Below are 230686 nucleotides of genomic sequence, written 5' to 3' on the forward strand. Positions count from 1 at the left end.
ATTTCCCATTACGCAAGTAAGTAAGATCCCTCAAAGACGATGAGGTAGATAGGTTCGGGGTGGAAGCGTGGCGACACGTGCAGCTGACGAATACTAATCGATCGAGGACTTAACCAAATGTATTTATCTGTAGTAAATGTCTGTTTATCCAGTTTTGAGTGAACAAGCACTCATCGTCTAGTGATGATGGCAAAGAGGTCACACCCGTTCCCATACCGAACACGGAAGTTAAGCTCTTTTGCGCCGATGGTAGTTGGGGGTTTCCCCCTGTGAGAGTAGGACGTCGCTGGGCAAATATAAAAGTCGTTACCGATTTATTCGGTAGCGGCTTTTTTGTGCTTAGAAAATAATAAAAACTCTATATATGTAGATAACTTATCACAAGTAATATACGTAGGTTATGTTATTTATAAAATTGAACGTAGTATAGGGACAATATGTCTTAAAGCTTGCCGAAATTGCCGTATTTGACTTCTGCTAGGAGCAGATAACAACCAAAGATATACGAGCACATGAGGCGTCTATATGAGCGCATGAAACGTCAGTATGAGCATAAACAGTTTTAAGGAGCGCAAGGCGTATGTTTAGGAGCGTATAACAAAGATATACGAGCGCATGAGATACCTATATAATTTTCGCGTTCTGTTGCGAAAATCATAGTGTACACTTCATTCTATTTTCTAACACGCACTATCCCTATTATGTGTGACATTTCATGTAATGACTTTCATTTTCCACAGCGGGGTAGAAAGTATTCTTTTGCATTGCTTTCATCACCTTTGTTACTTGCTATTAGACAAATTACGTATTAAGATGTGCATGTTGTCGTGCAGTTTTTGATAGACATAATAAGGTATAAAAGGAGGCTCTAATATGGTTGGAATATTAGCGGTAGATGATGATATACATACGTTAGAGTTAATTTCTATCTTTTTATCGAATACGGGATATCGGGTAGTGAAAGCTAGAAATGGAAAAGAAGGGTTAGCTTTAATCGAAAAAGAAATGCCTGACCTTGCAATAGTGGACGTGATGATGCCAGAGATGGATGGTTTGACTTTAACTAAAATTATTCGAGAGCAATATGACTTCCCTGTTTTATTACTAACAGCAAAAGGCGGCTTAGAGGATAAAGAAAAAGGCTACTTAGCAGGATCAGATGATTATTTAGTAAAACCATTTGAACCAAAAGAATTGTTATTCCGCATCCGTGCAATATTAAGAAGATATGATAAAACAAGTGATGCCAATATACAAGTAGGAAATATGTTGATCAATAGAAAGAGCTTCGAGCTGCAAATAGGAGAAGAATTACTCGTTTTACCTTTAAAAGAATTTGAATTACTCTCAAAGCTTGCCTCTAAACCAAACCAAGTATTTACTCGTGATCAATTAATCGAAGCTGTTTGGGGAATCGACTTTGAAGGGGAAGAACAAACATTAAGTGTACATATCAAACGAATACGGGAACGTCTAGCTAAAACCCAATCAGGTGTACAGATTAAAACAGTTCGGGGAATTGGATATAAATTAGAAGGAACGCATACATGAAAACTTTATATAGCAAATTTGTCTGGATGACACTCCTTATTATGTTTGCCAGTGGGACAATTGGTTTTATGATTGTTAATACCTTTTATCATCAAAATTTAAAAGAGAAAAATGATGAAAAGAACGTCGAAGTAGCCAGTTCCATAGTAGGGCTTATCGAATCATCAAACCTAGACAGCATAACCCCGCTTCTACAGACAATAGGAGATGCGGGGTACCAAATATATGTCGTAAATGAAGATGGCTTAGAACAGTTCTATGGCGGCGATTTTAGGGTTCGTGAATTGCCTGATGCTATTGTAAATAACGTTTTACATGGCGAGGTATATCATGGGATGCGAGAGTTTCCGAAAGAAACGTTTATAACTGGATACTTTTCAAATGAATTAACCAATACGGTTGGGGTTCCATTCACGTACGATCATAAAAAGTATGCACTATTTCAAAGACCCAATATAAAATTTCTATTCAATGAAATCCATTTACTATTAGGGGGTCTTGCTGGTGCAATGATCATCATTAGTATTATTGCGATGCTGATCGTTGCTAAGCGGATGATTGATCCGCTCACTAAGCTTACCGTTGCAACTAATAAAATTGCAAACGAAGACTTTCAAGTGCCGATTCTAGTAAATCAACGAGACGAAATTGGTCAATTGGCGGATAGTTTTAGGAATATGGTAAAGCAATTGGAAGCCAGTGACCGTTATAAAAAAGAGTTTATTGCTCGAGTATCTCATGATTTTCAAACACCACTATTAAATATACAAGGATATGCTACTTTACTTGAAAATGGAGAGTTAAATGGAAATTACGCAGAAATCATTCGAAAAGAGGCTATGCGTCTATCAGGTGTAATGAAGCAATTATTATTGCTCACTTCATTCGATCAAGCAAATACTCGAACAAAAAAAGAACCATATCGACTGGATGAGCAACTAAAACAGATTGTTATGAAATTTAGATGGTTATTAGACGAAAAAAACATTTCCATCCAATTGCAATTGAAAAAAGTAGAGGTGCTGGGGGATAAAGAGATGTTAGAGTACGCTTGGGAAAATCTTATTTCTAATGCAATCAAATATAATTATTCTCCGGGAGAGATACAAATAGCGATGTCCGAAACTTCGGAGTATGTGCAAGTCATCATACAGGATAGTGGTATTGGAAACAAAAATACAGACTATGGACAATGGACAGAACGATTTTATCGAGAGGATCAGGCAAGATCAACACAAGTAGAGGGAAGCGGGTTAGGTCTTGCTATTGTAAAGGAAGTCATACAATCGCACCATGGTATTCTTGCATTTGAAAATGTGGAACCTCATGGAACAAAGGTCAGTATCCAACTAAAGAAGATGTAATCATCCGTTCATCTTCTGTTCACTTTCGACTTGTATAGTTACCCCTGTAAGGAAATCTTAAAGGGGGTAGCAAAATGAAAAACAAGCGTACTTGGCTTATAACATTAACGAGTTGGTTAGTGATCGTAGGATTACTTTCTTTTCTTGCACCATCCAGTAAAGAAGTTGCAAGTACATCCAAAAATGCAGGTCTACCAGAAACAGCTTTATCCATTCAAGCTGATAAAATAGTAAAAGAAAATTTCTCTAGTAGTGAGGGAATACCTCTTTTAATAGTTTTTGAAAAAGATAAGGGTGCTACAGATGAGGAAATACAAAGCATTCTCACGTTAATGGAAGAAAATTATCCTGGTATACCGAAGTTTTCTCAAATACCTATGGAGCATCGTGCTTCATTTGTTTCTGAGGATAAAAAAACATTCTTTATCCCTTTAATTTTGGAAGGGCAATTAGAAAGTAAAGAGATACACGCACAAGTGAAAGAAATTAAAAAGAATGTATCCAACATTATCCCGGCAGGTTTTACTATTTATTATACGGGGCCAGCTGGTATAGCAAGTGATACAATTGAGCTGTTTTCACAGGCTGATATAGTTTTACTTTTAGCAACAGTAGGGATTATTTTTATCCTGTTAATTATTATTTATCGTTCGTTTATCCTTGCAATCATTCCACTGATCGGAGCTGGAATCGTGTACGGGGTAGTGGATAGATTGATTGGTCTAACTGGTAAATTCACATCCATTACAATTGAAAACCAAGCTCTATCCATTATGATGATTTTATTGTTTGCGGTCATTACCGATTATTCGCTGCTTTTGTATGCTCGTTATAAAGAAGAGCAGGATATGAAAATAGCACTTGCTAAAACCCGAGAAACTGTTCTATTTAGTGGTGGTACAATTTTAGCAGGAGTGGCAACACTTGCATTTGCGATATATGAGCCGTATCGTAATTTCGCTCCGGTATTTGCGATTGCGGTCATAATAATGTTGGTCGCAGGGCTTACTTTATTGCCGGCTTTATTTGCAGTTGTAAAAACACCAAAAAAGAAAGAAAAAACAACGAGAATATGGACAAATGTAGGAAAAGTAAGTACGAAAAAACCATGGAAAGTAGCAATTCCGATTCTCCTTCTACTTGGTATTGGTACATGGCATGCAACAACAATCGTCTATTCATATGACTTGTTGGCATCTTTTCCAGAAGAGTTATCTTCGAGAGAAGGTTTTACAAGGCTAGGAAAGGCATTTTCAGAAGGTGAAATAGCACCAACGACCATTCTAGTTAAATCAAAAGACGAGAAAGTAATAGCGGGTATTCAAGAGAAGTTAGAAGAGAGACCACTTGTAAGTCAATTGCGGCCATCATCTTCAGAAAGTGATAAGTACACACAGTTTTCCATTATATTAAATGCAAATCCTTATAGCAAAGCAGCTTTGAATGAAGTGGAAACGATTAGAGATGAACTAAAAGACCAACATGTTTTAGTAAGTGGAGAGACAGTGAAACAAGTGGATATCCGTAAGATTAATAATCGAGATACATTACTCGTAATGGGATTAATGACAGTATTGATTGGATTAATGCTTGCATTCCAAACGAGATCGATTCGAGCATCGTTGTTGATGATGTTTTCTATTTTATTGTCATTTGGAGCTGCTTTAGGTTTCTCTACTTGGATTTTCGATATGTTCTTCGGGTATACGTCTTTTAGTTATCGAATTCCCCTTTACACATTTGTATTTTTAGTAGCACTTGGTGTGGACTATTCGATTATGTTAATGAGTAGGTTGAAAGAAGAAAGAAAACAGTATGGCGAACTAGAAGCAATTGCGAAGGCGGTTGAAAAAACAGGCGGGGTTATTTCATCAGCAGGATTAATACTTGCGGCTACATTTGCTGTTTTAATATCACAACCAGTTATGGAGCTTAAACTATTTGGTTTTGCTGTTGCAGTTGGTGTGTTATTAGATACGTTTATCGTTCGACCATTATTATTACCAGCGTTATTAACGATTACAAAGAGGGGGAAATAAAGATGCAAGAAAAGTGGAGTTTACGACTAATACGTGCAGGAGCATTATTTGGATTACTGGGAGCTTATCTAGGTTCTCATATGGCAGGGGCAGGGTCTTATGCGTTACGACCAATTCATGCACATATTTTACTAGTAGGATGGTTGTCGTTATTTGTATATGGTTTGTTTTATAAATTGTATAAAATTAAATCTCCTAAACTTGTGGCTGTTCATGGTTGGACTGCAATCATAGGAGCAGTTGGACTAACATTAGGTATGTATTTACAGTTCATACAGCCATTTAATATCGATAAGAATTTTGCGCTTATTGCATATATAGTAGGTGGCACGATATTATTAATCAGTTTTGCGATATTTGTTTTAGTAACTTTCAGAGTAGAAAAAGGTAGAAGTGCAGTGTGACCTGCGCTTCTATTTTTTTATTAAAAACTTAATAGAGCTTTCTATTCTTTACTCTCCTTCTGACCTTTGTTATATTGTATATATAACAAAGGCAGAGGGGTTTGTATGAGGAAATTAGCCATTGTTTTTTCTTTAGTAGCAATGGTCTTTTTGTTACTTACTGCATGTAGTAAGGAAAAAGAGGAGGCACAAGAGATGAGTTCATTAGAAAGTATAGAAGGTGTATGGGAAGGTTCCATTCAAATTCCTGATCAACCACTACCAATTATAGTCGAATTTGAAGCCGACAAAGGGATGATTAGTATTCCCGTACAAGGTCTAAATGATTATCCATTAACAAATGTAACATTAAATAAGTCTGATTTATTGTTTGATATGAACATCCAAGGACAAAAGTTAACGTTTGATGGTAAAGTCGAACAAGAAAAGATTACGGGGATCTTTACACAGCAAGGGCAGACCTTTCCTTTTGAATTGAGGGAGGGAAGTAAAGAAGAGGAAGTGGAAGAAGATCGTTTAGTAAAAGTGAAAGTAGAAGGTGGAACGATGTCTGGCCAACTAGAAGTTCCTAAAGGGGAAGGACCTTTTTCTCTAATGGTCATTATTGCTGGTTCTGGTCCTACTGATCGAAACGGAAACTCCATTGCATTACCAGGAAAAAACAATAGCTTGAAAATGCTTGCAGAGGATTTAGCGAAAGAAGGCGTGGCAACTATTCGCTACGATAAGCGAGGAGTTGGGAAAAATACGAGTTTAGCGGGCAAGGAAGAGGATTTGCGATTCGATCAATACATTGATGATGCTGCTGCATGGGTTCGTTTTGCGAAGGAAGATGCACGCTTTTCTCATGTAGGAATAATTGGTCATAGTGAAGGCTCTTTAATTGGAATGGTAGCTAGCCAAAAAGCTGATGCGGATGCGTTCATTTCCATTGCTGGTGCTGGGAGACCTATCGATAAGGTGCTTCTAGAACAACTTCAAGCACAGCTGCCAGCAAACCTATTGAAAGAATCCAATGATATTCTAGAAAAATTAAAGCAAGGTGAGCAAGTGAAAACAGTGAGCCCGGAATTACAAAGTGTATTTCGTCCATCGGTTCAACCATATATGATATCGTGGCTGCAATATGATCCTGCTGTACAGCTTCAAAAGTTAAACAAACCGATCCTTATAGTGAATGGTAGTACAGATATACAAGTTCCAGTAAAAGACGCGGAACTTTTACATGAAGCAAAGAAAGATTCGGATTTGCTTATTGTAGATAAGATGAATCATGTATTGAAAGAAGCACCTGCAGATCGAGAAGGAAATACCGCTATCTATTCTAATCCCGATCTTCCATTAGCGAAAGGTTTAATAGATGGTATAGTCCATTTCTTGCAGGAAGATGTAAAATAAGTGGAGAGTTGAATATAAAATGCTGAACTTTTAGAAGTTCAGCATTTTTGTGTAGGGGGAAGCAGGATGAGAGAAAATTGTGTTCGACTTAATGGAGGGTTTCATAACGACGTTTTTTACATGGAGGAAAAAGAAAAAGTAGTAAGGATATCTAATGCTAAAAAAACAAAGCTAATGGTTTTACAGGAAATTGAATGGATGAAATTCCTATATGAACATGAAGTTGCAGTTCCTATGTCGGAAATGCCTTTGGAAGAGGAAAATGGGAGGGTAAGGACTTATTTCGAATTTGTTAAAGGCGACATGATGGATGTAACAAATGCATTGCATTGGAATGAAAATATATTTGAACAATGGGGAAGGATTTTGGGAAAGATGCATGCTCTTTCAAAAAAATTTACAGTGAAGGAAATGCACCGACCTTTATGGTCAGTTGAGAATATGGATGTGTTTGGTATTCGGGCTAACTTGTCCACATGGTTACAGGAACGTTACGATGTACTAATGCAAAGCCTACATACATTTGATAGAGAAGAAAGTACATTTGGTTTGATTCATAATGATTTTCATCAGGGGAACCTAATCATTAATAAGGATGGTACTATTTTTACAATTGACTTTGATGACTGCGCATTCAATTGGTATGCACAAGATATAGCAGTGGCTTTCTATCATGCATATTGGCAACATAGCTCTTTCAATGCCGATATAAAAGCTTTTCCTCAGATATTTATGAATCATTTTCTTGTGGGGTATCAAACGGAAAATTCACTTCATGAGGACATAGTTAAACAAATTCCTATATTCCTAAAACTGAGAGAGATCTTTTTGTATCAGCTATTTAATAAAACATGGGATAAAAACAATTTGGAAGAATGGCAAAAGTATTCTTTGTTGGATTTGGAAGAAAAGATAAAGAACGAAGCACCCTATGCAGGAATTGTAGATTTTTCTGTCTATGTGTAACTGCAACAATGCAAAAAGAGTCTAAATTCAAATATGAATTAGACTCTTTTTCTTAGCTAAGTTATGAAGCAGTTTGTCGTTTTTTGTTTCTACGAATTCCAGCGAGCGCCGGAATGCACATTCCAACTAGTATAACGATAATCCCTAAAACTTGTAACCACGATAATGCTTCGCTTAATACAAGTACTGAAACAATAACGGCTACTGGTAACTCCATCGCACTTAATATAGAAGAAACCGCACCTCCGACTTTAGGAACAGCTATTACGAATAAGTAAATAGGAACAATAATACCAAGTAGTCCAAGAGCTAGTCCGTAAAATAGTAATGATTCCGTGAATAATTTCCCGTTCCACATAATTTCAGGACTTTGGAAAATAGCAATCATCACAGCTGCGATAAATGAAACAAATAATAGACGAGTCGTTGTGTTCATCCCTTCTACTTGTTTCGTGTTGACGTTCATATTCAAAGAGAATGAAACCGCAGCAGCAAATCCGTACATCCAGCCTCTCCAGTCAATTCCAGTTAAATCGACATCAAGAACACCAGCAGCTAAAATCGTTCCGATAAATAAAATAATAAGCGAAATAACTTCAGGTCTGGTCGGCAATCTTCTTCTTATAATACAATCGATTAATGTACCAATCCATGTGAATTGAAATAGCATCACGACTGCTAGAGAAGCAGGCAAGTAAATTAGCGCTTGTCCATAAACGATACCTGTCAAACCTGTAAAGATACCTGCTAATATTATAATTTTACCCCCACCATATAAACGTGGCAGCTTTCGTTGTGTTACAAGATAAATAATTAAAGCTAAAAGAAAACCTACAATATATTGACTCGCAACGGCTTCAGAGGCTGTATAGCCATCTCCAATTGCAAGTTTCACCATTGTTGACAAAGTCCCATATGAGCTGGCCGCAAAAACGACCATCAGTGGGTAAATCCATGATTTCATAAAATTTCTCCTTTAATCGGGTCTTACTGTTTTTACCATATGATAAAAAGGTTCACCGATAATTGTCCAAGGACATACATTATCAAAACTTAATCGATTATACAAGCTAATAGCGGCATATTTTTCCGTTTCTACATTTAAAGATAGTTTGCCGCCGCCGAAGCTTTTTACTAATTGCTCGGCATGATTTAAAAGCTTTGTACCAATACCTTGACCGCGATAAGTAGGGTTCACTACAACCGTATCTACATACCATTCCCCAGGTAACGTTTCGGGGTCTATTTTAACTGTAGTTCCTTTTTTATTAGAAAGATATTCTGCCAAATTTGCATCGAGAGTAGTAGCCTGCTCAGCTGAATAAAATACGAGCACGCCAGCAACTGATCCTTCCATTTCTGCAACATACGTATATAAATAAGAATGTCGATTATCTGTACGAGTAAACAAATGCTCCAACTCTTGGACAACTTTCGCTTGCTCTGTCTCCCCCGTTAGTTGCATAGCAATGTCTCCAATAGCTTCCATAATTAGCGGAACAGCTTCCAGAGCATCTTCTTTACGTGCGTTTCGAATAGAAATGTTCATTGTTCATCCACCTTCCCAATGAAACATTATAACAGAACAAAAGGAGAAGTGCCTATGATAGAGGAGATGTCGCATGTCTTGTTAGTCTTTAAGCATGCGGAAATCAACTTTGTTTAGATATTTTAGTAAAAGTAAAAAATTTTGAAACTTTTTTGTTCTATATATAGTAGAATAGAAGAAAGAAAACAAAGGGAGGAAATTAGGATGGATTTAGAATCAATTCCGTGGATGCTTATATTGCCGTTCATAATTATTCAATTAATATTAATGCTTGTTGCCATTATCGACTTAACCAGGGTAAGTAGCACGAATGGGCCAAAATGGTTGTGGGCACTGGTCATTATTTTAGGAAATTTAATCGGACCAATTATCTATTTCATTGTAGGGAGACGAAATGAATGAAAACATTATTGCATATGCAAGGCTTAACCAAACAGTATGGAAAAGAAAAAGCGGTGGACAGTTTAACATTTTCATTACTGAAAAACACTTCAACCGCACTGATTGGACCAAATGGAGCAGGGAAAACAACAACTTTATCCATGCTTGCAGGGCTATTAAAACAAACGAGCGGAACCATTGTATTTGATGGGGAAGTAACGGAAGATATTCGAAAAGTAATTGGATTCTTACCGCAGTATCCAAAGTTTTATTCTTGGCTAACGGCACTTGAATTTACGGAAATGGCAGCAAAGTTAAGCGGTGTTGATCCTAAAATAGCAAAACAGGAAGCGGTAAAAACACTTGAGTTTGTAGGTCTTGCAGATGTAAAAAACAAAAAAACAGGTACATTTTCCGGGGGCATGAAACAACGACTAGGCCTTGCTCAAGCGATAGTGCACAAACCAGCATTATTACTATTAGATGAACCGGTATCTGCATTAGATCCAATAGGTAGAAGAGAAATAATGAATTTACTAAAAGAACTACAAGAAACAACGACCATTTTATATTCGACTCATATTTTAAATGATGCAGAGGAAATGACCGATCAATTAGTGTTTTTACGAAAAGGAAAATTAGTGGAGCAGGGATCTATGCAGCAAGTGCGAGAAAAATATGCAAATCCTATGTACAAGATTTACTTCATTTCTACTGAGGAAGCAGCGAAGTTTGTAGAAATTTCCCCTTGGCCAGCTAGACAGGAAAATTCTATTGCTTTTATCCATTTAGAAGAGGAAAAACCAGTCATGAACGAAGTACTGCGTGTACTTGCGGATAGCCATTTAAGTTTGTTAAAAGTAGAGCGAGCAACAGCTAGTTTGGAAGAAATCTTTTTACAGGTGGTGAATAAGGGTGAATAATTTTTCAGTATTATTTCAAAAAGAGTGGCGAGAAAATGTACGTAATTTTAAAATTCTTTGGATTCCCCTTGTGTTTTTGTTGTTTGGTATTACGGAGCCTTTAACCAATTACTATTTACCACAAATACTGAACGCAGTAGGAAATATGCCGGAAGGAACCGTTTTTCCATTTCCCGAGTTCACCCCAGAGCAAATCGTCATGGCTACGGTCAGTCAGTACCAGTTTATCGGGATGCTAGTGATCACGCTTGGATTTGCAGGAATTATTTCAAGAGAACGGAAGAACGGAAACGCTACATTTTTATATGTTCGCCCGATTTCGTATGCAAGCTATGTGTATAGTAAGTTCAGTATGATGTGCATACTAGTAATTGGTAGTATCATACTTGGATTACTAGCAAATTTATATTATACAAATGTGCTTTTTGGATCGGTGGATATAGGGGCGTTTATAGGCTTTCTTGGGACGTATATTGTTTGGCTGTTATTTGTGGTTAGCGTTGTTTTGTTCTCAAGTGCGGCATTTTCGACTGCAATTGCTTCCGTTGTATCTCTTGCACTCGTTTTATTTTTTCAATTTATTGATGCTTTGCTTGGAGCGTACTGGACAATTTCTCCTTGGAAAATACCTATGTATGCAGGATATGTATTAAGTGGAAGTGTTGATAAAACACCATTTACATGGAGTTTAGTCATTACATTATTATTAATTGTTTTATTAATATTCGGGGCAGTTTATTTCGCTAAAAGAAATATTTCTAAAACCAAAATTTAAAAAACTAGCTTGAGGTGAAAAAAGATGCCAACTCACAATTCTGATCGATTTGTTACAGCATATAATCGAATAGATCAACTAATGAAAGATGTTATCGGAACACAGGAGCATATGGCATTTTTTCGACTGATTGATTATGCGAAAAAAAAGAATGCAGTAATAAGAAAATATGAAGCAGATTTGCGAGAATATGGTGATCTGCGGAATGCAATCATTCACAATCGTACGACCATGGAGTTTGCGATTGCCGAACCTCATGAAGATGTGGTCCTAAAAATGGAGGAAATAGAAACAGCTTTGAGGACTCCTGTAACCGTCGGTAGCATGTTTCGAACGAATGTAACGATGTTTCAACAAACAGATTCCTTGAGTTATGCTTTAAGAGTAATTAAAGATAAAAAGTATAATCAATTTCCAGTGTATGATGGTACGAAGTTTAAAGGGTTGATCACACCAGTCGGCATTACTATGTGGATGGCTAGCGTGGTAGAGTCGAAAGAATTTTCTAGATCACGAACGACTCTAGGAGAAATTCTGGCACATGAAAATGACAGAGAAAATCATCAATTCGTCGCGAAGCAGGAATCTGTTTATGAAGCATTGGAGATTTTCAAGGAAGCAGTAACGAGAGGACGTCGTTTAGAAGCACTGCTAATCACAGAAGATGGCAAGCCAAATAACAAACTGATTGGAATTGTGACACCGATGAGTTTGATGAAAATTAAATAAGTGAGAAAAACTTTTACAAAATTCGTCTTTTCTCTTCCTTTTTCGAGTAAAATGGTAGTGTTACACATTAAAGGAAAAGGAGGACTAATTTTGGAACAGTATGAAAATATACAACAAAAGCCGGTTGGCGATATGTCGGTAGGCGAGTGGCTTATTACGATGCTTATTATGATTATTCCAATCGTTAACATCGTCATGCTCTTTATCTGGGGATTTGGAAGTCCTGACAAACGTCGTAACTATGCTCGTGCATCACTTATTTGGATGGCTATTAGTATTGGACTTATTATAATTTTTTATGGTGCTATTTTTGCTTTAATAATCTCTACGAATTCATTTTAAGTGTATTTCCCGGGAAATAACATAAATCGACATGAAAAAGTATCCTTGTAGTTCTATACAGGGATACTTTTTTTGTATTTGTTATAATTATATATAAGGAGTGAGTAGAAATGAAAATTGCTTTGTTTGGTGCTACTGGACGTGTTGGAAAAGACATTCTTTTATTACTATTGAAAAACAATATAGAAGTAACAGTACTTGTAAGAGATCCCGAAAAAGTGCAACTTCATGAGGGGTTGACCGTCCTACAAGGGGACGCAAGAAACCGAGCGGATATAGAGCGAGCATTAGAAAATGCAGATGTGGTGATAAGTGCCCTTGGGACCGACCAGACGACAGTATTAACAGAGTCTATCACACATATTATTGCAACGATGAAAAATCGGAATATCCGTCGTATCGTAACGATTGGAACAGCAGGAATATTGGACAGTAGGACTGAGCCGGGGCTACTACGATACGAATCATCTGAATCAAAACAAAGATCAAAAGTGGCCGCAAAAGAACATCACCGTGTATTTCAAATATTAAGTACATCCATGTTAGATTGGACGATTGTTTGTCCAACGTATTTGCCTAGCGGTGATGTGACCAATGATTATATAATCGAAAGAGATAGGTTACCAGTAGGAGCGGTACGAACGACAACAGGAGATACAGCTCTATTTGCATATAATGAATTAATGGAGAATAAACATATTGGTTATAGAGTAGGAATTATGAGTCCCGAATAATTTAGGAGAAATTAAATGAAAAAATGGGTAGTAGGATTAATTGTAATAGCAATTGCTTTATATATAGGGAATTATGGGATTAAAACAACAAATATTACAGTAGAATCAGATAAAATTCCAACAGCATTTAATGAATTAAAGATTGTACAAATTTCTGATTTACATGATGCAACATTCGGAGAAAACCAAGAAAAGCTTGCCAAAAAAGTGCGAAATGCATCACCAGATCTTATTTTCCTGACAGGAGATTTAATAGATAGTAATCGATATGACTTAGAAAATAGTTTAGACGTAGTCAAGCAAATTATTTCGCTTGCGCCTATTTATTATGTGACAGGTAATCATGAAATTGCGACAAATGATGTAGATCATATTAAAGCTTCATTGGCTGATTTAGGTGTAAACGTATTATCAAATGAAGAGATAACCATAGAAAAAGATGGAGAGCAGTTGCGCATTGTAGGAATTGAAGATCCATTGAATGGAGTATTGGTTGGGGATGCATTGAGCAAGTTTGATAAGACCGATGCATACACATTAGTACTATCGCATCGTCCGGAAACCTTTCAGGATTATGTAGATAATGGAGTAGACCTCGTATTTTCAGGACATGCACATGGAGGGCAATTTCGCATACCTGGCCTAGGTGGGTTAGCTGCACCTGGACAAGGTTTATTTCCGAAGTATACAGCAGGTGTTTATGAAGAGCAGGATACAAAAATGATTGTTAGTAGGGGACTAGGAAACAGTGTTTTTCCGGTGAGGGTGTTTAATACACCAGAAATTGTTGTTGTCACATTAAAAGCTACATAATAAACCCCCTGCAGTTTTGTAGGGGGCTAGTAGCTACTTATTATCTTTTCTATCCAATCGTTCTTTAAATTCTCCAAATTCTTGTTGAGCTTCGCCTTTGACTTTATCAAGCTTACCTTCAGCTTGTAACCTCTTGTCATCGGTAGCATTTCCAATTTGATCTTTTGTTTCACCTTTGACTTTGTTTACAGTACCTTTGAATTTGTCTGATAATCCACTCATGTGTATTCCTCCTCGAATTATGGTTCTATTAGGTATATACCCAAGTGGAATAAAGTGAAACTATACAACTTATTCTACAATCACAAATTGCTTTAACATTGCATAGAATCTTGCTCCATGACCTTCTGCAGCTTCTAGAAAATACTTTTCTGTAATAACAAAGCTTCCACCGTTTTTATTGTCAACTACATATACGTTAGTAACGGGACTATCCCACTCTGTGCCGCCATCGATCGCGTGCAGTTTATAGCCTTCTACCGGATCAGTTACAGATTCTGTTGCTGTCACTTTGGAATATTCCGAAGCAAGTTCCGTTTCTTTTGAAGCAACTATCTCTTCTGGAGTAAGGTCTTTAAATTGTTCAATTTTCATTGAAACTTCTGGATATCTCTCTTCTAAAGGCTCTTTTGTCGTAATAATATCGGCATTTTCGTCTTTAATAAGTTTATAGCGTTCTTCATCGATGTAAATCACGTATTCTGCGTCTTTGCCTTCTTGGAGAACAACATCTGTTGGTTCTTCTGTACCTTCAATACTTTGTATAATCTCTTTTTCTGGTTCGAACATATCTTTTATTTGTTTAATGAACGCCATTCCGGTGTCCGTTTGTGTGCTAAACAATATCATTACCCCAGCTGCAGCAGCAATAATGATTGGAATAACTTTGGATTTCTTTTTCATTTTTTTCTCCCGTCTGCTTTTTTCTTGAAAAAGTTCTTGATCTAAATGGCTCCAAATATCGTCTTTTAACTGATCTATCGAATCCTCTGTATGTTCGAGTATCTCTTTTTTAATTCGCTCATCCATATGGTCCATTCTTAGTTTCCCTCCATTTCCATCAGGCTGAGTTGCTCTCTTAACAAGTTTCTCCCGTTAAAGAGCCTTGACTTTACGGTATTTTGATTCAGATTCAGAATATCTGCAATTTCTTTTTCAGAAAAACCTTTTATATATTTCAGTAATAGTGGTATCCGGTACAAGTCAGCTAAATGCTGGATAATTCCATACAAATCGCTAACCCCTTCTTCCGAATGCTCTGTTAGCTTCGGGTTTCCCTCCATTAATGAAGTATCGGTGGGTACTACCTTTTTTTCTTTTGATAAAAGTCGGTTACATTCATTGACTAAAATTCTATAAAACCAAGCACCAAAGGAAAGTGTAGAATCGTATGAAGATATATTGCGGTATACACGAATAAAAGCTTCCTGCACAGCGTCTTTTGCAAGCTCGTCGTTACGAGTAATCGCTTTTGCTGTTCGTATTGCATAACCTGCATATTCATCGTAAAGATGGCGAAATGCATCTCTATTTCCTTTTTTAATCTCTTCTAAAATATCTTCATGCATGTAACTTGTTCACTCCTTTCACTTATATATACCCTTCAAGGGAGCTAAAAGTTTAGTGGAAATAAAAAAAGCTTAAAGTAAATACTTTAAGCAGTGGAAAACGACTATTTAAACCAACCTTTTTCTTTAAATCTAGCGATCGCTTCAATTCGATTACCGACATCTAACTTATCCAAAATCACGGAAATATAGTTGCGAACAGTACCCGTAGTAATATAAAGTTCTTTTGCAATTTCTTTTGTGTTTTTACCGTTTGCGATAAGCTCCAGCACTTGACTTTCGCGCTCTGTAAGAGGGTTTTCGCCTTCATAAGCAATATCGACCAGCTCCGGTGCATAGATACGACGGCCATCCATAATAATACGGATAGAATTCGCAAGTTCTTCACTCGGACTATCTTTTAGTAAATAACCACTTACTCCAGCTTTTCGTGCACGTTCAAAATAGCCAGATCTTGCAAAAGTGGTTAGAATAATGACCTTACAATTGCTTTCTTTAAGTTGCTCCGCAGCATCTAGTCCACTTTTGACTGGCATTTCAATGTCCATAATACAAATATCAGGCTGCAGTTCTTCGATTAACTTCAAGGCTTCTTCTCCATTACTCGCTTTTCCGACAACTTCCATATCCTCTTCCAAATCTAAAAGTGAACCTAGAGCTCCAAGTACCATTCGTTGATCTTCCGCAATGACAATTCGTATCATGTTTGTTCCTCCTGTCCTATTTGTTGAATCACAATGGGCACTCGTATATTCAGCGTAGTACCGTTTTTGGTGTGGATGTCAAAACTGCCATTCACAAACTCTAATCTTTCTTTTATACCGCGAAGGCCATGTCCTTTTGCCCAGTCCTTTTTCATATCGAGTCCTACACCGTTATCGTGCACTTTGAGTAATGTGTCTTTTTTGGATTGTTTAATCGAGATTGAACATGAAGTAGCATTGCTATGTTTCACAACATTTGTGACCGCTTCTTTTAAGCACATGCTAAGTACATTTTCGACAAGTAATGGGGTATTTCTTAGTTCTAATGTTCCGCTTACATTACAGGAAATCTCCGCAGCGAGAAGTATTTGCTTCACTCGAAAAAGTTCATCTTCGAGTTTATTTCCTCGCATATTTGCGACTAGATCCCGTACTTCTTTTAAAACAGAGCGAGCTGTTTGGTTAATATCATTAATTTCGTTTTTGGCTGCCTGTGGATTTTTTTCGATAAGCCGACTTGCCAAATCACTTTTTAACCCGATGAGTGATAGCTTTTGTCCGAGTGTATCATGTAAGTCTCTCGCTATTCGCTCTCTTTCTTTTATAATGGTAAATTGAGCAATTCGTTTCTGGGCATCCTCTAGCTGTCCTTCTAACAGTTCTCGCTTATTTCGGTTATACGTGTTAAAAGGTAATAAAATTACTCCTATTAAACAAGCAATTAGAAAAGGAAGATGGGAAAGAAAAAGCTCTGTTTGCATGAAAAAACCAATAATAACGGCTACGATGATCGCGACTATATGGACACTGTAGATGATAAAAAAACTAACTTTATGCTGTATATGACCGATGAAGAAAGATAAAAAGATAGAAAAGTAAATATAACCAAAAAGTAAGGTCATCGTTACACTAATTGCTATTTCCACAGCTACACATACATATAAAAGCCATCCGGTAGAAGTAAATGATAAACGGTAAGATATAAAAAATAAGATCGTTAAAGCTAATCCGATGACAATTTCTATTGGTGTACTTGACTTAAAAATAAAGAAGAAAGGAAAAATACAAAAAACAATCCAGGCATAAATACTTAACCAAGGATACTTAGGGAAAATCTGATACCATTTTGGCAATGAATGCACCTCACTTTTCTTCATTATAAAGGAAAAACCATTCCTCGATACAATGGAATGGTTTTTGCTAAAGGTTTATTTTCCTTCGGATGTTGCATTTTTGGCACGTAGCATAGTGGAATGCTTCTGTTGTTTGAGTAAGTGTTTAATCTCTTTAAAGCCTACAAAGTTTTTGTTAGCTTCATCAAACAAGCGGAACCGAATAGATTGTAAGCTAGTCCGAAGATTGATCGTTGTTGCTTTCTGTAAAGGTGGAGTTGATTCATGAGCTTTTTCCAAGTTATAGTTAGGTACTCTTGGACTTAAATGATGCACATGGTGAAAACCGATATTACCAGTTACCCATTGTAAAACTTTTGGTAACTTGTAATAAGAGCTTCCCTCAACAGCAGCTTTTACATAATCCCACTCTGCTTCATCTTCAAAATACGAATCTTCAAACTGGTGCTGTACATAGAACAACCAAATACCTAGTGAACCAGCAACGAAAAGAATCGTTCCTTGAATAATTGCAAATGCTTGCCAACCTATTAACCAAACCATAAGAGAATAAATAACAATAACTGAAATGTTAATCAGATACGTGTTATTACGCTCTTTAGGTCGAGCATCTTTTCGATTAAAACGATTGCTTACTAAAAATAGTAATGCAGGTCCTAGACCGAACATAACAATTGGATTTCGATACAGTCTGTAAGAAAGTCGTTTCATAGGGGAAGCCTCGACATATTCTTCTACAGTCATCATCCATATATCACCGACACCGCGTTTATCTAAGTTTCCGCTTGTTGCGTGATGGATATTATGTTCACGTTTCCACTTTTCATAAGCAAATAACGTAATAATTCCTGTTATTGTACCAGTAATATTATTGGCTTTTTTATTTTTAAAGAAAGAGCCATGCGTACAATCATGAAAAATAATGAAGATACGAACAACAAATCCCCCGGCAATTACGGACAAAGCAACTGTCAGCCAAACAGAAATATCTAAACTCATATAGGCTAAGAACCAGACGATAAAAAATGGTGGAATTGTATTAATAAGTTGAATAATACTCTTTTTCAACTCAGAGTTTTCAAACGGTTTTACATTTTTGCGTAATTCAAGTGTTTTTTCTCTGCTCACTAGTATTCCTCCTATAAGAGAATCATTACCCTAACTATAAAGGTATGCTGTTATTAGGAGTAGACATAAACGTCAAGTCTTAAGTATGACAAGTGTCATATAGGAATAAAGAAAGGCAGTCGATATAGGAACAATGCCATACTCAATAGTCGCCATTGTAGCGAAAATCGATGAACATTTAATCGACAATAATCAAAAAAAGCTGGCCGAATCTATCGGCCAGCTAGTAATCCATTCTTATTTTTGTTCTTCTTTTAACAAACGTAAAGTTTCATCAAACTCTTTCTCAATCTCAGGATTTGGTTTGTATGTCATTAAGCTGACAACAATTGTTACGATTAACGATAACACAAAACCAGGAACGATTTCGTATAATGTGCCTGAAAGAGCATCGATTGAGCCCCAAACTACAACAACTACTGCACCAACAACCATGCCCCATAGTGCGCCGGTTGAAGTGATTTTTCTCCAGTAAAGAGAAAGTAAAATAACTGGTCCAAATGATGCACCAAAACCTGCCCAAGCGAAGGATACAAGTTTTAAGATTGTTTCGTTTTCGCCCCATGCAAGAATAGCTGCAACAATAGAAACAAAAAGTACAGCGAGACGTCCGTAATTTACATACGTTCGATCCGATGCATTCGTCTTAATGATTGCTTTGTATAAATCTTCTATCAATGCAGAAGAAGTAACGATTAACTGTGAGGAAATCGTGCTCATAACAGCTGCTAAAACAGCTGCTAGTATAAGACCTGCGATAAATGGATGGAAAATAATTTGACCAAGTGCGATGAATACTGCCTCTGGACTCGTTAAAGTCAACTCCGGATTTTGTTGATAGTAGGCAACCCCAACTAATGCAGTAGCAATTGCTCCTACTAAACTTAAAATCATCCATCCAATACCGATCCGACGAGCTTGCTTCGTTTCTTTGACAGATTTTATCGCCATGAAACGAACAATAATATGAGGTTGACCAAAGTAACCAAGACCCCATGCTAATGTAGAGATAATTCCTAATACAGTTGTTCCTGCAAAAAGACTTAAGTGCGTTGGGTTAACTGCTTTAATAGATTCTACCGTTTCCCCAAGACCACCTGTCAAAAATAATCCGAAGACAGGTACGCAGATGAGTGCTAAGAACATAAGTAAACCTTGTAGGAAATCTGTATAACTTACCGCCAAAAACCCGCCAAAAAGTGTGTATGCTACTACAACGGCGGAAACAATTAGTAGACCAGTATGATAATCAAGACCAAAAGAGCTTTCAAAGAAAACTCCTCCTGCTACCATTCCCGAAGATACATAAAACGTAAAGAATAATAAAATAATTAGACCGGATGCAACACGTAGTAATCGCGACGATTGCTTTAAACGGCTTTCTAAATAGCTTGGAATCGTAATGGAATCATTTGAGACTTGTGTATATACACGAAGTCTTGGTGCAACATATAACCAGTTTAAGTAGGCACCGATTGTTAGACCGATAGCAATCCAAGCTTCTCCCATCCCTGTTAAGTAAATTGCCCCTGGCAACCCCATTAATAACCAACCAGACATATCTGCAGCACCTGCACTTAACGCAGTAACAGCAGGTCCAAGCGAACGTCCTCCGAGCATATAATCTGTTAAATTGGCTGTTTTTCTATAAGAATACCAGCCAATAACTAGCATTGCGACCATATAAATAATTATGGCTGTAAGTTGATAAGTTTCTGATGACATAAACATCCTCCTCCCACAAACATAATACCATGTCAAGCAATAAGGTGCACTGAAATTTATGATAATTCCACATTTTACAAGCGCTTTCATCTGTTAAAATAAACATATTGAATATCGAAGGGAGACTTTGCATTGAAATTTTTTCATACAGCAGACTGGCACTTAGGAAAACTAGTGCAAGGTGTATACATGACGGAAGAACAACAATTTGTGTTAAAACAATTCATAGAAGCTATTGATCAAGAAAAGCCGGATGCTGTTATTATCGCTGGTGATTTATATGACCGCGCTGTTCCACCTACAGAAGCAGTAAATTTACTAGATGAAATGCTCGCAGAAATCGTCTTAAAACGGCATACCCCTGTACTCAGTATTGCAGGAAATCATGATAGCCCTGGGCGATTGAACTTTGGAAGTAAACTGATGAAAGAAACAGGTTTACATATAGTAGGTCAACTAACAAAAGAACTAAAACCAGTCATATTAGAAGATGCATACGGTGAAGTTTGCTTTCATTTAATCCCATATACTGATCCTTCTCAAGTACGTTATATTTTAGAGGATGAGTCTGTTACAAGTCATCAAACTGCAATGAAAGCAATTATAGAGGAAATAGAAAAACAAGCAGATCCTACTAAAAGACATGTTTTTGTAGGGCATGCATTCGTAATACCTCATGGGCAGGAAGAAGATAATACGAGTGAATCAGAGCGCCCACTTGCAATAGGGGGAGCAGAATATGTAGATGCAGCCCTCTTTAAAAACTTTCATTATACGGCTCTTGGGCATCTTCACCAGGCACATTTTGTTTTAAACGAGACGATTCAATATGCGGGGTCTCCTTTAAAATACTCCATTTCAGAAGAGCATCATAAAAAAGGTTTCTTCCTAGTTGAACTAGATGAAGCAGGAAATGTAACGATAGAAAAGAGATTATTAACACCGAATCGTGATATGAGGACAGTAGAAGGGTATATGCAAGATATATTAAAGCAACCAGTAAGTGAAGACTTTGTTTTTGTAAAACTGCTTGATGAGACGCCTATTTTATCGCCAATGGAACAAATCCGTACAGTCTATCCGAATGCGATGCATGTGGAAAGAAAAGTATTTCGCTCGCAAATTACTGTTACGGACAGTGAAACGGTGCCACGAAGAAAAATGGATGACTTTACACTGTTTCAAGCATTTTATGAAGAACTAAGCGGAAAAATGCCTACCGAGGAAACAGAAGAACTATTTAAAGAGGTGCTTGGCCAAACGATTCGGGAAGAACATGAGGGAGGAGAAAAAGCGTGAAGCCACTTCAACTGAAAATGACCGCTTTTGGTCCATATAAGTTTTCCGAGACGATTGATTTTACAGAGTTAAAAGACAATCGCCTATTTGTTATTTCCGGTGCAACTGGAGCTGGTAAAACGACTATTTTTGATGGAATTTGTTTTGCGTTATATGGGGCTGGAAGCGGTGAAGATAGACGGGACACGAAAATAATGCGGAGTGATTTTGCTACAGACGATACACATACTGCTGTCGAGCTGATATTTGAAATACATAACCAAAAGTATCGCATTTTACGACAGCTTTCACATGTGAAAAAAGGTAATAAAAGTGCAACTGGCGAACGCTATGAATTTTTCGAATTACAGGAAGCAGGAGAGGTACCAGTAGTTGAGAGACAAATCGTATCGGAAATTAATAAAAAAGTAGAAGAAATAATAGGACTAACACTTGACCAATTCAGCCAAATTGTGATGCTTCCTCAAGGTGAATTTAGAAAACTTCTCACTTCTCCAACGGAAAACAAAGAAGCTATTTTACGTAAAATATTCAAAACAGAGCCGTATAAGATGATCAGTGAGAAGTTGAAAGACAAAAAACTTATTGCAGAAGCGGAGCTAAAAAAAGAAGAGTTAACACGAAATGGATATACCGAGCAAATTTTAGCTTCCTTTCCAGTGCGTGAATCGAGTGTGTTCGAATTGATTGAGTCTAGTAGCTTTAACACGTATCAATTAGTCGATGCTTTGAAAGAAGAAACGAACTTTTACACAGAAAAGATTCAGCTAGATGAATTCACTTATAATGAGGCGTACACACAACATGCAACCAAACAAGTTGCCTATTATGAAGCAAAAGCGACTAACGAAAGATTCCAAGAGTTAGAAACAAAAGAACAGCAACTCGAAAGTTTAAAAGAACAAACCGAAGTTTACGCTCACAAACAAAGTCAGTTAGAAGCAGCTGAACGTGCGAGTACGATAGAAACAATCGAAACTTATTATTCGGATCTACAAAAGGAAGTACAAAACAAAGAAACGTTGCTTGAACTAGCACAAGAAGAAATGACTAGAGCAGAAGAAATCCTTGAGAAAGTAAATATTCTCTATAACGAGGAGGTAAGTAAAAAAGGAGTACGAGAGAAAAGCGTTGAAGCTGTAATTCAGTTAAACGGATTAGTACCTTTATTTGAGGAACTGGAAACGAAGAAAAGAGAAATGCTTTTGCTGGAAAAAAGTACAGCATCGGTAAAAAGTCAATTAGATGAGAAATCCATGCTTTTCCACAAAGAAAAAGAAGCTGCTACAGAGCAAAAAAGCGTGATTGACAAGCTAGAAGACCTTGTGGAGCCGCTTGATACAAAAGTCCAACAACTTAGCCTATTACAGGAGCAGCATACCGTAATACAAGAATACTTGGCGATAGAAAAAGAATTACAGGCACTCATGGAAAAAGAAATAGAACAGCAGAATCTTTTCCGAGATATGAAAGAAGCATATGACGCAGAAGAACGAAAGTGGATGAACAACCAAGCGAGCATTTTAGCATCCAAACTCCTTCCAGGTGAACCTTGCCCCGTTTGCGGCAGTAAGGAGCATAATACAACTAGCGTGGATTCGCATGAAGAGTCTATGAACGAAGAAGCATTACGACTTCTAAAAGAAGGGTTAACGCAACAAGAAACGAAATGGTTAACCATACGTGCAAATAAAGAAGCGGTAAAAAATCAGCTGCAAAATTTACAAGAGCGAATAGAGCAGCTCCAAGTTAATATGGGACAAGCAGAGCAAGTGACAGGGAAACTAAAACAGTTACAAACAGATGTATCTGCACTTCGAATAGAAAAAAATAAACTCTCTTTATTAAAACAACCTTATAAAGATTTGTTAGCCAAAGTAGGGAATCTGGAACAAGAAAAAAATCAGTTGGAGATGAATTATCAACAACAAAAAGGGCTATTAGAACAAGCAAAGGCTGTATATGAATCGAAAAAAATAGCAATCCCGGCACATGTCTCTAGTTTACAGGAGCTCCAAGTTCAATTGCTGGAGGCCAAAAGACAAAAAGAAGCATTAGAACATGCATGGGAGGAAACACAAAATAGACTGAAGTCAGCTCAAGGTGCTTGTACAAAAGCAGTTTTAACGCTTGAACATGCTGATGCAGCTGAAAAAGAAACAAAAGAAAAACTTGATAAAGCGTTTGAGAACTTCCAAGAAGCATTAGGAAAAGCATCTTTTGAATCGGTTGAGGCATATAAAGCAGCTCAGCTAGCCGAAAAAGAACGAATGGTGCTAAAAGAGCAATGCATGGCGTATAAACAAACGGTCCATACGTTAACAGAACAAGTAACAGAAGGAAGACAGCAGCTAGCTACGAAAGTGAAAGTTGAGCTTGCACCATTAGAAGTAGAACTTGTTCAGTTAAAAGAAACATACGAACAAGCTCTAAATGCTCTAAATAGCACAAAAGAATATGAAAAAGCAGGACGTATATTAGAGGGAAAAATTGTTGCTACAAGCGAACGAATTGCGGGATTGGAGCAGCAAGTGCATCGAATAGTCGATTTGTACGACATGTTACGCGGACAAAATCATTTCAAGATTTCATTTGAACGATATGTGCAAATTGAATATTTAGAGCAAATCGTTGCTGCTGCAAATGAGCGATTAAAGCATATGTCGAATGGTCAATTCCAATTGCTTCGAAGTGAACGACAAGAAACACATGGCAAACAAAGTGGACTTGGATTGGATGTGTATGATGCCTATACAGGTCAAACGAGGGATGTCAAAACACTCTCGGGTGGCGAGAAGTTTAATACGTCGCTATGTCTAGCGCTTGGAATGGCTGATGTGATACAGAGCTTCCAAGGAAGTATTCGAATTGATACGATGTTTATCGATGAAGGATTTGGTTCACTTGATGAGGAATCATTGAACAAAGCGATTGACACATTGGTTGACTTACAAAAGTCAGGACGCATGATCGGTGTTATTTCCCATGTTGCAGAGCTTAAAGCATCCATACCAGCTATATTAGAGGTAGAGAAAGCAAAAGAAGGATATAGTAAAACAAAATTTGTTATTAAATAGAAAAAGGTGAGTCTGATTGCTAGACTCACCTTTTTGTTAATTATTATTAATGATATTTAAAAAATCTTCTTCGCTACTCACACCGAGCATGTCTAAGGCTGAATAGCCTTGCGGGTCCTTGGTTGTTGGATTGGCTCCATGCTCATATAAAAGGGAAGCCATCTCCAAGTTTTCAGCTTCCAAAGCAGCTGTTAACGCATTAGTATAATCATCGGCTGTATTTGGATTAGCTCCTCTAACTAATAATAGTTCTGCCATTGCTATATTGTCGCCGTAAATTGCATAGTGAAGAGCAGTGGTGTTCTCTGAATCCACCTCTTCTAAATCAGCTCCGCTAGATAGGAGATTTCTAACCGTGCTGTCATCTCCATTTGAAACAGCTTCCATGAGCGGGGTTAATGTTAATGAATAATCGCTACTTAAATAATCCTCTTCTGCAGATAATTCATTTTCCGGAGTAAATTCATCAAATAAGCTTCCAGAAAACAAACTTGCATACGTTAAAGAACCAGCTGTAATTAGGGCAATGACTGCAATATAACAAACAAAGAAAATACCAAAGAGAGCCCCAATGCCCAAGGCAATTTTAGTGGAGTTAGAGTAGTAGGTAGGTGTGCCTTCTACTCGCATAAAATTCCCAACAGCTTGCACTCGTTTAGGTAACAGCGGATGGCTAGACAATACTTCACTTAACCATACGGCAACATTCGATTCCGTATGAATTTGTTCCAGAAAAGCATCCTCGTTTACTTCTGTATATAATTGTTTTCCTACACCAAGGATTGTAATTGCTCGCTTGGCAGCTTCCCCGTTTTGTATATAGTAAGCCGCTTCCCGGTCACAGGTATATTCACAAGATCGACTATATGCCTGGGAAAGAAATGGTATAAATTGAGCAGGCATGATTAAAATATTCTTCCACACATGTCTTCTTTTTACATGGGAAAGCTCATGAGCAATGATAAAATCAAGTTCTGCTTCTCCTCGTTCTCTAGCAAGCTCAAATACTTCTGAATAAATGACAACCATATTTCTTCCTAGAAATCTTGTAGCAAATGCATTAAATGCACCTTCCGAATGAATAACGAAGACATCGGGTACTTTTGTTAGACCCATCTCAGTAGATAAAGAGACCACTCGTTCATAGATGTCTGGAAACTGCTTTTCACTAATACGTACTCCATTTCCTCGAATGGATCCAAGCATAATCATGTTGGCATAAAGTAAAAATGCAAATAAAACTAGTAAAATAGCAATTCCAAATAAAGATAAGATAGCAAGTATGTATAATAGGATACTGAAAATTAGACTAATAACGAAATAGGGCATCTCTCTATTAGACATTAATTCTCTTGGCGACAATTTCATTACCTCCCCTTAAAAATATTTATAAACTTACCAAATAATGCTTATTTTGTCAAATTGAAATATTCTTTAAATAGACGTCAGCTTGTATTTTACGTGACTTTCACATATTCCCGACTTACGACATATTATTTTGAGAAGAGGTGGTGAAAAATGCGCGATGAAAAAGGGAACGGACTTTTTGATCCCTACGAAACCGAGCAACAGGAATGGAAAAAGCAACAAGTAAAAGAGCGTAGTAAACAACTATTAACGATTATTTCACCTATTCTAATTCTTTTAATTTGGGAAATATGCTCTCGCACGGGAATTTTGGATATTCGATTTTTCCCACCGCCGTCTGCCATTGTATCTACATTTTTTGAACTGGCAACGAACGGACTTTTATGGACACATGTTTCCGTATCTTTGTATAGAATTGCAGCAGGATTTTTACTCGGCGTTATACCAGGGATAGTCATTGGTCTACTGATGGGATTGTATGCACCAATTAGACATTTTATATCCCCGATTGTAATGGCGCTTATGCCAATACCTACGCTAGCACTACTCCCTATCATTATTATTTTCTTTGGAATAGGAGACTTCTCCAAAATAGTAACGATTGCAGGAAGCGTATTTTTCCCAGTTGTTATTAATACCGTTGCAGGTGTTCTCAATATAGAAAAAGTGCATTTAGACGTTGCAAAAAATTACGGGGCAAGTCCAAAAGATTTTTTCTTCAAAATAGCATTTCCGGGTGCACTACCTGTCATGCTAGAAGGCATTCAAATGGGGCAGGCAATTGCACTGCTTACAATCGTTGCTGCGGAAATGATGGGAGCCACGTCAGGAATCGGGTATTTAATATGGACCTCTTACAAAGCATTTATGTTAAAAGAAATGTTCGTTGGTTTAATACTCATTTCCTTCTTTGGATTTCTATTTTCCCTTCTCCTACGTGGGCTGCAAAAGAAAATTGTCCCATGGAGGTGAATAGGTGAGTAATGAAGTGAAAATTTCTATTGAAGATTTAACGAAGGTATTTTACAAGAAAAATAATAGTGTAACAGCGTTTAAAAATGTATCACTCGAAGTAAAAGAAGGAGAATTTGTTTGTTTAGTAGGGCCTAGTGGATGTGGAAAGACGACTCTATTACGCATACTTGCAGGTTTGGAGCATCCAAGTTCTGGTCAATTTTCGATTTCGGCCGATTCTGACTTTCGCCCTTTGCAATCGATGGTCTTCCAAGAAAAAGGGGTTATACCATGGTTGACAGTCGAAGAAAATGTGGCATTTGGGCTTAACATGCGTCATTTACCGAAGGAATTTATCCGTAAGCAAACGGATATCTATTTGAAAAAGGTGGGTTTAAGAAACTTTTCTAAGCTTTATCCGAATGAGCTATCAGGGGGAATGAAGCAAAGGATAAGTATTGCGAGAGCTTTTGCAAACGACCCTGAAATTTTACTGATGGATGAACCATTTGCAGCACTCGATGAACAAAACAAGTTCATTTTACAAGAAGAATTACTTTCTATTTGGTCCGAAACGAAAAAAACAGTGTTATTTATTACGCATAGCATCGATGAAGCGTTACTGCTAAGCGACCGAATTGTATTAATGAGCGCGCACCCGGGAAAAATTGTCCATGAAATTAAAGTCCCCATACCAAGACCGAGAACGATGGAGCAAGTGCGAGCAAATGCTGAGATGGCGGAGCAATTTATTACTATTTGGAATCATTTACAACAAGAAGTACAAAGGTCTAGAGGATAAGGGAGGAAGCTTGTGAAAAAGCGTTGGTTCATGCTATTTGCATCTATAGTGCTTTTACTAGGTGCATGTAGTTCCAAAGAAAAAGAGAGCGAAGATGCATTCGACGATGAGGTAAATACAAATAACCCTTCAGGAGATTTGGCTCCACTTGATAAGAAAGTGAAAGTGCGGATCGCTGAAGATGGTGCAGCGTCTGGAGCAGGGTTTTATATAGCAAAAGAAAAAGGATATTTTGAAGACTATAATATTGAAGTAGAATTTGCCCAGTTTGCAAATAGTGATGAGATGCTTCCAGCGCTTGCATCTGGCGAAGTAGATATAGCGGGTGGCGTATCCACTGCATCATTCTTTAATGCGATTGCACAGGGAATTGACGTGAAAATAATTGCCGATAAAGGACATAATGTACCGGGAAAATCGTACTTTACGTTTGTAATAGGCAATCATATGAAAGATGTTATAAAAGAATACGAAGATTTCAAAGGGAAACGTATTGCTATCTCTTCGAAAAATTCAATCGATGAATATATTTACTTAGAAATGTTAAAACATGCTGGTTTAACACAAAATGATGTAGAGCTAGTGTTACTAGGGGATTTTGGTAGTATGCTAGGTGCAATAGATAATGGCTCGATTGACGCCGCACTACAAATTGAACCGCTTATCACACAAGGCATTGAAAATGACTTACACCTTCGTTTTGGAGACGCAACAGACTATGCTCCTGAATCACAAATTGCCCTCGTACTCGGATCGCCTCAGTTTATGAACGAGGAGAAAAATGTCTCATTACGCTTTATGGCCGCTTACCTTAAAGGGGTACGTGACTATAACGATGCCTTCATTAAAGATGAAGGAAAAAAAGAAATAATTGATATTATGACGAAGCATACTGCTTTGAAAGATCCAGCATTATGGGAAAAAGTATTTGTAACGGGTCTGGACCCAGATGGTAAAATGTTTTTAGATGATGTCATAAAGCAGTATGATGCATATAAAGCAAATGGCGCAATAAGTGGGGACGTTAATTTTGATAAAGCAGTTGATACGTCTATCACAGAAAAAGCAGTAGAAATATTAGGAGCATATGAACGATAAAGCGTCCGGTAAAGGGCGCTTTTTTCTTACATTATGCTTTCCATGAAAATATGTAATACAATGTGGTAAAAAGGACATTTGGGTGAGGTGCGTAAAATGGTGAGTATTTTAGTAGATGCAGATGGATGTCCAGTTGTAGATTTGACAATCGCGGTAGCAAAAAAGTTTAATTTAAAAGTTACGTTATTATGTGACACTGCCCACTATATGCAAAGAGATGGAGCAGAAACGGTGATGGTTTCTAAAGGTGCTGACGCGGTGGACTTTGTTTTAGTGAACCGAGTAAAAAAAGGTGATATTGTTGTAACACAGGATTACGGGCTTGCGGCCATGGTATTAGCAAAACAAGGCTTTGCAATCGATCAAAATGGACGTTGGTATACACATGAAAATATTGACCAGCTATTAGATAGTCGCCATATATCAAAAAAAATTAGGCAAGCTGGTGGAAGACTAAAAGGACCAAGGAAACGTCAAAAAGAAGACAATGAAAAATTTGAAAGAAGCTTTACAGAACTTTGTAAAGTAGCAGTGAAAGACTGACTGTTGCGAATTCAATTGTAATAGTTAACAACCAACGCTAATTTTGTTATACTGTACGGTGGACAAAATTAGAAAAGGTGGAGTAAAAAATGGAAACAAATGCATACAGAGTATTACTTTACTATAAATATGTCCCGATTGAAGATCCAGTAACATTCGCACAAGAACATCTTGCTGCTTGTAAAGAAATTGGGTTAAAAGGGCGTATTTTAGTATCAGATGAAGGAATTAACGGCACTTGCTCGGGCACAATTGAACAAACCGACGCATATATCAACATGATGAAAGCAGACGTTCGTTTTGCAGACATGGTGTATAAAATAGATGAAGCAGAAGGACACGCATTTAAAAAAATGCATGTTCGTCCTAAACGAGAAATCGTTCATTTAGGATTAGCAGACGATATCAATCCAAATGAATTAACTGGGAAATACCTTTCTCCAAAAGAGTTTTTTGAACAAATGCAAGCAGAAGATACAATAGTAATCGATGCTCGAAATGACTATGAATTTGACCTAGGACACTTCCGCGGGGCGATTCGTCCAGATATTCGCAATTTCCGCGATCTTCCAGACTGGATGCTAGAGAACAGAGAAATGTTCGAAGGCAAAAAAGTTTTAACATATTGTACAGGTGGAATTCGTTGTGAAAAGTTCTCGGGTTGGTTAGTGCGAGAAGGCTTCGAAGACGTTGCGCAACTACATGGTGGGATTGCAACATACGCAAAAGACCCAGAAGTTCGCGGTCAATTATGGGATGGTCAAATGTACGTATTTGACGAGCGTATCGCTGTTCCGATCAACCAAGTAGAACATGTTGTTGTAGGGAAAGATCATTTTACAGGAGAACCATGTGAACGCTATGTAAACTGTGCAAACCCTGAATGTAATGATAAGATTCTTTGCTCGGAAGAAAACGAACACAAATACCTACGTAGCTGCTCACACGAGTGCCGTGTACACCCACGTAACCGCTACAAAGTAGAACATAACCTTTCCGAAGAAGAAGTAGCACAAAGACTAGCAGTTATTGAAGCAACAGTATAAAATCTCAAAGTCTCGCCTTGCCCAAAAGCAATGCGGGATTTTTTTATTAGTTAGGAAATAATAAGCTCTATGGCTTGCCGATCAGTATAGGGAAACTACTTCGCATAAAGAAATTTTATTAGGTAACCGCTAGGATTTTCGCTTCAGGAGGACGCTTTCCGCGGGGCGGGCGGTGAGCCTCCTCGGTCGCTGTCGCTCCACTGCGGGGTCTCACCTGTCCCGCTTGATTCCCGCAGGAGTCGCCTCCTTCCGCTTCAATCAATGGAGACTTCTTGCTAATTTAGCTAGGCAGTTATCAGAGCTATAAATGGATTCTGTTTCACTGGTTATTTATGATCGATTTACTAAAGAAATCATCCACAGTTTTCGACCATGCAATTCCAATAAGTGGCCAAGTGCGACCAAACAGTTGTCGAAAGCAGCTAGTTGTAGTCTGAAAGCAACCAAACGAATGTTAAGAGCAACTAGTTGCATTCTAACAGCAACCTAATTAACCTTGAGAGCAACCAATTTTCCTAAAACAAGTTAACTGGGATTGAGAAGGCAGTAATAATAGGGCATTAATTAGGATTACTTTTCAAAAAGCTTCCGCTTGCTAGGCTTTGTCGTGCTCGTCCTGAGTTTTGTCATGTTCAAGTTTGACTTTGTCGCGTTCATAGCATGTTATGTAGTGTTACACCATTTATGGTATTAAATAGTTGGATAACCTCTGAAGAAGTTTGATTTGTTAAACAGTAACGCCAGTTAGATAGCGTTATCTTTAATGGATTGTAGCGGAGGGGCGGCGACTCCTACGGGATGAGTGAGTAGATGAGACATCGCAGGCGAACGCGCTAGCGTCGGCGATGGCTCATCGCTCACCCCGTGGAAAGCGTCCGCCCTGCAGCGGAAATCTTAGCGGAATCTTCATTCCATTCCCTACCGCACAGTTTCCCCATTATGTGCGACATCCTAATATTATTGCTTATGTTCATTTGTCCTATCAGGCAGACATAGGCGCTTTCGCTTTTATTCTTACTTAAGGGATTTTCACTAGTGTCTTGCACCAGTAATAATGTCTTTTGTTTTCAATAATTTAAAGGGAAACTGCTTACATATATTGAATAATAGTAAGGAATTCGTTTTTAAAAATGGAATGGGGGAACTTACATGGCAATCGAAGTGAAAAAGATTTCTGATTTAAATGAAGTAGACGTATCCAGACTAATTCAAGAAAGCGAAAAAGAAGGCTATCGTTTCGTATCGAGACTTGCTTCTGAATATGAAGATGGTACGAATCGATTTAGCGAACAAGGAGAAGCGCTTTTTGGTGCATGGGATGGGGAAGAACTTGTTGCAATTGGAGGATTAAATCGAAATACGAAGAGTAAGGATGCTTCAGCTGCAAGGCTACAAAGAGCCTATACATTACCATCCTATCGTAGAAAGGGAATTGGAAGTGAACTTTTTAATGCGCTTTTCGTCCATGCTAGAGGTCAGTTCAATGAAATTACAACGAAAACGGAATCAGCAAAAGCGGATGCATTTTACCGTGCCAATGGATTCCAATTTGACGAACGTTCACCTGATATAACACATGTGTATAGCTTATAGTAGAAAGGGTTAGACAACGATGAATAGACAGAATTTAATCGAGCAATTTCCTTTAATTGAAAAAATGAAAAAAGCAGAAGAAGTGATTTGGTTTAATCCGAATTTAACCAAAACAGAAGATGCCTTGAAAAATCTATCTGTCACGAGCGAAATGGTACAGGATGCAAGCGATCGCCTAGATCGGTTTGCATCCTACTTACAAATTGCCTTTCCGGAAACAGCGAAATCAAATGGCATTATTGAATCCCCACTTGTAGAAATTCCAGCAATGGCTACTGCGATGAAAGAGTTATTTCAAACAGATTTCAACGGAGAGATTTTATTGAAATGCGATAGTAATCTACCGATTTCCGGTTCTATTAAAGCACGTGGTGGTATTTACGAAGTGTTGAAAACTGCGGAGACACTTGCCATTCGGGAAGGTTTATTAAAGGAAACTGACGACTATGCTATTCTTGCAAACAAAGAAATGCGAGAATTTTTCGCAAGATATTCTATTGCAGTTGGTTCAACGGGTAACCTTGGCCTAAGTATTGGAATAATGAGTGCAAAAATCGGTTTCCACGTGACCGTCCATATGTCGAGCGACGCGAAGCAATGGAAAAAGGATATGCTTCGTGAAAAAGGGGTAGAGGTGATCGAGTATGATTCCGACTACAGTATCGCTGTGGAAGAAGGTAGAAAACAAGCGGAAAAAGATCCGACATGCTTTTTTATAGATGACGAAAATTCTACTGACTTATTTATGGGCTATGCAGTTGCAGCAAGCAGATTAAAGAAACAATTAGAGCAGCAAGGGAAAAAGGTAGATGAAGATCATCCTTTGTTTGTCTATCTACCTTGTGGCGTTGGTGGTGGACCTGGTGGGGTGGCGTTCGGCTTAAAACTTTTGTTCGGTGACTATGTGCATTGCTACTTTGCTGAACCGACTCACTCCCCGTGTATGCTACTTGGAATGATGACTGGATTGCATGAAGATATAGCGGTAGATGAAATCGGCTTAGATAACAAAACCGATGCAGATGGTCTAGCGGTTGGTCGTCCTTCTGGATTTGTCGGCAAAACAATGGAACAGCTAATAAGCGGAAGCTATACGATCAGTGATGAGAAGATGTATACACTGCTCGCACTACTTGCGGATACAGAACAAGTTTTTTTAGAGCCATCTGCACTTGCTGGAACGACAGGACCAATTCATCTTGCAAGTAGTGGAGTTGCTCTGAACAATGCGACACATATTGCCTGGGCAACTGGTGGGGGAATGGTTCCAGAGCATGTGAAAGAAGTGTACTACGCGAAAGGAAAACTATTACTTAATCATTAAATGTTCTTACTTTCTCTTCTAAAGGAAGGGGTGACTTTGAGGTAGAGTTGCCTTTAAGCCATCCCTTCCATTTATTAAATTTCTTTTTCTATCCTCTTAATGTTAAGTGGCTCAAAGGTAATCCTGTATTCTCTGTGTAATTTAAAGAGACCATATTTTTCAATATAATAATCGATTACGTTTTTTAAATACTCGGGAGTTACTTCAAGGTTTGTACACACTTCTTCCAGTGTTGTTTGTCCTTTTTCGTAGCAATCAATTAGCTGATCCAAAGAAACAATCTTTTCATAACCCCATCTTCGAGCAATTTGTTCTATTTTTATACTTCTCATATCACTTAAATCTGTAATGTCTCCATAGGTCGTCTCATAATGACCAAGCTCTTCTGCTAAAATACAATGCTTTTCATATTTATCTTTGAATTTATCAATTTCAATGACGTTATCATAATATAAACCTGGGAGACCTTTTGGTAAGGCTTTTTCAATGATTTTAATATGTGGGTACTCCATTTTTAGTCGATCATACGTCATATATACACCTCATTTATCCGCGTTGCGATTTAATAAACTCAATATATTTCTTAATGTCTTCCATTTCTTCCTCCGTGACATCTTCATCAATATGCGCTGCAATTGTTACGATTTTCTGGCTATCCAAGATTTTTTCTGAGTCTTCTCCTAAGAAGTACTGACCAGGAACTTGAAAAAAATCTGCCAGTAATCGCACATATTCTAACTTAGGATCGGCTTCGCCGTTTTCCCAACGACTTATAGAGCTTTTACTAATTTTGCTATCAAATTTTGAATTTAAAGAATCAGCTAATTGTTCGATAGTGAGTTTTCTGTTCAGTCTTAGCTCTTTTAATAATGTTCCGAAGTTCTTCACAGCTGTAATCTCCTTACATATTATCTATAGTCAGAATTCTAACTCAATAATTCCATAAATGCAACAAAGTAAAATAATTAGTTCCGTTTTAGGAACTTTTCTGTTGACAGAGGTTTCTATTAGTTATATGATAGATTCATTCCTAAATAAGAACTAACGTTCTATTATTGTTCCGTTTACGGAACTGATGAGGTGAGATATGTATGAGAATGAAAGACGTAGAAGTAGATTCAAATGGCAATATCAATCTCAACATAAAAGAAATTCCGAATCCATGCATAGTAGTGATTAGTAAAAATACTGCAAAAATGACAGAGTTGCCAGCATTCGCTGATACGACGATTAAAACACATCAAGGAAAAGTTGTGCGTGTAAAATGGAACGAGGGAGAGGATTTTTAATTATTGGATAAACAATCATAATAGTCCCACCAGTCATCTGGAGGACAACAAACGATTTCAGCATCTTGCTGGTCTTTTGTTGTCCTCTTTTTTTAGGATTTTTTATAAAAAAGGAGGAGTTTCCTATGTTAAATTGGGCGGATAAATTGATAAAAGAATATACCTACCATAGAAAAGAGCTGGAGCATCTAAAGGAACGATTGGATCCAATGAATCCTAAAGACAATGCAGATATCAAAATCATTAATAGCATGATAGATGACATGTCTTATGCATTGGAATGGATGAAAAAAGGAAGAAGACCAGGAAATCTTCATGGAACAGATAAAAGGTCTATATATCAACGTCGTGCGTTATTAGACATGGATTTATTTCCAACGATTGAATTGGACACCGAGCAAACTAGCCTAAGCGAAGAACAAAAACAGAAGATTATATCGATTTTAATAGAGCTTTCACATAGAGAGAGACAATGCTATTTAATGCATATGGCGTATGGGATGAGTCTGACAGAGATTGCAGAGGAGCTAAATCTTAAGAAGAGAACCATTCAACAATACATTGATCGTGCCAAAGAAAAAGTCAAAGTACTCGTTTCTTGACGTACGGTTGACGTATAAACCCACCTAGTAGTGAAGAGAGTTATTGAAAACTTAAGATAGATGGAGGTGCAAAATGGAGGCGTTTATCGGTATTGGTTGCACCGTTTTAGGTTTATTAATAGGACTACTGTCATTTGGTCGTAACCGCGACAAAGATGTAAAAGCAGATGCCGCAAAAACGGCAGTTATGGAAACGAAGCTAGATGCTATTACGAATGGTGTGGAATCGATTCGAATCGATTTGAAGGCGATTGAAAAGCAAATGGACTTACTAGCCGAACGTGTGGCACGAGTAGAGGAGAGCTCCATGCAGGCTCATAAAAGAATTGATAATCTCAAAATTATTCAGGAGGCTCAGCAAGTATGAAGATTAACTGGAAAGTTCGTTTTAAAAATAAGATTTGGATTACAGGGTTCGTCGCTCAACTATTGATATTAACTGAATTACTTTTAATAGGAGCTCATGCTGCAGGGTTAACAGATTTTCATGTAACAGAGGAGATGAAAGACTGGATATTTGCTTTTGTAAATGTAGTTTTCGGATTATTTGCGACACTGGGGATTATTCAAGACCCTACGACAAGTAATTTTGCCGATAGCAATAGAGCAATGAAGTATATCAAACCAAAATAAGCTGACTCTAGACAGTTTTTTTTAAGGTGGTGATTGCTGTGTAATATTTAAATTAGTGGACAAGCATTCTCTTCTAGCATTCAAAACTAATATGAGGTGATAATGATGGTAAAAGTATTCATTGATGCAGGACATGGTGGAACAGATCCAGGCGCAACAGGAAATGGCTTGCTGGAGAAAAATCTAACATTGCAAATTGCTACTAGAGTCAAAGATATACTGATTGCTGAGTACAATAATGTAAGTGTATTAATGAGTCGCACCGGTGATCAATCTTTAACATTAGCACAACGTACAAATGCAGCGAATGCTTGGGGAGCGGATTTCCTTCTGTCGGTTCATATTAATGCAGGTGGTGGGACTGGCTACGAGGACTATGTTTACCCAGGGGTAGGGGCACCTACTACAACTTATCAAAATACGATCCATGCAGAAATATTAAAGCTTGTGAGTTTTAATGATCGCGGTAAAAAACAAGAAAACTTCCACATGTTACGTGAGTCAAATATGCCAGCCATTTTAACGGAGAATGGTTTTATAGATAATGTAAATGATGCGACAAAATTGAAAACGTCCTCTTTTATTGAATCACTTGCCCGAGGTCATGTAAATGGAATCGTCAAAAGCTTTAATCTTCCAAAGAAAAGCACCGCAGTTTATCATACTGTAGTGAGTGGCGACACTGTGTATTCCTTAAGTCAGAGGTATGGTAGCACTGCCCAGCAAATTAAGGACTGGAATGGGCTGGATGCCAACTACACCATCTATATTGGACAAGTATTGAGAGTGAAATAAAGAACGACTAGCCTTGCTCACATACGTGGGCAGGGCTTTTTTGTGCTTTAGGCAATTGGGATAATATATCTTAAGGAAGCGCTATTAGCTTTAGCTTGATTGTCCGTTTTCGAAGAAGATCGCCCACCTTTGGTGAGAGATTGTCCAACAATTAGAAGAGATCGTCCAAGTTACAATTAAGCGGCGTTGAAGCTCTGCTCTCCCTCTGAGGCAAAAATCTCAGCGGATACTTTATTCAACGTACCATGACACATTATTCCCATTATGTACGTAGCACCGCCTAACATGATGTTTTGTTCTGTCATATATATAACAAATGTGTTACAATAGAAGTAGAACAAAAGTAAATAGAGGAGGTAGTACCATGTTCATAGAAATACAAACCAATTCATCCGTTCCAATCTATTTACAACTAGCTCAGCAACTTATTGAAGGAATTGCAAGAGGCGAGTTAAAGCCAGGCGACTCATTGCCATCAGTTCGTGCATTTGCCGCAGATTTAGGTATGAATATGCATACAGTGAATAAAGCCTATCATTACTTAGAGGAAAAAGAGTTTATCCAAATCGTCGCAAAATCAGGCGTTATTATACAACCAAATGGAATACCAAAAGCTACAGCACAAGAACAACAAAAATTAGCAGAACAAATACGCCCATTAATAGCGGAAGGGTTAGTGTTAAAGCTGTCAGAGGAAGAAATGGTCGTCATGGTAAGGCAACTCGTGCAGAACATTAAGGAGGGGACATCATGATTGTTTTTTTGTTTGGCTTCATTTTACTTTTTATCACGATACTACAAGCATTCACACCGAAATTGCTAAAACAAACAGAAGCATTTGGAGTATATATACCAGAACAATATACAAAAGAAACAACTATCGTAGCATATAAAAAAAGGTACACTTCGGTTGTCTTAACGGTAGGAATTATTGTGCTTGCAGCTTATCTAATTTGGGCTTTAACTCAATCTCCGACAGAAGAAGTGCTATCGATTATTAGTATTGGCGTTCAATTTTGCATACTCTTTATTGGGTTAGGTTATTATTTCGTGATGCATGTCCGTGTGAAAAGGCTTAAAGAAGTGCAAGGATGGACGACGGGGAAAAAGGAAGTGCGTGTAGTAGACTTGCAATTTCAAGAGAAGCTTCAGCTAATACCACGAATTGTATTTATTATTCCAATGATAATTACGGTAGGCTTAATCATTTACACATTTATGAAATACGCTCAAATGCCAGATATGATTCCTACTCATTGGGGTCCTTCTGGGCAACCAGATGCATTTAGCGAGAAAACCTATTTCAGTGCTATCTCCATGCCACTTATTTTACTTGTCATGCAAGGAATGTTCCTTTTAATGAGTGAAGGGATGAGGTTTGCAGGAGCAAAGATCAATCCAGCCAATAAAAAAACGTCTGTGTCACAGCAACTAGCATTCCGAAAATATAGCAGCTGGTTCGCATTATTTATGACAATAACAATGACTTTAATGATGGGTTATTTTCATTTACAAACGATCCACCCAGAGGTAGGATCTGCCTGGGTTATGTTCGCACTTCCACTTACTTTTTTAGTGCTAACTTTTGTCGGAGTCGGTATTTATGTAGTGAAGGTTGGACAGAGTGGCTCACGATTAAAGGTAGAAGGGGACAGCCCGAGTCTCGAAGATAAAATCGCAGTCGATGACGATAAATATTGGAAAGGTGGAATCATTTACATCAATAAAGATGATCCTAGCATTCTAGTTGAAAAGCGGTTTGGTGTTGGATGGACACTTAATTTTGGGAGACCAATAAGTTGGATTGTTTTATTTGGACCGCTTATTTTAATTATAGTTATCGCATTTAGTTTATAGCGGTATATAGATTCATAATTTAGGTGTAAGAAAAATTTGCGACATAAAGGAGCGATTTATATGTTAGTAGTGACAACGGAAAAAATAGAAGGATATAAAATTGTCGAAGTTAAAGGGCCTGCATATGGTCTAATTGTAAGAAGTAGAGGGCTTGGCGGGGATATTATGGCAGGACTTAAAGGTTTAGTTGGTGGGGAGATCAAGCAATATACCGCGATGCTAGAGGATTCAAGAAAAGAAGCGATGGACCGTATGATAAAAAATGCACATCTTATGAATGCGAACGCTATCGTTATGATGCGATATGATTCAGGCGAGATTGGTAATAATATGAGTGAGATTGTGGCATACGGAACAGCAGTTGTTGTAGAGAAACTATGACAGCAATCATCGTTATAGTAGGTATATATTTATTGCAAATTATAGCCGTTGTAGCTTTTATTTTGCTTGGGTACTTTATTTACGACAAACGGTTTAGACGCAATCATGGAACAAAAGTGGCAGAAGGCTTTGAGCGAACAGAAGAGGTCAATCTTGACCCTGTTACAGGTGAAAAAACGAGAGTATATTATAATCCCACAACAGGTGAGCGTTTTTATAAGAAAGAATGAAAAATAGCGTCTCCAAAAGAAACGCTTCAGCTATGCATCTGTACAAATAAATAAAAGTTAAACACAGCCGGCAACAACAAGGCCAATGATAAAAAAATAATTGCAGCTATCTTAGATTGCTTTGTAATCCGCTCATCACCTTTACGCAAATTTTCAATGAAGGTTAAGAGGAAATAAAAGCATAAAATCCAACACACAGTAGAAATAATACCAAGCCAGTTGCCTGTAAATAATGGTGTCATTATCTTCACCACACTTTCTAACCATAGTAAAAAGCAGCTAACCTAACTAAAGGTAGCTGCTTATTTTAATTATTCAGCGTCAAAAACTTCTACTTTTTCCATTTTAGCACCGTTTTTCATAGCTGTTGCTACTTCAAGGCCGCTAGTCACTTTACCGAAAACAGTGTGAACACCGTTTAAGTGTGGTTGTGGTTCATGCACGATAAAGAACTGGCTTGAGCCTGTATCTTTTCCAGCGTGAGCCATAGATAGGCTACCTGCTTCATGTTTGTGTGGATTGCCAGCAGTTTCACATTTAATCGTTTTACCGCTACCGCCCATACCTGTACCAGTTGGATCTCCGCCTTGACTTACAAAACCAGGAATAACACGGTGGAAAATAACTCCGTTATAAAATCCGCTGTTTGCTAGCTCTTCAAAGTTTGCAACTGTGTTTGGTGCTTCATTTGGGAATAAATCAAATTCGATTTTTTCACCAGTATCCATTAAAAAATAACCCTTTTTCGCCATTCAAAACACTCCTTTTTTCAAAATAAATCCTTCATCAGTATAGCACGAGCACAAAGCATTTTCCAAACCCAGCTCCTCTATAAGAAATCAACATGTATAGCATTTCTTCTTAAAAAAGTGGCTGGAATTATTACTAAAATTAATTAAAGGCTTTGTTTAAAGAGAAAAACCGGCACCAATAAACATGGCGCCGGATGTAAAGAGTTGGATTTTAATTTTCAACGATCAAGCAATTTTATTTATATCTTTCATAGCATCACGATCATGTTTGTATTTAAAACTAACGGCAAAAATAATTGCAAGAACGATTGTATAGGCTCCAAAGATTAACCAAATATTTTGCCAATCTTTTATACCATCAACAGTGAAGTAATCCACAATTTTACCACTAATGATTGCACCCAAATAGGTGCCCAATCCATTTACCATTGTCATGAATAAGCCTTGTGCGCTTCCGCGAATGCTACTATCTACTTCTTTCTCTACAAAAATGGATCCTGATATATTAAAGAAGTCGAAGGCAGCACCGTAAACAATCATCGATAATAGTAATAAGCTGAATCCTAAGCCGGATGGTTCACCAAAAGCGAAGAGAACAAAGCGTAATGTCCATGCAACCATACTTAATAGGATAACCGTCTTAATTCCAAATCTGCGTAAGAAAAATGGAATGGCTAGAATAAATACTACCTCTGAAATTTGTCCAATGGATAATAATATAGCCGGGTACTTAACCGCAAGACTATCTTTAAAGCTAGGATTTAATGCAAAGTCATGTATAAATGGATCAGCGAAAGTGGTGTTAATTTGCAAGGCTGCACCTAGCAGCATAGCAAAAAGGAAAAACACTGCCATTTTCTTTTGTTTAAAAAGTACGAGCGCATCGAGTCCTAAACGACTGACCAGAGATGCATTCTTTTTGGCAGTTGATGTTGGACAATCAGGTAGTGCAAGTGAAAACAGCGCAAGTAAAAGAGCTGCTCCCGATCCAATGTATAGCTGCATATTGCTTAACTCAAATCCAAAAAGACTTATTGTCCATAAAGCAAGGATAAAGCTAACAGTTCCATATACGCGAACGGAAGGGAATGTTTTTGTTGTATCATGTCCTTCTTTTTCAAGACCAAAATATGAAATGGTATATCCTAAAGAAATGGTCGGCATGTAGACCATTGCGTTAAAAAGCATTACCCAAAACAAAAGAGTAGGATCTGAAACTTTCGCAGCAATAAATAAACAAATAGCCCCTAAAAAGTGGAGAATTCCATATAATTTATTTGCCTTTACAAAGCGGTCGGCAATAATCCCTATAAGACTTGGCATAATGAGAGAAGCGAGCCCGATGGAGCTATAAACGAGTCCAACCTCTGAGCCGGTAAAATGCAAAGTATTGAACATATAAGATCCAAGTGTAACGAGCCAAGAACCCCAAACGAAAAACTGTAGAAAAATCATTATTTTAAGGCGCGATTTAATTGTCATTTCTTCCTCCTGCTTTACCTACGGCGCCTATCTTATTATAAGTTCACCGGATATTTAATTTAGTTTACTTTTTTTGCTAACTGAGTAATATAATCGAAGAAAGCATCGCGATTAACGTCATAAACCACATTTACAGGACGACCGTTAGCTGTTTCTTCTGTACGGCCTTGACTAGGTCCATTTGTATGAACGATACTATTAACTCTTTTCACTTTTACAAGATTAGGATTACCGACAAACGCTGTAGTCAAAACATCCCACAAGAAGTATGTTGAATTAGTTGTAAAATGAACTAATGGCGGGCACATCGCATAACATTGACCAAGAAAATCAACGCCTAAATATTTACGTTCAGATGCCCAACGTTTTCTTATATCTTCTGTAAGTGGTACTTGGCTTGTGCTTTCAAGAGCCACTAAATCAATTTCTATGCCGCTATCCCATACACGACCTGCTGCCTCGGGATCCCAGAACACATTCCATTCTGCTGTACCATCATGTTCGGGCTCTTCCACATTTCCTGTTTCACGAAATGTTCCGCCCATCCAAACGAGTCGTTCAATTTTTTCTTCAATTGAAGGATCTTCATCTAATGCGCGAGCAAGATCAGTAAGTGGGCCAGTGAATAGAAGGGTTGTTTTTTCGGTCGATGCATGGATGGCATCTATTATATGAAGATGTGCTGTTTTCTCTGCTACAGGTGTGTCAATCTTACCGGATTCATTTAAAATCGGTAGAGCATCTACGAAGAAAGCATGCAAACGCCAATCTTTTGGAAATGGATTTTTCCCGCGAGAATTTGATTCAGCCACATCAAGCCTACCGTTTCCAAAGCGATCAATGATTTTACGGCTTGCAAACATTGCAGGTTCTAAATAACAATCGGCTGGAATGACAGATACACCAGTCAGCTCAACGTTGTCCATTTGCATTAATAAAAACAACGAAACAAGATCATCGACGCCTCCATCATGATTAAAGTAAATATTTTTTTTCATTATCTATCGATCCTCTCCTATTAAATTTTGCTTTATAAAATGCCTGGTATATCGTTTCGTGTTTTATGATGACAATCAAGAAAAGAATTATTTCCTAAACGAAAAAAAACGCTCCGATTTCTACCGGAGCGTTGACTAGGTATATGTAAATATGAAAAAAGGATTGAATCCTTCCTCCATCTTACAATTAACTCGTAGTCAAGCCCTTTACGGTGGCTTGGTAGAAACTTTTGGGCCATATCCCCAACATTATACGACATAATTCGACATTGTTTTTTTATAATAACTATTACATATGGTTTAGTCAATAAAAAATCTGTTCCAATTTTATACAAATAAAAACTATTAATAGAATAATAATTGGTAGAAAGCGATCTAGCGATTTTTTTTTAGTGAATAAAAAAATCCGAACTATCCTACGAAACTCTAATTTATTGTTTCGGAATAGTTCGGATTTTATATTTACATAGCTTGATAAATTGATAATCATTCGGTTTTTGTAATAGGTAAATTATTTACGCCTTTTCCTCTTACATACCTAATACTATTACCAACATTTCATTACCATGAAGGAATGATAGATTTATCAAATCTTTCTTCGATAAATTGTTTCACTTCTTCCGAACGGTACAAATCGATAAATTGTTGAATCACTTCTTCATCTTTTGATTCAGTTCGAACGGCGATAATGTTCACGAAAGGAGAATCTTTTGACTCAATAAAAATAGAGTCATCAGCTGGAGATAAACCAGCATCTATTACGAAGTTTGTATTGATGGCTGCCGCATCCACCTCATTTAATTGACGGGGGATTTGTGCTGCATCAAGTTCAACAAATTGGAAATTCTTCGTATTATCTACAATGTCATGGATGGTAGCGTTAGTATCTAGGCCTTCTTTGAGCTTAATCATACCTGCACTTTCAAATAGCATCAGTGCACGCCCGCCTTGAGTCGGATCATTTGGTAATCCAATTTTCGCACCATCTGTCAGTTCGTTAACATCTTTTACTTGATTGGAGTAAATACCCATTGGGAAAGTGACCGTTTTACCTACATCAACAAGATCCAAATTACGGTCTTTTTTCATTTGTTCAAAGAAAGGAATCGTTTGGAAGATATTCATATCAATCTCTTTCTCAGCTAAAGCAACATTCGGCATTACGTAGTCAGAAAAAACTTGTAGATCAATTTTTAGGCCATCTTTTTCAGCCAGCTCTTTCACTTTTTCAACGATTTCTTCGTGTGGACCTGCAGTTACCCCAACGGTTAGAACACCGTCACTTAATAAGCCTGCATTTGCTTCCTCCGATTTTTCTTTACCACCGCAAGCAGCGAGTAATGTTAATACTAAAATGAGTAGCCCTGTAAATAAATACTTTTTCATGATTTTTCTCCTGTCTGTTGTTTTCTTGGTTGTAGCAGAAATAATAAAAACCTCTCATAAATGAGAGGTTCATTAGCATTTTGAAAATACGCAGAAGTCCTCTCTCATTTTTCAAAACGATATCGTTTTGCAGGATTTAGCACCTTTCCATACATAAACATATGGTTGGTTGCCGAGCTTCAACGGGCCAGTCCCTCTGCTACTCTTCATGAGAGATAAAAATTATTTCATTTTTCTTAATGTTAATTACTATACTTCACCAGAGTAAATTCGTCAATACGAATTCGAAATAAACAAATTATTGTTTTGTATATCAGTGTATGTATAGTATGAAAATGATAAGATACAAAAAGAGGTGAATTATTATGAACGGACAAAATAGAAAAGACATTAAACCGGGCTTAGAAGTATATATCGTCTTGAAAAAAGACCAACGAACGGGTCAAAAAACAAGAGGTATAGTGAAAGACTTACTAACCAATTCATCCTTCCATCCACATGGTATAAAAGTTCGGTTAACGGATGGACAAGTAGGACGTGTATGTGAAATTATCGAAAAATAAGGAGCGCAAAACAGATGAACGTAGAATCACAAGTATTGCAATGGTTTGATCATTTTCACAAATATCCAGAAGTGAGCTGGAAGGAATACGAAACGACGAATAAGCTTGCAGAAATACTAGATGTGTTACAAGTGTCTTATCGCCGTTTCGATGATGTGACGGGGTTACTGGCTGAAATAGGGGAAGGCGATGAAGTGATCGCGGTTCGTGCGGATATCGACGCACTTTGGCAAGAAGTAGATGGCGAATTTCGTGCCAATCATTCATGCGGACATGATGCGAATATTTCGATGGTTTTAGGAGCTTTATTATTACTGAAAGACGAAAAACTAAGTAAGCGTATCCGCTTTATATTCCAGCCGGCAGAGGAAAAAGGAAATGGTGCCAATGCGATGATTGACAGAGGCGCATTAGAAGGCGTTACACATCTATTTGGCGTGCACTTACGACCAATTGAAGAGCTTCCTTTTGGAAAAGTTTCTCCAGCAATCCATCACGGAGCAGCGATGTTTTTAGAAGGAAAAATTACTGGAATTGATGCGCATGGTGCACGTCCACATCAAGGAAAAAATGCTATTGATGTGACAGTGGCGATTCATCAGGCACTAAAAAACCTTTATTTTTCACCATTTGAAGCTTATTCTGCGAAACTAACGAAAATCCAAGCCGGTGGGGAAAATGCCAATATTATCCCTGGGACTGCAACGTTTTCCATTGATGTTCGTGCCCAAAAGAATGCTGTTTTATCTCAAATGAAAGACCAAATAGAGAAAGATTTACTCGCAATTAAACAATTATTTGATATAGAAATAGAGTGGAAATGGGAGGACGTCACGCCAGGCGCGGAAGTTTCCAAAGAAGCAGCTGCTATGACGAGAGAAGGAATTATCGGAGCAGTTGGTATGGATAACCTTGCAGAAGAAGTGATTACTTCTGGAAGTGATGATTTTCATTTTTATACGGTTAGACATCCTGAAGTGAATGCTGCCATGATTGGCATTGGAGCAGATCTCACCCCAGGGTTGCATCATCCGAATATGACGTTTAACTATGAGGCACTTGCAATTGGTGCAAAAGTAATAGCGAAAACGCTTTCAAATAGTTCTAAAAAGCATTGACGACTCATCGATTTGTCTATATTATTTCATATTAGCGACTATTAAACGTCAATTAGGAATTGTCGCAATAGTTCATAAAGGGGAAAATAATATGGGAGAAAAAGATAAAGTGTCTACTAAAAAGGAAATGTCTTTAGGATGGGCGGTTATTCCTTTACTAGTGATGATAGCTAGTATGTATGTAGCGGTAGTTCGATTAGAACAGGGGCCGCATATTCCTTTGATTATAGGGACATCTGTAGCTGCATTGGTTGCTTGGAAGCATGGGTTTAGATGGAATGATATCGAAGAAATGATGTACAAGGGGATTAAACTAGCTTTACCAGCTGTAGTCATTATCATGCTAGTAGGTTTAACGATTGGTTCCTGGATTGGTGGCGGGGTAGTCGCTACAATGATCTATTATGGACTAAAAATAATAACACCAGCATTGTTTTTAGTAACGATTTGCGTCATTTGTATGATTGTTTCACTAGCTATCGGCAGTTCCTGGTCCACTATGGGAACTATTGGTGTTGCAGGGATGGGTATTGGACTTAGCATGGGGATTCCGGCACCTATTATTGCGGGAGCAGTTATTTCAGGAGCTTATTTTGGTGATAAGATGTCGCCACTTTCGGATACAACAAATCTAGCAGCAGGATTGACCAATACTAATCTATTTGTACATATTCGACATATGCTATATACGACAGTACCAGGAATTCTTATCTCGTTGGGTGTATATGGCTTTTTAGGTATGAAGTATAAGAACAGCAATATTGATCAAGAGAGCATTCAGCAGACGATCTCCATGCTAGAAAAAAGTTTTGTCATTTCTCCTTGGTTATTACTCATACCAGTAGCTGTAATTGTTCTAGTTGCATTAAAGGTACCAGCAATACCAGCTTTAGTTATAGGGATAATATTAGGATCTTTCTCACAAGTGCTTGTGCAAGGGGGAAGCCTTTCAGAAGCAGTTGGGGCCCTCCAAAGTGGTTTCGTTATTGAAACAGGAAATGTAATGGTTGATGATTTATTCAATCGCGGTGGTCTAGATTCTATGATGTATACGGTTTCAATGACACTTGTTGCGATGACATTTGGAGGAATACTAGAATATTCTGGTATGCTTCAATCAATTATGAATCAAATTCTAAAGTTAGCAAAATCAGCAGGAACACTAGTAGCATCTACAATTCTAGCTTGTTTTACAACTAATGCGACTTGTTCTGAACAATACATTTCGATTGTCGTGCCAGCTCGCATGTTTGCAAATGCTTATACAAAGATGGGGTTACATTCCAAAAACCTTTCGAGGTCTTTAGAGGATGGAGGTACATTAACGTCTGTATTTATCCCTTGGAATACTTGTGGTGTGTTCATATTAGGAACGTTAGGGGTTGGGGCATTTGAGTACGCTCCATACGCTATACTAAATTATGTTGTTCCTTTGTTGTCTATTGGATATGCAATAACTGGATTCACCATTCAGAAGTTAACGAAATCAGAAATGGTCGCTTTGCAGCAAAAAGAAGTGATGAAAGCATAAGTGGAAAAGGAAAGTTCAATGAAACTGAACTTTCCTTTTCTTAATAAGTAGGGAAATTGAATTCATAAATTGCCCGTGGGCGTCCTTGCTGATACGTCATTTCTTCTCCAACTACTCGGGCATACCCATGATCTACTAGCTTTTTTAATAATCGTTCTGTGGTACGCCTACTTACTTGTAAATAGACTTCCAAATCATATGCGGTGAATTCAACGGAGCTATGCGAGCGGCTAAATTGCATGATTTTCGATAAGTTTGCTGGACTTAACTTTGTATTTTTGGCTATTTGTACGAGTTTTGGGTTATTTGTTTTTAGTTGTACTTGCTGTTGACGATTAGGATAGGGACCAAGTAATTCTTTATGGTCGTTTATTAAATAAGCGGAGTTCTCAGTTACATACGGCAAAGCATCTTTTGCGTTTTGTGTTGCTTCTATGACTGTTTTTCCGTAGCCAAACGCTATTTTGATAGGGAATGAAACAAGTTCAAACCAATGCTCAATTATATTGCTTTCCAGGGCTATTTGCACATTACCCTGAGTAGAAATAAACGTATATAAATAGTCATCTGTAGGAACATAATTCGCTTGAATTGTGCCAGCTATCTTCTTTAATATTTCTTCTGAAATTACTTGGTTTGCTTGAATGTATCCAATAGCAACTTTTGCGGATCTACTTTTTGCTAAAAGTGCCAAAGATTTCGCATCTTCCAATCCTTTTAAGATGTTGCTTTTCGAATCTAACATTCGGATGACAGGGACTTTCTTGTCTTGTAGAGTATGAAAAACAGCGTGGATACTCGTAATTGCCAAAGAAGTTATTCCGCCGTTGTATAAACTTGCATGAAAATTTGCAACTTCTTCTAATTCGTAAGTTGGATCAATTTTTAACAGATGTGGATATTGTTCCGATAACCCAATATCTTCTAATACATTTTGTATTAATAGCGGTTCGATTAAATCAATCGAAAGCTGTTCGACAGGAATATGTTGAGAAAAATAAACGGATAATAGGGTTGTAGTGATAACCGTTTCATCCTGTTTTAAGTAATGAGCCGGTATAGGTAAACTTTCAATTGCATCTTTTGCAAATATGTATGGAAGAGAACCAGAGAAAAAGACGACATCACAAGGTTTAATATTTTTCACAATTTCGGTTGCATCCACTGGCGATTGATAGATATAATAATCCAAACGAGTAGAAACTAACTCATGTTCAAATTCTTTTAATCGGTCGATAAAGTTAGCAGAGCCTAGCACTGCGATTCGGATATCCATATGTAACCCCCTTTTTTTTGAAACATTAACGTCTATTTAACGACAACTATAACGAAAAAATAAAAACTTGTAAAGAAAGCAGGAAGATAAAATGAAAATCAAAGAACTAGAAATATTTGCTATAAGATTACCACTGATAGACCCATTTATCATTAGCTATCATACATACGATGATATGCCTTCGATAATCGTAAAACTTACAACGGAGGATGGTTTGATAGGATACGGCGAAGCAGTTGCAGACGAGCATGTGACAGGTGAAACATGGGAAGCAACATATGCCTTGCTAAAAAACACATTAGCACCATTACTAATTGGCGAAAATCCGATGGAATTCGAACGCCTACATGAAAAAATGAACAAAGCAGTATATCAAGCACCTGCTGCAAAAGCGGCACTCGATATAGCTTGCTATGACGTAGTAGGAAAAAAATTAGGCGTTCCAGTCTATCAATTACTCGGTGGTCGCTATCACGAGAAGTTTCCAATCACACATGTTTTAAGCATCGGCACACCTGAAGCCATGGCTGCAGAAGCAGAAAGTCGTATGAAGGAAGGTTATTCATCATTTAAGATGAAAGTCGGAACTGAGGTACAAGCAGATGTGAAACGTATTCAGGCGGTACGAGAAAAAGTAGGAAAAGACATCGCAATTCGTGTCGATGTGAACCAAGGCTGGAAAAACAGTGCAAATACAATTACAGCAATGCGCCAATTAGAACATTTGGGGCTTGATTGGCTAGAGCAACCAGTAGTAGCGGATGATTTCAATGGTATGGTCGAAGTAAAGGCGAAAACAAGCACCCCCCTTATGATGGACGAAGGTTTAAAAGGTTTTCGCGATATGCGCGAGTTAATCGAGAAGCAAGCAGCACATAAAGTGAATATTAAACTGATGAAATGTGGAGGCATTTACCCAGCGATGAAGCTTGCCCATATGGCAGAAATGGCAGGAATCGAATGTCAGATCGGCTCCATGGTCGAGTCTTCAATTGGATCTGCAGCAGGGTTCCATGTAGCGTTTTCGAAAAAAGCATTTACGAGTGTTGAGTTAACAGGCCCTTTGAAATTCTCAAAGGATATTGGAAATCTACATTATGACGTGCCTTTTATTCAGCTAAACGAACGTCCGGGTCTTGGAGTAGATGTAGATGAGTCAGTACTGCATGATTTAACTGTATATCAAACGAAAGTAAGTGGTGTTTAGGATGAAAGAATGGACAGGCAAACTTGGAGAAAAAGATTATGTAGTACGTATGTTGAAAGAAGATAGTGTGGAAGATATTCTACACCTCCAGGACCTTGTTTTGGAAACGCTAATAAACAATGACTTTTTATCGCCGGTAACGAAGGAAGAATACGAAGATTTCGTTTCGAAGAGCCTAATGGTAGGTGTATTCGTAGAGGATAAGTTAATAGCATTTCGCGCACTGGCGATACCTGAAATAGACGAACATCATCTTGGATACGATATTGGACTTCAAACAGAGCAATTAGATCAGGTTGTTTATCAAGAAATTACAAATGTGCACCCCGACTACCGAGGATATGGTTTACAGAAAAAACTTGGAGCTATCGTAATGGAACTATTAGATGCATCTCCATATACACATGTATGCGCAACAGTCGCACCATTTAATATTGCGAGCTTAAAAGATAAACTGAGCCAAGGTATGGTCATCGGCGCATTGAAAAACAAGTACGCAGATATGTTGCGCTATGTTTTTTACAAAAAACTCCATGAAGAACGTAAAATTGGTGGCGAAGTGTTAGATATTCTTATGGCCGATACAGAAAAACAGCAACAGCTACTAGCAGATGGTTGGATCGGAACAAGTATCGTGCAAAAAGACGGAGAATGGTATGTGACTTACGAGAAAAAAGGGACATATATGTAAAAAGATGGATAAGGGCAACCAAATAGGCGTAAAAGCAACCAAATTGTGCTCAGGAGCAACTAATTCCAAAACACAACTTTAGTAAATATCAACATTATATAGATTATTTCATATCGAAATGAGCTTGGAAAATGTATTCTAAGCTCATTTTATTTTTGGACATTTTTTAGTAAATTCATTAATGTAAGCACGTCATGGGTATTTATTAGACGAAAGCTAAACATTTTGGTTATTGACTTTGTATAGCAGTTTTATATATATTAGAAATTGTCTGTATTTTCAACTGTTAGGAGGGAGTCATTGTAATGAGGGATATATTTGAAGAAGAATTACAAAGGTTGAAAGAAACAACGTCTATTTTGGATAAGCAATTAGTCGAACTAGAGAATGTTCCAGTATATTATGGGGAAGATTTTAGCGAACAAATTCTCGAAAGTATGAGGGAGTCTAGAAGGCAAAATCTACGTATTGCTGTACAACAACCATATTTTGGTCGGTTAGATTTTCAAGAGGATGGTCAGTTAGAGCCAGAGCCTATTTATATTGGAAAAGTCGGTGCTTCTAATGAGGAAACGACAAAGCCGATTGTTATGGACTGGCGTGCACCCATCGCTAGTATGTTTTATTCATTTACTGGCGGTGAAGAAGCGGCTTTTTATCATTCACCAGATGGTTTAATAGAAGGTTATGTTCATTTAAAAAGGAATATTGCCATTCGTCAAAGAGAATTAGAACGTGTAGTGGATACATATGTAAAAGGAAGGGAAGATGTATCTCCTACGGATGATTTTCTCCTATATAAATTAGCTGAAAATAAGGATAATAAGTTAAAAGACATCGTTTCTACCATACAATCTGAGCAAAATAATATTATTCGTGCAGAGAAGAACATGCCACTATTGATACAAGGGGTTGCAGGAAGCGGAAAAACAACAATCGCTTTACACCGCCTTGCTTTTTTAATTTATGAATATCGTGAACAGCTACAAGCAGATAGAATGGTAGTATTTGCACCAAACAGTTTGTTTTTAGACTATATTTCTGGTGTGCTTCCTGAACTGGGTGTAGGTAATATTAAGCAAACCACATTTCAAGACTGGGCGCTGCGTACATTAGACAATGCGGTGAAATTACAAAAAACGGACGAAAAACTGAAGGAAGCTTTTGAAATCAATCGTAATGATACTAAGGTTATGCTTGGGAAATATAAAGGAACACTTGAATTTAAGTCATTCATTGAAGAAAGTATCCTTCAATTGGTAAGAAATCTAGTACCAGAAGAAGATCTCGTCGTATGGGACGATGCTGTTATAAAAGCGGAAGAGATACAGAAATGGATGACAGTTGAATATAAGCATTATCCACTAATAAAACGTAGAGAACGTTTAGTTGGTCGGATAAAACGATGGATTGAAATAGAATTGAAGAAGTTCGAAGGAACAGATGAGAAAAAAGCATTGAAAAAAGAAGCTACTAAAAGATTAAATGCTTATATGAAATTTTGGCCTAAAATAACCCCGCTATCATTTTACAGTTCGTTGATGAAACAAAAAGAAATATTAGAAGTCTTGCCTGCAGAACTTGTTCAAGAAACAGTAAAAAATTGCCGCGATAAACAACTATATGTAGAAGATCTAACACCCCTTATCTATATTCACCATCAATTAACAGGAATAGAGAGTAGTCAAAAATTTCATCATGTAGTGATAGATGAGGCACAAGACTTTTCACCATTTCAAATTTATATATTAAAAGAGGTCACTCTGGGTAATTCTTTTACGATTTTAGGTGACTTATCCCAAGCTATCTACAATTTTCAAGGAATTGAGGACTGGAACGACTTTAAAGAAGTATTTCAAGAAACGGGTTATTTTGAACTGACGAGAAGTTATCGCTCTACGAAAGAAATTATTGAGTTTGCAAATGATATTATTAAAACTGCTGAAATTCCAGTAGGCCTTGCAATACCTGTTTTTCGTAGCGGTAATGAAGTAAAGATTATTTCTACGAATAACCAATTTGCCGAAATCATGAAGACGTTACAACATATGCTGAATGAAAATGTGAAAACGATCGCTATAATAGGCAGGACAGATGACGAGTGCCGTGATATGTATGAAAAGTTAACAGCAGCAGGAATTTCTGTCAATGCTATTGAAGCCAATCAAATGAAATATGAGGGTGGTATTTCTGTAGTACCAATATATTTAGCAAAAGGGCTGGAATTTGATGCAGTGTTACTTGTAGATGTAGATGAAAGTCATTATAAGGATACAAAGCTGGATGCAAAATTATTATATGTTGGATGTACGAGAGCTCTCCATGATTTGAGGATTTTCTATTCCGGAGAAGCATCCCCTTTACTTCCAGCAAGTTCAAATGAGAATAAAAACAGTATATAAAAAGAAAACACCTAGTGCGCAAATTACTAGGTGCTTTCCGTTCAACTAAGTTTTTTCCCAATCAAAATCTCCAGGTCCACCGTTATTTCTGCGGATTCACTTTTTAAAAAGTCCTTTAACTTTTCTTCGGAAGCTGTCCAAGTTAAAGGAGTCATGCGAACTAATGCATGGATGAGCGGATTGTCCAATTTTACCGTATATTGTATACGTGAAGTACTCACCATTTGGAAATTTTCTTTAAATAAATGCACTGTATCTGCATTAGAGTATGCTTGCTTTTCGGGTTCATTATAGACAATCTCTCTTAATTCTTTTAAATAATTTGTTTGAGGAACGATCTTAATCACTAAGCCATCGTCTTTCAATAGTCGATTAAACTCCACATAATTAGACGGGGAAAGGATATTCAAAATAATATCAAATTGTTCCTCTTGAAATGGCATTTTCGCTAGATCTGCTACTAACCACACTTTATTCGAATAGTTCTTAGCAGCTGCTAAGATACCTTCTTTGGAAATATCAATGCCTACTCCGGTTACAGGAATCTCTAAATCCAAACTAACCGTATCGCATATGGAAGATAGATGTGAGCCTTCTCCACAACCGGTATCTAGAATAAATGCGGGATTTTTTTGTTCTTTAATAATTTGAGCAATTGCGCTGCTTAGTGGTTCAAAAAAACGGCCTTCCGAAATCAGCTTTCTGCGAGCCTCGAATAAATCATTCCCGTATTTCGTTTTAATCGGATGGCTAAGCATATTAATATATCCTTGTTTACTAAAATCATATGTATGATTGTTTGCGCAAACTAAACTTTGCAATTCGTATACGCTCATGATTGAGTCGCAAATGGGACACTTGAAAATGGATTCCAGCCCACTTACATACTGTGCGCTTTTCATTCTATTGGTCATTTTAGACAAAATAACACCTCTTGTTTTCTATAGAAAATGAACAAATGACCCTGTGGGTGTTTGTTATAAACAGTGTAGCAAGGCTATTTTTTAATTGCAAATAATGGTCTGAAGAATCATGTATAGAGAAAAAGGTTGTCTCGATAGAAACTGGGGACAACCTTTTCTCGCTGCTTAGGAAACATAAATTTCAATATATATGGATAACTATTTACATGAAAAATAAGTAAGTTAAGCCAATTCTTATAATCGAGCGCAGTTTAGGGAAACTGCGCAGTAAGAAATTTTATTAGGTAACCGCTAGGATTTTCGCTTCAGGAGGACGCTTTCCGCGGGGCGGGCGGTGAGCCTCCTCGGTCGCTGTCGCTCCACTGCGGGGTCTCACCTGTCCCGCTTGATTCCCGCAGGAGTCGCCTCCTTCCGCTTCAATCAATGGAGACTTCTTGCTATTTAGCTCGGCAGTTATCAGAGCTATAAATGGATTCTGATTCACTGGTTATTTATGATCGACTTACTAAAGAAAATCAACCACAGTTTTTGACCATGCAAATCCAATAAGTGACTATGGGCGACCAAACAGTTGTCGAAAGTAACCAGTTGTAGTCTGAGAGGAACCAATTTTCCTAAAACAAGTTAACTCGAATTGAGACGGCAATAATAGAGCATTAACTAGGATTTTTTTCTTAAAATTTTCCACTTGCTCGGCTTGTCGCGTTCCCAGTGTGTATTGTAGCGTTGTACCATTTATTGGCGTTTAATAGCTAGAAAACTTTTAAAGAAGTTTCATTTGTTAAACAGTGACGCCTATTAGATAGCGTTATCCATCATGGATTGTAGCGGAAGGGCGTCGACTCCAGCCGGAAAAGCTTGAGGTGAAGACCCTGGACTGAGCGTAGCGAAGGAAGCGGCTGAAGCCAAGCCGGCGGAAAGCGTACGTCCTGCAGCGGAAATCTTAGCGGACTCTTCCTTCAATTCACTACCGCGCAGTTTCCTTATTATGTGTGACATCCCACTAACACTAATTATTTCTATTTACTATTGGGGCAGAGATAGGTGCTTGCACATTTGCTTTTTAAAGGCAAATGAACAGTTTGCTAGATTTAGTTGTAAAACCCTTCTTTCAGTAAAAAGTATGAGGTGCACTCAAGACGTATGACTGAATGCAAAATGAGAAATTTGAATTATAGTGAGAATAATAAGAATTCTAGCGAAGAGAACTTAGGATCCGGGTGAACCTCGCGTCGGAAGGAATGCATGAAAATGAAAAGTCTATATAAAGATTCACGATTTCGTTTAATAATTTTTGCTAATATTGCTTCGTCAATTGGATCTGGCATTACGATGATTACGATACCATGGATGCTCGTATCAAGTGAAAATGGCAATGCAGTATTTGGCTACGTTACATTATGTATGACGATTATTAGTTTCTTAATCACCCCGTTAGTCGGGAATCTAATCGATAAAATGTCACGAAAGAAATTGCTTTTAACGAGCAATATAGCAAGCTTTGTGATGTTGCTATTTTTCTCAGTTATTGGATTTGTCGGCCTGTCTTATGAGGTATGGCATTATATAATCATTTATATTATTGGCAGTTTGTATTACACTATTTTTTTCCCGACAATGTTTGCTTTAAATCAGGAAATTTTTCATAAAGACCAATATAAAATACTGAATGGAACAATGGAAGTGCAAGGGCAGCTATCCAGTGTCATAGCAGGAGCGTTGGCTAGTATTTTATTGTCAAAGTGGGATTTGCACTATATTTTGCTCCTTAATGTATTTGCCTATGTGGCAGCAATTTATTTGTATGTAAAAATTCCATATGTACGGCTTAAAAATAGTGAGACGAAGGGCACCTCCAAATCTAAAGGTGCAGAAGGCTTAATATATATGTGGAAACGTCCTGCTATGTTCTTGTTTTTATTCTTTTCCATTATGCCATTCATCGGTGTAATGATTACGAATTACTTGTTTCCTGTGTATTTAGCGGATGTTCTAAAAGCTTCCGGGAGCTTTTATGGGATTCAAAGTATGGTTTATGGGGTAGGAGCAGTAATTGCGGGAATAATCGTTCCTATTATTGCTAAGAAACTAGGGGATGAAAAGACAATTGTATATAGCGTTATTACATATACGATTGCTATTTCGTTGATTGTTATCGCAAATATTCCTTTTTACTTATCGCTTATGTTTTTTATAGCTCTAGGGAACAGCGGAGCGCGTGTTGCTCGAAATTCTTTCTTAATGGACCGAATACCAAATGAAATAATAGGTAGAGTAGATAGCTTATTTCGATCGGTTGGGCTTCTACTAAGAATCGTTTTACTCGCCCTTTTTACAGGTATGGTATCAGCAGGTCTCATTATTTATTGTTTCTTTATACTTAGCGGAATACTAATCATCGCTTCTATTTTCGTGACTTTTTCTTGGAGAAATGGCATCGAGGTAAATGAAAAAACTATTAATCTTAAGATAAAAAATAAACAATTAGCAAAAGCTAAAACTTGAATACGCCATCGGAATGTGTATAATGTAAATTAATTGCATACGTAAAAAGTTTTCTAGGGTTCCGCAACGAGTAAGTTGGTCCGTGACCGAGAGAAAACGCTCAGCTTATGCTGTGTCACGGAAGGATAAAAGCCTGGGAGAAACTGTTTTTACAGTTCTCCTAGGCTTTTTTATTTTATAATTTGGAGGGATTTTTGTGAACAAAGAATGGTTGAAAGTGTATATTGCTGCTTTTTTTGAAGTGTTTTGGGTGATTGGCTTGAAGCATGCAGATGATTTCTGGACTTGGTCAGGGACCGTTATTTCGATTGTTGTTAGCTTTTATTTAATGATAGCCGCGGGTCGTAATCTTCCTGTCGGGACTGTTTATGCAATTTTTGTCGGAATGGGGACAGCGGGAACAGTTATTTCGGAAATTCTTTTCTTTGGAGAAGCCTTTAAACTAAGTAAAATATTGTTGATTGTTATTTTATTGGCTGGTGTCGTTGGATTGAAATTAGTTACAAAAGACAAAGTGCAAGAAGGAGATGAATCGTAATGGCATGGATATCGTTAATAGTAGCAGGGATTTTAGAAATGTTTGGAGTTGCGATGATTACCAAATTGCATAAGGACCGTAACTGGCAATCCTTTGTTCTTCTGTTTCTTGGATTTGGGGGTAGCTTCTTGTTTCTAGCATATGCGATGAAAACTCTTCCTATGGGAACGGCATATGCCATTTGGACAGGAATTGGGGCATCTGGTGGTGCAATTTTAGGGATGATTTTATACGGGGAACCAAAGGATTGGAAAAGGCTTGTTTTTATTGCGATGGTATTAGGAGCAGCAATCGGATTGAAGCTAGTCTCTTGAGATTAATGATCAAATTCAAAGATAATCTGCTGATAAAAAGCGGATTATCTTATTTTTTTCTATTCATCAAGTAAAATGCGGTGCCAGCAATAAACAAAGCAGTACTTAACGCCATTGCTATGCCATTCCATTCTCCGTTGAATAAGGTAATGTTAGTTAGCGTAATAAACTGCATTAAGATAATGATGATGTATAATCCCGTTATTGTGTTTATAAAAGTTTCTCCTTCGAAATATATTTACTTCTTCTTTCTAATAATTGATAGTCTTTCGTTTTAGAGATTGGGATGTCATGTTTGTGAGCGAATGTAAGTAATTCATGAAAAATTCTATTAGATGAAAAAAGAACAAGACGTAGATTTAACCCCTTTTTTGTATGAATGAGAGCCCCTGGCGTAGCCCAACTATAACGTTTGAAAGCAATTTTCTTCAAGTGAGAAGGATGGAACACTCTTTTATAAATACAAATAGACATAAAGGAAACTTCATACATCAAATACTCATCAAGAAAGATAAATGTATAATTAATAGAAAATGTAATAATAATGAAGAGACCAAGTAAAATAGAAAAGTAGAATAAGCCACCATAAGAATGAGTTGCGTAGCTATTTGCTATTTGAATAACGGGTATGAACAATAATGTACCTAAATATCCTTTTTGGGATTTAGCATGGAAAGTTATTTGATTTCACCTCTTATAGTAAATAGTCTTTAATCAATAAAAGGAAAGTCATGTAAATGATGAAAAGACCTAGAGACAGGTCGATAGAAAAGTTTAGTGGATCTTGATTCTTGCATTCATATGCATTAATTTACGGAATGAGTAGCTATCAAAAGTAATACTAGGCTAGTAGTAAAGGATGAAATGAAAATAGGGATGAATAATAAAATGACGACTATTATTTTCAAAACAGGGTGGTTATCTATTTGAACGAACAAACGATCAACATTTTTTACAATGATGTAGTGGATATATATGTTAATAGTATATCATTTATGGAAACCAATACTGTAATATGTTTCTGAAAATTCCTTCCGTCTTCTTATGTATATTTTTCCTGAAACCGTTCAATCTTCCATCCGTATAATAGTTAAGTAGAAAAAAAGAAAGAGAGATGATTGTATGACGTTTGTTTTTATTATTTCAGCAGTTGCAGCAATTATTACTGCATTATTAGTCGTACCACTGACAGCTAAGAGAAAAGACATGATGTCTTCTTTAATTGGTTTAGCCGTTTTAACATTTATCGTATTAGCGATTATCTATTATTTAACAAATATAGACCGTAATTGGATAGCTTTATGGCCGTTGCTTGTGCTAGCCACTTTAGCTGGAACTATTTTGTCAAAAGGAGCGGAACAAAAAGCAAAAGGCGTTCTTTTTTTAGGGAGTTTAGTGCTAGCCATCTATATGCTGTCTGCGTTTCTTTGGAATGCGGATGAAAAATTTGAAGTGGCTAAAATGGATGGGCAAGTAGAAATTGAAGCGTTTGATGAAACGAAAACACCTGCTAGTGTGCCGCCTCAATTTGCACGGAATAAGATGAAAAAAGCATTTGGGCAAGTTCCTAATACTAGCTATTATGAATTAGGCAATTTACAAATTCAAAAAGTGAATGAAGAATACGTTTATATTGCACCAGTAGAGTTTTCAGGGTTTTTCAAATGGTGGAATGGTGATGTGACACCGGGTTATTTTACGATGAGTGCGACAGATTCATCAGATAATCCTGAATTTATCGAAGCGGATATGGCATACACACCATCTTCCTATTTCCATAAAAACTTGGAAAGGCATATGCGTATGAAGCATCCAAATAAAATATTTTACGGGGATGTGCAATTGGAAATAGATGAAGAGGGAAAACCATATTATATTCGTTCTTATGGGAAATTTATCTCCGCTCGTAACGGTTTTGACGTAGAGGGAATCGTTGCTGTCGACCCCGCTACAGGTCAAACAGATGCTTATGCGCTAGCAGATGTCCCGGCATTTATAGATGGAGCGGTATCACCGGAAACGGTAAGTTTGCAAAATAGCTATTATGGGAAATATATACATGGTTTTATGAATAGCTTATTCGGTAAGAAAGATGTGAAGCTACCTTCCGATGAAGGAACAGAAGCAAATGTTAGTCCGATTTTCGGGGAAGATGGTCAAATGTATTATTTCACGGACTTTACAAGTCCAAAAGAAGGCGTTGATTCGATGCTCGGTTATTCATTAACAGATGGTCGAACTGGTAAAGCTACTTATTATACCGGCAATCTAGAAGATTCGTATATGGATTCCCAAGGGGCATTACAAATTATTGAAAAGAAATTTATCGAGAAAAAATGGCAAGGCGAAATGCCAGTGCTGTACAATTTTTATGGAGAGGCTAGCTGGTTAACGCCTGTACTTGATTCTAATGGGTTTTTACAAAACTACTTCATCGTATCAGCGGCAAATCCAGAAATATCTGTATACGGAAACACACCGAACGAAGCATTGAAACTATATAAAACGGCTATTCAACGCGGAGGAAGTTCAGTGGACGGCAGCTCAAAAGCGGAAGAAAAATCGGTAAATGGTACAGTTGCGCGCGTGTTCAAGGAACGTATTGGGGACTTCACGCAAGTTTCGTTCTTGCTTACAAATAAAGAAAATTATATAGTATCCTCCGAAATAGCTCCATTTGCGGTTTATATGGAAGAAGGAGATATTGTAGAAGTAACATATCTGGACACTGGAGAACTATTCTTACCTGTTAAAGAGGTAACGATTAGAGGACTTGAGAAAGAGTAAATTAGAATGTCGACAAACCCTAATTCATTGGGATTGTCGACATTTTTTAGTGTAAGTATTAAGATGTTTTCATTTTCAAGCCTTTAACAGGCACAACGTTTCGACAACTTGGTTGAAAATCACTGCTTAGATGGTATAATAAAAACATAGCAAGGATATATTAAAAAGACTGCTCGGTGCGGTCAACACCAAACAGTCATATAATAAAATAGCATCGCTTCAAAGGCGATCAGCAAACAGAAAGAGTAAATCACCCTATTGCTTGTGGCTCAGGGGCGGTTTACTTTTTTTCTTTCGAAAAAGTAAGAATGGAAACAATTAAGCCGGCGAACGCAACAGCGAACATTAAGGCTTCGAAAGTTGACATTGGCAACACCTCCTCTCCCTATTCTTGTAAATAACAAAAATAGTAGATAGGAAAAAAGAGATGCTGACCGCCCATGAGCACCCTATTCTATTACTTTTCTATTATACCATGTATCCTTATTTTATTTGTTAGAATTTTAAAAATATAAAAACGAGCAAGAAAACAGGAGTGATCCCTTGAAAATCCATTACTTAACAATAGGCGAAGTGGCGAAGCTCAGTAATATATCTATTCAAACTTTACGTTTTTATGATCGTATCGATTTATTTAAACCAATAAAAATTGACCCGAAAAATCAGTATAGGTATTACCAAAATACCCAATTATATTATTTAGACATTATTAAATCGCTAAAATATCTTGGTCTATCCTTAGAAGAAGTTAAATCTGTACTAACATTGAGTCCCGAGGAACTAGTGAATTATTTGGCAGATCAAGAAAATAAAATCGAAGAGGAATTTCGAAGGCTGATCGAAACAAAAGAAGTGTTAAAACGAAAGAAGGAACAAATACAATCATTTGTAGTGGAATCCGATAAAATGCATGTCTGTGTAAAGGAAATACCTGCCCAAAAAATAGTAAAGATAAAAACATCCGATATAAGTATAAATGACATCCCAAACAGAGAATATGGACTTATTAGTAAGGTGCTAGAAGATATGGGAAGTGTATTCGACACGCTATATGGTGGTGCATTTGCTTTGGGTAAATATGAATCGCTGGAAGATATCCATTACGACTACTTATTTACATATGCTGTCACAGACAAGGAAATCCATATTAACTCGGAAGATGTAGAAATAAGCACTATACCAGCAGGACAATATCTCAGTATTACTTTTGCATTTACAGATGACGCATACGAAATTTGTTATCAAAAATTAATGGACTATATGGAGCAGCATCAGATAAAAATAGAACCAATCGTATATGACGTTTGGATGCCAATAAATTTCACTGCTTCGAATAAAGATGAATTTTTAGTGGAATTAAAAATACAAATTCAAGCTACTTGACCCTATAGTAACTATAGGGTTTATTTTTGTAGGTAGAAAGTATTTTTATTAGATTGTTAGGAGCTTGAAAATGGTTATGCAAAAAAGTAGTTTAAATAAGACAATATATTTAGTGCTTATTAATTTGTTTATTGTGTTTTTAGGGATAGGATTAGTGATTCCTGTAATGCCTACACTCATGAGGGAGATGCATTTAGAAGGGTCTACAATGGGTTACTTAGTGGCAGCATTTGCGTTCACCCAACTATTAGTGTCTCCTATAGCAGGAAAATGGGTCGATACATTTGGTCGCAAGAAAATGATTGTGATCGGGATGCTTCTTTTTGCACTATCCGAGATGCTTTTCGGATTTGGGAAAGATGTAACGGTATTGTATATATCGAGAATGTTGGGCGGTGTTAGTGCTGCTTTCATGATGCCGGCAGTGACCGCTTTTGTTGCTGATATTACATCCTTAAAAGAACGTCCTAAAGCAATGGGATATGTTGCAGCGGCCATTAGCACAGGTTTTATCATTGGACCTGGAATTGGTGGTTTTTTAGCTGAACATGGTACGAGACTTCCTTTCTTTTTCGCAGCAGCTTTAGGATTTTTAGGATCTGTTTTTTCGTTAGTAATATTGAAAGAACCTAAACGACCAGAAATAGAAGAGAAGAAAACAGAAAAGCAAGTAGCAAAATCAGGATTCCGCAAATTACTGGAGCCGATTTATCTTATTCCGATGCTGATCATTCTTGTATCTAGCTTTGGTCTTGCTGCTTTTGAAACAGTCTATTCTCTGTTCGTCGATCATAAATTTGCCTTTACGCCAAAAGATATTGCTTTAATCATTACGGTGAGTGGTATTCTTGGTGTTATTGCGCAAGTTTTATCGTTTGACCGGATCGTAGATAAAATAGGAGAGATTAGACTAATCCAGATTTGTATGGGTGTATCAGCAATATTCATATTTGCAATGATTAAAGTGTCGTCATACTGGTCTATATTAGTGGTGACTTTTGTTATTTTCCTAATGTTTGATTTGATACGTCCTGCATTGACAACGTATTTGTCTAAAATAGCTGGCGATGCACAAGGTTTCGTAGGAGGATTAAATTCTACATTTACGAGTATAGGAAATATTATAGGCCCTGGAATTGCCGGTATACTCTTTGACGTAAATATTGATTATCCGTACGTATTATCGATGTATGTGCTTGCACTTAGCTTTGTTATTTCGTTGTTTTGGAAAGAGCGACGAGCTAACTAAAATAAAAGAGCTATCCACTTGAAAAATAGTGGATAGCTTTTTGTTTTAGGAGGAAAAGTATCTTGCGATTCGGAGTGTGCATCTTGCGATTCGGAGTGTGCATCTTGCGATTCTACCCTAATAGCTCAACACCTAATAATCAAAGTGCGCTTACTTGATATTTATGAAAAAAACGATTGAGTAAATGATTATATTCATGTTTCTTTTCTAAAATTGGCAAATGTCCACAGTTGCCGAGAATGACCAACTCGGCTCTTGGCATAAACCATTTCGTTTGAAGGACACTAAACAAAGGATTTACCTCGTCATATTGCCCGCCGATAATTAAAGTTGGCACTCTGACAAATGGTAGGATGGGAAGATAGTTAGATTTGATAGCTGAAAAAGAGGATGCGAGATAGGGTACTTTTTTAATAAGAAACATTTTTTTAGCTGCATCGATTAAGTTAGTTTCTTTACGATATAAACACTTTTCCGCGGTATAGGTTGTATATTCGTCGCTTGTAGATGAATGTAAATTCCTTGCGCCTTTCATAACTGTCAGTTGTCCTAAACAAGTGGGAGCGTACGAAAATGTATTGGACAAAACCATTGACTGCACGATTTTATTGTTCTGACAGTAAATTTCTTGTACGACGAGTCCGCCCATTGAAAGTCCACAAAAATGGGCTTTTTCGATACCTAAAGAAGCAAGAAGGGATAAAATGTCATGTGCGAAAACGGATATTGAAATATTATCAAACTCTTCGGATTCGCCATGTCCACGAAGGTCAGGTATGATCAAACGATAATTAGAGGATAGTTCGTATTGGTTTTCCCAGGATTCTTTTTTACTACCTAATCCATGAATTAATATTACAGGTTCACCTTGACCGATATCTAAATAATGGATGGTATTAACCTCCTTTACTATGTTTATTATTGTCTAGTGTTCCCGTGCAACTTCCCATTATTCCTATTTTATTCAAGGAGTAGAAGAAGGCTACATTTCTTCTATATGAACAAGGGAAGTCATTTTGTCTTTTCATGAAAATCCGATACAATAGGAGATAAGAACATTTAGTGGTGAAACGGAGGACTTCATTGTGCCGGAAGCAGCAACTTTACAAAAAGAAGCAATGGACATGCTAAAACAGACAAGCAGAACTTTTTACATACCGATCACATTTTTGGAACCAAAACTGAAAAAAGCGGTTGCCTCTGCTTATTTAGTGATGCGTGCAATAGATGAAATAGAGGATCATGAGGCATTAGGTTCGCAGGAGAAACAAGCACTATTGCGTGCAACAAGTAAAATGTTAGCAACAGAATTTAATACAAAAGAGTACGAACAGTTAGTAGAACCTTTTCAAGATATATTGCCAGAGGTTTCTTTAAGACTTGGCGATTGGCTTGCAATTTGTCCGGCAGATTTAGTGGATAAAGTAAAAGAGTCTTCAAGCGAGATGGCAGAAGGTATGGCTAAATGGGTAGAAAAGAATTGGCAAGTAAAAACAAAAGAAGATCTGGATGAGTATACATATTACGTTGCTGGTTTAGTTGGGGTGATGCTATCTGACTTATGGAAGTGGAATGCAGATATCGATACAGACCGAGAGCTAGCGATTGCATACGGACGAGGCTTGCAAGCAGTGAATATTCTGCGCAATAAAGACGAGGATAAAGAACGAGGGGTCCAATTCTTCCCTGAAGGTTGGACGCGAGAGGACATGTTTCACTATGCAGAAGGTAATTTAGCAAAAGCTGACGAATATATGAAATCCATTAATCGTCGAAGCATTAAATTATTTTGTAAGCTACCACTTGCACTAGCGCATAAAACGTTAAAAGCGTTGAAGAGTGGAAAAGAGAAAATGACTCGTGCAGAAGTAGAAGTTACAGTGGAAGAAGTGCAGGCAGAAGTTTAAAAAACAAAAACCCGAAAAGAGTGTGAGGCTCTTTTCGGTTTTTTTTTCGTTTTTGATATTGAGAAATATAGTAAATGGTACTAAGTTCTTTGGTGAGCATAACACATAAATTTAGGCTAAATCAGAAATAATATCTATAAATATTAAAATTTATCTCAAACACTAATCAATAGGATTTATTAATTCCATACTAAAAGTGAAATTAGGAATATTTTTTTAGCACCTTATAAACATAACGTGTAACCTCCTTGGTGAAAGGGGCGTTAGTTTAACATCATAAATTTTTCACAAAATAGATATATATCTGTTTCAGATCTATTCATCTATTCATATTCTAGTAATAATAGAGAGGAGATGAATAGATGGAATCTAATGATGAATTAATTTGCAAAGAGTTTGCTAGAATTATCGGCGGACAAGAGGGATTTGCGGGCGGAAAATGCGTGGCAACCATAAATCGAAATGAAATACATGCAAAAATTTTAGGAAAACGTTTCAGAGTAACCTCTTCTTTCTCATTTGAATCTAGAGATAATCGTGGTCAAGCATTATGCCTAGGTAGAGTAGCACTCTTGCAAAAAGAAGTCGATAGTTTTGTTACTTCTATTTCAAAACAAGGAATAATTGTTTCATCCATACACAACGAGTGGCTATTTGATAATCCCAATTTGATATACGTTAACATCGAAGCTGATGATGATCCACTAGTTTTTGCTAGAAAAGTCAGAAGAGCGTTAAGGTACTAACAGCACTTGTTGAAAAATAGATGGATTATTTTGTATTATCTAGAACATGGTACGTAGTAGTTACCTTTTAATATCTTCATAGTTGATTAAATTTAATAATGATAATCAATGTCAACTATTGAGTGTATTGAAAGTACCTCTTGTTGTATACTTATATTGCCAGGTGGATATTTACACTTTCAATACATTTAAAATGGAGGGAATAACGATTTTATCTGAAAAATTACATGAAGCATTGAATGAGCAAATGAATTTTGAATTTTATTCGGCACATGCCTATCTAGCAATGGCTGCATACTGCACAGCAGAAACGTATGATGGATTTGCCAATTTCTTTTTAGTGCAAGCCGAAGAAGAGCGTTTCCATGCAATGAAATTTTATAATTTCCTAAGTGATTTAGGATATAGAGCTACAATTGATGGTTTTAAACGCCCACATAATGAATTTGACTCTATTTTAGATGCTTTCGAATCAGCATTGGCGCATGAAAAAGAAGTGACACGTCGTATTTACCATTTATCTGATATTGCTTTAGATGAGCGTGAGCATGCAACAATGGCATTTCTAAGGTGGTTTATCGATGAACAAGTAGAAGAAGAGTCAACATTCGATACGCTTATTAATAAAATCAAGCGAATTGAAAATGATTCAAATGCAATTTTTATGCTAGATTCGGAGCTAGCTTCCCGTACATTTACACCCGATGAGGCATAAAAATAGCATTAATCAAACAAAAAATCCCAAGAAGAATTGTTTTTCTTCTTGGGATTTTTTATGTTTTAACTAAAATGAGTTAACCAATTACAAAAAAATGTTTACACAAATGGAATTTCAAGCTATGATTTATTTAATTCATAGATGTCGACTTCTTTTGAAAATTATTAATTGTTCATTATATTAACGGGGGAAGAAAATGAAAACAAAAGAGATGGTATTCGCTGCATTATTTGCTGCATTAATAGGAGTTTTGGGCATGATTCCGCCAATTCCACTAGGATTTATACCAGTGCCAGTCACTGCACAAACACTGGGCGTCATGCTTGCGGGTAGCTTTTTAGGAAAGAAAACGGGAGCCATTAGTTTAGTTTTATTTATCGTATTAGTCGCTTTAGGTTTACCTTTATTGTCAGGTGGACGGGGTGGTCTAGCTCCTTTAGTTGGTCCGTCTGCTGGGTACATTTTCAGTTGGCCCATTGCCGCATTTTGTATCGGACTGGCGATAGAAAAAGTATGGCCAACGTTAAAGATATGGAAAGTGATCGTTATTAATTTTATTTTTGGCATTGTACTTGTTAGTTTAATTGGTGCACCAGTAATGGCGATTATTACGAATACATCCGTTTGGGCAGGACTTGTAGGTGCTACTGCATTTTTACCTGGAGATTTAATAAAGGCAATTATTGTAGCTATTATTGTTATGCAAATTAAAGCAGTTAGCCCAATTGAGCAGAAGATTAATAACTAAAATATCGAACGATTAAATAGGATGATGAGAGATGAATCTAGCAGAACTATTCATATGCAAGGCAATGCAACATCCGGACAAAATTGCTATATCAGCTGGACAAGAATACCGTACATACTCAGAACTTGTACAGTCGATGAAAAAGGTAGCTTATGGATTACAGCGTAATGGTTTAAAGCATGAAAATATTGTCATTTTATCAACGAATCGAATAGAATTTGTGGAGGTTTTTCTTGGAGCGATTTATGCAGGCTGTATTCCAATTCCACTAGATCCCAAATGGAGTGCAAATGAAGTAACCGCTATTTTAAAACAATGCATGCCGAAAATAATATTTGCTGAGTCTGCATTTGCAACGAATTTAAAGTCGCAACATAGTGACATGCAGCTTTTCACCTTTTCTGATAGAGAGACTGGTTCCTATGACAGCTGGCTATCGAGCTTAAAGCCGGAAGCTGAAATGGATAATACGAATGAATTATTATTTATAGGCTTTACGTCGGGTACAACAGGAATCCCAAAAGGGTATATGCGCACTCATTTATCATGGATCAAGAGCTTTTCGGCGACGAATGAAGCATTTGGATTCGACGAAATGGAGCATACTTTAGCGCCGGGTCCATTCGTCCAATCATTGTCTTTATTTGCTTTGATGCAGAGCTTGTATAGCGGTGGCACTTTTCATATTTTACCTAAATTTATTGCTGCGGAAGTTTTACGGCTCTGTAACCAGCATCCGAATGCGATTTTATTTGTCGTACCAACAATGATTGAATCGATGCTTGAGCAGGTTGCTCTGGGTCAGGTACATATCCAAGCATTGATATCGTCGGGAGCAAAGTGGTCCGAGGCATCGAAGAAAAAGGCGAAGGAAGTGTTTGGAGAAGCAAGGCTATACGAATTCTATGGTTCATCAGAAGCAAGTTATATTAGCTATTTGGATATAGACGAAGAAAACAAAGCCAACTCATTAGGAAAACCCTTTCCAGGCGTTCAAGTCTCTATTAGGGATGAATATTTTCGGGAAGTACCGACTGGAACGATTGGACAGCTCTGTATTCGAAGTGACATGATGTTTTTAGGATATCATCATTTGCCTGATGAGACGAAGGCAGCTTTTCAAGATGGTTGGCTCATGCTTGGAGACTATATGTCCAGGGATGAGAATGGCTATTTATATTTGGCGGGTCGTGCAAAGAATATGCTCATATCTGGTGGTCTTAATATTTATCCAGAAGAAGTAGAAGCGGTGTTACAGCAACATCATGCAATCGGGGAAGTAATGGTGCTCGGGATACCAGATGCATACTGGGGGGAGCGAGTGATAGCACTTATAAAATGGGACGGGTCAGATCGTCTAACAATAGAAGAAGTGAAAGCGTATTGTCGAGATTATTTAGCAAGCTATAAAGTTCCAAAGCAGCTGCTAACGGTGGATGATTTTATTTACACAAGTAGTGGGAAATTAGCCCGTCAGGCGATGAAAGACTATATGGAGAAGGTGATGGTATGACCGAAGCAGTGATTGTCCTGGCAAAACGCACCCCAATAGGAAAAATGGGGGGCATGTTAAGCACACTAGAACCGGAGAAATTATTAGCGCCACTTATCGAGCATATTGTCGCGAAAACGGATTTGCCAAAAGGTATCATTGATGATGTCATCATTGGCAACATCGTGGGACCAGGAGGGAATATTGCCAGAGTTTCAGCGCTAGAAGCAGGTCTTCCTGTCACTGTTCCGGGCATGACTGTTGACCGGCAATGTGGCTCTGGTTTAGAAGCAATCAATATAGCTGCTAGATTAATACAAAGCGGTGCAGGTAGTGTCTACTTAGCGGGTGGTGTGGAAAGCACGAGTCGAGCACCTTGGAAAATGGCTAAGCCTCAAAGCTTAATGGGAGTACCAGAATTATACACACGTGCTCGTTTCACACCGAGTAGCTACGGTGATCCAGATATGGGAATCGCAGCGGAGAACGTAGCAAAAAAATACACAATTACAAGAGAAGTCCAAGATCAATTTGCTTTGGAAAGTCATCGGAAAGCCATTCATTCTCAGCAAACTGGACGATTTGAGCAGGAGATTATGCCTCTTTATGTTAATGGAGAATGGATTACCAAAGATGAATGCCCAAGAGCTAACACAAGCATGGAAAAGCTTCAGAAATTGTCACCTGTATTTCAGGAAGATGGCACGGTCACTGCTGGAAATGCATGTCCGATCAATGACGGGGCTGCTCTTATTTTGATTATGTCTCGTGAAAAATGTGACGAGCTGAACCTTAAGCCGATTTTACGAGTAGTAGATGCGCAAGCGGCAGGGGTAGATCCAAATTATTTAGGAATTGGCCCTATACCAGCTGTGCAAAAAGTGTTAAAGCGTCAGCAACTAACGGTAGATGATATAGATATAGTGGAGTTTAATGAAGCCTTTGCCTCTCAAGTATTAGCCTCTTTAAAAGAACTTCATATTCCACTGAGAAAGGTAAACCGTGGGGGCGGTGCATTGGCGATTGGTCATCCGTACGGTGCGTCAGGTGCAATTTTAATAACAAGACTATGTGCTGAAATGTTGTACAAACCTTATAAAAAGGGGCTTGCCACACTGGGTATTGGTGGCGGAATAGGGCTTGCAACGCTTGTAGAGGCAGTTGAATGAATAAGGTCCAACAACAGCTTTATGTGACGTCGGAGTGGATTTCGCAGTACGCACAAAGTATAGAAGCTCCTTTACAGAAGATGAATGGTATCTTAATTGCCCCTTCCACCATGCCAATTATATTTTGGCAAGAATTCGATATTCCATGGCTTAAAGAGGTTAGAGCGCTGATACATGGTACGCAGCGTTTTTCATATATGGCACCAATTACTGCAGGCATGTTGCTGGATTGTGAATTATCGTTAACGAATGTAGAAGAAAAGGTAGGGAAACAAGGAATGCTTACTTTTTTAACCCATACGCTCGTTTGTAAATGCAACGGCGATCTAATAGTCACAGCAGAAACAATACTAATACAAGTAGGTGACCCGTATGAAAAAGCATATAACAGTTGAAGTAATTGCACAGTATGCAATTGCTTCGAAAGATACGTCAACCATTCACTTAGACGTAAATGCCGCACGTAAAGCTGGATTCAACCGTCCAATTGCACATGGCATGTATATCATGGGTCTAGCACAGTCATTGTATTTATCGGAGCATCCTGCACAATGGATTACAGCATATAAGATGAAATTTCAAAAGCCGCTTTTTGTGGGGACGGAAGCCATTTTTAATTTTGAGCGTGTGAAGAATCGTGTTGAATTGGCTGTTACTACGGGAACTGGCGATAAGATTGCAGCAGGATCTTTTTTAGTAAAGGAGTTGCAACGATGAAAAAAGTAGCGATTATTACGGGGTCAACAAGAGGAATTGGACGGAGTATAGCCTTGCACCTTGGACAATTAGATTATCAGGTTGTGGTGAATGGCACAAAACAGGATTTAGTAGACGAAGTTTTGCAAGATATCGAGCGAACTGGCGGAGTTGCGATGGGATTCGTTGCTAATATGGCCGTTCCAATTGCAGTTACTAAAATGGTTGATGCAGTGATGACTAAATTTGGCCGCATAGATGTGCTTATACATAATGCAGGTAACTTGCATGATCAAAAATGTTTAAGGATGACGGATGAAGAGTGGCAATCTGTATTAGATGTGCATTTGAACGGTGCTTTTTATAGCATTCGACGAGTACTTCCCTATATGAAAGAAAGTGGCGGTGACATAGTTTTAATGACCTCTACAGCCGGGTTAGGAGGCTCGATTGGACAAGTGAATTATAGTGCGGCCAAAGCAGGAATACTTGGTATGACATGGACGCTTGCAGTTGAACTAAAGCGCTATAACATTCGAGTGAATGCTATTTCACCAGCTGCTTTAACAGATATGACAAGACCTGTTATTGAACATATAAAAAACAAATATGCCAGTAAAAACGAGCCGTTTCCAGAGTTTTGGAAAGTAGGCGAGACGGATGACGTTGCCCGCTTTGTAGGGGGGCTACTCGCACAGCAAGATGCAGATTTAACTGGTGAAATATTTGGTGTTAACGGTCCGAAGGTGACCCGTTGGCAAAAACCTATTCCTATTTTTACTGAAAATAGTATTGATGCATTTTTCTCAACATGGCAAAGTCGAAAAGGAAGTGAATAGATGCTTACTTTCGATCATGTTCACTTTTATTATAAAAAAGGCCAGCCCGTTGTCGATGATGTGAGTTTTACGATTCAAGCGGGGGAGTTTGTGTCGATTGTCGGAGCAAATGGTAGTGGGAAATCCACAGTCGCAAAGCTTATAGACGGATTGCTTTTACCTAAGAAAGGAACCGTAAAGTTTCACCAATTAGATACGGCAAATCCTAATGATCTCATGAAAATTCATCAACAAATAGGTTTCGTCTTTCAAAATCCTGAGGACCAATTTATCACAACGACTGTCATGGATGAAGTGCTATTTGGCCTGCAAAATATTCGTGTTCCAAGGGAAGAAATGCAAGGGAGAATGGAAGCTTCATTGCGGGCTGTACATATGGAGGATTATTTAGATGCAATGCCGCACCAATTATCAGGTGGTCAAAAGCAGCGTGTGGCGATAGCAGCTATATTAGCAATGCGACCACAAATGATTATTTTTGATGAGGCGACTTCTATGCTTGATCCAGAAGGAAGAAAACAAGTGCTAGCTATTATGCAGGATTTACATCATCAAGGCATGACGATTGTACATATCACGCATCATATGGAGGAAGCGCTACGAGCAGAGCGTATTTTACTAATACACGAAGGACGCCTTCAATTTGATGGGGACCCATTGAGATTTTTTGAAACAGTAGCTGTTACAATCTATCAATTACAGCTACCTTTTGAAGTTCGCTTACATCAAACACTCCAGCTAGAAGGGCCAATAGCTGTCAATTGGAAAGAAGGGATTCGTTCACAATGGTCTATCAATTAAATAATGTGAGTGTGAAATATTCCAATCGAACGGCGGTAAAAAATATAAGTTGTACAATCGAAGAAGGTAAATGGATTTCGGTTATTGGCCAAACAGGTGCAGGAAAGTCGACGTTTGTTCAAGTGTTAAAAGGGTTGATTACTAATATTGATGGAGATTATTTAATCGATCAACGGCCTGTTAAAAGAGATGCTAAAGGGCAACTAATGGTTATCCCAGAAATCGGTTTTGTTTTTCAATATCCGGAGCACCAATTATTTGAAACGACCGTATTCAAAGAGCTTGTTTTTGCACCAAAGCAACAAGGCTGGTCTCATCAGCAAATTTCAAAGAGCATCTCAAACGTTTTGCCACTACTCGGTCTGGCAGAAGATATTTTACCATTAGCTCCTTTTCAATTAAGCGGTGGCCAAAAACGCAGAGTAGCAATTGCCTCTGTGTTAATGATGAATCCACAGCTTCTTATCGTGGATGAACCGACAGCTGGTCTTGATCCAGTAAGTAAAGCTGCATTACTACAATTACTGAAAAAATGGCAGCAGCAAGAAAGCCGCACGATTATATTCGTATCGCATCAAATGGATGATGTTGCAGAATACTCGGATGAAGTAATCGTATTTCATAAAGGTTGCCTAGTAAAACAGTTGGACACCCGTACATTATTTTTGGAACAATCTCATTTACTAGAGAAAATAGGAATGTCGCTACCAGAATCCATCCAGTTTTTAAGAATAGTAGAGGAGTTATCGGGAGAGAAGATTAAAATCTCCAGTTGTAGGGAGCAGGAAATTTTCGATAAGATTCTCCCAATTTGGAGGGCAAGGAGGCTTCTACATGTCTGAGAGCGTCTTGATAGGCCAGTATATCGGGACCAATTCCGTATTTCACCGACTCGATCCGAGGACAAAGATTGTAAGTATCTTTATCATCATGCTAAGCTTTCTTATGCTTGGGACTGTTACGAGTTATGTAATTGCCACTTTATTTGTCCTTGGTATTTTGATGATATCAAAAATACCATTTCCTATTTTTATGAGAGGGTTAAAGCCAATTTTATTTATCTTGTTTTTTACTTTTATCTACAATATCCTGCTCACAAAAGGTACTGTCATTTGGTCTTGGTCATTTATTGAAGTGACTATGGAAGGAATACAAAATGGAGTGCGTTTCGTCTGGCGAATTATTTTACTCGTGCTACTAGCTTCTATTTTAACGTTAACGACAAAACCATTAGAGTTAGCAAGTGGCCTTGAAAAGCTATTGGCACCGCTCTCCAAACTTCATGTGCCGGTCGAACAGTTTTCTTTAATGATTGTAATTGCAATTCGTTTTATACCGACAATTTTACAGGAACTAGAACGGATTATCCTCGCACAAAAAGCAAGAGGTCATGATATTAGTAATTTACCGTTTGTAAAGCGAATGCTTGCTTATGTTCCAATTCTAGTTCCTTTGCTGTTCACTACTGTACAGCGTGCGGAGCAGTTAACTTACGCAATTGATGCGCGTGCTTATGGTAAGGGAAAGGGAAGAACTGCGTATAAGTTATTGCAATTTCAGCAAGTAGATTACGTAGTAGGAATGGTCGCTGTTTTATTTGTAATTACAGTGTTGGTCATCAAAATAGGAGGAATGTAAATGAAAGTATATGGAGCTATCGTGGACGATGAAACGCGCTGTACGCATTATCATACCGAAAAAGATATTATTGCCATAAAGTTTAAGTGTTGTAACCGCTATTATCCTTGTTATAAATGTCACGAGGAAGAAGCCGATCATAAAATCGAACGTTGGCCAAAGGAGCAGTTTGACGAACTGGCTATTCTATGTGGGAGCTGTCAGACGGAGTTAACGATTCATCAATATATGCAGACGGATAGCTGTCCGGGATGTCAGGCAACTTTTAACGAGCGCTGTAGTGCCCATTATCCGATTTATTTTGAATGATGCTAATAGATAAAATCCCAAGATATAATGCATCTTGGGATTTTTGTGCATGCGTAATAAATCTAAAATACACATAAAACTAAAGCAACTGTTCCAATTATATGATTAATAATGGTCAACTGGATGGAGCGCATATGTTCACCCTTTTTTAATCGATATGCTACTTGGCAGGCACCATATACAAGCCATATAGTAGTATAAACAACAATATGGAAGGTTCCATAATTACTCTCCCAATACGAGAAACCCACTAAAATCGTAACAATTGCTAAATAGTTTAATAAATGATGTGTCCAGTTCAACGACCATTCACGATATTTAATAATAGGAAATTTCCGTTTAAACCACAATGTCATCGAAAAGGGAGCGAAAAACAATAGAAGTATTCCAATGATTTTTCCCCAAGCAGCATTGGGATTTTTAAAGAATTCCCTTGAAAAATCAAGCCAATTATCAGAAGGAATGTAGAATAGTTCATCTGTTTTCATATCAAGAAAAAACGAACTACTTAGTTCTTTTAATCGACGTTCTGATCCATCATCGTACATTATGAGAATATCCATCGCTGAAAAATCGTTGCCATACCAACTATTATAATAATCGTCTTTAGAACGGAGGATCATGTCTTGTAGAAAAGACTGGAACTGTTCAAGCATCTTCGGATCATTCACAACCCCAACATGTAAATAAAGAGGGGACCATTTTTCAAAAAATGTATGCTCATCCCTATTCCCATTTGTAAAATAATATACCTTATTAATTGTTTGGTTTTCGCTAGATGAAGTAACTGGTGTATTAGATTCCAAAGTCACTAAGTAAAAAGTTAACAAACAAATAGCTATGATAGAGGCAGTCCCGATAATAGAAACCACCCAATTCCTGATTGGCCTTGTTGTTGCGTCAGTAATGGCTTGGATAGATGTGTTTTGTTCTGTATCTGTTTGTTTTAGCTTTCGCATTTGCTCGAAAAGCTTTTCTTCATTCATCATGCACACCTCCCATTTCTTTACGTAAAGCCTGGATTGCTCGTTTTAGTGTGTTTTTGACTTTTTCTTCATTCCAACTAAGTATTTCCGCCGTTTCTTTTATAGATAACTCCTCAATTTTTCTCCATATAATGACTTCTCGGTAGGAAGGTTTTAACTTTCCTAAAGCAATATATAACCCGCGAACTTCCTCCAATTCGAAAAATGGGTGCTCAACTAATTTTTCATGGATTGGTATAAAAGGAATAAATTCAAATAGACGCTTTCTTCGCAAATAGTCAAATGCAATGTTTCTTGCTGTTTTACGAAGCCAAGCTTGAATTTCAACTGGTGTTCTATGTACATCTCCTGTCCTGACAAAACGAATAAAAACTTCCTGTGTCAAATCTTCCGCTACTTGTCTATGCTGCACTAAATAGGTCATATACCTAAATATGGACGGACTAAATTGCTTATATATATTTGCTATTTCATAATCATTCAAAAACGGCACCTCCTTACTACTTAATACGAACGAATAGCTAAAAGGGGTCAAAAATGAGCTATTTATTGTTTTTTACAAAGAAAAGAGTGCCCCAATCTGTCTAGTGGGACACTCTTTTGTTGGCTATTAATATTAAACGAATAAGGAAAGTATCACAGCGGTACTAAATGCAACAAGTGCTTTCATTATCGTAATTGCGAAAATATCTCCATATGCTTGACGATGAGTAAGACCACAAATTACGAGAATAGTGATCGTTGCACCACTGTGTGGCAAGGAATCTAAGCCACCAGCCGACATGGAAGCGATTCTATGAAGATATTCCGGATCGATCCCCATCGAGTTAGCTAAGTCCAGATAGTGTTGCCCCATTACTTCAAGAGCAATCGACATCCCGCCCGAGGAGGAACCAACCACACCAGCTAGCACGTTGACAGCAATAGATTCAGATATCAACGGATGAGAAGAAACTCCTGTAATTGCATTCCTAACTACTTCAAAACCAGGTAATGTTTTGACAACATTTCCAAAACCTACTTCGGAGGCTACATTAAATACAGCCAATAATGAACCACTTGCTGCTATAGTGAGCCCGGAGGAAAGCTTGGAAGCGGTAAATGATTTTATATTGATGAGTAACGCAGCAATAATCCCTACAACAAGTGCAACAATAAGTGCCCATGTAGAACTCAAACTGCTTAAGTTTTGAATATTAAAAGTTTCTTGCAATAATTCAGGAGCATACCAGTGACTAACTGCTAAACTAGTTTTCGTAAATACAAAGTTAAGAATGACAACAACTGCTAAAGGAATAATTGCTAGCCAAAAATTTATCACTTTTTCATCTGGATTGATAACTGGCTCGTTAGTATGACCTTCTCCATAACCTTCTCCAGCTAGATTTGCTTTTTTTACTCTTCTGGATAACCAAAGATAGCCTAACAAGAAAATGACTGACCCTGCTACAAGTCCAGTTATTGGCGCAGCATAAGCATCCGTTCCAAAATAGTTTGTCGGAATAATATTTTGGATTTGAGGTGTACCTGGAAAAGCATCCATTGTATATGTACAACCACCCAAAACAATTACTGCAGGGATAAATCTCTTCGGTATGCCCGCCTCGCGAAAAACTGCTGCGGCAAATGGATATACTGCAAAAACTACAACGAATAGGGAAACTCCACCATAAGTCAAAATAGAACATGCGAGTATAGTTGCCAGAAGGGCTCTCTTAATCCCAAAGATGTTCATAATTTGCTTCGCAATTGCAGTAGTAGCACCGTTTAATTCCATCAGCTTTCCGAATACTGCTCCTAAAATAAATATAGGGAACCATGTTTTAATATAGTTTGATAAATTAGGCATGTAAACTTCTGTATAACTAGGCAATAATGCTGCTCCAGATAGAGCTACTGCTAGTAATGTCACAAGGGGAGCAATAACTATAACTGGAAAACCACGGTAAGCTAAAAACATAAGTAATCCTAATGAGATGAGAATAGCAAAAACTTCGATAAACATGGGCCGCACCGTCCTTTTCATGTAGCTAGCTGGAAAGAGCGGGTTTATTCCCGCCCATTCCTACATTTTATTTCTTTCAATTGAATGCTTTTTGCTCATCGCTCACTAAGTTAAATTCTTTTATATTTTCAGCAAAAACAGGCAGCTCTTTTGTTTCTTCTGATTTTTTTACAAGAGCGCAAACTAAATCGTTATAAGGAGTATGGACATTTTTCTCTCTTCCTTTTTTGGACACATGCCCATTGATAAAATCGATTTCCGTTTTAAGACCCTTCTCTAAATCTTGCAGCATACTAGCTTTAAGGTTTGCATGAGGTCCCCACACTTCTTCATAAAATGCCATTTTTTCAGGGATGTCTTCCTGCTTTTCCAACTCTAAAAACTCAAAGTCTTTCCCTTGCATTTCTACTAGCTGAACATTATTTGCATGGGCAACCTTAATCGTTTCATCGGCGATATTTGCTAAGCTTCTCATAGCGTCATGGTTATTTAAAACTTCTCCAAATGTGCATCCTAATGCAGCAGACATTCCACTAAAGGTGGCATTCATTAAAAGCTTCGACCATTTCATCCCATTAATATTAGTAACGATTTCACAATAACCAACTGTTTCTAAAATATCTTTAATCGTTTTTAATCTTTCGGTGATATCTCCAGTAAGTTCGCCAACATCAAAAGCATATTTTTTCACTACTTCTAGTTCTGTTGTAAGCTCCGATGCCCCCGGCCCAATCCAAGTGGCGCCAAAGCCCACTACACCACCAATCGTTCTTTCCTTTCCAACAATAGCCGCAACATTTTCTTCTGGTATACCATTTTGTAACGTACACACCACACTATCATCATGTAAAAACGGAAGAATGTTCTCCAAAGAGTCTTTTGTGTAAACTTGCTTTGTCAGTAAGAATATCAAATCATATTTTTCAGTTAAGTGGTTTGGGTGAATCGCTTTTACAGGAATGATTTCTTCTAAAAAGCCTGTAATTTTTGCTCCGTTTTGATTTAATTTATCTACATTTTGTTGATTGATATCTATTAAATCAACATCATATCCTCCTTTCGTAATCAGTGCACCGATAATTGTTCCAAGTGAACCTACTCCTAATACGCCTATTTTCATCAAAGTCACCCCTTTATTAAGCTTTTGGATAGTCGTAAAATTTTTCTTGCTTCATCTGGTGTGGCAACCTCTCTACCTAGAATGCCCGCCAACTCTACTATTCTCTTTACAAATTGAGCATTTGTAGTAGCTAACTCTCCCTTTCGGTAGTACACACTATCTTCCATTCCAACTCGAACATGACCGCCTAAAAGTATACTCATCGTATTGATCGTTAGTTGTTCCTTACTAGCCCCTATTGCTGACCATGTGGAACCTTTAGGGAGGCTATCCATTAAAAACATTAGGTTTTTAGGGGTTGCTGCCATCCCACCATGAACACCTAATACAAATTGAAAATGGAACGGTTCTTCCAATAACCCTTTTTTAGCAATTCGTAAAGCATTATCTATCATTCCTACATCGAAAATTTCAATTTCCGGTTTTATCTGACGTTCCTTTGTAACCGTTGCCAATTCTTCTAAAAAGGAAGGTGTATTATGAAAAACCTCTTGACCAAAGTTCATAGTTCCTGCATCAAATGTAGCCATTTCAGGGTTTAACTCGCAAACTCTTAATCTTGCTTCTTCATTATTCACTAATCCTCCAGCAGTTGTGAGGTTTAAAATAATATCACATTTCTCCTGCACTCGATCAATTACTTCTCTATACGTATCTAAATCAAGGGTATTATCTCCGTTATGATCCCTAACATGAATATGAGCGATAGCTGCGCCTTCTTTCCAGGATTCATAAACTGAATCTGCAATTTCTTTTGGCGATAATGGCACGTATGGTGTATGTTCCTTCGTAGTTTGTGATCCTGTTGGTGCTACTGTAATGATTAATTTTTCCATTCTTTACCCCTCGCATTCTATATAATTGGTTATTCGCTTAATATAATGCAATTTGCATGCCAACTATAAAAAGTGCAATGGGAAAGGCTTTCTTTTCTCATTTAAAACAGAGTGATGAAATAATTCATCGTTTTTAAATTAAAATTATAACTATAAGCCACGAATTGAGAAGTATTGGCGATTAAAAAAGGAATCAGTTTTGATTCCTTTTTTAATCACTTATATGTATACCTAATTTCTTTGCCTTTTTTACAACGGATGATTGACTAATTTTTAAAGCTACAGCTGCTTTTCTAGTACTGCCATAATCTTTTAATGCCTTTTCTATTACCTTTCTTTCTACTTTTTCGACAATCTCTTTCAGACTAAGTTCCTCGGAGGGGGTATTAGTACTTTCTGGCTCCAGATTTAATATGTTTCTGGATAACTCCGCATTGATTGTTTTATGTTTTTCTGAGGTTATAACTAAGCGCTCTACTACGTTTTGTAACTCTCTTATGTTTCCTGGCCATGTATAAGTTTTAAAAACCTCATTTACTTCGCGATCAAATACTATTTGTTTTCCATACTTCATGTTATAAAAGTCTACATAATGCTTCGCTAATAATTCAATATCTGAAATTCGATTTCGAAGGGGAGGGATACGAATAGGAAATACATTTAATCTGTAATATAAATCTTCTCTGAATTTCCCCGTTTTTACTAGTTCATATAAATCACAATTGGTTGCAGCGAGAATTCGAACATCGAATTTAACTGGTTTCGTTCCGCCAACACGGGTAACCTCTTTTTCTTGAATAATTCTTAAAAGCTTTGATTGTAATTCAAGGGGCATCTCTCCAATTTCATCTAAAAGCAATGTACCCTTATCCGCCAGTTCGAACATACCGATTTTTCCTTTGCTAGATGCTCCGGTGAAGGAGCCGGCCTCGTATCCAAACAATTCTGCTTCAAGCAGGTTGGCGGGGATTGCTGCACAATTGACTTTTATAAAAGGCTTGTCATGTCTATCGCTATTTATATAGATTTCATTTCCTATTACTTCCTTGCCTACTCCTGTTTCTCCCATGATAAGAACAGTTACATCCAAATTGGCCACTTGATGAACCATTTGAATAATCGGTTGAATTTCATCGCTTTTTCCTATTAATTTATTCGTTATTTGCAAGTTCCTTAGGTGTTCGACTTCATTTTGTGATGCAATCAGTTTCTTTTGTATATCCAATAGGTCTGACATGTCGCGGTTAATAACGACGACCTTTTTTAAATTTCCATCATGATCTAAAATAGGGGAACCAGATAGCAATACTTTTACACCTGTACGAATTTCCGCCATCGCATTAATTGGTTTTTTGGTTTTAATAATGTCAGGTGTGATTGCATTTTTGTATAAACCTTCCTTCATAAGATCGCTTACATATTTGCCTAGGACAAGGTCTGGTGACAATCCAGTTATTCTGCTATAAGACTTATTGACATATAAAGTCTTTCCATTTTCATCAGCGAGATAAATTCCATCATATAATTCGTCACAAATTTTTTTATAATCGACAGATTCCACATGCTCTTCCAATTATTCATAAGCTCCTTTTAAACCCGATTCCATTTCATTCTAATCTAGAATCAAGTAGCCAATTTTAACTGCTTGTCTAAAACTTTTCTATATTTTCAGTATAATAGACATTAAGTTTACCAGCTACTACTCTATGAAGCGTAAATAAGTAGAAACAGCAAAAAACCTCCTGATTATCTAGCAAATAGCTAAACAATCAGGAGGTTTTATAAAGTGAAACTTCAATCAGTGGGGGGTTCCGACGTACAGGACGTGCTAGTGGGGACGTTGCGACATGGACGTCGCGCTTCTAGTCCCCGTCATCCCCCACTGATTGTTAGTTGTGTCCCACACGATGTGGGTCACACAGACGTTGCAAACGCTCTTTTATTTTGCGACGAGCTTTGCGCAGGAGCAACACGACGTTGCGTACTTAGTCTGGGATCATTTCATCGGGTTTTACGGGCAGTTGATCTCCCGCTTATCTTTTCGCTTTTTTAAAATCTTGAAGTGAGAGTCTTACTGCCCGTTAATGCGGGATAAAGTGAAACTTCAATCAGTGGGGGGGGCCGACGTACAGGACGTGCTAGTGGGGACGTTGCGACATGGACGTCGCGCTTCTAGTCCCCGTCATCCCGATTGTTAGTTGAACCAATCGGGCTTTTACGGGCAGTTGATCTCCCACTTATCTTTTCGCTTTTTTAAAATTTTGAAGTGAGAGTCTTACTGCCCGTTAATGCGGGATAAAAAGTGACTACTTTTGTTATTTAGCTCTCACAAATAATACTTTCAAATAATTTCCCTCTTTAAAGAGGGGAGAAGTTTTAAAGTCACTTGGAAGAGAAAATTCTTCCTCAATCGTGTATTTACGATTACTGTCTTTAAAAGCTTTTTCTACAAAGGTTTTGAATTTTTTCATGCCAAACGTTGCGTTGTTTGTAGAGGCTACGATGACGCCGTTCTTTTCAGTAATAGCAATAGCATCTTTTAGTAAGCTGGTGTAATCCTTAGAAGAGCTAAATGTGTATTTCTTCGAACGTGCAAAGCTTGGTGGATCTAGGATCACCACATCAAAAGCTAATTCCTTTCGTTTGGCATATTTAAAGTAATCGAACACATCCATTACGATAATATCTTGTTGCTCCGCATCGATTCCATTTACTTCAAATTGTTCAGTTGTTTTACTTAGGCTTCGTTTTGCTAGATCTACGCTGGTCGTTTTCGTTGCACCACCTGCAGCAGCGAAAACAGAAAAAGCACCTGTATAAGAAAATGTATTAAGCACTGTTTTTCCTTTTGAATAGGCGTCACGAATCTTTTTACGAACGTCACGTTGATCCAAAAACACACCAACCATAGCCCCGTCGTTCAAGTAGATGGCAAAGTTTTGCCCACTTTCCTTCACGATTAGCGGAAACTCTCCACGTTCCCCTTTAACAAAGTCATCGTCTTCCAAATACTGACCTTTTGTATCGAAGCGTTTTTTCTCATAAATTCCTTTATAACTCACACAAGCTTCTAGTCCAGCTAAAATCATTTCTTTAAACGAATAAATTCCTTCACTGTACCAGCTGATTAAGTAAAAACCGTCAAAATAATCAATTGTTAGACCGCCAATCCCATCGCCTTCTCCGTTAAAAACACGAAAAGCAGTCGTCTCGCTACTATCGAAATAATCGGTACGATTTTTAATAGCAGCTGCAATTTTCTTCTGGAAAAACTGCGTATCGATTGGTTCGTTTTCATTATTCGTTAAAAGCCAGCCCATTCCTTTATTTTGCTTCCCTACATAACCTTTACCAATAAACTTGCCAGCAGGATTGCGTAATTTTAAGATTGTTCCTTCAGGTAAAGAGTCTGTCTCGTGGAAACCCTCTTTCAATAAAATAGGAACTCCTTTTTGTAATTCCTGTGCTAGTGCATCCTTTATTTTTATATCTATTTCTTTATGCATAATTGTCATCCTCAACGTTTGTTTTTCTTTTATTATCACATATCGGGAGGTTTTAAAAAAGAAATGCGTTGAATTGGACAAGTTAGCTTGGGGAGAGATGCTCCATACCCAGTATATTTTACTGAAAGATAGTTAACCAGATAGTTGAATATGTATCGTTAGTCGGTTATATTTAACTACATGGTTAATCAAAATGTAGAAAATTTAAATGAAGTTTTCCATGCTCTAGCAAATGACACGAGAAGAGATATGATTTCTATGATGGCAACGCAAGAAAGGACGATTTCTGAACTGGCGGAACCATTTGACATATCCTTGGCTGCGATCTCAAAGCATATAAAAGTTTTGGAAAGGGCAAATTTAGTCGAGCGGATAATAAACGGAAGAACGCATATATGTCGCTTAAATACTGAATCATTATCTCAAGCAACCGAATGGCTTCATTTTTACGAGAAGTTTTGGAGCAAACACTTTGATCTTCTTGAAATTGAGTTAATGAAGGAGAAAAGGAAAGAACAATAAATAAAAAAAGGAGCAATAACATGAACAATTTATCGACAACGACTTTAACAATGAAAAGAGTATTCGACGTAGCACCAGAGCGAGTTTTTGACGCATGGTTGAACCCTGAGATGATGAGAAAATGGTTCTTCACATTGGAGGGGACGAACAAGGTCGCTCAAAACAACCCTCAAGTAGGGGGTACTTGGGAAATCGTCGATCATCGAGGTGGAAAAGATTATCGAGCGATTGGAGAATACCTTGAAGTAGATCCTCCTCAAAAATTAGTGTTTACGTTTAAAATGCCTCAATTCAGTGAATTAGAAGATACGATTACAGTAGAACTAAAAGAACTTTCACAAGGGTGCGAAATGACATTTACACAAAAAATTTATGTTGCTCATGAAGAAAATTGGACAGAATCTGATATTGAGAAAGCATTAGGAGAATATCATGATGGGTCGGAACATGGTTGGAATTTAATGTTTATGGGGCTGAAAGAATTACTTGAAACAGGAAAAGTTAGTTATACAGGCCAATAACAAAGTGAACAAATAGCTGCATTTTCTGACTGGAAAATGCGGCTATTGTTCAAGAATAAGAAAGGATAATTAAAAGATAGGGAAATACATACTTTTTACGTGCTTAAAAACCCTTGTACTTGGGAAGATAGAAAAATATAGTTGCCTCGAAGACCTTCGAAAACGTAACATACTAGATTTTGTACTTATAAGGCACTTGCAATTTTCTTATTTAGAATATTGCAAAGAAGCCTTGTTGGGTATACTTTCTCTGCTCTTATTAGAACTGTTTATGGTACAATATACTATACATATGTACGAGGAAGGAAGTTCGTTGTGAAAAAGTCGAAAGTAGTTATTCCGATAATGATCGTGGTAGCAGTACTCGCTACATGGATTCTGAAGGATCATACGGACGTACCAATTCTCCATAAGATTCTTATTACAATAGGTGCATGTATCTTATCAGGAGGGCTTGGTTACCTATTACTAGGATCAGATGTTCAAAAAGTTGAGCCGAAACCATATCAACAACATACAAACAAAAAGGGAAGCAGAAAGTAATCTGTTTTCCTTTTTTCTTAAATAGACAGGAGGTATAAGGATGCTCGACAATGCACGCCGATTATTACAAACCTATTTTGGATACGATTCCTTTCGAGAAGGACAGGAAACGATTATAAAAAATGTGCTAAACAGTCATTCAAGTCTTTGTGTAATGCCTACAGGAGGAGGAAAGTCGCTTTGTTATCAAATCCCCTCTTTAATGTTAGATGGAACTACAATTGTTATTTCCCCACTCATTTCCCTTATGAAAGATCAAGTAGATACATTAGTGCAAGCAGGCATCTCAGCCACGTTTATCAATAGTACATTAACCGCAGAAGAAGTAAGAGAAACAATGGAAGAAGTGCAAAACGGACAATATCGTTTACTTTATATTGCGCCTGAACGATTAGAATCTCAAAGCTTTTTAAATCAATTAAAGCGTGTCCAAGTTCCATTAATCGCAGTCGATGAAGCGCATTGTATCTCTCAATGGGGACATGATTTTAGACCAAGCTACCGTGCTATCCACAGACTTAAAGATATATTTGAAGTAGAACCTACTGTACTTGCATTAACAGCAACAGCTACTCCAGAAGTGCGTGCGGATATATGTAGATTGCTTCAAATTAAAGAAGATAGCACCGTGATCACGGGATTTGCACGTACAAATCTCACTTTTTCTGTCGTACTTGGACAAGACAAAAATAAGTTTCTAAAAGATTTTATTAAAAAGAATGCGCAAGAAGTAGGGATTATATATGCAGCGACACGAAAAACGGTGGATCAGCTATATGATTTATTAAATAAAGCTGGTGTACGCACTGCAAAATACCACGCAGGACTTCCAGAAGCATTTCGCAATAAAGAACAGGAACGTTTTCTAACGGATGAAGCGCAAGTAATGGTAGCGACAAACGCTTTCGGGATGGGTATTGATAAATCGAACGTAAGATACGTGATTCATTATCAGCTTCCTAAAAATATGGAAAGCTATTATCAAGAAGCGGGAAGAGCTGGACGAGACGGCCTACCAAGTGAATGTGTAGTGTTGTATGCATCTCAAGACGTACAAACCCAACGCTTTTTAATCGATCAGGCTTTGGACCGTGAACGTATTCCTGGGGAGCTTGAGAAGTTACAAGGAATGGTCGACTACTGTCACACAGAAAATTGTTTACAGCAGTTTATCGTCACCTATTTCGGAGAACCAGATGCGAAAGAATGCGGTAGATGTGCGAATTGCACAGATGAAAGGGAAGTTCAAGACGTCACAAAAGAAGTACAGATGGTATTATCCTGTGTTGTTCGAATGGGTCAGAAGTTCGGAAAAACGATTACTGCACAGGTTTTAACCGGCTCACAAAATAAAAAAGTGGTCGAATTTGGTTTTACGAAGCTGTCTACTTATGGAATATTAAAGAATCAATCATTAAAAGAAGTGTCGGGATTAATGGAGTTTATGATTTCAGAAGGAATCCTATTAGTAAATCACGGGAGTTTACCGACGATATACGTTTCAGATAAAGGAAAAGAGGTATTACTGGGGAAAAGACAAGTAATGCGTAAAGGAGTCGCAGTAACGAAACAAATTGCGAAAAGTGATCCGTTGTTTGAAGGATTAAGGGTACTTCGGAAAAAACTTGCGGACGAAGCAGGTGTACCACCATTTGTTATTTTTTCTGACAAAACACTACAAGATATGTGTGTAAAGCGTCCGCAAACCGAAGAACAATTTTTAGAGGTGCACGGTGTTGGTGCAAATAAAAGAGATAAATACGGAAAAGCTTTCCTTGAAGAAATTAACCGTTATACCACTGTATAGTTTTTATGGGATACGACAGTTAAGTTAGAAGGAACATTGATCTTTTTCGCATCTTCTGTAGATATTTCGACAATAACTGAGTGTTCTAGAATCTTGAAAATAGTACCTTGTACTTCGTGGTCGTTACGAGAAAAAGAGATCTTCTCATCAATTTTCCGTGCTGCTACGAAGTCCGAAACTTCTTTTGGTTGTCTTTGGAAACTCATGTATCTGCCTCTATTCTAGTTTTTTTACGCAAATTGCGATACTTCTATTATAACATAAATAAACTATTAAAATGCGTGATAGAGATTATTAGAGCTAAATACAAATATTTCCGTTTAAGATTAAACATTTGTTGATAGAAAAAAGTCATGCGAACAATTTGTGCGATTTTCTAGTTTCACTATAAATGAGCTTTGTAATTTTAATTTTGCAGAGATTATTGGATATGATAAGGTTAAGAGATTGCTTTTGGGAGGAGTACGCATGAATATTATCCCGCATTAACGGGCAGTATGGCTCCCACTTCAAGATGTAAGAAAAGCGAAAAGATAAGTGGGAGATCAACTGCTGGCATGCGCCCGATGAAATGATCCCAGACTAAGTACGCAACGTCGTGTTGCTCCTGCGCAAAGCTCGTCGCAAAATAAAAGAGCGTTTGCAACGTCTGTGTGACCCACATCGTGTGGGACACAACTAACAATCAGTAGGGGATGACGGGGACTAAAAGCGCGACGTCCATGTCGCAACGTCCCCACTAGCACGTCCTGTGCGTCGAAAAACCCCCACTGATTGAAGTTTCACTTTATCGAAACGCCATACTTATTCGATGAAAAAGAGAAGTTTATGTCGAAAGTAGTTCAATTTGACAGCCATCAAGTGTTGAATATTCAGTTGCGAAAAGGAGAAGAAATAAAAGAGCATGATGCAAAAGAAGATGTTTTAATAGTTGTAAGAAAAGGGAAGGTATTATTTACAGTAAAAGGCGTAGAACAACTAGTAACGACGGGGCATATCCTTCATATAAATCCTCTAGAAATTCATGCATTAAAAGCAGTAGAGGATGCAGACGTAATCGTTATTAAAATTGGAAACTAAGAGGAGATTATGCATAGTGCATTTTAACGAACTAAGATTAGATGAAAAGATTTTACGGGCAATCGAACAACTAGGTTATACAGAGCCGACTGAAGTACAACAGAAAGTTATTCCTGTTGCACTAAAGAAACAAGATATTTTGGTGAAATCAAAAACGGGTAGCGGAAAAACAGCAGCGTTTGCAACACCACTATGTGAACTAGTTGAGTGGGAAGAAAACAAACCACAAGCATTAGTGCTGACACCAACAAGGGAACTAGCTGTTCAAGTACAAGAAGACATAACAAACATTGGACGTTATAAGCGTATTAAAGGGCTCGCCTTATATGGTAAATCCCCATTTGCTAAACAAAAGCTTGCATTAAAGCAAAAAACCCATATCGTTGTGGGTACACCAGGAAGAGTTCTTGACCATATTGAAAAAGGGACGCTAGATGTATCGAAAATCGAATATCTAGTCATTGATGAAGCAGATGAAATGTTGAACATGGGATTTTTAGAACAAGTTACATCAATCATTAAATTACTTCCTACAAAACGCACAACGATGTTATTTTCAGCCACTTTATCTAGTGAAATCAAAAAGTTAAGTAGTAAATATATGAATCAACCCGTTTCGATTGAAATCGATGTTGCCGAAGAAAATGCTCCGAATATTGAGCACGTGAAGTATGTAGTGCAGGAGGAACTCAAACTTTCATTTCTAGAAAAACTAACAATTATTGAAAATCCCGACAGTTGCATCATCTTTTGCCGTACAAAGGAACGAGTGGAACAACTTGTAGATATATTAGATGAAAAAGGGTACACTGCCGATAAAATTCATGGTGGCATGATGCAAGAAGATCGTTTTGAAGTAATGGATGACTTCCGAACAGGGGATTTCCGTTATTTAATCGCAACTGATGTAGCAGCGCGAGGTATTGATATTGAAAATATTACGCATGTCGTTCACTATGATGTTCCCCTAGAGCAAGAAAGCTATGTACATCGTACTGGTAGAACAGGACGGGCTGGCCGTAGTGGAAAATCGATCATGCTGGCTACACCGCATGAAGATAAATTTGTAAAAGAAATTGAAGAATTTATCGGCTTTGAAATTCCGACAGGTCCCGCATTGTCAACAGAAGAAGTGGCAAAAAATCGAGCTGCATTTGATGTGAAAATGCAAGAACAGCCAGAATTGAAAAAATCGAAAAGTGAACAATTAAATGCTAATATCACTAAATTATATTTCAATGGCGGAAAGAAGAAAAAGCTTCGTGCAGTAGATTTCGTTGGAACAATCGCCAAAATTAATGGCGTGTCTGCAGATGATATCGGGATTATCACAATTCAAGACAATGTCACTTACGTAGAAATCCTAAATGGCAAAGGTCCACTAGTTCTAAAAACGATGCGAAACACAACAATAAAAGGCAAACAACTAAAAGTGCATATTGCACATAAATAGAGGCGAGTACCACATAACAAGTATCGAACGCCATATAAACGAGCTTGGGGCTATCTAAACCCCAAGCTCGTTTTCAATAAATGTTCGGTAGGATGACAATATACCATCTGGTAAATTATTTGCTTCAAAAAACTGAAGACTAAGCGATTCAGTTCCGTCCGGAGAAAGTTCTCCCTTATATTCTTTTGTTTTATAAACTGTAGTGACGGCGTAAAAAGTGTCTCCGTTAGGGTTTTCAATATAATAATCAGGACCTGAATATACATGACATAGTGATAACTCTCCGATATGTAATCCTGTTTCCTCAAAAACTTCCCGACGAGCGGTATCTTCTAAGCTTTCTCCAAGCTCCATTAATCCTCCCGGCAAGCCATAAACGCCAGGTTCTCTTTCTTGCAATAGTACTTCCTCATTACTATTCAAAATCAGTACGACCGATCCTGGAAGTATTAACGGACGATGGCCAACAAATTTTCGAAGTTCCTTATAGTATTCCATTCCCTTCTCCTTTCCAATGCGAGGTTCTATTATTAGTTTACAGAAAAAAATGGTAAGATACATAATAATGTGAAACCTCCGTGACAGGGATTCGTATATGCTAATAATGAGTAAAGTAAGGATGTGAGCGTCGGTGACAAATAAACGTTGGTTTCAAATAGGTGTGGCAATACTGCTGACATTATTAATCATTTTTCTATTTATGAAAGTACAAAGTATTCTTTCTCCACTAGTCATTATTGGACAAACAATTTTTATGCCATTATTGATAGGAGGCGTTTTGTTTTATTTAACAAGACCACTTTTAAAATGGTTGGAGTCTATAAAGTTTCCGAGATGGGCTAGTATACTGTCTGTATTTGTTGTAATTGGATTAGTTGGATGGGGTTTTTATGGATTAGTTGGTCCCCCATTAACTAAACAAGTAAATGCGCTTGTCGAAAGTACACCGGAAATTATTTCAGAAGTTCAGCAGTTTTCGAAGTTCTTAACGGAAGACCAAGAGCGTTTTCCAGAATTTCTCCAAAAGACAATAACTGAAGTATCGGGTAGAGTTGATACGATAGCCGTTGGTGCCGGATCCTTATTGATCAAGTTTATCCAAAATGTATTCCAAGGAGTTTTCTTATTCGTTCTTGTACCATTTTTCCTTGTGTATATGTTGAAGGATCATGAAAAATTTGCTCCTTTTATAGCTAGTTTCTTTAAAGGGGATAAGAAAACGTGGATACGTAAAACATTAGCTGATATTGACGATGTATTACGTTCCTATATTCAAGGCCAACTATTTGTCAGCTTTTTAGTTGGTGTTATGCTATTCATTGGTTATTACGCGATTGGTCTTCGATATGCGCTCTTGCTTGGCGTATTTGGAATGATGATGAATGTTATTCCATTTTTGGGACCTTATATTGCGCTTGTGCCAGCACTTGTTATTGCATTCATACAAGAGCCAAAGATGGCGATTTATGTAGCAATTATTATGCTTGTTTCCCAGCAAATAGAAAGTAATCTTATTACGCCAAATGTAATGGGGAAATCATTAGATATTCATCCTTTGACCGTCATTACGATTATTTTAGCAGCGGGTAATATTGCGGGACTTTGGGGAATTATTTTAGGGGTTCCTACTTATGCGGTCATCAAAGCGATACTAAAAAATATTTATGCACACCGAGTAGAAATTAAAGAAGCGGCTACGGAGTCTGTGTAAATGGATAATAACCTGTCGTTTACATCAAAAAGGGATAAAGCTTTTTTTAGAATGATCGTGGTGGCAATTGTGGTTGTGGCATTAGTAACACTTGTGCCGGCAATATATGAATTATTTTTTTCGAAAGAAAGAGATATGCTCGCCGTTATTATAACTACTATCCTATTTTTATTATGCGCTGGTTTTATTGTTTGGATTTCTTTTGATATTGAATATACTTTTACAGAAAAACACTTGTTTGTACGCGGGGGTCCTTTTCGTAGCAAAATCCCGTATGAAGATATAACTAAAGTAAATCCAACGACGAATATCCTTGTTGGATACAGAGTTCTTTCTTCCATGGATGCGTTAGAAATTCATTATAAAAAAGCGTTATTGGGAAGTGTGATTATATCACCTAAAAGGCAAGAGGAATTTTTTCAGGTTTTAGTAGAAAAAGCACCACATATTCATTTGATGAAATGAGGGTTTTAGCTAATGGAAAAAGAAAATTTCAATAAACCAAGTAATGATTTAATCGGCGATATTCTTAGGAATTATGAAAAAACGGGCGGTATGGATAATTTAAAAGGGCAAGGAAAGCCCTTACCAGATGAGTATTTTTCGGGAGACATATTTCAGCATTTCCAAAAAATAGCGAAAGATGCTGGTTATAAACCTCATTGGTTAAAGCTACAGCATGCGATTCGTGATGAATTAAAAGATATAGCCCAAAAGTATGTTGATGGGCAAAAGGATGGTTTACAATTCCGTGTAACAAAAGTGAATGAAAAAATAATAGAATACAACAAATCCTGTCCACCTCCTATGCAAAAAGGTGTCGTTCGATTGGAAACAATCGATGTATCTAGTCAAATGTGGTAAATAATTAGAGTTCTCATTTCATTGAGAGCTCTATTTTTTATATCTAAGGAAATTACAAGTTTTATGGCTTGTCAATATGTATAGGGAAACTGAGCGGTAGATTGTCCTATTAGGAGATCACTATGATTTTCGCTTCAGGCGGACGCTGTCCGCCGGCATGGCTTCAATCTCCTCGTCGCTAACGCTCCTGCGGGGCTTTCAGCTCATGCTATTCCGGCAGGAGTCACCGCCTTCCGCTTCAATCATTATGGATGGGCTGCTAACTTGGTCTCTGCAGTTATCAAAGTTATAAATTTATCAAGTTTACCACTCCATAATAATTAAACCAAATTAGAAAAGTCTATCACCAAATAAGTAGCTCGTTTATTAGGATAAAGCTCGGCTCGTCTTTTTCAAGTTATTGGTATCACATCTTCTCTTGTTCCATAATGTTTCATATTTCTCTAATAGCTAGTGACATGAAGGAAGTAGCTTGCTTTATTGGATTGAAGGGGAAGGGCGGCGCCTCCAGCGGGATGAGTGAGACAGATAAGCCATTACATCGTACGCGTAGCGTCGGTGGTGGCTTATCGCTCACCCCGCGGAAAGCGTCCGCCCTGAAGCGGAAATCCCAGCGGATTCATTCAATTCACTACCGCGCAGTTTCCCTATACTGTGTGACCTACCACTATTAATATTTCCATATATAGGTAGATATAGATGCTTTCCCTTTTGTTATTGACGGAAAGCTGCATTTTTATTATGATAAATTTTAGTTAACTAAACTAATTGGGTGGTTAACTCTTTGGGGAAAAGGGGAAAATAATATGAGAAATAACCGTTTAAAAATGATGATTGTGGCTGCATTGTTTGCTGCAATAATATCTGTTGCAGCTCAAATAATTATTAATATACCGCCAGTTCCATTTACGTTAATGACAATTGCGGTTATGTTGACGGCAACTATTTTAGGGGCAAAATATGGTACACTCGCTGTCGCAGTATACGTGTTGATGGGGGTTATTGGCATTCCTGTTTTTGCGGGGATGAAAGGTGGATTTGGAGTTGTTTTGGGTCCAACCGGTGGCTATATTATGGCCATTATTCCTGCTGCTTTATTCGTCGGTTGGTATTTAGGAAGTTTTGGGCATACGAAAGTACAAGCGATTATAGCGAATATGATTGCCGTATTAATAATCTTAACGCTTGGCACCGTTTGGTTAAAATTAGCTGCAGATTTGCCTTGGAATGGAGCAATTAAAGGTGGAATGCTTCCGTTTATTTTACCAGATTTAGCAAAAGCAATTGTGGCTGCTATTATTGGGATCCTAATAAGAAAACGCTTAGTAGCGGCTAAATTAATATAAGAAACTTGCCTGAGGGGGTTCAGGCAAGTTTTATGTTTTTAGGGGTATCGTTCTTCGCTTAATGAACGATTTTTTGTGTGGTGGTGGAAAGCTTCATCTTGCACTTGTATGTTTAGTTCTTCCACTGGAATGGGATCTACTGTTTGCATATCTTCGTGCATATCAAAAAGACTTTCTTTTGTTGTTCGTACGCCATCTGGATTATCAAGAAAGCGTCCTTGTGCATCATGTCGGATTTTATCCTTCATTTTTTACAAGGTTTAAAAGCATGTGACTAAGAGCGTGTTGTTGCTCTTTGTCTCCACTTTTCCAAAGTTGTTGTAAAAGATGTTCTTCGCGATTTCGTGGTTCTTCATGGTTTGCAAGATAACCAGCTACCTTTTCAGTAGCTTTAGCTAATACTTCCTCGCTTAATCCCATTTTTTCACCAGCTGCTACTTTACCTGCTAAATAAGATTTAAAGTTAGTAAAGTTTTTAAGAATCTCTTCTTTTTCTTCCGAGTTGATACTATTTAACTTTGCATCCAGACGGTCATCAATGTTCATCGCCATTCACATACACTCCCTTCTTTTAGAATCCTTCATAGTTTTGTCCAAAGAAGGGGCAATCATGCATATTTATTTTAGGAATAAAGTGGACAAAAACCGCATTTTTGCAAACCTGGAATATCTTTAGAGAAACAGCAGGTTGTACGAACCGGACTATTGATTAATTGAGCTGGTCTTTTTCCTTTCAAATAGTGAGATAAAAATGATTTAGAAGTAAAGGCAGTCCAAATAGCTTCATCTTGCATAAGAATCCAATCTTGCTTCGCTTGATCTGCAATAGCTCCGTTGTCAAAAAAAGTGTAATAATGCCAAAGTAAATAGCCAAAGACATTTTCCCATAATGTTAATGGGGAGACACTACACGCCGAGCGCAATTGTTGAATAATGGGATAGCATTGTTGCTCCCAAATAAGTTGAACGTCTTCTGCACGATTTTTTCTCGTCTCGCGAAAATGTTCTTCCCTTATATAGGTGCTGATTGTTTTATTTCCATACTCGGTTGTTGAAAAAAACATTAAACTCTCTAATGGTCCATCCCAAATTTCATCATACATCGTCATCATATAAAACTGCATCGAGATGAACATACCAACCCTTCGCATGAAAAAAGACGCTGCAATTGGATCAGTCGGAGCACCAGAGATTAGCTTAATCATGGAGATTGAAATATCCACATTTTTAGCATGGAAAAGGGGAGTTCCAGAAGGCACTAAATACACGCTATAATTATTCAATTGTCTGATTTGATCATTCGATAAAGTAGTCATATACATATTATACAGAATTTTATCAAAACTGTTGACTTTTTAAATGAAAATGATTATCATTACCATATAGAGAAATCCTCTTAGATGTGAGGACTCTTTCCAGCGACTTTTCTCCAAAAATGTGGCTGACTTTCGCACACTTAACCCCCCTCAAAGTTAAGACAGTGCTATATACGTATCGGTAACCAAAACTGGTTACCGATTTTTTATGTTTCAGGAAATAAAAATGGATATTTTAAGAAATGGTTGCTTTCCGAATAGAATTGATTGCTTTCAATGACTGTTTGATTGCTCTTATCCATTAACTGGAGAATAGTGCAGTGAGATACTAGCGGACACTAACAGAGCAATTTACCAAGCAAGCGCTATCCTATATTATGAACTTCCTTTAATGAAAATAATATTATTTATTAAAATAATTATGTTTGAATAATTTTACATATAAATATAAACATAGGAAAAAATATGTGAAGAAGTTCACTAAGACTTAAGCATTGACATTGAAATATACACCGTCTATAATTTTCAGAATATAAAGAAGATTAATTGTGTGGATCTGATCTTCCTTATAGAAAAGGGGAGCATTTTGATAAATCTAGAGGATAGGTGAGTGAGAAGATGGATTTGAGAACACGTGCATTGAATTTGCATCGAGAGAGTAAAGGGAAGTTGGAGTTAGTAGCAAAGGTCCCAATGGGAAGCAGGGAGGATTTAAGTTTAGCTTATTCCCCGGGAGTAGCAGAGCCTTGTTTAGAGATAAAAAATGACCCCTCCACTATTTATGAATACACAGCAAAAGGAAATCTTGTCGGTGTAGTAACTGATGGTACTGCTGTTTTAGGACTCGGGGATATTGGGCCAGAAGCCGCTTTACCTGTGATGGAAGGAAAAGCAATCCTTCTTAAAAGATTTGCAAATGTCGATGCCTTCCCAATTTGTCTGGATACAAAAAGTGTTGATGAAATTGTCCAAATTGTAAAAGCTTTAAGCCCAACCTTTGGTGCGATTAACTTAGAAGATATTTCTGCACCACGTTGCTTTGAAATAGAGGATCGCCTTCGTGCGGAGCTTAATATCCCAGTATTTCATGATGACCAGCATGGGACTGCGATTGTAGTAGGGGCTGGACTTCAAAATGCAGTAAAGCTTGTAAATAAACAAATACCAGCACTTAAAGTAGTGATTAACGGCGCTGGCGCAGCAGGAATGGCTATTTTACGCATTTTACAACAACTAGGCTATCGTGAAATTATTATGTGCGATTCTACAGGAATTATTTATGAAGGTCGAGCAGAAGGAATGAACTCGGTAAAAGCAATGATTGCAAGCAGTACGAATCCATATAATCTAAAAGGTTCTTTGCAGGATGCAATGGAAGGTGCAGATGTATTTATCGGTGTTTCTGTAGCTAATCTTTTGACAAAAGATATGATCGATTCGATGAATAATGACCCGATTATTTTTGCTTTGGCAAATCCAAACCCAGAGGTGGCTTATGATTTAGCAAAAGAGTGGGGAGTAAAGGTTATTGCAACTGGTCGCTCTGATCATCCGAACCAAGTAAATAATGTGCTAGCCTTCCCAGGTATTTTTAGAGGGGCATTAGATGTAAGAGCAACTGATATCAATGAAGATATGAAACTAGCGGCTGTCCATGCAATTGCATCTCTTATTGAAGAGGATGAGATTAGAGAGGATTATATTATTCCAGATCCGTTTAATGAACAGGTTGTGGAGGTAGTAGCAAAGGCAGTAAGTGAAGCGGCTATCGAGTCAGGAGTTTCAACTTTATTTCAGCCTGTGTTAAGAGAAGTATAAGAAATTTTTTATGATTTAAATGGAAAATATTTGATTAAAATAACAATATTCGTATATTTTTAAAATATATGATACTACTAGATTCTGTGATAAAGATTATTTCAACATGCGTTCAAAAAATGTTCCTAGAGAAAAAGCCTCTACGGAACATTTTTGTTTCCTTCCATTCTTAGAAACTATTTACTCTTTCACACGTAAAAGTAAGTATAAGAGGAAATGGGGGTATTCGAATGGATATACGTGACTTTTATGTTTCATTAGAACCGAAAGCTGCGCTAGATATTTTGCAACAACATGTCGTGCAAGGTAGTATTTCAGGCACGCTTATAGATGTGTACGAACGAGTTATAGGCGAACATCAGGTTGTAGTATGCGTATTAGAGAAATATTATATGCGTACAAGCAATCGGGCTTCATTGACTATTACGATTGATAATTTAGAGAACAAAACAAAAGTACATGCTGCTTCTTCAGGAGCGGGATCAGGTGCTATTTTTCGCTTTGATTGGGGAGCGGGAGGCGACTTTGTAAATAGTGTAGAAAGGGCTCTTGGAGAATATATACTGTAAAAAAGTACATGGTTACAAGGAAGATTACTCGTAACCATGTACTTTTTTTTCTGTCGTATTTGAAGTTAATGCTGTTCTAGTATTTAAAACCTTCGTATAGTAGCTATGTAAAAACATTCCTAAAATAATAATACCAAGCCCTACTAAAGCAACCGGTGTAGGTAAGGGAATATGAAGAATGATCATTTCTCCGGCAATTACAAATAGTATTTCTGTCGACTGAGTTGCTTCTACAGCAGCCAACTTTCCTTGGTGGTTGCGGACACGATCCGTTGCCATAAAAAATAGAGTTGTAGCGACAACGCCAGAGCTAACAGCAACTATTAACGATTGTACAACCTGACTCGTAGAAGGGAGTCCAACTGTATATAACGCGAATACTACAAGTATAATCCAGGCGGGGAGGGAAGCAATTGTCATCCCAAGCACACGTTGAAATGTATCCAGCTTACCATCTAAATGCTCCATCATTTTACGATTACCTAGAGGGTAGGCAAATGCTGCCACTATTACAGGCAATATACCTAAAAAAACAACACTCATAGAAAGAGAGCCTGTATTTGGAATTTGGATAAGAATAATACCTATTAAAATGACAAATGAGATTAGTAGTGAAATGATTGGTATTTTTTGTTTAATCATCCGATCCTTTATTTTCACTGAGAAAAATGGGGCAAGTAACACGCCTGCAACGATGGTAAATTGCCACATTCCGGAGATTAACCAGCCCGGACCATAGCCGGCTGCAAATGTAAGTGGTGCATAAAACAAAACAAAGCCTACAAAACTCCATATAAGCCACGGAGCAGGAGCGGATCTTAGCTCTTTGAATGTAATAGCCAACCCTTTTCGATAAGAAACAATGATAAACAGAAAAGGTAACATAAAGAAGAAGCGGAGGGAGGAACTCCAAAGCCAGCTTCCTCCCGATACTTCCATCGAACGATTAAGAATAAACGTTACCGCAAAAAACAAAGAGGCAAGAATCCCCAGTAATATTTCCCGCATGCATTCACCTACTTATGCTTGTTTTTCAAAAGCTTGAATAATCCCTTTTACAACTTCTGTAGATTTTTCCATAACATCCACTGAAACGTATTCATACTTACCATGATAGTTTTCGCCACCAGTAAATACGTTAGGAGTGGGCATACCCATGTAAGAAAGCTGAGAACCGTCTGTACCGCCTCTAACTGGAATGATTAATGGCTCGATATTTAGTCCAACCATTACATCTCTAGCGACGTCTACGATTTCCATTACAGGCGTAATTTTCTCACCCATATTGTAGTATTGATCCTCTAGTTTAACGGAAATAGCGCCTTCTCCGTATTCTGCTTTAATTTTTTCGGCAGTATCTAGGAACAACTGCTTTTTCGCTTCGAACTTTTCACGATCATGATCGCGGATAATATAGCTAAGCTCTGTTTTCTCTACATCCCCATTGAAATTCATCAAGTGGATAAATCCTTCATAGCCTTCTGTTTTTTCAGGAACAGCGTCTACTGGCATATGCGATTGGAACTTCGTTGCGATTGTAATGGAGTTCACCATTTTATCTTTTGCAGAACCAGGATGCACACTAGTCCCATTGGTTACGACATGCGCACCCGCAGCGTTGAAGCTTTCGTATTGTAATTCACCAAGCGGACCGCCGTCCATCGTATAGGCGAATTTCGCTTCAAATTTTTCTACGTCAAATTTATGTGGTCCACGACCGATTTCTTCATCCGGGTTAAAGGCTACACGAATTTTGCCGTGTTTCACATCTGGATTTTGAACAAAGTATTCCATTGCCGTCATAATGATTGCAATCCCAGCTTTGTCATCTGCACCTAAAAGTGTTGTGCCATCTGTTGTTAAAAGTGTATGTCCAACATAGTTTGAAAGCTCTGGGAAGTCTTTCACAGACATCACGGTTGATTCATTTAACTTGATATCTTTTCCGTCATAATTATCAATACGCTGTGGGTTTACATTTTTACCAGTGTAGTCTGTAGCCGTATCCACATGTGCCAAAAATCCGATTGTCGGTATATCTTTATCCGTATTAGCAGGCAATGTAGCAAACAAATAGCCGTTTTCATCTAAAGTAATTTCTTCTAAGCCAATTTCCGCAAGTTCTTTCTCTAATACATGTAGCAAATCCCATTGACCTTCCGTTGAAGGGCAAGTAGTGCTTGCTGCGTCTGATTGTGTGTCTATTTTTGCATAACGAGTTAAACGCTCGATTAATGTTTCTTTCATGAAATGAGATCCCCTTTCAAATTAAAACGAATACTTCTATTTTAACAGATTCTTTCGACTTTCGGAATTATTACTGGTGCTAGGTACAGATAATAATTCATCCATAAAATTACAATTACAACTAAGTTGTTCATTTTTCCAACTAAACCTTCCAAATTTCCAACTAAACTCTCCGTTTTTCCAACTAAACCTAAACCCCACACAAAAAGGCTACCGAAATTGCCTCTTTTCGGTAGCCTTTACTTCAAAACTGTTCTTTTTCTTCTAGTATTTCTTCCGGTCGATCATACGTTACATACGTTCCGGCGATGAAATCATGAATTGCTCTTTTATCTTCACGGATTCCTACCATAAATGCACTGACAACTAGGGCAATTCCAAAGGTGAAGGCATATATGAGCCCCCCTACAAGAACGCGCAAGAGCATCGTTCCATAGCCGAGTTTCGTACCATCCACTTTTGCAATTCGAATACCTAAGATTTTCTTGCCTACTGTATATCCGGACCATAAAACAGGGACGATAAGGGTATAAACGATATTACCAACACTTGTAATAGGAGATTCATTCCAGTTTCCCACTATTAAGAAACTAATAAAAGTTAAAGGTATTCCAATGATTAATCCATCTAATAAACTAGCGGCAAACCGAGCCCAAAAACCAGCTGGATTCAATAATTCACTCCTTTACGCAATTATTATAATGCAGAGTCATCTACACTATTTAAATATTCTTCAATCGTGCCAACAACCGATTCCACACAACCATCCTCAAATGGGGAGATTAAATTCGCTTCCGCTACTAATTTAGTAAAAGATTTCGAACCTCCTAATTGACATAGATGTAAATAATCTTTCCATGCAGCCTCGTGGTCTTCTCTTGAACGCTTCCAGAACTGGAATGCACAAATTTGCGCTAATGTATAGTCGATATAATAAAACGGACTAGCGTAAATATGACCTTGACGTTGCCAGAAAGCACCTGCTTCTAAATAACTATTGCCATCATAATCACGATGAGGTAAATAGATTTCCTCAATTTTTTTCCAAGCAGCTTTTCGTTCCGCTGGAGTCATTTCTGGATTTTCATATACAGCGTGCTGGAATTCATCTACTGCAACTCCATAAGGTAAGAACAGAAGTCCGCTGCTTAAATGTGCAAATTTATATTTATCCGTTTGCTCTTTAAAGAACAATTCCATCCAAGGCCATGTGAAAAACTCCATACTCATCGAGTGAATTTCACAAGACTCAAATGTTGGCCAAATGTATTCTGGAATTCCAATATTGCGGCTCGTATACACTTGGAAAGCATGACCTGCTTCATGTGTTAACACATCGATATCACCCGAAGTTCCGTTAAAGTTAGAGAAAATAAATGGAGATTCATAGTCATCGATAAACGTACAGTATCCTCCAGATTCTTTCCCTTTCTTCGCAACTAAATCCATCAAATCGCGATCAATCATGAATTGGAAGAACTCTGCAGTTTCTGGAGAAAGCTCCTCATACATTTTCTTCCCGTTCTCTACAATCCACTCTGGAGAACCTTGTGGGGTAGCGTTTCCTGTCAAGAAGTTGAGTGATTCATCGTAAAACTTCATTTGCTCCACACCAATGCGTTTTGCTTGGCGTTCATATAGTTTAGTTGCTAAAGGAACAATATAATCACGTACTTGGTCACGGAACTTTTTCACCATTTCGGCATTGTAGTCGATACGATTCATACGTACATAGCCAAGTTCCACAAAGTTTTTATAACCTAACTTTGTCGCAATTTCATGACGAACTTTTACGAGTTGATCATAAATATCGTCAAATTTTTCTTCATGCTCTTGGAAGAAACCGAATCTAGCTTCTGTCGCTTTTTTGCGCACATCTCGGTCTGTCGATTCAGAGTAAGGCCCAAGCTGAGCAAGTGTTAACGTCTCTCCGTTAAACTCTACTTGCGCTGAAGCAACTAGCTTAGAGTAATCGGAAGATAGTTTGTTTTCCTTCTGCAAAAGCGAAATTACTTCAGAAGAAAATGCTTTAATTTGAAAATCAGCTAGATCAAATAATTGGCTGCCCCATTTGTTTTCTAGCTCTTGACGGAATGGTGAAGCTACAAGTGCTTTATAGTATTCCGTAACCAGTTCATCTACTTCAGGACTAATTTCATCAAAATAGTCCCGCTCTTTTTGATAATACTCATCGTTTGTATCAATTGATGCTCGAATGTACACCAAGTTGGCTTGAGTCGAAAAGTCATTGCGCAATGTGTTTAGTGTTTCAATTGCTTTACTTTGCTCTTCCATAGTAGAAGCTTCTTTAAATTTTACTAAAGCCTCGTTAAACTTTGCTTTGTCTTCTTCTAAATTCGGTCTTTTGTATTCATAGTCTTTAAATGTAACCACTGCTATTCTCCTCCCGGTCGCTTCTTCGAAATCCGAAACGTTTTCTATTTTATTGTTCAATATTTTCTGATATATTGCAACAACTATTTATAACTTGATATTTTATAGACGTTCGTATAAAATGTTTGTAAAATGATAAACGATGAATGGATGTGTTTGTATTATGGAGAATAACGAATTGTTTTGGAATGCCAACATAGAACAGTTGAAAGCGGGTTATATAGATGAAAAAGAAGCTTTTGTCTGTTTAGTGTGTGGTGCAAAAGTAGAAAAGGGGATTATTTATCCTTACCAGTCCGTTTTATTGGAAGCAGAGCGTTTTATGAAGCTACATCTTGAACAAGAGCATGGATCTATGTTTCAGTACCTCATTGGTTTAAACAAAAAACTAACTGGTTTAACGGATCATCAAAATAGCTTATTACGATTATTTTATGAAGGGAAAAGCGATGCAGAAATTCAAACCGAATTAAATATAGGTAGCAGCTCCACTATAAGAAACCATCGCTTCGTTTTAAAAGAAAAAGAGCGACAAGCGAAAATTTTCTTAACGCTCATGGAACTACTGAAGGAAAAAGACGACCATGCACCAGTGTTCTTGCCGCTTCATAAAAATGCAACAATGGTTGACGATCGTTATAACATAACGAAAGAAGAGCAAGAAGAAGTGGAAAAGAAATTTTTCTCAAAAGGCGTTAATGGTCCATTAGTAAAATTTCCGAAAAAAGAAAAGCAAAAGCTAGCCACATTACGCGTTATTATCAAGCGATTTGATCAAGAAAAGTCATACAGCGAAAAAGAGATAAATGAAGTACTCAAAAATGTATATGCAGACTTCGTCACTTTAAGACGTTATTTAATCGAATATGGATTTTTAGACCGTAAAGACGACGGTAGTGAATACTGGGTTAAAAATTAGTAGAAAAGGATTGATTAAAATGGAAAGAAAAAAAGAATTGAAACAAGCATACAAAGAAGTAAAGATAGAAAGCGGTATTTATACAATTACCAATAAACAAAACGGAAAAAAGTTTGTCGCTTCAACCCGGAACTTCAAAACACTTAACGGAACGAAATTCACACTTGAAAATGGTATGCACACAAATAAAGAGCTACAAGAAGAGTGGAACCAATATGGAAAAGAAGCATTTGAAATGGAACAAGTGGAAGTATTAAAAATGCCAGAAAATCAATTTTTGAATGAAAAGAAAGAACTAGAAAAGCTGTTAGATCAGTGGATGGATAAATTACAACCATACGGGGGGAAGGGGTATCATACGAAAAAAGCTTCCGAATAAGGGAAGCTTTTTTGAACAATAATATTACCAATCATTTTTCAAAACAATTTTTCCTATTGCTTTTCCTGACTCCATATACTCATGGGCTTCGGAGACTTCATCAAATGTAAAAACTTTGGAATCTAAAAGTGGGCGCAGCTTCCCTTCCTCCACTACCTTAGCAACCTTCTTCAAAATTTCCCCGTTATGTTTATGCATATCTTCATTTAATATTTTCAACAACATAAAAGTAATATGGAGAGAAAGTCCCTTCGAGTGCATAGGGGAGAGGTCATGAGTCGAACGAGCAGCAATGGCTGTTACCGTTCCATGTAGTGCTGCCGCTTCGAATGAGCGATCAAGGTTTTCACCTCCCACAGTGTCAAAGACGAGGTCAAACCCTTTCCCGTTTGTATACTTTTGTACATAGTCGTTAACGCTTTCTTCTCGATAATTGATCGTTGTATCTGCGCCAAGGAGAGTACCAATCTCTAGCTTCTCTTGTGAAGAGGCAGTAGTATAGACTTTCGCGCCTGCCCATTTGGCTAGTTGAATGGCGATATGCCCTACTCCTCCAGTAGCTCCGTGAATTAGGATGTCTTGCCCAGGTACTAGCTTTGCCCGATTAAATAATGCTTCCCAAGCGGTGATGGAAACCAGTGGTAAAGCCGCGGCTTCTTCCATCGTCAAATTTTTCGGCTTATGAGCAAGTAGGTCAACATCTGCCAGGATAAACTCAGCAAGAGCACCACCAGACGTACCTTTAAATCCACCCGCACATCCAAACACTTCATCGCCAATTTTAAAATCGGTCACTCCTTCACCTACTGCACATACCAAACCAGCCACATCTCCGTGTAATACTGCTGGCAATTCCGGTGCTACGGCTGGAACTGCACCAGCTCGGACTTTCGTATCAATAGGATTAACACTTGTAGCCTTTACTTGAACAAGTACATGTCCAGGTTTTAGTTCAGGTTTTGAAATCTCTTTATACTGAAATACAGAAGGTTCACCAAAAGATTGAATAACTTGCGATTTCATACTAGTCACTCCTTGTAATTTGTTTTACCTAATATTAGAAAAATTCAACGCTAATTAGTTATATTCCAACATATGAATAGTTAGAAAAGAAAAAATTTTTAGTTTTCACTTACAAAATCAATGATACTTTATAGAGTATAAAATTAATAGTAGGCCCATTTTTGTAAAAGAGTATAAATTTATTTATCCACTTTATTTAGGAAACCAGATAAATAATTGCGAACGCTAAAAAAACTCCGAACATAAGCCCGGAGTCATTTCCCTACAATATAAGTCTTCAAAAGCGCAGCCCTTTCACGCAACCGCACTTTTGCCTCCACCACTTCTGGCGTTTCCGCAGCTACAACATCCGTATCCCAACCGATCTTACTAGCAAGCATTTTCGCTCGGTGTAAATGATAATCACTCGTAATAATTGTTACTGAATCCACCTCGTCCGGTAGTAGTTGCTGTGAAAACTTTAAATTCTCGTAAGTGGAAGTTGACTGTTTTTCCACGATAATTCGTTCCTCGGCTATCCCATTTTCCAAAAGAAAATTTTTCATGACGATCGCTTCCTCTATATCTTCATCAGGACCTTGTCCGCCAGATACAACAAGTTTTACATGGGGATTCTCTACAGCATATGCGAGCGTCGCTTCCAAACGGTAATGAAGTGAAAGGGAAGGGACATTTCCTTTCTTCACTTTTGCACCGAGCACGATTGCGTATTCATTGGATCCATCTGCTTTTGGCTCCAGCCCGTCATCTAGCCATTTACTCGTGACCATCCACATACCAAATCCGCCTGAAACAACTACTAACAAAGGAATAAGCACGATCCACCTCATTTTTTTCTTCATTGCATTCACACGGACGGCTTCTTTTTCTTCAAGAAGGCGGATATCCTTGGTTCTTCTTTACGGACTAGACGACGAAAATTTTCGATATGTAAAACAACTGCCATGACAAATAAAAACCCGGCTATAGCAATAGGTGCCACTCCTTTTGCAAACCAAATGGAAGCAACGATAAATACTGCATAAAAAACAAATACACCAATCAATAAAAAGTCCGTTAAAAAAGTCGTACCTATTAATAATAAAAGTCCGATAAGTCCAATTGGCCAATAAATAGCAAATAAAATACCAATAATTGAAGCAGTCCCTTTCCCACCTTTAAACCCAGTGTAAACCGGGAAGTTATGTCCTAAAATAACAGCAGCCCCAGCTAAATAAAGCAATAAATCCTGTTCCGCAGCAGAAAAAGTACCGTATTGCTGTATGCAAAAGCGAATGCCGATAATAACGAGAACACCTTTTAAAATATCTATTAGAGCAACTAGAATACCATATTTCATACCTAGGACAATTGCCGCGTTAGAGGCACCAGAGTTTTTAAGACCTTCCTTCTTTATGTTGACACCGCTAATAAATTGTGCAACTTTCGAACCATGGATTGCTCCGACTAAGTAGCTAATAATTAATATAGTCAAAATCCAAACTGCCATCATTTCACCTCCGAGTCAAATAACTACAATACATTAAACGTTCAACTATCAAAGAAGTTTCAGAATTTTTTAGAAAAACACTTGACGAACAGATTCATAGAATCTTATACTTTGTATCAAGATGGAAAACTAAATCTAATACTCTTATCAAGAGTGGCGGAGGGAATAGGCCCTGCGATGCCCGGCAACCACCGAGTTCTAAACTCGGAAAGGTGCTAATTCCTACAAATTCATTTACATGAATTTGGAAGATAAGAGGAGGAACATGCGAAACTGCACCCCTCTTCTTAATCGAAGTGGGGTTTTTGTTTGTCCTAAATATCTTTCCCCGTTTCCCACTGCGTCCATCTAAACTATTTTCTAGGAGGAATTCAAAATGACAAATCTTCAAAAAGAAACAGTTCTTTTGCATGGCGGTCAGCAACCAGATCCAGTAACAGGTTCTCGAGCGGTACCTATTCACAAAACGACTTCTTATGTGTTTCGCGATACGGAGCATGCACAAAATCTTTTTGCATTAAAAGAAACGGGTAATATTTACTCTCGTATTATGAATCCGACTGTCGATGTTTTTGAACAACGAGTAGCGCTTCTTGAAGGTGGAACAGCAGCAGTTGCAGTATCTTCGGGTATGGCAGCCATTGCGTTCTCGATTTTGAATATTGCGGGAGCAGGGGACGAAATAATCGCAGCAGAAAATTTATACGGCGGTACATTTAATTTATTCGCACATACATTGCCTCGTTACGGCATTACGGTAAAATTTGTTGATGCCAATAATCCGGAAAATTTCCGAGCTGCAGTGTCGGATAAAACAAAAGGCTTCTTTGCAGAAACGATCGGAAATCCGAGTTTAAACATACTAGATATAGAAAAAGTGGCAGCCATCGCGAATGAAGTAGGAGTTCCGCTTTTAATAGATAACACATTCGCTACTCCATATGGAACGAACCCGATTAAGCATGGCGCTCATGTGGTAATCCATTCCGCTACGAAATGGATTGGCGGACATGGAACAACGATTGGTGGAATTGTAGTAGACGGAGGAAACTTCGACTGGAACTCCGATAAATTCCCTGGATTTACAGAGCCGGACGTAACATACCACGGTTTACGTTATGGGATCGATGTACCGAACGTAGCTTTTGCGATTAAATTACGTGTGCAGCTTTTACGTGATTTCGGTCCGTCATTAAGCCCTGAAGCCGCTTTTTCATTTTTACAGGGGTTAGAAACACTGCATCTTCGAGTGCCTAAACACAATGAAAATGCACAAAAAATTGCAGAGTTCTTAGTGAAACATGAAGGCGTAGAATGGGTGAACTATTTAGGATTGGAAGATCATCCTTCTCATGAGCTGGCGAAAAAGTATTTACAAAACGGCTTCGGCTCTATTTTAAACTTTGGTGTAAAAGGTGGAAAAGAAGCAGGGCAACGTATTATTGATAATATTGAAATTTGGTCGCATGTAGCTAATGTTGGAGATGCCAAATCATTAATCATTCACCCAGCATCTACAACACATCAACAGCTAACACCAGAAGATTTAGTGAAAACAGGTGTTACAGAGGATCTAATCCGCTTGTCTGTAGGGTTAGAGGCGGTAGAGGACTTACAAAATGCTTTGGATAAAGTACTTGTGGAAAAAACAAATGTCCTCTCTAGATAGAATTTTGTTGTTAATTGGGCTGAAATAGTCTACAATATGTAAAAAGCTCAATTGTGCAGATTTAGTTGGAGGAGAAAGTATGGCGAAAATAAAAGCAGCAATCTTAGGTTTTGGAACAGTCGGCCAAGGGATCTATCATATTGTCAATGAAAAAAAAGAAGACTTAAAAAAATCGCTAGGATTGGATATTGAAATTAGCGCTATTCTTGTCAATAACTTAGCAAAAGAAAGAATAGCAACACCTGGTGTGCTAGTGACAGATAACTTCGAGGACATCATTAATATCCCAGGTTTACAAGTAGTTTTTGAAGCGATCGTCAATGAAGAACCAGCGTATAGCTATTTATGTCGAGCAATCGATAAAGGATGTCATGTTATTACAGCAAATAAAGTGATGTTCTCCAAGTACAGCATTCCTCTACAAGAACGTGCAAAATCACGAGGTGTATTTGTGGGGTACGAAGCAACTACAGCTGGTGGAGTTCCAGTTATTAAAACATTGAAAAATTTGCTTCAAGTCAATTCAGTGAAGAAAATTCAAGGAATTTTAAATGGAACGTCGAATTACATCTTAACGCAAATGCGTTTAGATGAATGCCAGTTTGAAGAGGCTTTAAAAGAAGCACAGCTTCTAGGATATGCAGAAGCAGATCCATATAATGATGTCTCTGGTCAAGATGCATTCCGTAAACTGATGATTTTAAGTGCGCTTGCTTTTGGTAAACAGCCAAACTGGAGCGATGTAAAAGTAGTTGGTATTGATGAAATTTCACTAGAGGATGTTAGAAAAGCAAAACAAGAAGGGCTTCGTTATCGCCATGTCGCAGAAATCGAACAAGACGAAAATGGAGAGCTATTTGCATCGGTTGGACCGCAACTTGTAGGTCCGGATCATCCTTTATATGCGATTGAGGGAGTAAACAACGCTGTATCATTAGATACAAATTATATCGGCACACTGACATTAGTAGGACCGGGAGCGGGAATGTATCCAACTGCAAGTGTCATGGTAGAAGACTACGCAGAAATTATTGGTAAGCGAGCAGGATTTTTTATTACGATTTAATACAAAAAAATGACTTCGACAATTTGTGTCGAAGTCATTTTTGATATGCATTTAAATGCTAATCCTCGTCTTTCACATCAATATCATCCGGAATGGGTGTGTTTCGCCATTCGTCAATTTGGCGTTTTAACTCTTCTACTTGCTCTAAATGTGTTTGGAATTGTGCACTATTCACGTAATAGTCTTCTCCATCGAAGATTGCACGAATCTTTTTTTCAGCAATATAACGTTTCACTTGTTCAATAGGCATAGATAAATAATTCGCAGTCTCTTCTACTGTCATATACATGGGGAATGCCTCCTATCTATATAAGTATAAGATACGATAGTCACTATCTCAATATGTGCTATATGGAAAGTGAAATGAGAATTTTCAAGAGGGGTGATGGGTTTGTCTGTAATACCATACATATTCGTATTACTTGGGGCTGTTTTATGGGGGACAACAGGGACGGCGCAAACGTTTTTACCAGAAAATGCGCATCCTTTCGTTATTAGTGCAGGACGTTCAGCGGTCGGTGGTTTTTCATTGTTAATCGCGATGATTCTTTTAAAGAAAATAAAGTTTAAGAGTTGGCCTTGGAAAGAAACGATTTATGCAGCGATTTGTATATCGCTTTTTCAATTATTGTTTTTTTCGTCTGTTAAATTGACAGGAGTGGCAATTGCGAGCGTTGTCGCCATCGGAAGTGCCCCTGTATTTTCAGGATTAATCGAGTGGTTATTTTTAAAATTGAGACCATCAAAAATTTGGGGAATCTCCACCACTTTCGCGTTACTAGGATGCATTTTTTTGTTTATGAATAAAGGGGAAATTACAATCAATCCAGTTGGGGTCATGTATTCGCTTATTGCAGGGATTGGATTTGCTATATATACGATGTCTAGTAAATCACTTTTACAAAAGGAAGAAGCCATTCCTGCGGTGGCGATGACATTTTCGGTTAGCGCTGTTTTCTTATTACCGTTTTGGTTTTTGTATGATGTTAGCTGGCTACAGAACGGTGGAAATGTAGGAATCATCTTTTACTTAGGGCTTGCGACGACGAGTGTGGCATATGTGTTATATGGAAGAGGATTGAATAAAATTCCCTCTTCCTCTGCGTTAACACTATCGCTTGCTGAACCGACGACCGCTGCATTGCTAGGAGTATTTATAGTTGGAGAGATACTAAGTGCAACTTCGTGGATCGGTATTTTGTTGCTGCTTGGTAGTATTGTTGTTCTAACGGTTGGTAGTAGATCGACGAAGCAAATACCTGTTAATAGTTGAATAGGAAAAAGAGCTATCTCCGGTGAGATAGCTCTTTTTCCTTAAAAGCCTAAGGCATTTCGAATATCTGCCGTATAGGTCTGACTTACTGGAAGTTCTGTTCCATCTTGGAGTAATACTAGTAAATTAGAGGAAAAATCTCGTATGATTCGATCGATAAAAGAAACATTTACAATATAGGAGCGGTGAATGCGTAAAAAGGATTCGGGTAGTCGTTGTTGTAGTTCTTTCAGTGGAATATTCGTTTTGTAAGGCTCTTTACCAGCGTAAAACCATGTTTTTTTCTGAAGACTTTCCATATAGGCAATTTTTTCGATTGGTATTGGCCGCCATTCTTCTTCTTGTTTACCGGTTAAAAAACGATAGGGGGTTTGGTGGACTAGTGAATAGTTAGGAGGCAATATAACAACCAGTGCCCCGGTTTCTCCTAAAATATCGATTGGATAGGCGATACCATAATAAGGAACGTTTAGAATTTTATCTTCCACTACTCCTTCTGTTCTACAACAGGTTTGCATCACTATTTCTGCAATGCTTCCTTCCTTAACCTTCTGTCCTCTTTGGAGTTGCAAGTCTTGGTTCCCAGCAACGTAATAAACATACTCTCCCCTTAATGCGATAGCGATTGAGGCCCCTTTTGGAATCCAATCTTCCAATAATCCCGCATACTTCTTTAACTGGTCCTTCGATATTTCCATCCATTTCCCTCCCATGTAAAAATTCGTTGTTCATCCGTCATATTTACATTTCATCCTTAAAAAATAGTCGTTTATCGAAAAGTCTATGCAAAATTCTGATAATTGTTATATAGTAGATTACAAGAAAAAGAACTGTTATGGAACAGTATAAAAGTAACGTTTTTAACAGTTTAATAAATTAAATGAAGAGAGGATGCTGAATATGTTAACTAGACAGGAACAAATCGAACAATTGCGTACGGAGTGGGATCAAGAGAATCGCTGGAAGGGGATTGAAAGGCCTTACTCACCGGAAGAAGTGATAAAGCTGCGTGGTTCCTTACAAATCGAACATACATTAGCTCGAAAAGGTGCGGAACGTTTATGGAATTCCTTACACAAGGAAGATTTTATTAATGCGCTTGGAGCCCTCACAGGAAATCAGGCAGTACAACAAGTAAAAGCAGGACTTCAAGCGATTTACTTAAGCGGCTGGCAAGTTGCAGCAGATGCGAACCTATCCGGACAAATGTATCCAGACCAAAGCCTTTATCCGGCAAACAGTGTACCAGCGGTTGTAAAACGTATTAACCAAGCATTACAACGTGCCGATCAAATTGATCAAGCGGAAGGGCGAGAAGATCATTTCGATTGGTTTGCGCCGATTGTTGCAGATGCAGAAGCTGGATTTGGTGGACCATTAAATGTATTTGAGCTAATGAAAGGCATGATTGAAGCTGGAGCTGCAGGTGTTCACCTAGAAGATCAGTTAGCGTCTGAAAAGAAATGTGGTCATCTCGGTGGAAAAGTATTGCTACCTACACAAAACGCGATTCGTAATTTAATTGCTGCTCGTTTAGCGGCAGACGTATCTGGTGTTCCAACTGTATTAATCGCACGCACAGATGCGGACGCAGCAGATATGGTCACAAGTGATATTGACCCACGAGATGCAGAGTTTATAACAGGAGAAAGAACACCAGAAGGATTTTTCCGCACTAAACCGGGCATTGAGCAAGCAATTGCACGTGGCTTAGCATATGCACCTTATGCGGATCTTATATGGTGTGAAACGTCGCATCCAAGTCTAGAAGAAGCTAAACAGTTTGCTGACGCAATTCATGCACAATTTCCTGGGAAATTACTTGCATATAACTGTTCACCTTCATTCAACTGGAAAGCAAACTTAGATGATGAAACGATTGCAAAATATCAAGTGGAGTTAGGGAAAATGGGCTACAAATTCCAGTTCGTTACATTAGCAGGCTTCCATGCATTAAACCATAGCATGTTTGAGCTAGCGCATGACTACAAAACAAATGGAATGGCTGCTTACTCGAAGCTTCAACAAGCAGAATTTACGAATGAAGCAAAAGGATACACAGCGACGAAGCATCAACGTGAGGTTGGTACTGGCTACTTTGATGAAATTTCACAAGTAATTTCTGGAGGAACTTCATCTACGACAGCGATGAAAGGTTCTACAGAAGTAGCACAATTTATATAATCAATCATGGGGATGGGAGGTTATTGATAAATGGAACAAACAACCGCTAAAAAGATTGAAATAGTTGGAAAAGAAACAGATGCAAGTAGAGAAATTTTAACACCAGAAGCATTAGATTTCATAGCATCCATTCATCGCTTGTTTAATGAAAGAAGAAAAGAGCTTCTAGAAACGAGGGAAGAACGACAAAAACGGTTAGATAATGGAGGAACATTAGATTTCTTACAAGAAACTAAGGCCATTCGAGAAGGGGACTGGACAATTGCTCCACTTCCAGACGATTTAAAAGACCGCCGAGTAGAAATTACTGGACCAGTTAATCGTAAAATGGTTATAAATGCTTTAAATTCAGATGCAAAAACATTTATGGCTTGTTTCGAGGATGCCACTTCACCGACTTGGGAAAATATGATAGAAGGTCAAGTGAATATGCGCGATGCCGTTCGAAAAACGATTTCATTTAAACAAGACAATGGAAAAGAATATAACTTAAAAGAACATACAGCTGTTTTAATGGTTCGTCCTAGAGGTCTCCATTTGCTTGAGAAACATGTGCTTATTGATGGGGAACAGATTACAGGTAGCTTCTTCGATTTCGGATTGTATTTTTTCCATAATGTGAAGGAATTATTAGCTTGTGGAACTGGTCCTTACTTTTACTTGCCAAAGCTCGAGAGTCATCTTGAAGCAAGGTTATGGAATGATATTTTCGTTTTTGCCCAAAAGGAATTAGACGTTCCAAATGGGACGATTAAGGCAACCGTATTAATCGAAACAATAATGGCAGCTTTTGAAATGGATGAAATTTTATATGAGCTGCGAGATCATTCGGCTGGACTAAACTGTGGACGTTGGGATTATATTTTCAGTTATATTAAACGTCTTCGCAATCAACCAGATGTAATTTTACCGGATCGTAGTCAAGTGACGATGACCTCGCCATTTATGCGAGCGTATACACAACTTTGCGTGCAAACATGTCATCGTAGAAATGCTCCGGCAATCGGTGGGATGGCAGCTCAAATTCCGATTAAAGGTGACGGAGCGGCGAATGAAGCGGCATTTGCAAAAGTACGAGAAGACAAACGTAGAGAAGCAACCGATGGGCATGATGGAACATGGGTAGCGCATCCTGGTCTGGTGCCTGTAGCATTAGGAGAATTTGATGAACATATGCCTACGCCTAATCAGATTCATCGTAAACGTGAGGATGTGCAAGTGGTAGCTGGGGATTTATTGGAAGTCCCGCAAGGCTCCATTACAGAGGAAGGCTTGCGTCTAAATTGTAGTGTAGGGGTTCAATATATAGCCTCATGGTTACGTGGAAACGGAGCTGCACCGATCAATCATTTAATGGAAGATGCTGCTACTGCTGAAATTTCTCGAACGCAAGTATGGCAATGGATTCGTCATCCAGAAGGAAAACTAGAAGATGGTCGTAAAGTTACGGAAAGCTTGGTACGTCAAATTTTGCAAGAAGAATTAGATAAGCTGGTAAAAATATTTGGCAGCGAAAACTATACAAATGGAAGATACAACGAAGCAGCCGAGCTTTTCCTTTCCTTAATAAGTGAACAAGAATTTGTTGAATTTCTCACATTACCAGGCTATGAAAAATTATAGGAGGTGATTTGCATGAAAACAACTACTCAAGAGGCAAATACAAAGCATTGTCGTGAATGTGGATGTGAAATTCATGAAAAAGTAGAGTCATCCCTTTACGAATGTGAACGTTGCATCGGCATGAATGAAGAATAACTTTGTATATGAAAACCCTATCCTTCTTTTATCAGGGAGGATAGGGTTTTTTAGGATTTAAGAAATGATAAATTTTTTGACTGGTGGTGGACTGGAAGTTTGCTCTGTTTGGAGAAGCGTCCGCTCGACTCCTGCGAGTAAGAAACAACGGAGTGAATGACAGGTGAAATAAAATGCAATTAGCAACATTTTCTTGTTGTAAAAAGAACATACGTTTCATATACTAATTAAAAAGGAGAGAACGTTTGTGCGTATTATGTTAGAGAAATATTTTAATCGAGGACAGCATGTGGAATTAATATACCTATCTAAAACGAACGAAATTAGCAGGAGAAGAGTTAAAATACTCAAGGTGCAGGATAGCTCTTTTCAAGCATATTGCTTTAAAAAGAAGGCAAAACGAACATTTCTTATAACGAACGTATTAGCAATCGCTCCTGTTAGTCCAAAAGAAAGCAAGGTGATCTAGGTGGATTTTGATAAAGCAATGGATAGTCTAGATTTATCAAAAGTACGGGATCGAGGAAGCAAAAAGTGGGTTGCAATGATGCTGCCAGAACACGTTAAACTTCTTAGAGAATACATGGAAGAACAAAAGAAGGCTCCTCGTCCAGATCTAGATGAGTGGGATTTAGATATCATTCAAGAAAATATTCAATTAGCGATGAAACGAAATGTAGAAGTAGAAATAAAAACGTGGCGAAACGGAGCTTTCCATACTCACCTAGGAAAGGTAACTTGGGTGGATATAAACAGAAGAACAATTGAAATGGAAGACGTTTTCAACTCATTCACCTTACAACTAGATGAAATCGTGGATGTAACGATACTATTATGAACGAATAGACGTAAAACAAACCACCAACCATTTTATGGCAGGTGGTTTAATTGATGACTAAGCCTTTACGGGACTGAATTCATGAACCCACACAGTCATTTGAGGTAACCATGGCATACCCGGATGATAAGACAGGATGGATTGTTTATAGTCTTCTACCGATTCGAACCCTTCTTGCTGTGCATGCGCATCCGTCAACTCACCAAGCGTTTGAATATAGACGGCGTCAATAACGAAAGACTGACCATTAAAATCCATTATTTCCCCTACATCTGCATAGCGTCCATTACGTCGAGTAGCAGTTTTCTTCCCTTGTAATACTAATTCAATATCGGATTCTTTCGTAATTAATCGTTCAACTGAACATGTCTTTGGAGGTAAATTTGTTTTTTCAGAATTTGTCATGTATAGCCCACCTTGTTAAAATAATTTTACATTGCTATTTATACCTAAGTGTATACGTTAGAGGCATTGTGGACTATGGTTATAAAAGAGTATTTTTTAGTTGGGAGAATCAGTATAGACTCGGTCTCGTGTAAATGGCTCTGACACAACTAGATGAGCAAGTGTAACAGGTGATTTGCCTTCCCTTTCAAAATATATTTCCTCTAACTCGGGAAAGTTATCAAAAAAGGAATGTACAATTGTCCCGATGAACATATTTTCCCCGGCACTTCCCTGTACATTATTTAATCCACTGTCCATATTTAATATTAGCTTTGTGTTATTATCCTCGAATCGATAATCAATTAATCCCACATCAAGCACCATTATTTCTTCAAAAATTTGACGGACTACATCTACTGAAGGATCAATAGTTATTTCATATGGTTCTACATATTCTGCATTTGCATCCGCTTGGTAGACAGTAATTTTTTCTGTTGTTACAGTGCTTTCAGGCTCTTTATTTCCAACCCACTCATAAGCTACCTCTTCTTTTTGTTCACTTAGTTCATCAGAAGTAGACCACGCGATGAGTGTATAGGAACCGGCGGGTACTTCTGCTAACTCTGTTTGTAACTCAAGTGGAATGACTAATTCTTCACTTGGTTTTAATATTTTTTCTTGTAGCATTAACGTAAATGTTTTATTCGCTGAATACGTATAAACGATATTATTTTCTTGGTCTAAAAGCTGATATTCAATTTCCTGTCCACTTGGATATGTTAAGCTCTTTTCAACTTCTGTATCATTTTTAATCGTAAAGGAAGCATTGCCATCCTCCTTCACTTCTAATTTAGTCGAAATAGTTTTGTCTTCCTGCGGTTGCGGGTCTCCACCTGTAGCAGGATCTCCATTACTTGTTCCACAGCTCGCCAGGAGCAAAATGATGAAAATCGAACACACGCCCCAAATAAGCTTTTTCATAGAATCACTCCTTTATAGGATTAGACTGTTTACTTTTTAGAAAGTTACATATTAATTTCTTAAGAAATTCTTCATAATTATCCTTCTGAAATGTTAAGAAATGAACGGTACAATAAGAAACATAAGAAAGAAAAAAGGAAGGCATCCTAAGTGCGCCACATCCTGTGGCAATGGCTGCATAACCCGCATCGTGCGGGCCAATGGGAGGTAAGCAAATGACGCAGTTTACAGTGTTAGTGACAGACGATGACCAGGACATTCGAGACGGCATCGAAATTTACTTGAAAAATGAAGGCTATAACGTATTGAAAGCCGCGGATGGGCTAGAAGCATTGCAATTAATAGAAGAAAATGAAGTGCATGTCATTGTATTAGATATTATGATGCCGAAAATGGATGGGATAGCAGCGACATTTAAAATACGAGAGCAAAGAAATATACCCATTATTATGCTTAGTGCGAAAGCAGAGGATTCGGACAAAATTCATGGACTATCCGTCGGAGCAGATGATTATGTGACTAAACCTTTCCACCCAATGGAACTGGTAGCACGCGTGAAGTCGCAACTTCGACGTTATACAAAGCTTGGTACGTATCAGGGACAACAACAGGCGATCATTGAAGTCGATGGACTGATGTTAAATAAAGAAGCAAAAGAACTCACGGTAGAAGGCGTACCAGTGAAATTGACGCCAATTGAATTTAAAATCACCGAACTTCTGATGATGAACGCAGGACGAGTATTCTCTATTAATGAAATATACGAACGTGTCTGGCATGAACCTGCCTATAACGCAGAGAACATCGTAGCGGTACATATCCGAAAAATACGCGAAAAAATAGAAGCAGATCCGAAAAACCCAAGATATGTGAAGGTGGTGTGGGGAGTTGGCTATAAAATCGACAAGTAAATGGAGTTTACTATTGTCTATTTTAGCAATTGCGTGCGGCATCATTTGTCTAACTTACTGTCTAGCTAACTGGCTGCCACTAATCGAAATTAAAGAAAGCTTTGTTCAAATTATCCAAAATATGAAAGGAGGAGTTGCGGAATGAAGCATGCAATTGGAAGAAATATATTACTTAGTGCATTGGCAGTAATTACCTTATTGGGTCTGTTTACACTAATTGGACAAGGAAGAAACTTTATCGGTACAAGCTATTTCGATAGTGATGACTTTGAATGGCAGTTGGCTGAACTGGAAGAATCCATTGTTCCATTAGTGTTAGCACCGCCAGATAAAGAAGAAGTGAAGAAAAAAATTACGGTGACTCCAGAAGAAATAGAGGAATATCGCTTTCGATATGGAGACCTAGAAAGTCAATTGAATTCGATTAGAAATCAATACCAAAGTGAAACAGGGGAAACAACAACAGAAACAGCAACAGATGCTGCAACAGAAGAAACAACAACCGTAGAAACACCGAATGATGCTTTACTTGCAGAGCGCGATAAAAAGTTAGCAGACATCACGAAAAACTTCACAGATGACAGCTATGTAGAAAAAAAGATTCGAGCAGAAAAAGAAGCAGAAGTAGACAACTATTACAAAGCTGTCGAATATGCAAAAAATGATTTATTAAGTCAGCAAGAGGACTTTGTATATGAGTTAAAAAATGTCGAAACTGGAGAGCGTTTTACAAACGGAGAAATAAACTCGAAAAACGCATTTAAAAAAGAATATTCTAGTAAATATGGCCATTTAAGAAAGCGCACAGTTTATCAACAAGTGAATGAAAGTGGACTGGTCACGGACATAATGGGGAATCCATTTGCACGCTTTGAAGGAACTGTTGCTATTCCAGAAGCTAGTATTTTGAGTGGGCATAGAGCTAATGAATATAAAAACTTTTTAACAAACCAACGTATGTTTTATGGGGTAGTCGTAGCAGGGATTTTAGCTGCAGTCGCATTTACTCTATTGTGGAGAAAAAATAGCGAAACATTTCGAGATAAGCGCAGGGAAGAAAAATATCGCCAGTTGCCGATTGATGTAAAATTAGCATTCTTCCTCATTAGTATTTTGACGGCATTTATTACTATGGTGATTTTAGAGGATTTCGTATTATATAGAGACTATGACATGCAAATAATCACATTTATTTTTGCAGTATTTTTTACAGCATTCACGTTATATCAATGGAAGTGGATGCGTGCAGGCTTTGGCACAGTAGATTGGAAAAAGAGCTTTACTTATAGCTGGGGACAATCATTACAAGGGTTTTTCTTGAAGCAATCTATCGGGCTTCAAACGTTACTTATGCTAATCGTCATATTCTTCTGGGGTGTTGGAACATTACTTGTACTTATGATACCAGTAGCATTGATCGTGTGGATACCGGCGACTTTATTGATAGGAATTCCAGTACTCGTTGTTTTAATGTCGAGAATGGCGTACTTAAACCGTATCTTCGTGAGAACAGAGGAAATGGCAAAAGGCGTCGTTGGAAATGAGATTGAAGTAAAAGGAAAATCGGAATTTGCAGAGTATGCTAAACGTTTAAATGAAATACGCAGTCTTATCAAATCTTCTCACTCCGAGCAAGCAAAAAGTGAGCGATTAAAAACAGAGCTGATCACAAATGTAAGCCATGATTTGCGCACACCATTAACATCCATCATTACGTATACAGACTTGTTAAAAAATCCAAGCATAACAGATGAAGAGCGAGCATCCTATATTGCCATTTTGGATAAAAAATCGATGCGTTTGAAAACACTGATCGAGGATTTATTCGAAGTGTCGAAAATGGCATCAGGCAATATCGAGTTAGATAAACGGAAAGTCGATTTAACCCAATTATTGCAACAAGCCATAGCCGAACACCAAGAAGACATTGATAAATCCGGTCTAGAATATCGCGTAGCTATCGGCACAAAGCCAATCATGGCCTATGTCGATGGACAAAAATGGTGGCGAGTGCTGGATAATTTAATCATCAACACATTGAAATACGCACTCCCAAATACAAGAGTATATATCAACTTAGATCAAGTGAACGGTGAAGCTGTTTTCGTCATCAAAAATATTGCAAAATATGAACTAGGCAATGATGTAAATGAATTAACTGAGCGATTCAAACGAGCAGATACATCGCGCCATACAGACGGATCTGGTTTAGGTCTTGCGATTGCACAATCTATCGTGGATTTACACGGTGGCAGTTTGCGAATGGAAGTAGACGGAGATTTATTCAAAGTGACAGTGAAAATTGAAGTGATTTAACGAAAAGCGGGGAATCCAATGGGGGATTTCCCGTTTTTTGGCGTGAGGATGAGAGATAGTTGGAAAAAATGAACGTTTAGTTGGAATTTTAGAGCATTTAGTTGGAATTTTTCAAAGGTTAGTTGGAAAAAAACGCACTTTAGTTGGTAAACACAATTTTCACCCCAAAGAGCTACTGTTAGTTTTAACAGTGGCTCTAATTAGTCATTCTTGGGAAGCAGACGAAGCTCGGAATTTTTGCATGATGTAATAACGAGATTTATGATGGTTGACCGGATGAAGATCCATTTTGTTTAACAGGTAGTTCGCTGCAAACTTGTCCTTTAGTTCGAGAAAGTAGACACATTCCCGATTAGAAATAGTATCTTTGACAAGGTAAAACCAGTCTTCAATAGCTTGTTGTTGCATTATTTTCTTAGGTGTATTGCAATTAGTACAGTTTCTTTGATTGTTTATTTTAATATGACAGTTTGGACAAAGCAATCCTGTTTTTATGTGTGAAAGTTCTAATGTGTAGATTTTAGCTAATGGTCTAGGGATGAAATCATTCGAACTAGATAAAAGATTAGTGAGTAATTGATGATATTTTTGAGTTGAGATGGCATCTGGGAGTTGGTTGTATTCTTCAATATGGTGCGGTATATCGCAACCCATAGTGATGTTGGCGTACTGTGGAGGAAGTACAACGTGCGTTTTAGAATAGGCAAGTACTATTAAACTTTTTATTGGGATATTCATTTTATATTGCTTCAATAGAAGTTTTAATTTTTGTACATGTCTTTTTAGTTGCTGTTCGGGGCATTTAAAAGGTGTTGTTTCTCCGTCAATTTCTCGAATTAGTTGGTTAGGATTCCGCTGAAAGTAAATTTTTCCTCGGATATTTTTGACTTCTAAAATGGCGATATACTTTTTGGTGAGAATAAGCGTGTCGATTTGGAGATAACTATTTTCCTCTAATTGAATGTGAAGATCTTTCAAAATAGCAAAGTGCTTTGGAAAGTTTACTTGTTTGATAAAGTTGTCGACGTAGATTTCTCCACTAAATCCTGCTTCGGCGGCTCGAATCTTTTTTTCTATTTCGAAATAGATACTTTCATCATTAGGAATACGATGTAGTAAACGTTTGTACACTTCAACAATTTTAGGCGGCATTCGTTGATAATCGATGTAAATTCCTCCTTTTAGAAACATTTGTATTGAAAATACCATTTTATCAGTAAATATACAAGGCTATAAATGTTTAGTTGGAAAGATAATAGTTTTAGTTGGAATTCTGGGACATTTAGTTGGAATTTTCCATAGAGTAGTTGGAAAAAATGAGCGTTTAGTTGGAATACTAGTACTTTCCATTTTGAGATACTTAGTAAAAAGGGGAAATGCACATGAAAATTTATATCGTCGGCTCGGTTGGTAGTGGTAAAACAACGCTCGCTCGTGAAGTGGCCAAAAAGCTTCAAATTCCGCATTTTGAAACAGATAATTTCGTATGGACTAGACATCCGGAAGGTGATATTCGTAATGAAATCGAAGTGCGTGACCAGTTGCTACAGGACGCAATTAAAAACGAGAATTGGGTGATGGAAGGAGTTCATATAGATTGGACTGATGCGGGGCTGCAAGAGGCTGATCAAATAATTTTTTTAGATTTAGCTGAAGCAAAACGCATACAAAGAATTACTAAAAGATACATCCGCCAGTTGCTAGGAATAGAAAAAGCGAATTATAAACCGACATTCTCTATATTTTGTCGAATGTTCCAATGGAATAAATACTTCGAAGACCAGATGAAGCCTCGATTTTTAAAGAAATTTAGTGCTTATGAGCAAAAAGTGTATCGTTTTCAAACAGATAAAGAGGTAGAGGATTGGTTTCATCGACTAAAAAGCTAACAAAATAAAAAAGAGAACTCCCTATCAATAAGGTCATCCTCTTTTATGTCTATAACGGTTTCTAGATCCATCTTGTTCTTTCTTTAACTCTTCCATTTGACCTAACAATTGATCGAGCTTATTTTGTATGTCTGAGATTTGTTGTTGCTGATCCTGCGCTGCACGCTCAGCTGTCCTATAATCTCGATTTGCTTCATATAACGCGATGCCTGTTCCGATCGTATCTACAACATATCCAATCGAAAGAATGACAGACGCTATAAACCCGACGGTCAAGCCAAGGTTAGGTGGTAATTCATCGTTTGGATCTTCAGGTATCATATATGCTAACATCCTTTACTTCATCTTTTCATTAGCATATGATAAATCCTCTTTATAGGTTATTTTTTTGGTGTTACCAGCTTATGTTCAAACGCGTAAATAACAGCCTGCGTTCGGTCACTTACTTCTAGTTTCGATAAAATATTGCTGACATGCGTTTTGGCCGTTTTTAATGCGATAAAAAGGGTGTCTGCTATGTCTTGATTTGTTTTACCTTCTGCCATTAATAGTAATACTTCGAGCTCTCGGTCTGTTAACTCCTCATGTAGGGCATGTTCAGAACCTTGGCGCATGCGCTTCATCATTTTATTTGTTACTTCAGGTTCTAAAACGGCATCGCCACTTAAGGTTTTACGAATAGAATCCGCAATATGAGATGCCTTGGAAGTTTTCAATAAATAACTGATTGCTCCAGCTTCAAGGGCGGGATATACTTTGTCGTCATCGATGAAACTTGTCACAATCATTACTTTTGCTTCGGGCCATTTTTGTACGATTTCACGTGTTGCTTCGGCACCATTCATGATGGGCATGACCATATCCATTAAAATAATATCTGGTTTATGCTGTAAAGCCATTTCTACCGCTTCTTGCCCGTTTACTGCTTCCGCCACAACATCCATATCAGGCTGTGCTTGTAAATAAGCAGATACGCCAATTCGGACCATTTCGTGATCATCCGCTAATAATATTCGAATCATTTTCTATCTCCTTTTTTCTCGAATCCGACGCTACATTCTCGGGAATTGCTCTCTGCTTGTCGAGGTTAAGCTTAGTTCCTTCGTCTTTCTTTTCTATTGGCAACTTCACTTCAACAATCGTGCCTTGAGAAGGGACTGAAACTACTTTACAAGTCGCCCCAATTTCTACTGCTCGTTCTTTTACGTTTTGAAGTCCATACGAGCCGTTTTTCCCTTCCGTAATTTCAAAGCCAACGCCATTATCTTGTACGCGGAAGATGGCAAGGTTATCTCGTTCAACGAAGAGAATATCCACTTCTGTTGCATTTGCATGTCGTAATGTATTAGAAAGCGTTTCTTGCGCAATGCGGAATAAATGATCCTCTGCGCCTTTAGGCAATGAAACCTCTTCTAGTCGATAGCGTATGGTGAAAAATACTTTTTGCTGCAGCTCAACTAGTAATTCTTCTAATCCTTCTTTTAACGTTTTATCATGCAGAGCCGCTGGGCGAAGGTGAAGCAATAGAGCACGCATTTCTAGCTGGGCTTGCTGTACGATTTTTTCGGTTTGCATTAATGTTTTGGGTGCTTCGCCGTGCTTTGATTCTTCTATTTCCACCATTGTAGAAAGGAGCATCGATGCGGCAAACAATTGCTGTGAAACGGAATCATGTAACTCTCTTGCTAGTCTTTGTCTTTCTTGAATGATTCGTTCTTGAATAAGCTTATCTTGTGCTTCCGCTTTTTCATTTGTAATTCGTTGTAATGTTTTTCGCTGCGTTAAGATAAGTTGTTCCAATTGGTTAGCTGTAACCTGTAGGCGCTTGGAATAGACGTACTTTTTCTTTTTCGGTACAGGAGTTTCTGCCTCTAACAGAGGTCGTAAGCCAGTTTCAATCTTTTTCTCTTGGTCCCGGACCTTTTGGAGTGTGTTCAATGAAAAACTAAAACTTATAAATGCTAAAACAACAATAATCCAGACTCCCAAAGGTATTTGCGCATACGTGTTTTCCAGTAAAGACCACCACATAAAATCATTTGGCCAACCCCAAACGGCATATAAAAGAAGGGCTGCCAGTGCTAATAAAGTAAGAAAAATAGAAAATCCTTGCCCTAGAAATATCTTCATTTGCGAATCACCTCGATATCCCCGATCCATGTAGATACTGTGATTACTAACTCGGAAGCATATGTCACATCATTCAAATAACCATCCTTTAATACGATTGATTGGTTCCACAAGCGCTGAGCGCCTCGTCCGAAAATATTCGCTTCTCCAATGATGGTTGCATAATGGAGGCGCACAGGAATTTCATATGGAACATAAATAACTACTTTTCCAAGTGTTTGGCGAATGGAAATAAAAGAAGTGCCTTTTGGTAAAACTGTTTCCGTCACATCAATCATATGCTCTCCGTAAAAACCTTGTACATGAACATCCTGCCATTCATACGCTTGGAAAGGCGTCGTCTGGGCTGAAAATAACTTATTTTGAATGATACTATTCGGCGTCTCTTCATATACGTTACCGAATGGACGGACCACATTACGTATCGGTTCATTTTTCCAAAGCTTATAAAGGATATACAACATAATGGCCATTAGTAAAAGTCGCAAACTCCACATGGAGAAAACAGCCATAAGCATAAAGATAACTCCAGTCCAAAATAAAAAACGACGTTGTTTACGAAGGCTGAAGTAAATCATCCCAATGCCAAGAAGGGCTAATACAATACTACCATTTCCAAAAACTGTAGCCTCAATGAACATAAGAAAAACAAAACAGATGAGAATGAATGCAAGCTTGTTCGTTTGGTTTTCCTTCATACAGTTTCCCTCCTTTTTTACAAACAATAAGATACGGGCTTAAAACGTTAAGTACATATCTTATTGTTCGTTATGAGATATAAAGGGAGGAGAAGATTACTTCTCCTCCGATCATTATCTATAGTTTACACAATTTCTTGTTTAGTTTGTGCGTTTTTTTCTAACATTACTAAACGTTGTTCCATTGAAGTTACTTCATGTTCTTTTTCAATCTTTTGTCCTAAACGCTCAATATATTGTTCCATCTCTTGGAATGTGCCGAAGTTTTTTTCTTTTTGTTCCGGTTGTAGCACACGATCCATTTGGTGATGGGCACGAGTGACATTTTCTTTGCCCATTAATTGTAATTGACGGACCTTCATGTCTTTTATTTTGTGTTTCATCTCTTCGTATTTACGTTCTAACCCGAAAAGTTCTTCTGTTGTTTGTAATATACTGTTTTTTAATACAGCAGTTCTTTCGCTATAAGCATCTACTTCTGCTTGTGCAAAAGCAACTAAATCTTCTTCGCCGCTAGTAGTTGCAAGCTCTACTTGACGCGTACGTTTTTCTACCATTTGAGTAGTTTCTTCCAGTTCTTTTTCAAGCTGTTGTTTTAATTGTTCTTGTCGTTCTAACCATTTTCCGGTTTGCTCTGTTTGTTTCTCTGCTTCACGGATGTATTGGTTAAGCATTGTGATTGGGTTTTTTTCTTCTTTTTTATCAAATAGCTTGTGTAAATCTGCCTCTACTGAGTATTTAAATCGATTCCATAATGATGTCATGTTTGTTTCCTCCTTATTTTGAAAGTTCGTTCCATTGTTTTTCGAAATTGACAAATGGGTCATCTGACTTTACTGCTGATTTGGTAAAGCTTACAGGTTCGTTGTTCCATTTTTTCAATACGTACCAGACACCTACGATTGCCAAGATTCCGAAGAAACCAGGTACGTTTACTACTGCAGAGATTAATCCAAGAATACCAACGCTTGCCCAAAAGATTTTTAAGAAAGTAGATTCACTTTTTAAGTAGAAGTGCATCCCCGCAAATACGATTAACGCTGACACACCTAATCCTAATAGGGAACCTAAGTTAGCAAGAGCTACGATTCCTGCAGTAATACCAAGTACTAATAAACCAAATTTTTTCATGTGAGTGTTCCTCCTCTCGTTTGTAGTTATAGCTTACCAATTTCACGAACTTATCCAAACGGGCTTAGAAATGATTTTCGTATCGGTCTAGAGGCTTAGTAGTCATAGGGAAGAATCTGCTATACTAATGAAAAATATAAAAATTGGAGAGCGAATAATGAAGAAAATCGGCGCTATTACAACAGCAATCCTCGTTTATTCCGCCATTGTGTTTTATTTGGGTTGGTGTGTCTTCATATGGTTGGATGCATTTCTTTCTGTGAATAGATGGATTTTCTTTAGTGGGTGGACAGTAATGGCATATGCATTATTGATTGCGAGAATTGACCATCGATTCCGGTTGTTTCATATAATAGGGTCTTACTGGATGATTATTATGCAGTATGGGATAATCCTTTTTCCAATGGCAACAATAGCGACATGGATTATGCCAGATCAACTCATAATCATAGGCTCCATTGTTTTCTTTTTATTTGTAATGAGCATAATTATAGGAACGTACAATGCATATACGCCTGTAGTTCGCGAGCTTTCCATTACGTTGCCCAAAAAGGATGCAAAGTTGAACTCTTTAAAAGTGGTGGTTGCATCTGATTTCCATCTTGGTTTATTATCCAATAAGGCACATTTACAACGTTTTGTGAAAAAGTCTAACGAAGAACGCCCAGATGTAGTATTATTAGTTGGCGATTTAGTTGATGACGATCCTATCTGGTTTGTGAAAAAAGGGATGTCCGAAGTGATGAAACAGCTTACTTCAACGTATGGTAATTATGGGGTACTTGGAAATCACGAATACTACGGCAAGAAAATTCCACTCTTAGTAGAAGAAATGGAAGCATCTAATGTAAAAATGTTGCTAGATGAAACAATTGTAGTAGCAGATTCGTTCTATTTAACTGGTAGAGAAGATTTAACAAATAAAGAAAGAAAGCAGCTTGCGGATCTGGCCCCAAAAGTACATAATCTTCCGTGGTTTGTGATGGATCATACACCTTCGAATTTAGTGATTCCAGAAAAAGAGGGCACTGATTTTCACGTATCTGGACATACACATCGTGGGCAAATGTGGCCGAACCATCTGTTTACTCGGAAATTATTTGAATTAGATTATGGGTATAAACAAAAAGGAAGCTTGCATGCAGTTGTATCATCGGGCTTTGGTTTTTGGGGTCCGCCTATTCGTTTAGGTAGCCAATCGGAGCTATGGTCAGTAAACATTAAGTTAGAGGACGTGGGAGTATAATGGAAGCATGGATTGCAGACTGGATGAACCAGTTTGGATACCTGGGTGTATTTTTATTAATATTAGTAGAAAATATTTTCCCACCAATTCCTTCAGAAGTAATTTTAACGCTTGGAGGATTTATGACGACGACAACATTGATGACCAAGTTTGGTATGATTGTGGCGTCAACGGCTGGATCGGTTAGTGGAGCAGCCATTTTATATTGGATAGGTACACTTTTAGATGTAGAGCGTTTAGAGAAAATAGTGCAGAAGTATGGAAAATTTTTGCGCCTGACGATTAAAGATATTCATAAGGCAGATGCTTGGTTCGACAAGTATGGTGTGTGGGCCGTGTTTTTTGGAAGATTAGTTCCGCTTGTTAGAAGCTTAATATCGATTCCTGCTGGTATGTCGAATATGAAGTTTAGCTTATTTTTATTGTTTACTACGCTTGGAACGCTTATTTGGAATACAATTTTAGTTTCGGTTGGAGCAGCAGTTGGGGAGAATTGGGATGAAATTGTAGGGTATATGGATATTTACTCCAATATTGTATATGCAATTTTAGCAGTTGTAGGAATCGCATTTCTTGTTTGGTATTTTAAAAAACGTGACTAAGGAGATCTTATGGAATTTCTAGAATTATTAAGAGCATTAATATTAGGTTTTGTTGAAGGTATGACGGAATTTGCACCAGTTTCCTCTACTGGTCATATGATTATTGTGGATGATATGTGGCTGAAGACAGAGAGCTTTTTAGGTATGTATTCAGCAAATACATTTAAAATTGTTGTACAATTGGGCTCGATTTTAGCAGTAGTTGTTGTTATGTGGAAACGATTATTTAGTTTAGTAGGATTGTATAAGATAGATAGTGAGCAATCGAGTAAACAGTTCAACTTGCTGCATGTGATTGTTGGGATGCTTCCTGCTGTTATTTTAGGATTCGCGCTTAAAGATTTTATTGATGATAATCTATTTGGTGTAAAAACAGTTATATATAGTCTTGTAGCTGGATCTATTTTAATGATTATTGCAGATAAGTTTGGACCGAAAAAACCGAAAATCGTTAGTCTGGATCAAATTACATATGCACAGGCATTTAAAGTGGGATTGGTTCAATGTCTATCATTATGGCCAGGTTTTTCCCGTTCAGGTGCAACTATTTCAGGTGGTGTATTATTCGGAATGAGTCATAAAACAGCAGCCGATTTTACTTTCATCATGGCTGTGCCAATTATGGCGGGGGCAAGTTTAGTATCTGTTTTGAAAAACTGGGAACATATTAATATGAATGATATGGGCTTTTATGCAGTAGGCTTTATCAGTGCATTTGTATTCGCACTTATTTCTATTAAGTTTTTCTTGAAATTGGTATCGCGAATTAAATTAATGCCGTTTGCAATTTATCGTCTTGTGTTAGCCGCAGTGCTAGCGGTAATTGTATTTATGTAATACAGGAGGGCAGACATTTCAAGTGTCTGTCCTTTTATAATGGCTCATGCTAAAGCAATCAAAAAATTAGCCTAAAATGATTCTTTAGTTGTGATTATTTTTTTCTCTGTACAGGTTTAAACACAATATGTTAGGATATATAAGTAATGAAAACACAATATATAGTATGTGAACGATAATTAGGTACCATTATGGTTTAAAAGGGAATTCGGTGCAATACCGAAGCTGTCCCCGCAACTGTAAGTGTGGACGACTGTTGAAATAACCACTGCGAGCAATCGTGGGAAGGAAGACAGAAGGATGAAGCACGAGCCAGTAGACCTGCCTTTTTGTCGTACGAAGCAACACTTTCTTCGGGGGTTGAGAGGTGGAGGCGAAGGACTCTTTCTCAATCATTCAGATGGGATTGTCCTATTGTTTCCTACTTTTAAATTTTGAGCGATGACTCAGCCGAAGAGGCTTGAGACATCGCTTTTTTGTGTCCCCACAATGTGTGTACCCATCAACTAAGGAGGAAAAAATATGACAACAATATCCAACACAACAAAACAAGAGCTATTGCACCAATTAATAAATGAATTTGGAGAAGCAAACATTGCTCCACTAGTGAAAGTACATGAAAAGTGGACAGCGAAACATCCAGAAGGAACAACATCTGCATGGGCTAAGTCGATGTCACTAGAAGCATTAAGCTTTTTAGATGAGCAAGAAACGTATTGGACATATGTAGCAGCCCGCATCTATTTAGCAGATGTCTATGAAAGAATAGCGATGACTAGAAAAGCGACTTCAGAGGAAGTGTATAAAAAGTTCGCGAGCAATGTACAAGCTTTAGTTGCAAAAGGGCTATACGACAAGCGTATAGCAGAAGCTTATTCACAAGAAGAACTGCAACAATTAGCCGATATTATTGTTCCAGAGCGGGATTATTTATTTACTTATATTGCTTTAAAAACATTGTTAGACAGATACGTTGCAAAAGACTTCGATAATTCTATCGTAGAACTTCCACAAGAGCGTTGGATGATGATTGCGATGACATTGATGAAAGACGAGAAAGAAAATCGCCTTGCAAAAATAAAAGAATCGTACTGGGCAATGAGTAATTTATATATGACTGTAGCAACGCCAACCCTTTCAAATGCCGGAAAACCTCACGGACAGCTTTCCAGCTGCTTTATCGATACGGTAGACGATAGCTTGCAAGGAATATATGACAGCAATACAGACGTTGCAACACTATCCAAATTCGGTGGTGGAATTGGTGTGTATATGGGGAAAGTACGTAGCCGGGGTTCGTCGATTAGAGGATTTGTAGGAGCATCCAGCGGAGTACTTCCTTGGATTAAACAATTAAACAATACAGCGGTAAGTGTAGATCAGCTCGGCCAGCGTCAAGGTGCAATTGCTGTTTACCTGGATGTTTGGCATAGAGATATTTTCACGTTTCTAGACTTGCGCTTGAACAATGGAGATGATCGTCTTCGTGCACATGATATTTTCACAGGTGTTTGTTTACCGGATTTATTCATGGAAAAAGTAGATGCACGTGAAGAATGGCATTTATTTGACCCACATGAAGTGCGCCAACTAAAAGGGTATTCGCTAGAAGACTTTTATGATGAGAAACGTGGAGAAGGTTCATTCCGAGAAAAATACGAGGAATGTGTTAATGACAATCGCTTATCTCGTGAAACAGTTCCTGCAATCGACCTGATGAAACGTATTATGCGCTCCCAACTAGAAACGGGCGTACCGTTTATGTTTTATCGTGATGAAGTAAATCGCAGCAATCCAAACAAACATGCAGGTATGGTGTATAGCAGTAATTTATGTACAGAAATTTTCCAAAACCAAAGTGCTACGACGTTTGAGACGATTCAATTAGAAGATGATGTTATCGTGACACGTCGAAAAGCAGGTGATTTTGTCGTATGTAACTTATCTTCTATTAATTTAGGACGAGCAGTTCCAGCGAATGTTTTGGAACGCTTAATCAACATCCAAGTGCGTATGCTCGATAATGTAATCGACTTGAATATGATTCCGGTTCCACAAGCGGAGCGCACGAATGCAAGGTATCGTGGAATTGGGCTTGGAACATTTGGATGGCATCATTTGCTTGCTTTAAATAGCATTCGCTGGGAATCCGATGAAGCGGTAGAGTTTGCGGATAAATTATATGAAAGAATCGCTTTCTTAACGATCCAAGCATCTAGTGAACTTGCGAAAGAAAAAGGGACATTTCCTTTATTTGAAGGATCAGATTGGCAAACAGGTGCTTATTTTGAAAATCGCAAGTACGAGAGCGAACAGTGGGATGAATTACGTCATGAAGTAGCGACAAATGGCATTCGAAACGGCTATTTAATGGCAGTTGCTCCAAATTCATCGACATCTATTTTAGCTGGAAGTACGGCGAGCATTGACCCGATTTTCCAAAAATTCTATTCGGAAGAGAAAAAGGATTATAAAATTCCGGTAACAGTGCCAGATTTGAATTCGGAAACAACATGGTTTTATAAATCAGCTTATTTCATTGATCAACATTGGACACTAAAACAAAATGCTGCACGTCAACGCCACATCGACCAAGGTGTTTCGCTAAACCTATACGTGCAAAACACGATTAAAGCAAAAGAATTATTAGATTTACACTTAGATGCTTGGAGCAGCGGCCTTAAAACGACTTATTATGTACGCTCGACTTCTGTTGAATTAGTCGATTGTGATTCTTGCTCAAGCTAATGAGAGCAATCATTTGTTTTTTAAGCTATAGCGGAAACACGGAGGAAGTAGCGGAGTTAATAAAAGAACAGCTTGTGGCAAGTGGATACATTGTGGATATGTATATGATAGGTTTCGGCGTTGTGCCGGACCTATCCACATACGATAAATTATTTTTTGGAACGTTTACATGGGATAGAGGCAGCACACCAGACGAAATGAAAGATTTTGTACGGGAAATTGGCTACAAACCGGACAATGTGTATGTATTTGGTTCTGGTGACACCCAATTTGGTGGAAATGATTTATTTTGCGGAGCTGTTGATAAGTTAAGAAAATTTTATAACAGTACATATGAAGGATTAAAAATAGAGCAATCTCCAAGAGGTAGCCAAGAAAAAACAGTAACTAACTGGATAGAAGGAGTTTTAAAAAATGGAAAAAGCAAAAACATTAGAACCTAGAAATCCTAATAAATCGACAGGAATTTTTAACGGCCAATCGAGTGGGATATTAAATTGGAACGATATCGCTTACCCACATTGGTATAAAATATATAAGCGATTACTGGGAAATTACTGGCAAGCAGATGAAATCAATATGTCGAGCGATGTAAAACAATTCCCTAATTTAACAAAAGCAGAGCAAGAAGCTTATTTGAAAGTAATCGGATTACTTGCCACACTCGATGCACCCCAAACGAGAACGGCCTTGTTAATATCTCTCTATGCAACAGACCCATCTGTCCAGTCAATTATGGCGGTAATTGCCCAACAAGAAGCGGTTCATAATGAAAGTTATTCATACGTCTTGTCCTCCGTTGTGTCGCTAGATGAGCAAAATAAATCATTTGATTTTGGAAGAACAGATGCGATTTTGTTGAAAAGAAACGAAAATATTATCAAATATTATAATGAATTTGTAGAAAATCCTACAACTGAAAATATGGTCAAAACATTAACGTATACAACACTATTAGAAGGATTATTTTTCTATTCCGGTTTCGCATTTTTCTACAACTTAGCCCGTTACAATAAGATGGTCGGTACATCTACCATGATCAGCTATATCAACCGGGATGAACTGGAGCATGGTCGCTTTATTTCCGAATTGTTCAGAGCTACATTATCCGAAAATCCAGCGCTTAATAATGAAAATATGATAGGTTGGGTCTACGATCAATTTAAGGAATCCGTGGAGTTAGAGATCGAGTGGTCTAATTATGTATTGAAGGATATTGAAGGAATCGATCTAGATGATATGCAGGGCTATATCAAATACCGTGCAAATAAAATGCTGCGCCTACTAGGGCTTAATGAAATTTACCCTGAATATGCTGAGAACCCGATGAAATGGATTCGTGCATACGCCGACAATATAGATGGAACGAAAACAGATTTCTTTGAACAAAAATCACGCCAATATGTAAAAGTAAATGCGATTGATAATGGTTTTGATGATTTGTGATAAAGATAAGCGCTCAATCAGTTAAAGATGACTGATGGAGCGCTTATTTTAGTGTCAATTAATAGCTCAATTATTATCGCCACTGTTGGTATTCGTTGAAGTTAAGAGCTTCATTATATTTACACTGAAGGTAATCACGACAACAATTCGAATGACAAACCACAAATATTCTATCAGCTCGACTGATGGTTGAAATAGTGTTGGTATTTGATTGTATAGTAAATAACACATGAAAGTGGTTACTATAAGGTAAAAGAAAAAGCTAAGAATTTTTTTCATTTTTCTATTTCTCCTTTATGGATTTTCCAAAATATATCTTCAAGTGCTGGTTGGTTAATTACGATGTGGTAAACCGTTAATCCAATGCGGAGCATGTGATTCCACTTCTCTATTTAGTAGTATAGTAGAGAGAACTTATATCCAACTTAACCAAATCTTAAATGTATCTTAAATCTTGGAGATTCATATGAAACAAGCACGAATTATCGTTGCAGACTGCAGCAGAAAGGGGGGGGATGTATTAAATTAAAAAGAAAAAACAACCAAAGATTGGCTGTTTTGTCGATGTTTAAATAAGATAATTCCACTATATTAAGTTAAGATCCCTTAAGATAGCTCTTTAATTTGCATTTGTGTTATTGGAGGGTAAGGTTATCGTCACTTTCGTTCCATTTTGATTGGATTCTACAAAAATCTTTCCATCATGCGCTTCCACAAGTTGTTTTGCTATAGCAAGTCCTAGACCGGTACCTGAAACTTCCGTGGTTGTATTTGTTCCACGATAGTAGCGATTAAACAAATTTTCCAGCTCTTCTTTTGGAATCCCTTGACCTTCGTCCTGAATAATTAACTGTACTGTATCTTCTTTTTGCTCAACGATTAGTATTACTTTTGTTCCGTCAGGTGTATGTTTAACTGCATTACCAACTAGATTATCAAGGACTCGTTCAAATAATTTCGGATCAATAGAGACTTGAGCACTTATACTTCCTTGTGGTTTTTGTAAATCCTTCCAAACGACGTTACTCACATACATCTCTAAAAACTCTAAAAGGTTCACATCTACTTTAGTTAGAGTAATGGCATTGTTTTTTAATTGATAAGTGTAGGTCAAATCTTCTATTAATGCATTCATGTAGGTTGATTTTTCTTGCATTGTTTTGGCGAAACCTTTTATTTCTGCAGCCGACCACTCATATTCATCGGAAGCAATCATTGTAGAATAGCCGAAAATCGAGCTAAGCGGTGTCTTTAAATCATGGGATAAACCAGTGATCCAGTCTTCCCGTAACTTTTCGGTCTGTTTAATTTTTCGCTCGTTTGCTTCTAGCGTCTCGGCCAATTCGGAAAGAGACTGATCAATATTTTCGTATACACGGTATTTTCGCTTAAGACGACCTGTTTTCAGGTTTCGTAATTTTCGATCATTTAAAGGTTGATAGTCTTGTTTTGCTAGCTTTTCAATCCGTTTAAGGAAGTACAAAACGGGACGACCAAAACGTGTTCCAATCCAAAAAGAAAATAATATAGTGAAGAAAAAAAGAATGAGGTGAAACAAAAGAAGACCTATTCCAAACTTTTTCATTCCATCTATAAAAGCTGGCTCAAAAGGGTTGTAGTTTGCATTATTGACTCTGACAACAGCAACCATTCCATTATCTAATACCCTGGAAGCAACGACTTCTTTTCTTTCAGCGTAATTATGGGAACTAGCTAGTATTTCGATTCCACTAAGAGCTTGCTTTGTTGGCCCAAAAACAACTTGTTCTCTCTTTCCCTCTGGCGAATAAATTTCAAAAATAGCGTCGGCTTCGGCTAGCTTCTTTTTTATGTCATCTGACAAACTTTCGCTATTTTCTTGAACGATTAGTGATAGTAGCTGTGTTGCAGGATGTTTTTCAATAAACACAATAAACAACCCATTACCCTGGTCCCACACGAACGCCTCTTTCGTTTTTGTCATGTTTACAAACTCAGCAATAGTGTAGCTTTGACAACAATCCCTGTTATTTTCTGAACTAGCAAGAACTTTGCCGTTTTGATTGACCAATTGAACAAGGCCGTTGTTTTCACGAGCCGAATCTATTAAATCTTGTGATAAATGATAAGTTCCATTCGTATTCATTTTAAAATCAGACTCAAGCTCAAATGCATCTAATTTACGAATATCTGTATAGCTATTACTTTCCATTACATCATAGATAAAATAGGCAATCAGACCAATCGATACAACAAGCAATACAGCATAAAAGACAAAAAAATAAGCTAAAAAACGAGTGGTCATTTTGGTGGATAAGCCCATTTTAATGCCCCTCACTTATGAGTTTATATCCTATACCACGGATAGTTAACAAAAGTTTAGGATTTCCAGGTTGCACTTCTATCTTTTCACGAAGTTTTCGAATATGAACCATGATCGTATTATCATCTATAAAATGCTCTTCACCCCAAACTTGAGCATAAATTTGTTCCTTGGATAGAACTTGTCCTGGATGTTCACAAAAAAGCTGAAGCAAGTGAAAGAGTTTTCCTGTTAAAATCGTTGTATTCCCAGCAACTGTTAGTTCGGCTGCAGCAATATTGAATTGGAAACGACCGAAGTCAAATACTTGCTTTAATATAGGGGAAGGTGAGGATGATATATATCGTTTCATCTGCACTTTTACTCGAGCAGCAAGCTCCATTGGGTTAAAAGGTTTTGTAATATAATCATCTGCTCCGTACATAAAGCCACGAAGTTTATCGGCATCGTTAGCCTTTGCAGTTAAGAAAAAGATAGGAGCATCAGATTTGATGCGTACATTTTTAGCTAAATCAAGACCAGTACCATCAGGTAGCATAATATCGAAAATAAAAAGATCATACCTATTCTGTGCTATAAGTGATTTGGCAGCTTGATAACTAGAGCATACATCTATCTGGTTAAAACCTTCTTTTCTTAAAATAATGTCTACCATGTCTCCGATTGCTTGTTCATCATCCACGACTAAAATTTTCGTATCTAACACCAATATCCACTCCAAAATTTAAGATTTATTTAAGGTATGTTTCATTCTGGTATAAGCTTCCTATTTTATACTAACAAATGAGCGATATGAAATTCTAGGAGGTTTTTATTGAAAATGGAAAGAGTGAGATTAATAGACGGCTTAAGAGGTCTTAGTCTGTTCGGGATACTACTAGCGAATATGCTTATATTTCAATATGGAATGTGGGGAAAAGATGAAATATCTTACTTCTCTTTGTCGAATCTAGACACAGGAGCATACAAATTTATAAAAATAGTAGTAGAAGGCAGTTTCATGCCGATTTTTACATTCTTGTTTGGATATTCACTGATCAAACTAGTGGAATCTTTAAGGAAAAAAGAAGTTAGGGCAAGATGGCATTTAGTCAGACGGTTCTTGCTACTTATTGTACTTGGTATATTGCATAGCACGTATATTTGGGAGGGCGACATTTTATTTTTCTATGGACTAATGGGTTTCTTTTTATTGTTCTTCATAAACAGAAAGGTAAAAACGCTGATTATATGGGGAGCTATTTTATTCCTTTTAACCAGTTCCATGAACTATGGGGTGTTGGAAGAAACGAAGGAACTAGAAGAAAAACTTTCGACTTATATAACTAAAACAAATAATATTTATGCAAACGGCACTTATTCAGAGATTTCTTATCATCGAAATAATGAAATGCCACCTTTATTTGAAGAGGAATTTCTTATGATTTTCGTGATCATTTTAGCTCCTTTTGTAACGGCACCACTATTTCTTTTTGGAATGGCGGCAGCAAAGGCAAACTTGTTTACTAGACCACGAAAGGAACAAAAATGGTATAAAGTAGGTGCAGTGCTCTTGCCGATCGGTCTTGCATTGAAAAGTGCTAGTATCTTACTACAAGAAAATGCTTGGTCTGCAATGTTATTAAATGTTGGTGCCCAGCTTCTATCTGTTGGATACATATCTCTGTTTGCCCTTCTATTTGTAGCATTCTCTAATTCCAATGTTTTTCTCGCCTTTGAAAGTGTCGGAAAGCTTTCTCTAACGAACTATATTATGCAAAGTATCATATGTACATCTATCTTTTACGGCTATGGTTTAGGGTTGTTTGGAAAACTAGGTATGTTAAATAGCATTATACTTGGACTGGGCGTATTTGTTATACAATGCGTATGTAGTTTCTTGTATTTAAAGAAGTTTAGAAGAGGACCACTCGAATTATTGCTGAGGATTGGAACAAATTTTTCCTTGAATGGTTCAGTAAGAACAAGAAAGAAAGTAAAACTTGAAAATACTCCTTCTAGTTAGAAATAGAAGGAGTATGGATTTATGGTATAAGTATTATCAAGTCCACTCTAAAATTTCAATACGATTTCCGAACGGGTCATGAACATAAATCCGATTTGCCCCTGGTAAATCCGTATCTACCATATAACTAACTTCATTTTCTGTTAAATGTTTTTTCAGCGCCTCCAAATTTTCAACATGAAAAGCTGGATGTGCTTTTTTGGCTGGAGCAAAAGGTTCTTCAATGCCGATGTGAATTTGATAATTTGCAAACGCAAACCAAACGCCGCCTTTTTTTCTTAAGGTCTCAGGCTTTTCAATCTCTTGAAATCCTAATATTCCCTTAAAAAAGTTTCTCGCAATTGTTTCTGAACCTTTAGGAGCTGCGAGTTGAACATGATCGATTGATTTAAAAATAAATGACATGATAAATCCCCCTTGATTTGTTCTAGTTTAAGCTTAACCTAAAGATGGTCATTTGAAAAATCTATTATAATTATCGATTCACATAAGAAAAACCAATGTACAGAGGGCTTTCTATTCCATTGAATGGAGAAGGGCAACTAAAAGGTGATAAAAGCAATCAATTTAGAAGTAAGATCAACCAAATCAATACCAAGCAACCAAAAAAGTTTCCACCCCAAAAAGGTGGAAACAGTCTACATTTTCATCACTATCTTATTCACCGTATTTCGATTTCTAGCGGTAGACGCCATACCAAGCTTTCTTTCAAAAAAAAGCATTGGTAAATTTCGTTTGATGATAGTTTTTCGACAGGCTAATGATCACATTTCGACGATGCCATACAACAAATTCATCATCTATTAAGCTATCGAGCAATGTCTGTTGATCATCCGAAATTTCATTTTCTAAAAACATAACATAGACTTGGTCTTTTAAAAAAATAGGATGTTGTTGAATCTCTTCTAGCTCTGCTTTTGAACGAACTGTAACTGGAATGTCAAAGCCGTATGTTTCGCGAAGCGCATGCTCAAGCTGTAGAACATCATAAACAATATTATCAAAAATCACATTTCCCGTTTGTATATACGTCCGCACATTTTCATACCCCAAATCTTCAAACAGCGCCTTTAAAGATTTCATTTCCACTTTGTTTTTGGCACCCAAATTAATACCACGAAGTAAAGCAACAAATGACACGCTCATCACCCCTTAGCTAATATCTATTTCTATATTAACCAAGCCACCATATATGCGTACAGCTTAAAACTAACACAAATAAAAATAAAATAACTAACGCCGCGTCCACTTTTCCAATCGAAATCACTCGAAAATAACTACTTCTTCGTTCGCCGGTAAAACCTCTAGCTTCCATTGCAAATGCCGCTCTCTCTGCTTTTCTGACAGCTCCCGCAAGCATAGGTATCAAAATTCTTCGAACACCAAGCAGCCGCTGTAACGTATTTTTCTCCTCGCTCGCACCTCTTAATCGGTGAGCTTGACCAATTAGTATGAATTCATCTTTCAGGACAGGCAAAAACTGATAACCGACCATGACACCGTACGCAATTTTAGGAGAAAGTTTTAGTTGTTGCATCAAACTTAAAATGAACGTCACAGGATTCGTTGTCAAAGCGAATAATAAAGATAAACTAGAAAACGCCAATACTCGAAAACTGAGAGACAGTGCGTGATTTAACTGTGTTTCAGTAATTTGCAAATTCCAAATAGACCATACAACAGATCCGGACCCGTCTTCCGCAAAAACAAGTGTAGTCCAAAAATAACCGAAAGCCGTCACAAAAAAAGGAAGCATGAACAAAAGCCATTTTTTCCAGTCAATTTCACTAAAAAAGAACTGTAGCACAAGTACACCTACCCAAAATACTAACGGTGTCCAAGGATCGAAAAAGAATGCCATAGTGAACATACAAATAGTAATCGCTAAAAACTTTACGGAAGGATTCATTCTATGCAAAGCATTTTTCACGATGAATCACCTCTTTTGGAGGGAGCAGATGATGGTCCATCAACAATTGCTCATCACTCCACACTATGTCTGCGTCAAATTTCCCGGTTAACTGTCCATCTTTCATTAATAAAATAGAATCAGCCAAACAATTAGCAAATTCCATATCATGTGTAACAATTAAAAACGTTGTACCTTCCCGCGCTCGCTCATCAATTAATTGAAACAACTCCGATAAAGCTTTCGCATCCTGACCAGAAGTCGGCTCATCCATTAAAATAACTTCTCGACCGTCTGAAAGCATAGCAGCAATCGCCACTCTCCGCTTTTGCCCATGACTCACCGCAAAAGGATGGGAGTCCGCAATAGGAAGTAGCTGCAATCTTGCAATCATTTCCTCCGTATTATTCCCACCACCGAAGCCAACTTCATCTTGCACCTTTTTGGTGAGAAATAAAAACTCAGGAGACTGTGGAACATATCCTACTAACTTAGGTTCTACAGTCCCGCTAGAAGGAATAAGCTTGCATAATGCTTTCAACAAAGTCGTTTTTCCGCTACCATTTGGACCTGCAAGCACAGCTACTTCTCCGCGTTTTAATGTGAAACTAGTTTCTTGCAAATAGGTATTTGCTTGCAGCTTATCAACGACTAGGGAATCGTTTTTCTGTTTACTGCTTTCTCTTTTTATTAAAACAGGAGCAATTTCATTTTTGTTCAATGAAATACTTCTTTCAAAAAAATCTCCCCATAAATCGAGTCGATGCTCAATGGCAACGATTGTCATCGCGTATTTTTTTTGTAACTCGTCTAACCACTCTACATATTTTTTTGCAGTAAAGGGATCTAAATGAGAAAGCGGTTCATCTAATAACAAAACTTCCGGTTTCATGATAAGTGCACATGCAGTAGCAATTCGCTGTTTTTGACCACCAGAAAGCTTTTGGATAACTGCATATCGAAACTCCGTTAAATCAGTTAGTGCCAATACATCACGAATCCTATTCTCCATTTCATCCCGCTTTACATGTAAGTTTTCCAATGTGAATGCAAGTTCTTCCTCGACTGTTTGCATACAAAATTGGGAATCTGGGTCTTGAAAAACGGTTGCAATGCGATGATTTATTTCCCCGGGAATAAAAGAAGAGTTGTTTTTCCCAAAAAGTTTCACGGAACCAGACAAAATACCATCGCAATTATCTGGATATAACCGATTGCATATATAAAGTAAAGTCGTTTTGCCGCAACCGCTTGGACCGGTAATTACTATTCGTTCACCACGCTTAACGGTAAACGAAAGCTCATCCAGTATCCACTTTTCCTCATCTGGATAACGAAAACTCACTTTGTCAAAATGGATAACCTCATGCACGAGCCTCACCCTTTTTCGAGCGTGAAATAGCATATCCACGAAGAGAGCCTGTTGCTAATAGTCCATCTGCCACTGCTTTTCCTCCCATACCAGCAATCATCGCTCCGCTTAATATGCGAATGCCGAGCATTAAAGCAACATAACCAGTGCCATACACCGAAAATCCGCCTAAAAAGTATCCGTACACAAAACTAAAAATGGAAGAACCAACACCAGCAAGCATTAGTACCCAAAGATCAAATCGTTTATAGCGTGTCGCTGCAAAAACAGCTTCCGCTCCTAACCCTTGAATAACACCTGAAAGTATTAGTCGTGGTCCAACTGCATTACCTAGCAAAACCTCAATAGCAGCAGCGATAGTTTCGGAAACGACAGCGGCACCAGGTTTACGAATAATATACATACAAATAATAGACACGATAAACCAAATACCGAAAATCCATTCATACGCGATTGGACCGATAAATCCTGCCCAAATATTGCCGACATGCAAGAACAATAAATAGACAATCCCAAATACTACTGCAAATAAAGACATTAATACAATTTCTTTTAACTTCCAAGACTTCAACATATCATTGACCTCCATGGGAAGGGCTATTAATACTCATGGAAACCGTCATGACTAAATGTTTATGCTCTTCAGAACGAGCATGTGTAAATGTCTCTTCATAAAAAGCAAAGACGTCATGAATATCTCCGTGAATACCGCTTGCGTAATGCATCGATTCATTGAATACCCCACGCTCTTTAGCACGCTCCACTTCTCGGTAAATGACATCCATATAATTCGGATTATTCATCGGATATAATGCAAATTGAGAAGAGACATATTGCTTCGTTGCATCCACATTCGCCACATCATCGCCTTTATCTAAATAGACGTCCCCTGCAGTATCTCCAGGACAACCAGCAGAAAAAGTTCCCGATAACGCAACATGCACTCCTGTTTTAGCAGCGTGTAGCGTTAGTGCTTTTGCGACATTAAATACATGTACTTGCTTTCCGCGAATGACCGTCGATACATCATCTGTATGCATCCACACGTTTGATGTATCCGTTTCTAGAAGGGCTCCTTTAATCACCGAAATAAAATCATTGGTCATCGGATGTAACGAAAAACGAAATCCGACGATAGGGCTTAAACCGCATTGCATAATAAAAAAACCTCCCGAAAAATTTTCATAAAAAAAGACCACATCCGTGAAGATGCAGCCACTTATCCAATATGAAAAACTCGGAAAGTCACCGCACTTCCTCACGCAGGTATTATCCTGATCGAGTTATAAGGGATCGGAGCAAATGCTCTCATCTCAGCCATAATGGGCACCCCTAGTGCGAAAAACGGTATGTAGTTTTTTAAATGTGCCACAAGTATACCCTATGAAAATAGTAAAGTAAATATAGTTGAAAAATTTCACTAACTCGTCCATCCTTAAATTAGTAGAACGTTTGGAGGTTAGAACTTTGCAAAAAATATTTATCACTCGAAAATTACCAGATGAAATAGTCGATCCATTAAAAGAAAAGTTCGACGTAAAAATGTGGCATAGCGAAGAAATTCCAATGTCCTATGAGGAATTAAAAACAGAAGCAAAAGACGCGCATGCACTATGGACAATGCTTTCAGATAAAGTGGATCGTGAACTAATAGATAGCCTACCAAACTTAAAGGTAATTAGTAACTTAGCAGTTGGCTACAATAATATAGATGTGGAAGCGGCAAAAGAGCGAGGTATCGTCGTCACAAATACACCAGGAGTTTTAACGGAAACAACAGCTGATCTTACGTTCGCCTTACTTTTAGCGACAGCTAGACGTGTAACAGAAGCAGAAAGTGATCTTCGTTCCGGTAAGTGGAAATCATGGACACCGATGGGTCTCACTGGTATGGACGTGTTTGGTGCAACGCTCGGAATTATCGGTATGGGTCGTATAGGTGAAGCAGTAGCAAGACGTGCAAAAGGGTTTGATATGAAAGTTCTATATCATAATCGTACTCGTAAAATAGAGGCAGAGGAAGAATTCGGTTTTTCGTATGTAGAACTGGACACACTTTTGAAAGAATCAGATTTTGTTGTTTTGCTAACTCCATTAACAGCGGAAACAAAAGGATTAATTGGTAAAAGAGAGTTAGGATTGATGAAAGAAACAGCAGCAATTATTAACGTTGCTCGCGGTGGAATTATCGATGAACAAGCCCTATACGAGGCGCTAACGAAGAATAAAATCTGGGCTGCTGGTCTTGATGTATTTGAAGTTGAACCAGTGCCAATGGATCATCCACTCCTCACCTTACCGAATGTAACTGTACTACCTCATATTGGTAGTGCAAGTATTCATACACGAATGGCTATGATGCAGATGAATGCGGAAGCTATTGAAGCCGTGTTGGAAGAAAAAGAACCGAATAATCGAGTAGTGTAATTAAAGGCATTCTTGAATCGAAAATCAAACGATTCAAGAATGCCTTTTTTGCTAGAAAAGAGCGATATCTTCATTTTTCAATAATGAAACTAAATGCCTGAAGAGGATGAAGAGAAATACATAAGAATTTCCACTAAACAAATACTTAAGTCCTGAAAAAGGGTCTTTGTCTCTTTAAAAACATATAATCTGTATGCAATTTTCTAACTATTCAATTTGCAATGAAACTTTAACTCTAGTAACATAAACAGTTATAAATTAGATGCTCCAAAAATATGGGAATTTTGGAAGTGTAATAATTTAAAAGTTTTGTATGTTTAAACTTATTGATGACGGGTATTAAGAGGAGGATAGGACTGTGCGTCTAATTTAAAAAGAGAGAATAGGGGTAGAAACTTATGAGGAAATTGATGTTGTTCATTTCACTTTGCACCATCCTCGTGTTGGCTGCATGTAGTGAAGAAGCAAGTACAGACAGTATTAAGACGATTAAATTTGCGGATGCAGGATGGGATAGTGTTCGTGTACATAATAGCATAGCGCAGTTTATCGTGGAGGAAGGCTACGACTATGACACGGAAGTGACAAGCGGAACAACCGCTGCTACTATGCAAGCCCTGGAACAAGGGGACGTTAATGTCAATATGGAAGTCTGGACCGACAATATTAAAGAAATCTATGAGAAAGCAATTGATAGCGGCAATATTATTAAAGTAGCTACAAACTTTAATGATAACTCGCAAGGATTATATGTTCCAACTTACGTGATAGAAGGAGATGCAGAAAGAGGCATTGAGCCGATCGCACCAGATTTAAAAACGGTTCAAGACTTAGAGAAGTATCCAGAGATTTTCCAAGATCCCGAAGATAGTAGCAAAGGACGTATTGTCGGAGCACCATCTAGTTGGGTAGTAAGTGAACACTTGGAGACGAAACTTGAAACATATGGCCTTGACAAGCAATATAACTATTTAGCACCAGGATCTGATTCTGCAATTGTTGCAGATTTAGCCGGAGCATACAAAAAGGGAGCTCCGTGGGTAGGTTATTATTGGTCACCAACATGGGTTACAGCTAGCTATGATTTAACTTTACTCGAAGATAATCCATATGATGAAGCAACTTGGGAAGAGTCAAAAGGAACGGAATTTCCTCCGAACGATGTAGTAATCGCAGTACATAAAAACTTACCAACACAAGCAAAAGATGTGGTTGACTTTTTAAGTAAATATTCGACAAGCAACGCATTAACAGAAGAAGCACTAGATTATATGAATGAAAATGGAGCAGATCCTGATGAAGCCGCACAATGGTGGATGAAAGAACATGAAGATGTTTGGACTACTTGGGTGTCTGAGGAAGTTGCGGAAAAAGTGAAAGCAGCTTTGAAATAAAAGTTCATGATCGAAGTAGTTTATCCAAGAAAAGTGAGGTGAATGCGACTGTTCCTTTGATACAGTTCGCTATTTATGACAGAATTTCCTGATGTTCGAATACCAATTGGAGACGGCGTAGAAAAATTTATCGATTTTTTAGCATCCCATTTTGACGCGTTTTTTGATTTCATTTTTGTTATTTCTTCTTCATTGATCAAGGGGCTAGAGGCTGGTCTTCTAGCTATTCCTTGGTGGTTGTTTATTGTTATTATCTTTTTATTAGGCTGGTATTTTACTAACTTGTATGGTGGTATTCTTTTTTCATTTTTTATTTTCCTAATCGGTACATTTGATTTATGGCCGGAAACGATGACCACTATTTCAATCGTATTAATCTCCGTCGTACTATCTCTTGTCATCGGTATTCCAGTAGGTATTGGAATGGCGTTTAGTAAAGTAATGTCGACTATAATGCGACCGATACTCGATGCCATGCAGACGATGCCAAGTTTTGTTTATTTGATTCCTGTTATATTCTTCTTCCCATTAGGGAATGTACCCGCAGTTATTGCGACGATTATCTACGCATTACCTCCCGTAATCCGATTAACGGAACTAGGAATTCGCAATGTAGATGAAGAAGTAGTTGAATCTGCACAATCTTTTGGTTCATCCACGAGCCAAATGCTTATGAAAGTACAATTGCCACAAGCATTGCCGACAATTATGGCTGGTATAAACCAAACAACCATGATGGCGCTGGCTATGGCTGTTGTCGGATCAATGGTTGGGGCACAGGGGCTCGGTGAACGAGTACTATATTCGATTAATCGAATTGATATTTCTCTTGGTTTTGAAGCGGGTATAAGTATCGTTTTCTTAGCGATTATTATTGACCGCATTACCGGAGGAATTGCAAGGCGCCTTCAGAAACATAGGAGGGATGCAGCATGACAGTAAAGTTAAAACTAGAAAATGTATCAAAGATCTTTGGACCGCGACCTAAAAAGGCAATTTCCATGGTTGAAAGCGGTATGCCTAAAGAAGAGATTCTCGCAAAAACAGGACATACCGTTGGCGTTTACAATGCTTCTATGGAAATTATGGAAGGTGAAACATTCGTCATTATGGGCCTTTCGGGAAGTGGGAAATCCACTTTGATTCGTTGTTTAAATCTGTTAAACCGACCGACATCAGGCGCAATTTACGTCGATGGGGAAAATGTTGTAGATTACAATAAAAATCAGCTTAAATACTATCGTCAGAAAAAAATAGCAATGGTGTTCCAACACTTTGGCCTTTTTAGTCATCGGACGGTTCTCGAAAATATCGAATATGGGCTTGAAGTACGCGGCTTGTCCAAGGAAGAACGTCAAGCAATAGCTCAGAAACATTTAGAAACAGTTGGGCTAAAAGGATATGAAAACAAGTATCCAGATGAGCTTTCAGGCGGTATGCGTCAAAGGGTAGGTATTGCAAGAGCGTTAGCAAATGATCCAGATATACTGCTCATGGATGAACCTTTCAGTGCGCTCGATCCACTCATTCGAAGAGAAATGCAGCTTGAGCTACTCGATATACAAAATCGATTGCAAAAAACAATCATTTTTATCACGCATGATGTTAACGAAGCATTTAAAATCGGAGATCGTGTAGCAGTGATGAAAAATGGGAAAGTAGAACAAATCGGAACACCGGAAGAAATCTTAGATAAACCTGCGAGCAACTATATATCTGAATTCATCCGAGATATTGATCGCTCTAAAATTCTGCAAGCAGAGCATATTATGACAAAACCTTATGGGCTAGTATCCTTAAAAGACGGGTTGAATGTGGCGACTCAGGTAATGCGTGAGAACGGAATATCAAGCGCCTTTGTAACGAATCGCAAGCGCCAAATACAAGGAATTGTTACCATTGACCAAGCGATTGATGGGATTAAACAGAAAAAGACGTTACAAGAAGTAATGTCTACAGAAGTAAAAACTGTTCGACCGGATGATTATGTACAGGATATTATTCCATATGTACTCGATTCCAAATATCCAATAGTCGTTACAGACGAAGACTTAACGATAAAAGGAATCATTTTAAGAGTGCATGTATTAGCAAGTTTGATAAGTGATAATATAGAAGAATAAAAGAAACTCCCGAATGTATGCTCCTAAGAGCTTCCGATTCGGGAGTTTTTTCTATGTTTCTCTGTATGTGTTCTTGGCAGAATTTAAATGAAGGATAGCTAATAATTGCTCCGCCATATAAGCAGCAGAGTATATAAATTCACTTTGAATCCATTCACTTATCATACCCCAAATTGCATTTGCCTGATAACTAGCAATAAGATTTGCATTTATATTATGTTGCAATGGCTGATTAGTTATATCCTGTAGTACAAGTTTTTTTAATTCATCGCAAATTCTCTTTTGTAATTCAAATAATACATTAGATTTAACTAGCAATGAATAAAAGTTAGAGTACTTTTCGACATGATCAAATATTTTAATAGTAGAAGAGGATAATTTGTTTATGATCAATACCTCTACTCCTTGATAAGGCTCTCGATAAGAATCGATTAAATCCTTAATAACATCGTCGATTGCTTCCTCTAATAGCTCTTCTTTATATTGATAATGCTTGTAAAAAGTACCGCGATTTAAATCGGCAGTTTGTACAATATCGGTAATGGATATTTCTTTAAAATCTTTTTCTTTCATTATAGCAATAAGAGATTCTTTCAAAGCAGCCTTGGATTTTCTAATTCTTCTATCCTGGTAAAAAGATTTAGTAGACATTTTAGACCTCCATTGTATATTAGGGTACAATATTTGCTCTCTTTGCTGATTGAACGGCTGAGTGTAGATTCATTATACTATATGTTAGTAAGAACTTATTGCACATCTGTTCAATAGGACTGATAAATAAAGTGCAAATAGAAAGGGTGTAGAAAAGAATGAGACTTCAAAACAAGGTCGCTGTTGTAACGGGAGCAGGATCAGGAATGGGAAAAGCAATTGCTACCCTTTACGGGAAAGAAGGAGCAAAAGTCGTAGTTTCCGATTTAAATGAAGCATCCGCAAAAGAAACGGCGGAAAAGATCACAGCAAGCGGAGGAGAAGCAATCGCTGTTGTAGCAAACGTTGCAAAAGAAGAGGATATTCAAAATCTTATTGATACAACAGTCAATACATTTGGAACCGTTGATATTCTAGTAAACAATGCGGGTATTATGGACAACTTTGAGCCTGCTGGTGATATCGAGGATGATAAATGGGAGCTGGTATTTGCAGTAAATACAACGAGTGTCATGCGTGCAACACGCAAAGTACTGCCAATATTCTTAGAAAAACAGCAAGGTGTTATTGTGAATGTCGCTTCTGCTGGTGGGTTGTATGGTGCACGTGCAGGAGCAACCTACACCGCTTCTAAGCATGCAGTAATTGGTTTTACGAAAAACACAGGATTTATGTATGCACCACAAGGAATTAGATGTAATGCAATTGCACCCGGTGGTGTGGAAACAAATATTGGTACTTCTATGACGAATATTAATGCATTTGGTATTGGACGTACACAAGCAGGACTTGCACTAAATCCGCGAACAGGCAAAGCTGAAGAGATTGCAAAGGTTGCACTATTCCTTGCCTCCGATGAATCTAGTTTTGTGAATGGAACGGTATTAACTGCGGATGCTGGTTGGACAGCATATTAATAGTTGAACTAAAACGACCTTTCTCGATAATGGAGAAAGGTCGTTTTTTAGAGCTGTGAACCACTCATCTCTCTATATAATAGGATAATACTGTTCATATTTAGGGTTATAAAAGAAGGGCGGACGAGCTCCTATTTTAGGAAGCAGGAATGGAGTGGCATTCGAATTGTATAGTACTTTTACTTTTTCATCTGAATACTTGATAAGTAATATTTCTGTCTGCTGACTCGATGTTGTGCTTTGCAATATACAGAACCTCCTATCGAATAATATTTTATTTAACTCATTCGACGCCATCTTCAATGTTTACTTAGTATTTCATTACCTTACTATTAATTCCTACATAGAATAACCCGACCATTGATTTTTATGGGGATAGCCGTGGGCGAATAAAAACGAGCACCATCAAAACTATCCGATGTATCCAAATTACGGGAAAATTACCCGATATGAAGATGTTGCAATTACTGTGCCGGAACAACGTCAATTGCGACAACCAGGCGTAGAAAGTTTGATGAACCCACGTCCGATTATTGAAAATCCAAACTATCTGGGTAGTTGGAAGTTAAACGGAAAAGTTGCACTAATAACAGGCGGGGGCAGTGGAATAGGGGCAGCAGTGGCCATTGCCTTTGCAAAAGAAGGAGCAGATGTTGCTATTTCCTACTTAGATGAACAGGAAGATGCAAATCGTACGAAGAAGAGAATTGAGGAATTGGGGAAACGTTGTTTGTTATTACCGGGAGATTTAAGGGAAAAAAGGAAATGTATTGGGATCGTGGAAGACACTATCCAAACATTTGGAAGGCTTGATATTCTTTGTAATCATGTAGGAATTCAATTTCAACAACTAAGCTTGCTTGATATTAGTGATGAGCAATTCGACGATACCTTTAAAGTAAACATCTATTCCCATTTCTATACTACGCGGGCTGCACTGCCATATTTACAACCGGGTAGCTCTATTATTAATACATCCTCTGTTGTAACGTTTGATGGCAACGAAGGGGGCTATTATTGGTTTTACGCGAGCACTTGCTAATAGTTTAGTTAGAAAAGGAATACGTGTGAATGCTATTGCCCCAGGAAGAATATGGACACCTCTCATACCGGCAAGTTTTTCAGCTGATGAAGTTACGCGAGCGGGTAATCCAATGGAAAGACAGGGGCAACCATTTGAAGTAGCACCGACGTTTGTATACCTTGCTTCCGACGATTCTCGTTTTGTGACAGGACAGACGCTTCATGTAAATGGTGGGCAAATAACAGCTTCATAATTCTACATCTTAGAAAATAGTACCTTTCACTAAGAAATTCCCTTTAAAGATCTCCCAGTGAGTATCAATAGTAAAAAAGGTTTATAAACTACTAAAAGAGGATACTTTTTTAGTAGTTTGCTTTTTTTGTCACATACTATATAACTATAAAGAGGCCATTACATGTTATAGTTTTAAGACAAAAATATACGTGGAGAAGAGTGGGAACTTGTTTAAAAATCCTTCCAGTAGCAATTTAATCGAGTTAAATGGAGAGTATTCTATTCCTATAGTAGTATTATCTATTATTATGTCTGTTATTGCTTCCTATACTGCATTATCAATGAATGAGCGGGCATATAAAAATAGTTTTTTTCATCGTAACTTTTGGCTCGCCCTTGCCTCTATAGCGATGGGTTTTGGCATATGGTCCATGCATTTTATAGGGATGAGTGCTTATTCGTTGCCAGTGGAAATGCATTACCATAAACCATTAACGATTATTTCAGTTATACCGGCAATGCTAGCTTCTTTTATAGCATTTTATATTGCTAGTCGCTCAAACAGAACTTATTGGACCTATGTATTGGCGGGTAGTGTTATGGGAATAGGCATATCTTCCATGCATTACTTAGGAATGTATGCGATGGAGATGGATCTATTCTATACATACGATAGTGTTTTATTTTTAACATCTATTATCATAGCAATAATCGTTTCCGTTATAGCGATATATATATTTTCTGGTTTCCGTCGTTTTGTTGTGAATCGAATTATTCAGCTAGTAACAGCTATCATTATGGGACTTGCTGTTTCCTCGATGCATTATACGGGAATGGCAGCCATTACTTTTTATGTTCCTAAAGATTTTATTTCGAGTTCTATGCATATGCATATGATGGACATGAGTGGGGTTGCAATAAGTGTAGCTATTGGAATGATTGTTTTACTAGGAACCTTACTATTTTCTAGCTTGGTAGATCGTTATGTAGAATACAGGGCCAACTATTTTGATGTGTTAACTAAATTACCGAATCGCCGTTTATTTGAACAAAAGCTAAGAAAACCGATATTTCCGGAACATTTAGCTATTTGGCATTTACATGATTTAGAAAAAGTGAATAGAGAGTACGATTATCAGTTTGGCGATGAGTTGATTCAACATGTGGCCGAGGTGTTAGAGCTGTCCACCTCCAAAATGGTAGACCTATACCGAATAGAAGGTAATCGTTTTGCTTTCTTGACAAGGGATATGTATGAAGAAAAGCAAATGCAAGAAGAGATGGAGAAAGTAGCGGAATTACTTCGTCAGCCATTTTTCATTCAAAATCAGGAAGTGACTCTTCAAGCGACCTGTGCCATTTCAAAAGCATATAATTATGAGGAAGCATCAAGTATATATACAAATGCATTAAGTGTTTTAAATCATCCATCCGTTCAATACAACCATGAAGTGGTTATGTATGACCCCTCTATTCACACGTATACGTTTGAAAGGGAGATTGCTGATGACGTGTTCGACGCAATGCTTAAAGGTGAGCTATATCTTGTATATCAACCTAAAGTTAGTATGCAAACAAATGAAATCATGGGTGTCGAAACATTACTGAGATGGAATCATCCTGTTTATGGAATGCTTTCCCCAGGTATATTTATTCCAATCTTAGAAAATCATGATCGAATGAAAGACGTCACAGATTGGATTATCAAACTTGTTTGTCGCCAAATTTCCATCTGGAATGTTGAAGGAATTCCTTTTGGACAAGTAGCCATCAACATTCCAGGTCAATATGTTACTTCTCCGAGGTTATTAGATGTATTAAAGCAGACGTTAAATGATTATGATATAAGACCGGCACAGTTAGAGCTAGAAATTACAGAAACAACATTCGTGAAAAATATTGCAGAAGCGATGCGAGCTGTAAGTGTTCTTCGTCAAGAAGGCTTCTCGGTCGCATTAGACGATTTTGGAACTGGTGTCTCCTCATTATCTTATTTAAAGCAGATGCCGATCTCCACCCTAAAAATCGACAAGTCGTTTATCGACGAAATACCACATTCCCAAAAGGATTCTTCAATTATTCAAGCAATTATAAGATTAGGAGAATCATTAGACTTAGCAGTTGTATTTGAAGGAGTTGAAACGAAGGAGCAAGTAGAGTTTCTAGTAGCTACATGTAAGGATCCAATCATCCAGGGCTATTATTTTTCAAAGCCGATGATACCAGAAGAACTAAAAGGATGGAGGAATAAAGATGTCGAATGATCAGTTTGAAACAGAAATGAACAGTCTTCAAGTCAATTCTAAATCACTTATTCCATACATTAGTAAAGAATTCAAATCGCATTTCACGAAAGATATAACAGCGTTGTATCATTATACGGATTTAGAAGGAGCCCAAGGGATTATTAGCAATAAGACATTTTGGGCTTCCCATATAAAATTTATGAATGATTCCAAAGAGTATAGCCATGGCTTGGAAATATGTGAGGCAATTGTAGAGAATTTAATACAAGAATTTCCAAAAGAAAATCCAAGACGCATCTATTTAGAGGAAGTATTTACTATTTTAGAGGAGCAAGATACGGATATTTTTGTCGTGTCTTTTTGTGAAAGTGAAGATTTGCTAAGTCAATGGCGAGGATACAGCCGAAGTAAATATGGTGTATCGATCGGCTTTGACTATGCTGCTCTTTTTGACGTCTCTTTTCATCTGAGTGAAGAAAACTTCTTTCCACGAAAAGTCATTTATAATCATCAGCTACAACAGCAAATTATCCATCGCATTATTGAAATCGCATTAGTTAGCAGAGAAATGAATACTACAAAACCAGCATATACACCGAAAGAAGTAGCTAGAACAATCGGGTACTTCTTACCACTCTTTAAGCATTCCACGTTTTCTGAAGAAAAAGAATGGCGTATCATCGTAACAAACTCCAAAAGCATGCCCTATCAGCACGAACTAAAATTTCGTGCCCGCGATAATATTATCTTGCCTTATATTGAATTGTTGACACATAACAAAATGACGCAAAACGATAACAAACTCCCGATTAAGCAAATAACAGTAGGTCCTTCTGGAACAAACGAATTCACAGCAAGAAGCCTTAACTATTACTTAAAAAACGTTGGATACCCAACAGTTCCTATTAAAATATCTCATATTCCATACCGTTAGAGAGAATAGTCAGAAACTGAATCAAAGAAAAAAGACCCCCAATCATATTGGAAGTCTAGTAATGCCTCTTTCATGCGCAAGTAACCATTCTTTTCTCCACAAGCCACCAGCATATCCAGTTAGTTTCCCGTCAGAACCGATAATCCGGTGGCAAGGAACTACGATACTTAGCTTGTTTTTGCCGTTTGCACTTCCTACTGCACGATTGGCTTTTTCATTTCCAATGCTTAGTGCAATGTCTTTATAAGATCCAGTTTCCCCATAAGGAATAGTTGTTAAGGCATGCCATACACTTTTTTGAAATTCTGTACCGATGCTAATGGAAGGAAATGAAAACTCCCGTCGCTCACCTTTAAAATATTCATCCATCTGAACGTAACATTCTTTAAGTGCCATAGGAGTTTCCTCCGTCAATGGGTGTACTACCACATCTTGCTCTCCAAATAGGATAGAATTGACTGCTTCATCCGTACCGACAATTTCCAAAACCCCAATAGGTGTTTGATAATCTATCTGAAATAGTTTACTCATTTAATGGTCTCCTTCTGTCGGTACTCACTTGGAGTACAATTTTTTAAACGCAAAAATACTTTGTAAAAGTTGGATGCACTTTGAAAACCAACTTCATAACAAACTTCTAAATTCGTTTTGTTTGTATGTTTCAACAAATGTGTTGCTTTATCAATTCTTACTTTTTCTAAATACATACGTGGTGTTTCAGAGGTCTCTTGTTTGAAAAGACGATCCAAATAGTAAGTGCTTACTCCAACATGGTTTGCAATATCTTGCAACACAATTTTTTCATTTGAATGATTGATCAAGAACGTAATAACACTTTGAACAAATTGTGTGTTGGGAGACTGATCCACTTCTGGTTTGCACCTTTTACAAGCACGAAATCCATCCTCTTCTACTTTTTCTTTGTCCAGATAAAACTCTACATTTTGTTTCTTTGGTTTTCTAGAACGACAGGAAGGACGGCAATAGATTCTAGTTGTTTTCACAGCGGTATAAAATAATCCATCATATGCCTGGTCGCAAGCAATAATTTTTTCCCACTTTTCTTCAAATGTAAGATTGATCATAACGGCATACAACTTCCTGTCCTTTCTAGTCTATTCTTCATACAAATGTGCTGTATCTTTTAATGCAAATAATTGTGCAGTATTCATTTCCATAAAAGCAATGATTTTGTCCGATAATGCATTTCCAAAGCTAAATCGTCGCACTCCTAATTCCTTAAGCTTATTACAAGAAGTTAGGCCAGGTAAAGATAAAACATTCAGCGGGGCTTTTATCTTCGATGAAATTTCTGCGATATCCTCATCCGACGTCACACCAGGAACGAAAATTCCACTTGCTCCACTATCCACATATGCCTTTCCTCTTTCTATTGTTTCCAATAGAGGATTTTCCTTTTGGAGATACGTATCTGTTCGAGCATTGATAAAGAAATCTTTGAAGCCGCTATGCTCTAAAGCATTTCTCATTTCAAATAAAAGCTTTGCATGCAAAGAGATATCTCTTAAACCATTTAGTGTTTTAAACGAATCCTCTATATTTATACCTGCTACACCAATGTCTGCTGTCTTTAAAACATTGTGCACAATTGCTTCTATAGATTCGCCATAACCACTTTCTATATCTGCAGATACCGGAATAGTGACGTGCTCAGTAATTGTTTGGATGATCTGTAAATGTCGATCGAAGTCGATAAGTTCTCCGTCTTTTAAACCAAGTGAATTCGCCACTCCCCAACTAGTCGTTCCGATTGCTTGGAAGCCCGCCTTTTCTAAAGTTAAAGCAGATAATAAATCCCATGCATTGCCTAAAAATAATGGCTCGGTAGATTGATGGAGCTTATTGAATCTTTCAATTTTATTCATAATAAAACCTCCTTAGATTCATATTAGCAAGTTAGAAGTACTGTTTTCGTCCTTTTTCTTGCGCTTATGGTCTGATAGGGTGATAACTTGTTTACCTTAATTGATTTTCCGCACATATCCTGTGAGTATTATATCTGAATGAATCGGAACTCGAGTATCCGTAATGGATTACAAACTTTTCTTGAAACCTTTGAATTGCGACGTGCGTATATAAATTAATAAAAGGTTAGAGGGAGGATTTACTGATGTCTTTTTTTAATAAAGTTCTTGCGAGTTTCGGAGTAGGTGGTGCCAAAGTAGATACAAAGCTTGAAAGATCAGCGTATGTCGCTGGCGAAATAATGAGTGGTGAAGTGGAAGTCTACGGAGGGAACATCGATCAACAAATTGACTCCATCTATTTAACTGTATATACAACTTATATTCGAGAATCAGATGATAAAAAATATACTGAAGTAGCCCCAGTGAAAAAGCTTAAGATCAACGAACCTTTTATTATTAAATCAAATGAAACGAAGGTAATTCCCTTTTCTATGGAGCTTCCGGTTGATACGCCTATCACCATTGGCAAGACACGAGTATGGGTGAGTACAGGACTTGATATAAAAAATGCAGCGGATCCTGGGGATAAAGATTATATTGAGGTTAAACCTTCTAAACTAGCAAAACAAATTTTAGAGGAAGTTCAACAACTAGGCTTCCAATTAAGGAAAGCGGAATGTGAACAGGCTTCTAAAAGGATGCGCAAGAACTATCCATTTGTTCAAGAATTTGAATTTATTCCAATGAGTGGCCCGTATAGAGGGAGACTGGATGAATTAGAAATTGTGTTTTTAGCACAGTCCGAACAATCTGCAGAAATACTTATGCAAGTAGACCGAAAAGTACGGGGGATAGGAAGTTTTCTAGCAGAAGCTTTTGAAATGGATGAGAGTCATATTAGAATGACCATCACAACGCAAGATTTACCATATTTACAAGAGAAGCTAAAACAAATAATCTCAAGCAACCTTTAAGAAACCCCTAGATGAGAGACAAACCCAGAAACTAGTAAATGTTTCTGGGTTTTTGAGTGCTTAAATATCAATGCAAAAGAAAACACTGGTTAAAATATCCTTTTACAACTAAACACGCCGATTTTACAACTAAAACGCAACTGTTTAACGAAATCCACCTTCACTATATATATTGACACTTAACTAACCATCGGTTATATTATAACCAATGGTTAGTTAAGTGAGGAGAAAGCGATTATATGAGAAATAAACAAGAGAAACGTTCGGAAGAAACAAAAAAACAGATCTTGCAATCAGCGGGGCAACTATTTGCTAACAAAGGATACGATGCAGTAACCATACGAGAAATTGCAAAGGATGCGGGTTGTTCACATACAACTATTTATCTTTATTTCAAAGATAAGGACGAATTGCTGCATCAGCTTTCCATGCCTTCTTTGCAGGAGTTACACGAACAGCTACAAAACATTTCTGCAGTAAAGACTGTATCAGCAGAGGAAAGGTTAAAGGACATTAGCCGTGAATATGTTTACTTTTGCTTGAATAATCGCAATATGTACGATATCTTTTTCAACGCAAAATCTACAAGAGTAGATATCCAAGCACCAGAACTGGAAATTAACACAATACGCTTGGAGATTTTTGCACTAATGAAATCAGTTATTCAGGAATGCCTTCCGTTTGCAAACGATGAACACCTTTTGGCCATTTCCCGAATTTATTATTATCAGTTAAATGGCATTTTAAGTACTTACTCCTATCAGCATGAACCGCTCGATGTATTAATGGAACGATTGTCACCAACGTTTGACCTCGCCATTGAAATTCTTTTATTAGGCTTTAAAGAAAAATTAAAATAAGGGGACATGAAAATGAAAGTGGAAAAGGTTTCTGAACATATTTGGAGCTTAAAAAAGTGGATGATAGTTCCCATTCATGTGTGGGTAGTCTTGGATGAGGACGGGGTCACATTAGTAGATGCTGGGATGCCATTCATGGCAAATACAATAAAAAAATTTATAAAACAACTGAATGCAGGACCTTTAAAACGGATTCTCTTAACACATGGTCATACCGATCATGTGGGAGCGGTAAAGGGGGTCTTAGCTGAACATGAAGTACCAGTATATGCGCATCGAATGGAAATTCCCTATTTAGAAGGTGAAGTGCTATATCCCAAACGAAAGAAACTGGAACACAACCTGCCTAAACAGCTAACGCAGCCTCTTTCTGAAGATGATAATGGAAACTTGAAATCTGTAGGCGGACTAACGCCATATTTAACACCAGGCCATTCGCCAGGTCATGTCGTGTATTATCATGAAAAGGATCAAGTGATGTTAGCGGGCGATCTTTTTAATTCCAAAAAGGGAAAGCTACATCCTCCTATGTTCACTCCTTTTCTAGATGAAGCGGTGAAAAGTGCATCCATAGTAGAAAAATTAAAACCAAAACGACTAGAGGTATGCCACGGTAGCTCAGTGTTTAACCCAGCTGAACAATTAGAAGAATATGTTCGAAAAGCAGAGAAAAAACTCGGAGTGGTTTAATCGTGCAATTTGTTCAATATACGGTTTAGGGTTTGTTTTTTCTAATGGAATTATGTGCACTTGCGGCCTTTTCCTTTTGGGGCTTTCATATGAATCGTGGACGGTTTATAAATAGTTTACTTGGATTAGATACACCCCTATTAGTAGCGATTTTTTGGGGGACTTTTATTGCTCCAAAGGCTTATATTCCCTTATCCATTCCTTTAAGAATTATTCTTCAATCTATTATATTTGCTTTGGCGATAGCCGCTTTATACTTTTCAGATAAAAGCAAACTTGCCATTATATTTGGAGTGTTTGTTTTAATTGGTATGATATTGATGTATACGATAGAAGAATGATACTACCAATAGTAGAATAGAAGAAGATATCATCCACAGGGAGGAGATTCTTATTTCAGCGGATATGGAAACACGAATAATTGATGACATGATGCATCAAATCTTTTCAAAAACAATGAAGCATGGTGAAAAACTGCCTTCTGAAAACGAACTCACTACCAAATATAAAGTGCCGAGAATGACAGTAAGAAATGCTCTGACAAAATTAGAAGAACGTGGATACATTTTCTCGGTGCAAGGAAAAGGTCGTTATTTAAAAGAAGCATCGACTCAAATTCAATTGCATCTCACAGGTAAAACGAGTTTTACAGATAAAATGGAAGAAGCAGGATATGATTTAAAAACTAAGAATATCCTCTGCAAAAAAATAGTGTTTAATGAACAACTCTTTCAAAATATAAACGCAAATAAAGAGGATAATGTCTACAAGATAAGCAGAATTCGTTATATTAACGGAGAACCAATTGCCATCCACAATTCCTATGTGAGTGATAAGATGTTCCCAGAAATCGCAGAAGATGGTCCAAAGATCGAGTCGATGTTTGCTTACTATCGAAAGCTTGGCTACAACAAATTTGCCAGTAAAAAAAGCTTGTTAAGCATTACATTTCCAACTTCCGCCGAACAACAATTGCTCGCTTGTAAAAGCATGGTACCGCTCATCGTCGTGGAAAGTGATTGCATCGACGTAGCTTCAAACAAAGTGCTCGAGCATACGAAAATAATGTATCGAAGCGACAAATTTAAATATGATATTACGATGGATTGACCAAAAACAGGTAAAGGATGAAAGTGTCCTTTATCTGTTTTTTTTGCTTATGGCAAAGATCTGCTCTTTATTACAGGGGGAATAATGTTGATTTATAAATGCGCAACATATTCAGCCATACTCGCAACGATATGCGACATTTGCGCAACGTTTATAAAAACCACTCACAATCCCAGTCGTTTCACTCCAAGTTAACTCGTTTAATGATAATTTGGTTGCTTTCAGACTGCTACTAGTTGCTCTCATCAACTGTTTGGTCTCCCTTATCCATTTATTAGGAATTTTTATTGTGTAACTTCATAACTTGAGGGATTTAGTGTGGCGGACACTTCATCTCTCCTTACGAAACACAATCCCATACAGCATAAACTACCCTTTTAATATGCTAGTTTTTCCATGAAGGTAAACATAAAGAACAATGCAAGTCCAATTATTAAGAAAATTTACAAACATTTACGATACCTTAAAACACAACAACTTGGCGACAAGTTAAGATGAACTTGCAAAGGAGGATTCAACAAGATGAAAAGAAGAAGACGCACGGAAATTCTCATACAAGAAAATGGTCAATTAGCAAAAAAGCTATCGGCAACAATAATAGATGCATATGAATGCAAAGAAATCTTAGAACCGCAATATGGATTAACGATGATTAAAATGCGTGAATCCGCTAAAAAATCCTTATTTTATATAGGGGAAGTCCTTATAACAGAAGCAAAAGTAGAGATTAGTAATTGCATCGGAATAGGAATCGTTGTTGGCGTGGAAGATGAACTTGCCAAACAACTCGCAATAATCGATGCAGCATATAAAGCAGAATTACCAGAAACAATTACGTGGCGAGATCAGCTTATCGAAGCGGAAAAACAAAACACAAAAGAACGTGCAAAAAAACAAGCAGAGCTTTTCAAAACGAAAGTAAGCTTTGAAACTATGGAAGTTTAACGAAAAGAGGAGGGATAGTATGGCTATCGATCAAGTACATGATTTGCAGCAAGTCTATAGAAAAATATTGCATAGTATGTCGCGACCAGGGACCATTTCTTCGCTAGCTGATAACGCGAAAAAAGTAGATTTTGACCTGTCTTGCTTTCATGCAACGTTCTTAAGTGCGTTGACATTTTTGGATGCGGAAGTGACATTTCATATTCTTTCTTCAGGAAAACAAAGCTTAATAGATAAAATCTCCGCGTATACATCCTCAAAATATGCACCGATTAACGAAGCGGATTTTATCATTGTTTTGCAGGAAGATACCGAGGAATCCATTCAACATGCTTTTTTGGAGTGTAAAAATGGCACGCTTATTGATCCACAGCATTCCTCTATATGGATTATGGAAAGCTCTACTTTGTCCAATTCGGGGGAACTAACATTAACGGGTCCTGGTATCCAACATGCAGCTAGGCTACATACAAGTTTAAGCCCACTCTTATGGCAAGCAAGAAACGAACGAACAAGGGAATATCCACTAGGCATTGACTTGATTTTTACAGATGAGAATGCCCAAGTTGTCTGCATTCCACGTACAACTACAGTGGAAATTACGGAGGTGAGCTAATGGGTTACGTTCCAGTAAAAGGTGGCACGGAAGCAATAGATGCTTCTATTAAGCGTTTAAAATACGAGCGTTTAAAAGGCAATGAAACAATAGAAATTCAGACTATTATGTCCACGATGCGTGGGATGATTGATCAAGTAATGTCTGAAAGCAGCTTATACTCACCTTTCTTAGCGGCGCTAGCGATTAAGCAAGCAGAAGGTAGTATGGAAGAAGCCGTTTTCCTTATGAGAGCACATCGTTCTACATTGCCTCGTCCTTATTATAGTAAGACGGTGGAACCGGAGACTATGCTTGTAGAGCGTCGTATTTCCGCAAGTTTTAAAGATATTCCAGGTGGTCAATTATTAGGTGCAACCTATGATTATACGCATCGTTTATTAGATTTTGATTTGATAAATGAAAGCTCAGAAAGCATTCAGCGTTGGTTGCAAAACTACCAAACAGAATTGCAGCAAGTAGATGCTTTCGATGAAGTGAAATATTTCCCTAAAGTAGTGGATTATTTACGCGATGAAGGGCTGTTTGAAAATCATCAAGAAGATAACACAGTTCCTAAAGATATTACGAAACAAAGTTTACAATTTCCTTCCACTAGAAGTGAACGATTGCAAGTAATGACAAGAGGGCAGACAGGTGCTGTCACATCATTAGGATATGCCTCTCTTAGAGGTTATGGGCAAGTACATCCGACTGTCGGGGAAGTGCGCGTTGGTGCTGTTCCTATCTATGTAGGACATCCAAATGAGATGGAGCAGAATACAGAGGATGAGTTTTATATCGGGGAAATTACAGTAACGGAAGTGGAGTCATTTGTCCCGACACAAGTGAAAAATGCCAATAACGAATATGAACTACAATTTGAAATTGGTTATGGCATTTGCTATGGGCAAAATGAAACAAAGGCGATTGCCATGAGTATTTTAGACCAATGTCTAGAGCACCCAGAATCTAACTTTCCTACACATGATGAGGAATTTGTTTTATTGCACATCGATTCGGTGGAGTCGACAGGGTTTATTTCCCATTTGAAATTACCGCATTATGTGACGTTCCAATCGAAGTTAGACAGTGTACGCCAAGTGAAGAAAGAGGTGCAGGAAGTTGAAAACTGATACGCATTTTGCTTTTTTCGATGAAGGTTCAAAAAAAGAAATTCGTCGTGCCATCATAAAAGCTGTAGCAATTCCTGGTTACCAAGTGCCATTCGCTTCTAGAGAGATGCCGATTGCAAGAGGCTGGGGGACAGGTGGTTTGCAAATCACACTTTCTATTATTGGAAAATCTGATGTGCTGAAAGTAATTGACCAAGGAGCGGATGAATCTGTAAATGCCGTTAGTATAAAAAAGCTAGTGCATGATACGACCGGAGTAGAGCTAACGGAACAAACAGAAGAAGCTAGCCTCATCCAATCGAGGCACCGCATACCAGAAGTCGCACTAACCAAAGATCAAATAATTGTCTTACAGGTTCCAATGCCAGAACCACTTCGCCCAGTGGAAGCAAGCGAGCTTAAGACAAAGACAATGCATGCAGAAAATGATTATAGCGGTGCATGGCTCATGCTATTTGAACAAATCATGAAATATGGCAAGACAGCAACTGCGGCAGATCATCCGGTTTATGTGAATGATCGTTACGTGATGGCACCTAGTCCGATTCCGCGATTTGATAACTCAAAACTGCACGAATCGGAGGCTTTAATACTGCTTGGAGCAGGAAGAGAAAAGAAAATATATGCAGTACCCCCTTATACAAATGTAGAATCTCTTGCTTTTGATGATTACCCGTTTACGGTAGAAGCTTTTGAAGATAAGCATTGTCATATATGCAATTCCACGGATGTCTTTTTAGATGAACTAATCGATCCCCAAACAGGAGAAACTATTCATCAATGTAATGATACAAGTTTCTGTATGGATCAGTTGAATAAAAAAGTGGAAGAGGAGGCTCAAAAGAGCTATGTATGAAGAGCCAATATTACAAGTTAGAAATCTACAAAAGCAATTCGGTACAGGCTGTATAGAGTGTCGGCAGAAGGAAACTAGGAAGCTAGTGAAAAACTTTTGCAAGAGTTGCGGCACCTTGTATGCTTGCCAGGATATTTCATTCGACTTGTACCCTGGTGAAGTATTAGGGATTGTTGGAGAGAGTGGAAGTGGAAAATCAACAATGATGCAATGTTTATATTTTGATAGCGACGTTTCATCGGGAGAGGCGTATATCCACACACCCGACTTGGCAGGCAAAAATATATTTGAAATGTCAGCGCAACAAAAGCGTTTTATACGAAATTATGTTTATGGCATGGTTTATCAAAATCCAGTGCAAGGTTTGAAAATGAACTTTTCTTCTGTCGGTAATATTGCAGAGAAACTAATTGCAGCTGGGAACAAACATGTTGGCCAAATGGAAGCGACAAGTAAAAAGCTACTAGAAAACGTGCATATCCCATTGCATCGTATGAAAGAAGAGCCTAGAAATTTCTCCGGTGGGATGCAGCAACGTGTTCAAATTGCAAAAGCATTATCAAACAATCCACCAATATTATTTTTGGACGAAGTAACAACCGGACTAGATTTATCTGTACAAGCAAATGTACTTGATTTGATCAAAGGAATACAACGTGATTTAGGAATTAGCATGATTGTCGTATCACATGATTTAGCTGTTATTCGTATGCTCGCAGACCGTACCATTGTTTTGTTGAATGGGAAAATTATCGAAGAAGGCTTAACAGATCAAGTGTTAGAAGACCCACAACATGAGTACACACAACAATTAGTCTATTCATTACTTTAGGAGGAACGACCACTTTGTATATTATTCATAATGGAAAAGTTATAACAGAAGAGGGAATTATCGAAGGAAAAGCAGTCTTGGTTGTAGGAGAGATTATCGAAGCGATTATCCCTCAGGAACAAGTGTCGAACTATCCTCATGCGGAGCTAATCGATGCAAGAGGTGGTTATATTTCACCAGGATTTATCGATATCCATTCAGATTATATCGAAACGGTTGCTTCCCCAAGACCGACAAGCATGATGGACTTCAATATTAGTTTAAGGGAAGCGGAGAAAATATTGATTAGCCATGGTATTACAACGATGTTCCATTCTCTTTCTTTTTACAAAGAAGATGTGTTTACCCATAAACCGATGCGCAATCCAAAGAATATTCAACGTATGGTAGATGCAATAGATGCGACACACAATGAATTGCATTTAATACGCCATCGATTACATGCACGATTTGAAATAGACAATATTGATGAAGTGGACTGTCTTGCCCAGAATATTGAGGACGGTAAGGTGCATTTACTTTCTTTTATGGATCATACTCCTGGCCAAGGACAATATAGAAATTTAGAAGTCTATCGCGAAACATTAAAAGGGTATCGCAATATTTCAGATGATGACGTAAATGTGCTCATAGCTGAACGACAAAGCACGGAGTTTTTAACGATTGAAAAGATAAAAGAAGTCGCGGATATAGCTTTATCTAAAGGGATTGCGGTTGCCTCTCATGATGATGATGATATAAAAAAGCTGGAATTAGTGCAATCGTTTGGAACAACGATTAGTGAGTTTCCTATCACGCTAGAGGTTGCTAAAAAAGCGAAGGAAATTGGTTTGCATACAATTGCAGGTGCACCAAATGTGTTGCTTGGGGGCTCCCACTCGGGCAATTTATCAGCAGCAGAAGCTATTTCGCATGATTGTGTGGATATTTTGTGTAGTGATTACTATCCTGCAGCGTTACTACACGCTATCTTTGAACTTCATGAAAAGCATGGCAATGATTTACACAAAATGTTTATGATGGTCACACTAAATCCGGCAAAGGCAGTGCGCATGGACGAAGAACTGGGCTCGATAAAGGTTGGGAAAAAAGCTGACATTCTTGTGATTGAACGAATGGAAGATGGATACCCAATGCTAACTGCGACAATGGTCAACGGTGTTTTAATCACCACAACTAATTACCGAATTAAATAACGAAACGAGGAGATAGGTATATGGCAATGCTAGAAATTGTGGATTTTGGCAAGCGATTCACCATTCATCATTTAGGAAAAACGATGCCCGCCATCCAAAATATTAATCTATCATTGGAAGCTGGAGAATTCATCGGAATTGTCGGTAAGAGTGGTAGCGGTAAGTCCACCATACTAAAGAGTATCTATCGAACATATTTACCGGACGAAGGGAAAATAATGTACGACTCCGAACGCTTTGGAGAAGTTGATTTGGCACAAATCTCCGAAAGACAAATGTTGTATTTGAGAAAATATGAGATTGGCTATGTGTCACAGTTTTTAAGTGTAATGCCTCGAACGACATGCCGTCAGCTCGTGACGAATGCTTTGTTAGAAATGGGCGAGTCGGTAGCTGTTGCACGGGGAGAAGCAGAAAAAGCACTAGCTCATTTTGAATTAGATCCGAAGTTATGGGACAGTTATCCAAATACATTTTCAGGTGGAGAAAAACTGCGATTGAATATCGCGATGGCAACCGTGAAAAAGCCTAGATTATTACTATTAGATGAGCCAACCGCGAGCCTAGACCAACAATCCAAGATAAAAGTACGAGAAATCATCGAGAAATTAAAAAAACAAGGAACAACTTTAGTTGGAATTTTCCATGACATTGAATTTATGGATGGTCTATGCGACAAAGTATATGACATGCAAACAAGACAACTAACGATAACGAAAGAAGTAGTTAGCCATGAAAGCTGATTTACATGTTCATAGTAGTTTTTCAGACGGTTCTGAAGCCGTCGAAACTGTACTAAAGCTCGCAAAGGAACGAGATGTTACCCAAATTAGCTTTGTTGACCACGATACAGTTAAAGGGCTATCTAAAGTATGTATGCTTGGTGAAAAATATCAAATTGAAGTCATACCAGGTATAGAAATCTCTGCGTATGACTTCAAAAGAGATCGAAAAGTACATATACTCGGCTATAACTATGACCCCGAAGCAGTACATATTCGAGCGATATGTGATGATTTACTCAAACGACGCCAGACCCATTCTCTATGGCAAATAAAACAAATTCAAAAAGCGGGATACAAACTGGATGTAGAGAAAATCATAGAAACTGCTAAGCCTTCAGAGACGATTTACAAGCAGCATATTATGCGTCATTTAACGGAAGCTGATTACACATCTCTTTCATATAAGCAATTATATAAAAGCTTATTTAAGGGCGTAGGGGTGGCATCAGGGGACATTGTCTATATCGATGCGGTTGATGCTGTAAAAGCAATTGTAGCAGATGGGGGACTTGCTGTAGTGGCCCATCCCGGTCAGCTAGATTCGTATGATTTGATTCCCGAGCTTATACCGTATGGTTTAGGGGGAATCGAGCGAAATCACCCAGATCATACAGCTAGCGATTACCAAAAGGTAGAAGCTTTAGCTAAGCGATATGGACTGGTTATGACAGGTGGCACAGATTTTCACGGCGCATACGGAGCGCCCATCCCCCTTGGTGAGATTACTAGCCCTTCGAGTCTTCTTAAAAGTTATAAATAAATGGTGTAAATAAGGTTAATACTTTATAAAGTTACTGTAAATTTCCACAATTGTAAAAAGTAATGTGGTTCAATATAAAAGTAAGGTCAGTTACAACATTGCACTGCCATTTTATTTAGCGAAAAGGAGAATTAGTAATGAAGAAAAGTTGGTTTGGAATTAGCCTATTTTTAGTAGTTGCTCTGTTATTATCAGCATGCTCAGAAGGAACAGCTGGAGCTAAAGATGCAAAAGTGGATGACGTGATTAAAATTGCTTGGTACCCTAATGAGTCTGGAACAGATATGAAATCTTCCCGTGATGAAATCGGTCGAGTAATTGAAGAAGCAACAGGCAAAACGGTGGAGCACCAATTAACAACAGATTATGCGATTGCCATTGAAACATTGGTCAATAATAATGCTGACCTTGCTTTTATGGGAGCACAAGGATATATAGAAGCAAAAAATGGAAACGATGCAATACAACCTTTAGTAGTTCCTACTGGTGCATCCGGTACATTAGATGATGCATTGTACCATAGCTGGTTAGCGGTAAATGTAGATGCACAAGATGATTTTAAAGTAGACGGGGAATTTTCATTAGAAACATTAGAACAAAAAAGTATGTCTTTCGTTTCCAATAGTTCAACTTCAGGATTTGTCGTCCCATCCTCATCTATTATCGGATACTATGCCGAAAAATCGGGCTTTGAAGATTTAGTACCGGAAGATCTAATGGAAGGTGGACCGCTATTCTCACAAGTATTATTCGGAAATTCACACCAAGGGTCAGCGGTAAATTTATTAAGTAACAATTCAGAAGTAGCAGCTTTCTGTGACACTTGCGTAGGAAACTATGTAGAAGTTATAGAAGGAGAAGAAAATAAAGTAGGATCTGTATACAAAGTAAAAGACGATGCAGCAGAACCATTTAACACAGTAACTGGAAAAGAATTTATCTTAATGTCTGTTACGCCAGTATTAAACGCACCATTCGCGGCGAACTTAGATGCTTTAGGACAAGAGGATTATGACACATTAAAAGAATTATTCTCTTCGGATGAGATTGCAAACAATGAGAAAATATTCGTTCCAAAAGACTCTGGAGAACCAGGATTATTTTTCAAAACAGAAAATGAAAGATTCGCAGAAGTAGAAGATGCATGGTTCAATCCAATCCGTGAACTTTCTAACTAATTGAACGATATTTAAGGACACTTGGAGCATGCATGTATTAACGTGCATGCTCCAATTTACAAAAAGGAGGGTAAAAGCGTGACGTTAGTTGAAGTGAAAAACCTAGGTAAATCTTATAATGCGCAAACGAGAGTTTTAAAGGATGTTAGTTTTGAAGTAGAGGCTGGAGAGTTCGTTTCGATTATAGGTCTATCTGGAGCAGGAAAATCGACGCTGTTACGATGCATTAATCGAATGGTTGAAATCGATGAAGGAAATGTGATTTTTGATGGGCTTGATGTAGGAAGTTTGAACAAACAGGAACTACGTAAAATGCGCACAAATATAGGGATGATTTTTCAACATTATAATCTTGTGCCACGGCTTTCCGTTATTGAAAATGTATTACATGGTCGTTTGGGATACAAAACTACGTTACAAGGGGTATTTAACCGATTTACGGAGCTTGAAAAAGAACATGCATTTTTTCTATTAGAAAAGTTAGGCATTGCAGATCATGCATATAAAAGATGTGATCAGTTAAGTGGAGGACAGCAGCAACGAGTTGGTATTGCTCGTTCCCTAATTCAAGAACCAAAGTTGGTGCTCTGCGATGAACCAATTGCTTCACTAGATCCTAATTCTTCTGAAATCATTATGGACTACTTAAAATCGATCACAAAAGAACTAAATATTGCATGCATCGTCAACCTCCATCAAGTGGAAATCGCATGTAGTTATTCGGATCGAATTATTGGTTTAAGTAAAGGTAACGTGGTATTTGACGGTCCGAGTTTTATGCTAACTTCTGCTCATACAGACGAAATCTATGGGACAAAAACAGTAGAGACTAGAAAGCTAGTCACTGTGTAAGGGGCAACTAAACGTGAATGAAAAAGCAATGCGAAGCCAGCGAAAATGGCAAACGATTATTTGGGTAGCGATTATTTTGGTATTTACGTATTTAGCATCTGATATTACAAATTTTAATATCATACATGGGATTGCCACTTTACCGAATGCCATTACGTGGATATTTTCCAATTTGACTATCACATCAGAAACACTAGAAAGATTGCCGAAAATATTAGAGAAATTAGCCGAGACGATTCTTATGTCTATTGCAGCAACAACAACGGCGACAATCTTTTCATTGTTTTTAGGGTTAATGGGCTCCAAAACGACTGGTACAAGTAGTGTATTAGGTGTATTCGCTCGATTTATTGCTTCTGTTGCAAGAAATATTCCGGTGGTCGCTTGGGCGTTAATACTTCTTCTGTCTTTTGGACAAAACTCGATGACAGGATATTTGGCCTTATTTGTAGGTTCTTTAGGTTTTCTAACGAGAGCATTTATTGAAACGATAGATGAAGCTAGTCATAGTGCGGTGGAGGCGCTCCGAGCTACAGGTTCTACTTATTTTCAAATCGTCTTCAAAGCGGTTATTCCTCAATGCCTACCTCAAATGATCAGTTGGATTTTGTTTATGATTGAAACAAATATCCGGAGCGCAACACTAGTTGGCATTTTAACAGGAACGGGGATCGGGTATTCCTTTGACTTGTATTATAAGACGCTTAACTATAGTGCAGTAGCACTAGTTACTTTCGTCATCGTCATCTCCGTCATTATTATTGAACTTATGTCAAACAGAATACGGAAGGTGATTTTATAATGGAAGCCACTACAACCTTGGTAAAACGGAGAGCAAATGGTCGAATTTCGATTAAATCAGGCAATAAGGTAGAGCAAGTCATGGCTGGTACAATATTCGTTTTAACCCTTCTTACCATACTAGCTTTTTTCTTTTTCAATTATGCGGGACTGGATATATCGAGGGCTATCCCCGAGACGGCTTATAATTTAAAAACCATGTTTTTGGAGCCAGCTTTAAGCCATTTCACATGGGGAGAAGCCATTTATCAAGTAGGGATTACCTTAGGATTAGCTTTTTTGGCAACGATTCTAGGAGCAGTTATTGCATTTTTTCTAGCACTAATGGCTGCAACCAATTTATCTAATCTCTGGGTATCTAAGACTGTACGAATCGTTGTAGCTTTTATTCGTGCAGTACCGACTGTTTTATGGGTTCTAATTTTTGCGATTGCTGCAGGTTTGGGAAGCGAAGCAGCTGTACTAGGGATGCTTTTTCATTCTATTGCTTACTTGGTCAAAGCATTTTCAGAGGCATTTGAGGAAGTGGATAGAGGAATTTTAGAAGCATTGACGGCAACAGGGGCTAATTGGTGGCATATTATCACCCACGCTGTTTTACCCTCTACTTTTACGTATTTGTTATCTTGGACGTTCCTGAGATTCGAGATTAACTTTTCTGTAGCTGTTGCAATGGGAGCAGCAGCTGGAGCAGGAGGAATTGGATTTGAACTGTTTATGGCCTCCGGATTCTACTTTGATATGAGAGAAGTGGGGTTAATCACTTATATCATCTTATTACTAGCGATTGTGTTGGAAATTATGTCGACTCAATTGAAAAAACGCTATTTCCCAGCAAAGGCTGTAAGATAATAAGGAAAAGGACTTTCCGATTATGGAAAGTCCTTTTTAACCAAAGATGAATGTAATTATTTTCTTGTTAAAACAATAATTTTTGGTGAAGATATCCTTAACGCGACAAAAAAACTCATCACAAATAGAATCAGCTAAACTACTTACTTATTCTTCAAGTGAAACTGGCGAAAGCACATAATCTCCTCGATGCACTGGCTCACCAATAATAACCGGAACCCGAGAAGAAAAAATTGGTCCATCGACTATAACCGTGTGAAACTCACCATTTTCTCCACAAGCATCAATGCCAGCAAGCTCGAGTTCCTCTACAATCTCTCGCGTCAATTTTTCCCCAACATACTTAGCCGGCATCATCTTTTTGTTTACAACAATGATCCAAGCTTCAAACCCTTCAGCTAATAACTCGTCCACAACAGATTTTCTTGTCATTTGCCAAAGTGGATGCACAGCTACAATATCTGACTTTGCACATGTTTTTTGCACCCATTCTAAATGTCCTTCGAGATCAATGTCGCCAAACACCCCATGTGTAATTCCTTCTTCTCGGCAAGCATCCATCGCATTAGTAAATTGATGCTCATATGTACCCCAACTAGCTGCTTTTGTTAATAAAGGTACGCCAAGTCGCTCTACTTGGGCTTGTACGACTTCTAATGGAAGTGCATGCGACTTAGAAATTTCCCCGTCTTCCTCAAACATCGTCAGCACTTTTTTCGGCGTCATTCCTAATTGTACTGCTCGGTAATAAGCCAATGCAGAATCTTTTCCGCCACTCCATGAAGCTACAAAACTTGCATTTTGCATGCTAGAATCACCCCTTTTATACTAAGGTACATGATTACTTGAGAAAATTTCAAGTGATGATTCTGTTTCTGTGGAATAAAATGGTCGAGAGCAATCCATTTCGAAAAAAGAGCAACTACAAGACTAAGGAAAGCAGTCATAGAGGAACAACTAAATGGGTTAAGGAATCGTTTTCTTCCTATACGAAAAAACATCCTACTTGACCCTCTGTAACAATCATTGGCAAATATTAATAGTATACATCAAAGGAAATTCGAAACAATCAGCTTGTACCATCGAGGAGTGGAAGTATGCCAACGATTACGGGAAAGCAATACATCGAAAGGATTGATAAGTTAAAAACGGAAGTATGGTTAGATGGTGAACGAGTGATAGGTAATATTTCGGAGCATCCTGCATTTAAAGGGGTTATGAAGAGCCAAGCAGCCTTGTATGATTTACAGCATGATGATTCGTTAAAAGAGTTTATGACTTATCCATCGCCATCTACTGGCGAACTTGTAGGTATGTCTTATTTTCAGCCTAAAACCAAAAAGGATTTAGTTAAAAGAAGAGAAATGATTCAACAGTGGGCAAAATCAACTAATGGGCTTATGGGAAGAAGCCCGGACTATATGAATACGACTTTAATGGCTCTAGCATCATCATCCGAGCTATTGAGAGGTAAGAAAAACTGCTTTCCTGAACATTTGCTAGCATTCTATGAATATGCTCGCGAGCACGATCTATCGATGACACATACTTTTATCGACCCACAAGTGAATAGGACACAATTTTACTTTGAAAAAAACAGTGAGCCTATAGTAGCAAAAATTGTGGAGCGAAACGCAGAAGGAATTGTTGTAAAAGGAGCAAAATTATTAGCGACACAAGGGGGAATCACAGACGAAATTTTGGTCCTTTCTGCAGGAGGAATTTTGGATGAGGAGAGTGGATTTGCGTTTTCCATCCCCAGTAATAGTAAAGGATTAAAGTTTATCTGTAGGGAATCATTTGTAGGTGGAGACTCTGTATTTAATTATCCTTTGAGCTCACGCTTTGAAGAAATGGATAGTATTGTAGTGTTCGATAATGTGCTTGTGCCATGGGAGCGCGTGTTTTATTATGATAATTCAGCAGTTGCGAACAGCTTCCAAATAACTAGCTCTTTTCAAGCCTTTGCATTGCATCAAGTGGTGTCGAGACAAATCGTGAAAACTGAATTTATATTAGGCATCGCAGAGTCCATTATTAACACGATTAATATATCCGAATACAAGCATGTGCAGGAGAAGGTTGCCGAGATTATAGTGGGACTTGAAACGATGAAAGCATTAGTCATCAAATCAGAAGTAGAAGGGAAGTTGGATGAATGGGGGGTTATGCGTCCAGACAGTATAACACTGCTCGTGGGTATTAATATATTTCCACGTATTTATCCAAGATTCACGGAAATCATTCAGCTGTTAGGTGCTAGTGGACTGATGACTGTTCCAACAGAGCATGCTTTTCAGTCGTCTATACGAAAGGAATTAGACCAGTACCTACAATCCAGAGGGGAAAATGCTGAAGATCGTGTCAAACTTTTTCGTCTAGCTTGGGATTTAACTATGAGTCCATTTGGCACACGCCAAACGTTGTATGAACGCTTTTTCTTTGGTGATCCGATACGACTTTCTAGTCAATTGTATCAATCGTATAATAAAGAGCCGTATGTGGAACGGGTGAAAGGAATAGTAGAAGCCTTCTCCTTGAAATAAGAAATCCCAACCATTTTCAATGGTTGGGATTTTCATCATTGGTTGACCACCAATAACAATTAAAGCTTATTTCGTCTATCTAATGTATCTTCACCTAATATATTTTCCTCTAAAGGGTCATTATCCAAAGCATTTCTCTCTAAAATAGCATCTGGATCATTAGGAATCCCATCCGTACGGTGGATATCTGCCTGTTCACGACGAACAGTCTCGCTAACCGTCTCGGTGTCTTTTACTTTTTTCTTACCTACAACAATTTCCTCACTTACCACTGGGCGTTTTGTCACTTCAACGCGTTCCTCCATGACAGGAATATGAATACTCTCGCCATCATCGAATACTTCTCCAGCCGCAGTCTCTGCATCGACCGCGCGTCTTTCGATGTATACTTCTTCTCTTTCAACAGGAACTTCCACTGTTTCTTGCTCTTCTACAACGTATTTATCGACGTTTACTTCACCTGCCAGTTGGCGTTCTTTGTCAATCGATAATCGTTCCTCATGAAGCTGCAAATGTTCTTCTTGGGAATTGTCCCCCACATAAGCCGTATCGGTAGAATCGATATTGGTACCAACGTAACCTGCGCCTGTGCCTAAATCAATATTTTTGTCGTCGTAAATAGTTCCATAATTCTTGTCTACATAAAGTAAAAAAGAACCATCTTTGACATCGCTGTAGTATCGTTGTGACTCCTCTTCTGTAAAGCCCATGTCATGGAATGCTGCACGAACAGGTTCATCTCCGCTCATAAAGGCTATAAACTTGTCTAACCAGTTTCCATCAGCTGATACGAGATCCACATCAGTCTGACCACGAACAATTGATAGAGAATCTTTATCATTGGTAACTACATAAATATCATTTTCTACATAACCTTCATTTTTTAACTCTTTAATCTTATGCAATACTTCCTCTTCCGTTCTGAATGATCCAACATATTTTTTATCTGCCATTATAGTGTTCCTCCTATTATTTTAAGATTTGATATGTTACTTGTTTTATAGAATACCCAATTGAATTCTGGATGAAACAAAAAAAGAAGGAGGAATTGGAAATTGGACATAACAAATAAAAGAGAATTATTGAGAAGAGCAGGGAGGGAGAAGGGGATAGGTGCAGATTTTATTTTCGAAAAGTTATATGTAATAAGTTCAAAGAAGTAGATATTTCTACACCTACAAGTAGAAATATCTACTTCTTTATGTTTTCGGTTAACATTTTTTATTTAAATCTCTCCTATGCAATAACTGTGTGTAATAACAACTTTAATAACTCTTCCAATGTTTCTGGTAATTGCTCTGGTAACTCAAATGGACTCTTCATTTTTCTGCCTCCTTTTTGTTATTTCATAATCTATTAACAATATAGTCAATCTATCTAACTTTTATACTTGAATTTAGAAAAAATTTAAGAAAGTTTCTAATCTATTAAAAGAGAGTCTATTTGGTATATATCAAACAAAAAAGCGAGCTACTACTGATGGTTTACAGTAATAGCTCGTCTTCATGTATCCGTGAGTTTTTTCAAATCATTCCCAGATGGATTCTGAAATACTTGAATTCCAAACTCTGGGGCAATGGCAAAAAGATGATCAAAAATGTCGGCTTGAACTGTCTCATACACAGCCCATGCTACATCATTTGTAAATGCATATATTTCTATTGGTAATCCGTGTTCGGTTGGTGCTAATTGTCTAACCATTAAGGTCATTTCTTGATTGATTCCAGGATGATTTCGAAGATAGTTGCTAATATACGCTCTAAATACACCGATATTCGTAAGCGCCCTACCATTCACGGGATTACTTTTGTTAATTTTATTTTTATTATTATACTCTGTAATCTCACGTTCTCTAAGCGGAATATAGTCCGAAAGATGATGGATATTTTTAAAGCTACTGATCATTTCCTCTGTACAAAACACAATACTATTGACATCGACATTTAATGAACGCTTAATCCGCCTGCCTCCGGAAGATTGCATCCCTCGCCAATTGATAAAAGAATCGGATATTAGCGCATAGCTTGGAATCATCGTTATCGTTTTATCGAAGTTTTGTACCTTAACGGTATTGAGGGAGATATCAATAATGTCACCGTTTGCCCCGTATTTAGACATTTCTATCCAATCGCCAACTTGAACCATATCATTAGTCGACAACTGAATCCCTGCAACAAGGCCCAATAATGAGTCTCTAAAAACCAACATGAATACAGCAGAGAGAGCACCAATTCCACTTAGAAGAAGAAGGGGGCTTTTTCCCATAAGGTTTGCGATTACGAGAATAATTCCAAACGTTATGACAATAATTTTAATTACTTGAACATATCCTTTAATAGGCTTGGTCTTAGATACTTCATACGTTTGATATATATCATTCATTGCATTTAAAGAGCTATTAATAACGATTAACCCCATAATTACTAAATAGGCCATCGCTCCCTTTTCTATCAGATGTTGAAAGGATGGAAAAGTGGAAGCAAAGTAGTAAATTATAATTGCAGGAACTATATGCGACAATTTATGAAAAACTCTTCTTTCTAAAAGTACATTATCCCAATGAAATTTAGTGTTGTTCACAATTTTGGTAATCATCCTGATTACTACTTTTTTGGTGATAAAGTTCGCTATTATACAGAAAATCATTATTAAAAGAATGGTAATAACTATGGATAGATATTTAACTAAGGTAGCATCCATTCCATATTTTAAAAGCTGTTGGCTTACGATTTCCATCTATTTCACTCCATTTGTTGACATAAATATCATTATATCAAAATAAATTGACCTTCACCTTGTTCCATGTTTCAACACAAAACATGCTAAGATATTACCAAACAGAACAAATACATAAAAAAGATAACTAATAGTAATCGAGAAAGGACTACCACATGAACTTTTCGATGAATGAAACAAAAATCAAAAAACTATGCGGAGTTACTGCATTTAAAAAGGGGAAGGCATACTTTCAAGCTGAAAAAGTAAATCTTCACCCTGCTAAAAAAGAAAGTACAGTTATTAACGCCAATGTGAAAGTGGGAGATGGCTTTGATGTCATGGTAAAAGCAGCTCCCGGTGGAAAAATAGTAGCTAATTGTACATGTCCGCAAATAAGCTTTGTACAGACATACTGTCAGCATATTGCGGCCGTACTACTCTCTATTGAAGAGAAGCAGCAAGCGGAGGATCACTTAGCGGCACAAATGCTAGAACTATTTGAAAACAAATCCTCAGCTCCTACCGGTAAGCAGCTACATTTTGATAAAAGACAGACATTGCATGTAGAGTTCACCTACCGTCCTGTTTATCAAACAGAGGGGGAGTATACATTCGGCATACAGTTAAGTATTGGTTCCCGTAAGTTACATCCAGTCTCCCATATAGCAAAATTTTTGAGTGCAATGGAGAGTAGAGAACCCTTCGAATATGCACCGGGCTTGATCTATACACCAGAGCTCTTCAGTTTTCCAAGAGAAACGGATGAAGTTCTTCAATTTCTGATGAAAAGCCAGCGAATAAAAAGTAAAGCCGCCTTACAAGAAGGCCTGTTACTTATCTCCGCCTCGGATTGGGAGCAGCTACTTCCTTTATTGGAAAAAGCACCTGCAGTTAGGGTAATGCACGGTGGACAGATTTTCGACGGAGTTCATATAGGAAAAGACCTTTCTCTAAGCTTTGAATTTGAGGAAGGACATACGACCGGCTATCAATTGAATGTGAAAGGACTCGAGCAAATTACCGTATTAAAGGCTTACGGCTATGCACTGTCAGAAGGAATTCTATATAAGCTTCTTGCAGATGAATGCAATAGGCTAGTAGAGCTGAAAGCAATGCTGGATAAGTCAGGAACACATCAACTCGTTATATCAGACGAGCAAATAGATCATTTTATGGAAAAAGTTATTCCCGGTTTGATGAAGCTCGGGCAAGTGATAATTGCAGAATCCATTTCCAAACGACTAGGGGAAACACCACTTCGTATCAAGATGTTCCTAGATCGAGTGAAACACCGGTTATTAGTAGGATTAGAGTTTCATTATGGGCATTTAGTCATCAATCCATGCGAAGAAACCGAAGAAACATTTTCGCATTATCCAGGAATAAGACGCCAGCGCAATAAGGAACTGCAAATCATGGAGTTGCTTGAGGAAAACTCCTTTACACAAACAGAAGGTGGATTTTTTTTATATGACGAGGAAGCGGAGTACCATTTTTTATACCATATACTTGGTAACATGGAAAAATGGGTACAGGTTTATGCTTCGACAGCCGTGAAAATGCGTGTGCAAAGAGGATATATTGGTCCAAGGATAAGAGTCGAAGTAAAGGAACGAACAGATTGGCTAGAGTTCAAGTTCGATCTTAAAGAAATTTCGGAAAAGGAAATTCAGCGGCTGATGGGTTCTATTGAAGAAAAACGAAAGTTTTACCGCATTCCAGGTGGCAACTTAGTTTCACTTGAGACACCTGAATACCAAGCTTTATCTAGCTTTATTATTGATATGGGAATTACGACGGATACGATGGAAGAAGTAATTCGAGTTCCATTAATAAAAGGAATGCAAATGATCGACTCCTTAGAGCAAAGTGACCTGGTAGAACCGGGGGAAAAATTTGCGAAGCTAATGAAAAACTTACACAACCCTGAAAACTTAGAGTTGGATAGTCCAATCTCTTTAGAAGGGGTCCTTAGAGATTATCAAAAAGTAGGATTTAGATGGTTCCAGTTACTTGCAAAATACAGATTCGGAGGTATCCTTGCTGATGATATGGGACTTGGTAAAACGCTTCAAAGTATTGCTTTCATTGAATCGGTTCTTTCAGATGCCCGCACTCGTCATTTACCGATACTAATCGTATGCCCAGCCTCCCTCCTATACAATTGGAAGAATGAGTTAGAAAAATTCACGCCATATATTCAAGCACAGGTGATAGATGGCAATAAAACCAAAAGAACTGAATTGTGGAAGAAAGATGCTTGTGTAGATGTAATAATCACCTCCTATCCAACGCTTCGAATGGATACAGAGCTATACAGGAATCGCCTATTTCATACGCTGTTCTTAGACGAAGCACAGGCTTTTAAAAACCCACTTACCAAAACAGCAAAAGCGGTGAAGATGATTCAAGCAGAGCATCGTTTTGCACTTACCGGCACGCCGATCGAAAATGCATTAGATGAGCTCTGGTCTATATTTCATGTTGTGTTTCCAGAGTTATTACCAGGAAGAAGAGCCTTTAGTGAATTAAGCCGTGATAGTATAGCAAAACGAGTACGCCCGTTTATATTGCGCCGCATGAAACAGGATGTACTGAAGGAATTACCAAACAAGAAAGAAACAATGCTGTATTCCGAGTTACAAATAGAGCAGAAAGCGTTATATGCTGCCTATTTGGCAGAGCTTAAACAAGATGCACTGAAGCATTTGAAAAAAGGGGAGCTCCAAAGGAATCGTATACGAATATTGGCCGGACTCACAAGACTTCGCCAGCTATGCTGTCATCCAGCTCTTTTTGTGGAAGGTTATAAGGGAAGCTCCGCTAAATTTGAACAGTTGATGGAGCTATTAGAGGAATGTCGAATATCAGGTAGACGAGTGCTCATCTTTTCACAATTTACACAGATGCTAGGTATAATTAGAAGGCAACTAATCCGAGAGGGAATTCCCTATTTCTACTTAGACGGTCAAACACCATCGGAGGAACGAGTAACATTATGTGATCGCTTTAATAACGGAGAGGGAAATCTATTTCTAATTTCGTTAAAAGCAGGTGGAACTGGGCTTAATCTGAATGGAGCAGATACAGTAGTGCTTTACGACTTGTGGTGGAATCCAGCGGTGGAGCAGCAAGCTGCAGACCGTGCGCATCGAATGGGACAAGAAAACGAAGTCCATATCATTCGTTTAATAGCAAAGGGTACGATCGAAGAAAAAATTACGCAACTGCAATACAAAAAGAAAAGCCTCATCGATGAAGTCATTTACTCAGGGCAGGATGCACTGTCCACTATGACGGAAGAGGATATTAAAGAGATATTAATGATTGAATAGAAACTTAAGATCCAAGAAAAGCATTCATCGCTTATCTTGGATTTTTCTGTTTATCCCGCATTAACGGCAGTAAGACTCCCACTTCAAGATTGAGAAAGTGAAGTGGGAGATCAACTGCCCGTAAAAGCCCGATTGGTTCAACTAACAATCAGTGGGGGATGAAGACCCCCCACTGATTGCAGTTTCACTTTATATCAATGAAGAAAATTAATAGTTTTTGGTTCGTGTAGACAGTGTTATTAAAGTTCTCCTTCTAATTCACCTTAAAATATGCCCTTTTAAGGCCACTCTAATTATAATTACATACCAAAACATGTGAAGTGGCTAAAATGCTCTAAAACACCCTTAAAATGCTAATTAAATAAAAAAACCGACTAGCTTAAGTGTTTAATAGATAATTTCTGTTGTAAGGAAGCGAAAAGTGAGGTTGATAATTTTCTTACTAATATTTCTTCTTTAGAGGAGTAAGTGAGAAGTAAATCCTATAATTTCAGTTAGTAGATATTTCTTCACAAAAATCCCTTGTTTTTAAATAATATTAGGTGAGGTAAAAGCATCAAATAATAAAGATAGAAAAGCTTACTTTTACTTAAAAAGAGAAAATAATCTGTTGTGTATACAAGTATACAATAAGTAAACATAACGTATTCAATAATGTAAACATGTATACAAATACGTACGCATGTTGTTAAATAGGGATGTGTACAAAATAGATTACAAGTATACAAGAGTGTATATGTTGTAAGCAAAATTAGTTGGAATGTTTACAATTTGAATACACCTTTTGGTGGATTGACGGAGTAATCTCTGTGAGATAACCTTAAAATGGTAGAACCTATAAAAAGAAGGGATGATTTGATGAACACTTCAAGAGTTTGTGCAATCGATGTAGGAAATGACTCAGTTAAAGCTTTATTTGGAAAATTGGATTATGAACTAAACATTCCCAATGTAATTGCGGTATCAACAGAAGATAGACCGGTTATAGGTATAGAGGAATTAAATGATAAGGATCCTATAGAAGGAATCCATATTAGAGTACACTCCCCTGCCCTTAATGAAAATAATATAATTTATCGTGTTGGTAGCTTAGCGACAAAAAGCGATAATGCAACTGAATTAGACCCTGGAAGTAACAAATCAGAGGAAGATCAAACATTAGTCATGTTATTTGCTACTTTGGCTTTAGATGCAGTTAGAGAAGAAAATGCAGGTCTATTTAAAAAGAATAATAATGTAATAGATGCAAACTATACGTTAGGTACTGGTCTGCCCCTTCGTGAAGTAAAAGAAGGAAAAGACGTGGGCTACCGTTCACAGCTCTTAGGATCAGTTCATCAAGTTGAATTTTTAGTAACACCTAAATACCAAGGACTAAAAGTAAATATTAAATTTGATGAAGTTAAAATATACCCTGAAGGATTCGCAGCTTATATAAACCTAGTAATGGATAATGATTTAAACATTATAAATAGAGATTTAGTAGATAAAAGCATCCTTATTCAAGACATTGGTGGCCTATCAACTGATGTGGCAGTCATTAAGAATCGTAATGTGGACGACGATAAAGCACAAGGATTCAATCTAGGTGTTTCTGAAGCATTAGAGTCAATTCGTGAAGAAATAAGATTAAAACATGGTGTGGAATTAGATAGCCGCAGAGATGTTGTAGATATCATCACTAGAAAGAATGACCGAAATCATATTATGGTGAACGGTAGTCGTACAAGCGTTCATGATATTACAGATCGTATTCTTTTAGACTTAGCGAAGAAAGAATATCGTCATTTACGTAATGTATGGCAAAAAAATTCGCAAACAGAAATCTGCTATTTTGTAGGCGGCGGGTCAATCGTTTTAAAAGATTATATTAAAACGTTAAATAACAACTTGAATGGCTATAATATCGAATTCTTTGAAGATGAAAAAGAGAGCATTTGGATGATGGCAAATGCTTATCACAAACTAATCTCTGATTTTGTCAGAAAGAATGCTAAAGAGACAAAAAAAGCTGAGGCAACGATACAAAAAGTATAAAAATAGGGTGATTTCATGGAAAAGTCAGGGAAATCAAGTATTCAAAGGGGACAAGCTATTACGTTTCGGCTCCCTTCTGATACTCCTGATCATATTTTAAAGCAAATGCAAAAGTTAAAAGAAACAGAGAGAAGAAACTTTTCTAGCAAAATAGCCGAGTTTGTTACGGAAGGTGTGAGTAATTCCTTAACCAAGGATAGAGAAACTATTACCATTCCAATGCCAAAACAGCTAAGTAAGGAACAGCGCAATTGGCTAAAACACGCACATTCAGAAGCTATGTTAGGAAACATTGTCTATCATTTGCTGTCAGATCCTGTTCGGGCAATGTCTATTCTCGCCTCTCTTAACAGCAATGCTTTAGATATCGACCAAGCCCTGTATTTACAAACCGAGCCGACGGAAACTGTAAAAAATGATCTTGATACAAGTCCTTACGCAAATAATTCGACAGAACCAGAAGAGATTCAACAAGAAATGCTTGCTGACGAACTAGAAGATGATTTGATGAATTTTGACTGGGAGCAAGTAAAACATGAGCATGCGTCCACTGAGGAAGATTCAGTGGAAAATGTCGAAACCGAAAGCTTAGATGACTTACTTGGAGATTTTCTTTCGAGAATGAATAAGTAACAATACTGTCTATTAAAGATTATAATTCGCCATACATCAGTGAGAGCTGGTTTATGGCGAATTTTTTATTGGTTAGGAAACTAGAGAAGACCTAGACATGTGGGTAACTTTTTACCAGAAGCATAGGAACAGAGTGTTTATAATTTAATAGTGGTATAGGGAAACTGAGCGGTAAAACCCTTCGAACTTGCTGAACGGATCTGCTAGTCCAGTTTGTCGCGTTCATTGGTCGCTTTGTCGCGTTCGGGATGTGTTTTGTCGTGTTCGAAGAGTAGTTTGTCGCGTTCACAGCATACTCTGTCGCATTACACCATTTACTGGAAGTGTATTTACAAATAATGGACTTTGTAAGAACTGCTAGAACTAAGTAAATAGCAAGCTCTATTGTTTTTCACTACAGGATGGAAAGCATCTGCCCTGTAGTTAAGATTTTAACGGCCATTTAATTCAATTCGCTACCGCTCTGTTTCCCTATTATGGGCGTTATTCTATCTTTAACAAATGAGATAATTTACCGATATTCAAGAACTATAAAACTTATATATATAGATAGGTATTTGTATTCCTAAATAGAAACTGATTTGTGACATACGTATTGGTTTTATTGCAAACCTTAGACTTCTTAAGGATCATTTTTCCAATCTCACTAAATTCCATCTTTACCTTTATTATAAAAAATGGAATATTAAAACTAATAGGGAATGAGGAGGAGTTTGATGGACCAGGAAAGGGAGATATCATGTTTTAGAGTTAACAGATGCCACTTACATTCGGTAAGTCCCAGCTCTACCTCACCTACTAAAAACTGCTCTACTATATGACCTAAAGTATCTGGTTCGAGGGCATCAAGAGCACTTTGCATTTGTTGAAGTACTTGCTTATAACCAGCAGCAGAGACTACAAAGTGTTGGAGTAGCGGCAGATCGTTGGGCAGAGCTCGCTTCCTGTAGTCCCCCGTTAACCATTACGACACCGACAAACAAAGCAGAAATGTGCCTGCGTGAGGTAGAGGAAGAAAAGTCGGCAGTAGATACTGGTTTAGAAGTGGTGGATGGAATTTTAACTGGTTTATTTGATGTTGGAAAAGATTTTGTCACAGGTATTGTCGATATAATCCAGGACCCAAAAGCCACGTTGGACGCTACAGTAGAAGCGGTTACGAATCCGGTAGAGACATTCAACGTAATAAAATCGGCCATCTCTACTTCCTACGAACGTGATATGGTCAATGGAGATGCCAATTCTCGTGCCCACTGGGTAACCTACGCATTAGGTACAGTCGCCACATCCATAGTTGGAACAAAGGGTGTTGGTGCACTTACAAAATCAGGGGTTGCGGCCACAAAGGCAGCAGTTCCAACAGTAACCGGAGCAATAAATAATGCCTCTGCATCATTAGCTAATCTATTACCTTACGGACCCCGTCCACAGTTTGCAATCGCAGGTGAAGTTCCTTATAACACAGTCAATGCAAACGGATTGAAGGACCAGATAATCTCCATGGCTAGTGTGGCGAGTGGTGTTAAGGGTACGGGTAAGACTGTAAGTGATTACCTTGAGGACATAACTGCGAACGGGAAAGTAGATTCCACTAAAATGAATAAGCTCAAAAATGCCATTCAGAATAATACTTTTAATGTAGACGAGCTCTCTGAGATTAGAAAAGAGATGGCTGATTTAGGCATTACTAAAGTATATGATGAAGCATTAATTAAAATAGATTTTGGTAAGTATCTACGAGGGCTAATGGGTGATCCACCTTCTGCTATGATAAATCCTCATGCACATCATATTCTATTCAAAAAAGGTCTTGGTCAGAAGCAGCAAGAGCTGGTTCGAGAAGGTCAAGAAATATTAAGAAGATATGGAGTGGATCCAATAATTGGAGTAGAAAACCTCGTTTGGGCACCAAATGCTGTAACGGGACAACATAGTCTTGATGCTTTAAAGGAAGTAGTGGCTAGGTTAAGAGCTATTGAAGCAATAGACGGTGATTTTGATGATATTGTTGAAACTCTCAACGATTTAGGAGATATAGCTAGTACAAGATAGTAGATATATAGGAGGTAGTGTTATGGATGAAAAAAGTCTAAATAAAGCTTTAAGAAGTGCTATTAAGCTTGGTGATATTGATGAAGTGAAGCGTTTAATAGGCGATAATCCAGAATCTTTACATTCAATGACACCATTTGGAACATGGCTACATGTTGCAGCAAAGAAAGGGCATTTTGAAATAGTAGAATATCTAATTCATAAAGGAATCGATGTTAACACAAAAGGGGATGTATTTGATGCTTCTCCTTTAAGAGTGGCTGCAGGAGCGGGGCATTTGGAAATAGTAAGATATTTAATAAAGGCAGGCGCAGAATTAGATGTGAGCTTGGCAAAAAGAAACCCATTATTTGGGGCGATTTATGGCGGACATAAAGAAGTAGTTAAGTTTCTAGTTGAAAAAGGTATAGATATTTCAATTAGGTACACTGGCGAAAATATTAAGGATATGAATGCCTATGAGTATGCTAGAGAATTTGGACAAACAGAAATTGCTGAATACCTAAAGCAAAAAATGGATGAAAAAGAATAAAAAGTGTTACAGTGACCAAGCAAAAAAATAATTAATCAAAGGTGCCAGTTTTAATACAATCTCGAATTGTGTTAGAACTTGGCACCTTTCACTTTTGTCACAGGTATTGTGGATATATTACAAGATCCCAAAGCCACGTTGGACGCTACAGTAGAAGCGGTTACGAATCCAATAGAAACATTCAACAGTATAGCAGAGTATAAAGAGTAATTTATTATTTTACAATGAAGCAGTTTAGGGTACTAGGTTCTCGAACCATTTAAATTGTATTAGAACCTGGCACCCCAAGTTATCGACTCCCAACAAGTTCCTTCTCAGTTTCCTTTGTTTCTACAGGTTCTAGAAAACTAGGTGATAAGGAAGGGAATGTGAATTTAAATGTCGTTCCTTGTCCAATTTCACTTTCTACATGAATTGTCCCATTCATAGCACGTACGATACTATACACTACCATAATGCCAAGGCCAGTCCCCTTGCTTCCTTTTGTTGAATAATAAGGCTCACCTAAGCGGTTCACTTGTTCAAGCGTCATACCTGAACCAGTATCTTTAATGAGAATACCTAAAGTTGTTGGTGTGCTCTCCGTTTCAACCGTTAATGTGCCTCCGTTTGGCATTGCTTCAATTGCATTTTTCATAATATTTACAAGGCACTGATGAAACTTTTGTTTGTCTCCTTCAATCTCCTCTCCCTGTGAAAAAATAGAAACTATTTTGACCGAATTTTGCTTTGCCAATGGTTTTAGTGATTGAACTACTTGTTTTAGTTCTTCCTGAACAACTAGAGGTTCCATCGATTTAATTTCAGGATTAGAGAAATTCAAATACTCTTGAATGACTCTTTCAGCAGATTTCAGCTCGTTTTTAATAATGGAGAGGTATTGAGTGTGGTTTTCTTTGGAAATAGCATTATTTTGCAAAAGTTGAACAAAACCAATGGCTACTGTCAACGGGTTACGAATTTCATGACTAATAGCTGCACCCATTCGTTCCACAGCCTCTAACCGTTTGGACTTCATCGTGCGTTGACGCAATTGTATAGTCATCAGAATTTCTTCAATAATATAAGAAATAATTCCGACTCCAATTGGTTGAATGACTAAAAAAATAAATAAAACTTTGAAGCTACTGTGAGGCAAGTGCCAGATTCCCAACGTAAAAGTTTGGACAAAACTGAACAGAAATGTTACGCCTACGGAAAAAAGAATTCGTTGCTTGGGAGAGCGTTTTAAAAACCATGGAGAGATTCGCCAAAAAAGAATAGCAAACCCTCCATAATAAAGGACGGTACTCCAAAAACCATAGTCAATTCCCAAAAACCCTCTTACAAGCATAATGAATGCAGCCAAAAAAGGACCTAATCCCATATATAAACTACCGACAATGAACGGAATTTTTCGTAAACCAAAAAGGACATTAATGCCTTCTATTTGATAAGTAAAAATAAAACAGAGGGTTAAACTAATTATTAAATAGATGATGAAAATAGCTCGGTAAGACCAAGACTTTTTCGACTTTTCTGCCCATAAAAATCCTGAAAATAGTAATACGATTAACAAGGATAGGTTAAAAAAGAAATATACTGTTAATTCCAAGGTATGATTCCTCCATTACTATTTTATGCAGAAAAGATTCATCTTCTTTTTATCTTAGTTTTATGCCGCTTAAAATGAAACTGGGAGAGGGTACCTTCACCGATCTCACTTTGAACTTCAATTGTTACTCTCATAGCACGTAAAATACTGTAAGCAACCATCATGCTGAGACCAGTTCCCTCGGATCCCTTCGTAGAATAATATGGTTCCCCTATGCGTTTAATCTGTTCTTTACTCATTCCAATTCCTGTATCTTGAATAGAAATAATTATTTTGTTCTGAGTAGCAGTCGTCTTTATCATTAATGCACCGCCATAAGGCATGGATTCGATCGAATTTCTTATAATATTAATAAAGCATTGATGGAATTTCGATTTATCTCCTTGGATAGTTCCAGAGGCAGAAAAATCAGTAGAAACCTTTACTGAATGATAATTAGCGAGTGGATGTAGTAATTTCAAAATATGCGTTAGTTCTTTCTGAATATCTAATTCTTCTGTTGATTCCATAATTGGTTTAGAAAAGGTTAAGTAATCTTGTATGATACCTTCTGCAGAATCTAATTCATCTTTGATAATGGAGAGGTATTTTGCACTATTATTACTATCTAAAGAAACTTGGTCGAGGAGCTCTATAAATCCAATTGCTGTAGTTAATGGATTTCTAATTTCATGAGATATTGCAGCCCCCATTTGTTCTAGTGCAGCCAACTTCTCTTCGATGACTAACTGTTGTTGCAACTGTTGATTTTTTTCTCTTATTTCAATAAGGGTAGAAATCATGGCAACCCCAAGTGGCGGGACTATTAAATAGGCGATGAATATGTCTAGCAATTGGTCAGGAGATACTTTGTTTAATGCTATGGTGAATATACCAACACTTATTAGTAAAGTAATACCTGCGGAAAAAAGTATTCGTATATTAGAAGTGAGTTTTAAAAACCAAGGAGAAATATACCATATAAAAAGACTGAATACGGTATAAAACGCAACTCCTATAAAGAATCCAACATCTATTCCATGAAATGCTCGAAAGAATATAACCAAAAATCCTAGTATAGGACTGAACCTCAAATAGAGACCACCCAATATAAAAGGAATGATCCTCAAATCTAGAACATACCCATTTTGTATGGGATAAGAAAATAGAGAACAAAGTATTAACGAAATAACAAAATAAAATAAGCTTGCTCGCTTATGTAAATGGATACTACCGACTCTCTTATTTAATAGAAAAAAAGTAAAAAATAAAATCAATAATAAGGAAAGATTAAATAGAAAATGCATAGTTATAATTCCCAATTTATACATCTCCTAATAATTTTTATAAATTAATAGTAACGAAAGATTGTGGAATATACAATATTTATTAATGAATATTCAGAAGATTATAGGATGATAAACAAATCGCATTATCATAAGGTACTGTAACAATTATATGTATTAGAACCTGGTACCTTTTATTAGGTACTAAATGATTTCAATGCAACACAAAATCTTGCCTGGTCTCAGGACTCAAATGAAATTGATACTGTCTGGGAATACGTTAAATCAATAGAAGTAGAAGGTATTGTTGAAAAGATATATAATTTACATTTCATAACTCAGCAAGATGATTTATGTGACTTTATTGGTGGCCATACGATGTGTGCTTTAAATCGATTAGTTAATGGGAAGTCAGATAACTTTTATGAAAAATCTTTAAAGTATTGGCCTTGTGGGTGGAAGAGGACATACCCTATTAGTGAAATTATTGTGTATGTGCCTTATAGCTGTAACTAGTACAAGAAGGAGAAGACAGGAGTAAATGTTATGAATGACAGAAATTGCTGAGTACCTAAAGAAAAGACTTTACGAAAAGGAATAAATTATTTCCCCGGGAATAAGTCTAAACGTTACGAATTTAACAGGCTTTTTCAAAACATTGTTGGGACCTTGAATGAAGCAGTATTCACGAACAGGAGATAGGTTATGATAAAGAGTTACATGAAAAAGATGTAGGTTACAGATGTTGCTATTAAATAACTTTACTTGTTATGACATAACGATACATAAAGAAGAAAAAGCTTTAGGAGGGGGAAATAATATGAGTGCTTTGCCGGATAGGCTAGGTGAAGTTCTTGGAGAAGAAATATATAAACGTGAAGATAACAATCTAGTACAGTAGGCTTTAATAAGGCTAGGTGTAAACGCATCAGATACTTTCCAAGAATTTTATATCCAGTATGCAGGACCTTTTTGGGAAGAGTATGTACCCTTTGAATTACTAGATATAGCAGATGGAGAAAATAATATTGAATCGTATACACTCATTTCTAGAAAAGAACATGGTTTTCCAAAATGGTATCTGGTTTTAAGAAGTTAATAAATCAGAGGAGAAACTAAAATGAATAAGACCAAAATTGCAAAAGACTTCAGAAGTGCTATCAAAAATGATCAATTAGATATATTAAGAGATTTACTCAAGAAAGAACCAGAAATGTTAACATGGATGACACCTTTTGGAACTTGGTTACATGTAGCGGCAGCTCATGGACATTTAGAAATAATAAAACTTCTTATTAATGCCGGGATAGATATTAATGCACAGGGGGGAACCTTTTCTACAAATGCCCTCGAAAGAGCGGCTACAAAAGGGTATTTAGATATTGTTGAATATCTCATTAACAAGGATATTGTGATTGATACTAGTGAACCAGATAGAAATCCTTTATTTTCTGCAATATATGGTGGTCATTTGGAGATTGTTAAATTGTTAGTTGAGAGTGGTATAGATCTCTATATAAAATACTCTGGTGAAAACATGCAAGATATGGATGCTTATGCATTTGCTATTGAAAGAGGGCAAACAGAAATTGCTGAATACCTAAAGCAAAAGCAGAATAAAAAAGTGTTACAGGAAACAAACAAAAAAATTAATTAATCAAACAGGTGTTAGGCTCTAATGCAATCTTGAATTGTTGTGTGAGAGCCTGGCACCTTTTACTTTTTTAAAAGATTGTTGGGTGGAGCTCGCTTCCTGTAGTCCCCTGTTAACCATTACGACGCCGATAAACGAAGCAGAAATGTGCCTGCGTGAAGTAGAGGAAGAAAAGTCAGCAGTAGATACTGGTTTAGAAGTAGAAGATGGAATTTTAACTGGATTATTTGATGTAGGAAAAGATTTTGTCACAGGTATTGTGGATATATTCCAAGACCCAAAAGCCACGTTGGAAGCTACAGTAGAAGCTGTTACTAATCCGGTAGAGACATTCAACACAATAAAATCGGCCATCTCTACTTCCTACGAACGTGATATGGTGAATGGAGACGCCAATTCCCGTGCCCACTGGGTAACCTACGCATTAGGCACAGTCGCCACTTCAATAGTAGGAACGAAGGGTGTCGGTTCACTTACAAAATCAGGGGTTGCGGCCACAAAGGCAGCTGTTCCAAGAGTAGTCGAGGCCACAAATATTGCCTCGGCATCACTAGCTGACCTATTACCTTCCGCACCTCGTACGCAGTTTGCGATGGCTGGTGAAGTTCCTTATAATGTTGTGAATGCTAGCGGGTTGAAGGATCAGATAATCTCCATGGCTAGAGAGGAGAGTGGAGTTAAGGGTACTACCAAACCTTTACAAAAACACCACTATGCAACAAATAAAAGTAAGAAATACACTCCTCAAATGGAGAATATAACAAAAAAGTATGGTTTAAATTTAGATGATGAATGGATAATGAATTATTACCTCATCAAGGGAGACATTCAAATGCATATCATGATTATGTATTAGATAAACTGAGTACTTATGATAGATTAGCTAAAGGAGATAGGGAGAAATTCCTTAAATTGTTTGAAGGGTTAAAGCAGGAAGTAAGGGATAATCCAGATATGCTTTATAAAGAATATTGGAGGTCAAAATGAAATATTTTAAACTAAAAATGAGCAGAAACGTGTCAAAGCATTCAATGTTGATGGATATTTTACGGATTATATTGAATACACAAAAGAACTGCTGCAATAATGTCAGTGCATGTTGGATTAGATGGTGTATAATTGATAATTTGAAGAAGTGAAAAATGAAAAATAAGCATTCTGAAAGTAAAGAAGGTGCAACTTGGATTCACTGAATATGGTTGTGTATTATGTTATACAAATAGGTGAGCATTACTATAAACATACAGATGGTGTAGCCATCTCCACAGAAGATGAGGAATTAGCCTATGCTTTTACGAATCTAGCTGATGCGAAGCAAAAGGCAATAGAGGTGGAAGGTGCTGTAAGAAAAAGAGAAGTTAGTTACGAGGAACTACAAGATCTGTCAGAGCAACATGCAGAGGAATATAGGCAATTGTCAATAGAAGATAGGGAAGCAATTGAAACATTTTGTCAGTACATAATAGATATAAAACGCGATGAAGAGAAAGTTATTATTTGAAATCAATGCAGATAGAGAAATAATCCAAAAAAGATAGAGGGAGGATTCTTATATGAACCTTTCTCTATCTTTTCTATTTTAAACTTCAATACTGTCAAATAGGATTAATTGTATATGAATGTACTACGATGATGGCAGTTATTTTCTAGCAATCCTTTTAGTGAAACTGAAGGGTTTTGGATTTACTATACAAGATGTAGCTTAAGTTTTACTTCTTTCTGCGAATTATAGACTCATTAACTTGGGTCATGGATGAGCATCCTGTTAACGCCAAAGAGGTGTCAATATCATTTATAAAATCCTTTAGAACGTGTCGAACACCTTGCTCCCCTGAAACAGCTAATCCATAGACAAAGGGTCTGCCTAGTAAAACCGCTGAAGCACCAAGAGCACGTGCTTTAATAACGTCTGATCCTCTTCTAATTCCACTGTCTAACAAAATCGGTATTCTACCCTGAACTACATCTGCAATAGGAGGTAAGGCTTCTAATGAAGAGATACAACCGTCAAGTTGTCTACCACCATGGTTGGAGACAATTAGTCCATCCACCCCGTAATCCAGTGCCTTAGATGCATCCTCTTCGTGAAGAATACCCTTTAATAAGATTGGTAGAGAGGTATGCTTTTTAATTGTGCGTAAGTCTTCCCATGTTAAAGAAGGATTGAATAATAAATCTCCTATTTTTTCTATAACTCCCTTGTCATCAGAAGAAGGGCGAGTCTTGAATCTCTCTAGGAAAACAGGATCATTTATATAGTTAGCTGACCCCTTTCCTAGTTTAAGAGGAGAGTATCCATTATTTAAGTCTCGTTCCCGGTTTCCGATTAAAGATGTATCAACCGTAATGACAATAGCTGAGTAACCTGCTTTTTCTGCCCGTTTAACCATGCTAATTGCTAACTCCTCATCCTTAGACCAATATAATTGAAACCAGCGAGGGGTATCTCCAAGATGAGTAGCAATTTCCTCAAGTGAATAAGATGTAAAAGTACTAGCGATAAACGGAACCCCGTGGTAGGCAGCAGCTCGTGCTGAAGCTAGCTCTCCTTCTGGATGAAAGATACTTTGTACACCGACAGGAGCTAATGCGAAAGAATTAAGAAATGTAGTACCTAATATTTTGGAGGAAGTATCCCGAATGCTGACGTCATTTAAATATTTAGGGACGATTTGCCAACTTTCAAAAGCATCTATATTAGCTTTTAACGTAATCTCATTACCAGCTCCGCTATTAACATATGTAAAAGGGCCGTTTTCTATAGACTCAGCTGCCATTTTTTCTAATAGTGAAACAGAATGGGGTAATTCTAGATTAGAAATAGAATTTGTCATTGGTATCTTCCTTTCTTGCATCTTTGGATGTGTAAAAGAGTTTTTTGTCACATTAACTTGATCTTTTGCCAAGGTAAGCTTCTACGACTCTTGAATCTTCTAATAAACTTTGAGCCTCACCATTGATGATTACTTTCCCGGTTTCCATCACGTAACCGTAATCGGCGACTTTTAGAGCTTGTTTTGCATTTTGTTCTACCAGAAGGACTGTCGTTCCATTTTCTTTTATTTCACGAATCATTTTAAAGATATCAGCTACAATTAATGGAGCTAATCCCATAGAAGGTTCATCTAGTAATAATAATTTCGGCTTGGAAAGTAAAGCTCTAGCTATAGCGAGCATTTGTTGTTGTCCGCCTGAAAGTGTACCTCCAAGTTGTTCTTTACGTTCTTTTAAAATAGGAAATTGGGACATTACTTCTTCAATATCTCTTTTAATCTCTTTATCATTTCGATGGTAGGCACCCATTTCTAGATTTTCCATAACGGTCATACTAGATAATATTGCTCTACCTTCAGGTACAAGAGCAATTCCTTTTCTTAGAAGCTGATCGGGTCTAAGTCCAGTAATATCTTCTCCTAGGAATTCTACTGTTCCATGCTTTGGTTTCAATAATCCAGAGATAGTTTTCATTGATGTCGTTTTTCCTGCACCGTTTGCTCCAAGGAGAGTCACGACCTGACCTTGTTCCACTTCAAGGCTTACTTGTTTAAGAGCCTGGATTTTTCCGTAAAAAGTTTCAATTCCCTTTACTTTAAGCAATCTCATCGTCCTCCTCTGCACCGAGGTATGCCTCAATAACTTCTTGGTTGTTCTGAATTTCTGTTGGTGTTCCTTCTGCAAGTTTCTTCCCAAAATTCAAAACGGTAATTCTATCACACAGTTTCATAACAAAGGGCATATCATGTTCGATTAATAGCACGGTGACTCCTCTTTTTTGTACTTTTTTTATTAAATCAAAAAGGCTTTCTGTTTCGGTTTCATTCATTCCAGCTGCCGGCTCATCTAACAGTAACAGCTTCGGGTTACTAGCCAAAGCTCTAGCAATTTCGAGCCTTCTTTGTTGTCCGTATGCTAAATTTTCGGCGATAGTGTCTTGAAACATAGATAAGCCTACTAGTTCTAATAGTTCCGATGCAGCTTCAAGTGAATTAGTCTCTTCTTTACGTTGCGCTTTAGTCCTCAACACACTGTTTAATACACCCGATTTACTCCGGCAATGGCTACCAACTAAAACATTTTCTAGTACCGACATTTGCGAAAAAAGACGGATATTCTGGAATGTACGACAAATTCCTTTATCGGTAATTTTATGTGGTTTAAGTCCAGATATTTTATCACCAAGAAAGCTGATCTCTCCAGAAGTAGGGGGGAACATGTTCGTAATCACATTAAATAAGGTCGTTTTTCCAGCACCATTAGGTCCGATTAAACCGAATATTTCCCCCTCATTTATCTGGAAGGATACATCCGTTAAAGCGGAGATCCCGCCAAAGTTCTTAGTTATATTTTTTAGTTCTAATACCAAGGCTGCCCCCCCTTTTTATCTTTAATTTCTTTTTGAACCAATTTAGTAAAGACACATCAATAATTCCTTGAGGACGGAATGCCATCATGGCAATAAGGACTACACCATAAATCATATAACGGTAATCACTTATAAATCGTAAAGCTTCAGGTAAAATGGTCATAAACGTTGCTCCGAATATCGCTCCCCAGATCAACTCACTACCACCGAATATAGAGAAGATAAGGATATCTACTGCGCGGTGATAGGCAAAGTCAGCAGGACTGATATAGGCCATTACATGGGCATACAAGGCACCAGCAAAGCCAGCTAAAATGGCTCCCTGCGTAAAGGACAGAACTTTATAATAGGTAATATTTATTCCCATGGACTCTGCAGCTTTTTCATCCATTTTAATAGCTGCAAAAGCTCTTCCAACACGTGATTTATTTTGTCTAATAAAGAACCATATGAGTAAAATGTTCACTAATAATAAGGTCAACACGACTAGTAAATAAATAAATTGATTGTTCTTTAACCCAAGCATGTCAGGGTCGAATCCTGTGATCTGAAAGGACTTAAATAGTTCTCTTCCTAGATGTGGAATACCAGATAGACCAATGGAGCCCTGTGTAATAGATTCCCAATTAACAAAGATTACTCGAATAACTTCACCAAAGCCTAAAGTAGCAATGGCCAAATAGACTCCAGATAGTCTTAGCGCAGGAATCCCAATCAGAATACCAAAAACACCTGCCACAACTGCACCCAAGATGATGCCTAAGAAAATTGGAAGATCAAAGTTAATTGTTAATAAGGCAGAAGTATAAGCCCCGATACCCATAAAACCAGCATTTCCTAAAGATAGTTGACCCGAGGAAAGAGTAATGTAAATGCTTATTCCTAGAATTATATTAATAAGAATAAAAGAGACTATTTGTAAATGATATGGATTTAAAATAACACCTAACATCCCATCATCACCTTCCTGCCTCAGCCGTATTCTTACCAAAAATCCCTTGTGGTCGTAAGAGAAGAATGAATATGATTGTAATAAAGGCAATCGCATCACGATATCCGGAGTCACCGTACGCAACAATCATCGTTTCAGCAAGACCAAGAAGTAATCCTCCTGCCATTGCTCCTTTGACATTCCCCATTCCACCTAAAATAATAATTGCTAAACCCTTTAGTCCCATTGATAATCCCATTTGTGGGTTAACTGAGTTAAAGGCCATTCCTACTAAAATACCAGCTATCCCACCAAGTGCAGAAGCAAGAATTACTGTTGTTGTTATCGTTCGTTTCGTATTCACACCAAGCAGACTTGCCGTTTCTAAATTTTCAGCTGTAGCACGAAGAGCTTTCCCAGCTTTCGTTTTGGAAAGCCAATAGGAGAGTACAACCATTAGTGTAATTGATATGACAAATATTAAAATTTGTACAAGATAAATGGTTATAGAACCAACTTGAAATTGAATCTGCGCAAAAGAGTGGCGGAAGGGATGGTTACCGGCCCCAAATATATGATGGGAGAGATTCTCCAATAATATAGAAACTCCGATCGTACTTATTAAAGGAGCAAGATGTGAAACACCCTGTTTACCGCGAAGAGGGCGTAATGCAATACGCTCAAGCATATAACCTAGAATAACTGTGACTCCAATTGCAGCAAGAAATGCAATCCACAATGGCAAACCAAACACACTTGTTATTAGTACCCCAATAAAAGCCCCAATCATAAAAATCTCGCCATGTGCCATATTAATAATGCCAAGTACACCAAATACAAGAGTGAAACCTAGGGCAACAATGGCATAAATGCTTCCAAGTGTTATTCCATTGATTATTTGTTCTAATAGCAAGAAATTTCACCCTTTCAAATTAGGTAAGGGCAAGTTGCCCTTACCTGTATTTGTACAAAATACTAAGTACCTACCTACTTACTCAAATTGTTGGAATGCCCCGTCCTTGATAATTAGTACGGTTGGTTCCATGATGACATCGCCATCTTCATCAAATGAAAACTTTCCAAGTATACCGTCTAAATCCTTTATCTCAGCAAGCGCATCACGAAGTGCGTCTCTATCAGCTTCTCCAGCGTTCTTCAAGCCCTCAGCCATAATATAAAGTGCATCATACGCTTGTGCAGCAAATTGATCTGGTTTATGACCATATGCACTTTCATACTTTTTAACGAACTCTTGTACTTTTGGATCATCCTTTTCACCAAACCAAGGTGTTGCAACTATTAAGCCTTCTGATGCTTCTCCAGCTATTTCGATAACTTGTGGAGAGTTAAATCCATTTCCCCCCACAAAAGGTAAATCAATTCCCATTTTTCTTGCTTGATCCATAATAACCGCACCCTCATTGTAAAGAGCTGAAGCTAAGATCAAATCTGGTTGAAGATCCTTGATTTTTGTTAGTTGTGCATTATAATCTGATTGACCTTTCTGGAAGGTTTCGATTGTTACAATTTCAAGGCCCATATTTTCTGCTTCTGCTTTCATAGTGTCATACCCCGACTGTGTAAACAAATCGTCATTTCCGTATAGAATTGCGACCTTTTTTGCCCCATATTTATTCACTGCTTTTTCTAAAGCAGCGGGTATTGCTAGAGATTCAGGTATCGAATTTCTAAAAACATACTCACCAATCTGTGGAATGCCTGCAGCAGTTGTAGAAGTTCCCATGATAGGAATTCCGTTTATGTCTGCTTCTGGTCCAACAACATTCATTTCAGTGCTTAAAGTTGGTCCAAGTAAAGCTACAATATCATCTGAACTCATCAGTTTTTGAGCAACAGTCAATGCTTGGTCTTGTTTTCCAGCAGAATCTTCAATAATAAGCTCTATCTTCACATCGCCTTTTTCATTAATCTCATCTAGGGCTAAGTTAAATCCATTGGTGATGGCTTCCCCGTATGCTGCCCCAGGACCGGTCATATAGGAAATAACGCCTATTTTTGCTGAAACAGGACCTTCAGATTTTTCACTTGCATTGCTAGTATTCGTATCATCCTCACCACATGCAGCTAACATAACTACCATTAGAACTGAGATTAATAGATATACTCTTTTAAAACTATTTCTCATCTCTCTACCCCCTATAAATTCTTTACCGTACAGTTCTATTAAATCCAATAAATTTCGTAAAGTAAAGTTATTATTTAGAATTATTTAAATTTTCTATATAAAAGTAGATAGTGTTAGATTAAAAGCTCCTGTTTCAAAGAAGACGATCATATGTTTCTGACACAGGGACGCGATTTTAATGAGGGAAATGCTATCTAATAGTTAGTGCTCAAAAAAGCTATTAGTCTAACAGAGGGCACTGAAAAAGTCCTCAAAAGGATATCTTAGCGAGTAAGTGGAACCCGTTGATTTCGGTTCCAGGCGGTCGCATTCCGCGGGGTGAGCGATGAACCATCACCGCCCCTTCGGGTACGTTGTGATGGTTCATCTGTCTCACTGATCCCGCTGGAGTCGCCGCCTTCCTCTCCAATCAACTAATGTATGTCTCTATTTCAGCAAATTGAAAAACGCGAGTTTCTTAGGGCCTCGTCTAACACGCCTGTTGTTTAGGAATTACCTTTTAATGATGAGAGGAATTAACAGTTAAATGTCGAATTACTAATTTATAGTAGGCTAGTAAATTGTCTTTAATCTAATTTTGATCCAAGGGGTGGGAAAATTGGTTAAAATATTTGATTCAATTTATGTAAATAATAGTCAAGAAATTGTTCTCGAATTAAAAGACATTACTCCAAAAGGATATATAGAAAATTATAGAAGGAAATTATTTTGCTCTACAGAGGGGTGCAATGCGAAGTTATCGTTTGTCGCAAAGTCCGGGAATAGAAGTTATCTAAGAACTTGGAGGTATAGCTTACATTCCAAGCATTGCCTGCATTTTTTTGTTAAAGAAGAAGGGGAAATCAGCGGTAAGAGGCCTAATGTACAAATTGGTGTGGTTTATGGTGATCAAATGAATAGATCACAAAAAGAAGCATTTGAATTGGAATTGTTGAGTGAAGAGGAAAGAGTAAAACGATTAGAAGATAAAAGTAGACAAAGAAATAATAGAAATAATCGATTAAGGAAAAGAAGCACATCAGAACAACTCACTATTCATATGAATCTCGATCCTAGTAAGTTAACGGAGGACATACCAAAATTAAAAGCGAGATTGTACAAAAGAGATGTAGACACATTAAAGAAGAATGACTTGGGTCATGCTAGAACGTTGATAGGTAGAATACAGAGTGTAGATTATTCAGAGCAAAATGCAATAGTAAGGATCTATAAAAACAATACGTATATGAATGTGAAATTTGAAAAAGCTTTTTTTGCTTCAGCTCCAACATACAGTAATTTGTTTCTATATATTCAGCGCTTTTCTGAAGAAAATGATTCTGTCATTTTCTGTGCCACTGGTGAAGTTAGAAAAAACATGGATAATGATGAATTTGAATTAATCGTAATTAATAAAGAAGGATTATTAATTCACGGAATGACCTTGCCCTCATTAGTAGCTTCTTATGCGACACAGCAACTTTCATTTTAAGATACCTTCATCATAATACGGAAAATACTCAAGAACTCTTCATTGATAAATTGATTAAGGGTTTGGAGTATCTGTAAGAGCAATAGCTCGTGTAGATACTCCTTATCTTAAAAAGCGACCCTGTGATAAGAAACGGCTTAGAAATTGAAATAGAGGCTTGTAAGAAGATTTTCTAAAACCAAGAAATTTTAAAATGAAAGCTTATTATCAACAAACTTATAATAGATTTATTTCCCCATATAGATTATGCAATTTTAAGTCAAAAAAGTATCTTCAAAGTCAAGTGACTGTGAAGATACTATTAATTATATTGGTGGGTTTTATTCTTCCACTAAATAATGATATATATCGTACTGTACAGGCTGTTCAAGAATCATGTTCATAGTTACAACTGGAATTTGTTTTCCGTTTTTATCGAACATTTCTTCTTCTTTTGGACTGTTTTCTATGATAGAAGTTGTCCCCATGTAGTAGAAGTCAAATCCTTCACCATCGTCTTTTTTTGTGAAAAGGTGGATGTCGAGTCCAGTTTGTTCAGCAGCTAAAATTGCTTTAACTTCATTAGATTCTAACGTTAATTTACTTCTAGTGAACCAACGAAATATATCGGTTGATAAAAATTCATCTCCGTAATTTACACTTGAATCTACTTCGTCCTTTTTATGATAGGTTACGAAAATTGGACAAGTACCATGCTTTACTCGATAGCCATAAATAGTGGAAGAATCGTCCTTTGTCCAATTTAATAAACGACAGGCATCTCTTCGTGAATATTTCTTATATAAAGTAAGTTGGCGTGTTGGATCATACTGAGCGTTTTTAATATGTGCACAAGCGATGATGTCTTCAAAAAAGGCTTTGTAGAATGGATCAAGTAAGCTAGTTTGAATTTCGTCATTAAATTGATATCTACCATCATGCAATTCAATGATAGGTTTAGAGCCATATTTTTTATGGTCATTTGTAATATGGAAGTTTAATGTAAGAATATTTTCAACTGATTCAATGGTTGCATTGTCCATATATGTGCCAAATTCTTTCAGATTATCAACATATTCGTTCTTTGAAATGATGTCATTTTGAATTAGTGCATCTATTAATAGAACTTCATGAATTCTTTTTCCGTTTAAGAACTCTTTTGAAAGCATCGTTAAAACACCTTTTTCATAGTCCGTAATTGTCGGCAATTCTTCTTTCATCTTCAAAAGGAATTCATAGTAATTCTCTGAATATCCAACGATAACCTCGGGGTCTAAGGAATTTTGCTCTATGAAATCATGCATGGTTGGTATTCTACCGAGACGGTTTTTTACCTCCATATAAGAATCCTTTAATATTTTCAAAGTAGATAGATTAGTGTTATTGATGGCATCAAAAATGCGTTTCTTTGCAATTTCCTCAAAGTTAATTGTTGAAACTCCTTGGATATAATCAGTGTTTACTGTTCTACGGCGTACGTTATCTTTATTCATTGATTGATCGCCTGAGAGAGCAATTGGAATTAAGTAGTTGTTTTTATAGTTCCCAATGAAATCAATAATGGTTACATAGTCTTTTGTATCGTGTTTTCGTAGGCCACGCCCAAGTTGTTGGATGAATATTATACTTGATTGTGTCTGGCGCAGCATAACAATTTGATTTAAGAATGGAATATCTATACCTTCGTTGAAAATATCCACTGTTAGAATATATTCGAGCTCGTAGCGTTCTAATTTGTTTATTGCATCTTCCCGTTCTGACTGAGAATTGTCTCCTGTAAGGGCAATAGTTTTCATTCCCTGTGCATTTAGAACATTAGAAAGTTCATATGCTTCATCCTTTGAACTACAGAACATTAAACCTCTTAAATTTTTTCCAGAATATCCATAGTAATTTATTTTTTCAAGAATATGATGCACACGTTCATTTGAAACGAGATGTTGCAAAGTTGACGCGTTATCAATTATTTCACCATCTTTTTCATAATCTGTAACACCAAAATAGTGGAAAGGGCAAAGCATTTCTTCTTCAAGAGCAGCTTGCAGGCGAATTTCATAAGCAATGTTGTAATCAAAAAGTTCAAAAATATTATAACTATCCGTACGTTCAGGGGTTGCAGTCATTCCAAGCAAAAATTCTGGTTCAAAGTAATTAATAATATTTAGGTAAGAATCTGCCCCGGCACGGTGAACTTCATCTATTAGAATGTAATCAAATTCGTTCTTTGCAAATTGTTGTAAGTGTCTGTTTGTAGATATTGTTTGAACAGTTGCAAATAGATACTTGGCATGGATGTCTTTGGAGTTACCTGAAAGAATACCAAAATCATCTTCATGACCACCTAATATTTTTCGGTAATCTTGTAGTGCTTTCTTTAGAATTTGTTCTCGGTGAACGACAAAGAGCATCTTTTTAGGTGCAAAGTTCCGTACATCAAATGCTGACAAATATGTTTTACCTGTACCAGTCGCTGAAATAATAAGACCTTTTTTTGCTCCTGTAGCTCGAAGTGTTTTTAATTGTTCAATAGCAGATGTTTGCATTTTATTAGGTTGGATAGCTAAACTATCAGCTAATGAGTTTGTTAAATATTCTGTGTTGACTTGAAATACATTTGAAGCAGCTTGTTTAACGAATGGTTGTTGCTCATAATTTAAATTATAATTGTTTATCCATTCCTCTGATAATGGGATTGCCTCGTTCCAAGCTTCTTCAAATTGTTTTTTAAAATGATGGATGATTTCTCCGTCTTCTAATGAAGTTAAATAGACATTCCATTCGTAATTAGCCTTTAGAGCGCTATCAGTTAAGTTCGAACTTCCCACGATTAATGAATAATAATCTTCATGATCAAATATGTAGCCTTTTGAGTGAAAGCCTTTAACGCCAGTTAAGCGCACATCTACGTTTTCCAGTTTTAATAGTTCTTTAAACATTTTTGGCTGATTAAAATTTAAAAAAGTTGATGTTAAAATACGACCTTTGATTCCTTTTAACTGAAGGTCATAGAGCATTGTTTTTAGAGTAGCTAAACCACCTTCTGTAATAAAGGCGACTGAAAAAATGAAGGATTCACATGTTTTCATTTCTTGAAGAAGTGTTGATAAAACATTCTCATGTGATTTATTTGATAGCAGCTTTGGTTTGAAATTTCCTGATACGGGGTTGGTTTGATCTATAAAACTCTTATGCAAAGAATTCGTCATTTTGCGGACTAGTTGTTCCAATTAAATCACATCATTTCATTCAAATTTTTCGAACAGATAATTTTGTTTTATGATCTTTTCAACTGCTGGAATATCTGCTGGTGCAAAATCAAGTTTATGTAAGTTGTCGCGTGTTACCCATCTCATTTCAGCATGCTCTAATGCAAGAGGTGTACCTTGTAGTAGTTTTGCTTTGTACGTTTCTAGTCTTACTATCACTTTGTCATATTCATAGGTTGTATCTTCTACTTTTTCACCAACTTCAATTGAACAAGCAAACTCCTCTGCTATTTCACGCTTTAATGCTTGTTCTGGTGTTTCATCATCTTCAATTTTTCCACCAGGAAATTCCCAATAGTTCGGCAAAGACATTTCATGACTTCTTAAAGCGCAAAAGATTTCTTTGTTTTCATTTTCAATTATTGCTCCAACTACGTGTACTGATTTTTTCATTTTACTCACCCTAAAAATATATTTGATATCATTATCATAAATGATTTAGCTGGAAATTAGCACCCTTTGTAATTTTAGTTGTGCAAACTTTTATAAAGAATAATTTAATTTGTTTAATAGAAACGCTTAGGAAATCAATTTGTGGTAACTTTTGTATAGTAATTGGTAGGATTACTAAGTAATCAGATAGAGAAAAGAAGCTCAGAAATGAAAAATCTAAAATAGTCGTTGAAGAAGAGTTCTTAGATTGGAAAATGGTATTTATTTGAACGTGACATTACACGGCCTTCATTTGAAACGTCATTTAAGAGAAGTGGGTTGTAAAGATAAAGTATATATGCCATCGATGTGTTGTATTTCACTAAGCTTGTTTGAACTATAATTCAAATGACGAAATAGTCTCGGAGTAATTAAACAATGTTTGAGCACTGCATTGGCTATAGCTATAAACAAATATCGATTCAAGTTCGAAGACTGGTAATGGGACAGAATACATAAGGCGGCTTTCCTTCAAATAACTGAAAATATAGATATGTCTCCTCCCAAAATTACAGTATAATTTAACCAATCCGTTTAATAAATGAGGTGGGATTCCGTTGTTGGACTTGCTAGTTATAATGCTAGAGAGGGTTGGCATGATAGTTGCGGTTGCTTTCATTTTGACTCGTTTTCAGTTTTTTAAAAACTTAGTGTATCGTGATAAATTGAATCGTAGGCAGGAGATTGCGGCTATTTTGTTCTTTGGATTTTTTGGTATTGTGGGAACGTATTTTGGGGTCGCGCTCGATACAAATACATTGCATTTTAATAGTGTCTCAGCAGTATTGAGTTCAGAGGAGGCGATTGCGAATTCGCGGGTCATTGGTGTAGTTATCGCGGGTCTGTTAGGTGGCTACCGTGTGGGGATTGGGGCAGGGCTGATTGCAGGTATTCATCGTATGACATTAGGTGGCTTTACGGCTGTCTCTTGTGGACTTTCCACCATCATTGCGGGAGCAGTCGCAAGCATTTTTTATCGAAAAGGAAGAGCACTTAAACCGCTTGCTGTGTTTGGTATCGGTGCACTGGCAGAATCTATGCAAATGTCGATGATTTTGTTAATATCCAAACCATTTGAGCAAGCGCTTACACTCGTTAAAGTCATTGGGATACCGATGATTTTAGCAAATGGCGTTGGAACTGCATTATTTCTGCTGATTGTCCATAATGTGATCAGCCAACAAGAGAAAGTGATGGCACTGCAGGCACAGAAGATGTTGCGTATTGCGAATCAGACACTAAGTTACTTGCGCACGGGCATGAACACTGTTACCGCACAAGCTGTATGTAATATTCTATTCCGTGAATTACAACCAAGTGCCGTTGCTATGACCAATCAAACGGATATCCTTGCGCATATTGGGCTAGCTGATGATCATCATAAGGTAGGTAGCTCGATACGGACGGATGAAACCAAGGATGTTATACAACATGGAGAGCTGGTTGTTGTCAATGATGGCACCATACACTGCGATTATCCTGGTTGTCAATTAGGAGCAGCGGTCATTGTCCCACTAATTCAACGGGGCGAAACGATTGGTACACTTAAACTCTACTATCCGTCTGAAAAAGTCATTACGGATGACAATATTGAACTAATCGTCGGATTAAGCTCGCTATTAAGTAACCAACTAGAAATTGCCGAAACTGATCATGCATATCAGTTGGCAAAAGAGGCTGAAATCAAAGCTTTGCAAGCGCAAATCAATCCTCACTTTTTATTTAATTCGATGAATATTATTGTGTCGTTGATACGCACAGATCCTGATCAGGCACGCAAACTACTGACGTCCTTATCCTACTTTTTGCGGCAAAATGTCACAGGGACAACTGCGTCTCAAATAACACTTGAGCAAGAGCTATTGCATGTTAAAGCTTATTTGGAAATTATAGAAGCTAGATTTATAGATCGACTGACCATTTTGTATGAAGTGGATGATCATTTATTGTTTGAAAAGATTCCACCTTTCACATTACAGCCCATTGTTGAAAATGCTATCCACCACGGTATTAACGATATGGAGAATAATAGTGTGGTTCGAATGACAGTTCGTGACCTTGGTGGAGAAATTGAAATTAAGGTAGAAGACAATGGGAAGGGGATACTACCTGAACGACTAGCTGTTTTGGGCAAAATGCAGCTTGAGTCTGAGTCGGGAACGGGTGTAGGATTATTCAATATTAATAGTCGTCTACTAATGTTGTTCGGAGACCAAGCAACTTTAAGAATTGCAAGTAAAGAGAATGAAGGAACTGTGATTTCCTTTAGAATTCCTAAATTGGGGGTTAAAGTCTAATGGGACCAATCAGTGCTTTGATTGTAGATGATGAACGCTATGCACGTGAGGAATTAGCTTATTTACTAGGCAAGTTTCCTAGTGTTCAAGTGTTTGGGGAGGCTGAAAGCGGAGAGGCTGCTATATTAAAGGCATTACAGATCCAACCCGATGTTGTTTTTCTAGACGTCGAGATGCCTAAAATGAATGGAATAGAAGTAGCGAAAACCTTGACAGAGTTAAAAAAAGTACCATTATTCATTTTTGCGACAGCGTATCCACAATTTGCGGTAGAGGCTTTTCGAATTAATGCTATAGATTATTTATTGAAACCGTATGATGAAAGACAGCTAAAGCAAACGGTAGAGCGAATTGAAAAGACATTATATCCTGCAAAATCGGTTGAAAGTACGGAGAAGCTGGGCAAATTAGCGATAGAAACAGGTGGTGATATCGATTACATTTTACCGCAGGATATTTTGTATATCTATCGAGATGACAAAGTAACGAAAATCATTACACAAACCGGTGACTATGATGTGCGGACAACGTTGAAAGAGCTTGAAAGTCGTTTAGAACCATTTTCTTTTTTTCGGATTCACAAAGGGTATCTCGTTAACCTGAAATACGTCAGTCGATTAACGCCGTGGTTTAACGGAGCGTATCAGCTTGAATTGGATGGAGTGGATCAGAAGCTTTCGGTCAGTAGAAATTATGTGAAAGATTTGCGACAGCGCTTAGAATTGTAGAAACCTCTTATCCTTCTATATTTGCATGTTAAACTCTTAAACTTGCATGTTAAACAGAAAAACGCCTATTTTTGAATATTTGCCATAAACTAAATATATGGGGTAGTAAGAAAGAGAGACAAATAGAGGGGGATTCACATGATTACATTTTTTTGCGCAATTGTACTGTTAATCATCGCATATTTTACTTATGGGAAATTCATTGAAAAAGTTTTTAATCCTACGGATGCTCGAAAAACGCCTGCATATGCAAATGCAGATGGCGTCGACTATGTTCCGATGCATAAACAAAAAAATGCGCTCATTCAGCTGTTAAATATAGCTGGAACAGGTCCAATCTTCGGACCGATTATGGGTGCGTTATTTGGACCAGTCGCATTTTTATGGATTGTTTTCGGAGCTATTTTTGCAGGGGCTGTACATGACTATTTAACGGGTATGATTTCAATTCGTAACAAAGGGGCTCATATTCCAGAGTTAGCTGGAAAATTCTTGGGTAATGTTTCGAAACATATTGTAAACGTTTTCGCTTTGTTGCTTCTTTTATTAGTTGGAACTGTATTTGTAACAACGCCGGCTTCTTTATTGGCGATATTAATGGATGGTAAAGTAGCATTGTGGATATTGATTACAGTTATTTTTGTTTATTATTTCTTATCTACGATTCTTCCGATTGATAAAATTATAGGTAGACTATACCCATATTTTGGGGCAGTACTATTGATCGGTACTGTTGGGGTTGGGGTCGCTTTACTATTCTCTGACTATACGATTCCCGAATTGTCATTAACGAACATGCACCCGGATAATGTGCCGATTTTCCCGATTTTATTCTTTACAATTACATGTGGTGCACTATCTGGCTTCCATGCGACACAATCACCAATTATTTCTAGAACGGTCGAAAAAGAATCACAAGGTCGTTATGTATTTTATGGAATGATGATAACGGAAGCGGTTATAGCTATGATTTGGGCAGCAGCAGCAATGAGTTTGTTAGATGGCCAAACATTAAGCGAGTTTATCAAAACAGGCACGCCTTCTGCAGTTGTCAATGAAGTATCTATGACCCTATTAGGTGCTATTGGTGGAACAATCGCGGTACTAGGTGCTGTTGTATTACCTATTACATCAGGTGATACAGCATTCCGCGCTGCTCGTTCAATTATTGCAGATTATTTGAAAATTGATCAGAAAAAAGTAGCAAAACGTTTGATGATTGCTGTTCCATTGTTTGCAGTATCTGCTATGTTAACGCAAATTGATTTCAATATTTTGTGGAGATACTTCTCTTGGGCAAACCAAGCAACTGCAGCTATTGCCCTATGGATTGCGACGATGTATTTGTTCATTAAAGGGAAGAACTACTTTGTGTCGCTAGTGCCGGCACTGTTTATTACTTATATGGTCTTTGTCTATATCTTAAACGCCAAGATTGGATTTAGCTTAGACTTGGAGCTATCCTTCTACGTTGGAATCGTATTAACGGTTGTTTTGACAATCATGTTCTTTATAAAAGCAAAAAACAATAGAGCGAATAAGGTTGAAACGGATGTTGCAGTAGAATAACAGTAAATTGGCTTGAATGAACTCACGGAGAAATGAAACAGTTTCTTTGTGAGTTTTATTCTGCAATTTTAACTTCATAGGTTTATAACATTTGTTTTATCTTTACTCAATTCTAATTATAATCTAATTAAAACTGTCGAGAAAGGGAAGAAAAAGAAGCATTCGATATGGATATGGTAAACGAAATGTTATTCGAAGAATTTTAAAACAGGGTAAGTGCACCAATGAATATCAACACTTTCGAAAAATAATTCTATCAAACTATCTTAAGCCGGGTGTACGATTATTATATAGACGGTCATGTAGGCGATATCAGGCAAATTGATGTGTATAATTGGCAAGCAGGTTATGAGAGGGAAGTAAAGCAACTGATCGTTGACTTATTGCAATCCTATCATAAACGCCGTGCTTCTGTGATGAATTGCAAAAGTGATAGAGATAAGGTATTAAAAATTCGAATCTGTTAGGAGGAAACCTCTTGGAGCTACTAATCATAAGACACGGACAGTCAGAAGCAGATTTACTAGGAGTGCATGAGGGAAGGGCAGATTTTCCTTTAACAGGGCTTGGAGAGCAGCAAGCAAAAAGAATGACTACATATGTAGCAGCACAATTCCCTCCTGATGTAATTTTAACGAGTCCATTAAAAAGAGCGAAAGTCACTGCCTTGTTGCTTCAAGGGGAAGTTGGGTGTCAATTGATAGAAGAAAGAGACTTAATGGAATTTAATAATGGTGTACTTGCAGGGCTTTCAAGGGAAGAGGCAGCCGTTAAATATCCGTTACCACCGAATGGGAGACCTCCACATATTCCGATTGAAAATGGAGAATCAGAGTTGGAGTTTCGTTTTCGAGCAGAAAGGATTTTTCAAAAAATTATTAATCACTACCGGGACTATAACCGAGTGGCAGTGGTCTCTCATGGTGGATTGATTTCCCAGTTTTTAAGAGCGTACCTTCAACAACCGATTTCCAGTCAACATTTTTTTGCCACAGGTGATACCGGTATTCATTTGTTGGAAATTAAAGAGGACAAAAGAGTAATAAGGTTTCTAAATAAACTTGAACACTTAAGTGTAGAGTAAAAGAATTGTCTCAGTATGGGCATGAACCAGCTTGCTTATCGTCCACAGAGTCTAAAAGAGCCATTTCCAATTCTCCAAAAGGAGGTTTCGAAACGGCTCTTTTTCTACACGGATAGTTTTTGTGCTTCCAATGCTTTTTCAAGGAATTTGGCTAACTCCAGCATGCCGTACTTTCCTTCTTTCGCCTCTGCATCACTATTATAATTTGTATTTGTATTAATATCGTAGGTATACACCGTACCATGCTCATCTGAGATAAATTCAATTCCTGCCACCGCTATTTTATTGGCCTGTAAGAAAGCCTCATATTGTGCGATTTGTTCTGAATCAACCTCATGAATGATGTCGAATTTCGGCTTTTCTTCTACTTGTTCGCCGACAGGGCAGAATAGGTCATCGATTTGGCAAGCGTCTGCTGGGCAAAGTTCGAAACCGTTTGATGTATCTACTTTGACGGCATATACAAATTTTCCTCCTACAAATTCAGCGCGTGTAATAAAGGATGCTGGTGCTTTGATATATTCTTGGATTAACGTAATGCCATCCACTGGTTCATCATATAGCTCACTGTTTAAGTAAGCTTTTAAGGCATCAATAGAGTGGAATAATTGTACGCCTAAACCTTTTCCGGCACGGTTATGCTTAGTAATAAAGGAAGCCTTCCCTAATTTCTCTGCGGCTTTTATGACTTGCTCTTTCCCAACTGCACCGATTGTTTTAGGGGTACGAATGCCTGTTTTTTCTAATGCGAGGTACTGATTGATTTTACTTAATTCTAACGACAGTGCCCTTGTGCCATTGAACACTGTACGTCCGTGGAACTCCAACCATTCAAGTACTCCTGCTGTTAGTTCCGGTGCATAACGGTGATTGCGTGTATGGGATGAAGCACTCATTCGACTATAGAAAACACCTTCTGGGGGTGCTACTGTCAAATCTACAATACCCTCATCTAAATGCCATAATTCGTAAGGGAGTTTTAGTTCTTCTAAACGTTTTGTTAAATGGATTGTCCATTCATCATTTTCGTGGATAACATAAATTTTTGACATATTAATGAGCTCCTAACTTTGCTGATCTAAGCTGTTCAACGATTGGCATTACTTTTTCAGAGAAGCGCTGCATTTCTTCCAGTTGCGGAGAGAATTGAAGAATGAGTAGATTCACACCAATTTCTTCATACGCTAATATTGTTTTCGCAATTTGTTCTGGTGTTCCAATTAAGTTCGGACGTAAACCACGGTTTGACACAGAATAATCTTCTAAGCTAACGTTGACATTTAGCTGAGATTTGCTAATGAAGTCTTGATAGCCCGCATAACCTGCGCTATTCTCTTGAACATTTTGAATTCGTGCTAGTTCCACCTGAACCTCTTCCTCCGTATCACGGCAAACAATATAGGCAGACATCCCAAATGTATCAAATGGTGCTTTGCCAAGTTGTAAACGTCGTTCTTTCATATCTTCAATTTTTTCTTGTACTTCTTCAATCGTGCCACCATGCATAACGTATGAGTCACAGTTTTTAGCTATTACTTGTTTTCCTGCTTCACTTTCTCCACCTGCATATAGGGGGATATGTTGGTTGCGAACCGGTTTAGGTGATAAGTACGTATTTTCATATTCGTAAAATTTTCCTTTGAATGAGTGAGGTGTTTGCGTCCATAAGCCCTTTAATACCTCAAGGAATTCCTCTGTTCGAGCATAGCGCTCATCGTGAGCCGTGAAAACGCCGCCGTATTGGCGTGCTTCCTCTTCCCACCAAGCGGAGACAACATTTAGTGAAATTCTACCGCCACTAATATGGTCGATATTCGATGCTGTTTTTGCAAATAATGCAGGATTGTAAAACCCTGGGCGGATGGCGGTTAATATTTCTAGCTTATCCGTAACCGTTGCAATTGCTGCTGTTGTAGACCATGCATCTAATGTAGGGGCTTCCATACCCTTAATATCATTTAAGTTTAACTCTGCAATGAGAGTCATATCATAGCCTAAACTTTCCGCCGTTTGAGCTACTTTTTTAACATAATCAAATGTAGCGGGCATATTTTCATCCTCTACATTACGTAGCCAACCTCCGAAAACTGGCAACCAAAAACCGTATTTCATTTGTAAATCCACCTTCCGCTATTTGATAGAATTATTAGAATAGTAATTATAAAAGATACTACCACATAAAAGATACTTCAACAATGTAATCCGTTTAAATATAGTTGATTAGTTGGTATTATAAGGGGAAATTTCTTAGATATTCGGAGCATTTAAGGTACAACAATAGTGTTCCTGCTAGGCAAACATCAGAATCTTGTTTGGGAGGGTTGGCTTTGTAGTTAAATTAGGCGGATAAACTTCAATAAATATTCGAAATGGGTGTCCAATTATTAGCAATTGTCTATAAATATATTGAAATATCAAGTTAAATATTATATATTATAACGTATTAACTTGCTAAAGCATTAGAGCGGTAATTAGATTTTTTTCAGTGAAAGAGGGGTTTATAACATGGAAGCAAATGCGGTTCTTCAACAAATAGAGGATGTTTATCAAGAGGTAATTGGATGGCGTAGACATTTACATCAGCATCCAGAACTTTCATTTCAAGAACATACGACATCTCAATATGTATATGATGTGCTTGAAAGTTTTGGGGGCTTTGAATTATCAAGACCTACTAAAACAAGTGTAGTGGCACGTTTAAAAGGAAGTAACCCAGGAAAAGTAATTGCACTTCGAGCGGATATGGATGCTCTTCCTATAAAAGAAGAAACAGATTTGCCATTTGCATCTACAAATGATGGCGTAATGCATGCTTGTGGGCATGATGGTCATACTGCAATGCTTTTAGGAGCGGCAAAAGTTTTAAAAGACAACCAAGAAGACTTAAGTGGTGAAGTGGTTTTCATTTTCCAACATGCAGAAGAATTACCTCCAGGTGGTGCACAAGAAATGGTTGCAGCTGGCGTACTGGACGGGGTAGATCAAGTGGTCGGCGTGCATTTATTTTCAACAGTTCCAACTGGTACTATAAATATTCGTTATGGTGCTGTTACGGCAGCAAGCGATGTGTTTGAAATGACTGTTCAGGGAAAAGGTGGACATGCTTCTACCCCAGAATTGACAGTAGATCCTCTTGCGACTGGTGCACAGATTGTAACGGGATTGAATCATATCATTTCACGTTCAGTGGCTCCTTTAGAATCGGGCGTAGTGTCTGTTACAAAGTTTAAAGCGGGTGGGGAAGCATTGAATGTTATTCCGGATACAGTGGAAATTGGTGGGTCGGTTAGGACATTGAGTGCAGAAGTCCGCCAGCTTATCAAAAATCGCATAATAGAAGTCGCAAAAGGAATTGCAAAAGCAAACGGAGCTGATGTAGAGGTTTCTTATACGTACGGCTATGGATCTGTTATGAATGATAAAGAAGTTACAGATCGAGTAGTGGGTGTCCTAGAGGAGCATTTCCCGGAAAATAAACTTGAATGGGTCGACCCGATACTTGGTGGAGAAGACTTTTCTGCTTTTAGTGATGAAAAGCCGGCATGCTTCGTTTTTATAGGTGCTGGAAATGTTGAAAAGGGTATAACGCATCCACATCATCATCCGAAGTTTGACATTGATGAAAGTGCTTTAAAGGACGGGCTGAAATTCCACGTTTATACTGCCCTAACTCTTACTCAAAATAAATAGCATCATAAGAAGGAGAAACTATGGCACAAAAAATAGAGAAAAAGAGAAGGTCATTTTTTGACAAGATGCTCGATTCAATAGAGTTTGCGGGTAACAAATTGCCGGATCCGATTGTATTATTTATAATCCTGTGCGGAATCGCTTTAGTGGCTTCTTTTGTTACCTCATTATTTAATGTATCTGCTGTTCATCCAGTTACTGGAGAAACGGTAAAAGCAACTAATCTTTTGACCGGTGATGGTTTAGTTAATATTTTGACGAACTCGATCACGAACTTCAGTTCATTTGCTCCCCTTGGTATGGTCCTTGTCATGATGATCGGTATTGGACTAGCAGAACAAAGTGGTTTCTTTGCGGTACTTATGAAGCGTGCAGTAATGGCGACACCTAAAAAGCTTATTATTCCAAGCGTAATTCTTATTGCCATAATTGGGAATGCTGCAGGTGACGCGGGTCCGATTGTATTGCCACCGCTTGCTGCAGTAGTTTTGATGGCTTTTGGTTATCATCCTTTAGTTGGTTTAGTTGTTGCGTATGCTTCGACGTTAGGGGCATTTGCAGCAAATCTTATAATCGGAATGTCAGATACGCTGGTTGCCGGATTTACAGGACCTGCAGCACAAACAGTGGATCCAAATTATGTGGCAAATCCAGCTATGAATTATTATTTTATCGCTGTTTCAACTATAGTTCTTTTATTAGTTTCTCTATGGGTTACACATAAATTTACGATTCCTCGTTTTGGTACTTACACAGGTGAAATAGAAGAAATGGAAGCTGTTTCTACAGAGGAAAAGCGAGGGCTTCGCTGGGCGGGAATTTCTACTGCCGCTTTTGTGCTTATTTTACTAGCGTTAATCATTCCTGAAAATGGCCTTTTACGTAACCCAGAAACAGGTTCAATTATAGAGGGTTCTCCATTAATTGCTGGAATTGTCCCACTATTAACGATATTTTTCTTCATCCCGGGATTGTTTTATGGAATTGGTTCTAAATCTATTAAAACTTCCAAAGACTTTGGCAATATGTTAGGAAAGTCTATGAGCACGATGGGACCGTATATTGTATTGGTATTTTTCGCAGCACAATTGTTATCATTCTTTGCGGCTAGTAATCTTGGTCCAATCATCGCAATCAAAGGGGCGAATGTTCTGGATAGTGCTGGGATTACAGGTATTCCTTTAATCGTTCTGTTCATCATTTTTGTTGCATTAGTGAATTTACTAATCGGGAGCGCATCCGCAAAATGGGCCATTTTAGCTCCTATATTTGTGCCGATGTTCATGTATTTGGATTATGATCCAGCATTTACGCAAGCAATCTATCGTGTAGGAGACTCTATCACCAATCCCATTACTCCTATGCTACCGTACTTAGTCTTATTACTATCATTTGCGAAAAAGTATGATAAAAATATAGGTTTAGGAACTTTACTTTCTGCTTTGTTCCCATACACTATTTTCTTTGGTATTGTATGGATCATACTAGTTATCGTGTGGTACTTATTAGGATTTCCGGTTGGACCTGAGGGACCTATTCATTTATAAGGAAAAGCACTCTGTTTACCAGAGTGCCTTTTTCAAATCTTTTTCAAAATTTCATATGTGAGATCTGTTTAGCAAAAAAATATCAAGTACTTTTATGCAACCATGAGTAGCTACTTCACACTCAAGATGTACATAATATTGCCTATGCGTTCAGGATTTAATATAGTTAATCTAGTATTATCCGAAAATTATTTGCAATAACGATATTTACCGAGTGGGGGAATTTAAATGTATAGCTTCAAGAATGATTATGCGGAAGGGGCCCATCCTAGAATCTTACAAGCTTTAATAGATTCGAATTATGTACAAGAAGAAGGTTATGGAAGTGATAGTTTTACTCAAAGAGCAATCGAGCTATTGAAATTGAAACTAGGAAGACAGGATGTGGACATACATCTACTTTCAGGCGGAACGCAAACAAACTTAACGGCAATTTCCGCTTTTCTTCGACCTCATGAAGCGGCAATTGCTGCTAGTACAGGGCATATTTTTACACATGAAACAGGTGCGATTGAAGCTACTGGACATAAAGTCATATCAGTAGAAACGAAAGATGGAAAACTGAATTCTTCTCTTGTAAAAGAAGTTTTGGACCTACATGTAGATGAACATATGGTTAAACCAAAGTTAGTTTATCTTTCAAATTCAACAGAAATTGGCTCTATCTACACTAAAGATGAACTAACAGATTTAAGAGACTTTTGTAAAGAGCAAAATCTTCTACTATATATGGATGGGGCACGTTTGGGTTCAGCGCTATGTTCAGATGATAATGACTTAAAGCTAAGTGACATTCCTGCACTAGTGGATGCTTTCTACATTGGTGGGACTAAGAATGGTGCCCTTTTAGGAGAGGCATTAGTCATTTGTTGTGATTCTTTAAAAGAAGATTTTCGTTTTCATTTAAAGCAAAAAGGGGCACTTCTAGCGAAAGGAAGGCTTTTAGGTATTCAATTTTATGAGCTGTTCCAGGATGATTTGTTTTTTGAATTGGCCCAGCACGCCAATAAAATGGCAACCATTCTTAGAGAAGAATGTAATAATGCTCATTTTTCATTTTTGACTTATTCTCCATCGAATCAGATCTTTCCAATATTGCCGAATGCACTTATTGCGGAGCTTCAAAATAAATACGCATTTATTGTATGGGAAAAGGTTAATTCTACCCATTCCGCAATTCGATTAGTAACATCTTGGGCTACAAAAGAAGAAGAGGTAAGAGCTTTTGTGGAAGATATAAATATCCCTGTGCCGGAAACAATGTAAAATTGTTTCTGGTACAGGGATATTCTTTTAAATCTCTTCTAAAATTCCTTTAACCAATCCTACAAATTTAACTTTTACCTGACTAGCAACTTCAATTACTTCCTCATGGTTCAATGGTTGGTCTAATATGCCACATGCCATATTCGTTAAGCAAGAGATACCGAGTACTTTCATTCCGCCATGAGTAGCTACAATTGCTTCTGGTACTGTAGACATTCCAACAGCGTCTGCTCCTAACGTACGAATCATACGGATTTCCGCAGGAGTTTCGTAAGTAGGTCCGCTCCACCAAGCATATACACCTTGTTGTAATGGTATATTTTGTTCGTTCGCTACTTTAGTGGCAACACTACGAAGTTCCTTACTATATACGTCCGATAAATCAGGGAATCGAGTTCCTAATTCGTCGTTGTTTGGTCCAATCAATGGGTTAGCACCTGTTAAATTGATATGGTCTGTGATTAACATTAAGTCTCCAGGGTTAAAGCTTGTATTTACTGCACCGCAAGCATTAGTAATGATTACATTTTCAATACCTAATGCTTTCATCACACGTACTGGGAATGTTACTTCATCCATAGTAAATCCTTCATAATAGTGAAAGCGGCCTTTCATTGCAGCTACAATTTTCCCGTTTAATTCCCCGATAACAAGCTCGTTTGCGTGTCCAATTGCTTCGGATTTTGCAAAGTGTGGAATCTCGCTATAAGGAATTTTAACAGCGTTTTGTATATCATCGGCAAGACTTCCTAGCCCTGAACCTAAGATCAATCCAATTACAGGACGGTGGTCTGTCTTACTCATAATAAAGTCTTGAGTTTCTCTAATATCTTGAATGTTATGCATATAAAAATCCTCCTTGACACGTGTTGTCGTTAAAAGTTTAATGGAGTGAAGGGATATTGTAAAGAAAACTATACAAAAGTTTATTTGACGTTTTAGAAAGTATTCTATATCATAAACAAGTACCCGAACTTAGTCGGGAGAGGTTCATAGCTGATACCCTCTATAAAAAACTATGGATACATGACGTTTCGCCATGTCCATATTTGGGCATGGCTTTTTTGTTTTTATCCTATATGTTTGCGATAGACTGGTCAAAGGTGCCTCTTTAGAAATTATGTTATTAGGAGGTTTTTATTATGTCTGGCAGAAGCCATGAAGAAGGTTTAAAAGATTTGACATTGTTAGGTAATCAGGGGACGCAGTATTCGTTTGAGTATGCTCCGGAAGTATTGGAGTCAGTGGATAGTCTCCATTCGAATCGGGATTATTTCGTGAAATTTAATTGTCCCGAGTTTACTAGTTTATGCCCAATTACACAACAGCCTGACTTTGCAACAATGTACATCTCGTACATACCGGATAAAAAGATTGTAGAAAGCAAATCCCTAAAATTATATTTATTTAGTTTTAGAAATCATGGCGATTTCCATGAAGACTGTGTCAATATTATCATGAATGATTTAATTAAATTACTGGATCCGAGATATATTGAGGTTTGGGGAAAATTCACACCACGTGGTGGAATTTCCATTGATCCTTGGTGTAACTATGGTAGACCAGGTACTAAATATGAAGAGATGGCAGATTATCGTTTGATGAACCATGATCTTTACCCAGAAAAAATTGATAATCGATAAAGTGAAGCTTCAATCAGTGGGGGTTTTTCGACGCACAGAACGTGCTAGTGGGGACGTTGCGACATGGACGTCGCGCTTTTAGTCCCCGTCATCCCCCACTGATTGTTAGTTGTGTCCCACACGATGGGCCACACAGACGTTGCAAACGCTCTTTTATTTTGCGACGAGCTTTGCGCAGGAGCAACACGATGTTGCGTACTTAGTCTGGGATCATTTCATCGGGCGCATGCCAGCAGTTGATCTCCCACTTATCTTTTCGCTTTTAAATCTTGAAGTGGGAGTCTTACTGCCCGTTAATGCGGGATAAAGTGAAACTTCAATCAGGGGGGGGGTGTTCTTTATCCCCCACCGATTGTTAGTTGAACCAATCGGGCTTTTACGGGCAGTTGACCTCCCACTTATCTTTTCACTTTTCTTAAATCATGAAGTGGGAGTCTTACTGCCCGTTAATGCGGGATAAATTGAATAATTAGCTAGATGAAGGAAGAGGTTTTTAGCTACCCTCTTTAAAAAACTAAGGAGAAAACGGCATTCTTTTTAGGGTGCCGTTTTTTCGTTATAAGGGAGTTTTACAGATGAAGCAGGAAAAAGCAATCATTGTATTTAGTGGCGGCCAAGACAGCACAACTTGTCTGTTCTGGGCAAAAGAACGTTTTAGAGAGATAGAGGCAGTAACTTTTGATTATGGTCAAAGGCATAGCCTTGAAATTGAGTGTGCGAAAGCCATAACAGAGGAGCTTGGTATTAAGCACCATATTCTAGATATGTCTCTTTTAAACCAGCTTGCACCGAATGCATTAACCCGAGAGGACATACAGGTAGATGACGGGGAAGAAGGTGGATTGCCATCGACTTTTGTACCTGGGCGGAATATGCTCTTTCTTTCATTCGCAGGGGTTTTAGCAAGCCAAGTAGGAGCCAAGCATATTGTGACTGGCGTTTGTGAAACCGATTTTAGTGGCTACCCCGATTGCCGAGATATTTTTGTTAAATCTTTGAATGTAACCTTAAATTTAGCGATGGACGATACTTTTGTGGTGGATACACCACTCATGTGGCTGAACAAGGCACAAACATGGGAACTTGCGGATGAGCTTGGAGCGCTTGAGTTTGTTCGAGAAAAAACGTTGACCTGCTATAACGGTGTAATGGCGGATGGCTGTGGGGAATGCCCAGCTTGTAAGCTACGACAAAGAGGGCTTGATGAGTATTTAAGCTTTAAAAAGGAGTCCTAAGGCATGAGTGATTTTAGAATTGTCGATAAGCTCCAAAAAATAGAGGAAGATATCCAAAGTAGTCAATTAAAGTATCATGCAAAGCGAGTTTTAGTGAGCAAGGAGTTCACTTTTGATGCTGCCCATCATTTACATAACTATGAAGGTAAATGTAAAAATTTGCACGGTCATACATATCGGGCTGTATTAGGGGTGAGTGGATATACCGATGAACGAGGCCTGATGATAGATTTTGGCGATTTAAAAGAAATATGGAAACAAAAAATAGAGATTTATTTGGATCATCGTTATTTAAACGAAACGCTCCCACCAATGAATACGACTGCGGAAAATATTGCTGTCTGGATCTATGAGAAGTTGAGTGAAGCATTGATTGAGGGCCAACGATATAACGGGGCACGTGTAGAATTTATCAGATTGTATGAAACTCCGACAAGCTATGCCGAAGCAAGACGGGAGTGGATGGAAGTTGAGTAAAGTACCTGTTATGGAGATTTTTGGTCCGACGATTCAAGGTGAGGGGATGGTAGTTGGCCAAAAGACAATGTTTGTCCGAACTGCTGGCTGTGATTATTCTTGCTCGTGGTGTGACTCATCTTTCACATGGGATGGTAGCGGAAAGCATCTAATTGTCCAAATGACCGCAGAGGAGATTTGGGCTGAGTTGAAGCGTCTTGGAGGAGATGGTTTTTCTTTTGTCACCATTTCAGGTGGAAATCCAGTACTCCTTCGAAATTTGGAGGCACTAATTGTTCTACTAAAAGCTAACAACATAAAAATCGGTGTGGAGACGCAAGGGAGTAAATGGCAGGAGTGGCTGTATGAAATCGATGAACTGACGATTTCACCAAAGCCTCCGAGTTCCGGAATGACCACAGACTTTTCTGTTCTATCTTCTATCATCGAAAAGCTTAACAATAGAAATAGCGAGCAGCATATTTCTCTCAAAATAGTCATTTTTAATGAAGAAGATTATGAGTATGCCAAGCAAGTCCATCTTAGATATCCGGCGATTCCTTTTTACTTCCAAGTTGGAAACGATGATAGCACGACTACAGACAATCCAAGCTTAGTTAACCATTTACTAAAGAAGTACGAAGAGCTAATTGACCGGGTAGTTGGGGATCAGGAATTAAGGGATGTCAAAGTACTACCACAGCTTCATACGCTAGTTTGGGGAAATAAAAGAGGCGTATAAGCTATAAAAAATTACTTGAGGAGTAACATCATGAGAATCTTATTTTATTTAATATCTATCGTCACTGCTAATGTGGTAACGGCAGCATTTGCGCCATTGCAGTTAGGCGTGTTTATCGTCCCAATGGGAACGCTCCTAATTGGAGCGACATTCATTTTCCGAGATCTTGTTCAAAATAAATACGGAAGAGCAAAAACTTATTTATTTATCATTGTTGCTTTAGGCTTGTCTGCATTAGTGTCATTCATGCTTGGAGACACATTATTAATCGTAGTAGCATCCGCACTGTCGTTTGTTATCGCTGAAACAGCGGATACAGAAATCTATACAAGGTTAAAGCTGCCAATGGCTTGGCGTGTGTTTTATAGTGGAATTGTCGGAGGATTTTTAGATTCTGTGATCTTCGTCATCATTGGCTTAAGCCCACTTGGAGCTAATTTTCTTCCTTGGGAAGCTGTACCATTTGCTATTGTAGGACAGGTTATCGTGAAGACGATTATTCAAATGTTTGGTGCATTGATATTGAATCAAGTGTATGTAAGTAGAAGAAAGCAGCTTGTTTCAGAATAACAACATTATTAAGTATAAAAATAGCCCTCCAGTCCATCGAACATTTTCGATAGAGTGGAGGGCTTGCCTATTTTTATCATATTCGTTATTTGCTGCAAGCATCGCTGCAAGTAAAATAATGACAGTGGGCATCGTTATCATCATAAACGGTTTGATAGTAGCAGACAAGAAGGGAACCATCATATCTTTTATAGATATGACACACTAGTCAGGACATTAAGCTCCAAATCTCTTCCGATATCCACACTTCCTGCACATTTCTTCTACAGCTTCTCTTCTAGAAAAGCCATCATACAAATTATTAGCTCTTTCTCCTTCAATAATTTCTGAGAAAGGTTTATCGTTTATGTTACCAAGGTCAATGACACCTTCTCCGTCTAAACAACAAGGTACGACCGTACCATCGACAAGAATTGCTGCTTGACTTCGAAGGGCATGACAAAACCCTTTGCCGTCATCTTCTGGTGCGAGTAGGCTTGGCCATTGGAATTCATGATCTTGGTTAATATAAATGCGGTCCGCAATTTTAACTCCACTTCCAGGCACTACTTTTTCTTCAATTTTGTAATCTAAGTTGAATTCTTTTTCTAAGATTTCTAATGTTTCTTGGTTTTTTCTCTTTTGTTCGCTTGTTGCATGAACTGGGTCTAAATTCCATAAGCGGAAGGAGATGAGGACCCCTTGTGCTGCAGCTTCTTTTGCGAATGAAAGGATTTCTGCTAAGTATCCTTCACGGTCGGTGGAACCTTCATGTCCATCAAAGCTATGGAGCGAGAAGTTCATCTGTCTTAACGCTGGTTTACCTAACAGTTTATGTCTATTCTTTTTAAGAAGTGTTCCATTTGTTGTGATATTTACTTTAAATCCTTTGGCATCTGCAGCATCTAATAACTGATCGACTCTAGGGTGGAGAAGAGGTTCTCCTTTCACGTGTAGATAAATATATTTTGTATGTGGTTTGATCTGATCGAGTATTTCATTAAACTTATCTACCTTGAGGATATTTGCTTTCCTTGCAGTGGGAGGACAGAAGCTACAAGCAAGATTACATACACTTGTAATTTCGATATACATTTTTTTAAATGTTTTCAACGTTTATTCACCATTCCAGTTCTAGTTATTTAACTCTACTCATTTTAACAGAAATACGTACATTATTGGATAATATATCGATACGTGAGATCATTAATAAGAACACTTATTCCTTGAGTATGTTGATTTTCTTATTTTTGCATAGTATTATGGTTCCATATTATAGAGTACGCAGAATTTGATCCATGGAGGTAAACAATTGATCGAAGTAATAACAGTAGTAAACCTAGTGATAGAAGTAACAAATTCAAAAGATTATCAAAAAGAAGTCGAACAAGTACTGCGGTCTAATACCTCAACTATACAACATATAGAGACTATTAGCATATCTCCTATTAGTGATAATTTAAAAGCAAGTGCACTGGCTAAATTCAGGGTATTGATCGAAGAAAGAAAAGAAAACAAATTCTTAGATGACTACGTGGGTCTTGTTCTTCCAAAGTTTTATAATTTTCCTCATGCGATGCCATTGAGTAATCAAATTTATAAAATATCGCGTATAGAAGGATAAAATAAACACCCATTTGAGTAGCAACTCAGTTGGGTGTTTATTTGAGTTTCTTTTATTTTTCAACAATCGTTCCATCGAAAGCTGCTTTATATATCGCAAAAATGTCGTCTTTTTGTAAAGGCATCGGGCTACGTGCTAAAATACGTTTTTGCTCAATGGCGTCCTTCGTTAAGCTTTCTAGTGCATCTTCTGTAATATTAAAGCCTTTTAATGTGGAGGGAATGTTCACGTCTTCTACTAAACGTTTTAGTTCCGCTACACATTTATAAGAAGCTTCTTCTTGTGAAAGGTTGGATGAGCTAAAGCCCATCGCATCGTAAATGTCTTTCATGCGCTTTTCACAACTTTGGCGAATATAACCCATTACATATGGAAGTAGTACAGCGTTTGAGTCTCCATGTGCGATGTGGAATTGACCACCTATCGGATAAGCTAATGCATGAACACCTGCAACTCCTGCATTGAAGAATGCAAGACCAGCAAGGTAGCTACCGTAGCTCATATCTGTACGAGCTTGTTTGTCTTCACCGTTTAATACAGCAGTACGGATAGCATTGCTGATTAAGCGGATTGCTTGTAAAGCAAGTGCATCCGAAACAGGACTCGCATTTTTAGAGATATAAGCTTCTACTGCATGAGTCAGAGCGTCAACCCCGGTAGCAGCAGTTACTTTCGGTGGTAAAGAGATGGTCAAAGCAGGATCTACAATCGCCACGTCTGCTAATAGGTAATCATGTGTCACAACATCTTTTGATGTCTCCAGTGATAGCACCGAAATATTCGTTACTTCTGAGCCTGTGCCAGAAGTAGTAGGAATTAAAATAGTAGGAAGTCCCTTTTTAGTTACTTTTTTTGTGCCAGTTAAGTTTAAGTAATCAGCCACATTACCTTCATGCGAAGCTAATACACCTGCCAGTTTTGTTAAATCTAATGCACTACCTCCACCGACACCAATCACCATATCAAATTCGTTGTCACGCGTATATGCAACTAGCTTTTCTCCAATTGCTAGGGGGGGTTCAGGTACGACTTCTGTATAAATCTCAGTAGAGTATCCAGCGTTCTCCAGAGGTTCAACGACTGTATTGGTTAATCCGATATCTTTTAAAAATGGATCTGTAACTACAAGAATTTTACTCACGTTAAAGCGATTTACTTCATCCAGTAGGTGAGATAGTGAATCCCAGCCAGTATAACTTAATGGTGTGAATGTAATTTTTTCGGACATGCTGTTCACTCCTTAGTTGTGATTCCAAACCACTAGTTTTGTTTCAGTCATTTCATGAATGGCATATTTTAAGCCTTCTTTACCCGTACCACTTTCTTTTACTCCGCCGTATGGCATTTGGTCTACACGGTATGTCGGAATATCATTAATCAAAACACCGCCAACTTCTAATTGTTTGGAAGCTTTGAATGCTGTCTGAATGTCGTTCGTGAAGATTCCCGCTTGAAGACCGAAGTTTGAATCATTGATCGCTTCAATTCCTTCTTCAACAGAGGAAATACGGTTAACTACAACGATTGGAGCAAATACTTCCTGACAAGAGACTTTTAAAGTAGGGGATACATTCGTCAAAATAGTTGGCATGAAAACCCCATTCTCGATTTTCCCGCCTGTTACAATTTCAGCACCATTTTGAACCGCTTCTTGCACCCAATCCACGGCACGATCCTGTTCACCTGGATGAATCATCGCAGAGACATCCGTCGTTTCCTCGAGTGGATTCCCAATAACTAATTCCTTTGTAGCTTTAGCGAATTGTTCAATGAATTCATCAAATAATTCCTCCATTACATACGAACGTTGTAAAGAAATACAGACTTGCCCCTGATTAGAGAAGGCACCAGTGACACATTTAGGTACGATCTGAGATAAATCAACATCTTTGTCGATAATTAGCCCAGCGTTTGATCCTAACTCGAGTGCGACTTTTTTCAAACCTGCTTTGTTACGAATACCGATGCCTACAGCAGGGCTTCCCGTAAACGTAATCATTTTCACTTTGTCGCTTTCTACTAAAGCATCGCCAACCGTTCTACCACTACCTGTAATGACGTTGAAGGCACCCTTAGGTAAAGCTGTTTGATCAATCAATTCAGCTAAAAATAATGCTGAAAGGGGAGTTTGTGATGCTGGCTTCAATACAATTGTGTTACCGGCTGCAATTGCAGGTCCTACTTTATGAGCAACTAAGTTTTGCGGGAAATTGAAAGGTGTAATGGCACCAACTACCCCTATTGGCTGTTCAATCGTATAACCGAAACGGTTTGCTCCATTTTTTGCAGCGTCCATCGGAATCATTTCACCAGTCAACCGTTTTGCTTCTTCCGCTGCAAATTTATATGTTTCAATTGTGCGGTCAATCTCACCTAATGCATATTTAATGGGTTTGGCAGCTTCTAACGAAATAATTGTTGCCGCTTTTTGACGATTATCAGCAAACAATTGAGCGATTTGCTCCAAAATAGCAGCACGTTCATAGGCAGTAAGCTCAGCCATTCGTTTTTTAGCATAATCAGCTACTTCTATTGCTTGTTCTACCTCCTCACGAGTCGCTTGTGGTATGTGAGCAATGACTTCTTTTGTGTGTGGCGACTTTAGTTCTGTAGTCTTTTCTGAAGACTTCCATTCACCATTTACGTAATATTGCTTGTTCATCGAATCATCCTCTCAAGTTATACTTTTTCTGAATCTGATTGCTGATCTTTTGAAAATGTTTGATCAACTTCACCCTTGAAGAAATCTTTACCAAAAATTAAGAAGCAAAGTAAGATTCCTACCGCGAATGCCCATGCAGCACCCTTAATGCAAAGGATAGCACCGATAATACCCGCGATACCTAAGTCACGTTGGCTGCGTGATTCTAAAATTCCGACTTTTACACTTACATATCCTTGAATTAACATTGTTAAGGCTAAAGCAACTCCTAAAATGGGCTCAACTAAACTCACGATAGGCAATAAAAGTAAACCTGTATTTGTACCCCAACGGAATGAACCAACGCCTCCAAAGAATGAATCCATCGCTTTACGGCCTTTTTTAAAACGCTCAACCATTACTACTTGCATAGCAGACCATAATGGACCACTCATCGTTACGTCTGGTCCTAAAATACTCATGACACTGTTACGTATACCGAAAATTAAATGCGCGCGACTTGGGCTATACTCCACTTTTTCATCAGGACGTGATGCTGCCCCATCTTCCACTAAAGCTTTGGTTTGCAGTACATCGCCGAATAATACGATATAGGCTGCAAGTACAGTAGGCAATCCTGTGATAAACATCATAATGGGTGGGAATCCTATACCAAAGATTGTGTATTCATTCCACAACGTAATGAAATCTGGAGATGAGAAGCCCCATTGAATCGTTGGCCAAGCTGCCTCACCAAATAATGGCGCAATCACAACTGCTATAATAATAACTGGGAAAATCCCCAATTTAGCGATCGTTCCCCAAAACGGGTTACGATTTTGGAAAAGAGCAAAATGTTTTGAGAATAATAGGTAGAATCCAATTCCAATTGCAATTGTAATGGTCCAAGGGAAACTTTCAAATTTACCCCCAATTTGAAATACCGAAATGACAGCTGCAAGCCCTGCACCGAGAATAATCCCTGACTTTATCGCTGAAGGGATAATCCCGACAACTTTTGCGGCTAAACCTGTTGCACCCAAGAAAACGGAAAGAATTCCTAGCGTCATCTGGAATGCGATAAGTGCATGCACGCGTTCAGGTCCTTCAGGGAATTGCTGACAATACAACATGATTAAGGGAATTGCTGGAGTAATCCATCCTGGCACAGCAGGATCACCAAGTAAATGATGTAATAAATAGAAGACTCCATTTAAAACGACAATTGCTAAAGCAACTTCAAACGGCATTCCTAATAGTTCGATTAAAAGTGGAATAGCCGACAAGTCAACCGCACACATAAGTAGACCTTGTACATAGTCAGGCCACTCGAAGCGATAATGAATAAAAGGTAAACGAATTTTAAAAGGTCCTGCTGGTATGTATGGTGACTCTTCCCCATATTTCCGATCTTTCCATTTCATAAACTAATTTCTCCCCTTACAAATAAAATGAAACCCCTTACAAAAACGGATGAATATATGAAGTAGTTTCACTAAATGAATACGTAACCATTTTCCGATAAAAATATAAAAATGGTTACGTATTCATTTTGGTTAAAAAATTAAAACAAACCTTTAAAAGTCTGTTTTAATTTTTCCGTGTCGTACTTCTATGAAACACTTTAACAGATTCGGTGATTTGTATGCAACTGTTTTTTTTATTTTCAATCATTTCAATTAATTCGCGGATAGCCAAATAACCAAGATTTTGTTCGGAAATGCTGCCGACCGTTGTAAGTTGAATTGAACCGTGGCTGCTTATATCAACATTATCAATACCAATAATACTAATATCTTGTGGAACAGTATAATTTTCTTGAATTGCCACATCTATTAAAAACAAAGCAAGAGAATCTGCACCCGCACAAATAGCGGTAGGAGGATGTTCTAGCTTCATTAATTTATGAAAAGCATCTGTAATTGCCTGCTTAGATGCGTCCGTATTAATGATATATTGTTCGGGTAAACATAATTTATAATCTTTCATGGCCTGAAGAAATCCAAGGTAGCGGTTGTTGAAGGTGCTCACAGTTAATGTTCCACCAACCCATGCTATCGCTGTATGACCTTGTTCGATCATATGCTGTGCTGCTAAATAACCCGCTTTGAAATTGTCTATTTCTACAAAATGCTCATTATTTTTGTGTTTTCGATTGTATGTAATAAAGGGAATATCCATTCGAGTAAGCTTCTCGAATATCGGATCGTCTAATAATATACAGGATAATATAACGCCGTCCACTTTATGTTCTATGGCAGTTGCGTATGCTTCATTTAACTTTTCATCATTCACGAATTGTACGTTAACACGGTATCCCATTTCATTGGCATAATGAACTATGGCGGATGTCGTGTCGACAAAAAATGGATTATGTAGTGGTCCTGATAAAAGCGCAATAGTACTCGTTTTATTTTGTACGAGAGAGCGTGCATGTCCATTGGGGACATAGTTTAAATCATGAATCGCTTTCATAACTTTATCAAAGGTAGGCTTTTTAACAAATTCCGGAGAATTTAATACACGTGAAACCGTCGTTTGGGAGACGCCTGCGTGTTTTGCTACATCTTTGGAAGATACCAAAACTTTTCCTCCTTCTGTTTGAAGTAATGTATAGTGATAACTATATAAGGAATCTGATAAGATGACTACTAAATATTATTAAATAGAAAAATGAAATGAGAAAAGAGGAGTATAAATGTGTTTAATTAATTTTCAATTCCACAACCATCCAAACTATAAACTAATCTTAGCAGCTAATCGGGATGAGTTTTATAATCGGAAAACGGAGCCTGCACATTTTTGGGAGGATGCTCCAAATTTATTGGCTGGACGAGATCTAGTAGGATTAGGAACTTGGCTAGGCATTACAAAAGAAGGAAAGTTTGCGGCATTAACAAATTATCGAAATCCAACTAAAATGACAGATGGGAAGACTTCGCGTGGTGAAATTGTACAAAATTTTTTGGCATGTAGTCTTTCATCAGAAGAGTATCTTAAGTATTTGGATAGGGAAAAAGAAAAGTACAACGGATTCAATTTGATCGTAGGTGATCCAGAAAAACTTTACTATTATAACAATATAGAAGGTGAAATTACAGAGATTCAGCCAGGAACACATGGGTTGAGTAATAAGTTTTTGAACACGTCATGGCCAAAGGTAGTAAAGGGAAGGGAGAATTTGAAAGCATACAGTTCAAAGAAAAAGGAAGTCCAATTAGAAGAATTGTTTGCCATTATGACAGATGCGGAAATTGCCTTAGATGAGGAACTGCCAAATACAGGGGTCGGTATTGAACTAGAGAGAAGTTTATCGGCATTGTTTATCAAAATGCCTAATTACGGTACTCGTTGCTCCACAGTCTTGTTAGTGGATAATGACAATCAAGTAACTTTTGCAGAACGTACCTATGTGGACGGAGAATTTTCAGACGACAAGCATTTTACCTTTTCACTATCTTCTTCCAAAAGTTAAAACCATTGTTTCCGTTGAAACAATGGTTTATATTTTTTTAGCTATCGCAAGGGGATTTGTTTTTGTGACAATGAATATTAAAAACAAGGATAGCTCTACGATTAAGAGTATTAACACAATCCATCCTAAAAAATGGAGGAAATGATTTTGAAAAGACAAAGGTTTACTGGAAGATGAAAAGGTGTGCACTAAATTGAATGTAAAGAAATAAAACATGCCAAATGTGAAATTTCTTGCCCATTGAGTGATATGGTATGTAAAAATTCCTTTTTGCCAGCCATATTTTTGAATTCTTGCAATACCTCTTATTATTTCCGCTGTCTCAACTATACCAAATAAAAAAAGTACGATATACCATACGAACAGGATTGTTACCAGAGAAAAACTCCCCGATTGCACCAGAGCTAATCCAGTGATGGAAATCGCTCCATGGATAATACAATCAGTGTTTTTCCATTCGTGGATATCCCGCCATTGTGAAGCAAAACGACTACCAATTAAAGTAATAGAAAACACATAAAACAAAATCCCCAACATAATGAAAGCAATCATTAATGAGGGGTGGAAAGCTGGTCCAAAGGTAGTCACCAATAAACCAACGATTGACTGAGTGCTAACGGTGGAAAGCAAGATAACGCCATGAGTATTTTTGGTCTCTTTGTTAGCAATAATTGTTTTCCATTGTCGAATACACAAAGCGATAAAAGCTATCCATAAAACTAAGTTGGCACACGCTAATACTTGAACAATCGATAGAAGAGCAGGAGCCCGCTGTATGATTAAGTCATCGATAACAGAAGATGCTGCAATCCAAGTACCGACGCCAAAGCTTTTAATAGGTAAATTAACTAAGCTATTCCGATAATCTCTTTTTGACAAGGAAAGAAAAAATGCGAAGAGCATAAAAAGCCAAACTAAAACTAAAAGTCCTGATAATGCTAAAGCTAGATGACTATTTAAAAATGGAAATTGATAAACAGCACCTAGAAGAAATATACCAAAGGCCATAATAATCGAACCTGCTGAAGCATCAATCGTTTTATTAGAAAACATAACATGATCTCCGTTGTTAAAGAGTTTTTAACTCTTATAATTAGTCAAAAAAAAATAACCCATTCAGGAGCAAATACTCGCAAAGGGTTAACATTTATATTATTGGAGCGGGTGAAGAGAATCGAACTCTCATCATCAGCTTGGAAGGCTGAGGTTTTACCACTAAACTACACCCGCATTACTATGGTGGCTCAGGACGGAATCGAACCGCCGACACAAGGATTTTCAGTCCTTTGCTCTACCGACTGAGCTACTGAGCCGCTTTGATTTACGCTAAGCTTAGCATCTCTTCGTCAGCTACACTTGCTTATCCTAAATCTCAAATCAAAATAATAAATGGCGGTCCCGACCGGGATCGAACCGGCGATCTCCTGCGTGACAGGCAGGCATGTTAACCGCTACACCACGGGACCATTTGGTTGCGGGGACAGGATTTGAACCTGTGACCTTCGGGTTATGAGCCCGACGAGCTACCGAACTGCTCCACCCCGCGATAATAATATAATAAATTTTGAAGATAAAATGGAGGAGGAAGAGGGATTCGAACCCCCGCGCGGTATGACCCGCCTGTCGGTTTTCAAGACCGATCCCTTCAGCCAGACTTGGGTATTCCTCCGAAATATTATTGAAGACAAGATATAGTATACAACACATTTCATGAAAAAAGCAATACTTTTTTTAAAAAAATTTAAAACCAATAAAAGTTATTAAATCATTGCATTAAAAAGCACCTCTACAAAGAGATGCTTTTTAAATTATTCGTTTATAATTTCTTCATAGCCTACCATTTGATCCAGATGGCTGGCGATCATAGCGATGATTGTACTGCCCTCTTCTTTTTTAAAGCTAAAGTTACTTTCGTCTTCGAAGTACTCGGAGTCTTCCGTCCAAATACGATTAACTCTTCGTAGAACTCCATCACCATTTGCACTGTCGATACCAAATTGATAAGTTACTTCAATTTTATCATCGATTTGGAAAGCGGTAACTTCTGGCGTTTCCCATTCAACATCAATTTCTTCAAGCGTAATTTCATCGTCTAAAACTTCGTATCCCTCTTCTAAATCATAGTAATCAGCGTCATCTTCTTCCATGAATTCATGGAAGCTTTCATGAATTATTTCCATTATATCCGTTATGTCATCTAACATTATTCTAATAGGTTGGTGAAGTACTGTATCAAAACTTTCTTCGTAAAATTCTTCATTGTAAGGATCGAAATGTAGAGTAAAGAAATATTCTCTTTCCTCTTCCTCTGTTTCTACAAAAAACTCCATTCGTGGATGTTTGGAAGCTTTATTTATACTCATATGTCCACGTTTGTCATATTCCTCACAAATGGATTCCAATTGTTCCTGAAGCTCACTAGCTACTCTGTTAAACCATTCCATCGACATATCATTTTCGCCTCCTAGTGTTTTTCCATTTCTATCTTCTCCTAAATTCTTCATTTAATTCATTCTATTTATAACGATATTTTATTAATGGTTGTACAGCATTTTTTTAGTTTGAATGGGGACGATAATTCTCGTATGTTCATATTTGTACATTAGGAGGAAAAAAATGCGTAAAAACACTTTAAAGCCAGATAATCGTTCTGATAATGTAGAAAAGCTTCAAGATATGGTAATGAACACAAAAGACAACATGGAAGCAGCTGAAGAATTAATGGCTTATAACAGTGGTGAGGAACGAGAGGCTATCAGACAAAAAAATGCGCGTCGTGAAAAGAGTCTAGAAGGCTTTCAAATAGGGATTATCGACGATACTCAGGATAAAACCACATAATAAAAAGCAAAAAGATGGAGAGAAATCTGCATCTTTTTTTATTAGTCAATTTATTTCTCTTAAATGAACATAGGTACTTCTTTTTTGGACACTCTAAGAGGAAAAAGAAAGTTACATGAGGTGAGATTTATGATAATAGAAAGATCATCTGAATGGAAAGATGGTTTCATAAGTAGATTAGAAAACCAGAAACCATGGGATAATTGGACATTATATAAGATGAGTTACGAAGCAGTAAAAAACAATCTGATCACGGATTTTTCTGGACTCCAATCACCTAAGTATTTACCAAACTTAACACCTCTCGCACACCAATTAGAAGTGGCAGAAACGGTCATTAGTAGAATGAATGGAAAAGCAATTCTTGCAGATGAGGTGGGTCTAGGTAAAACAATTGAGGCAGGATTAATATTGAAGGAATATCTTATTCGTGGACTAGTAAAGAAAGTATTGATTTTGGCACCAGCTTCTTTGATCAATCAATGGGTTGAAGAATTGAACTATAAATTTTACATTCCTGCAATTGGCTACAGAAAGAATACCTCCATCGATTACTATGATGTAGTTGTGATGAGTATGGATACTGCCAAAAAAAGCCCTCACAAAGAACTTATATATGCACAGAATTATGACATGATTATTATTGACGAAGCACATAAACTTAAAAACCATAAAACGAAAATTTACGAGTTTGTTCAAGGCTTGAAGAAAAAGTTTTGTTTGTTATTGACAGCAACACCTATTCAAAATAATGTATTTGAACTATTTTATCTTATTTCGTTGCTTAAGCCGGGACATCTTGGTAGTTACGAAACATTTCAATCCTCGTTTTCTGCTAGTAAACATAGTCTAGAACATGATGAATACTTAAGAGAATTAGTTAATCAAGTAATGGTAAGGAATAGAAGAGAAGAGACAGGTATTGAATGGACAAGTCGTCGTGTCCAAACTATACCAATCGAATTTACGAAAGAAGAAAGAGAAGTTTATGATTTGATATTGGAACTTAAAAATGTCTCCTCAGTCTTTTCTGGTGCATTTTCGATGATTACTTTGCAAAAGGAAATGTGTAGCAGCAAAGAAGCGACCTATTTGACGTTAAATAAAATGCGGCAAAACTGTACTACTCCAGAGGAAATTGCCTTCGTTGATCATATTATTCAAAAACTAATGACATTGGAAATAAACTCGAAGGCAGAAAAAGTGTATGAGATTATCTCCCAAGCAAATGATAAGGTGATTATCTTTACGGAATATAAGGCCAGTCAAGTTTACCTGCAGTGGTACTTAAATTCTAAAGGCATAACAAGTGTACCCTTTAATGGGCAATTCAATAAGAGTAAAAGAGAATATATGAAGCATCTATTTAAAGAAAAATTCCAAGTGTTAATCGCTACTGAGTCTGGTGGGGAAGGGATAAACCTTCAGTTCTGTCATCACGTCATAAACTATGACTTGCCGTGGAATCCGATGAAGCTAGAGCAACGAATCGGACGTGTCCATCGGTTAGGACAAGAACATGATGTTCATATTTACAATTTAGCGATTGAAAATACGATTGAAAAAGATATATTGGAACTACTTTATGTTAAATTAGATGTCTTTGAAAAAGTAGTAGGAGAGCTGGACGATATACTGACAACTTTTAAAAAGACAATTTAAGGAGGATCATTATGTATCCACAACAAGTTCACGATTACTTACAAAAGTTTTTCAAGGAAAATAATTGTGAAATAGTGCAGGGTAATGAGCATTATATGACTGTTCAATTAACAGTTGATATGGACAAAAAAATTATGAATCGCCCTTTTCATTGGCAGTATATAGAGAATACAAACGGTGTACCGGACCCGGCTCAATTAACTTTAATCACAGATCAAACGAAGGTTAGTAAGAATATGAAAGGAGAGGTAGTGCATTTTGGTTCTCCTAGACTAAGTCAGATCTTTCATACAACAAGAGAGCTTGGTGCTTGCGTACAAATGTATGAACGAATATTAAATAACATGGAAACAAGACCTATATTAACTCCATGGCTAGGGGTGAATTATAAAGTATCGTATTATTGTGATCGAACGAAGGAAATGCTTTATTCATTAGGTATTAACTTAATGACTGGTGAGGTTATAAATGGTTTTCAGGAATCGATCGCTACCAAGGAGTTGGATGATCAAAAGTCAGAAAGGGCCTTTCTTTTACCTTATATTATTAAGCCTCTTCGTGCACTAGATAGATTAGATACTGTAATTGAAAATCTGATACAACAGGAAGATCACGCATGGGCAGAAGAAGCAAAAAGTAGATGGCAAAAAGATCAGGAGATTTTAGAGCACTTTTACGAAGAGGTAGAAGAAAAGCCGGAATGCTATGAGTTGGAGAAAAAAGCAATGGAAGAACAATACGGAGCAAAGATTAAAATTGACATTATAAACGGTGGATTATTTTATATAAGGTGAAACTTCAATCAGTGGGGGTTTTTCGACGCACAGGACGTGCTAGTTGGGACGTTGCGACATAGACGTCGCGCTTTTAGTCCCCGTCAGCCCCCACTGATTGTTAGTTGTGACCCACACGACGTGGGTCATACAGACGTTGCAAACGCTCTTTTATTTTGCGACGAGCTTTGCGCAGGAGCAACACGATGTTGCGTCCTTAGTCTGGGTTCATTTCATCGGGCGCATGCCACCAGTTGATCTCCCACTTATCTTTTAGCTTTTCTTTAATCTTGAAGTGGGAGTCTTGACTTGCTGTTAATGCGGGATGAAATGAAAAAAGGTACTGCTAGAAAAGTTTTCTTTTCGGCAGTACCTTTTTCGATTGTTCAGTCTTTCGAATTGTTATCTGAATCGTTCATGATTGGTACAAGGTCAAAAATCTTTTGATCTTCAAAGACATCTACCAAACGCTCGAGCCACTCATAATAATTTTTAATATATTTTAGTTTTTCAATATCGATTTGGACTTCTTCTAATAATTCCTCGCTAGCTGTTGGATCCGTTGATAATTGCTCGAGTTCAGCTAATGACTTCTTTATCGCAACTAAATGAAGGGTAACGGATCTCCGCCATTTAATCGAAAACAAATCGATAAAGCTTTGATACCAATCATCTGATACTTTATATAAATCCTTTCGAACTCCTTTTTTCCATGCGCGTTCGACTAATTTTAAATCAGACAAAGCTCTAACGGATGTACTCATGCTTGTTTTACTCATTCCAAGCTTTTCCGTCATGTCATCTAATGTTAGTGGTTCATTTTGAAAAAACATCATTCCGTACTGTCTACCTGCAGAAGGTACCAAACCGTAGAGATGTATATTTTGTGCAATTGTCTCGATAATACGTTCCCGTGCTTTTTCGAGTTTTTCGTAACCTTCCATTTACGTCTTCCCTCCACTAAAAATCAGCTTTTCTCGTTTACACTAGCTGACAAAAAATCAATTACGTCTCGGCGTAATTGTGCCCAGATTTTGAATTGCGCCATCGCAATTAACTCTCTTCAAAATCTATGACATCCGCCGGAGGCTTCATTTAAATTTTAAGGGATTTTGGGATCCCTCTAAATTTAAATTAAATGTATTATATCCATGAAAAAAAAGCAATTTATTTAAATATTTTTTATACAGTTTTTACTGTACAAACTATAAAAAAAGTTTTTACTGTTGTTTTACAAACATATTACATATATAATGATTAGGTGTTCATTTATTATGAGCAGTTAGGAGTGTGTATATGAACGAACAAAGTATCAAGAAAAAAATCGTGGTTAAAGATACTACGAAGGTTTTCGGAAAGAACATGAAGCGAGCAGTACAGCTTCTAAAAGAAGGAAAGTCAAAAGGAGATATTTTAAAAGCAACCGGCGCAACAGTAGGCGTGAAAAATGTAACTTTTGATGTGTATGATGGTGAAATTTTTGTCATCATGGGTCTATCTGGAAGCGGTAAATCCACATTAGTTCGGATGTTAAATCGTTTAATCGATCCGACCGTGGGGCAAATTTTGCTAGATGGCGAAGACATTGTGCAAATGAATAAAGAACAGTTACGAGAAGTGAGACGAAAAAAAATAGGCATGGTTTTTCAAAATTTTGCTCTTTTTCCACATAAGACAATTGTTGAGAATACCGAATATGGTTTGGAAATCCAAGGAGTCCCAAAAGATCAGCGCCGAAAAAAAGCGGTCGAATCATTAAAGCTTGTTGGTCTTGCTGGATATGAAGATCAATACCCGAACCAACTGAGCGGTGGAATGCAACAACGTGTGGGACTTGCAAGGGCACTAGCCAATGATCCAGATATACTACTAATGGATGAAGCATTCAGTGCACTAGATCCCCTTATTCGGAAAGATATGCAAAATGAACTCCTGCAGCTTCATAGCGATATGGGTAAAACATTTATTTTCATCACCCATGATTTAGATGAAGCCCTTCGCATTGGAGACCGTATCGCACTTATGAAAGACGGAGAAATTGTGCAAATTGGTACACCAGAAGAGATATTGATGAGCCCTTCAAATGAATACGTAGAACGCTTCGTTGAAGACGTCGACTTAGCGAAAGTATTAACGGCGGGACACATTATGAAACAAGCAGATACAGTACAGGTAGACAGAGGACCTCGCGTTGCCCTTCGTTTAATGAAACAACTCGGAATTTCTTCTATTTATGTGGTAGATAAAAGTAATCGTTTAATGGGAGCAGTAACTGCACAGGATGCGGTAGCGGCTTCAGAAACAGATAAGTCACTCGAAGAAGTATTAATCTCTAATCTTCCAATGATTTCGCCAGATACTGTGTTGACTGAGCTTTTTGATGTAGTATCCACTGCATCGATTCCTGTAGCAGTTATTAGTGAAGATCGAAAGCTGCTAGGGATTATTATTCGCGGGGCACTGATTGGTGCTTTATCAGGTGATAATCAGTTTATCAATAATGATGGAATAATCGAGCCAGCGGACCAAATGAATACGGAGGTAGTATAAGATGAATGAATTATTACCTAGACTTCCGTTTGCAGATTGGATTGATAACGGCGTCGATTGGCTCGTTTCTACATTCGGTTCTGTGTTAGATGGAATTGCAAATGTACTAGGTGGGGTTGTTGAAGGAGCGGTAACAGTTCTGGATATGGTTCCATCGATTTTACTAGCGATCATCTTTGCTTTAATCGCTTATTTTATTTCTACTCGAAAAATAGCCTTATTTACATTAATTGGTCTTTTGTTCATTGATTACTTAGGTTATTGGTATCCAATGCTTCAAATGTTGGCCCTCGTATTGACCTCGGTATTTCTTGCTGTAGTAATTGGTATTCCAATTGGTATTTGGGGCTCGCAAAAGGAAAGTGTTCGTAAGGTGGTCAATCCGCTACTAGACTTAATGCAAACGATGCCTGCATTCGTTTACTTAATACCGGCGATTTTCTTCTTTAATATTGGGGTTGTTCCGGGAGTGGTAGCTTCGGTCATTTTTGCAATGCCTCCAACGATTCGTTTAACTATGTTAGGGATCGAACAGGTTCCGAAAGATTTAATAGAAGCAACAGAAGCATTTGGTTCTACTGCTGGGCAGCGCCTTATGAAAATACAAATTCCACTTGCTAAACCAACGATCATGGCCGGCGTCAATCAAAGCATCATGCTTGCCCTATCGATGGTTGTTATTGCATCGATGGTTGGTGCACCAGGACTTGGGGAAGAAGTTTATCGATCCGTGACACAATTGAAAACCGGAGTAGGGGTCGAAACTGGTGTTTCTATCGTTATTGTTGCCATTATTTTAGATCGTATTACGCAACAAGCGGGAGTTAGAAAGAAAAAAATAGGGGGAAAATTATCATGAATTTAGCTAAAAAGATTACAGGATTAGGAGCAATCGCTCTACTATCACTAGGGCTTGCAGCGTGTGGTTCAGATGAGAATAATAGTTCCACTTCAGAAGCTGGTTCAGTCGGAGAATCGGTCAATTATAAAATAACCGGTATTGATCCAGGTGCCGGAATTATGGAAGCAACTGAACGTGCTATAACTGATTATGAATTAGATAAATGGGATTTAGTATCTGGTTCTGGAGCTGCAATGACTGCTGCTTTGAAAAAAGCGTATGATGCAGAGAAACCTATAATTATTACGGGGTGGACGCCACACTGGAAGTTTGCAAAATACGATTTGAAATATCTTGAAGATCCAAAAGGTTCGTATGGTGGAGAAGAAGAAATTCATACAATTGGTCGAACTGGACTACAAGAAGATTTACCAGAAGCTCACCAAATCTTATCAAACTTTAGCTGGTCTGAAGAGGATATGGGTGAAATTATGATTGCCATCCAAGAAGGTGAAAAACCAGAAGTTGCAGCCCAAAATTGGGTAGATGCAAATGCAGATAAAATTGCTGTATGGACAGATGGTGTGGAAAAAGTGAATGGTGATGCAATCAAGCTTGCATATGTTGCATGGGATAGTGAAATTGCCAGCACAAATGTGATGAAAATCGTCTTAGAAGATATGGGCTATAAAGTAACAACAGTACAAGTAGAAGCAGGTCCTATGTGGACTGCAGTTGCCGATGGTAGTGCAGATGCATCACTTGCGGGATGGTTACCTTTA

Annotated in this window: 236 protein-coding genes, 5 tRNA genes, 2 rRNA genes, 2 pseudogenes and 8 riboswitches (1 of these 253 cut by a window edge); of the genes and pseudogenes, 149 read left to right on the top strand and 96 right to left on the bottom strand. The window is 37.7% G+C overall.

Annotation, left to right across the window (positions count from 1 at the left end; all coding sequences use genetic code 11):
- The 8 genes from FG382_RS10735 to FG382_RS10770 form a co-directional block, all read left to right on the top strand.
- Window positions 1-117 (top strand): 23S ribosomal RNA (locus FG382_RS10735); the annotation flags it as partial.
- A gap of 59 nt (window positions 118-176) precedes the next feature.
- Window positions 177-292, top strand: a 5S ribosomal RNA gene (gene rrf, locus FG382_RS10740).
- Between the two features lie 581 nt (window positions 293-873).
- Window positions 874-1551 carry a response regulator transcription factor gene (locus FG382_RS10745; protein WP_142538890.1) on the top strand — a complete coding sequence of 226 codons (678 nt, stop codon included), beginning with the start codon at window positions 874-876 and terminating at the stop codon, window positions 1549-1551.
- Window positions 1548-2915 (top strand): HAMP domain-containing sensor histidine kinase, encoded by a 1368-nt coding sequence (locus FG382_RS10750; protein ID WP_142538891.1) that lies wholly within the window; start codon window positions 1548-1550, stop codon window positions 2913-2915. The genes FG382_RS10745 and FG382_RS10750 overlap by 4 nt, the downstream gene beginning before the upstream one ends.
- A gap of 74 nt (window positions 2916-2989) precedes the next feature.
- The gene (locus FG382_RS10755) at window positions 2990-4954 is read left to right on the top strand and encodes an MMPL family transporter (RefSeq protein ID WP_142538892.1); all 1965 of its coding nucleotides are present in this window, start codon (window positions 2990-2992) and stop codon (window positions 4952-4954) included.
- A gap of 2 nt (window positions 4955-4956) precedes the next feature.
- On the top strand, window positions 4957-5358 hold the full coding sequence (locus tag FG382_RS10760; protein WP_142538893.1) for a hypothetical protein: 402 nt from the start codon (window positions 4957-4959) through the stop codon (window positions 5356-5358).
- Window positions 5359-5463: 105 nt separating this feature from the next.
- On the top strand, window positions 5464-6756 hold the full coding sequence (locus tag FG382_RS10765) for an alpha/beta hydrolase family protein (protein ID WP_142538894.1): 1293 nt from the start codon (window positions 5464-5466) through the stop codon (window positions 6754-6756).
- A gap of 66 nt (window positions 6757-6822) precedes the next feature.
- Complete coding sequence (locus FG382_RS10770) at window positions 6823-7722, top strand: phosphotransferase enzyme family protein (RefSeq protein WP_142538895.1); 900 nt, start codon at window positions 6823-6825, stop codon at window positions 7720-7722.
- Window positions 7723-7783: 61 nt separating this feature from the next.
- Here FG382_RS10770 and FG382_RS10775 read toward each other — a convergent pair whose 3' ends face one another.
- Both FG382_RS10775 and FG382_RS10780 read right to left on the bottom strand, forming a co-directional pair.
- Window positions 7784-8686, bottom strand: a complete 903-nt coding sequence (locus FG382_RS10775; RefSeq protein WP_142538896.1) for an EamA family transporter — start codon at window positions 8684-8686, stop codon at window positions 7784-7786.
- Window positions 8687-8698: 12 nt separating this feature from the next.
- Window positions 8699-9271: a GNAT family N-acetyltransferase gene (locus tag FG382_RS10780; protein WP_142538897.1), complete on the bottom strand. Its 573-nt coding sequence runs from the start codon at window positions 9269-9271 to the stop codon at window positions 8699-8701.
- 204 nt (window positions 9272-9475) lie between these two features.
- On the opposite strand from FG382_RS10780, the gene FG382_RS10785 reads away from it, so the two are divergent.
- The 7 genes from FG382_RS10785 to FG382_RS10815 all read left to right on the top strand — a co-directional run bounded on the left by FG382_RS10785 (window position 9476) and on the right by FG382_RS10815 (window position 13968).
- On the top strand, window positions 9476-9673 hold the full coding sequence (locus tag FG382_RS10785; RefSeq protein WP_142538898.1) for a PLD nuclease N-terminal domain-containing protein: 198 nt from the start codon (window positions 9476-9478) through the stop codon (window positions 9671-9673).
- Window positions 9670-10575, top strand: a complete 906-nt coding sequence (locus tag FG382_RS10790) for an ABC transporter ATP-binding protein (RefSeq protein WP_142538899.1) — start codon at window positions 9670-9672, stop codon at window positions 10573-10575. Before FG382_RS10785 ends, FG382_RS10790 begins: the two co-directional genes overlap by 4 nt.
- Window positions 10568-11350 (top strand): ABC transporter permease, encoded by a 783-nt coding sequence (locus FG382_RS10795; RefSeq protein WP_142538900.1) that lies wholly within the window; start codon window positions 10568-10570, stop codon window positions 11348-11350. Before FG382_RS10790 ends, FG382_RS10795 begins: the two co-directional genes overlap by 8 nt.
- A gap of 24 nt (window positions 11351-11374) precedes the next feature.
- Window positions 11375-12079 (top strand): CBS domain-containing protein, encoded by a 705-nt coding sequence (locus FG382_RS10800; RefSeq protein ID WP_142538901.1) that lies wholly within the window; start codon window positions 11375-11377, stop codon window positions 12077-12079.
- Window positions 12080-12169: 90 nt separating this feature from the next.
- Entirely contained in the window at window positions 12170-12421 is a 252-nt protein-coding gene (locus tag FG382_RS10805; RefSeq protein ID WP_229677393.1) for a hypothetical protein, read from the top strand.
- A gap of 110 nt (window positions 12422-12531) precedes the next feature.
- Window positions 12532-13155, top strand: coding sequence for an NAD(P)-dependent oxidoreductase (locus tag FG382_RS10810; protein ID WP_142538902.1), 624 nt, complete (start codon window positions 12532-12534; stop codon window positions 13153-13155).
- A gap of 15 nt (window positions 13156-13170) precedes the next feature.
- Window positions 13171-13968, top strand: coding sequence for a metallophosphoesterase (locus FG382_RS10815; RefSeq protein WP_142538903.1), 798 nt, complete (start codon window positions 13171-13173; stop codon window positions 13966-13968).
- 33 nt (window positions 13969-14001) lie between these two features.
- Here FG382_RS10815 and FG382_RS10820 read toward each other — a convergent pair whose 3' ends face one another.
- The 7 genes from FG382_RS10820 to putP all read right to left on the bottom strand — a co-directional run bounded on the left by FG382_RS10820 (window position 14002) and on the right by putP (window position 20226).
- Entirely contained in the window at window positions 14002-14190 is a 189-nt protein-coding gene (locus FG382_RS10820) for a CsbD family protein (protein WP_373287613.1), read from the bottom strand.
- 69 nt (window positions 14191-14259) lie between these two features.
- Window positions 14260-15006, bottom strand: coding sequence for a hypothetical protein (locus tag FG382_RS10825; protein ID WP_142538905.1), 747 nt, complete (start codon window positions 15004-15006; stop codon window positions 14260-14262).
- A 2-nt stretch (window positions 15007-15008) separates the two neighbouring features.
- Complete coding sequence (locus FG382_RS10830; protein ID WP_142538906.1) at window positions 15009-15536, bottom strand: RNA polymerase sigma factor; 528 nt, start codon at window positions 15534-15536, stop codon at window positions 15009-15011.
- Window positions 15537-15640: 104 nt separating this feature from the next.
- Window positions 15641-16240 carry a response regulator transcription factor gene (locus FG382_RS10835; RefSeq protein ID WP_142538907.1) on the bottom strand — a complete coding sequence of 200 codons (600 nt, stop codon included), beginning with the start codon at window positions 16238-16240 and terminating at the stop codon, window positions 15641-15643.
- Complete coding sequence (locus FG382_RS10840) at window positions 16237-17373, bottom strand: sensor histidine kinase (RefSeq protein ID WP_142538908.1); 1137 nt, start codon at window positions 17371-17373, stop codon at window positions 16237-16239. The genes FG382_RS10835 and FG382_RS10840 overlap by 4 nt, the downstream gene beginning before the upstream one ends.
- Before the next feature lie 75 nt (window positions 17374-17448).
- Window positions 17449-18501 carry a Delta(5) desaturase DesA gene (gene desA / locus FG382_RS10845; RefSeq protein ID WP_142538909.1) on the bottom strand — a complete coding sequence of 351 codons (1053 nt, stop codon included), beginning with the start codon at window positions 18499-18501 and terminating at the stop codon, window positions 17449-17451.
- A 237-nt stretch (window positions 18502-18738) separates the two neighbouring features.
- Window positions 18739-20226, bottom strand: a complete 1488-nt coding sequence (gene putP / locus FG382_RS10850; RefSeq protein WP_142538910.1) for a sodium/proline symporter PutP — start codon at window positions 20224-20226, stop codon at window positions 18739-18741.
- Window positions 20227-20358: 132 nt separating this feature from the next.
- Between putP and FG382_RS10855 the strand changes: the two genes are divergently transcribed.
- Together FG382_RS10855 and FG382_RS10860 are read left to right on the top strand one after the other, a co-directional pair.
- Window positions 20359-21525, top strand: a complete 1167-nt coding sequence (locus FG382_RS10855; RefSeq protein ID WP_142538911.1) for an exonuclease SbcCD subunit D — start codon at window positions 20359-20361, stop codon at window positions 21523-21525.
- Window positions 21522-24602 (top strand): AAA family ATPase, encoded by a 3081-nt coding sequence (locus tag FG382_RS10860; RefSeq protein WP_142538912.1) that lies wholly within the window; start codon window positions 21522-21524, stop codon window positions 24600-24602. The genes FG382_RS10855 and FG382_RS10860 overlap by 4 nt, the downstream gene beginning before the upstream one ends.
- 36 nt (window positions 24603-24638) lie before the next feature.
- Here FG382_RS10860 and FG382_RS10865 read toward each other — a convergent pair whose 3' ends face one another.
- A complete protein-coding gene (locus FG382_RS10865; protein WP_229677392.1) occupies window positions 24639-25964 on the bottom strand; it encodes a M48 family metallopeptidase in 1326 nt (441 codons plus the stop codon).
- Between the two features lie 156 nt (window positions 25965-26120).
- Between FG382_RS10865 and FG382_RS10870 the strand changes: the two genes are divergently transcribed.
- The 7 genes from FG382_RS10870 (at window position 26121) to FG382_RS10900 (ending at window position 33330) form a co-directional block, all read left to right on the top strand.
- Window positions 26121-26942, top strand: coding sequence for an ABC transporter permease (locus tag FG382_RS10870; protein WP_142538914.1), 822 nt, complete (start codon window positions 26121-26123; stop codon window positions 26940-26942).
- Between the two features lie 4 nt (window positions 26943-26946).
- A complete protein-coding gene (locus FG382_RS10875) occupies window positions 26947-27726 on the top strand; it encodes an ABC transporter ATP-binding protein (RefSeq protein ID WP_142538915.1) in 780 nt (259 codons plus the stop codon).
- Between the two features lie 30 nt (window positions 27727-27756).
- Window positions 27757-28824, top strand: coding sequence for an ABC transporter substrate-binding protein (locus FG382_RS10880; protein WP_142539162.1), 1068 nt, complete (start codon window positions 27757-27759; stop codon window positions 28822-28824).
- A 96-nt stretch (window positions 28825-28920) separates the two neighbouring features.
- The gene (locus FG382_RS10885; protein WP_142538916.1) at window positions 28921-29367 is read left to right on the top strand and encodes a YaiI/YqxD family protein; all 447 of its coding nucleotides are present in this window, start codon (window positions 28921-28923) and stop codon (window positions 29365-29367) included.
- An 89-nt stretch (window positions 29368-29456) separates the two neighbouring features.
- Window positions 29457-30413 (top strand): oxygen-dependent tRNA uridine(34) hydroxylase TrhO, encoded by a 957-nt coding sequence (gene trhO / locus FG382_RS10890; protein ID WP_142538917.1) that lies wholly within the window; start codon window positions 29457-29459, stop codon window positions 30411-30413.
- 1149 nt (window positions 30414-31562) lie between these two features.
- A complete protein-coding gene (locus FG382_RS10895) occupies window positions 31563-32006 on the top strand; it encodes a GNAT family N-acetyltransferase (protein ID WP_142538918.1) in 444 nt (147 codons plus the stop codon).
- A gap of 19 nt (window positions 32007-32025) precedes the next feature.
- On the top strand, window positions 32026-33330 hold the full coding sequence (locus FG382_RS10900; RefSeq protein WP_142538919.1) for a D-serine ammonia-lyase: 1305 nt from the start codon (window positions 32026-32028) through the stop codon (window positions 33328-33330).
- A 74-nt stretch (window positions 33331-33404) separates the two neighbouring features.
- Here FG382_RS10900 and FG382_RS10905 read toward each other — a convergent pair whose 3' ends face one another.
- Together FG382_RS10905 and FG382_RS10910 are read right to left on the bottom strand one after the other, a co-directional pair.
- Window positions 33405-33863, bottom strand: coding sequence for an ImmA/IrrE family metallo-endopeptidase (locus tag FG382_RS10905; RefSeq protein ID WP_142538920.1), 459 nt, complete (start codon window positions 33861-33863; stop codon window positions 33405-33407).
- A 13-nt stretch (window positions 33864-33876) separates the two neighbouring features.
- Window positions 33877-34218: a helix-turn-helix domain-containing protein gene (locus tag FG382_RS10910; RefSeq protein WP_142538921.1), complete on the bottom strand. Its 342-nt coding sequence runs from the start codon at window positions 34216-34218 to the stop codon at window positions 33877-33879.
- 203 nt (window positions 34219-34421) lie between these two features.
- On the opposite strand from FG382_RS10910, the gene FG382_RS10915 reads away from it, so the two are divergent.
- The 9 genes from FG382_RS10915 (at window position 34422) to FG382_RS10955 (ending at window position 39117) form a co-directional block, all read left to right on the top strand.
- Window positions 34422-34619 carry an XtrA/YqaO family protein gene (locus tag FG382_RS10915; protein WP_142538922.1) on the top strand — a complete coding sequence of 66 codons (198 nt, stop codon included), beginning with the start codon at window positions 34422-34424 and terminating at the stop codon, window positions 34617-34619.
- Window positions 34620-34744: 125 nt separating this feature from the next.
- A complete protein-coding gene (locus tag FG382_RS10920; RefSeq protein WP_142538923.1) occupies window positions 34745-35221 on the top strand; it encodes a sigma factor-like helix-turn-helix DNA-binding protein in 477 nt (158 codons plus the stop codon).
- 73 nt (window positions 35222-35294) lie between these two features.
- Window positions 35295-35588, top strand: coding sequence for a hypothetical protein (locus FG382_RS10925; protein ID WP_142538924.1), 294 nt, complete (start codon window positions 35295-35297; stop codon window positions 35586-35588).
- Window positions 35585-35854 (top strand): phage holin, encoded by a 270-nt coding sequence (locus FG382_RS10930; protein WP_142538925.1) that lies wholly within the window; start codon window positions 35585-35587, stop codon window positions 35852-35854. The genes FG382_RS10925 and FG382_RS10930 overlap by 4 nt, the downstream gene beginning before the upstream one ends.
- Before the next feature lie 105 nt (window positions 35855-35959).
- A complete protein-coding gene (locus FG382_RS10935; RefSeq protein WP_142538926.1) occupies window positions 35960-36649 on the top strand; it encodes an N-acetylmuramoyl-L-alanine amidase in 690 nt (229 codons plus the stop codon).
- A 364-nt stretch (window positions 36650-37013) separates the two neighbouring features.
- The gene (locus FG382_RS10940) at window positions 37014-37403 is read left to right on the top strand and encodes a GntR family transcriptional regulator (protein ID WP_142538927.1); all 390 of its coding nucleotides are present in this window, start codon (window positions 37014-37016) and stop codon (window positions 37401-37403) included.
- Complete coding sequence (locus FG382_RS10945; RefSeq protein ID WP_142538928.1) at window positions 37400-38506, top strand: DUF1648 domain-containing protein; 1107 nt, start codon at window positions 37400-37402, stop codon at window positions 38504-38506. The genes FG382_RS10940 and FG382_RS10945 overlap by 4 nt, the downstream gene beginning before the upstream one ends.
- Before the next feature lie 60 nt (window positions 38507-38566).
- Window positions 38567-38887: a YbjQ family protein gene (locus tag FG382_RS10950; RefSeq protein WP_142538929.1), complete on the top strand. Its 321-nt coding sequence runs from the start codon at window positions 38567-38569 to the stop codon at window positions 38885-38887.
- Window positions 38884-39117: a hypothetical protein gene (locus tag FG382_RS10955; protein WP_142538930.1), complete on the top strand. Its 234-nt coding sequence runs from the start codon at window positions 38884-38886 to the stop codon at window positions 39115-39117. The genes FG382_RS10950 and FG382_RS10955 overlap by 4 nt, the downstream gene beginning before the upstream one ends.
- A 311-nt stretch (window positions 39118-39428) precedes the next feature.
- Here FG382_RS10955 and FG382_RS10965 read toward each other — a convergent pair whose 3' ends face one another.
- The 4 genes from FG382_RS10965 to FG382_RS10980 form a co-directional block, all read right to left on the bottom strand.
- Window positions 39429-39869: a peptidylprolyl isomerase gene (locus tag FG382_RS10965; RefSeq protein ID WP_093270855.1), complete on the bottom strand. Its 441-nt coding sequence runs from the start codon at window positions 39867-39869 to the stop codon at window positions 39429-39431.
- Window positions 39870-40094: 225 nt separating this feature from the next.
- Complete coding sequence (locus FG382_RS10970) at window positions 40095-41351, bottom strand: nucleoside permease (RefSeq protein ID WP_142538932.1); 1257 nt, start codon at window positions 41349-41351, stop codon at window positions 40095-40097.
- A 59-nt stretch (window positions 41352-41410) separates the two neighbouring features.
- Window positions 41411-42349, bottom strand: coding sequence for a nucleoside hydrolase (locus tag FG382_RS10975; protein WP_142538933.1), 939 nt, complete (start codon window positions 42347-42349; stop codon window positions 41411-41413).
- A gap of 175 nt (window positions 42350-42524) precedes the next feature.
- Window positions 42525-42626, bottom strand: a riboswitch (purine riboswitch).
- A 284-nt stretch (window positions 42627-42910) separates the two neighbouring features.
- Window positions 42911-43735, bottom strand: coding sequence for a MetQ/NlpA family ABC transporter substrate-binding protein (locus FG382_RS10980; RefSeq protein ID WP_142538934.1), 825 nt, complete (start codon window positions 43733-43735; stop codon window positions 42911-42913).
- A 101-nt stretch (window positions 43736-43836) separates the two neighbouring features.
- A riboswitch (SAM riboswitch) is annotated at window positions 43837-43950 on the bottom strand.
- Window positions 43951-44100: 150 nt separating this feature from the next.
- Between FG382_RS10980 and FG382_RS10985 the strand changes: the two genes are divergently transcribed.
- The 3 genes from FG382_RS10985 (at window position 44101) to nhaC (ending at window position 46947) form a co-directional block, all read left to right on the top strand.
- A complete protein-coding gene (locus FG382_RS10985; RefSeq protein WP_142538935.1) occupies window positions 44101-44298 on the top strand; it encodes a YwbE family protein in 198 nt (65 codons plus the stop codon).
- Window positions 44299-44312: 14 nt separating this feature from the next.
- Window positions 44313-45416 carry an amidohydrolase gene (locus FG382_RS10990; RefSeq protein ID WP_142538936.1) on the top strand — a complete coding sequence of 368 codons (1104 nt, stop codon included), beginning with the start codon at window positions 44313-44315 and terminating at the stop codon, window positions 45414-45416.
- 91 nt (window positions 45417-45507) lie between these two features.
- Window positions 45508-46947: a Na+/H+ antiporter NhaC gene (nhaC, locus tag FG382_RS10995; RefSeq protein ID WP_142538937.1), complete on the top strand. Its 1440-nt coding sequence runs from the start codon at window positions 45508-45510 to the stop codon at window positions 46945-46947.
- Window positions 46948-46987: 40 nt separating this feature from the next.
- Here nhaC and FG382_RS11000 read toward each other — a convergent pair whose 3' ends face one another.
- Window positions 46988-48223 carry a hypothetical protein gene (locus FG382_RS11000; RefSeq protein ID WP_142538938.1) on the bottom strand — a complete coding sequence of 412 codons (1236 nt, stop codon included), beginning with the start codon at window positions 48221-48223 and terminating at the stop codon, window positions 46988-46990.
- A gap of 91 nt (window positions 48224-48314) precedes the next feature.
- On the opposite strand from FG382_RS11000, the gene FG382_RS11005 reads away from it, so the two are divergent.
- The 3 genes from FG382_RS11005 to FG382_RS11015 all read left to right on the top strand — a co-directional run bounded on the left by FG382_RS11005 (window position 48315) and on the right by FG382_RS11015 (window position 52523).
- The gene (locus FG382_RS11005; RefSeq protein WP_142538939.1) at window positions 48315-49430 is read left to right on the top strand and encodes a mandelate racemase/muconate lactonizing enzyme family protein; all 1116 of its coding nucleotides are present in this window, start codon (window positions 48315-48317) and stop codon (window positions 49428-49430) included.
- Between the two features lies 1 nt (window position 49431).
- On the top strand, window positions 49432-50121 hold the full coding sequence (locus FG382_RS11010; RefSeq protein ID WP_142538940.1) for a GNAT family N-acetyltransferase: 690 nt from the start codon (window positions 49432-49434) through the stop codon (window positions 50119-50121).
- Between the two features lie 305 nt (window positions 50122-50426).
- The gene (locus tag FG382_RS11015; RefSeq protein ID WP_142538941.1) at window positions 50427-52523 is read left to right on the top strand and encodes a HelD family protein; all 2097 of its coding nucleotides are present in this window, start codon (window positions 50427-50429) and stop codon (window positions 52521-52523) included.
- A 41-nt stretch (window positions 52524-52564) separates the two neighbouring features.
- Here the strand turns inward: FG382_RS11015 and FG382_RS11020 are convergent, their stop codons facing one another.
- Entirely contained in the window at window positions 52565-53437 is an 873-nt protein-coding gene (locus FG382_RS11020; protein ID WP_142539163.1) for a putative RNA methyltransferase, read from the bottom strand.
- Between the two features lie 1260 nt (window positions 53438-54697).
- Between FG382_RS11020 and FG382_RS11025 the strand changes: the two genes are divergently transcribed.
- The 3 genes from FG382_RS11025 (at window position 54698) to FG382_RS11035 (ending at window position 56803) form a co-directional block, all read left to right on the top strand.
- Window positions 54698-55951: an MFS transporter gene (locus FG382_RS11025; RefSeq protein WP_142539164.1), complete on the top strand. Its 1254-nt coding sequence runs from the start codon at window positions 54698-54700 to the stop codon at window positions 55949-55951.
- Between the two features lie 42 nt (window positions 55952-55993).
- A riboswitch (guanidine-I (ykkC/yxkD leader) is annotated at window positions 55994-56093 on the top strand.
- A 54-nt stretch (window positions 56094-56147) separates the two neighbouring features.
- On the top strand, window positions 56148-56489 hold the full coding sequence (locus tag FG382_RS11030) for a DMT family transporter (protein WP_142538942.1): 342 nt from the start codon (window positions 56148-56150) through the stop codon (window positions 56487-56489).
- On the top strand, window positions 56489-56803 hold the full coding sequence (locus tag FG382_RS11035; RefSeq protein ID WP_142538943.1) for a DMT family transporter: 315 nt from the start codon (window positions 56489-56491) through the stop codon (window positions 56801-56803). The genes FG382_RS11030 and FG382_RS11035 overlap by 1 nt, the downstream gene beginning before the upstream one ends.
- A gap of 49 nt (window positions 56804-56852) precedes the next feature.
- On the opposite strand, the gene FG382_RS23365 is transcribed toward FG382_RS11035, so the two are convergent.
- The gene (locus tag FG382_RS23365; protein ID WP_280525885.1) at window positions 56853-56978 is read right to left on the bottom strand and encodes a hypothetical protein; all 126 of its coding nucleotides are present in this window, start codon (window positions 56976-56978) and stop codon (window positions 56853-56855) included.
- A 35-nt stretch (window positions 56979-57013) separates the two neighbouring features.
- Window positions 57014-57439 carry a hypothetical protein gene (locus tag FG382_RS11040; protein WP_142538944.1) on the bottom strand — a complete coding sequence of 142 codons (426 nt, stop codon included), beginning with the start codon at window positions 57437-57439 and terminating at the stop codon, window positions 57014-57016.
- Between the two features lie 486 nt (window positions 57440-57925).
- Here FG382_RS11040 and FG382_RS11045 point away from each other — a divergent pair, with 486 nt between their 5' ends.
- Window positions 57926-59590: a hypothetical protein gene (locus FG382_RS11045; RefSeq protein WP_142538945.1), complete on the top strand. Its 1665-nt coding sequence runs from the start codon at window positions 57926-57928 to the stop codon at window positions 59588-59590.
- Window positions 59591-59870: 280 nt separating this feature from the next.
- On the opposite strand, the gene FG382_RS23580 is transcribed toward FG382_RS11045, so the two are convergent.
- Complete coding sequence (locus tag FG382_RS23580) at window positions 59871-59957, bottom strand: putative holin-like toxin (RefSeq protein WP_477919055.1); 87 nt, start codon at window positions 59955-59957, stop codon at window positions 59871-59873.
- 176 nt (window positions 59958-60133) lie between these two features.
- Here FG382_RS23580 and FG382_RS11050 point away from each other — a divergent pair, with 176 nt between their 5' ends.
- Together FG382_RS11050 and FG382_RS11055 are read left to right on the top strand one after the other, a co-directional pair.
- The gene (locus FG382_RS11050) at window positions 60134-60973 is read left to right on the top strand and encodes a MerR family transcriptional regulator (protein ID WP_142538946.1); all 840 of its coding nucleotides are present in this window, start codon (window positions 60134-60136) and stop codon (window positions 60971-60973) included.
- 76 nt (window positions 60974-61049) lie between these two features.
- The gene (locus FG382_RS11055; RefSeq protein ID WP_142539165.1) at window positions 61050-62222 is read left to right on the top strand and encodes an MFS transporter; all 1173 of its coding nucleotides are present in this window, start codon (window positions 61050-61052) and stop codon (window positions 62220-62222) included.
- Window positions 62223-62361: 139 nt separating this feature from the next.
- Here FG382_RS11055 and FG382_RS11060 read toward each other — a convergent pair whose 3' ends face one another.
- On the bottom strand, window positions 62362-63144 hold the full coding sequence (locus FG382_RS11060) for an alpha/beta fold hydrolase (RefSeq protein ID WP_142538947.1): 783 nt from the start codon (window positions 63142-63144) through the stop codon (window positions 62362-62364).
- A gap of 163 nt (window positions 63145-63307) precedes the next feature.
- Here FG382_RS11060 and FG382_RS11065 point away from each other — a divergent pair, with 163 nt between their 5' ends.
- From FG382_RS11065 to FG382_RS11125, 13 genes are all read left to right on the top strand, one after another.
- The gene (locus FG382_RS11065) at window positions 63308-64129 is read left to right on the top strand and encodes a squalene/phytoene synthase family protein (RefSeq protein WP_229677390.1); all 822 of its coding nucleotides are present in this window, start codon (window positions 63308-63310) and stop codon (window positions 64127-64129) included.
- A gap of 362 nt (window positions 64130-64491) precedes the next feature.
- Window positions 64492-64875 carry a DUF1259 domain-containing protein gene (locus FG382_RS11070; protein WP_142538948.1) on the top strand — a complete coding sequence of 128 codons (384 nt, stop codon included), beginning with the start codon at window positions 64492-64494 and terminating at the stop codon, window positions 64873-64875.
- Window positions 64876-65083: 208 nt separating this feature from the next.
- Window positions 65084-65590 carry a ferritin gene (locus tag FG382_RS11075; protein WP_142539167.1) on the top strand — a complete coding sequence of 169 codons (507 nt, stop codon included), beginning with the start codon at window positions 65084-65086 and terminating at the stop codon, window positions 65588-65590.
- A 199-nt stretch (window positions 65591-65789) separates the two neighbouring features.
- Window positions 65790-66341 carry a biotin transporter BioY gene (locus FG382_RS11080; protein WP_142538949.1) on the top strand — a complete coding sequence of 184 codons (552 nt, stop codon included), beginning with the start codon at window positions 65790-65792 and terminating at the stop codon, window positions 66339-66341.
- 31 nt (window positions 66342-66372) lie between these two features.
- On the top strand, window positions 66373-67854 hold the full coding sequence (locus tag FG382_RS11085) for an AMP-binding protein (protein ID WP_142538950.1): 1482 nt from the start codon (window positions 66373-66375) through the stop codon (window positions 67852-67854).
- Complete coding sequence (locus FG382_RS11090; RefSeq protein ID WP_142538951.1) at window positions 67851-69002, top strand: thiolase family protein; 1152 nt, start codon at window positions 67851-67853, stop codon at window positions 69000-69002. Before FG382_RS11085 ends, FG382_RS11090 begins: the two co-directional genes overlap by 4 nt.
- Window positions 68999-69397, top strand: a complete 399-nt coding sequence (locus FG382_RS11095; protein WP_142538952.1) for an FAS1-like dehydratase domain-containing protein — start codon at window positions 68999-69001, stop codon at window positions 69395-69397. The genes FG382_RS11090 and FG382_RS11095 overlap by 4 nt, the downstream gene beginning before the upstream one ends.
- Window positions 69375-69719, top strand: a complete 345-nt coding sequence (locus FG382_RS11100; RefSeq protein WP_142538953.1) for a MaoC family dehydratase — start codon at window positions 69375-69377, stop codon at window positions 69717-69719. The genes FG382_RS11095 and FG382_RS11100 overlap by 23 nt, the downstream gene beginning before the upstream one ends.
- A complete protein-coding gene (locus FG382_RS11105; RefSeq protein WP_142538954.1) occupies window positions 69716-70537 on the top strand; it encodes an SDR family NAD(P)-dependent oxidoreductase in 822 nt (273 codons plus the stop codon). The genes FG382_RS11100 and FG382_RS11105 overlap by 4 nt, the downstream gene beginning before the upstream one ends.
- Window positions 70538-71338: an energy-coupling factor transporter ATPase gene (locus FG382_RS11110; RefSeq protein ID WP_142538955.1), complete on the top strand. Its 801-nt coding sequence runs from the start codon at window positions 70538-70540 to the stop codon at window positions 71336-71338. It begins immediately after the preceding gene.
- Window positions 71323-72180, top strand: a complete 858-nt coding sequence (locus FG382_RS11115; RefSeq protein WP_142538956.1) for an ATP-binding cassette domain-containing protein — start codon at window positions 71323-71325, stop codon at window positions 72178-72180. The genes FG382_RS11110 and FG382_RS11115 overlap by 16 nt, the downstream gene beginning before the upstream one ends.
- On the top strand, window positions 72173-72976 hold the full coding sequence (locus tag FG382_RS11120) for an energy-coupling factor transporter transmembrane component T family protein (RefSeq protein WP_142538957.1): 804 nt from the start codon (window positions 72173-72175) through the stop codon (window positions 72974-72976). Before FG382_RS11115 ends, FG382_RS11120 begins: the two co-directional genes overlap by 8 nt.
- Window positions 72977-73285, top strand: coding sequence for a CHY zinc finger protein (locus FG382_RS11125; protein ID WP_142538958.1), 309 nt, complete (start codon window positions 72977-72979; stop codon window positions 73283-73285). It begins immediately after the preceding gene.
- Window positions 73286-73347: 62 nt separating this feature from the next.
- Here FG382_RS11125 and FG382_RS11130 read toward each other — a convergent pair whose 3' ends face one another.
- From FG382_RS11130 to FG382_RS11160, 7 genes are all read right to left on the bottom strand, one after another.
- Complete coding sequence (locus FG382_RS11130) at window positions 73348-74271, bottom strand: hypothetical protein (RefSeq protein ID WP_142538959.1); 924 nt, start codon at window positions 74269-74271, stop codon at window positions 73348-73350.
- The gene (locus tag FG382_RS11135) at window positions 74264-74755 is read right to left on the bottom strand and encodes an RNA polymerase sigma factor (RefSeq protein WP_142538960.1); all 492 of its coding nucleotides are present in this window, start codon (window positions 74753-74755) and stop codon (window positions 74264-74266) included. The genes FG382_RS11130 and FG382_RS11135 overlap by 8 nt, the downstream gene beginning before the upstream one ends.
- A gap of 132 nt (window positions 74756-74887) precedes the next feature.
- Window positions 74888-76276 (bottom strand): GntP family permease, encoded by a 1389-nt coding sequence (locus FG382_RS11140; RefSeq protein WP_142538961.1) that lies wholly within the window; start codon window positions 76274-76276, stop codon window positions 74888-74890.
- A 76-nt stretch (window positions 76277-76352) separates the two neighbouring features.
- Window positions 76353-77396 (bottom strand): ketopantoate reductase family protein, encoded by a 1044-nt coding sequence (locus tag FG382_RS11145; RefSeq protein ID WP_142538962.1) that lies wholly within the window; start codon window positions 77394-77396, stop codon window positions 76353-76355.
- A 5-nt stretch (window positions 77397-77401) separates the two neighbouring features.
- The gene (locus tag FG382_RS11150; protein ID WP_142538963.1) at window positions 77402-78232 is read right to left on the bottom strand and encodes a beta-keto acid cleavage family enzyme; all 831 of its coding nucleotides are present in this window, start codon (window positions 78230-78232) and stop codon (window positions 77402-77404) included.
- 211 nt (window positions 78233-78443) lie between these two features.
- Entirely contained in the window at window positions 78444-79805 is a 1362-nt protein-coding gene (locus tag FG382_RS11155; RefSeq protein ID WP_142538964.1) for a sigma-54 interaction domain-containing protein, read from the bottom strand.
- Between the two features lie 742 nt (window positions 79806-80547).
- Window positions 80548-81738, bottom strand: a complete 1191-nt coding sequence (locus FG382_RS11160; RefSeq protein WP_142538965.1) for a class I SAM-dependent rRNA methyltransferase — start codon at window positions 81736-81738, stop codon at window positions 80548-80550.
- 180 nt (window positions 81739-81918) lie between these two features.
- On the opposite strand from FG382_RS11160, the gene FG382_RS11165 reads away from it, so the two are divergent.
- The 4 genes from FG382_RS11165 to recQ all read left to right on the top strand — a co-directional run bounded on the left by FG382_RS11165 (window position 81919) and on the right by recQ (window position 85131).
- Entirely contained in the window at window positions 81919-82260 is a 342-nt protein-coding gene (locus FG382_RS11165) for an ArsR/SmtB family transcription factor (RefSeq protein WP_142538966.1), read from the top strand.
- Window positions 82261-82280: 20 nt separating this feature from the next.
- Entirely contained in the window at window positions 82281-82781 is a 501-nt protein-coding gene (locus FG382_RS11170; protein WP_142538967.1) for an SRPBCC family protein, read from the top strand.
- A gap of 315 nt (window positions 82782-83096) precedes the next feature.
- Complete coding sequence (locus FG382_RS11175) at window positions 83097-83324, top strand: hypothetical protein (RefSeq protein ID WP_142538968.1); 228 nt, start codon at window positions 83097-83099, stop codon at window positions 83322-83324.
- Window positions 83325-83364: 40 nt separating this feature from the next.
- Window positions 83365-85131, top strand: coding sequence for a DNA helicase RecQ (gene recQ, locus FG382_RS11180; RefSeq protein WP_142538969.1), 1767 nt, complete (start codon window positions 83365-83367; stop codon window positions 85129-85131).
- Here the strand turns inward: recQ and FG382_RS11185 are convergent.
- Window positions 85116-85337, bottom strand: a complete 222-nt coding sequence (locus FG382_RS11185; protein ID WP_142538970.1) for a DUF2187 family protein — start codon at window positions 85335-85337, stop codon at window positions 85116-85118. The two genes, recQ and FG382_RS11185, sit on opposite strands and share 16 nt — an antisense overlap.
- Window positions 85338-85905: 568 nt before the next feature.
- Here FG382_RS11185 and FG382_RS11190 point away from each other — a divergent pair.
- Both FG382_RS11190 and FG382_RS11195 read left to right on the top strand, forming a co-directional pair.
- On the top strand, window positions 85906-86211 hold the full coding sequence (locus tag FG382_RS11190) for an AraC family ligand binding domain-containing protein (RefSeq protein WP_244950532.1): 306 nt from the start codon (window positions 85906-85908) through the stop codon (window positions 86209-86211).
- Between the two features lie 13 nt (window positions 86212-86224).
- Window positions 86225-87664: a DEAD/DEAH box helicase gene (locus FG382_RS11195; RefSeq protein ID WP_142539168.1), complete on the top strand. Its 1440-nt coding sequence runs from the start codon at window positions 86225-86227 to the stop codon at window positions 87662-87664.
- 54 nt (window positions 87665-87718) lie between these two features.
- Here FG382_RS11195 and FG382_RS11200 read toward each other — a convergent pair whose 3' ends face one another.
- Window positions 87719-88162 carry an NUDIX hydrolase gene (locus FG382_RS11200; protein WP_142538972.1) on the bottom strand — a complete coding sequence of 148 codons (444 nt, stop codon included), beginning with the start codon at window positions 88160-88162 and terminating at the stop codon, window positions 87719-87721.
- A 133-nt stretch (window positions 88163-88295) separates the two neighbouring features.
- Here FG382_RS11200 and FG382_RS11205 point away from each other — a divergent pair, with 133 nt between their 5' ends.
- From FG382_RS11205 to FG382_RS11220, 4 genes are all read left to right on the top strand, one after another.
- Window positions 88296-89375, top strand: a complete 1080-nt coding sequence (locus FG382_RS11205; protein ID WP_142538973.1) for an AI-2E family transporter — start codon at window positions 88296-88298, stop codon at window positions 89373-89375.
- Window positions 89376-89840 (top strand): PH domain-containing protein, encoded by a 465-nt coding sequence (locus FG382_RS11210; RefSeq protein ID WP_229677388.1) that lies wholly within the window; start codon window positions 89376-89378, stop codon window positions 89838-89840.
- Between the two features lie 12 nt (window positions 89841-89852).
- Window positions 89853-90239 (top strand): DnaJ family domain-containing protein, encoded by a 387-nt coding sequence (locus FG382_RS11215; protein WP_142538974.1) that lies wholly within the window; start codon window positions 89853-89855, stop codon window positions 90237-90239.
- 806 nt (window positions 90240-91045) lie between these two features.
- A complete protein-coding gene (locus FG382_RS11220) occupies window positions 91046-91585 on the top strand; it encodes a biotin transporter BioY (RefSeq protein WP_142538975.1) in 540 nt (179 codons plus the stop codon).
- 38 nt (window positions 91586-91623) lie between these two features.
- On the opposite strand, the gene FG382_RS11225 is transcribed toward FG382_RS11220, so the two are convergent.
- The 3 genes from FG382_RS11225 to FG382_RS11235 all read right to left on the bottom strand — a co-directional run bounded on the left by FG382_RS11225 (window position 91624) and on the right by FG382_RS11235 (window position 92901).
- On the bottom strand, window positions 91624-91833 hold the full coding sequence (locus FG382_RS11225) for a hypothetical protein (protein WP_142538976.1): 210 nt from the start codon (window positions 91831-91833) through the stop codon (window positions 91624-91626).
- Window positions 91823-92131, bottom strand: a complete 309-nt coding sequence (locus FG382_RS11230; protein WP_373287616.1) for a DUF3243 domain-containing protein — start codon at window positions 92129-92131, stop codon at window positions 91823-91825. Before FG382_RS11230 ends, FG382_RS11225 begins: the two co-directional genes overlap by 11 nt.
- A 77-nt stretch (window positions 92132-92208) precedes the next feature.
- A complete protein-coding gene (locus FG382_RS11235; protein WP_142538978.1) occupies window positions 92209-92901 on the bottom strand; it encodes a hypothetical protein in 693 nt (230 codons plus the stop codon).
- A 618-nt stretch (window positions 92902-93519) separates the two neighbouring features.
- Here FG382_RS11235 and FG382_RS11240 point away from each other — a divergent pair.
- Together FG382_RS11240 and FG382_RS11245 are read left to right on the top strand one after the other, a co-directional pair.
- Window positions 93520-94719, top strand: a complete 1200-nt coding sequence (locus FG382_RS11240; protein ID WP_142538979.1) for an NAD(P)-dependent malic enzyme — start codon at window positions 93520-93522, stop codon at window positions 94717-94719.
- Between the two features lie 230 nt (window positions 94720-94949).
- Complete coding sequence (locus FG382_RS11245) at window positions 94950-95288, top strand: DUF6054 family protein (protein WP_142538980.1); 339 nt, start codon at window positions 94950-94952, stop codon at window positions 95286-95288.
- Window positions 95289-95312: 24 nt separating this feature from the next.
- On the opposite strand, the gene FG382_RS11250 is transcribed toward FG382_RS11245, so the two are convergent.
- The 4 genes from FG382_RS11250 to FG382_RS11265 all read right to left on the bottom strand — a co-directional run bounded on the left by FG382_RS11250 (window position 95313) and on the right by FG382_RS11265 (window position 99929).
- The gene (locus tag FG382_RS11250) at window positions 95313-96296 is read right to left on the bottom strand and encodes a DMT family transporter (RefSeq protein ID WP_142538981.1); all 984 of its coding nucleotides are present in this window, start codon (window positions 96294-96296) and stop codon (window positions 95313-95315) included.
- 12 nt (window positions 96297-96308) lie between these two features.
- A complete protein-coding gene (gene pepT / locus FG382_RS11255) occupies window positions 96309-97535 on the bottom strand; it encodes a peptidase T (protein ID WP_142538982.1) in 1227 nt (408 codons plus the stop codon).
- Between the two features lie 244 nt (window positions 97536-97779).
- Entirely contained in the window at window positions 97780-98208 is a 429-nt protein-coding gene (locus tag FG382_RS11260) for an RDD family protein (RefSeq protein ID WP_142538983.1), read from the bottom strand.
- 23 nt (window positions 98209-98231) lie between these two features.
- Entirely contained in the window at window positions 98232-99929 is a 1698-nt protein-coding gene (locus FG382_RS11265; protein ID WP_142538984.1) for a M3 family oligoendopeptidase, read from the bottom strand.
- 163 nt (window positions 99930-100092) lie between these two features.
- Between FG382_RS11265 and FG382_RS11270 the strand changes: the two genes are divergently transcribed.
- Window positions 100093-100848, top strand: a complete 756-nt coding sequence (locus tag FG382_RS11270; protein ID WP_142538985.1) for a DUF2087 domain-containing protein — start codon at window positions 100093-100095, stop codon at window positions 100846-100848.
- Between the two features lie 19 nt (window positions 100849-100867).
- The gene (locus FG382_RS11275) at window positions 100868-101227 is read left to right on the top strand and encodes a GIY-YIG nuclease family protein (RefSeq protein WP_142538986.1); all 360 of its coding nucleotides are present in this window, start codon (window positions 100868-100870) and stop codon (window positions 101225-101227) included.
- A 24-nt stretch (window positions 101228-101251) separates the two neighbouring features.
- On the opposite strand, the gene FG382_RS11280 is transcribed toward FG382_RS11275, so the two are convergent.
- From FG382_RS11280 to FG382_RS11290, 3 genes are all read right to left on the bottom strand, one after another.
- Complete coding sequence (locus FG382_RS11280) at window positions 101252-102250, bottom strand: zinc-dependent alcohol dehydrogenase family protein (protein WP_142538987.1); 999 nt, start codon at window positions 102248-102250, stop codon at window positions 101252-101254.
- A gap of 254 nt (window positions 102251-102504) precedes the next feature.
- On the bottom strand, window positions 102505-103092 hold the full coding sequence (locus tag FG382_RS11285; RefSeq protein WP_142539170.1) for a YdcF family protein: 588 nt from the start codon (window positions 103090-103092) through the stop codon (window positions 102505-102507).
- A 5-nt stretch (window positions 103093-103097) separates the two neighbouring features.
- The gene (locus FG382_RS11290) at window positions 103098-103739 is read right to left on the bottom strand and encodes a glycerol-3-phosphate acyltransferase (RefSeq protein ID WP_142538988.1); all 642 of its coding nucleotides are present in this window, start codon (window positions 103737-103739) and stop codon (window positions 103098-103100) included.
- A 141-nt stretch (window positions 103740-103880) separates the two neighbouring features.
- A riboswitch (SAM riboswitch) is annotated at window positions 103881-103997 on the top strand.
- 118 nt (window positions 103998-104115) lie between these two features.
- On the opposite strand from FG382_RS11290, the gene FG382_RS11295 reads away from it, so the two are divergent.
- Together FG382_RS11295 and FG382_RS11300 are read left to right on the top strand one after the other, a co-directional pair.
- Complete coding sequence (locus FG382_RS11295; RefSeq protein WP_142538989.1) at window positions 104116-105408, top strand: O-acetylhomoserine aminocarboxypropyltransferase/cysteine synthase family protein; 1293 nt, start codon at window positions 104116-104118, stop codon at window positions 105406-105408.
- A 79-nt stretch (window positions 105409-105487) separates the two neighbouring features.
- The gene (locus tag FG382_RS11300) at window positions 105488-106474 is read left to right on the top strand and encodes a homoserine dehydrogenase (protein WP_142538990.1); all 987 of its coding nucleotides are present in this window, start codon (window positions 105488-105490) and stop codon (window positions 106472-106474) included.
- A gap of 58 nt (window positions 106475-106532) precedes the next feature.
- Here the strand turns inward: FG382_RS11300 and FG382_RS11305 are convergent, their stop codons facing one another.
- The gene (locus FG382_RS11305; protein WP_142538991.1) at window positions 106533-106763 is read right to left on the bottom strand and encodes an excisionase family DNA-binding protein; all 231 of its coding nucleotides are present in this window, start codon (window positions 106761-106763) and stop codon (window positions 106533-106535) included.
- Window positions 106764-106859: 96 nt separating this feature from the next.
- Here FG382_RS11305 and FG382_RS11310 point away from each other — a divergent pair, with 96 nt between their 5' ends.
- The gene (locus FG382_RS11310) at window positions 106860-107747 is read left to right on the top strand and encodes a DMT family transporter (RefSeq protein ID WP_188713326.1); all 888 of its coding nucleotides are present in this window, start codon (window positions 106860-106862) and stop codon (window positions 107745-107747) included.
- Window positions 107748-107788: 41 nt separating this feature from the next.
- Here FG382_RS11310 and FG382_RS11315 read toward each other — a convergent pair whose 3' ends face one another.
- Window positions 107789-108445: a LytR/AlgR family response regulator transcription factor gene (locus FG382_RS11315; RefSeq protein WP_229677387.1), complete on the bottom strand. Its 657-nt coding sequence runs from the start codon at window positions 108443-108445 to the stop codon at window positions 107789-107791.
- 202 nt (window positions 108446-108647) lie between these two features.
- Here FG382_RS11315 and aceA point away from each other — a divergent pair, with 202 nt between their 5' ends.
- The 5 genes from aceA to FG382_RS11335 all read left to right on the top strand — a co-directional run bounded on the left by aceA (window position 108648) and on the right by FG382_RS11335 (window position 112527).
- Entirely contained in the window at window positions 108648-109931 is a 1284-nt protein-coding gene (gene aceA, locus FG382_RS11320; protein ID WP_142538994.1) for an isocitrate lyase, read from the top strand.
- 30 nt (window positions 109932-109961) lie between these two features.
- Window positions 109962-111554 (top strand): malate synthase A, encoded by a 1593-nt coding sequence (gene aceB, locus FG382_RS11325; RefSeq protein ID WP_142538995.1) that lies wholly within the window; start codon window positions 109962-109964, stop codon window positions 111552-111554.
- A 12-nt stretch (window positions 111555-111566) separates the two neighbouring features.
- Complete coding sequence (locus FG382_RS22960; protein ID WP_188713325.1) at window positions 111567-111689, top strand: YhfH family protein; 123 nt, start codon at window positions 111567-111569, stop codon at window positions 111687-111689.
- Window positions 111690-111936: 247 nt separating this feature from the next.
- Window positions 111937-112158 carry a transcriptional regulator gene (locus FG382_RS11330; RefSeq protein WP_373287610.1) on the top strand — a complete coding sequence of 74 codons (222 nt, stop codon included), beginning with the start codon at window positions 111937-111939 and terminating at the stop codon, window positions 112156-112158.
- Window positions 112159-112527: a YolD-like family protein gene (locus FG382_RS11335; protein WP_142538996.1), complete on the top strand. Its 369-nt coding sequence runs from the start codon at window positions 112159-112161 to the stop codon at window positions 112525-112527. It abuts the gene before it with no gap.
- 57 nt (window positions 112528-112584) lie between these two features.
- Here FG382_RS11335 and FG382_RS11340 read toward each other — a convergent pair whose 3' ends face one another.
- Both FG382_RS11340 and FG382_RS11345 read right to left on the bottom strand, forming a co-directional pair.
- Complete coding sequence (locus tag FG382_RS11340; RefSeq protein WP_142538997.1) at window positions 112585-112932, bottom strand: ASCH domain-containing protein; 348 nt, start codon at window positions 112930-112932, stop codon at window positions 112585-112587.
- Between the two features lie 96 nt (window positions 112933-113028).
- Window positions 113029-113895, bottom strand: a complete 867-nt coding sequence (locus tag FG382_RS11345) for a BsuPI-related putative proteinase inhibitor (RefSeq protein WP_142538998.1) — start codon at window positions 113893-113895, stop codon at window positions 113029-113031.
- A gap of 215 nt (window positions 113896-114110) precedes the next feature.
- Here FG382_RS11345 and FG382_RS11350 point away from each other — a divergent pair, with 215 nt between their 5' ends.
- From FG382_RS11350 to FG382_RS11355, 3 genes are read left to right on the top strand one after another with little or no spacing between them, the layout of a single operon-like run.
- Complete coding sequence (locus FG382_RS11350) at window positions 114111-114806, top strand: response regulator transcription factor (protein WP_142538999.1); 696 nt, start codon at window positions 114111-114113, stop codon at window positions 114804-114806.
- Entirely contained in the window at window positions 114784-114951 is a 168-nt protein-coding gene (locus FG382_RS22640; protein ID WP_170206495.1) for a hypothetical protein, read from the top strand. The genes FG382_RS11350 and FG382_RS22640 overlap by 23 nt, the downstream gene beginning before the upstream one ends.
- Window positions 114948-117122: a histidine kinase dimerization/phospho-acceptor domain-containing protein gene (locus FG382_RS11355; RefSeq protein WP_142539000.1), complete on the top strand. Its 2175-nt coding sequence runs from the start codon at window positions 114948-114950 to the stop codon at window positions 117120-117122. Before FG382_RS22640 ends, FG382_RS11355 begins: the two co-directional genes overlap by 4 nt.
- Before the next feature lie 204 nt (window positions 117123-117326).
- On the opposite strand, the gene FG382_RS11360 is transcribed toward FG382_RS11355, so the two are convergent.
- A complete protein-coding gene (locus FG382_RS11360; protein ID WP_229677386.1) occupies window positions 117327-118313 on the bottom strand; it encodes a nuclease-related domain-containing protein in 987 nt (328 codons plus the stop codon).
- 191 nt (window positions 118314-118504) lie between these two features.
- Here FG382_RS11360 and FG382_RS11365 point away from each other — a divergent pair, with 191 nt between their 5' ends.
- Window positions 118505-119011, top strand: a complete 507-nt coding sequence (locus FG382_RS11365; RefSeq protein WP_170206496.1) for an AAA family ATPase — start codon at window positions 118505-118507, stop codon at window positions 119009-119011.
- Between the two features lie 33 nt (window positions 119012-119044).
- On the opposite strand, the gene FG382_RS11370 is transcribed toward FG382_RS11365, so the two are convergent.
- The 6 genes from FG382_RS11370 to FG382_RS11395 all read right to left on the bottom strand — a co-directional run bounded on the left by FG382_RS11370 (window position 119045) and on the right by FG382_RS11395 (window position 122970).
- Entirely contained in the window at window positions 119045-119344 is a 300-nt protein-coding gene (locus FG382_RS11370; protein ID WP_211356386.1) for a hypothetical protein, read from the bottom strand.
- A 47-nt stretch (window positions 119345-119391) separates the two neighbouring features.
- Window positions 119392-120033, bottom strand: coding sequence for a response regulator transcription factor (locus FG382_RS11375; RefSeq protein ID WP_142539003.1), 642 nt, complete (start codon window positions 120031-120033; stop codon window positions 119392-119394).
- The gene (locus FG382_RS11380) at window positions 120008-121141 is read right to left on the bottom strand and encodes a sensor histidine kinase (RefSeq protein WP_142539004.1); all 1134 of its coding nucleotides are present in this window, start codon (window positions 121139-121141) and stop codon (window positions 120008-120010) included. The genes FG382_RS11375 and FG382_RS11380 overlap by 26 nt, the downstream gene beginning before the upstream one ends.
- Window positions 121138-121839 carry a cell wall-active antibiotics response protein LiaF gene (gene liaF, locus FG382_RS11385; RefSeq protein WP_142539005.1) on the bottom strand — a complete coding sequence of 234 codons (702 nt, stop codon included), beginning with the start codon at window positions 121837-121839 and terminating at the stop codon, window positions 121138-121140. The genes FG382_RS11380 and liaF overlap by 4 nt, the downstream gene beginning before the upstream one ends.
- A 125-nt stretch (window positions 121840-121964) precedes the next feature.
- A complete protein-coding gene (locus FG382_RS11390) occupies window positions 121965-122603 on the bottom strand; it encodes a PspA/IM30 family protein (RefSeq protein ID WP_142539006.1) in 639 nt (212 codons plus the stop codon).
- Window positions 122604-122616: 13 nt separating this feature from the next.
- Window positions 122617-122970, bottom strand: coding sequence for a lmo0954 family membrane protein (locus tag FG382_RS11395; RefSeq protein ID WP_142539007.1), 354 nt, complete (start codon window positions 122968-122970; stop codon window positions 122617-122619).
- 157 nt (window positions 122971-123127) lie between these two features.
- Here FG382_RS11395 and FG382_RS11400 point away from each other — a divergent pair, with 157 nt between their 5' ends.
- The 6 genes from FG382_RS11400 to FG382_RS11425 all read left to right on the top strand — a co-directional run bounded on the left by FG382_RS11400 (window position 123128) and on the right by FG382_RS11425 (window position 129849).
- Window positions 123128-124216 (top strand): metallophosphoesterase, encoded by a 1089-nt coding sequence (locus FG382_RS11400; RefSeq protein WP_142539008.1) that lies wholly within the window; start codon window positions 123128-123130, stop codon window positions 124214-124216.
- Window positions 124216-124818 carry a DedA family protein gene (locus FG382_RS11405; protein WP_142539009.1) on the top strand — a complete coding sequence of 201 codons (603 nt, stop codon included), beginning with the start codon at window positions 124216-124218 and terminating at the stop codon, window positions 124816-124818. Before FG382_RS11400 ends, FG382_RS11405 begins: the two co-directional genes overlap by 1 nt.
- Before the next feature lie 9 nt (window positions 124819-124827).
- Window positions 124828-125655 carry an undecaprenyl-diphosphate phosphatase gene (locus FG382_RS11410; RefSeq protein ID WP_142539010.1) on the top strand — a complete coding sequence of 276 codons (828 nt, stop codon included), beginning with the start codon at window positions 124828-124830 and terminating at the stop codon, window positions 125653-125655.
- A 164-nt stretch (window positions 125656-125819) separates the two neighbouring features.
- Window positions 125820-125998, top strand: a riboswitch (cobalamin riboswitch).
- Between the two features lie 179 nt (window positions 125999-126177).
- Complete coding sequence (locus FG382_RS11415; RefSeq protein ID WP_142539011.1) at window positions 126178-128403, top strand: ribonucleoside-diphosphate reductase subunit alpha; 2226 nt, start codon at window positions 126178-126180, stop codon at window positions 128401-128403.
- Window positions 128403-128846 (top strand): flavodoxin, encoded by a 444-nt coding sequence (locus tag FG382_RS11420; RefSeq protein ID WP_188713330.1) that lies wholly within the window; start codon window positions 128403-128405, stop codon window positions 128844-128846. Before FG382_RS11415 ends, FG382_RS11420 begins: the two co-directional genes overlap by 1 nt.
- A complete protein-coding gene (locus FG382_RS11425) occupies window positions 128818-129849 on the top strand; it encodes a ribonucleotide-diphosphate reductase subunit beta (protein ID WP_142539013.1) in 1032 nt (343 codons plus the stop codon). Before FG382_RS11420 ends, FG382_RS11425 begins: the two co-directional genes overlap by 29 nt.
- A 619-nt stretch (window positions 129850-130468) precedes the next feature.
- Here the strand turns inward: FG382_RS11425 and FG382_RS11430 are convergent.
- Window positions 130469-132151, bottom strand: coding sequence for a sensor histidine kinase (locus FG382_RS11430; protein WP_142539014.1), 1683 nt, complete (start codon window positions 132149-132151; stop codon window positions 130469-130471).
- Window position 132152: 1 nt separating this feature from the next.
- Window positions 132153-132857, bottom strand: coding sequence for a response regulator transcription factor (locus FG382_RS11435; protein WP_142539015.1), 705 nt, complete (start codon window positions 132855-132857; stop codon window positions 132153-132155).
- A gap of 114 nt (window positions 132858-132971) precedes the next feature.
- Between FG382_RS11435 and FG382_RS11440 the strand changes: the two genes are divergently transcribed.
- Complete coding sequence (locus tag FG382_RS11440) at window positions 132972-134156, top strand: DUF418 domain-containing protein (protein WP_308421260.1); 1185 nt, start codon at window positions 132972-132974, stop codon at window positions 134154-134156.
- 36 nt (window positions 134157-134192) lie between these two features.
- Here FG382_RS11440 and FG382_RS11445 read toward each other — a convergent pair whose 3' ends face one another.
- The 6 genes from FG382_RS11445 to FG382_RS11470 form a co-directional block, all read right to left on the bottom strand.
- Window positions 134193-134561, bottom strand: coding sequence for a VOC family protein (locus FG382_RS11445; RefSeq protein WP_142539017.1), 369 nt, complete (start codon window positions 134559-134561; stop codon window positions 134193-134195).
- A gap of 303 nt (window positions 134562-134864) precedes the next feature.
- Entirely contained in the window at window positions 134865-135296 is a 432-nt protein-coding gene (locus tag FG382_RS11450) for a DUF1697 domain-containing protein (protein WP_170206498.1), read from the bottom strand.
- Between the two features lie 34 nt (window positions 135297-135330).
- Window positions 135331-136065, bottom strand: coding sequence for an energy-coupling factor transporter transmembrane component T family protein (locus FG382_RS11455; protein ID WP_244950533.1), 735 nt, complete (start codon window positions 136063-136065; stop codon window positions 135331-135333).
- A gap of 1 nt (window position 136066) precedes the next feature.
- The gene (locus tag FG382_RS11460) at window positions 136067-137410 is read right to left on the bottom strand and encodes an ABC transporter ATP-binding protein (RefSeq protein ID WP_244950534.1); all 1344 of its coding nucleotides are present in this window, start codon (window positions 137408-137410) and stop codon (window positions 136067-136069) included.
- Between the two features lie 19 nt (window positions 137411-137429).
- Entirely contained in the window at window positions 137430-138008 is a 579-nt protein-coding gene (locus FG382_RS11465; protein WP_229677396.1) for an ECF transporter S component, read from the bottom strand.
- Window positions 138009-138012: 4 nt separating this feature from the next.
- Entirely contained in the window at window positions 138013-138594 is a 582-nt protein-coding gene (locus FG382_RS11470) for a YkoF family thiamine/hydroxymethylpyrimidine-binding protein (RefSeq protein ID WP_142539021.1), read from the bottom strand.
- 81 nt (window positions 138595-138675) lie between these two features.
- A riboswitch (TPP riboswitch) is annotated at window positions 138676-138781 on the bottom strand.
- 123 nt (window positions 138782-138904) lie between these two features.
- On the opposite strand from FG382_RS11470, the gene FG382_RS11475 reads away from it, so the two are divergent.
- The 4 genes from FG382_RS11475 (at window position 138905) to FG382_RS11490 (ending at window position 143381) form a co-directional block, all read left to right on the top strand.
- Window positions 138905-139864 carry a 2-hydroxyacid dehydrogenase gene (locus FG382_RS11475; protein WP_142539022.1) on the top strand — a complete coding sequence of 320 codons (960 nt, stop codon included), beginning with the start codon at window positions 138905-138907 and terminating at the stop codon, window positions 139862-139864.
- A gap of 398 nt (window positions 139865-140262) precedes the next feature.
- On the top strand, window positions 140263-141258 hold the full coding sequence (locus FG382_RS11480; protein ID WP_142539023.1) for an ABC transporter substrate-binding protein: 996 nt from the start codon (window positions 140263-140265) through the stop codon (window positions 141256-141258).
- 75 nt (window positions 141259-141333) lie between these two features.
- Window positions 141334-142194 (top strand): ABC transporter permease, encoded by an 861-nt coding sequence (locus FG382_RS11485; RefSeq protein ID WP_142539024.1) that lies wholly within the window; start codon window positions 141334-141336, stop codon window positions 142192-142194.
- The gene (locus tag FG382_RS11490; protein WP_142539025.1) at window positions 142191-143381 is read left to right on the top strand and encodes a quaternary amine ABC transporter ATP-binding protein; all 1191 of its coding nucleotides are present in this window, start codon (window positions 142191-142193) and stop codon (window positions 143379-143381) included. Before FG382_RS11485 ends, FG382_RS11490 begins: the two co-directional genes overlap by 4 nt.
- Before the next feature lie 51 nt (window positions 143382-143432).
- On the opposite strand, the gene FG382_RS11495 is transcribed toward FG382_RS11490, so the two are convergent.
- Window positions 143433-144032 (bottom strand): TetR/AcrR family transcriptional regulator, encoded by a 600-nt coding sequence (locus tag FG382_RS11495; RefSeq protein WP_142539026.1) that lies wholly within the window; start codon window positions 144030-144032, stop codon window positions 143433-143435.
- 158 nt (window positions 144033-144190) lie between these two features.
- Here FG382_RS11495 and FG382_RS11500 point away from each other — a divergent pair, with 158 nt between their 5' ends.
- Entirely contained in the window at window positions 144191-144949 is a 759-nt protein-coding gene (locus FG382_RS11500) for an SDR family oxidoreductase (RefSeq protein ID WP_142539027.1), read from the top strand.
- Window positions 144950-145021: 72 nt separating this feature from the next.
- Here the strand turns inward: FG382_RS11500 and FG382_RS22645 are convergent, their stop codons facing one another.
- Window positions 145022-145195, bottom strand: coding sequence for a hypothetical protein (locus FG382_RS22645; RefSeq protein WP_170206499.1), 174 nt, complete (start codon window positions 145193-145195; stop codon window positions 145022-145024).
- Between the two features lie 172 nt (window positions 145196-145367).
- Here FG382_RS22645 and FG382_RS11505 point away from each other — a divergent pair.
- The 3 genes and pseudogenes from FG382_RS11505 (at window position 145368) to FG382_RS11515 (ending at window position 149387) form a co-directional block, all read left to right on the top strand.
- Window positions 145368-146226 (top strand): annotated as a pseudogene (locus tag FG382_RS11505) (SDR family oxidoreductase).
- A 208-nt stretch (window positions 146227-146434) separates the two neighbouring features.
- Window positions 146435-148471, top strand: coding sequence for a bifunctional diguanylate cyclase/phosphodiesterase (locus tag FG382_RS11510; RefSeq protein ID WP_142539028.1), 2037 nt, complete (start codon window positions 146435-146437; stop codon window positions 148469-148471).
- Window positions 148461-149387 (top strand): DUF2971 domain-containing protein, encoded by a 927-nt coding sequence (locus tag FG382_RS11515; protein WP_142539029.1) that lies wholly within the window; start codon window positions 148461-148463, stop codon window positions 149385-149387. The genes FG382_RS11510 and FG382_RS11515 overlap by 11 nt, the downstream gene beginning before the upstream one ends.
- A 42-nt stretch (window positions 149388-149429) precedes the next feature.
- Here the strand turns inward: FG382_RS11515 and FG382_RS11520 are convergent, their stop codons facing one another.
- From FG382_RS11520 to FG382_RS11530, 3 genes are read right to left on the bottom strand one after another with little or no spacing between them, the layout of a single operon-like run.
- Entirely contained in the window at window positions 149430-149918 is a 489-nt protein-coding gene (locus tag FG382_RS11520) for a methylated-DNA--[protein]-cysteine S-methyltransferase (protein ID WP_142539030.1), read from the bottom strand.
- Entirely contained in the window at window positions 149915-150472 is a 558-nt protein-coding gene (locus FG382_RS11525; protein WP_142539031.1) for a bifunctional transcriptional activator/DNA repair enzyme AdaA, read from the bottom strand. Before FG382_RS11525 ends, FG382_RS11520 begins: the two co-directional genes overlap by 4 nt.
- 30 nt (window positions 150473-150502) lie before the next feature.
- Window positions 150503-151273: an isocitrate lyase/PEP mutase family protein gene (locus FG382_RS11530; protein WP_142539032.1), complete on the bottom strand. Its 771-nt coding sequence runs from the start codon at window positions 151271-151273 to the stop codon at window positions 150503-150505.
- 245 nt (window positions 151274-151518) lie between these two features.
- On the opposite strand from FG382_RS11530, the gene FG382_RS11535 reads away from it, so the two are divergent.
- The 17 genes from FG382_RS11535 to FG382_RS11615 all read left to right on the top strand — a co-directional run bounded on the left by FG382_RS11535 (window position 151519) and on the right by FG382_RS11615 (window position 165737).
- Window positions 151519-152289, top strand: a complete 771-nt coding sequence (locus FG382_RS11535; protein ID WP_142539033.1) for a sporulation protein — start codon at window positions 151519-151521, stop codon at window positions 152287-152289.
- Between the two features lie 239 nt (window positions 152290-152528).
- Window positions 152529-153149 carry a TetR/AcrR family transcriptional regulator gene (locus FG382_RS11540; RefSeq protein ID WP_142539034.1) on the top strand — a complete coding sequence of 207 codons (621 nt, stop codon included), beginning with the start codon at window positions 152529-152531 and terminating at the stop codon, window positions 153147-153149.
- Between the two features lie 12 nt (window positions 153150-153161).
- Window positions 153162-153839: an MBL fold metallo-hydrolase gene (locus FG382_RS11545; protein WP_142539035.1), complete on the top strand. Its 678-nt coding sequence runs from the start codon at window positions 153162-153164 to the stop codon at window positions 153837-153839.
- 44 nt (window positions 153840-153883) lie between these two features.
- The gene (locus FG382_RS11550; RefSeq protein WP_142539036.1) at window positions 153884-154180 is read left to right on the top strand and encodes a YrdB family protein; all 297 of its coding nucleotides are present in this window, start codon (window positions 153884-153886) and stop codon (window positions 154178-154180) included.
- A gap of 64 nt (window positions 154181-154244) precedes the next feature.
- A complete protein-coding gene (locus tag FG382_RS11555; protein ID WP_170206500.1) occupies window positions 154245-154949 on the top strand; it encodes a GntR family transcriptional regulator in 705 nt (234 codons plus the stop codon).
- 522 nt (window positions 154950-155471) lie between these two features.
- A complete protein-coding gene (phnG, locus tag FG382_RS11560) occupies window positions 155472-155894 on the top strand; it encodes a phosphonate C-P lyase system protein PhnG (RefSeq protein WP_142539037.1) in 423 nt (140 codons plus the stop codon).
- Window positions 155895-155913: 19 nt separating this feature from the next.
- Window positions 155914-156510 carry a phosphonate C-P lyase system protein PhnH gene (gene phnH, locus FG382_RS11565; RefSeq protein ID WP_142539038.1) on the top strand — a complete coding sequence of 199 codons (597 nt, stop codon included), beginning with the start codon at window positions 155914-155916 and terminating at the stop codon, window positions 156508-156510.
- Complete coding sequence (locus tag FG382_RS11570; protein ID WP_142539039.1) at window positions 156510-157625, top strand: carbon-phosphorus lyase complex subunit PhnI; 1116 nt, start codon at window positions 156510-156512, stop codon at window positions 157623-157625. Before phnH ends, FG382_RS11570 begins: the two co-directional genes overlap by 1 nt.
- Window positions 157615-158481: an alpha-D-ribose 1-methylphosphonate 5-phosphate C-P-lyase PhnJ gene (locus FG382_RS11575; protein WP_142539040.1), complete on the top strand. Its 867-nt coding sequence runs from the start codon at window positions 157615-157617 to the stop codon at window positions 158479-158481. The genes FG382_RS11570 and FG382_RS11575 overlap by 11 nt, the downstream gene beginning before the upstream one ends.
- The gene (locus FG382_RS11580; RefSeq protein WP_142539041.1) at window positions 158474-159313 is read left to right on the top strand and encodes an ATP-binding cassette domain-containing protein; all 840 of its coding nucleotides are present in this window, start codon (window positions 158474-158476) and stop codon (window positions 159311-159313) included. Before FG382_RS11575 ends, FG382_RS11580 begins: the two co-directional genes overlap by 8 nt.
- A gap of 14 nt (window positions 159314-159327) precedes the next feature.
- Window positions 159328-160509: a phosphonate metabolism protein PhnM gene (phnM, locus tag FG382_RS11585; RefSeq protein ID WP_142539042.1), complete on the top strand. Its 1182-nt coding sequence runs from the start codon at window positions 159328-159330 to the stop codon at window positions 160507-160509.
- 20 nt (window positions 160510-160529) lie between these two features.
- Complete coding sequence (phnL, locus tag FG382_RS11590; RefSeq protein ID WP_142539043.1) at window positions 160530-161252, top strand: phosphonate C-P lyase system protein PhnL; 723 nt, start codon at window positions 160530-160532, stop codon at window positions 161250-161252.
- Entirely contained in the window at window positions 161242-162054 is an 813-nt protein-coding gene (locus tag FG382_RS11595) for a PHP domain-containing protein (RefSeq protein WP_142539044.1), read from the top strand. The genes phnL and FG382_RS11595 overlap by 11 nt, the downstream gene beginning before the upstream one ends.
- A gap of 137 nt (window positions 162055-162191) precedes the next feature.
- Entirely contained in the window at window positions 162192-163232 is a 1041-nt protein-coding gene (locus FG382_RS11600) for a PhnD/SsuA/transferrin family substrate-binding protein (RefSeq protein WP_142539045.1), read from the top strand.
- 78 nt (window positions 163233-163310) lie between these two features.
- On the top strand, window positions 163311-164084 hold the full coding sequence (phnC, locus tag FG382_RS11605) for a phosphonate ABC transporter ATP-binding protein (protein WP_142539046.1): 774 nt from the start codon (window positions 163311-163313) through the stop codon (window positions 164082-164084).
- A gap of 13 nt (window positions 164085-164097) precedes the next feature.
- Window positions 164098-164886, top strand: a complete 789-nt coding sequence (phnE, locus tag FG382_RS11610; RefSeq protein ID WP_142539047.1) for a phosphonate ABC transporter, permease protein PhnE — start codon at window positions 164098-164100, stop codon at window positions 164884-164886.
- Window positions 164886-165737: an ABC transporter permease subunit gene (locus FG382_RS11615; protein ID WP_142539048.1), complete on the top strand. Its 852-nt coding sequence runs from the start codon at window positions 164886-164888 to the stop codon at window positions 165735-165737. Before phnE ends, FG382_RS11615 begins: the two co-directional genes overlap by 1 nt.
- Window positions 165738-165884: 147 nt before the next feature.
- Here the strand turns inward: FG382_RS11615 and FG382_RS11620 are convergent, their stop codons facing one another.
- Window positions 165885-166544 (bottom strand): Dph6-related ATP pyrophosphatase, encoded by a 660-nt coding sequence (locus FG382_RS11620; protein ID WP_142539049.1) that lies wholly within the window; start codon window positions 166542-166544, stop codon window positions 165885-165887.
- A 290-nt stretch (window positions 166545-166834) separates the two neighbouring features.
- On the opposite strand from FG382_RS11620, the gene hpaB reads away from it, so the two are divergent.
- Window positions 166835-168283: a 4-hydroxyphenylacetate 3-monooxygenase, oxygenase component gene (gene hpaB / locus FG382_RS11625; RefSeq protein ID WP_142539050.1), complete on the top strand. Its 1449-nt coding sequence runs from the start codon at window positions 166835-166837 to the stop codon at window positions 168281-168283.
- Window positions 168284-168342: 59 nt separating this feature from the next.
- On the opposite strand, the gene FG382_RS11630 is transcribed toward hpaB, so the two are convergent.
- Together FG382_RS11630 and FG382_RS11635 are read right to left on the bottom strand one after the other, a co-directional pair.
- Window positions 168343-169236: a YsnF/AvaK domain-containing protein gene (locus FG382_RS11630; RefSeq protein ID WP_142539051.1), complete on the bottom strand. Its 894-nt coding sequence runs from the start codon at window positions 169234-169236 to the stop codon at window positions 168343-168345.
- Window positions 169237-169786: 550 nt separating this feature from the next.
- A complete protein-coding gene (locus tag FG382_RS11635; RefSeq protein ID WP_142539052.1) occupies window positions 169787-171019 on the bottom strand; it encodes a mechanosensitive ion channel family protein in 1233 nt (410 codons plus the stop codon).
- A 167-nt stretch (window positions 171020-171186) separates the two neighbouring features.
- Here FG382_RS11635 and FG382_RS11640 point away from each other — a divergent pair, with 167 nt between their 5' ends.
- From FG382_RS11640 to FG382_RS11650, 3 genes are all read left to right on the top strand, one after another.
- Window positions 171187-174336: a DEAD/DEAH box helicase gene (locus FG382_RS11640; RefSeq protein ID WP_425328521.1), complete on the top strand. Its 3150-nt coding sequence runs from the start codon at window positions 171187-171189 to the stop codon at window positions 174334-174336.
- 858 nt (window positions 174337-175194) lie between these two features.
- On the top strand, window positions 175195-176373 hold the full coding sequence (locus tag FG382_RS11645) for a ParM/StbA family protein (RefSeq protein WP_142539054.1): 1179 nt from the start codon (window positions 175195-175197) through the stop codon (window positions 176371-176373).
- Window positions 176374-176388: 15 nt separating this feature from the next.
- Entirely contained in the window at window positions 176389-177006 is a 618-nt protein-coding gene (locus tag FG382_RS11650; RefSeq protein WP_142539055.1) for a hypothetical protein, read from the top strand.
- Between the two features lie 691 nt (window positions 177007-177697).
- On the opposite strand, the gene FG382_RS23520 is transcribed toward FG382_RS11650, so the two are convergent.
- Window positions 177698-177940: a T7SS effector LXG polymorphic toxin gene (locus FG382_RS23520; protein WP_425328524.1), complete on the bottom strand. Its 243-nt coding sequence runs from the start codon at window positions 177938-177940 to the stop codon at window positions 177698-177700.
- A 56-nt stretch (window positions 177941-177996) separates the two neighbouring features.
- Between FG382_RS23520 and FG382_RS23220 the strand changes: the two genes are divergently transcribed.
- The 3 genes from FG382_RS23220 to FG382_RS23370 all read left to right on the top strand — a co-directional run bounded on the left by FG382_RS23220 (window position 177997) and on the right by FG382_RS23370 (window position 179800).
- A complete protein-coding gene (locus tag FG382_RS23220) occupies window positions 177997-179058 on the top strand; it encodes an AHH domain-containing protein (RefSeq protein WP_229677383.1) in 1062 nt (353 codons plus the stop codon).
- A gap of 22 nt (window positions 179059-179080) precedes the next feature.
- Entirely contained in the window at window positions 179081-179590 is a 510-nt protein-coding gene (locus FG382_RS11660) for an ankyrin repeat domain-containing protein (protein WP_142539056.1), read from the top strand.
- A 78-nt stretch (window positions 179591-179668) separates the two neighbouring features.
- On the top strand, window positions 179669-179800 hold the full coding sequence (locus FG382_RS23370) for a hypothetical protein (protein WP_280525886.1): 132 nt from the start codon (window positions 179669-179671) through the stop codon (window positions 179798-179800).
- A gap of 79 nt (window positions 179801-179879) precedes the next feature.
- Here the strand turns inward: FG382_RS23370 and FG382_RS11665 are convergent, their stop codons facing one another.
- Window positions 179880-181184, bottom strand: coding sequence for an MFS domain-containing histidine kinase (locus FG382_RS11665; RefSeq protein ID WP_142539057.1), 1305 nt, complete (start codon window positions 181182-181184; stop codon window positions 179880-179882).
- Window positions 181185-181222: 38 nt separating this feature from the next.
- Entirely contained in the window at window positions 181223-182257 is a 1035-nt protein-coding gene (locus tag FG382_RS11670; RefSeq protein WP_229677382.1) for a sensor histidine kinase, read from the bottom strand.
- 934 nt (window positions 182258-183191) lie between these two features.
- On the opposite strand from FG382_RS11670, the gene FG382_RS23525 reads away from it, so the two are divergent.
- The 5 genes from FG382_RS23525 (at window position 183192) to FG382_RS11690 (ending at window position 185604) form a co-directional block, all read left to right on the top strand.
- Window positions 183192-183350, top strand: coding sequence for a hypothetical protein (locus tag FG382_RS23525; protein WP_194483522.1), 159 nt, complete (start codon window positions 183192-183194; stop codon window positions 183348-183350).
- 219 nt (window positions 183351-183569) lie between these two features.
- Window positions 183570-184106, top strand: a complete 537-nt coding sequence (locus FG382_RS11680) for an ankyrin repeat domain-containing protein (RefSeq protein ID WP_142539059.1) — start codon at window positions 183570-183572, stop codon at window positions 184104-184106.
- 37 nt (window positions 184107-184143) lie between these two features.
- A complete protein-coding gene (locus tag FG382_RS22970; protein ID WP_211356387.1) occupies window positions 184144-184959 on the top strand; it encodes an AHH domain-containing protein in 816 nt (271 codons plus the stop codon).
- Window positions 184896-185090, top strand: coding sequence for an AHH domain-containing protein (locus FG382_RS23530; protein WP_211356388.1), 195 nt, complete (start codon window positions 184896-184898; stop codon window positions 185088-185090). The genes FG382_RS22970 and FG382_RS23530 overlap by 64 nt, the downstream gene beginning before the upstream one ends.
- A gap of 193 nt (window positions 185091-185283) precedes the next feature.
- Window positions 185284-185604, top strand: coding sequence for a hypothetical protein (locus FG382_RS11690; protein WP_142539060.1), 321 nt, complete (start codon window positions 185284-185286; stop codon window positions 185602-185604).
- 208 nt (window positions 185605-185812) lie between these two features.
- On the opposite strand, the gene FG382_RS11700 is transcribed toward FG382_RS11690, so the two are convergent.
- The 6 genes from FG382_RS11700 to FG382_RS11725 all read right to left on the bottom strand — a co-directional run bounded on the left by FG382_RS11700 (window position 185813) and on the right by FG382_RS11725 (window position 191543).
- On the bottom strand, window positions 185813-186937 hold the full coding sequence (locus tag FG382_RS11700; RefSeq protein WP_142539061.1) for an alpha-hydroxy-acid oxidizing protein: 1125 nt from the start codon (window positions 186935-186937) through the stop codon (window positions 185813-185815).
- A 52-nt stretch (window positions 186938-186989) separates the two neighbouring features.
- Window positions 186990-187700, bottom strand: coding sequence for an ABC transporter ATP-binding protein (locus tag FG382_RS11705; protein ID WP_142539062.1), 711 nt, complete (start codon window positions 187698-187700; stop codon window positions 186990-186992).
- On the bottom strand, window positions 187693-188466 hold the full coding sequence (locus tag FG382_RS11710) for an ABC transporter ATP-binding protein (RefSeq protein ID WP_142539063.1): 774 nt from the start codon (window positions 188464-188466) through the stop codon (window positions 187693-187695). Before FG382_RS11710 ends, FG382_RS11705 begins: the two co-directional genes overlap by 8 nt.
- Window positions 188438-189418 (bottom strand): branched-chain amino acid ABC transporter permease, encoded by a 981-nt coding sequence (locus FG382_RS11715; protein WP_142539064.1) that lies wholly within the window; start codon window positions 189416-189418, stop codon window positions 188438-188440. The genes FG382_RS11710 and FG382_RS11715 overlap by 29 nt, the downstream gene beginning before the upstream one ends.
- A gap of 7 nt (window positions 189419-189425) precedes the next feature.
- Complete coding sequence (locus FG382_RS11720; RefSeq protein WP_142539065.1) at window positions 189426-190310, bottom strand: branched-chain amino acid ABC transporter permease; 885 nt, start codon at window positions 190308-190310, stop codon at window positions 189426-189428.
- A gap of 78 nt (window positions 190311-190388) precedes the next feature.
- Entirely contained in the window at window positions 190389-191543 is a 1155-nt protein-coding gene (locus FG382_RS11725; protein WP_142539066.1) for an ABC transporter substrate-binding protein, read from the bottom strand.
- A 598-nt stretch (window positions 191544-192141) separates the two neighbouring features.
- Between FG382_RS11725 and FG382_RS11730 the strand changes: the two genes are divergently transcribed.
- Complete coding sequence (locus tag FG382_RS11730; RefSeq protein ID WP_142539067.1) at window positions 192142-193014, top strand: hypothetical protein; 873 nt, start codon at window positions 192142-192144, stop codon at window positions 193012-193014.
- A 320-nt stretch (window positions 193015-193334) separates the two neighbouring features.
- Here FG382_RS11730 and FG382_RS11735 read toward each other — a convergent pair whose 3' ends face one another.
- The gene (locus FG382_RS11735; protein WP_142539068.1) at window positions 193335-196220 is read right to left on the bottom strand and encodes a DEAD/DEAH box helicase; all 2886 of its coding nucleotides are present in this window, start codon (window positions 196218-196220) and stop codon (window positions 193335-193337) included.
- A 15-nt stretch (window positions 196221-196235) separates the two neighbouring features.
- On the bottom strand, window positions 196236-196652 hold the full coding sequence (locus FG382_RS11740; RefSeq protein ID WP_142539069.1) for a (deoxy)nucleoside triphosphate pyrophosphohydrolase: 417 nt from the start codon (window positions 196650-196652) through the stop codon (window positions 196236-196238).
- A 596-nt stretch (window positions 196653-197248) separates the two neighbouring features.
- Here FG382_RS11740 and FG382_RS11745 point away from each other — a divergent pair.
- The 4 genes from FG382_RS11745 to FG382_RS11760 all read left to right on the top strand — a co-directional run bounded on the left by FG382_RS11745 (window position 197249) and on the right by FG382_RS11760 (window position 202369).
- Window positions 197249-198988: a sensor histidine kinase gene (locus tag FG382_RS11745; protein WP_142539070.1), complete on the top strand. Its 1740-nt coding sequence runs from the start codon at window positions 197249-197251 to the stop codon at window positions 198986-198988.
- Window positions 198988-199716 (top strand): LytR/AlgR family response regulator transcription factor, encoded by a 729-nt coding sequence (locus tag FG382_RS11750; protein WP_142539071.1) that lies wholly within the window; start codon window positions 198988-198990, stop codon window positions 199714-199716. Before FG382_RS11745 ends, FG382_RS11750 begins: the two co-directional genes overlap by 1 nt.
- Window positions 199717-199854: 138 nt before the next feature.
- Window positions 199855-201285 (top strand): carbon starvation CstA family protein, encoded by a 1431-nt coding sequence (locus FG382_RS11755; protein ID WP_142539072.1) that lies wholly within the window; start codon window positions 199855-199857, stop codon window positions 201283-201285.
- A 478-nt stretch (window positions 201286-201763) separates the two neighbouring features.
- On the top strand, window positions 201764-202369 hold the full coding sequence (locus FG382_RS11760; RefSeq protein WP_142539073.1) for a histidine phosphatase family protein: 606 nt from the start codon (window positions 201764-201766) through the stop codon (window positions 202367-202369).
- 104 nt (window positions 202370-202473) lie between these two features.
- On the opposite strand, the gene FG382_RS11765 is transcribed toward FG382_RS11760, so the two are convergent.
- The gene (locus FG382_RS11765) at window positions 202474-203421 is read right to left on the bottom strand and encodes an ATP-grasp domain-containing protein (RefSeq protein WP_142539074.1); all 948 of its coding nucleotides are present in this window, start codon (window positions 203419-203421) and stop codon (window positions 202474-202476) included.
- A gap of 1 nt (window position 203422) precedes the next feature.
- Entirely contained in the window at window positions 203423-204481 is a 1059-nt protein-coding gene (locus FG382_RS11770; RefSeq protein WP_142539075.1) for an LLM class flavin-dependent oxidoreductase, read from the bottom strand.
- A 393-nt stretch (window positions 204482-204874) separates the two neighbouring features.
- Between FG382_RS11770 and FG382_RS11775 the strand changes: the two genes are divergently transcribed.
- From FG382_RS11775 to FG382_RS11785, 3 genes are all read left to right on the top strand, one after another.
- Window positions 204875-206059, top strand: coding sequence for a M20 metallopeptidase family protein (locus FG382_RS11775; RefSeq protein WP_142539076.1), 1185 nt, complete (start codon window positions 204875-204877; stop codon window positions 206057-206059).
- A gap of 20 nt (window positions 206060-206079) precedes the next feature.
- Complete coding sequence (locus FG382_RS11780; protein ID WP_142539077.1) at window positions 206080-207606, top strand: AbgT family transporter; 1527 nt, start codon at window positions 206080-206082, stop codon at window positions 207604-207606.
- Window positions 207607-207834: 228 nt separating this feature from the next.
- Entirely contained in the window at window positions 207835-208872 is a 1038-nt protein-coding gene (locus tag FG382_RS11785) for a threonine aldolase family protein (RefSeq protein WP_142539078.1), read from the top strand.
- A gap of 27 nt (window positions 208873-208899) precedes the next feature.
- On the opposite strand, the gene FG382_RS11790 is transcribed toward FG382_RS11785, so the two are convergent.
- A complete protein-coding gene (locus FG382_RS11790) occupies window positions 208900-209718 on the bottom strand; it encodes a purine-nucleoside phosphorylase (RefSeq protein WP_142539079.1) in 819 nt (272 codons plus the stop codon).
- Window positions 209719-209851: 133 nt separating this feature from the next.
- A riboswitch (PreQ1 riboswitch) is annotated at window positions 209852-209898 on the top strand.
- A 116-nt stretch (window positions 209899-210014) separates the two neighbouring features.
- Here FG382_RS11790 and queF point away from each other — a divergent pair.
- The 5 genes from queF to FG382_RS11820 all read left to right on the top strand — a co-directional run bounded on the left by queF (window position 210015) and on the right by FG382_RS11820 (window position 213518).
- The gene (gene queF / locus FG382_RS11795; protein ID WP_142539080.1) at window positions 210015-210515 is read left to right on the top strand and encodes a preQ(1) synthase; all 501 of its coding nucleotides are present in this window, start codon (window positions 210015-210017) and stop codon (window positions 210513-210515) included.
- A gap of 480 nt (window positions 210516-210995) precedes the next feature.
- Window positions 210996-211039: riboswitch (PreQ1 riboswitch) on the top strand.
- A 51-nt stretch (window positions 211040-211090) separates the two neighbouring features.
- Window positions 211091-211750 (top strand): 7-cyano-7-deazaguanine synthase QueC, encoded by a 660-nt coding sequence (gene queC / locus FG382_RS11805; RefSeq protein ID WP_142539081.1) that lies wholly within the window; start codon window positions 211091-211093, stop codon window positions 211748-211750.
- Between the two features lie 3 nt (window positions 211751-211753).
- Window positions 211754-212227: a 6-carboxytetrahydropterin synthase QueD gene (gene queD / locus FG382_RS11810; RefSeq protein ID WP_142539082.1), complete on the top strand. Its 474-nt coding sequence runs from the start codon at window positions 211754-211756 to the stop codon at window positions 212225-212227.
- Window positions 212220-212948: a 7-carboxy-7-deazaguanine synthase QueE gene (queE, locus tag FG382_RS11815; protein WP_142539083.1), complete on the top strand. Its 729-nt coding sequence runs from the start codon at window positions 212220-212222 to the stop codon at window positions 212946-212948. The genes queD and queE overlap by 8 nt, the downstream gene beginning before the upstream one ends.
- 30 nt (window positions 212949-212978) lie before the next feature.
- Window positions 212979-213518, top strand: coding sequence for a VUT family protein (locus tag FG382_RS11820; RefSeq protein ID WP_142539084.1), 540 nt, complete (start codon window positions 212979-212981; stop codon window positions 213516-213518).
- On the opposite strand, the gene FG382_RS22650 is transcribed toward FG382_RS11820, so the two are convergent.
- Together FG382_RS22650 and FG382_RS11825 are read right to left on the bottom strand one after the other, a co-directional pair.
- On the bottom strand, window positions 213510-213686 hold the full coding sequence (locus FG382_RS22650) for a hypothetical protein (RefSeq protein ID WP_170206501.1): 177 nt from the start codon (window positions 213684-213686) through the stop codon (window positions 213510-213512). The genes FG382_RS11820 and FG382_RS22650 overlap by 9 nt on opposite strands.
- Window positions 213687-213734: 48 nt before the next feature.
- Window positions 213735-214610 (bottom strand): radical SAM/SPASM domain-containing protein, encoded by an 876-nt coding sequence (locus FG382_RS11825; RefSeq protein WP_142539085.1) that lies wholly within the window; start codon window positions 214608-214610, stop codon window positions 213735-213737.
- A gap of 199 nt (window positions 214611-214809) precedes the next feature.
- Between FG382_RS11825 and FG382_RS11830 the strand changes: the two genes are divergently transcribed.
- Window positions 214810-215121 carry a hypothetical protein gene (locus FG382_RS11830; protein ID WP_142539086.1) on the top strand — a complete coding sequence of 104 codons (312 nt, stop codon included), beginning with the start codon at window positions 214810-214812 and terminating at the stop codon, window positions 215119-215121.
- 52 nt (window positions 215122-215173) lie between these two features.
- Here FG382_RS11830 and FG382_RS11835 read toward each other — a convergent pair whose 3' ends face one another.
- The 4 genes from FG382_RS11835 to FG382_RS11850 all read right to left on the bottom strand — a co-directional run bounded on the left by FG382_RS11835 (window position 215174) and on the right by FG382_RS11850 (window position 220345).
- Window positions 215174-216349, bottom strand: coding sequence for an iron-containing alcohol dehydrogenase (locus FG382_RS11835; protein ID WP_142539087.1), 1176 nt, complete (start codon window positions 216347-216349; stop codon window positions 215174-215176).
- Window positions 216350-216361: 12 nt separating this feature from the next.
- A complete protein-coding gene (locus tag FG382_RS11840) occupies window positions 216362-217783 on the bottom strand; it encodes an aldehyde dehydrogenase family protein (protein ID WP_142539088.1) in 1422 nt (473 codons plus the stop codon).
- Between the two features lie 17 nt (window positions 217784-217800).
- Window positions 217801-219186, bottom strand: coding sequence for a hypothetical protein (locus tag FG382_RS11845; RefSeq protein ID WP_142539089.1), 1386 nt, complete (start codon window positions 219184-219186; stop codon window positions 217801-217803).
- A gap of 166 nt (window positions 219187-219352) precedes the next feature.
- The gene (locus FG382_RS11850) at window positions 219353-220345 is read right to left on the bottom strand and encodes a LacI family DNA-binding transcriptional regulator (protein ID WP_142539090.1); all 993 of its coding nucleotides are present in this window, start codon (window positions 220343-220345) and stop codon (window positions 219353-219355) included.
- Window positions 220346-220460: 115 nt separating this feature from the next.
- Between FG382_RS11850 and FG382_RS11855 the strand changes: the two genes are divergently transcribed.
- Window positions 220461-221237: an NRDE family protein gene (locus FG382_RS11855; protein WP_142539091.1), complete on the top strand. Its 777-nt coding sequence runs from the start codon at window positions 220461-220463 to the stop codon at window positions 221235-221237.
- A 27-nt stretch (window positions 221238-221264) separates the two neighbouring features.
- Here FG382_RS11855 and FG382_RS11860 read toward each other — a convergent pair whose 3' ends face one another.
- The 7 genes from FG382_RS11860 to FG382_RS11890 form a co-directional block, all read right to left on the bottom strand.
- Window positions 221265-222290: a TDT family transporter gene (locus FG382_RS11860; RefSeq protein ID WP_142539092.1), complete on the bottom strand. Its 1026-nt coding sequence runs from the start codon at window positions 222288-222290 to the stop codon at window positions 221265-221267.
- Between the two features lie 103 nt (window positions 222291-222393).
- Window positions 222394-222467: transfer RNA gene (locus tag FG382_RS11865), tRNA-Gly, on the bottom strand.
- Between the two features lie 7 nt (window positions 222468-222474).
- Window positions 222475-222550, bottom strand: a tRNA-Phe gene (locus FG382_RS11870).
- A 77-nt stretch (window positions 222551-222627) separates the two neighbouring features.
- A tRNA-Asp gene (locus tag FG382_RS11875) sits at window positions 222628-222703 on the bottom strand.
- 3 nt (window positions 222704-222706) lie between these two features.
- A tRNA-Met gene (locus FG382_RS11880) sits at window positions 222707-222783 on the bottom strand.
- 30 nt (window positions 222784-222813) lie between these two features.
- Window positions 222814-222906, bottom strand: a tRNA-Ser gene (locus FG382_RS11885).
- A gap of 139 nt (window positions 222907-223045) precedes the next feature.
- Window positions 223046-223741 carry a hypothetical protein gene (locus FG382_RS11890; protein ID WP_308421253.1) on the bottom strand — a complete coding sequence of 232 codons (696 nt, stop codon included), beginning with the start codon at window positions 223739-223741 and terminating at the stop codon, window positions 223046-223048.
- 112 nt (window positions 223742-223853) lie between these two features.
- Here FG382_RS11890 and tlp point away from each other — a divergent pair, with 112 nt between their 5' ends.
- The 3 genes and pseudogenes from tlp (at window position 223854) to FG382_RS11905 (ending at window position 226534) form a co-directional block, all read left to right on the top strand.
- Complete coding sequence (gene tlp / locus FG382_RS11895) at window positions 223854-224078, top strand: small acid-soluble spore protein Tlp (RefSeq protein ID WP_142539093.1); 225 nt, start codon at window positions 223854-223856, stop codon at window positions 224076-224078.
- Window positions 224079-224207: 129 nt separating this feature from the next.
- Window positions 224208-225804: pseudogene (locus tag FG382_RS11900) on the top strand (DEAD/DEAH box helicase).
- Complete coding sequence (locus FG382_RS11905) at window positions 225752-226534, top strand: YqhG family protein (protein WP_142539095.1); 783 nt, start codon at window positions 225752-225754, stop codon at window positions 226532-226534. The pseudogene FG382_RS11900 and the gene FG382_RS11905 overlap by 53 nt, the downstream one beginning before the upstream one ends.
- A 365-nt stretch (window positions 226535-226899) precedes the next feature.
- On the opposite strand, the gene FG382_RS11910 is transcribed toward FG382_RS11905, so the two are convergent.
- Window positions 226900-227457 carry a GbsR/MarR family transcriptional regulator gene (locus FG382_RS11910; RefSeq protein WP_142539096.1) on the bottom strand — a complete coding sequence of 186 codons (558 nt, stop codon included), beginning with the start codon at window positions 227455-227457 and terminating at the stop codon, window positions 226900-226902.
- A gap of 352 nt (window positions 227458-227809) precedes the next feature.
- On the opposite strand from FG382_RS11910, the gene FG382_RS11915 reads away from it, so the two are divergent.
- The 3 genes in view from FG382_RS11915 to FG382_RS11925 are tightly spaced (at most 1 nt apart) and all read left to right on the top strand, a layout consistent with a single transcriptional unit that may run on beyond the window.
- The gene (locus FG382_RS11915) at window positions 227810-229063 is read left to right on the top strand and encodes a quaternary amine ABC transporter ATP-binding protein (RefSeq protein WP_142539097.1); all 1254 of its coding nucleotides are present in this window, start codon (window positions 227810-227812) and stop codon (window positions 229061-229063) included.
- Window position 229064: 1 nt separating this feature from the next.
- Window positions 229065-229922 carry an ABC transporter permease gene (locus FG382_RS11920; protein ID WP_142539098.1) on the top strand — a complete coding sequence of 286 codons (858 nt, stop codon included), beginning with the start codon at window positions 229065-229067 and terminating at the stop codon, window positions 229920-229922.
- A protein-coding gene (locus tag FG382_RS11925) for a glycine betaine ABC transporter substrate-binding protein (protein ID WP_142539099.1) crosses the window boundary here: on the top strand, window positions 229919-230686 show its 5' portion. Its footprint extends 132 nt past the window's final position; 768 of the gene's 900 nt are visible here — the first part of the coding sequence; it begins with the start codon at window positions 229919-229921; its stop codon lies beyond the right edge, outside the window. The genes FG382_RS11920 and FG382_RS11925 overlap by 4 nt, the downstream gene beginning before the upstream one ends.

The organism is Psychrobacillus lasiicapitis, assembly GCF_006861795.1.
In the GTDB taxonomy this organism is placed as follows: domain Bacteria; phylum Bacillota; class Bacilli; order Bacillales_A; family Planococcaceae; genus Psychrobacillus; species Psychrobacillus lasiicapitis.

What these genes read in the sequence shown, in the direction of transcription:
- FG382_RS10745 (WP_142538890.1), top strand. Translation starts at nt 874, where the DNA reads ATGGTTGGAATATTAGCGGTAGATGATGATATACATACGTTAGAGTTA.
- FG382_RS10750 (WP_142538891.1), top strand. Translation starts at nt 1,548, where the DNA reads ATGAAAACTTTATATAGCAAATTTGTCTGGATGACACTCCTTATTATG.
- FG382_RS10755 (WP_142538892.1), top strand. Translation starts at nt 2,990, where the DNA reads ATGAAAAACAAGCGTACTTGGCTTATAACATTAACGAGTTGGTTAGTG.
- FG382_RS10760 (WP_142538893.1), top strand. Translation starts at nt 4,957, where the DNA reads ATGCAAGAAAAGTGGAGTTTACGACTAATACGTGCAGGAGCATTATTT.
- FG382_RS10765 (WP_142538894.1), top strand. Translation starts at nt 5,464, where the DNA reads ATGAGGAAATTAGCCATTGTTTTTTCTTTAGTAGCAATGGTCTTTTTG.
- FG382_RS10770 (WP_142538895.1), top strand. Translation starts at nt 6,823, where the DNA reads ATGAGAGAAAATTGTGTTCGACTTAATGGAGGGTTTCATAACGACGTT.
- FG382_RS10775 (WP_142538896.1), bottom strand. Translation starts at nt 8,686, where the DNA reads ATGAAATCATGGATTTACCCACTGATGGTCGTTTTTGCGGCCAGCTCA.
- FG382_RS10780 (WP_142538897.1), bottom strand. Translation starts at nt 9,271, where the DNA reads ATGAACATTTCTATTCGAAACGCACGTAAAGAAGATGCTCTGGAAGCT.
- FG382_RS10785 (WP_142538898.1), top strand. Translation starts at nt 9,476, where the DNA reads ATGGATTTAGAATCAATTCCGTGGATGCTTATATTGCCGTTCATAATT.
- FG382_RS10790 (WP_142538899.1), top strand. Translation starts at nt 9,670, where the DNA reads ATGAAAACATTATTGCATATGCAAGGCTTAACCAAACAGTATGGAAAA.
- FG382_RS10800 (WP_142538901.1), top strand. Translation starts at nt 11,375, where the DNA reads ATGCCAACTCACAATTCTGATCGATTTGTTACAGCATATAATCGAATA.
- FG382_RS10810 (WP_142538902.1), top strand. Translation starts at nt 12,532, where the DNA reads ATGAAAATTGCTTTGTTTGGTGCTACTGGACGTGTTGGAAAAGACATT.
- FG382_RS10815 (WP_142538903.1), top strand. Translation starts at nt 13,171, where the DNA reads ATGAAAAAATGGGTAGTAGGATTAATTGTAATAGCAATTGCTTTATAT.
- FG382_RS10820 (WP_373287613.1), bottom strand. Translation starts at nt 14,190, where the DNA reads ATGAGTGGATTATCAGACAAATTCAAAGGTACTGTAAACAAAGTCAAA.
- FG382_RS10825 (WP_142538905.1), bottom strand. Translation starts at nt 15,006, where the DNA reads ATGGACCATATGGATGAGCGAATTAAAAAAGAGATACTCGAACATACA.
- FG382_RS10830 (WP_142538906.1), bottom strand. Translation starts at nt 15,536, where the DNA reads ATGCATGAAGATATTTTAGAAGAGATTAAAAAAGGAAATAGAGATGCA.
- FG382_RS10835 (WP_142538907.1), bottom strand. Translation starts at nt 16,240, where the DNA reads ATGATACGAATTGTCATTGCGGAAGATCAACGAATGGTACTTGGAGCT.
- putP (WP_142538910.1), bottom strand. Translation starts at nt 20,226, where the DNA reads ATGTCATCAGAAACTTATCAACTTACAGCCATAATTATTTATATGGTC.
- FG382_RS10870 (WP_142538914.1), top strand. Translation starts at nt 26,121, where the DNA reads ATGCGCGATGAAAAAGGGAACGGACTTTTTGATCCCTACGAAACCGAG.
- FG382_RS10880 (WP_142539162.1), top strand. Translation starts at nt 27,757, where the DNA reads ATGCTATTTGCATCTATAGTGCTTTTACTAGGTGCATGTAGTTCCAAA.
- FG382_RS10885 (WP_142538916.1), top strand. Translation starts at nt 28,921, where the DNA reads ATGGTGAGTATTTTAGTAGATGCAGATGGATGTCCAGTTGTAGATTTG.
- trhO (WP_142538917.1), top strand. Translation starts at nt 29,457, where the DNA reads ATGGAAACAAATGCATACAGAGTATTACTTTACTATAAATATGTCCCG.
- FG382_RS10895 (WP_142538918.1), top strand. Translation starts at nt 31,563, where the DNA reads ATGGCAATCGAAGTGAAAAAGATTTCTGATTTAAATGAAGTAGACGTA.
- FG382_RS10900 (WP_142538919.1), top strand. Translation starts at nt 32,026, where the DNA reads ATGAATAGACAGAATTTAATCGAGCAATTTCCTTTAATTGAAAAAATG.
- FG382_RS10905 (WP_142538920.1), bottom strand. Translation starts at nt 33,863, where the DNA reads ATGACGTATGATCGACTAAAAATGGAGTACCCACATATTAAAATCATT.
- FG382_RS10915 (WP_142538922.1), top strand. Translation starts at nt 34,422, where the DNA reads ATGAGAATGAAAGACGTAGAAGTAGATTCAAATGGCAATATCAATCTC.
- FG382_RS10920 (WP_142538923.1), top strand. Translation starts at nt 34,745, where the DNA reads ATGTTAAATTGGGCGGATAAATTGATAAAAGAATATACCTACCATAGA.
- FG382_RS10925 (WP_142538924.1), top strand. Translation starts at nt 35,295, where the DNA reads ATGGAGGCGTTTATCGGTATTGGTTGCACCGTTTTAGGTTTATTAATA.
- FG382_RS10930 (WP_142538925.1), top strand. Translation starts at nt 35,585, where the DNA reads ATGAAGATTAACTGGAAAGTTCGTTTTAAAAATAAGATTTGGATTACA.
- FG382_RS10935 (WP_142538926.1), top strand. Translation starts at nt 35,960, where the DNA reads ATGGTAAAAGTATTCATTGATGCAGGACATGGTGGAACAGATCCAGGC.
- FG382_RS10940 (WP_142538927.1), top strand. Translation starts at nt 37,014, where the DNA reads ATGTTCATAGAAATACAAACCAATTCATCCGTTCCAATCTATTTACAA.
- FG382_RS10945 (WP_142538928.1), top strand. Translation starts at nt 37,400, where the DNA reads ATGATTGTTTTTTTGTTTGGCTTCATTTTACTTTTTATCACGATACTA.
- FG382_RS10950 (WP_142538929.1), top strand. Translation starts at nt 38,567, where the DNA reads ATGTTAGTAGTGACAACGGAAAAAATAGAAGGATATAAAATTGTCGAA.
- FG382_RS10955 (WP_142538930.1), top strand. Translation starts at nt 38,884, where the DNA reads ATGACAGCAATCATCGTTATAGTAGGTATATATTTATTGCAAATTATA.
- FG382_RS10965 (WP_093270855.1), bottom strand. Translation starts at nt 39,869, where the DNA reads ATGGCGAAAAAGGGTTATTTTTTAATGGATACTGGTGAAAAAATCGAA.
- FG382_RS10970 (WP_142538932.1), bottom strand. Translation starts at nt 41,351, where the DNA reads ATGACAATTAAATCGCGCCTTAAAATAATGATTTTTCTACAGTTTTTC.
- FG382_RS10975 (WP_142538933.1), bottom strand. Translation starts at nt 42,349, where the DNA reads ATGAAAAAAAATATTTACTTTAATCATGATGGAGGCGTCGATGATCTT.
- FG382_RS10980 (WP_142538934.1), bottom strand. Translation starts at nt 43,735, where the DNA reads ATGAAAAAGTATTTATTTACAGGGCTACTCATTTTAGTATTAACATTA.
- FG382_RS10985 (WP_142538935.1), top strand. Translation starts at nt 44,101, where the DNA reads ATGAACGGACAAAATAGAAAAGACATTAAACCGGGCTTAGAAGTATAT.
- FG382_RS10990 (WP_142538936.1), top strand. Translation starts at nt 44,313, where the DNA reads ATGAACGTAGAATCACAAGTATTGCAATGGTTTGATCATTTTCACAAA.
- nhaC (WP_142538937.1), top strand. Translation starts at nt 45,508, where the DNA reads ATGGGAGAAAAAGATAAAGTGTCTACTAAAAAGGAAATGTCTTTAGGA.
- FG382_RS11000 (WP_142538938.1), bottom strand. Translation starts at nt 48,223, where the DNA reads ATGGATATCCGAATCGCAGTGCTAGGCTCTGCTAACTTTATCGACCGA.
- FG382_RS11005 (WP_142538939.1), top strand. Translation starts at nt 48,315, where the DNA reads ATGAAAATCAAAGAACTAGAAATATTTGCTATAAGATTACCACTGATA.
- FG382_RS11010 (WP_142538940.1), top strand. Translation starts at nt 49,432, where the DNA reads ATGAAAGAATGGACAGGCAAACTTGGAGAAAAAGATTATGTAGTACGT.
- FG382_RS11015 (WP_142538941.1), top strand. Translation starts at nt 50,427, where the DNA reads ATGAGGGATATATTTGAAGAAGAATTACAAAGGTTGAAAGAAACAACG.
- FG382_RS11020 (WP_142539163.1), bottom strand. Translation starts at nt 53,437, where the DNA reads ATGACCAATAGAATGAAAAGCGCACAGTATGTAAGTGGGCTGGAATCC.
- FG382_RS11025 (WP_142539164.1), top strand. Translation starts at nt 54,698, where the DNA reads ATGAAAAGTCTATATAAAGATTCACGATTTCGTTTAATAATTTTTGCT.
- FG382_RS11035 (WP_142538943.1), top strand. Translation starts at nt 56,489, where the DNA reads ATGGCATGGATATCGTTAATAGTAGCAGGGATTTTAGAAATGTTTGGA.
- FG382_RS23365 (WP_280525885.1), bottom strand. Translation starts at nt 56,978, where the DNA reads ATGCAGTTTATTACGCTAACTAACATTACCTTATTCAACGGAGAATGG.
- FG382_RS11045 (WP_142538945.1), top strand. Translation starts at nt 57,926, where the DNA reads ATGACGTTTGTTTTTATTATTTCAGCAGTTGCAGCAATTATTACTGCA.
- FG382_RS23580 (WP_477919055.1), bottom strand. Translation starts at nt 59,957, where the DNA reads ATGTCAACTTTCGAAGCCTTAATGTTCGCTGTTGCGTTCGCCGGCTTA.
- FG382_RS11055 (WP_142539165.1), top strand. Translation starts at nt 61,050, where the DNA reads ATGCAAAAAAGTAGTTTAAATAAGACAATATATTTAGTGCTTATTAAT.
- FG382_RS11070 (WP_142538948.1), top strand. Translation starts at nt 64,492, where the DNA reads ATGGAATCTAATGATGAATTAATTTGCAAAGAGTTTGCTAGAATTATC.
- FG382_RS11080 (WP_142538949.1), top strand. Translation starts at nt 65,790, where the DNA reads ATGAAAACAAAAGAGATGGTATTCGCTGCATTATTTGCTGCATTAATA.
- FG382_RS11085 (WP_142538950.1), top strand. Translation starts at nt 66,373, where the DNA reads ATGAATCTAGCAGAACTATTCATATGCAAGGCAATGCAACATCCGGAC.
- FG382_RS11090 (WP_142538951.1), top strand. Translation starts at nt 67,851, where the DNA reads ATGACCGAAGCAGTGATTGTCCTGGCAAAACGCACCCCAATAGGAAAA.
- FG382_RS11095 (WP_142538952.1), top strand. Translation starts at nt 68,999, where the DNA reads ATGAATAAGGTCCAACAACAGCTTTATGTGACGTCGGAGTGGATTTCG.
- FG382_RS11100 (WP_142538953.1), top strand. Translation starts at nt 69,375, where the DNA reads ATGAAAAAGCATATAACAGTTGAAGTAATTGCACAGTATGCAATTGCT.
- FG382_RS11105 (WP_142538954.1), top strand. Translation starts at nt 69,716, where the DNA reads ATGAAAAAAGTAGCGATTATTACGGGGTCAACAAGAGGAATTGGACGG.
- FG382_RS11110 (WP_142538955.1), top strand. Translation starts at nt 70,538, where the DNA reads ATGCTTACTTTCGATCATGTTCACTTTTATTATAAAAAAGGCCAGCCC.
- FG382_RS11115 (WP_142538956.1), top strand. Translation starts at nt 71,323, where the DNA reads ATGGTCTATCAATTAAATAATGTGAGTGTGAAATATTCCAATCGAACG.
- FG382_RS11120 (WP_142538957.1), top strand. Translation starts at nt 72,173, where the DNA reads ATGTCTGAGAGCGTCTTGATAGGCCAGTATATCGGGACCAATTCCGTA.
- FG382_RS11125 (WP_142538958.1), top strand. Translation starts at nt 72,977, where the DNA reads ATGAAAGTATATGGAGCTATCGTGGACGATGAAACGCGCTGTACGCAT.
- FG382_RS11130 (WP_142538959.1), bottom strand. Translation starts at nt 74,271, where the DNA reads ATGAATGAAGAAAAGCTTTTCGAGCAAATGCGAAAGCTAAAACAAACA.
- FG382_RS11140 (WP_142538961.1), bottom strand. Translation starts at nt 76,276, where the DNA reads ATGTTTATCGAAGTTTTTGCTATTCTCATCTCATTAGGATTACTTATG.
- FG382_RS11145 (WP_142538962.1), bottom strand. Translation starts at nt 77,396, where the DNA reads ATGAAAATAGGCGTATTAGGAGTAGGTTCACTTGGAACAATTATCGGT.
- FG382_RS11150 (WP_142538963.1), bottom strand. Translation starts at nt 78,232, where the DNA reads ATGGAAAAATTAATCATTACAGTAGCACCAACAGGATCACAAACTACG.
- FG382_RS11160 (WP_142538965.1), bottom strand. Translation starts at nt 81,738, where the DNA reads ATGCATAAAGAAATAGATATAAAAATAAAGGATGCACTAGCACAGGAA.
- FG382_RS11165 (WP_142538966.1), top strand. Translation starts at nt 81,919, where the DNA reads ATGGTTAATCAAAATGTAGAAAATTTAAATGAAGTTTTCCATGCTCTA.
- FG382_RS11170 (WP_142538967.1), top strand. Translation starts at nt 82,281, where the DNA reads ATGAACAATTTATCGACAACGACTTTAACAATGAAAAGAGTATTCGAC.
- recQ (WP_142538969.1), top strand. Translation starts at nt 83,365, where the DNA reads ATGCTCGACAATGCACGCCGATTATTACAAACCTATTTTGGATACGAT.
- FG382_RS11185 (WP_142538970.1), bottom strand. Translation starts at nt 85,337, where the DNA reads ATGAGTTTCCAAAGACAACCAAAAGAAGTTTCGGACTTCGTAGCAGCA.
- FG382_RS11200 (WP_142538972.1), bottom strand. Translation starts at nt 88,162, where the DNA reads ATGGAATACTATAAGGAACTTCGAAAATTTGTTGGCCATCGTCCGTTA.
- FG382_RS11210 (WP_229677388.1), top strand. Translation starts at nt 89,376, where the DNA reads ATGGATAATAACCTGTCGTTTACATCAAAAAGGGATAAAGCTTTTTTT.
- FG382_RS11215 (WP_142538974.1), top strand. Translation starts at nt 89,853, where the DNA reads ATGGAAAAAGAAAATTTCAATAAACCAAGTAATGATTTAATCGGCGAT.
- FG382_RS11220 (WP_142538975.1), top strand. Translation starts at nt 91,046, where the DNA reads ATGAGAAATAACCGTTTAAAAATGATGATTGTGGCTGCATTGTTTGCT.
- FG382_RS11225 (WP_142538976.1), bottom strand. Translation starts at nt 91,833, where the DNA reads ATGAAGGATAAAATCCGACATGATGCACAAGGACGCTTTCTTGATAAT.
- FG382_RS11230 (WP_373287616.1), bottom strand. Translation starts at nt 92,131, where the DNA reads ATGAACATTGATGACCGTCTGGATGCAAAGTTAAATAGTATCAACTCG.
- FG382_RS11235 (WP_142538978.1), bottom strand. Translation starts at nt 92,901, where the DNA reads ATGACTACTTTATCGAATGATCAAATCAGACAATTGAATAATTATAGC.
- FG382_RS11240 (WP_142538979.1), top strand. Translation starts at nt 93,520, where the DNA reads ATGGATTTGAGAACACGTGCATTGAATTTGCATCGAGAGAGTAAAGGG.
- FG382_RS11245 (WP_142538980.1), top strand. Translation starts at nt 94,950, where the DNA reads ATGGATATACGTGACTTTTATGTTTCATTAGAACCGAAAGCTGCGCTA.
- FG382_RS11250 (WP_142538981.1), bottom strand. Translation starts at nt 96,296, where the DNA reads ATGCGGGAAATATTACTGGGGATTCTTGCCTCTTTGTTTTTTGCGGTA.
- pepT (WP_142538982.1), bottom strand. Translation starts at nt 97,535, where the DNA reads ATGAAAGAAACATTAATCGAGCGTTTAACTCGTTATGCAAAAATAGAC.
- FG382_RS11270 (WP_142538985.1), top strand. Translation starts at nt 100,093, where the DNA reads ATGGAGAATAACGAATTGTTTTGGAATGCCAACATAGAACAGTTGAAA.
- FG382_RS11275 (WP_142538986.1), top strand. Translation starts at nt 100,868, where the DNA reads ATGGAAAGAAAAAAAGAATTGAAACAAGCATACAAAGAAGTAAAGATA.
- FG382_RS11280 (WP_142538987.1), bottom strand. Translation starts at nt 102,250, where the DNA reads ATGAAATCGCAAGTTATTCAATCTTTTGGTGAACCTTCTGTATTTCAG.
- FG382_RS11285 (WP_142539170.1), bottom strand. Translation starts at nt 103,092, where the DNA reads ATGAAGAAAAAAATGAGGTGGATCGTGCTTATTCCTTTGTTAGTAGTT.
- FG382_RS11290 (WP_142538988.1), bottom strand. Translation starts at nt 103,739, where the DNA reads ATGGCAGTTTGGATTTTGACTATATTAATTATTAGCTACTTAGTCGGA.
- FG382_RS11295 (WP_142538989.1), top strand. Translation starts at nt 104,116, where the DNA reads ATGACAAATCTTCAAAAAGAAACAGTTCTTTTGCATGGCGGTCAGCAA.
- FG382_RS11300 (WP_142538990.1), top strand. Translation starts at nt 105,488, where the DNA reads ATGGCGAAAATAAAAGCAGCAATCTTAGGTTTTGGAACAGTCGGCCAA.
- FG382_RS11305 (WP_142538991.1), bottom strand. Translation starts at nt 106,763, where the DNA reads ATGTATATGACAGTAGAAGAGACTGCGAATTATTTATCTATGCCTATT.
- FG382_RS11310 (WP_188713326.1), top strand. Translation starts at nt 106,860, where the DNA reads ATGGGTTTGTCTGTAATACCATACATATTCGTATTACTTGGGGCTGTT.
- FG382_RS11315 (WP_229677387.1), bottom strand. Translation starts at nt 108,445, where the DNA reads ATGGAAATATCGAAGGACCAGTTAAAGAAGTATGCGGGATTATTGGAA.
- aceA (WP_142538994.1), top strand. Translation starts at nt 108,648, where the DNA reads ATGTTAACTAGACAGGAACAAATCGAACAATTGCGTACGGAGTGGGAT.
- aceB (WP_142538995.1), top strand. Translation starts at nt 109,962, where the DNA reads ATGGAACAAACAACCGCTAAAAAGATTGAAATAGTTGGAAAAGAAACA.
- FG382_RS22960 (WP_188713325.1), top strand. Translation starts at nt 111,567, where the DNA reads ATGAAAACAACTACTCAAGAGGCAAATACAAAGCATTGTCGTGAATGT.
- FG382_RS11340 (WP_142538997.1), bottom strand. Translation starts at nt 112,932, where the DNA reads ATGACAAATTCTGAAAAAACAAATTTACCTCCAAAGACATGTTCAGTT.
- FG382_RS11345 (WP_142538998.1), bottom strand. Translation starts at nt 113,895, where the DNA reads ATGAAAAAGCTTATTTGGGGCGTGTGTTCGATTTTCATCATTTTGCTC.
- FG382_RS11350 (WP_142538999.1), top strand. Translation starts at nt 114,111, where the DNA reads ATGACGCAGTTTACAGTGTTAGTGACAGACGATGACCAGGACATTCGA.
- FG382_RS11355 (WP_142539000.1), top strand. Translation starts at nt 114,948, where the DNA reads ATGAAGCATGCAATTGGAAGAAATATATTACTTAGTGCATTGGCAGTA.
- FG382_RS11360 (WP_229677386.1), bottom strand. Translation starts at nt 118,313, where the DNA reads ATGTTTCTAAAAGGAGGAATTTACATCGATTATCAACGAATGCCGCCT.
- FG382_RS11365 (WP_170206496.1), top strand. Translation starts at nt 118,505, where the DNA reads ATGAAAATTTATATCGTCGGCTCGGTTGGTAGTGGTAAAACAACGCTC.
- FG382_RS11370 (WP_211356386.1), bottom strand. Translation starts at nt 119,344, where the DNA reads ATGTTAGCATATATGATACCTGAAGATCCAAACGATGAATTACCACCT.
- FG382_RS11375 (WP_142539003.1), bottom strand. Translation starts at nt 120,033, where the DNA reads ATGATTCGAATATTATTAGCGGATGATCACGAAATGGTCCGAATTGGC.
- FG382_RS11380 (WP_142539004.1), bottom strand. Translation starts at nt 121,141, where the DNA reads ATGAAGATATTTCTAGGGCAAGGATTTTCTATTTTTCTTACTTTATTA.
- liaF (WP_142539005.1), bottom strand. Translation starts at nt 121,839, where the DNA reads ATGAAGGAAAACCAAACGAACAAGCTTGCATTCATTCTCATCTGTTTT.
- FG382_RS11390 (WP_142539006.1), bottom strand. Translation starts at nt 122,603, where the DNA reads ATGACATCATTATGGAATCGATTTAAATACTCAGTAGAGGCAGATTTA.
- FG382_RS11395 (WP_142539007.1), bottom strand. Translation starts at nt 122,970, where the DNA reads ATGAAAAAATTTGGTTTATTAGTACTTGGTATTACTGCAGGAATCGTA.
- FG382_RS11400 (WP_142539008.1), top strand. Translation starts at nt 123,128, where the DNA reads ATGAAGAAAATCGGCGCTATTACAACAGCAATCCTCGTTTATTCCGCC.
- FG382_RS11405 (WP_142539009.1), top strand. Translation starts at nt 124,216, where the DNA reads ATGGAAGCATGGATTGCAGACTGGATGAACCAGTTTGGATACCTGGGT.
- FG382_RS11410 (WP_142539010.1), top strand. Translation starts at nt 124,828, where the DNA reads ATGGAATTTCTAGAATTATTAAGAGCATTAATATTAGGTTTTGTTGAA.
- FG382_RS11415 (WP_142539011.1), top strand. Translation starts at nt 126,178, where the DNA reads ATGACAACAATATCCAACACAACAAAACAAGAGCTATTGCACCAATTA.
- FG382_RS11420 (WP_188713330.1), top strand. Translation starts at nt 128,403, where the DNA reads ATGAGAGCAATCATTTGTTTTTTAAGCTATAGCGGAAACACGGAGGAA.
- FG382_RS11425 (WP_142539013.1), top strand. Translation starts at nt 128,818, where the DNA reads ATGGAAAAAGCAAAAACATTAGAACCTAGAAATCCTAATAAATCGACA.
- FG382_RS11430 (WP_142539014.1), bottom strand. Translation starts at nt 132,151, where the DNA reads ATGGGCTTATCCACCAAAATGACCACTCGTTTTTTAGCTTATTTTTTT.
- FG382_RS11440 (WP_308421260.1), top strand. Translation starts at nt 132,972, where the DNA reads ATGGAAAGAGTGAGATTAATAGACGGCTTAAGAGGTCTTAGTCTGTTC.
- FG382_RS11445 (WP_142539017.1), bottom strand. Translation starts at nt 134,561, where the DNA reads ATGTCATTTATTTTTAAATCAATCGATCATGTTCAACTCGCAGCTCCT.
- FG382_RS11455 (WP_244950533.1), bottom strand. Translation starts at nt 136,065, where the DNA reads ATGAATCCTTCCGTAAAGTTTTTAGCGATTACTATTTGTATGTTCACT.
- FG382_RS11470 (WP_142539021.1), bottom strand. Translation starts at nt 138,594, where the DNA reads ATGCAATGCGGTTTAAGCCCTATCGTCGGATTTCGTTTTTCGTTACAT.
- FG382_RS11480 (WP_142539023.1), top strand. Translation starts at nt 140,263, where the DNA reads ATGAGGAAATTGATGTTGTTCATTTCACTTTGCACCATCCTCGTGTTG.
- FG382_RS11485 (WP_142539024.1), top strand. Translation starts at nt 141,334, where the DNA reads ATGACAGAATTTCCTGATGTTCGAATACCAATTGGAGACGGCGTAGAA.
- FG382_RS11490 (WP_142539025.1), top strand. Translation starts at nt 142,191, where the DNA reads ATGACAGTAAAGTTAAAACTAGAAAATGTATCAAAGATCTTTGGACCG.
- FG382_RS11495 (WP_142539026.1), bottom strand. Translation starts at nt 144,032, where the DNA reads ATGTCTACTAAATCTTTTTACCAGGATAGAAGAATTAGAAAATCCAAG.
- FG382_RS11500 (WP_142539027.1), top strand. Translation starts at nt 144,191, where the DNA reads ATGAGACTTCAAAACAAGGTCGCTGTTGTAACGGGAGCAGGATCAGGA.
- FG382_RS11515 (WP_142539029.1), top strand. Translation starts at nt 148,461, where the DNA reads ATGTCGAATGATCAGTTTGAAACAGAAATGAACAGTCTTCAAGTCAAT.
- FG382_RS11520 (WP_142539030.1), bottom strand. Translation starts at nt 149,918, where the DNA reads ATGAGTAAACTATTTCAGATAGATTATCAAACACCTATTGGGGTTTTG.
- FG382_RS11525 (WP_142539031.1), bottom strand. Translation starts at nt 150,472, where the DNA reads ATGATCAATCTTACATTTGAAGAAAAGTGGGAAAAAATTATTGCTTGC.
- FG382_RS11530 (WP_142539032.1), bottom strand. Translation starts at nt 151,273, where the DNA reads ATGAATAAAATTGAAAGATTCAATAAGCTCCATCAATCTACCGAGCCA.
- FG382_RS11535 (WP_142539033.1), top strand. Translation starts at nt 151,519, where the DNA reads ATGTCTTTTTTTAATAAAGTTCTTGCGAGTTTCGGAGTAGGTGGTGCC.
- FG382_RS11540 (WP_142539034.1), top strand. Translation starts at nt 152,529, where the DNA reads ATGAGAAATAAACAAGAGAAACGTTCGGAAGAAACAAAAAAACAGATC.
- FG382_RS11545 (WP_142539035.1), top strand. Translation starts at nt 153,162, where the DNA reads ATGAAAGTGGAAAAGGTTTCTGAACATATTTGGAGCTTAAAAAAGTGG.
- FG382_RS11550 (WP_142539036.1), top strand. Translation starts at nt 153,884, where the DNA reads ATGGAATTATGTGCACTTGCGGCCTTTTCCTTTTGGGGCTTTCATATG.
- FG382_RS11555 (WP_170206500.1), top strand. Translation starts at nt 154,245, where the DNA reads ATGGAAACACGAATAATTGATGACATGATGCATCAAATCTTTTCAAAA.
- phnG (WP_142539037.1), top strand. Translation starts at nt 155,472, where the DNA reads ATGAAAAGAAGAAGACGCACGGAAATTCTCATACAAGAAAATGGTCAA.
- phnH (WP_142539038.1), top strand. Translation starts at nt 155,914, where the DNA reads ATGGCTATCGATCAAGTACATGATTTGCAGCAAGTCTATAGAAAAATA.
- FG382_RS11570 (WP_142539039.1), top strand. Translation starts at nt 156,510, where the DNA reads ATGGGTTACGTTCCAGTAAAAGGTGGCACGGAAGCAATAGATGCTTCT.
- FG382_RS11580 (WP_142539041.1), top strand. Translation starts at nt 158,474, where the DNA reads ATGTATGAAGAGCCAATATTACAAGTTAGAAATCTACAAAAGCAATTC.
- phnL (WP_142539043.1), top strand. Translation starts at nt 160,530, where the DNA reads ATGGCAATGCTAGAAATTGTGGATTTTGGCAAGCGATTCACCATTCAT.
- FG382_RS11595 (WP_142539044.1), top strand. Translation starts at nt 161,242, where the DNA reads ATGAAAGCTGATTTACATGTTCATAGTAGTTTTTCAGACGGTTCTGAA.
- FG382_RS11600 (WP_142539045.1), top strand. Translation starts at nt 162,192, where the DNA reads ATGAAGAAAAGTTGGTTTGGAATTAGCCTATTTTTAGTAGTTGCTCTG.
- FG382_RS11615 (WP_142539048.1), top strand. Translation starts at nt 164,886, where the DNA reads ATGGAAGCCACTACAACCTTGGTAAAACGGAGAGCAAATGGTCGAATT.
- FG382_RS11620 (WP_142539049.1), bottom strand. Translation starts at nt 166,544, where the DNA reads ATGCAAAATGCAAGTTTTGTAGCTTCATGGAGTGGCGGAAAAGATTCT.
- hpaB (WP_142539050.1), top strand. Translation starts at nt 166,835, where the DNA reads ATGCCAACGATTACGGGAAAGCAATACATCGAAAGGATTGATAAGTTA.
- FG382_RS11630 (WP_142539051.1), bottom strand. Translation starts at nt 169,236, where the DNA reads ATGGCAGATAAAAAATATGTTGGATCATTCAGAACGGAAGAGGAAGTA.
- FG382_RS11635 (WP_142539052.1), bottom strand. Translation starts at nt 171,019, where the DNA reads ATGGAAATCGTAAGCCAACAGCTTTTAAAATATGGAATGGATGCTACC.
- FG382_RS11640 (WP_425328521.1), top strand. Translation starts at nt 171,187, where the DNA reads ATGAATGAAACAAAAATCAAAAAACTATGCGGAGTTACTGCATTTAAA.
- FG382_RS11645 (WP_142539054.1), top strand. Translation starts at nt 175,195, where the DNA reads ATGAACACTTCAAGAGTTTGTGCAATCGATGTAGGAAATGACTCAGTT.
- FG382_RS11650 (WP_142539055.1), top strand. Translation starts at nt 176,389, where the DNA reads ATGGAAAAGTCAGGGAAATCAAGTATTCAAAGGGGACAAGCTATTACG.
- FG382_RS23220 (WP_229677383.1), top strand. Translation starts at nt 177,997, where the DNA reads ATGTGCCTGCGTGAGGTAGAGGAAGAAAAGTCGGCAGTAGATACTGGT.
- FG382_RS11660 (WP_142539056.1), top strand. Translation starts at nt 179,081, where the DNA reads ATGGATGAAAAAAGTCTAAATAAAGCTTTAAGAAGTGCTATTAAGCTT.
- FG382_RS23525 (WP_194483522.1), top strand. Translation starts at nt 183,192, where the DNA reads ATGTTGCTATTAAATAACTTTACTTGTTATGACATAACGATACATAAA.
- FG382_RS11680 (WP_142539059.1), top strand. Translation starts at nt 183,570, where the DNA reads ATGAATAAGACCAAAATTGCAAAAGACTTCAGAAGTGCTATCAAAAAT.
- FG382_RS23530 (WP_211356388.1), top strand. Translation starts at nt 184,896, where the DNA reads ATGGATAATGAATTATTACCTCATCAAGGGAGACATTCAAATGCATAT.
- FG382_RS11700 (WP_142539061.1), bottom strand. Translation starts at nt 186,937, where the DNA reads ATGACAAATTCTATTTCTAATCTAGAATTACCCCATTCTGTTTCACTA.
- FG382_RS11715 (WP_142539064.1), bottom strand. Translation starts at nt 189,418, where the DNA reads ATGTTAGGTGTTATTTTAAATCCATATCATTTACAAATAGTCTCTTTT.
- FG382_RS11725 (WP_142539066.1), bottom strand. Translation starts at nt 191,543, where the DNA reads ATGAGAAATAGTTTTAAAAGAGTATATCTATTAATCTCAGTTCTAATG.
- FG382_RS11740 (WP_142539069.1), bottom strand. Translation starts at nt 196,652, where the DNA reads ATGAAAAAATCAGTACACGTAGTTGGAGCAATAATTGAAAATGAAAAC.
- FG382_RS11750 (WP_142539071.1), top strand. Translation starts at nt 198,988, where the DNA reads ATGGGACCAATCAGTGCTTTGATTGTAGATGATGAACGCTATGCACGT.
- FG382_RS11755 (WP_142539072.1), top strand. Translation starts at nt 199,855, where the DNA reads ATGATTACATTTTTTTGCGCAATTGTACTGTTAATCATCGCATATTTT.
- FG382_RS11765 (WP_142539074.1), bottom strand. Translation starts at nt 203,421, where the DNA reads ATGTCAAAAATTTATGTTATCCACGAAAATGATGAATGGACAATCCAT.
- FG382_RS11770 (WP_142539075.1), bottom strand. Translation starts at nt 204,481, where the DNA reads ATGAAATACGGTTTTTGGTTGCCAGTTTTCGGAGGTTGGCTACGTAAT.
- FG382_RS11775 (WP_142539076.1), top strand. Translation starts at nt 204,875, where the DNA reads ATGGAAGCAAATGCGGTTCTTCAACAAATAGAGGATGTTTATCAAGAG.
- FG382_RS11780 (WP_142539077.1), top strand. Translation starts at nt 206,080, where the DNA reads ATGGCACAAAAAATAGAGAAAAAGAGAAGGTCATTTTTTGACAAGATG.
- FG382_RS11785 (WP_142539078.1), top strand. Translation starts at nt 207,835, where the DNA reads ATGTATAGCTTCAAGAATGATTATGCGGAAGGGGCCCATCCTAGAATC.
- FG382_RS11790 (WP_142539079.1), bottom strand. Translation starts at nt 209,718, where the DNA reads ATGCATAACATTCAAGATATTAGAGAAACTCAAGACTTTATTATGAGT.
- queF (WP_142539080.1), top strand. Translation starts at nt 210,015, where the DNA reads ATGTCTGGCAGAAGCCATGAAGAAGGTTTAAAAGATTTGACATTGTTA.
- queC (WP_142539081.1), top strand. Translation starts at nt 211,091, where the DNA reads ATGAAGCAGGAAAAAGCAATCATTGTATTTAGTGGCGGCCAAGACAGC.
- queD (WP_142539082.1), top strand. Translation starts at nt 211,754, where the DNA reads ATGAGTGATTTTAGAATTGTCGATAAGCTCCAAAAAATAGAGGAAGAT.
- FG382_RS11820 (WP_142539084.1), top strand. Translation starts at nt 212,979, where the DNA reads ATGAGAATCTTATTTTATTTAATATCTATCGTCACTGCTAATGTGGTA.
- FG382_RS11835 (WP_142539087.1), bottom strand. Translation starts at nt 216,349, where the DNA reads ATGTCCGAAAAAATTACATTCACACCATTAAGTTATACTGGCTGGGAT.
- FG382_RS11840 (WP_142539088.1), bottom strand. Translation starts at nt 217,783, where the DNA reads ATGAACAAGCAATATTACGTAAATGGTGAATGGAAGTCTTCAGAAAAG.
- FG382_RS11845 (WP_142539089.1), bottom strand. Translation starts at nt 219,186, where the DNA reads ATGAAATGGAAAGATCGGAAATATGGGGAAGAGTCACCATACATACCA.
- FG382_RS11855 (WP_142539091.1), top strand. Translation starts at nt 220,461, where the DNA reads ATGTGTTTAATTAATTTTCAATTCCACAACCATCCAAACTATAAACTA.
- FG382_RS11860 (WP_142539092.1), bottom strand. Translation starts at nt 222,290, where the DNA reads ATGTTTTCTAATAAAACGATTGATGCTTCAGCAGGTTCGATTATTATG.
- FG382_RS11890 (WP_308421253.1), bottom strand. Translation starts at nt 223,741, where the DNA reads ATGAAGAATTTAGGAGAAGATAGAAATGGAAAAACACTAGGAGGCGAA.
- tlp (WP_142539093.1), top strand. Translation starts at nt 223,854, where the DNA reads ATGCGTAAAAACACTTTAAAGCCAGATAATCGTTCTGATAATGTAGAA.
- FG382_RS11905 (WP_142539095.1), top strand. Translation starts at nt 225,752, where the DNA reads ATGTATCCACAACAAGTTCACGATTACTTACAAAAGTTTTTCAAGGAA.
- FG382_RS11910 (WP_142539096.1), bottom strand. Translation starts at nt 227,457, where the DNA reads ATGGAAGGTTACGAAAAACTCGAAAAAGCACGGGAACGTATTATCGAG.
- FG382_RS11915 (WP_142539097.1), top strand. Translation starts at nt 227,810, where the DNA reads ATGAACGAACAAAGTATCAAGAAAAAAATCGTGGTTAAAGATACTACG.
- FG382_RS11920 (WP_142539098.1), top strand. Translation starts at nt 229,065, where the DNA reads ATGAATGAATTATTACCTAGACTTCCGTTTGCAGATTGGATTGATAAC.